Consider the following 230,686-nt stretch of genomic DNA (forward strand, 5'->3'; position numbering starts at 1 on the left):
CCCAACTTGGTTAGCACCAGTTCAAGCACAAGTAATTCCAGTTTCTCCGCAAGTACATTTAGACTATGCGAAGAAAGTACAAGATGAATTACGCCGTGCTGGTATCCGTGTTGAATTAGATACTCGTGAAGAGAAAATTGGTTACAAAATCCGTGAAGCACAAATGCAAAAAATTCCGTACATGCTTGTAGTAGGTGACAATGAAGTAACTGAAAACGGCGTAAACGTACGTAAATATGGTGAGCAAAAATCAGAAACAATCGCATTAGATGCTTTTGTTGATATGATTAAAGTAGAAGGAAAACGATAAGAAAGAGCCGCGGTATACCGCGGCTTTTCTATGTAATATAAGTGAGAAAAATTAGAAAAAATAACCATGTAACACTTATCATAAAAAAGTATTGCAAGTATGTTAGTTGTTTGTTACAATATTTCTTGTTGTTAGTAAAACACATCGCGTCTTCTTGACAGACGTCATGTCCTATGATAAACTCATCAAGGATAATAGAATATTGTTTTGTGGAACAAGTAGAAGCACCCGCTTCTCACCTGATGGACGCATTCGCAGTTAACAGGTAAATGTATTTCTTACTTAAGATTTTACAAGTGTGGGTGTCGTATGCCCGCACTTTTTTTGTCGGGTTCTATGACTACAAAATATGTTCTGAGAAAACCTTGGAGGTGGCTTACTATTAGCAAGGATATGATGATTAACGAGCAAATTCGTGCACGTGAAGTACGTTTAGTTGGCGCAAATGGCGATCAACTTGGAATCAAGTCTCGTAATGACGCTTTAGACTTAGCTGCAAATCTTAATCTTGATTTAGTATTAGTTGCTCCAAATGCGAAACCGCCAGTATGCCGCATTATGGACTACGGTAAATTCCGCTTTGAGCAACAGAAGAAAGAAAAAGAGCAGCGCAAAAATCAAAAAGTAATTAGCATGAAAGAAGTTCGTTTAAGTCCAACAATTGATGAACACGACTTTAACACAAAACTTCGTAATGCTATCAAGTTTTTAGAGAAAGGCGACAAGGTTAAAGCGTCAATTCGCTTTAAAGGACGTGCCATTACTCATAAAGAAATCGGTCAACGTGTTTTAGATCGCTTCTCAGAAGCTTGTGCTGAAGTTAGTACAGTTGAATCTAAGCCTAAAATGGAAGGACGCAGTATGTTCTTAGTTTTAGCACCGAAAAACGATAAGTAATAGATAGAGGAGGAAATACCTATGCCTAAACAAAAAACTCATCGCGGCGCTGCAAAGCGTTTCAAAAAGACTGGATCAGGTAAACTGAAACGTTCTCACGCTTACACAAGCCATTTATTCGCTAACAAATCTACAAAAGCTAAACGTAAACTACGTAAAGCTGGTGTAGTAAGCGCTGGTGACTTCAAACGCATTCGTCAAATGCTTGACAACTTAAAATAAGTTCGGCTGATATATAGAACAATTAGGAGGTAATATTATGCCAAGAGTAAAAGGTGGTACAGTTACTCGTCAACGTCGTAAAAAAGTAATTAAATTAGCAAAAGGTTACTACGGTTCAAAAAATACATTATTCAAGGTTGCTAACCAACAGGTTATGAAATCTCTAATGTATGCATTCCGTGACCGCCGTCAAAAGAAACGTGACTTCCGTAAATTATGGATCACACGTATCAACGCAGCAGCTCGTATGAATGGTCTTTCTTACAGCCGCTTAATGCACGGTCTTAAAAATGCTGGCATCGAAGTTAACCGCAAGATGCTTGCTGACTTAGCTGTTCATGACGAAAAAGCTTTCGCTGAATTAGCAACAGTTGCAAAAAACAACATTAACTAATTAATTAGTTGAAACCTTAGAAGATTTTTCTTCTAAGGTTTTTTTATTTGTATGTAAAGAGAAGAAGTATGTTGTTATTGATATGACAAAAGGAATATAAAAGTAATAGCGATATAGAAGAATATATATATGAAGTCAGGAGAATCCTCCTGGCTTTTTTTTATTATACCCCTTTGGAAAGAAGAGTATCTTTCCTAGGTGAAACGACACTGCTATAATGGAAAGATGATATGGAACTTTCATCAGATAAAATAAATTTTTTATCAGTGGGCAATCCCGGGATAATTATTAACTATCACCAATCGGAGTGAACAATCTAATCGTGATGATTGAAACGTATTTGTAAATTAAGGACAAGCTATTTTGTAAAGAGGTAAATGGCTGACTTATTAATAAGAAACGAAAATAATAATGAACTTTGAGATGAAACAACATTGTTGCGTGAAATGCGATGTTGGAGGAGGACAATAGAATGGACTTACTACAACTATTTAAATTACAAAAAGAATTAGATGACCGTATTGCGAAAGAACATGACTTACAACCGAAAAAGTTGTTAAAAGAAAAAATGTTAGCTCTTCTTGTAGAAATTGGAGAACTAGCAAACGAAACACGTTGCTTTAAATATTGGAGTAACAAACCAGCATCAGAACGTGAAGTAATATTAGAAGAATATGTAGATGGTTTGCATTTTATTTTATCAATCGGAATTGATTTAGGTATTGATAAAAACTTCTTATTCTATAAGTGTGCACAAACGAATAAAACACAAGTAGAAATTTTCTTAGACACATATGCGAAGGTAATTCGTTTTACAGATCAACCATCTATTACGAACTATATTGAATTATTTACAAGCTATCTTCGACTTGGACAAGCGCTTGAGTTTGAACAAGAAGAGATTGAAAAGGCATATTTAGATAAAAACGAAGTAAATCATCAGCGTCAAACACAAGGATACTAATTTAATTTTTGAATATTTCAATTTCGTTTTGTATAATGAAGTGACTGAAGAAAAAGGAGGGTGTTGGCAATGACAAAATTAGACGCGACATTGACAATGCTAAAAGAATTAACAGATGCACGTGGTATTGCGGGTAACGAACGTGAACCACGCGAAGTAATGAAGAAATATATTGAGCCGTTTGCGGACGAACTTTCTACTGATAATTTAGGAAGTTTAGTTGCGAAAAAAGTAGGGGAAGAAAACGGTCCTAAAATTATGGTTGCGGGTCATTTAGATGAAGTTGGCTTTATGATTACGCAAATTGATGACAAAGGCTTCCTTCGTTTCCAAACTGTTGGTGGCTGGTGGTCACAAGTTATGCTTGCGCAACGCGTGACAATTGTAACACGTAAAGGAGATGTAACAGGTGTAATTGGTTCAAAACCACCGCACATCTTACCTCCAGAAGCACGTAAAAAGCCGGTTGACATTAAAGACATGTTCATCGATATTGGTGCTTCTAGCCAAGAAGAAGCGATGGAGTGGGGCGTACGACCAGGAGATCAAGTTGTACCTTACTTTGAATTCCAAGTGATGAAGAATGAAAAAATGTTACTTGCAAAAGCATGGGATAACCGAATTGGTTGTGCAATTGCAATTGACGTATTAAAACAATTAAAAGATGAAAAGCATCCAAACGTTGTATATGGCGTAGGGACTGTACAAGAAGAAGTGGGTCTTCGTGGTGCGAAAACATCTGCAAACTATATTAAACCTGATATCGCATTCGCAGTAGATGTTGGTATCGCTGGAGATACGCCAGGTGTAACGGCAAAAGAAGCGCAAAGTAAAATGGGAGATGGACCACAGATCATTTTATATGATGCTTCTGTTATTGGACATACAGGTTTACGTGACTTTGTAGTAGATGTTGCTGACGAATTACAAATCCCGTATCAATATGATTCAGTAGCGGGCGGAGGAACTGATGCAGGTGCAATTCATATTGCTGTAAATGGTATTCCTTCTATGGCAATTACGATTGCAACGCGTTACATTCATTCTCATGCGGCAATGTTGCACCGTGATGACTATGAAAATGCAGTGAAGTTAATTGTAGAAGTTATTAAACGTCTTGATAAAGAGGCTGTACATAACATTACATTTAATTAATAGAAAAAGCGAAGGAGCCTCTCCTTCGCTTTTTTATGTTTTAAAAAGGTCGTTCTAATCCAGCTGCAGTATGCGCCCCTAAAATTATTAAACGAGTTAATTGCATGGCCATAAAATGCGGGGTATATATCATTCCTCTTTTTAGCCATGACATAATCATCCCGAGGTGAGCACCAGTAACATAACTAATGAGAATATCACGTGGAACCATTAGTTTTTCATCGTTAGGTTGTGAAATAGAGAGGCTTAATGTTAAATGTGTTTGAATTGCTTTCATCATCTTATACGTATAGTTTCCAGCAGCTTTATCACCAAGCATGACGTTATAAAAATTCGCATTTTCTGCAATATGTTCGAACAAAGCAAAGAAACTTGGATGTGGTGAATCAAATGTAAGTTGAAAATCTTCTTTATTTCTATTTTTCGGTTTAATAACCTCTGTTAGCTTCTCTAACATTTCTTCAATGCTTTTGTCTAATAAGTCATATTTATCGTGGTAATGGCTATAAAATGTAGCGCGATTTACAGGAGCACGTTCTGCAATATGTTGAACAGTTACATTTTCAAACCCTTTTTCGCCTACTAAAGCGACAAAAGCATCCTGTATGAGTTGTCTCGTCCGTTTTACACGTGGATCATTTGTATTTTTAATAGACATTTTTATTTCCCCTCGTTTAATTTTCTATACTTAAACAACATATTGGTATTATATTGTTGTTTAAGCGACATTTCATACGTAAATTGTCGGTTGTAGTTTCAAAATAATTATTTATAATTATAAACGATAGTCCTTCAGAAATCAGCACCGCTCGCAGGTAGATAAATTTCGATTTACACCGCAGATGGTGTGATTTTTTTGTTTAAAGGTTAATATAATTAACAATTAAACACTCTAAACAATAAGGACGTAAATAGTTTAGAAAAAAATTATATGCGATATAAGGAGAGGAATGCAATGAATCAGTTTCGAAGAATGGTGATTATCAACATTATCACATTAATTGTACTAGTTGGCGGCGGCATTGGCGGTTATTACTATTACAATCAAGCGGAAAATTATTTAAAAACAGACAATGCAAAAATTGATGGAAAGGTAATTCCGATTGCTTCACCAGTGGCAGGTAAATTAACTGACTGGAAAGCTGAAGTAGGTAAGAATTACAACGAGAATGATAAATTAGGTGCTGTTACTGTAGCGGCAGCTAATGGAGAACAAACAGTAGATGTAACAATTCCACAAAATGCAACAGTTGTACAATCAAACGCAACAACAAATGCTTTCGTTGGAGCTGGTAGCCCGATTGCTTACGCATTCGATATGAACAATTTATGGGTAACAGCAAACATTGAAGAAACAGATGTTGATGATGTTCAAAAAGGTCAAGATGTAGATGTGTATGTAGATGCATACCCAGATACAACGTTAACAGGAAAAGTAGAACAAGTTGGCTTAACAACAGCGAACACATTCTCTATGTTGCCATCAAGCAACGCAACAGCGAACTATACGAAAGTAACACAAGTAGTACCAGTTAAAATTTCTTTAGATCATAGCAAATCAGTAAATATTGTTCCTGGAATGAATGTGACAGTTCGTATTCATAAGTAAGGGGGAGATGAGATGTCCTCAATCGTAATTGCAGGATATGCACTATTTTGTATAATCGTCTTCTTCCTTGTAAATCGTCTTTTACGAAAGAAAAAAACGAACGCGGGAGAAGAACAAGTCCCAGCCGTAAGTAAAATAGAAGTAAGTAAGGTAGAAACAGAAGAGAAAGAAATTGAACACAAGCAAGAATCGGAAATTTCTAATGTAGTTGAGTTGGAAACAGGAAAGCAAGAAGAAGTAAAACAAGAAAAAGAAGTACCGAAAAAACAAACGTCTATGCCTATAGAGAATGTGAACGTAAAAGCAGTTGTAACAGTATTAATTCTCGGTATGTTCGTTTCTATTTTAAACCAAACAATCATAAACGTTGCATTGCCTCCGTTAATGAATGAATTTAACGTATCAACTTCAACAGCACAATGGTTAATTACAGGCTTCATGCTTGTAAATGGTATTTTAGTACCGATTAGTGCCTTTTTAGTTTCACGATTTACGTATCGTAAATTATTCGTAGCAGCAATGTTATTCTTCACGGTAGGATCTATCATTTGTGCTACTTCAGGAAACTTTACAATGATGATGACGGGCCGCGTTATTCAAGCGGTTGGTGCGGGTATTTTAATGCCAGTTGGTATGAATATCTTCATGACATTATTCCCACCTCATAAGCGCGGAGCAGCGATGGGATTACTAGGTGTAGCGATGATTTTAGCACCAGCTATCGGACCAACTGTAACAGGTTGGGTGATTGAAAACTATAGCTGGAACTTAATGTTCTATGCGATGTTTATTATTGGTTTAATTATTACGTTCCTATCTTTAAAATTCTTTACACTAGCTCAGCCAGTGTCTAAAACGAAATTAGATATATTCGGTGTGGTTAGTTCAAGTATTGGACTAGGAAGCTTATTGTACGGATTTAGTGAAGCTGGAAATAATAGTTGGACTAGTGCAGAAGTCATTATTTCACTTGTTATCGGTGTAATTGGTTTAGCGTTATTTATTTGGAGAGAGTTAACAACGGACAATAAAATGCTTGATTTACAAGTGTTTAAATATCCAGTATTTACTTTTACTTTAGTAATTAATGCAATCGTAACGATGGCATTATTCGGAGGTATGCTATTACTTCCAGTATATCTACAAAATATTCGTGGCTTCACGCCAATTGAATCAGGTTTACTACTTCTTCCAGGTTCATTAATTATGGGGATCATGGGACCAGTAGCGGGTAAATTATTCGATAAATATGGCATCCGTCCATTAGCGATAATTGGATTGGCAATTACGACGTATGCGACATATGAATTTACAAAATTATCGATGGATACACCGTATAGCGTTATTATGACGGATTATATTATACGTTCAATTGGTATGTCATTCATTATGATGCCAATTATGACAGCTGGTATGAACGCACTGCCGATGAAATTAATTTCTCACGGTACAGCAACGCAAAATACGTCAAGACAAGTAGCGGGTTCAATTGGGACAGCGATTTTAATTACACTTATGACGCAACAAACAACTGCTCACGTAGCAGATTACGGTAATATGTTAACGACGTCAAATCCAATTTTAGTTGATAAAGTACACGGTATAGGGCAAAGCTTAGCGGCCTTAGCCGGATCAGCGCAAGCAGGAGATGCGATGGGCACGCAACTATTATATGGACAAATTTCAAAGCTATCTGCAATTAACGGTATTAACGATGCCTTCTTAATTGCAACAATACTCGCAGGGATTGCTTGGATGTTATCGTTCTTCTTACCATCAGGCAATAAACCAAATAGAAAAGCAGGGAATTAATTTCCCTGCTTTTTTGTGTTTTTTTACGCAGTTAGATATAAAAGATGATAACCAGTTACGGAGCACAGCCCTGTTATAACCAAAATCGTCCCCATAGAACGAATACTCGATATTTGTTTTCCGCTTATAATAGCTAATAGTCCAGCTAAAGAGAAGAAACACCAATATAAAGTTTCCGAAATTGGAACCAGCCCCTCTAAATCTATTCCAGAACTTATACAAATGATAGGAACAACGATAAGTAATATGCTAATGAAACCAGCTATAATAGTAAGTAATTTACGATGTTTCATGCCAGCAATAAGTAAAAAAATGCCGACGATGAATTCGCATAACATCAAAGTAAGAGCTAAAATCATCCAAGTTAATATTCCAAACACTTTTGCATTACCTCCGATTTGTAGGTTGATAAAAAATATTATATATAGAATGAATCACCTACAGACATGAGCTCCCAGAAGATAACACTTAATATTCCAGTGGTAAAAATAATGAATCCTATATTACGTATACTTTTAATTTTTGCTTGTACTCCACTTACCCCTGCTAATAATCCAGTTAAAGAAAATAGGGTCCAGTAAAGAGCAGTTGGAATCGGGAAAATTGTATCGATATGAATCCCTACACTTAAAAGAACAAAAGGTAGTGTAACAAAGGATAGGCTAAGTAGCCCCATTAAACCAACGAGTAATTTCCGATATTTAATCCCTGTTACTATTAAAAAAATACCACCAGCAATCCCGCATAGTAAGAGAAGTGGCGTAAAAAGCATCCAAATAATACTGAACATATGTAAACTCCTTTATAATAATCAAGTTATATTTTACTACATGAGGTTTATTTTGGATATTATTAATAAATATGTATAAATTGATAGAAATGAGTAGTACCGATACGAATTAATAGATATAGAGCATGTTAGAGAGGAGGGAGCATATGAAAATTACAGAAGAAAATGTTGCGTATCAGCTAAGGAACAGGAACGAAAAAGCATTATATTTTATTATCGACCAGTACGGCGGACTTATAAAAAGTATCGTTCAGAAGCATTTAGCTTCTTTTCAAGATGTGCAAGAGGAATGTGTGGATGATGTGTTATTGGCAATTTGGAATCATATTGAAAAGTATGATGAAGAGAAAAATACGTTAAAAAATTGGATTGCAGTTATTACAAAATATAAATCTATCGATTACGCGAGAAAATATGCGAAGACAGTAAATGAAAAAGGATTAGATCAAATAGGTGAAATAGCGATGCATACTACTCTTGAAAACGAAATTAGTAATGATATGGAACATATATTAAATCATTTAAAGAAGAACGATAAAGAAATCTTTATGAAGCATTACGTGCAAGAGGATAGTGTAGAATATATTGCGGAGAAAATGGGAGTGAAAACTTCTTTTATATACAATCGTCTATCAAGAGGTCGAAAGAAGTTAAGGGCATTATTTTTACATAACCGGATGAAATAAATAAGGAAAGAGGTGAAAGAAATGAAAGATCCATATGAAATGTTAAATGATATAAAAATGGATGAGAATGAATATGAAGAGATTAACTTAACTCACATAGAGAAAAAGAAAATGAAAAAGCGAATTCGTAAAAAAATAAAAACGAACAAAGCTCATACGAAACGGAATGTAACTATTGTAACATCTGCTGCGGCATTATTTATCATGATGATGACTGTAGATATGAGAAGGATGATTGCAGATATACCGTTAATCGGAAGTAAAATGGAAGACTACGTAAACAGTAGAGGAGAACCTTTAAAAGAATATACAACGACAATAGGACAAACAGTTTATGATAACGGTGTAGAAGTGCGGTTAGATGAAGTGATGATAGATGAAGGGCAGATTATTGTTAATAGTACGTTTAAGTCTAGTCGTATTAATTTAGAAGAGTCCCATCCTAGTCCTGATATTTATATAAATGGAAAACTGTTAAATGGCAGTGGTACTGGCGGAGACAAAAAAATAAACGAGTATACGTATACATTTTTCTCAAATGTAGATTTAAAAGATGATGAAATGAATCCTCTAGAAATTCGTGGAGAATGTGATATACAAGTTGTGTATAGGGATATTGTTTTGGAACAGGGGAAATCAACATGGAAAGGAGAATGGGGCTTTTCCTTTAAAGCATCTGGAGACAAATTAAAAGCTGAAACGAGAACAATCCCAATCCGTAAACATTTTAAATTAGAAAATGGTCAAAAAATAGAAGTGGAAGATTTAAAAGTTTCTCCTATATCTACAAAGTTGAACTATAAGATGTTGAACGGAACAAAGGTAGACGTAACATTTATCGGGAAGGATCAAGATGGTAAAGAGTTAAAACTAGATTCTGGCCTTACCTTATCAAAAAATAGTTATTGGCGATTTGAAAAGCTAGAAGATCGTGTAACAAAAATTATACTGACGCCTGTTCTAACTTCTGGTGAAGAAGGAGAAAAGAAAACGGATTATCGAAAAGTGTTAACGGAAGAAGAGTTTGAAGTTGTTATAAAAGAGTAAAGAGAGGTATCGTGATGATACCTCTCTTTATCCTAAAAAGGCTAACATATTATTCATAATATGAAGTAATATAGCTGGAATAATGGATTTTGTTTTTTTACATAAAATCGCCATAAATAGACCCATGATGAACATACTAAACATCACACCAGTTGAGTATATATGACCTATTCCGAAGAGGAAACTAGACCCAAGTGCTGCAATCCAAAAGGGGAAGCGCTGTTGTAGGAAGTGAAGAATAATACCGCGGACTATAAGTTCTTCAAAAATAGGTACAAGTATAGCGCCACCTATCAGCAATAACAGTTTGTATTGTTTTAACATTTCTAGGTCTAAAGCGGATGACTGTTCATTTACCGCATCAGGAAAAATATTATTAATTATAAATATATCATTAACGATATGTAGCCCGTAAAAAAGGATTATATAGATGTATGTGCTTACTTTTTTTAATGCTGTAAAGTTTAGTGTTGGGACAATTAAATTTCTTAACGGTTTATATGCATAAATTAAAATTAATAAAATGCACAATACAAATAAATGCCTTCCAAAAGTAGTAAGTGATTTTGCTAAAGCAATTTGTTTTGGATCGGTTAAACCTTCTGTATAAATAACGGTAGGAAGACCTATAAAGAGGTCAGCTAGAAATCCTGTTCCCCAAATCGCGAAAACAAGCGAAAATAGAAATTGCGAGAGTGACATAGGATGCTTTTGTGGGTAAGTTAGTTGCGTGGCTTGTATAATAGTGAATCACCTATCCTTTTATATTTAATAATTATATATAAAGATTATAGGATATTTATACAAAAAAGTCATCATTGTAGTAAAAAAGATATGTTGAAGCTACTATTTACAGACAGTAATAATTTTATATTGATGTTCTGTACAAATGGTTTGTCTAAAAGTGTTAACAGAAGAGTTTATAATTGTGATAAAAGAGTAAAGAGAGGTATTGTGATACCTCTCTCTTAAGGTAAAAAAGCAATTATGTTGGTCAAAATATGTAATATTATAGCTGGAATAATAGATTTAGTTTGTTTGTATAATAAACAAGCGAAAATTCCAGTAACAAATGCACTAAACATAACTCCCACAGAGTACGTATGAGCAATACCGAAAATTAAACTTGAGAGGATTACAGCTGGCCAAAAGGTAAACTTCTCTTCGAAAAAACGAAGAAGAATACCTCTGCATACAAGCTCTTCAAAAATAGGTGCAAAAATTCCACCAGCTAGAAGTAAGAGAAGTGGATAGTGGTCTAGTGTTGAAAGTTGTAATGCATCAGACTGTTCTTGTACGGATGAAGGGAATAATTTATCTAGCACAAACATATCTACAAATAAGGTGAGTACATAATAAATGAGAACATAGATGTACATCCGAAAAGATTTTAAAACTCGAAAATCGAATATAGGTAATACTAGTTCTTTCAGTGGTTTATATTTCGTGATAAATGCAATTAGTAAAAGTAAGGCAACTAATTCATAACTTACATTTTCTATAGAATCAAGCAAAAATTTATTTGTATTTGGGTTAATGTATCCATATAACTCAATAGGTAAAAATGTAAGGATTATATTTATTAATGAGAGACATGGAAAGAGAATGAATAAAACTCCAAGAAATTGTAACCATGACATAGAGTATTTCTGTTCATTAGAAAGTTGTATAGCGGGTTGCATATGTAGAATCCCCCCTTTATATTTGTATATTTAATTATAAATTATCTTGTTTTCAGGTGTAACATTTAAATATTACATATAAAGGTGTATTTTCTATAAAATAATAAAAGAGGTATCACCCTATAGTGATGCCTCTTTCTCATTGATAACTATGTTCTGTTTTGTTGTTTGATTTCGATTGCTCTATTTGTAATTCACGCTCTACCAATCGATCTAACTGTTGAATTGCTTTTAGCGCTTTTTCATAGGAAATTGTTCGATAATGATGCGCTCCGCCCGGTTCTTCATCTGCTTCATCCGCCCATTTAATAATGTTTTGAAGAGATGTTCTTTCAATTTCTTGTTCTACTAAGAAAGAATCTGTATGAAGGAGAATTGCGATAGAAATTTCTTTTGCTAGTTTCGGATGTTCTCCTAATCTAATAAGTAATTTATGAGCTCTTTCTGCGCCTTTAATTGCGTGTATATCATTCTTTTTATATAAATCATAGTCCCATTCGCCGCCTGTGTACCATGTATGATGTCCGATATCATGAAGGAAACCAGCTTTTGTCGCAGCATCGACTGAGGCGTGATGCTTTTTAGCTAAGTGAAACGCATGGTAAGCGACAGCAATCGCGTGGACCATCCCAGAACGATTTACGTATTTTTGTGTAATATGGTGTTTAAAAATTTGTTCAAGCGTAATACGGTGCATAAAACATTCACTCCTTTTATCTTATGGTGTATATGAAGAAAAATCGATCGGTTTAAATGTATTTTGAACATTGTACTCCATCATAGTTCGTTAGTAAAGTAGAAATGTTTAGGAGAAGAAAAATTTTTCCGTGAAAAAAATCACCTTTGCTTATGCGAAGGTGATTTTTAAATTGCTTATTTTTTTAATCCTTGCTCCAGTGTTTCTAACATTTCGTGCTTTTCATTTTCATCAGCGTTTTTCCAAATGACTTCAAATAAAACCCCAAGACCTGGAAGCATTTTTTCTTCACCGCTTTGAATTGCATCGACGATTGTTTCTTGTAATTGATCTTGTGAATTTCCAGATACATTCGCTAATACGGCACCGCGTAAATTAAAACTCATTATTTTCACCTCTTCTTCAGAATTAAAACTGACGTTAGTTTTTGTTCTTTTTTATGTAAATATGTATGAAAAATAGGCTATAATGATAAGACAAGAAGAGAGGGAAATACATATTATGAAAAACATTGATTCAGTACAAAATCCGCGTGTGAAGCAGTGGAAAAAGCTGCAGACGAAAAAAGAGCGCGATAAAAAAGGTTTATTTTTTGTTGAAGGATTCCACTTAGTGGAGGAAGCTTTAAAGGCAGGAGTTGTAACAGAACTTATCGTTTCAGATCAGACAGACCTTCCGAAAGATTGGACAGTTAATGATGTGGAAATGTATATTGTGCCTGAAGCAATCGTAAAAGTACTTCGTGAAACAGAAACGACGCAAGGTGTATTTGCTGTTTGTGAGAAACACGAGAGTGAAGTAGCTCTTACTGATGGGAAGTTTCTTCTATTAGATGGCCTGCAAGACCCAGGTAATTTAGGGACAATTATTCGTACAGCTGATGCAGCTGGTATTCATGCCGTTGTGCTTGGAGAAGGATGCGTTGATGCATATAATAGTAAAGTGCTTCGTTCTACACAAGGTTCTATTTTCCACTTACCAGTTGTAAAAGGGAACTTAGAAGAATGGGTAGATAAGTTAAAAGAAAATAACGTTCCTGTATATGGAACAGCTCTTGAAAATGGAGTTCCCTATGGTGAAGTAACACCAACCGGTAGCTTTGCATTAATTGTAGGAAATGAAGGAAGCGGCGTAAGCCAAGAAATTCTTACAAAAACGGATCAAAACTTGTATATTCCGATTTACGGCGGGGCAGAATCATTAAATGTTGCGGTTGCAGCAGGGATTTTAACGTATTATTTACAAAGCCCAGTTGCGAACAAATAAAAAACTTCTTATAATAAGTTGAAGTACATTATATTAAAAGTTAAATAACGAAAAACGTTGATAGAGAAGAGTAGCTTACAAAATCGCCATATAGGGAGAGAATGCCGTAGACTGAAAGCATTCTTATGGTAGACGGAAGTGAATTCACCTCTGGAGTTGACGCCAGGACCATGTATATGTAAAGGCGTTCCGGTCAGAATTGATCGTTATAACTAATGAGTGGGCAGACATGTTCTGTCAATTTAGGGTGGTACCGCGAATTTACCTCGTCCCTTTTTGGGAGCGAGGTTTTTTTATTTTTAAAATTAGGAGGGTTCCAAAATGGAAGCACGTTTAAAAGAGCTAAAGCAAAAAGCGTTAGAGCTTATTGAAGAAGCGAAAGAGCTAAAAGGCTTAAACGACGTACGCGTAGCGTATTTAGGAAAAAAAGGTCCAATTACAGAAGTATTACGCGGTATGGGAAAATTATCAGCAGAAGAGCGTCCACGTATGGGAGCATTAGTAAATGAAGTACGTGAAGCGATTCAAACGCGTCTAGAAGACAAAATTGGTAACTTAGAAAAAGCAGTAATTGAAGCGAAATTAGCTACTGAAACAATTGATGTTACACTGCCAGGTCGTCCTGTTGAAACAGGTTGTCACCATCCGTTAACAGCTGTTGTTGAACAAATTGAAGATGTATTCATCGGTATGGGTTATGAAGTAGCTGAAGGAACAGAAGTAGAAAAAGACTACTACAACTTCGAAGCACTAAACTTACCGAAAGATCACCCAGCACGTGACATGCAAGATACATTCTACATTACAGAAGAAACGTTACTACGTACACATACATCTTCTGTGCAAGCACGTACGATGGAAAATAATAAAGAAAAAGGCCCAATCAAAATTATTTGTCCTGGTAAAGTGTATCGCCGCGATGATGATGATGCGACGCATTCACATCAGTTCATGCAAATTGAAGGTCTTGTAATTGATAAAAACATTCGTATGAGTGACTTAAAAGGTACACTGCAAGTATTCGTGAAAAAGATGTTCGGTGAAGATCGTGAAATCCGTCTTCGTCCAAGTTTCTTCCCATTCACAGAGCCATCTGTAGAGATGGATATTTCTTGTATGATGTGTCATGGCAAAGGTTGCGGCACTTGTAAAGGGACTGGCTGGATTGAAATTCTAGGTGCAGGTATGGTTCACCCGAACGTACTTGAAATGGCTGGTTATGATTCAAAAGAATATCAAGGTTTCGCATTCGGTATGGGCGCAGAGCGTATCGCAATGTTGAAATACGGCGTAGATGACATTCGTCATTTCTATACAAATGATGTACGTTTCTTACAACAATTCAAACGAGCGTAAGGGAAGGAGAGGATAAATATGTTCGTATCATATCGTTGGTTACAAGAGTATGTAGATATTAAAGATGTAACAGCACAAGAACTAGCAGACAAAATCACGAAAAGTGGTATTGAAGTAGAAGGCGTTGAAGTATTAAATAAAGGTGTAAAAGGTGTTGTAGTTGGTCACGTATTAGAATGTGAAAAACACCCAGAAGCTGATAAATTAAGCAAATGCTTAATCGATATCGGTGAAGAAGAGCCAGTTCAAATTATTTGTGGAGCTGCTAATATTGCAAAAGGTTTAAAAGTACCAGTTGCAAAAGTTGGCGCTGTACTTCCTGGTAACTTCAAAATTAAAAAAGCAAAACTACGCGGTGAAGCTTCTCACGGTATGGTTTGTGCTCTTCAAGAGCTTGGTATTGATGGAAAGTTAGTTTCAAAAGAATATGCAGATGGTATCTTCATCTTCCCAAGCGACGCTGAAGTTGGTGCAGATGCACTTGAAATTTTAAACTTACATGATGAAGTACTTGAGCTCGGTTTAACACCAAACCGTGCAGATTGCTTAAACATGTTAGGTGTTGCGTACGAAGTAGCTGCTATTTATGGCCGCGAAGTAAAACTTCCAGCTATCGACTTACAAGAAACAGCAGAAAAAACTTCTGATTATATTTCTGTAAGTGTAGAAGCGAAAGAAGAAAACCCATTATATATTGCAAAAATGGTGAAGAACGTAAAAATTGGTCCATCACCAATGTGGATGCAAACTCGCCTTATGGCAGCTGGCATTCGTCCAATTAGCAACGTAGTTGATATTACAAACTACATTTTAATGGAATACGGTCAACCGCTACATGCATTCGATTACGATAAATTAGGTTCAAAAGAAATTGTTGTTCGTCTTGCAAAAGAAGGCGAAAAAATTGAAACGTTAGATGATCAAGAACGTACATTACAAAGCCACCACCTTGTAATTACAAACGGAACAAAAGCTTTAGCTGTTGCTGGTGTAATGGGCGGAGCGGATTCTGAAGTTACAAATGAGACAGTAAACGTTCTAATTGAGTCTGCATACTTTGCAGGTCAAACAGTACGTCGTACATCAAAAGACTTAGGTCTTCGTAGTGAATCAAGTGCACGTTTCGAAAAAGGAATCGACCCAACACGTACATTTGAAGCAATTCAACACGCAGCTGCTTTAATGGCAAAATACGCTGGCGGTGAAGCACTTGAAGGTGTAGTAGAAGCTGATAACTTACAAGTACAAGAGCGTACAGTATCTGTTACTGCTGAAAAAGTAAACCGTGTATTAGGTACAAATATTTCTGCAAGTGAAATGGGTACAATGTTCACAAACTTAAAATTCCCATTCACAGAAGTAGAAGGAACATTCCACGTGAATGTACCAGCACGTCGTCCTGATATTACAATTTCAGAAGACTTAGTAGAAGAAGTGGGCCGTCTATACGGTTATGATCACATTCCAGTTACATTACCTTCTGGAACGATGACTCGTGGTAAGTTAACATCAGCACAAACGAAACGTCGTAAAGTACGTCGCTTCTTAGAAGGTGCTGGCTTATATGAAGCAATCACGTATTCATTAACAAGCGCTGACAAAGCGAAACAATATATGGTTGAGCCAAACGAAAAAGCTCCTGTAAACCTTGCACTTCCAATGAGTGAAGAGCGTAGCCAACTTCGTTTAAGCTTAGTGCCACAATTGTTAGAAGCAGTTTCATACAATGTCGCTCGTAAAAACGACAGTGTTGCTTTATACGAAGTAGGTTCTATCTTCTTACCGACAGAAGCAGGAGAACTTCCGAAAGAAGAACAACATCTTGCAGGTGTGATGACAGGTCTTGCTCTTCACCATGCATGGCAAGGTGAGAAAAAAGTAGTAGACTTCTTCGTTGTGAAAGGTGTACTAGAAGGACTATTCGACGTACTTGGCGTTGCAAACCAAATCACATATGCACCAGCAAAACGTGAAGGTATGCACCCAGGTCGTACAGCTGACATCGTATTAGATGGCGAAGTAATTGGTTTCATCGGTCAATTGCATCCAGAAGCAGAAAAACAATTAGATGTGAAAAATACATTCGTATTCGAACTATCTCTTGTAAAAGTATTCGGTGCAGACGCAGAAGAAACTTACTACTCAGCGATTCCACGTTTCCCATCTATGACACGTGATATGGCTGTTGTCGTAACGAAAGAAACAAAAGCTGGCGAAATGAAGCAAGTTATTGCTGAAGCTGGTGGAGAACTTCTGAAAGACGTAACACTATTTGACTTGTACGAAGGTGAGAAAATGGAAGAAGGCAAGAAATCACTTGCATTCTCTATGACTTACTTCGATGCAGAACGTACGTTAACAGACGAAGAAGTAACAGAAGCACATAACCGTGTATTAACAACGGTAGAAGAGAAATTTGGTGCGGAGTTACGTAAGTAATAAGAAATTGCCGGATTTATTCCGGCAATTTTTTTATGGAGCGATTGTAAAAATCGTCGATATATTTTTAGGCGTCTTGCATCTTTCTCTCGAATGTAGTACATTAATTTTAGTTTAACAAAATGAAAGACGATGATAAGGAAAAGTAGTATATACTATAATCCAAAGCGAGTCAGGGACGGTGAGAGCCTGATGAGGAGGTATATGTGAAGAACACCTTGGAGTTGCTAACCGAAATTGAATCTTGTATTCAAGAGTAGACTTAGACGGGAATCCGGCCTGTTACAAACCGGGAAGTATGTATTACATACGAGTTAAAGTTGGTCTTTATGACAAATTGGGTGGTACCGCGAAGTTTAACCTTTCGTCCCTTTATGGATGAAAGGTTTTTTTGTATTCAAATATATCAGCAAAGGAGAATTTCACTATGGAAAACACATTAGTAAAAAGTCTGTATAGAGATACAGATAAATACGCAGGTCAAACAGTACAAGTATCAGGGTGGATTCGTAACTTACGTGATTCAAAAGCATTTGGTTTCATTGAATTAAACGACGGTAGCTTCTTCAAAAGCGTTCAAATCGTTTTCGATACAGAATTAGATAACTTCAAAGAAATTGCAAAACTTCCACTTAGCTCTTCAGTTAAAGTAGAAGGTAAAGTAATTGCAACGCCTGGAGCGAAGCAACCATTTGAAATTAAAGCAGAAAAAATTGATATCGAGGGCTTATCAGATTCTGATTACCCACTTCAAAAGAAGCGTCATACGTTTGAATACTTACGTACAATCGCTCACTTACGTCCAAGAACAAATGCATTCTCTGCAACGTTCCGCGTACGTTCTATCGCAGCATTTGCGATTCACCAATTCTTCCAAGAGCGTGGATTCGTACATGTTCACACACCTATCATCACTGGTAGTGATACAGAAGGTGCTGGCGAAATGTTCCGCGTAACAACGCAAGATTTAAACAACGTAGCAAAAGGTGAAGACGGAAAAGTTGATGAGTCAAAAGACTTCTTCGGAAAAGAAACAAACTTAACAGTAAGTGGACAGCTGAACGCTGAAGCTTATGCATTAGCATTCCGCGATGTATACACATTCGGACCTACATTCCGCGCAGAGAACTCAAACACAACTCGCCACGCTGCTGAGTTCTGGATGGTTGAGCCTGAGATTGCATTCGCTGAATTAGGTGACGTAATGAACCTTACAGAAGATATGCTGAAATATGCAATGAAATACGTATTAGAGCATGCACCAGAAGAAATGGAATTTTTCAACAGCTTCGTTGATAAAACAGTTCTTGAGCGCATGAACAACGTAATTAACTCTGACTTCGGCCGCATCACTTATACAGAAGCAATTAAAGTACTTCAAGAATCAGGTGCTGATTTCAAATACCCAGTAGAATGGGGAATTGACTTACAAACAGAGCACGAAAGATACTTATCAGAAGAAATCTTCAAACGCCCTGTATTCGTAACTGACTATCCGAAAGACATTAAAGCATTCTACATGCGCTTGAATGAAGACGGTAAAACAGTAGCTGCTACTGACCTTCTAGTTCCTGGCATCGGCGAATTAATTGGCGGAAGTCAACGTGAAGAAAGAATGGACGTTTTAGTAGACAGAATTAAAGAATTAGGTATGAATGAAGAGGACTACTGGTGGTACTTAGAACTTAGAAAATACGGCGGTACAAAACATGCTGGATTCGGTCTAGGTTTCGAGCGCTTCCTAATGTACATCACTGGTATGGCTAACATCCGTGACGTAATTCCATTCCCAAGAACTCCAGGTTCTTCTGAATTCTAAAATATAAAAAAAGCGAGAGGATTTCCTCTCGCTTTTTATTTTGCATATTGTATAGTTTACTCCCCCGTAGCAAAAAGTAACGCGAAGGGGTGAGTATAAAATGAGTAAAAAAGTGAAAAAAGATCATTCAAGATCGGGCCTAGGTTCTCCGGAAGTAGAAGGACAAGGAACGACGACACATGAAACGGGTTCTCATAAAGTACCTTCATCTAATAAGAAGCAGAAACGAAGCTAACATAAAAAAGGAGAGTCTTGGCGACTCTCCTTTTTTATATTACATCTTATTATCATGAATCTCTTTTGTAATTTTATCTACATCTTTTTCTAATCGATCTAAATAGAAAAACCACAGTAAACTCATGAACACGTAATAGATGGCCATAACGCCAAGATTATCAGATATATTTTCAAATGTAGATTTAGTAGTGAAAAAAGCTCCCCCAAATGGTAGAAATAGTGAGGTAAGAAAGTGGACCTACGAGGTGTATGAAAACATTTAGTACCTTTTTAACTTTTACAGCGTTCATATGAAAAACCTCCTTTTTCTAATCATACATTCAAGTTCCTCACAGAAGTGTTGTAGTTTTGCTGGATTATGTATTAACGAGCGAGCATCGTGTTTCCCGATAAATCTCCGAATCCGAAAGTTTAATAAGAAAGATCGGCCATAGCGCTCTATTAAATCGTTGAACGCTCGTTGTTCACTTAGTAGCTGAATGTTTTCCCTAATTTCAAACTGTCTTTCGTGTGGATTACCTAGTAAAATATTTAGAATCATTTGTATAAGTAGCAATGGGGATCTCCTCCTGTGTTAGAATAATCTGTATATTGTGATTATAACAAAACTATAAGGACAATAGTAGGATGAAACAAAAAACAGGAGTTTGTAGGCTCCTGTTTTTGTCGATACTATTTTAATAAGCGAAATGCCTTCTCTGTATTAGCAAAATGCAGTTTCACAAACTCAGGTAATCGTTCTTTACCAAGCTTTTGAATTAATTTAGCGGTAGCGATATCAACTTGTTTACCAGCACCCTTTGGAAGGGGCATACCAGCTTTTTTACTTAGTTCGTCAAATTGTTTCACGAATGAGTAACGAGCTAAAATGGAGGCAGCGGCTACTGCTAAATGGACACTTTCTCCTTTCGTCGCGAAGTAAACATTTTCACGTTGTACCAGCTTTTGTTTTGCTAAATATTTGTAGTATGTATCAGGTTGTGTGAATTGGTCGATTAAGACGCCTTCAGGTTTTGTAGGTGCAATTTTAGCTAATAAGTTTGTAATAGCTTTATTGTGTAGTAAAGCTTTTAACTTACCTTGGTTGTTTCCTTTATCAAATAGCTCGTTATATTTTTCGTTATGAAGGACAAGAGAGCTATAAGGAACAACGTGTAGAAGTTGTTTCGCAATGGCAGTAATTTGATCGTCATTTAAGTTTTTAGAGTCTTTTACACCAAGTTCTTTTAGTAGTGGAATTTGCTTCGCATCCACATATACAGCAACTACTGTCATCGGTCCGAAGAAATCACCAGTACCAACTTCATCAGACCCTACGATGGACATTGTACCGATGGAAGCAGGCGGTGCATAACGGTGTGAATCGACAGATTTTTTTACAGCTGTTTTCGGTGTTTGAGAGACAGTTTGCCAACGAGAAGCCTCTGCTTCAGCACGTCCGCCTTGGAACATTACTTTTCCAGATTTATACGCTGTAATTGTGCAAGATGGTACCTTTGCCATGAAGATTCCGCCTTGTGGAATTTTCGGGCTAAGCGAATGTTTATATTGTTGTTTCATGTCTTCAATTACTGTAGAATTTGTTTGAATTACGATAGAATTTGACATAATGGTCACCCCTTTTTTTATATTGTTATTTTTATCATATCGGATTGTTCTTTCTGTTTCCATATTATGAAGGTTCATGGTATGATAAACTTTAGGATTCTGTACGTGATTGGAGGCCGGTGAGTTGTCACAACAAAAGGGAAAGAAAAGTCGAATTAATGTAGAAATCTATGGTCAGCAATATTCAGTTGTTGGCGATGAAAGTACAAGTCATATCCGCATGGTAGCAGCGATTGTGGATGATAAAATGCGCGAACTCAATGCCAAGAATCCTTCGCTTGACACGAGTAGACTAGCGGTATTGACGGCGGTAAACGTCATACACGATTACATAAAATTAAAAGAAGAACATGAGAAATTGAAAGAAAGTATGACAAAAAAAGGAATGGAATAACATGATTGATATTATTATCATTTTACTGCTTGTTATGGGATTTTTCCTCGGCTTACGTAGAGGGTTTATTCTGCAACTTGTAAAGTTAACAAGCTTTATTATCGCATACCTTGTTGCATACTGGTACTGTAAAGATTTAGCGCCAGCACTTGCGAAATTTATTCCGTATCCATTTGATAAAAACGTATCAGTTCCAGAATGGATTGATGCAAATAATATTGAGACAGTATTTTATCAAGCGCTTGCGTTTATCATATTGTTTATTATTACAAAAATTGCACTTTCATTACTTGGTAATTTGTTAAATATGTTTGCAGAAATACCGGTTTTAAAGCAAGTAAATGCGTTTGCGGGGGCGATCCTCGGATTTTTAGAAGTATATATTATTTTGTTTGTCTTAATTATCATTGGAAACATTCTTCCGATTGAACAAGTACAAACACCATTACAAAAATCATCAATTAGCAAAATAATTGTAGACGATACACCGATTCTATCTGAAAAGGTGAAGGAACTATGGCAGACAGGTAGCAGAGTATAACTTCTCTTTTTTCGGAAAGAGGAGTTTTTTTCTATGAAAGAAAGGCGGGGTAATGATGAAAGTAAATAAAAAACAAGTTATTAAATTATTAGAGACAATCGGGCTTTTTATGGAACTAAAGGGCGCGAATCCATTTAAAATATCTGCATTTCGTAAAGCGGCAGCAGCATTAGAAAGTGATGATCGTAGTCTTTCTGAGATTGAAGATTTCACGAAGATTCCGGGCATTGGAAAAGGGACAGCAGCAGTTATTCAAGAATATATAGAATCGGGAACATCTGAAGTGTTACAAGAACTTGAACAAGAAGTGCCAAGTAGCTTATTACCGTTATTAAAATTGCCAGGTCTTGGTGGTAAGAAGGTAGCTAAGTTATATAAAGAACTTGGTGTTGTTGATATGGAATCGCTAAAAGCGGTTTGTGAGGAAAATAAAGTACAAGCTTTAGCAGGTTTCGGTAAGAAGACAGAAGAAAAAATATTAGAAGCAATCGATCAAGTAGGATCTCGTCCAGAGCGTTTACCAATTGCGATGGTATTGCCTATTGCCGGGGAAATAGAGGAGAAATTGTCGAATATTGCTGAAGTAATTCGTTTCTCTCGCGCTGGTAGTTTGCGCCGTGTTCGTGAAACAGTGAAAGATTTAGACTTTATTATTGCAACGACAGAACCAGCTGTAGTACGTGAGCATTTACTACAATTCGATAATATGATTGAAGTAATCGCGAGCGGAGATACGAAAGTTTCTGTTCGTCTTCAATATGAATATGATATTTCAATTGATTTCCGCTTAGTAAAACGAGAAGAGTTTATTACAACTCTTCACCATTTCACAGGATCAAAAGACCATAACGTAAAAATGCGTCAAATCGCAAAAGATAAAGGCGAGAAAATTAGTGAGTACGGTGTAGAGAACTTGGAAACAGGTGAAGTGAAAACATTTGAGACTGAAGAAGAATTCTTTGCTCATTTTGGTCTTCCATTTATCCCGCCAGAAGTGCGTGAAGATGGAAAAGAAATTGAATTAATTAAAGAGTATCCAAACTTAATTCAGTTTTCTGATATACAAGGTGATTTACATATGCATACAACATGGAGTGACGGTGCTTTTTCTATTGAAGAGATGGTACAAGCGTGCCGTGCTCGTGGATATAAGTTTATGGCGATTACTGATCACTCGCAATACTTGAAAGTAGCGAACGGTTTAACGAAAGAGCGCCTTCGTGAACAAGCGAAAGAAATTGAACGTATGAACGAAAAGTATCCAGACATTACAATTTTACGCGGGATTGAAATGGACATTTTACCGGATGCCTCGCTTGATTTTGATGATGAAGTATTAGCGGAATTAGATTATGTCATTGGAGCAATTCACTCTAGCTTCTCACAAGACCGTGAAACGATTATGAAACGTCTTCGTGCTGCGTTAGAGAATAAGCATGTCACAATGATTGCTCATCCGACAGGGCGTCTTCTTGGACGCCGTGAGGGTTATGATGTAGATACAGATTTATTAATTGAACTCGCAAAAGAAACAAATACAGTTTTAGAATTAAATGCGAATCCAAACCGTCTAGATTTAAGCGCAAAATTATTAAAACAAGCACAAGATGCTGGCGTAAAAGTAGCGATTAATACGGATGCTCATACACTTGAAATGTTAGAAGACATGGAAACAGGTGTAGCAGCAGCACGTAAAGGGTGGATTCAAAAAGATAACGTGATTAACACGTGGGATGTTGAACGTTTATTAGACTATATTAAACGTAATAAGTAACACAGGGGGGACCAGCAACATGTTAGAAAGAACGTTGCGTGTATTAGAATACAATAAAGTAAAAGAACAATTACTTGAACATACAGCCTCTTCACTTGGTCGTGACAAAGTGAAGAATTTAGTGCCGAGCACTGATTTTGAAGAAATTGTAGAAATGCAAGATACAACGGATGAAGCAGCGAAAGTTATTCGTTTAAAAGGTAGTGCACCATTAGGTGGCATTACGGATATTCGCTCCAATGTGAAGCGTGCAAAAATTGGAAGTATGTTAAGTCCAAATGAATTACTTGATATTGCGAATACGATGTATGGTAGTCGTAATATGAAACGTTTCATTGAAGATATGGTTGATAACGGTGTCGAGCTTCCGATTTTAGAAACTCACGTCGCTCAAATTGTATCTTTATATGATTTAGAAAAGAAAATTACAAATTGCATCGGTGATGGCGGTGAAGTAGTCGATAGCGCAAGTGATAAACTGCGTGGTATTCGTACTCAAATTCGTACTGCGGAAAGCCGTATTCGTGAAAAGTTAGAAAACATGACGCGTTCTTCAAACGCGCAAAAAATGCTGTCTGATTCGATTGTAACGATTCGTAACGAACGTTACGTAATCCCAGTAAAACAAGAATACCGCGGCGTATATGGCGGTATTGTTCATGATCAATCGGCTTCTGGACAAACGTTATTTATTGAACCACAAGTCATTGTAGAATTAAATAATGCACTGCAAGAAGCACGTGTGAAAGAAAAACAAGAAATCGAACGCATCTTATTGATGTTAACAGAAGAAGTGGCAGTAGAAGCGGATATCGTTTTATCTAACGTAGAAGTAGTTGCAAATCTTGATTTCATCTTTGCGAAAGCTTTTTATGCGAAGCGAATTAAAGCAACGAAACCAATCGTAAATAACGAGCGTTACATGGATTTAAGACAAGCACGCCATCCGCTTATTGATCCAGAAATTATCGTGCCAAATAACATTATGTTAGGGAAAGATTTCACGACAATTGTTATTACAGGACCGAATACAGGTGGTAAAACAGTTACGCTGAAAACAGTTGGTATTTGTGTGTTAATGGCGCAATCTGGACTTCACATTCCAGTAATGGATGAGTCAGAGATTTGTGTATTCAAAAATATCTTTGCTGATATCGGTGATGAGCAATCGATTGAACAAAGTTTAAGTACGTTCTCCTCACATATGGTGAACATTGTTGATATTTTAGAAAAAGCTGATTTTGAAAGCTTAGTTTTATTCGATGAATTAGGTGCTGGAACAGACCCGCAAGAAGGGGCTGCACTAGCCATTTCAATTTTAGATGAAGTATGTAATCGTGGTGCTCGCGTTGTTGCAACGACGCATTACCCAGAATTAAAAGCATACGGATATAATCGTGAGCAAGTTATTAATGCGAGCGTTGAGTTCGACGTGAACACGCTAAGCCCAACGTACAAATTACTAATCGGTGTACCAGGACGTAGTAATGCCTTTGAAATTTCGAAGCGACTTGGACTATCTGATCGCGTTATCGATCAAGCACGTAATCACATTAGTACAGATACGAATAAAATTGAAAATATGATTGTGAAGTTAGAGGAAAGCCAGAAGAACGCAGAACGTGACTGGAACGAAGCAGAAGCACTTCGCAAGGAATCTGAAAAACTGCATCGCGAATTACAACGCCAAATTGTTGAATTTAACGAAGATCGCGATGAACGATTGTTAAAAGCGCAAAAAGAAGGGGAAGAAAAAGTCGAAGCTGCAAAGAAAGAAGCAGAAGGCATTATTCAAGAACTTCGTCAATTGCGTAAAGCACAGCTTGCAAACGTGAAAGATCACGAGCTAATTGAAGCGAAGAGTCGTCTAGAAGGCGCAGCACCAGAGCTTGTGAAGAAACAAAAAGTAAACGTGAAAAACACTGCGCCGAAACAACAGTTGCGCGCAGGTGATGAAGTAAAAGTATTAACGTTTGGTCAAAAAGGTCAATTACTTGAAAGAGTAAGCGATACAGAGTGGAGCGTACAAATCGGTATTCTGAAGATGAAAGTAAAAGAATCTAATATGGAATACATTAACACGCCAAAGCAAACAGAGAAAAAAGCAGTTGCAACAGTAAAGGGTAGAGACTATCATGTTTCGCTAGAACTTGACCTTCGTGGTGAACGATTTGAAAATGCAATGGCGCGCGTCGAGAAATATTTAGACGATGCCCAGCTTGCAAGCTATCCTCGCGTATCAATCATTCACGGTAAAGGAACAGGAGCACTTCGCCAAGGTGTTCAAGATTACTTGAAGAAGCACCGCGGTGTGAAAACATTCCGTTACGGTGACATGGGCGAGGGAGGCCTAGGCGTAACAGTTGTCGAATTAAAATAGAAAACAACGAAACAAAGGGGAAACCATTATATGTTTATGGACAAACTTGCAAAAGTATTGTTAGCTTGTTGCGGAATATTTTTGGTGATTGGGGTTATTTATTTAGTTGTTTTTGCGAAGTAAACGAGCGTCAATCGTGGCATAATGATATTGCCATAGATTGACGCTTTTAATATATACGAAAAGGAATAAGCTATGAAAATCAACCAATACATAAGCGAAGCAAAATCTTGTTCAAGACGCGAAACAGATCGCATTATTAAAGCAGGGCGCGTAGCTATTAACGGTAAAAAATGTACGCACGGTGCAATCGTGAGTGATGGTGATGATGTAACGATTGATGGACAGGTTATTGCAAAAGAAGAGAAGAAAAAGGTGTATATCGCTTTTCATAAACCAGTCGGCATTACTTGTACAGCAGCCGATCATATTGAAGATAATATTATTGAATATATTAATTACCCTGAGCGTATCTTTCCTGTTGGACGATTAGATAAAGCATCAGAAGGACTTATTTTATTAACGAATGATGGCGGGATTGCGAATCAAATTTTACACGGAGATCATGAGCACGAGAAAGAATATGTTGTCACAGTCGATAAACCTTTTACAGATTGGTTTATTGATGAGATGTCCAGCGGCGTAAAGATTAAAGATGGCATGACGAAGCCGTGCAAAGTGACAAGAGTCGATCAATCAACATTTCGCATCGTTTTAACGCAAGGGATGAACAGGCAAATTCGTAGAATGAGTCGTGCTTTCGGATTTACTGTAACAAAGTTAAAGCGAGTACGCATTATGAATATAGAGCTAAATGATCTTGAAGTTGGAAAGTGGCGGAGCGTTACAGCTGAAGAGTTAGAAATTTTAATAGGGCAGTTATAGGGAGGGGAAATTTTCTCCCTATATTTTTGTCAGAAAAAATAAAACTATTGATTTTTTAAAAAATAGCCCATATAATAAAAAACAACAAGTTTCGACAAGATATTTTATAAAAGTAATGATGAGGACATGAGTTGTTTTCTACGATTCTCAGAGAGGGAAGCCTTAGGCTGTGAGCTTCCTAATACGAAAAGACAAGCTTACCACCTCTAAACTTCAAGAGTGAACTGCATGCATGATGCATTGTAATTCTTGGCGGATAAAACCGTTATCAATTTACACGAGCTATAAAATGAGCTTATTTCGTTATAAATTCATTTTATTAGAATAAGGGTGGAACCACGATTTCAACACTCGTCCCTTTGTTAGGGACGGGTGTTTTTTGCGTTCTTTTACGGGGAAGTATGCTTGAAAGAGGATATGTGACGGATTTTAGTTCAGAATATTTTGTTAATTTATAATTATTTAGGAGGTTAGTAAAAATGAAATCATCTTTAAAGTTTTCTGAGATGTTTGCAATAAGTTTAATGTTATTTGCACTATTTTTCGGTGCAGGTAATATGATTTTCCCACCAGCATTAGGACAAGGCGCTGGAACTGATGTATGGATTGCGTTGTTTGGTTTTATCGTAACAGGTGTTGGATTGCCGTTATTAGGAGTTATCGTTATAGCTCTAAAGGGAGATATTAATGAGCTAGCAGGACGTGTACACCCTGTATTCGCTCTAGTTTTTATCACTGCAATTTATTTATGTTTAGGCGTATTCGTAAGTGTGCCGCGTACAGGAACTGTTGCTTATGAAATGAGTGTTGCACCATTTTTACCAAGTGAGATAGCGGGTCAATCGTATCCACTTGTTATCTTTACACTTATTTTCTTTGCAGTCACTTTCTATTTAGCTTTAAATCCTTCGAAATTAGTGGGTCGTATTGGTAAAGTGCTAACTCCAATATTATTAGCTGTTATTGCACTTATCGTAGGTAAAGCACTTATCACACCAATTGGAGAATTTGGTGCACCGACAGAAGCGTATAGTGCTCCTCTTTTTAAAGGATTTATTGATGGATATTTAACTTTAGATGGACTTGCAGCACTGGTATTCGGAAATGTTGTAATTCATGCGTTAAAAGAAAAAGGCATTACAAATAAAAATAGTATTGCAAAAGTAACAATCTTTGCAGGATTTATTGCAGCGCTTGGTCTACTACTTGTGTATTTAGCACTTGCTTATCTTGGAGCTTCTAGTGTGTCACTTGGAATGGGAGCAAACGGAGGAATTATTTTAACAAATGTCGTGAATCATTTATTTGGTAGCTACGGAACTTTATTACTAGGGATCGCAATTACAGCAGCATGTTTAACAACTTCTGTAGGTATTGTTGCAGCTTGTGGTGATTACTTCTCTTCTTTATTACCAAAGCTTTCTTATCAAAAAGTCATTTTCATTTTCTGTGTATTAGCATTTATGGTAGCAAACCTTGGGTTAACTCAGTTAAATGCATTAGCATTACCAATCTTAATCGCAATTTATCCAATTGGAATCGTACTTATCATATTATCACTTGTTGAAAACTACGTTCGTCTTCCATTAGCGATGTATGTGGGCGGGATTGTAGGAGCATTTGCAATAAGTTTCTTTGATGGGTTACATAATGCAAACCTTCAAATTGCAGCGCTAGCACCTATTTTAGATAAGATTCCATTATATAGTGTAGGAATTGGTTGGTTAGTTCCAGGCATAATCGGTATAGGATTTGGTTATATAGTTTCTAAGTTTCAAAAGCAAGAAGTTGCTGTAGAAAAATAGAGAAAAGAGGCTTTCTATGAAAGAAAGCCTCTTTTTTTGTAGGAAAAGCCGCATATAGAGAGATTTAGATATTTAAAATTTTATACGTAATATAGTTGACAAAAAAATTATGAGTAGGCTAAGATTGACTTAGTTGTGGAAATATTGGAAGGAAAGTGAGGAGTGAAAGGTATAAAGTTTTCTATAACGATATCATTTTTGTAAATAGAGGTGATAGAGTAGGAAAATGGATAGTTTTATTTTTTTTGAGATTCATTGAGAATGATAATCAACAAAAGGGATAGGGACTTATGTTAAAATGTGAATCGCTCTTTATACGGAATAGAGAGGGATATTATTTTTAACATTAAGTGAGAATGATAATCAATAATATCTACAGTACATAAATAAATTACAATTAAATAATGGTAGAGGATTATTATTTTTTTCTTATAAATTGAGAATAATTATCATTTTCAAAAAAAGTATGGATGAAAGATAACCAAGGAGGAAGTAAGCCAAATGAGAAAGATTTCTGTATTACCCGCTTTTATTATAACGTTCGTATGTATGCTAGCTTTTCTTGTAATGCCATACGGGAATGCTTCAGCAAAACTAGCTGATGGTACTTACGATATTAGTTACGTAATTCAAAAAGCGGAAAATGATTCAGCTTCAATGGCAAATGACTATTTTGAAAAGCCAGCAAAATTAATAGTGAAAAACGGTGAGATGAGAGTACAAGTTCCGATGAATCATAGTGCTTGGATTACAGAATTTAAAGCACCAGAGAACGGGAATTTTGTTGATGCGAAAGTTGTTAGTAAAGATGAATCGGCAGATAAAAGAACAGTAGAGTTTAAAGTAGATGATTTATCCAAACCGGCAGCTGTAAAAATTCATGTTGTTGTACCAAATGCAAACTATGACCACCACTACACAATTCGTTTTGCTTTTGATGCAAATGTAAAAGCTGTAGCTGCTACAACAAAAAATAATGATCAAGCGAAAACAGATACACAAGTAAAAGAAGAGAAAACAAAAGTAGAGAGTAAGGAAACAGCTAAAGAAGCGAACAAAGAAACAAAAAATGAAAATGGAAAAGCTGAAAAAACAGATAACCCAAAAACAGGCGATGAAGCACGTATTGGATTGTTTGCAGCGTTAATTCTTATTTCAGGTGCTTTCTTAATTCGTAAAGTGAAGTTGAGTAAATAAATCTTTTGAAGGGTGATGAATATATGTTTAAACAATTTAAAATGATTATTGCCGTATTTGCTGTTTTATTTACGTTTATCGCAACACTAGGTTTACAAGATGCAAAGGCTGCTGCAAAACTAGCTGATGGAAAATATAATATTGCTTTTACTGTATGGAAAGGCGATAAAGATGAATCGTCTAGAATGAATAGTTATTTTGAAAGCCCAGCGACATTAACAGTTAAAAATGGAAAACAATATGTTTCATTTAAAGTGAAAGATAGTGCTTCTATTAAAAGTTTCCAAGTAGAAAAAGATGGTCAATTTGTAGAAACAACCGTGTTAAGTGAAAACAAAAAAGATAATACTAGAGTTGTAGAATTTGAAGTTGCTGACTTGTCAAAAAAACTAAATGGCAAGGTGAAAATTAATATTCCAATTATTAATTATAATGCTTCATATGATATTCGCTTTGTATTTGATGGAAACAGTATTAAATAATTTTCAAAAGGGAGAGTCGTTCCATTGAACAGGTATACAAAAATTATTGTTGCTATGTTTTTAGTGATATTTACATTCGTATCAACATTACAACCACTTGCAGTTCAAGCAACTACCAAGTTGGCTGACGGTGAATATTCAATTGGCTTCAAAGTTTTAAAAGATACATCAGATGAAGAATCGATGATGAATCAATATTCAGTAAGCCCAGGGACTTTAAAAGTGAAGGATGGGAAAAAGAAAGTATCCTTTACATTAACGAATAGTTCATGGATTACGAAGTTTGAAACAGAAAAAGCAGGTAAGCTAGTTGCGACAAATGTAATTAGTGAAGATAAAGAAAAAGATACAAGAGTAGTAGAATTTGATGTAGAAGATGTAGAGAAGGTATTAAATGCAAAAGTAAAAGTAGATATTGATTTTTTAAATTATCATCATGAGTACGACGTTCGTATTGCATTTGATCAAAATAGTATTACACCGATTCATGTGGAACAACCAAATGAAAAAGAGGACCCAGCAAATAAGCCAGATCCAAATGAAAAACTGGATCCAAGTCAGAAGCCCGACCAAAAGCCTGACTCAGATCAACAACCAAATTCTAACACAATTAAAGATGGAGAGTACAGCATTCCATTTAAAGTGTTAAAAGATCAAACAGATGAAGAATCTAAGATGAATACTTACATGGTAAATCCAGGAGTATTAAAAGTAGAAAACGGTAAGAAAAAAGCGGTTGTAACGTTAACAGATAATGCATCAATTAAAAATTTCCAAACGGAAAAAGATGGTTCATTTGTTGATGCAAAAGTAGTAAGTGAAGATAAAAAGAAAAATACAAGAGTAGTAGAATTCGAAGTAGACAATTTATCTAAAAAGATAAATACAAAAGTATTTATCGAAGTGGCATCAAGAAATTATAAACAAACGCATGAGTTACAACTTCAATTTGATCAAGAAAAGCTTGAGCCAATTAAGAATGAAGAAAAACAACCAGACGGTGATAAAAAGCCAGAAGTGGAAAAACCAGATGCTGAAACAATTAAAGACGGTGAATACAGAATCAATTTCAAAGCTTTAAAAGATCAAACAGAAGAAATTTCAATGATGAACACGTATACAAAGAGTCCAGGCGTGTTAAAGGTGAAAAAGGGTAAAAAATATGTATCATTCACATTAACGAATAGTGCATGGATTAGAAAGTTTGAATTTGAGAAAAATGGTTCGTTCGTTGATGCAAGTGTATTAAGTGAAGATAAAAAAGCTGATACACGAGTAGTGGAAGTAGAAGTAAACGACCTATCTAAAAAGTTAAATGCAAAAGTAAAAGTAGATATCGATTCAATGAATTATCACCATTTCTATGACATTCAATTTGCATTCGATAAAGATAGTATTAAACCATTAGACAACCAAGGCGGAAACGACAACCAAGGCGGAAACAACAACCAAGACTATAACAAAACAATTGATCCCAATGCTCTTAAAGACGGTGAATACAGTATCGGTTTTAAAGTGTTAAAAGATCAAACAGAAGAAATTTCAATGATGAACACATATACAAAGAATCCAGGTGTATTAAAAGTAAAAGATGGTAAGAAGTATGTATCGTTTACATTAACGAATAGTGCGTGGATTACGAAGTTTGAGTTTGAAAAGAATGGTGCGTTCGTCGATGCGAAAGTATTAGGTACAAATAAAGAGCAAGATACAAGAGTAGTAGAAGTGGAAGTAGCTGATTTATCGAAAAAGTTAAATGCAAAAGTGAAAGTGGATATTGATTCAATGAATTATCACCATTTCTATGATATTCAATTTGCATTTGATAAAGGAAGTATTAAATCTTTAGGTAATCAGGGTGGAAGTAACACCCAAGATGATAACAATAATCAAGGTGGAAGTAACACCCAAGATGGAAACAATAATCAAGGTGGAAGTAATAACCAAGATGGAACGAATAATCTAAATGAAAATCTAACAGTTGATCCGAAAAATTTAAAGAATGGTCAGTACGATATTGCTTTTAACGTGTTAAAAGATAAGACTGAAGAAATTTCAATGATGAATCAATATGTTGTAAGTCCAGCAAGGTTAACGGTGAAAGATGGTAAGAAGTATATTGCAATGACACTAAAAAATAGTGAATGGATTACAAAATTCCAAACGGAAAAGAATGGTGGATTTGCAGATGCAAAAGTAGTAAGTGAAGATAAGGCCACAAATACAAGAGTCGTAGAATTTGAAGCTAATGATTTATTTGCAAAATTAAATGCAAAGGTAAAAGTAGATATCGATTCAATGAACTACCATCACTTCTACGACGTACAAATTCAATTTGATACGACGAAGATTGGTGCTGTAGGAACGGTAAAAGAAGAGCCGAAGAATGAGCCGAAAAATCCGGTAATTACGCCGAAAGTAGATAATGTAAAAACAATTGCTACGCCTGATTTTAACCGAAATGCAGATGGTAAGAAGAAAAATGAAGCTACAAATAATGATGTGAAAAAAGAAAAAAACTCAAAAACGGCAGATACAGCACAACTTGGTTTATACATGGTGCTACTGCTAGGATCACTTGCTTTACTAGTTCGTAAATATAGAGCTGGTAGATTGTAATTTTTGGAGTCTTGATGCGTTTTCGGGCGCATCAAGACTTGTTTCATATTGTTTGGAAAGGAGTGGTGATTGAGAGTGAAGAAAATTGTAAGTGTGCTAATGGCTATCATTCTGTTAATGAGTATAGCTGGGTGCTCATCATCAAAAAAAGAAACACCGAAGCAGGTAAAGAGTGAGAGTAAAGAGCGAATTGTTGCAACGACAGTTGCTGTTACTGAAATTATGGATGCGTTAGAAGTAGATTTAGTTGGTGTTCCAACAAGTTCTAAAACTTTATCGAAGCGATATAAAGGTTTACCTGAAGTTGGGAATCCAATGAGTCCAGATATGGAAAAGGTAAAATCATTAAAGCCGTCAGAAGTGTTATCTGTGACAACACTTGAATATGAATTAAAGCCGGTTTTTGATGGCGTGGGCATGAAAGTAAACTTTTTAGATTTAACAAGCTTGAAAAATATGCAAAAATCCATTAGTGATTTAGGTAAGAAATATGGACGCGAAAAGCAGGCTGAAGAAGTTGTAACTAAGTTAGATAAAAAAGTCGCTAGCATTCGAAAAGAAGTAAAAGGAAAGAAAGAACCGACAGTACTTATTTTATTAGGTGTGCCGGGAAGTTATTTAGTAGCAACAGAGCATTCTTATATTGGAGATTTAGTGAAACAACTAGGTGGTAAAAATATTGTGCAAGGTGAAAAAGTAGAATATTTAGCTTCTAATACAGAGTATTTGAAGAAAGCTGATCCAGATATTATTTTACGAGCAGCTCATGGTATGCCTGATGAAGTTGTAAAAATGTTCGATAAAGAATTTAAAACGAATGACATTTGGAAGCATTTTGCAGCAGTTAAAAATAATCGTGTTTACGATTTAGAAGAGCGTTTATTTGGAACGACAGGAAATTTAGCAGCAATTGAAGCGTTAGATGAATTGAAAAAAATGATGTATCCGTGATGCATTTTAATATAAAGGAAGATTGGAATGAATAAAAAAACTTGGAGTTTCCTCATTGTTACTGCATTGCTTATCGTTATGACATCATTGTCAGCGATGAAAGGGAGTTTAGAAGTAGGTATTGTTGAGCTTGTACAAGGGATATTTACAGGTGGAAATGAAGATGTTGAAGTGATTAAAGATTTACGTTTTCCGCGTATTATTATTGCGTTATTCACTGGAGCGGCTCTTGCTGTTTCGGGTGTGCTTTTTCAAGCTGTTATGAAAAATCCACTTGCTGATGCTGGAGTGATTGGGATATCTTCAGGAGCAAGTTTTATGACACTTGTTATTATTACGTTATTCCCGCAATTCTTTTTCTGGACACCAGTATTCGCCTTTTTAGGTGGTGCGTTTGCATGTTATCTCGTTTATGCATTTTCATGGAAGTCAGGGTTAAGCCCACTTCGTATTATTTTAGTTGGTATAGCTATTAATGCGATGTTCACTGGATTAAATGAATCGTTCATTACGATTTGTGGATATTTCATTAAGAGTATTAAGCAAACGACGACTTCTAATATAACGATGAAGACGTGGGGCGATGTAGAAATAATGGTTACGTATGGAACAATTGGTCTTATTCTTGCACTGTTTGTAGGAGCTTGGTGTAACTTATTATCGCTACAAGATAAGACTGCGAAAAACTTAGGTCTGCACGTGACGAGAGTTCGTCTTATTATCTCTGCTATTGCAGTACTCTTAGCAGCAGTATCAACAGCGATTGCAGGTGTTATTGCTTTCGTAGGATTACTTGTTCCGCACATTTCAAGACAACTAGTCGGTTCAGATCATAAAGTATTAATTCCATTTTCTGCTCTTGCAGGAGCGTTATTAATTTTGACGGCGGATACGATTGGAAGGTTAATTGTGCCACCTAACGAAATTCCAGCAGCGACGATTATGGCAGTTATTGGTGGCCCATTCTTAATATTCTTGCTTAGAAAGAGTGATAAAGTTCATGGAAATTAAAAATGTAACCTTTTCGTATGATAATGTAACGGATCGATTAAAGTCGGTTAGTAGCGAAATAGAGATTGGTAAAATTACAACAATTATTGGTCCGAACGGTTGCGGGAAATCGACATTACTTGGCGTGATGTCAAGAAATCACGATCCTCGTAGCGGAGAGGTAATACTGGATGGGAAGGCAATTAGCCAATATAAACCGAAAGAGTTTGCTAGAAAGTTAGCCGTTGTCCATCAACAAAATGAAGCGCCGGCAGATATGACGGTAGAAAAATTAACAAGTTTTGGTCGTATGCCTCATAAAACTGTTTTTTCCTCGCAAACCGATGAAGATAGAGAAGCGATCGAAAGGGCTTTGGCATGTACGAATTTGCTAAGTAAACGTGATAAAGAGATTCATGCGTTATCTGGCGGAGAAAGACAACGTGTTTGGATTGCTATGACGTTAGCTCAGAAAACACCAATGCTCTTTTTAGATGAACCGACAACCTATTTAGATATTTATTATCAACTCGAAATCTTAGAGCTAGTAAAAGAGTTAAATGAAGTACATGGATTGACGATTGTTATGGTATTACACGATATTAATCAGGCGATTCGCTATAGTGATCATATCATTGTTATGAAAGACGGCGAAATTGTTACGAAAGGTAAGCCAAATGATGTTGTGACAGAAAGTATGATAAAGACGATATACGGTGTAGATGTCGTTGTAAAGCAAGATGAAGATACAGGGTTGTATATGGTCCCAATGGGTATTTAAATATGCGAACAATCCGTTTTGAGGTGATAATTTGAGTAGTAAAAAAGAAAGGAAGAAGAATTCTTTTTTTCAACGAATACTTACAGTTGTTTTTTTAGGTACCTTTTTCTATTCAGTATATGAATTAGGTGATATTTTCATGGATTACTATGAAAATCGTAAAGTAATGGCCGAAGCACAAAACATTTATGAAAAAAGTCCGATGGAAGAGCAATCACAAGACGGGGAAGTACGTAAACAGTTCAAGGCTCTGCAGCAAATTAACCAAGAAATAGTTGGATGGGTTACGATGGATGATACACAAATTAATTATCCAATCGTTCAAGCGAAAGACAATGATTACTATTTATTTCGTAATTATAAAGGTGAAGATATGAGAGCAGGAAGCATCTTTATGGACTATCGTAATGATGTGAAATCTCAAAATCGAAATACTATTTTATATGGTCATCGTATGAAAGATGGTTCTATGTTTGGAAGTTTAAAGAAAATGTTAGATGAAGAGTTTTTCATGTCGCATCGTAAATTATATTACGATACATTATTTGAAGGATATGATCTTGAAGTGTTCTCGGTGTATACAACAACAACTGATTTTTATTACATTGAAACGGATTTTAGCAGTGATACGGAATACACATCATTTTTGGAGAAAATTCAAGAAAAATCGCTGTACAAAACAGATGCAAAATTGACAGCAAGTGATCAAATCGTAACACTTTCGACGTGTGACTATGCACTCGATCCGGAAGCAGGAAGGTTAGTCGTGCATGCGAAGCTAGTAAAAAGACAGTAAATAAAAAAGTATAGAATATGAGAAGTGGTAACGCTTCTCATATTCTATACTTTAGAAAAGAAATATGTTTACTGTGCTGCAGCCAGTGGCATACGTACAACTTCAACATTGTAGTAAGTGATTTTATTATCAAGAATATAATCTGGCATCCCGCCTTGATGTGAGTGAGCATCTTTAAATGCTGAGCTCTTCGTCCAACCTTGGAAATCTTCTTTTGCATTCCAACGTGTGCTAATTGTTACTTCATCATAATCAACTGTATTTTGCGTTAAAAGAACTTCTAACCCTAAAAAGCCTGGCATCGTTTCAACTTGACCTACTTTATTAAAACGTTCAATTAATTTATGTCCATTTCCCTTTGTAATTTTTGCTGTATTTGTAACAATAATCATGTTTATTCCTCCTATAAATATTGCCTTTATTTTCGAGAACTCATATACATTAAATGATAATGAAAATCATTATCATTGTCAATGGTAAATGTAAAATAAATAAGTTTTTTTATTGTTTTAGACAGTAGGATTTCCATTTCAAAATGTAGTAAATACATGGTGGCTAAGCGAGAGAATGAGCGAGTTGTACTAGCAAAGCAATAATATGGTATAGTGAAACGAGGCTGTTTTTCAGTCTCGTTTTTGAAATGCTTCCTATAGAGAAAGCATGCAAATGGAAAGGAAGTTATTATATGCGATCAGAAGTAACTGTAAAAATAAAACCGAAATTTATAAAAGAAATTAAAAGTGGATATCCGCTTATTTTAAAAGATGCAATTCAAAATTTAAATGACGTCCGTGAAGAAGGGACAATCATCAAAGTAGTAGATGAGAAGAGCAACTTTGTCGGAAAAGGTTATTATGGAAAACAAAATAAAGGATACGGCTGGATTTTAACGAGAAAAGAGAGTGAACAAATTAATCAATCTTTCTTTGAAAGTAAAATAAAATCTGCCTTACATAAACGAAAACAATTTTACAAATCAAATGATACGACAGCATTCCGTGTTGTAAATGGCGAAGGTGATGGTCTTGGAGGCTTAATCATCGATTATTATGACGGTTATTATGTAGTAAGCTGGTATAGTGAGGGAATCTATACTTTCAGAGATGAGATTATAGCAGCTCTTCAAAAAGTAGCAAACTTTAAAGGGATTTATGAGAAAAAGCGTTTTGATACGAAAGGGAAATACATTGAAGGTGATGATTTCGTATCAGGAGAGCGCGGTGAGTTCCCGCTTATCGTAAAAGAAAATGGTGTGAACTTTGCGGTGTATTTAAACGACGGAGCGATGGTTGGTGTATTTTTAGATCAGCGTAACGTCCGAAAACAAATTCGTGATAAGTATGCAAAGGGAAGAACCGTGTTAAATATGTTCTCTTATACAGGTGCTTTCTCTGTATTTGCAGCGCTTGGCGGAGCGAGTAAAACGACGAGTGTGGACCTTGCAAATCGTAGTTTAAGTAAAACGATTGAGCAGTTTAGCGTCAATGAAGTTGATTATGAAGCACAAGATATTATTGTAGAAGATGTATTTCTTTACTTCAAATATGCAGCGAAGAAAAAAATGAAATTTGATATGGTCGTACTTGATCCTCCAAGCTTCGCTCGATCAAAAAAATATACATTTAGTGCAGCAAAAGATTATAAAAATTTATTAAAAGAAACAATTGCCATTACAGAAAATAACGGGATTATCGTTGCTTCTACAAATTGTAGTGCATTCGATATGAAAAAGTTTAAAGGCTTTATCGATACAGCCTTTAAAGAAATGAATGGTAAATATAAAATATTAGAAGAACATTCTTTACCAGAAGATTTCCGTACAATCGATCAATTTAAAGAAGGAGACTATTTAAAAGTAGTTTTCATCGAGAAAATTAAAGGGTAATAAAGAAAAAGGAGCTCGAGTTTACTTGAGCTCCTTTTCTTATTGAACGATATTTTGTACTCTACCGACTTGCCCATCCTGCAATCGCACTTTAATGCCATGCGGATGAGAAGGGGAGTTCGTTAAAATATCTTTTACAATGCCACGTGTTAATTTGCCAGTTCGTTGATCTTGTTTTAATACAATATCAACTTCAAGGCCGGGTGCGATATTAGAACGTTTTTGCCCGTTCATTTATACACCTGTACGTCTACGTTGGTTGTTTGTTTTCTTTGTTTGTTGGTTTTGCAATTTTTTTGTTTCTTGGCTTTGGTTTTTGGCGTTTTGACCATTACCGTTACCTTGCTTTTTCTTAGCAAGTTGTTCACGCATTAAATCAGCTAAGCTTACTTTTTTGTTTTCTGACATGATAAGTCTCCTTTATATAAAGTTAATTATGAACTATCGTAGTAAATTTCATCATATCATTGTTATGGAAGGAAGGGAAGTTGGTTTGAAAATTCATATAATTGTTTTCAGTCTGTAGTAGTTACGATACAATTGAGTAGTTAACGTTTGTAAAAAGGGGATAGACATATGTCACATCATATTTTATTAGTTGAAGATGATCTCTCAATTCAAGAGATGGTGGAAAAGTATTTAATAAAAGAGGGCTTTCAAGTTACAATCGCGTCTGATGGAGAGGAAGGGGTGCAAGCCTTTTTTAAATCACCTTTTGATTTAGTTATCCTTGATATCATGATGCCGAGGTTAGACGGATTAGAGGTTGTACGTATTATTCGCGAGAAGAGTGCAGTACCGATTTTAATGATGTCGGCAAAAGATACAGATGTTGATAAAGCTGTTGGATTAGGACTTGGAGCAGATGATTACATTTGTAAGCCATTTTCTATGATTGAATTGGCGGCGCGTGTAAAAGCTGGTATTCGGAGATCTACGAAATATTCGGCTACAGAAACAACAGAAAAGATGATTCAAATTGGCGATTTAACAATCGATCCAATTAATTTTACTGTGGAAAAAAACGGGAAGCCTCTCAAACTTACTTTAAAAGAATTTGAGATTCTAAAACTGTTTGTAAAGAATCAAAATCGTGTATTTACAAAAGCACAAATATATACGCTAGTTTGGAGCGAAGAGTATTACGGTGACGATAACGTTATTAATGTTCATATGAGAAGGTTGCGTGAGAAAATCGAAAGTGACCCATCTAATCCAGAATATATTAAAACGTTATGGGGCATCGGCTATAAGCTGGAAGTGATGTAATATGATTAATTTGTTATTAGGTATTATTTTTATATTGTTATGTGTCATTTACATACAGTATAAAATGAGAAAAAGTAGTAGTAAAAATTTACGGTACACATATGAAAAGTTAGAAAGTATTGTAAATGAAAAAACAGGCGAGAAGTTACTCGTTATGACGGATGATCTAGAATTGCAAAAATTATTAGTGGCAATTAATCAATTATTAGATGCAAAACAGAAAACGAATGCAGATCATGCAAAAGTAGAAATTTCGATGAGAAAAATGCTTTCAAATATTTCTCATGATTTAAAGACGCCACTAACAGTTATTCTTGGATATATAGAAATGTTAAATAAGGATAAAACGATAAATAAAGAAGAACAACAAATCTTACTTGAAAAGGTGCATGTGAAAACACTAGAAGTAATGGAACTAATTCATAAGTTTTTTGACTTAGCAAAATTAGAATCTGGTGACAAAGCAATCGAGATGACAAAAGTGAATATGAATGAAGTTTGCCGTGAGAAGATTTTATCTTTTTATGATTTAGTGACGTCGAAAGGTTTTCACGTTCATATTGATATACCAGAAAGAAATATATATGCACTTGGAAATGTAGAAGTATTAGGTAGGGTATTGAATAATTTAATATCAAATGCAATTACATACGGAGACGATGGAAAGATACTGGGTATGACGTTAAGAGATGATGAAACGAATGTGTATATAGACGTATGGGATAAAGGAAAAGGGATTGATGAATCTCATATTGATAAAGTGTTTGAGCGTATGTACACACTTGAAGATTCGAGAAATAGATTGTACCAAGGAAGCGGTCTAGGGTTAACGATTACAAAAAGGCTTGTGGAAGCGATGGATGGAAAAATTCATCTTTCTAGTAAGCCGTATGAAAAAACAATTTTTACAGTTGCATTAAAAAAGATGCAGTTTTAGCTTGTAGAGAAGTAGATTCTACAAGCTTTTTTTGCAGCGTAAGGAATTTGTAAGAAACGGGTAAGAAAAAAGAGATTTCCGTTGTCTATTATAGAAATATAAAGTAGTGCGAAAGGGGAAAGTGACATGACCTATATATTAAAAACGAATCAGTTAACGAAAGTGTTTAAAGGGAAAGAAGTTATTTCTAGCGTTAACATGCATGTAAAAAAAGGAGAAATATACGGTTTCTTAGGACCGAATGGTGCTGGTAAAACAACGATTATGAAAATGATTACAAATTTAATAAAACCGACGAGCGGTGAGATTGAAATTTTCGGTGAGAAGTTAACAGACACATCTTATGAAGTATTAAAAAGAATGGGGACAATTATTGAATATCCAATCTTTTATGATAAATTAACGGCGAAAGAAAACTTAGAATTACATTGTGAATATATGGGCTATTACGACAAAAATGAAATTGACCATGCATTACATTTAGTGAAGCTACAAGGGATAGATAATAAAAAAGTAAAAGATTTTTCATTGGGAATGAAACAACGACTTGGTATTGCAAGGGCAATCGTGACAAAGCCAGAATTGCTCATTTTAGATGAACCAATTAACGGTTTAGATCCAATTGGTATTAAAGAGTTACGAGACTTATTTAAAATGCTCTGCAAAGAATATGGCATTACATTATTAGTTTCTAGTCATATTTTAGGTGAGATGGAATTAATGGCGGATACAATTGGTGTCATTCAAAATGGAAAACTAATAAAAGAAGTTTCAATGAAGAGTATTAACGGAAAACAAACAGAGTACATTGAAATTACTGTTCCTGATGTGAAGCGTGCAACTTATATTCTAGAAGATAAACTTGGTATAAAAAATTATAAAATCATGAGCGGAAATATGATTCGTGTGTATGATACGGCAGTGTCTCAGCAAGCCATTTCAAAAGCACTTATTATGAATGATGTGGAAATTGAAAGTATTAATAAGAAACATAGTTCCTTAGAGGAATATTTCTTAAATGTAATGGATGGAGAGGGCATTCATGCTTAATGAATTGTGGCTGAACCTGGTAAGTGGATTAATCGTAATGTTTATAACTGGAATTTTATATTATAGAAAACCAGAGCGGAGATGGTTGTTAATTCTACTAGTGATAGGAATGTTAAGTGTAGTTACTGCTGGAATTAGAATGTTAGCAGTGTAGAGACAGGTATATAAAGAATGGGGGCGTGGTTTGAATGTTTAGATTAATGAAGCTCGAGTGGAAGAAACATCAATTATCTAGTTATTTTAAAGGAGCAGCGATTGGTATTATAGCAATTTTTGCTGTGGTAAGTCTTATGGCATGGGCATCTAAAGTAGAGGATGAGTTGATGTTCTCTAGCTATATGGAATACATGTCTTTAGCAAATATTTTTATTAGAATTACATTTATTATTTTTGCATCGGTTATTCTATCACGTTTAGTGATTGATGAATACAAGAACAAAACAATACAGCTACTATTTATGTACCCACTGCAAAGGAAAATGCTAATGAGAGCGAAATTAGCAATTGTTTTTAGTTTTTGCTTTGTGAGCACGATAATCGCAACATTTATTATTAGTTTGCTCATATTCTGTATGAATCCAATAATAGGAATACTTGAAACGCCTGTTACGATGGGGGAAATAATAGCTACCGTTCCAACTACTATTATAAGTGCATTTATGATATCTGGTATAAGCTTAATTCCTTTATTTTTTGGAATGAGAAAGAAATCGACACCGACAACGATTACTTCAGCAGTAATAATTGGTATGTTGATTAATGGTAACGTTGGTCCTGGAAATGGTCAAGTAAGTATGTTTGATTTTATAGCTATCCCAATCGTGCTCTGTTTATTAGGAATTTTCATTAGTTATCTATCGTATCGAAAAATCGACAAGATTGATGTGGCGTGAAGCAAGCTTAAAACAAAAACGAACTGGGGTATGACTGGTGAAAAAAATAATAGTAATTGCAATATTAGTCATTACAATTGCTAGTGCGGTTTTGGATTTTAAGGTATTTCAGGTGAAAGATTTTAAGCAAGAAAAGTCTTTTGAAATCAATAATATAAAAGAAATAGAAGTAGACAATGAAAACTGGAATATTGAATTTAAAAGTACAGACGCTAATAAAATAGTAATTTCCGCTCAAGGTCAACAAGTAGATAAAGAGATAGATCCCGTCAAAATAGAAAATGACGAAAATAAAATTGTGATTAAGCAAAAACAAAAGGTGACCAAATTTTTTAATGGTTTTACGTTTAGGAAGAGAAATAGTATATGTATAGCTATTCCGAGGAAAGCAATAGACAAAATTGTAGTAAATAATAAATCGGGTGATGTGAAAATAAACGATATAGTAGTAAAAAGTATCGTGACAAAAGGCAAGTCTGGAGATGGAATGATTACAGGACTATCGGCAGAGAAGGGTGAATTCACATCAGAAAGTGGAGATTTAATGTTAAAAGATAGTTCATTACAAGAAGTAAATATAACTTCTACTACTGGCGATAATTATGTGAAAAATGTAAAAAACGAAAATGTGAACATCACTTCAACATCTGGGGAAGTATTACTGAAAGATATGACAGAAGGAAAATCATTATTTGTAGAAACAAAATCAGGAGATATTGGCGTACGGTATAAAGGTGTTCCGATTTCTTTAAAACTTACGACTAAAAGTAATTCGTCTGACGTAATGATAGATTTAAAAGGACTTAAGAAAGATAAAAATACAGAAAAAATAAAAGCGGGAACCATTGGTGATGCAAAAAACGAAGTGAAGATTTCAAGTGAAACAGGAGCGATTTATATCGATTAAAATGTAAATGAAAGGAGGACTATTATGCTACATCTTATGAAGCTAGAAATGAAGAAGTTTAAGCTTGGATGGTATGTAAGGGGAGCGATTATTGCAAATATCATTATACTGGCATTATTAATCTTTGTTAGTTTCATTGCACAAATAGAAGGAGATCCAGAAATAAGAGATCCGCAGATGATTTTATTAATGGCTAGTACAGTAGTAAGAGCAACGTTTATTGTTTTTGGTAGTGTATTAATCGCAAGGCTAATAATTGGTGAATATAAAAATAAAACAATACTACTTATGTTTTCTTATCCTATTAATCGGAAGAAAATGATGGCTAGTAAGTTGGCTATTGCAGCAATAGTAACATTTATAACAGTTATTGTATCTAACATTTTAATAGTAGGGATTTTCTTTGGTATAGATAGCTATTTTTCAATTCTTCCTAATTCATTCACAGTAGATCAATTGGTACAAGAAGGAATAAAACTAGTTCCTTTAGCCATTGCAACTGCGGGAATGAGTTTAATCCCATTATATTTCGGAATGCGTAAACGTTCCGTACCAACTACAATTGTTTCATCTCTTATCGTTGTCACAATTGCAATGAATAATGGCAACCCAGCGTTTTCTACAGCAACTTTTCTTCCCCTTCAACTAGCACTCGCAGCAATTGGAGTTGTGATTGCATATTACGGAATAAAAAATATAGAGAAGGAAGATATAACTGTATGATAAGAATACGTAAAAAAAGAGTTGGTGTTACACCAACTCTTTTTGTATATGTATGCTTCGTTACTACTCTGTAAATTTAGAGTGTGTGCTTAAATACTTTTGCACTCCTGGAGAAATGTTAAAGTTATTAGGACTTTTATATTCGATAGTAAACTCTCCGTCTTTATTTGTTTCAAAGGCGATTGCATAGCTATTCATTTTAGCATCGTAAGAAGTGTTTTTGACTTCTGCATCTAGATTAAAATATTTTGTAATATACTCTTTTGATTCCGTAATTGCTGCTTGTTTTCCCCAAGGGGTACCATAATAGGTGAAATAAAGAGATACACTAATAACTCCAATAATAGAAGTTAATAAAATAGTTCCCAGAGCTATTTTTTTATTTTTTGTATTCAATTTGGTTACTCCTCTTCATAGTATGTATTCATTTTAACCTATCTTTTCCATAAAACAACCATTTAGAAAAAATAGTTTCACATGAAACAAGTTACAGAAAAAGACAAGATGTGTAAACACCTTGTCTTTTTCTGTTGTTACATTTTAGGTGCTTCCATTCCAGCAGCAGCCCATTCTTCTTTTGCGGGTCCATACACGCCAGGAACTGTTAAGCCAGCTTGTCTCATTAAAACCGTCATTTGTCCGCGGTGGTGATTTTGATGATTAATAAGTGTCATTAAAAATATAGAATTTGGCATAGGACGACCAAAGAAGTCATTAATAGTTGCTAAATCTTTATCAGTCCATTCGCTTTGAAGTGCTTCAACAAAAGCCGCATTCACTTTACGATACCCATCTGCAATTGTTTTAGCTGAAGTTGGTACAGGATAATCTTTCGTTTCTCCTTCAAATTTAAGTCCTGTACCAGATAGTATAACTGGAATTGCCGTCACGATATGCCAAGCAACTCTGCCTAACGTCCAGTGCCCAGGTGCGATTTCCTGTGATAAAGACTCATCTGTTAATGCATCGAGCATCTTTTGAGTAGACTCAGCCTCGTATGTCCATGATTGCAAGAAGCCTTCAATAGTTTGGTACATAGTTATCCCTCCTATTTTTGTTCATAGATTAAATTCGTGAGAGATTATAGAATCCCTGTTCAATAAGAAATATTGAGTTAAGCATTTACCGCAATAGAAAAATAATTGAGGAATATTTAAAAAACTTCAGAAAAACGTTCTTATTCATTCGTATATGTAATGCATAGAGCATGGGATAAAGGATACAGAAATAGTAGAAGGTCTTCGAAAATAAGATATGTTAGCGCCGTATACAGCAAATGTAAAAAAGGGATTTCGTTTAATCAAGGAGGCAAAAGTACAAGCAAAAGAAGAGTTTGTTGCATGTAATAATTACTGGAATGTACGCAATAAACCTGTATGTGTATACCCACCAAATAAAGTTTTTTATTACTTGCTGGTACTTAAAAGATTGAATTTGAAGGAAGGGATCAACATGTCTTCATGGCTCAATAATACAAATGGATATTGTAGTTGTAATAATCAAAATGGTGTACATGTTGATTCGTGCTGTTTTAGTTGCGATGGGACAGTTCCTAAGCTGGGCCCAACAGGTCCGACGGGTCCAACAGGGGCAACGGGAATAACAGGAGTAACAGGTCCAACGGGAGCGACCGGATCAACGGGAATAACAGGTCCAACAGGGACAACGGGAATAATAGGATCAACAGGTCCAACGGGAGTAACAGGTACAAGTATTACGGCGACATATGCATTTGCAAATAATACGTCAGGAACGGCGATATCGGTACTTCTAGGTGGGACGAACGTACCACTTCCAAATAATCAAAACATCGGTCCGGGAATTACTGTTTCTGGTGGGAATACAGTATTTACGGTTGCAAATGCTGGGAATTATTATATTTCATATTCGATTAATATAACAGCTTCATTATTGGTCAGTTCACGAATTACAATTAATGGAGCACCACTTGCTGGGACGATAAATTCTCCTGCTGTAGCAACCACATCATTTAGCGCAACAATTATTACAACTCTTGCAGCAGGAGATGCTATTAGCTTGCAATTATTTGGTTTGTTAGCTGTCGCAACATTATCAACAACTACTCCAGGAGCAGTGTTAACGATAATAAGATTGAGCTAAACCATAACTCTCTTATTCTTTTATAGATTAGGAGGGGTTATACATATAATAAGAAGTTAATGAAGTAAAGCATAGTTATATAAAAGTCAGAATATTATGATTGTAACGTTATGGCGACTATAATATAATGAAAACAACCATCATGAATGAACATTCATTTATTTTTTATGTATTTGAAGGGGGAATGAAGGTGGAAAAACCATGGTTGAAAAGTTATCCAGAGGAAATTCCGAGTACGATTTCTTATGATATTCAGCCGCTTCATAGATATGTAGAACAGATGGCTTCTCGTTATCCAGAAAAGAAAGCGCTTCACTTTTTGGGGAAGGATATTACATTTTCAGACTTCCATGATAAGGTGAAGAGGTTTGCAAATTATCTTCAAAAGCTCGGTGTGGAAAAGGGTGATCGAGTTGCTATTATGTTGCCGAACTGTCCACAAGCTGTAATTGGCTATTACGGTACATTACTTGCGGGAGGTATCGTAGTACAAACAAATCCACTGTATACAGAAAGGGAATTAGAATACCAGCTTCATGATTCGGGAGCAAAAGTAATTCTTTGTCTCGATTTAGTGTTTCCAAGAGTAACGAATGTTCAATCTGCTACAAAAATTGAACATATTATCGTAACCCGTATTGCGGACTTTTTACCCTTCCCTAAAAATCTATTGTATCCATTTGTGCAGAAAAAACAGTCGAATTTAGTTGTGAAAGTATCAGAGAGTGAAACGACTCATCTTTGGAACTCAGTAGAAATAGAAGTGAATACGGATGTTGAAGTGCCTTGTGATCCTGAAAATGATCTCGCTCTTTTACAGTACACAGGAGGAACAACTGGATTTCCGAAAGGAGTTATGTTAACGCATAAAAACCTTGTTTCTAACACGTTGATGGGGGTTCACTGGTTATATAATTGCAAAGAAGGAGAAGAAGTTATTCTTGGAGTTCTTCCGTTTTTCCACGTATACGGCATGACGGCTGTCATGAATTTGAGTGTTATGCAAGGATACAAAATGGTTTTGATTCCAAAGTTTGATATGAAAATGGTTTTTGAAGCGATTAAGAAGCATAAAGTGACATTGTTCCCAGGGGCACCAACTATTTATATCGCTCTTTTAAATAGCTCACTTTTAAAACAATACGATATCTCTTCCATTCGTGCTTGTATTAGTGGCTCAGCACCACTTCCAGTAGAAGTACAGGAAAAGTTTGAAACAGTTACAGGTGGTAAACTAGTAGAGGGATACGGTTTAACAGAATCATCTCCGGTTACACATAGTAATTTTTTATGGGAAAAGCGAGTACCAGGTAGTATTGGAGTTCCATGGCCAGATACCGAAGCGATAATTATGTCGCTTGAAACTGGTGAGGCATTACCTCCAGGTGAAATTGGTGAAATAGTTGTTAAAGGTCCTCAAATTATGAAAGGTTATTGGAATAAGCCAGAGGAAACAGCGGCTGTATTGCAAGATGGTTGGCTTCATACAGGGGATGTTGGTTACATGGATGAAGATGGATTCTTCTATGTGAAAGATCGTAAGAAAGATATGATTGTTGCTAGCGGTTTTAACGTATATCCTCGTGAAGTAGAAGAAGTGTTATATGAACATGAAAAGGTGCAAGAAGTAGTGACAATTGGTGTTCCAGATCCGTACCGAGGAGAGACGGTTAAAGCATTTGTTGTGTTAAAAGAAGGTGCGGAGTGTTCAGAGGAAGAATTAAACCAGTTTGCACGTAAATATTTAGCAGCCTATAAAGTGCCTAAAGTATATGAGTTTAGAGATGAACTGCCGAAAACGACAGTCGGAAAAATCTTACGACGTGTCTTAATTGATGAAGAGAAAAGAAAGAATGAGGATGAGCAAACGGGCTAAGGCCCTTTCTTTTTGAAAAAATAGGATTGACACTTTTCTAAATAGTCAGTATTATAAGAATATGAATGACTATTCATTCAGTCATCTTCTTGAAGGGGACAGTAAAGTGAGGAAAAATAGACCGAAATACAATCAAATTATTGATGCGGCAGTCATTGTGATTGCGGAGAATGGGTACCACCAAGCGCAAGTTTCTAAAATTGCAAAGCAAGCTGGGGTAGCTGATGGCACGATTTATTTATATTTTAAAAATAAAGAAGATATATTAATATCCTTATTCCAAGAGAAAATGGGAGAATTTGTCGAAACAATTCGTCAAAAAACAGCAGGAATTGAAAGCGCTGTATCGAAGTTATTCATGTTGGTAGAAACGCACTTCTTGCTGTTGTCACAAAATGATCCTCTTGCTATCGTTACGCAATTAGAGCTAAGACAGTCCAATCAAGACTTACGCCTGAAAATAAATGAAGTATTAAAAGGCTACTTACAAGTTATGGATGAGATTTTAGAGACAGGTATAAAGCAAGGTGAATTCCAAGCGGATTTAAATGTTCGCGTGGCAAGACAAATGATCTTTGGAACAGTAGATGAAGTTGTGACCAATTGGGTAATGAGCGATCATAAGTATGATCTGGTCGCACTTTCAAAAACGGTACACGGGCTACTTATTGCAGCTTGTGGTTATCGTCAATAATGGGAGGGATCATGTTGAAATTCCTATCTGTAAGAGTTGAAGATCATATCGCGGTGGCAACGTTAAATCATGCGCCGGCTAACGCGATGTCTTCACAAGTTATGCATGACGTTACTGAATTAATTGATCAAGTGGAGAAGGATGATAACATTCGTGTTGTTGTTATTCACGGTGAAGGGCGCTTCTTCTCGGCAGGAGCAGATATTAAAGAATTTACATCTGTTACTGAAGCGAAGCAAGCGACAGAATTAGCACAGCTTGGACAAGTTACGTTTGAGCGTGTTGAAAAATGTTCAAAACCAGTTATCGCGGCAATTCATGGAGCGGCACTTGGCGGCGGCCTTGAGTTTGCTATGTCTTGCCACATGCGCTTTGCAACTGAAAGTACAAAACTTGGTTTACCTGAATTAACACTTGGATTAATTCCTGGATTTGCAGGTACACAGCGATTACCACGTTATGTTGGGAAAGCGAAAGCTTGTGAAATGATGTTAACAAGTACACCGATTACTGGTGCAGAAGCATTAAAATGGGGACTTGTTAACGGAGTTTTTGCTGAAGAAACATTTTTAGATGATACGCTTAAAGTTGCAAAACAGATTGCTGGAAAAAGCCCAGCGACAACTCGTGCTGTACTAGAGTTATTGCAAACGACGAAATCGTCTCATTATTATGAAGGTGTACAACGCGAAGCTCAAATCTTTGGTGAAGTATTTACGAGTGAAGATGGAAGAGAAGGTGTAGCAGCGTTTTTAGAAAAACGTAAGCCTTCATTTAGTGGCAGGTAGTTCAATTATTTTTTTAATATAAATTAACAGAAAATTAAAATTGATAGAATCTTTCTGAAAAACAAGGGGGTAAATGGAATGAACATCTACGTACTCATGAAACGAACATTTGATACAGAAGAAAAAATCGTAATTAAAAACGGTGCAATTTACGATGGCGAAGCGGAATTCATCATCAACCCTTACGATGAATATGCGATTGAAGAAGCAATTCAAGTAAGAGACGCACAAGGTGGAGAAGTTACTGTTGTAACAGTCGGTGGCGAAGATAGTGAGAAAGAACTTCGTACAGCATTAGCGATGGGCTGTGATAAAGCGGTATTAATTAATATTGAAGATGATGTGGAAAATGGTGACCAGTTCACGACAGCAAAAGTTCTTGCTGAATATTTAAAAGATAAAGATGCAGATTTAATTTTAGGCGGAAACGTTGCAATTGATGGTGCATCTGGACAAGTTGGTCCACGCGTAGCTGAAGCATTAAATATTCCGTACGTAACGACAATTACAAAACTTGAGATTGACGGTACAAACGTGAAAATTGAACGTGACGTTGAAGGTGATACAGAAGTAATTGAAACATCATTACCAGTATTAGTAACAGCACAACAAGGTTTAAATGAACCTCGTTATCCATCACTTCCAGGTATTATGAAGGCGAAGAAAAAGCCACTAGAGGAAGTAGAGTTAGATGATTTAGATTTAGAAGAAGATGATGTGGAAGCAAAGACAAAAACAATTGAAATCTATTTGCCTCCTAAGAAAGATGCAGGAAAAGTGTTACAAGGCGAGCTGCAAGATCAAGTAAAAGAACTTGTATCGTTGCTCCATACAGAAGCGAAAGTAATCTAATAAAATACGAAATTATATATGCAGGAGGGAAAATCTATGGCTCGTAAAGTATTAGTAATGGGTGAGGTTCGTGATGGATCGCTACGTAACGTTTCGTTTGAAGCGGTAGCGGCAGCAAAAACAATTGCAGAAGGCGGTGAAGTAGTAGGTCTTCTAGTTGGAGACAGCGTTGCTTCTTTTGCAAATGAATTGATTCATTACGGTGCAGATCGCGTTGTGACAGTTGAAAATGATAAATTAAAATCATATACATCTGATGGTTATGCACAAGCATTTTTAGCTGTATATGCTGAAGAAAATCCAGAAGGTATTGTATTTGGACATACAGCACTTGGTAAAGATTTATCACCAAAATTAGCAGCGAAGCTTGAAGCTGGTCTAGTTTCTGACGTAACTGCTTTAGAAGTTGAGGGTGGAAATGTGATCTTCACTCGTCCAATCTACTCTGGTAAAGCATTCGAGAAGAAGATTGTAACTGATGGTATATTATTTGCAACAGTGCGTCCAAATAACATTGCAACACTTGAAAAAGATGAGTCTCGCAGTGGTGACGTATCTTCTATTACAGTAGATGTGAAAGACCTACGTACAATCATCCAAGATGTTGTCCGTAAAACAGCAGAAGGTGTTGATCTTTCTGAAGCGAAAGTGATTATCGCGGGCGGACGTGGTGTGAAGAGTGAAGACGGATTTAAACCATTAAAAGAGTTAGCTGACGTACTAGGCGGCGCTGTTGGGGCATCTCGTGGTGCTTGTGACGCTGAGTACTGTGATTACTCATTACAAATTGGTCAAACTGGTAAAGTTGTTACGCCAGACCTATACATTGCATGCGGTATTTCTGGTGCGATTCAGCATTTAGCTGGTATGTCTAACTCAAAAATAATCGTTGCGATTAATAAAGACCCAGAAGCAAGTATCTTCAAAGTAGCTGACTATGGCATTGTTGGCGATTTATTTGAAGTCGTACCTCTTTTAACAGAAGAGTTTAAAAAGTTAAAAGTACATTCATGATTTGAGTACCCTTGAGTTCCAAGTGAAGTACCCCTATATATAGAAAAAGGTGAGAGATCCCCTGTCTCTCATCTTTTTAGTATTTAATCCGTATTTTTATATAGTATAAAGGAACACTTTTTTGTTACAATACATAACGATACATATTATTCGCCACGTATATAAGTTAATGATATACTCTTGGTAGAATATACTTGAAGGAGGAAATAAAATGGCAATTGTAAACGCAAATGACCAAAGCTTCGCAGCTGAAACTAGCGAAGGTGTTGTATTATTAGATTTCTGGGCACCTTGGTGTGGACCTTGTAAAATGATCGCTCCTGTATTAGAGGAAATTGATGCAGAACTAGGCGAAAAAGTAAAAGTAGTAAAAGTAGACGTGGATGAAAACCAAGAAACTGCGCGTCAATTCGAAGTAATGAGTATTCCAGCTCTTTTCGTATTAAAAGACGGTAAAGTAGTTGATCAAGCGTTAGGTTACAAACCGAAAGAAGCGTTAGTAGAATTAGTTTCTAAACACTTCTAAAATAAAAGGGCTACCATTTGGTAGCTTTTTTTATTTTCCTTTTTTACACCTTTCCGTTACAATAAAAGAACGTATGTTGGGTGTTTTGGCATAGTATGTTTTCATGTGAAAATAAAAATGCTAAGCATGTAGAAATGGAGGGTAACGAGTGCACGAACATTTAAAAGAGAAGTTGGCTATTTTACCAGATCAACCTGGTTGTTATTTAATGAAAGATAAGCAAGGAACGGTTATATATGTCGGAAAGGCAAAAGTGCTTAAAAATCGTGTGCGCTCGTACTTTACTGGTTCGCATGACGGGAAAACACTTCGGCTAGTAGGAGAAATTGTAGATTTTGAATATATTGTAACCTCTTCAAATCTAGAGGCTCTCATTTTAGAGTTAAACTTAATAAAGAAACATGATCCAAAATATAATATTCAATTAAAAGATGATAAAACATATCCTTTTATTAAAATTACAGCTGAGAAACAGCCGCGATTACTTATTACGCGAAATGTAAAAAAGGATAAGGGAAAGTATTTTGGCCCTTACCCGAATGCACAATCAGCTCATGAAACAAAAAAACTGCTAGATCGTATGTATCCGCTTCGTAAGTGCTCAAATATGCCCGATAAAGTTTGTTTATATTATCATATGGGTCAATGTTTAGCACCTTGTGTGAAAGAAGTGACAGAAGAACAAAACAAAGAAATTGTAGATGAAATTATTAAGTTTTTAAATGGTGGACATAAAGAAGTTCGTTCAGAATTAGAAACAAAAATGTATGAAGCTTCAGAGAAACTAGAGTTTGAACGTGCAAAAGAGTTACGTGATCAAATCGCTCATATCGATGCGATTATGGAAAAACAAAAGATGATTATGAGTGATTTAGTGGATCGTGATGTGTTTGGGTATGCAGTTGATAAAGGGTGGATGTGTGTTCAAGTTTTCTTCGTTCGAAAAGGAAAGCTAATCGAACGTGATGTTTCTATGTTTCCAATATACGATGAACCAGAAGAGGGATTCTTAACGTTTATCGGTCAATTTTATGAAAACAGCAGTCACTTTAAGCCGAAGGAAATTGTCGTTCCAGGAAGTATAGACTCAGAATTAGTAGAGCGCTTTTTAGAAGTGGAAGCGACACAGCCAAAACGAGGTAAGAAAAAAGATCTTGTAGAACTGGCAAATAAAAATGCGAAGATTGCTCTTGAAGAGAAATTCTATTTAATTGAACGTGATGAAGAGCGAACGATTAAAGCTGTAGAAAATTTAGGGAAGCAGCTCGGCATTGAAACGCCTTACCGTATTGAAGCGTTTGATAACTCAAATATTCAAGGTACAAATCCTGTTTCTGCTATGATTGCTTTTATTGATGGGAAGCCAGCTAAGAAAGAATATAGGAAATATAAAATTAAGACGGTTCAAGGACCAGATGATTATGAGTCTATGAGAGAAGTTGTGAGACGCCGTTATACAAGGGCACTGAAAGAGAGTTTACCTTTGCCAGATTTAATCATTATTGATGGCGGAAAAGGTCATCTGGCGGCTGCAAGTGATATTCTAGAAAATGAGCTAGGTTTATACATTCCGATGGCAGGGCTTGTAAAAGATGACAAACATAAAACATCCCATTTAATTATTGGAGATCCACCTGAACCTGTGATGCTTGAGAGAAATAGCCAAGAATTTTATTTATTGCAGCGCATTCAAGATGAAGTGCATCGATTTGCGATTACATTCCATCGTCAATTACACGGAAAATCTGTCATTCAATCAGCACTGGATGATATTCCAGGAATCGGTGATAAACGAAAAAAGGTATTGTTAAAACATTTTGGTTCATTAAAGAAGATGAAAGAAGCTTCTGTGGGAGAATTTGTCGAAGCGGGTATGCCGAAAAATGTCGCAGAGACGATTTATACTTATTTAGCGGATAAGAAGACGTTGTAGTTTACAACGTCTTCTATTTTTTGGTATAATTTCTGAAGATTTAAAATAAATTCAAATGAATGAAAATACAAAAAAGTCAACTAAACTTATATGTCTAGTTGACTGCAGGTAATGCTACACTTCAATGAGATCTTTTATATCCCATTTCACAAGAAATGTAATAGAGTCTGAACGTTTTTTCTTTTCTTCGTAGGACTCTGCAACGACGTTACGTTGCTTTTGAATTTGTTCAGCGATGAATCCAGCTTCTAATTGATAAGAAGAATGTCTTTTTTGTTTTTGACGTTCAGCAATGAGTGTGCCTTTAAGTTGGAACTGCATTTCACGACGCTTATGTTCAATAATGCTTAAAGTTCCCCAGCCAGCTTTTTCAAAGAACTGAATGACTTCTTCAATTGTTTCTAGTGGATATTTTCTTGCAAGGTTTCTACCGGACCAGTATAAAATACCATCTAAATCGTTACCGATTAAATCAGGTAGTAATTCTTCACGTAGCAATTCATAAGCAAAGGCGTTCAATGAAACATCTTCTAAAGATGTTGTATCGATTGTATTTTTACTCAAAATATTCCCCTCTTTCTATAGGGATTATTATATAACATTTCTCATTTATAAAAACAGATTTTTCTTTGGGGAAATCTGAATATATAAGAAGAAAAAAAGAATTGGCAAATTATATGCAAATTATGTATACGTTTTCTTGACGCTTCGACAAAAATAGGAGTAAAATGAACTTGGTATCAAATTATGCTGAAATATTTCGAATAATTTTTTCAGTTTTTCTTATGCCAATAGTGAAAAAACATTATTGCTATAAACTAATCTGAAAACAGCAGTCAATCATTCAAGGGGGGTAATGGGGACATGAAAGGCCGCGAGTATACGTTTCGTAAGTGGCACTCATTAATGGGGGTCATCCCGGTTGGTGTCTTTTTGACACAACATTTAATTGTAAACAACTTTGCAACACGAGGAGCAGAGGCTTTTAACAAAGCTGCAGGCTTTATGGAGCTCCTTCCATTCCGGTATGCGCTAGAAATTTTCATTATCTTTTTACCAATACTGTACCATGCTATATATGGCTTATATATTGCATTTACAGCTAAGAACAATGCGGTTTCTTACGGTTATTTCCGTAACTGGATGTTCGTCTTCCAAAGAATTTCAGGTATCGTTACACTGATTTTCATTTCTTGGCATGTCTGGGAAACTCGTATTCAAGCAATGTTAGGTAAAGAGGTAAACTATGATATGATGGCAGATATTTTAAACAATCCAGCTATGTTTGCATTCTACTTAGTTGGTGTTGTTTCAACAATTTTCCACTTTGCAAATGGACTATGGACATTCTGCATCAGCTGGGGAATTACAGTATCTCCACGTTCACAAAGAATCTCTACTTATGTAACATTAGCTATTTTCTTAGGTCTATCTTATGTAGGTGTGAGTGCATTATTAGCGTTCATCGATCCACAGCTAGCAAACCAGTAAGGAGTGGGAGAGCATGAAAGGGAAACTTATAGTAGTCGGCGGTGGCTTGGCTGGCTTAATGGCAACGATTAAAGCGGCGGAAGCAGGAGTAAATGTTGAACTGTTCTCTTTAGTACCAGTAAAACGTTCGCATTCTGTATGTGCCCAAGGTGGAATTAACGGTGCCGTAAATACGAAAGGTGAAGGGGATTCTCCATGGATCCACTTTGACGATACAATTTATGGTGGGGACTTCTTAGCGAACCAACCACCAGTTAAAGCAATGTGTGAAGCAGCACCTGGTATCATTCATTTAATGGACCGTATGGGTGTTATGTTCAACCGTACGGAAGAAGGACTTCTTGATTTCCGTCGTTTTGGTGGAACGCAACATCACCGTACAGCATTTGCTGGTGCAACAACTGGACAGCAATTACTATACGCATTAGATGAGCAAGTACGTCGTCACGAAGTAGCAGGACTTGTAACGAAATATGAAGGTTGGGATTTCTTACGAGCTGTTGTTGATGATGAAGGTGTGTGCCGAGGAATCGTTGCACAAGACTTACAAACTATGGAGATTAAAAGTTTCGGAGCGGATGCCGTGATTATGGCAACAGGGGGCCCTGGTATCATCTTCGGAAAATCAACAAACTCCATTATCAATACAGGTACAGCAGCTTCTGCTGTATATCAACAAGGCGCATATTATGCGAACGGTGAGTTCATTCAAATTCACCCAACGGCAATTCCTGGAGACGATAAATTACGTCTTATGAGTGAATCTGCACGTGGTGAAGGTGGACGTGTTTGGACATATAAAGATGGTAAACCGTGGTACTTCTTAGAAGAGAAATATCCGGCTTACGGAAACCTTGTACCTCGTGATATTGCAACGCGTGAAATCTTTGATGTTTGCGTAGAGCAAAAACTAGGTATTAACGGTGAAAACATGGTGTACTTAGATCTTTCTCATAAAGACCCGAAAGAACTAGATATTAAACTAGGTGGAATTATTGAAATCTATGAGAAGTTTACAGGTGACGATCCTCGTAAACTACCAATGAAAATCTTCCCAGCGGTTCACTATTCAATGGGCGGACTATGGGTTGATTATAAGCAGATGACAAGTATTCCAGGTTTATTTGCAGCAGGTGAGTGTGATTATTCTATGCACGGTGGTAACCGTCTTGGTGCGAACTCACTATTATCAGCAATTTACGGTGGTATGGTAGCAGGACCAAATGCAATTGAGTATATGAAAGGTCTTACTAAATCATCTGATGCTGTTTCATCTACTGTGTATGAACAAAATGAATTGATCGAAACAGAGAAATTTAACAATATTTTAACGCTCGATGGTAACGAAAATGCGTATGTTCTTCATAAAGAGCTTGGAGAATGGATGACAGATAACGTTACAGTAGTTCGTGAAAATAAAAAGTTATTAGAAACAGATGCGAAAATTGAAGAGTTAATGGCTCGTTACAAACGTATTAACATTAACGATACAGCAAGATGGAGTAACCAAGGTGCTTCATTTACACGCCAACTTGCAAATATGTTTGAGTTAGCGCGTGTTATTACAATTGGCGCATATAACCGTAATGAGAGCCGTGGGGCGCATTACAAACCTGAATTCCCAAATCGTGATGATGCTAACTTCTTAAAAACTACGATGGCGAAATTTGAAGGAGAAGGAAATGCACCAGCATTCCATTACGAAGACGTGGATGTTTCGTTAATTAAACCACGTAAACGTGATTATTCTTCAAAACACGATGTAGCTGCTAAGGGTGAAGAGAAGGGGGATAAACAACATGTCTGAGAAAACAATCCGCCTCATCATTACGAGACAAGACGGGCCTGACGCGCAAGCGTTTGACCAGGAGTTTGAAATTCCGTATCGTCCAAATATGAATATTATTTCGGCGCTTATGGAAATTCGTCGTAATCCTGTTGATTCAAAAGGAAGCCAAACAACTCCGATTGCATGGGATATGAACTGTTTAGAGGAAGTATGTGGCGCATGTTCGATGGTGATTAACGGAAAACCTCGTCAATCATGTACAGCGCTTATCGATCAATTAGAACAACCAATTCGCTTAAAGCCGATGAAGACATTCCCGGTTGTACGTGACTTACAAGTTGACCGTAGTCGCATGTTTAATGCTCTAAAACGTGTTAAAGCTTGGATTCCAATTGATGGTACGTATGACTTAGGACCAGGGCCAAGAATGCCTGAGAAGAAACGTCAGTGGGCTTATGAGCTTTCAAAATGTATGACATGTGGTGTTTGCTTAGAATCATGTCCAAACGTGAACAGTAAATCTGACTTTATTGGACCAGCACCGTTATCACAAGCGCGTTTATTCAACTCACATCCAACGGGTGAAATGCATAAAGCAGATCGCTTACGTGCAATTATGGGAGATGGAGGACTTGCAAACTGTGGTAACTCTCAAAACTGTGTGCAATCATGTCCAAAGGGTATTCCATTAACGACTTCAATTGCGGCATTAAACCGTGATACAACAATTCAATCGTTCAAAGATTTCTTTGGTAGCGACAATAACTATTAATAAATATTGCCTCTTCAACATGAAGAGGCAATATTTATAACTTTATTTTTCTGTTTATTCAGTTTATTAAAGGGGAGAGGGAACAATGAAGAGGATTTCTTATATTGAAGACTTTGAGCAATGGGAAAGTGGTTTTTCATTTTACAACCCTGTAAAAGTTCGTTTTGGTGAAGTAGATATGTTTGGGCATGTAAATAATGTCGTTGCCTTTACCTATTTTGAAGAAGCACGTATCGCATTGTTTAAAGAACTTGGATTTATGCAAGAATGGACGCATGAATCTTCCGAAACGATGATCGTTGTTGCAGATTTACAATGTAATTTTATTAAGCAAATATATTTTGATGAAGAGTTGAAGGTGTATGTAAAAGCGGGATCAGTTGGGAATTCTTCTTTAGATTTACATTATATGGTGAAGAATGCGGCAGGAGAAGTTTGTTTAGTTGGTCGTGGAACGATGGTTCAAGCATCGAAAAAAACGGGAAGAGGCGAACCGTGGCCTGAAGAATGGAAGGGAAAATTACTACAATGATAGAGTAAAAGAAAAATAAGAGAGCAAATTGCTCTCTTATTTTTTGTCTTTCATCGCTTCTTCTAATGTTAAATGATGTTTATATATGTATGTAGCGTATGGATTTCCAACGTAACGCAAATGCCACGGTTCATATGAATATTCTGTTGTTTCTGTTTTATCTTCTAAATAACGAATGACAAAGCCAAATTCATGAGCGTGTTTTGCCACCCATTTGCCTTCAGCTGTCTCTCCAAAAATAGGCTCTAATTGGAATTTAGCAGACTTTGAACTAATATCCATTGCTAAGCCGGTTTGATGTTCACTCGTACCAGGAATGGCACTTACTGAATCAGCTTCAGCTTTTCCTTGACGTCTAACGTATGTATCATGTAGTGATTTTTGGCGTTTGTATGAACGATAACCAGATACAGCTGTAAGCTCAAGTCCTTCTTTCTTTGCCGCTTCAAACATATTTTCAAGCGCATCTGCAGCATCTTTGCGCAGTAGCGTTTTTTCTTTATCTTTCGGACTAGTAAATGGTACGTTTGGTCTTGTTAAGTCTTCAGGTGTGTATCCGTCGGGTAGTTTTCGATGTTTATTAACTAAGACAAGATTAGATTCTGGATTTGTTACAACGGAAAAATCATTGTCTAGTTTCTTTGCATTATGATCAGCTTTTGGAAAAGCAGGAATCTCTTCTTTTTGGTGATTACTATGCTGTTGACTTTCGACAGCTTTCGCCTCATTTTGAAGTGGTGATTTAGAACCAAAGTAAACGAAAGAAGTGATACCGATTACAATAGTAGTGGCAGAAATAATTATTATTTTTTTCATGATGCCTTGTAATCACAGTCCTTTCTTAATAAAATATGTATTGTTTTTATTATAAGTCTAGTTTGTTGAAAAAGAAATATAAGAGTCGTAACGTAATAGAAATGCAAAGAAAATGTCAGAAAATGTGTGAAATTGTAGTATTTTTTCATTTAATTCATTTCTTATCTTTCATGAAATGAATTTTTTATGTAATATATATACATAAGAAGATGTAGCGATTATCGAGAATGAAGAACTTCTTGTATAGACTAGGAGTGAATGGGAATGGATTTTGCAACAATTATTGGGCTTATTTTAGGATTTGTAGCAGTGGTAGTAGGGATGGTCGTCAAGGGCGCTGACGTAAATGCCTTATTGAATCCTGCCGCAGCATTAATTATTTTTATCGGTACATTTGCTGCAGTATGTATCGCATTTCCGATGAATCAACTAAAAAGAGTTCCAAAATTATTTAAAGTTCTTTTTGGTTCAAATAAAAAGGATTTAAGTTATGAACAGTTGCTAGAATTGTTTGTTCATTGGACATCTGAAAGTAGAAAATACGGTATTTTGTCTTTAGAGCAACAATTAGACAAAATTCAAGATGAATTTCTTTTGCGTGGTATGAAGTTTGTGATTGATGGCGTATCTGCAGAAGATTTAGAACAGATTTTAGAAGCTGAATTAGAAGCAATTGAAGAAAGGCATGCAAAAGGAGCGGCAATTTTTTCTCAAGCTGGTACGTATGCACCAACATTAGGGGTTTTAGGTGCTGTTATCGGTCTTGTAGCTGCGCTTGGTAATTTAACTGATATTGAAAAGTTAGGACATGCTATTTCAGGTGCGTTTATTGCAACGATTTTTGGTATTTTTTCAGGTTATGTATTATGGCATCCATTTGCAAATAAGTTAAAACAAAAATCTGCAGCTGAAATCGAGAAAAAACGTTTAATCATTGATTGTTTATTAATGTTACAAGAAGGTACATATCCGTTTATTATGAAGAACCGCATTTTAGGTTCACTTTCTGCAACTGAGCGTAAAAAGCTAGAAAAAGGAGCAGAACAAAATGCGGAGTAAGAAAAATAGAAGAGGCAAAAAGAAAAAACATGATGAACATATCGATGAAACTTGGTTAATCCCATATTCTGATATGTTAACGTTGTTATTTGCACTGTTTATCGTTTTATTCGCAATGAGTAGTATAGATGCAGCGAAGTTCAAACAGATGGCAGTAGCGTTTCGAAGCGAACTAGCAGGTGGAACAGGAAATAAAGAGTTTTTAAGCGATCAGAAGCCAAATGATGAAAAGGAATTATCAGCAAGTAGCCTTGAGGCAGAACAAGCAAAAAAACAAGAAGAAGCTAGAGAAAAAGAAAAAAAAGAAATGGATGAATTGAAAGCATTACAAAAAAAGATTGATCAATATATTAATGAGAAACAATTATCCTCTTCTTTTCAAACTAAATTAACTGAAAAGGGATTAATGGTAACAATATTAGAAAATGTACTGTTTGATTCGGGGAAAGCAGATGTGAAATTAGAATCTTTAGGGATTGCAAAAGAGATGTCAAGCTTGCTTGTTTCAGCGTCACCCCGTGAAATTACAGTATCTGGTCATACGGATAATGTCCCTATTTCCAATGCGCAGTTTGCATCGAATTGGGAATTAAGTACGCAGCGGGCAGTTAATTTTATGCAAGTATTACTCCAAAATAAAGAATTACAACCAGAAAAATTTAGTGCGATTGGTTACGGAGAATACCGTTCAATTGCTCCAAACGATACACAAGAAGGAAAGGCAAAGAATAGACGGGTGGAAGTGTTTATCTTGCCTTTAACAGAGAAAGTAAAATAAAGAGGATGGCGAATGCCATCCTCTTTATTTTGCATCAAATGATTTTAAGTTGTCGCGACGGATTTTATCTTTTTCTGCATCTGATTTTTTGAAATCATAATCATATAAAGCGCCTTCCCAATCACCATACATCGGATTAGGGAAAATAATAAATTTCTCACCAAATTGTGTTTTTGAATCTGCTACTGCTTGATTTCGATCTTTTACAGACTTTCCATCAAAACCAGTGAAATCAGATAAGTTATCACCGAAGAATAAGATGATATCATGTGTTTGAGAAACGAGTTCACGTCGTTTTTCTTTTCCTTTTTCTTTCGGATCTTGTAGTAATATATGTTCTTTCGTTGCTTGAGGAGCACCTACACGCTCAAGATTTTTAATGGTTGCATCTAGTTGGTTCGTTTTACGATTTGAGATGTAGTAAATATCTACACCTTTAGACTCGGTATATTTTAAGAAATCAATTGCGCCTGGAAGGGCTTCGGCTTCAGCCTTATTAATCCAGTCATCCCATTTATACGGATAGCCTTTGCCTGTTTTTACGCTCATGGCTTGATGGGGACTGTTGTCTAAAACAGTTTCATCTAAATCAAGTACGATAGCAGGTTTTTTTTCTGTTCCCTTTGCAAGAGTTGCATCAAGCTTCAATTGACCAATATTGTATCCTTGGTAGTAAAGTGCTTTCGTTTCACCAGCTGTTTGATACCATAAATCAGCCATTAATTGCTGGTCTGTTAATTTTACTTTTTCTTCTTTTGCCACTGTTTTCTCTGGTGTTCCTGAACATGCTACAAGTGATGTAGATAGAACTGCTACAGATAATAAAGTGGTAATGCCCCTCTTCATCGTCATATGTATCCTCCTTGATGTTAGAAAATCATTTAATATTATATATCGAAAAATAATATTTTTTTTATGAACATTTGCATATTGTCTTTTGTATATATAGTAGTATGTCCTATATTAGAAAGATGGGAAAAATGATGGGAATCATTTTGACAAGTTTAGTTGTCTAAATGACAATTATAATTGACAAATGAAATGATATTATTTACAATTTTAACTAAATAGAACAAATGATGGATTAAGACGATGTTACATATTAAGAGGATGAAGTGTAGTGCTATATTTTATCCGGAATAAACATAGTCTTTGAAAGAGAGTATGAATGAAACTAAGGGGAGGCTTTATACTTTGAGTTTACAAATTCAAAACTTAACGAAACTATTTGGGGAATCAAAAGCAGTTAACGGCTTGCAAATTTCTTTGCCAAAAGGTGAAGTGTTAGGATTACTTGGACGAAATGGTGCAGGAAAAACTACGACAATCAAAATGCTTCTCGGATTATTAACGCCTAATGAAGGCTCTATTACATGGGATGGAAACCCATTTGGGAATAGTGGGATAACAATTGGTTATTTACCAGAAGAAAGAGGTTTATATACGAAAAGTAGAGTAATAGACCAGTTACGATATTTTGGTAGATTAGAAGGCATGACGAAGAAAGAAGTAGATGTCGCTATTGATCACTGGTTAGAGCGATTAGCAATACCAGAATATAAATTTAAAACAGCAGGAGAACTTTCAAAAGGAAACCAGCAAAAAATTCAATTAATTGCTGCTCTTCTTCATAATCCTGAACTTCTCATTTTAGATGAACCATTTAGCGGGCTGGATCCAGTTAATGCTGGGATGTTAGCTAGCATTATTGAAGAACAAGTACAAAGCGGAAAGACAATTATTTTATCTAGTCATCGTATGGAACAAGTAGAGGCTTTTTGCCAACATGTATGTATTTTGAAAAAAGGCGAAGCTGTCGTAAAAGGTCAGTTAAGTGATATTAAAAAAGAATACGGTTTCCGCAATTTAACGATTGAAGATACAGAAGAGAATGAGAAGGGATTAGAATCTATTCATGTATCGTATGAAAAACAACAAGGCCTTCTTTATGTGCAAGTACAAGATGATGCAGAAGCTCTAAAGATTTTACAACAATTACAAGAACAAGGTGTTACCTTGCGACAATTTAAAATGTTAGAGCCGACGTTAAACGAAATCTTTGTAGAGAGGGCGAAATAACGATGCGTAAATTTTCTCACGTATTTTCATTTTATTTTAGAGAAGCGTTTTTATCTAAAAAATCATTAATTACGAGTGCGATTTTATTTTTAGTTGTGTTTGGACTTTTTGCGTTTAATCATTTCACTGCTGATAATGACAAAGGGAAAGATAAATTTGCCGTAGTAACGGAAAGTGATACGTATAAAGTGCAAGAAAGTGATTTAACAAAGTTACTTCCATCTGCTAAAGTAACTGTAGAAAATAAGGATAAGTTTAATGAGTTACGTAAGCAAGTAGAAGATGGTGATTTAGACGGTCTATTCCGTATTACAGAAAAGAATGGTATTCCGGAAGTGACGTATATGTATAGTGGTTTTCCGAGTCAATCAGCTGCTACACTTATGGCGAGTTATTTAAAAGAACAATATACAGCGGTAATGATTGAAAAGAATAATGTATCTGCAGAAGTAGCAAAGCAGTTACAGATGGAAATTCCGTTAAGACAAGAGGCAGTAAAGGATCATGCATCTTCCTTTGGCATTGGCTATGTTTTCTCGTTTGCCTTATATATGTTTATTATTGTGTTTGGAACTACAATTGGGACGACGATAGCATCTGAAAAGTCGTCTCGTGTTATGGAGTTAATGCTTCCGAAAGTAAAACCATTAACAATGCTACATGCCAAAATTTTAGCAATTGTTTCTAGTGCTTTACTATTACTTATTACTGCTTCCCTCGGTTTTCTTGTACCATATTTATTAGGGTGGGTAGACCTAGAAAATGCATCTTTAGTGGGACTTGCACTAGACTTTTCTAAGTTGGATGCTGTAGTAATTAGTATGTTCGTTGTATATTTTGTTACGGGCTACTTACTATATGCAATGTTATATGCAGCGGTTGGTGCTGTTGTATCAAAAATTGAGGATGTGCAATCTCTTTCGTTCCCAATTACAATGTTAGGTATAGCAGCATTTTTCATTAGTATTAAATCACTATTTGATCCTAATAGTACATTAGCTGTAGTTAGTTCGTATATTCCATTCTTTACACCTATGGTTACATTTTCAAGGCTTGTAGCGGGTGAAGCAGGAACTGTAGAGATTATTGTGACGTTAGTCATTTTATTGGTGACTATCGCTATCGTCAATATGCTTGCAAGCCGCATTTACGTAAACGGTGTAATGAATTACTCCGACAAAGTGAAATTTAAAGATTTAGCAAAATTTATAAAGCGTCAATAATGAGAGAAAAGCATAATTTCTTGTTGAAATCATGCTTTTTCTTTATGTATAAATTAAAAATAGTATATAATAATAAGAGTCGTCTTTTAATAGAATGAATACAAAGGAGGGTGTGCAGATGGGGATTAGTAGTCGTTTTACAGTAGGTGTTCATATGCTGACATTACTTGCGATAGATCGAAACTCTCGCTGTACCTCTGAATGGATTGCCGGTAGTGTGAATACAAATCCAGTTGTGATTCGTCGCATTACAGGAATGTTGAAGAGAGCAGGACTTGTTGATGTACAAGCTGGTAAAGGTGGTACGACACTTGCTCGTGATTTAGAAGAAATTACATTACTTGATGTATATAAAGCAGTGGAAGTTGTAGAAGAAGGACAGCTATTTTCCTTCCATGAAAATCCCAACATTGAATGTCCAGTAGGAGCTAATATTCAATCAGTATTAGAAATTATTTTAATGCAAGCGCAAGAAGCGATGGAAAACGTACTTGCCAATGTAACGGTAGATCAATTAGTTACAAATTTAAAGTCTAAAATGAAAGAATAAAAAAGCGAGCATCCTCATAATGAGGGCTCGCCTTTTTTTATTCAGAAATATTGAAAATTCTATTTTTCAGTATTTAAAATGAATTTACCAACAATAGCTGCTACGATACCACCAAGAATTGGTGCAACGATGAATACCCATAGTTGAGAAAGTGCTTCTCCGCCAGCGAATAAAGCTGGTGCGATACTACGAGCTGGGTTAACAGAAGTTCCAGTTAACGGAATACCTAATAAGTGAACTAACACTAATGTGAAACCAATTACTAATCCCGCTAGAGAAGAGCTTCCTTTTTTACCTGTTACAGCAACGATCACTAATACGAATACGAAAGTTAAAATAAATTCAACTAGAAATGCTCCAGATAAACCAAGAGTTCCAAAACCATTTTGTCCTAAATTATCTAAAGGTGTTTTAGCAGATTTTAAAATTGTTACTAACGTTGCAGTTCCTAATAAACCACCTAAAATTTGAGCTAATACATAATAACAAAGTTCCATAGCATTCATTCTTTTGTTGATGAACATAGCTACTGATACTGCTGGGTTAATGTGACATCCAGAAATTGTTCCGATGCTATATGCCATAGCCACAATAGATAGACCGAAAGCCATAGCGATTCCTAATGTTCCAATTCCTTCGATTCCGCCGCCAATGACAGCTACTCCAGTTCCGAATAATACAAGTACGAATGTACCAATAAATTCAGCGATTGCTTTTTTTAACATAATTTACCTCCTAATATTGCGCATGAAACGTATTATAACATAGGTTTTAGTATAAACAGCTAATGAAATACTATTCTGATAAGGCGGAATAGGGGGACAATAAAAAAGAGTATGGTTCTTTGTTATAGAACCATACTCTTTTTTTGTGCTGTTTTTTTCTGTTTAACGACTGGAACAGATCGATTTAATACGCTATTTGCAACCATTCCTAACATAATAATAATCATTCCAAGTAGGGAAAGCCCACCAGGAAATGAACCGTTCAAGAAGATAATTTCACCAAGCACGGTAAAGACCATCGTTCCAGCTTGCGTTGCTTCAACAGCTCCAAGTAGAGCGAGATTGTCTTTTGCTAAGTCAGTAGCAAAGAAAAATGTCATCGTTGCAATTACGCCAGAACATAATGCTAACAAAAATCCTTGCAACATTTGGCTTGATGTTGGAATACCAGTAGTAGAAAATCCATATATCCCAAGTAAAATTGTAATAGGTAGACTCCCAATCGCCATTCCTAATACACGTTGGAACGTATCGAGACGTCCACCAACAAGTTCCATCATTTTTCGATTGCCGAACGGATATAAGAAAGCAGCTAACACGACAGGTAAAAAACCTGAAATGAACTGAGTCATTGTAATGTGACCTGCTGCAGTCGCTTGCATACAAATTACACCAAGTAAAATAAATAATGCGACATATAAACTACGAAGTGGAATTTTTCCGCGTACAAGTTTCGTACCTGATTTCGTTTCTATTTTAACGAAAAATAATGGCGAGAGTAGTAAACCTGCTAATATAGTAACTTGCCAAGTTCCAGCAACGAGCCAAGCTGGAGAAAAGACAGCTGCAAAACTTAATAAAGAATAGAAACCAATACCTGCAACAGAACCCCATCCGATCCACGCTAATGGATGTTTTTTTAACTCTTCCCATAAACCGTTAAAGTTTTTGCGAAATAAAACGATAAGGAATAAAATAGGGAGAGCAAATAAAAAACGGAAGGAAGCTGTCCAAGCCCAGCTTGTTCCAGATACATTCATCGCTCTATTAATAATAAAGGTTGCAGAAAAAAAGGCTGATGATAAAAGTCCTAATAATATTGCGCGCATGAAGTATAACACTCCTTTTGGAAATAAATGATTATGTATAGTATAATATACTTTAATGATTTAAAAGTAAACTTTTTTATACTTTAAGGTGGTTTTATAGATGAAAGAACAGGAAGATATGCAAACGAAAGAAGTCATTCAGCAAGTAGGTCAGTTATTAAGACAAATTCGAAATGAAAAAAAATTAAGTTTAGAAGAATTAGCCCAAAAAACAGGAGTTAGTAAATTAACATTAGGAAAAATCGAGAGAGGCGAAACGAATCCAACGTTAGCTGTCATTTGGAAAATAACGAAAGGGTTATCAATCCCCCTATCAAGATTAATGGTTGTTGGAGAACCTGTAGCTGTCGCACGCTGCGGAGAAGGATTTGCAGTAGATGTTGGCCAAGCGTGGCATTTAGAAACAATGTTCCGTTATACGAAAGAAACGGGGATGGAAATGCATCGTGCTTGTTTACGATCGAATAGTATATATGAACCTGAAGCTCATCATGAAGGGGCTATTGAGCTTGTAACTGTAATGAAAGGGAAAGTATCTATTCAAGTGGAGAATGATATATACGAATTAAATGAGTTTGACTCCATTCAATTTGAAGCGAATAAGAAACATATTTATAAAAATGAAGAAGATGAAGTGGCAGTATTACATTTAACGATGAAATACTCTTCATGAAAAAATCCCCTATAGAAAAAACTATAGGGGATTTTTTATATGTTTTGTTCAAATATATTGAATGAAGTTATTAGTAAGAACGTGGCATAAGGAATAAACAAATGAAATAAACTAAAAAACCTGTTCCGAAACATAAAATAGCAATAACCCAAAGGATACGAATAAGAGTAGAGCTAATATCAAAATATTCTCCTAAACCACCACATACACCAAATAACATTTTATCAGTTTCGGATTTATATAATTTTTTTGACATATTACGATCAACTCCTTTTTATATCAAACTATATACTTCTATTCTATATGGAAATTTATGAGAAGACTATGAGGTTGTATTACATTTTTTTATAAAGTGAACCGTATTTTACAATTTAGATGTGAGGTTATATAAACAATGAATCTAATTTATAGCGCAGTACAATAGTTTGCGATAAAAGTAAAAAGGCCTTAGGTAGCAAAGTTAAACTACCAAAAGGGCCTCATATTATTGTTTCATTTTATAGTTGAATTGTTGGTGTATCCAATGTGAAAACAGATAACAAATACTTAGTGAAAGAGTAACCGCTATACTAACCCAAATGCTTGTTAAAGGACCGATTAAGAAGTAAACTACATAACCGGTAAGAGCACCAATAATCGAGATGAGCGGTATAATGATGCGGATTTTTTGCTTGCTGAAAATAACGAATAATATTGTGATGATAAGAGATGTATAAAGAATACCAAAGAAAAAAATAATTTCTAAAATAGTAAAGTTTGTAGTAATTGTAATGAAAAAAGCTAAAAATCCGATAGCTATAGAAATAAAATGAGCTCTATATAATTTGAAATTTATTTTTGTACGTATCATCGGTATAAAATCTCGAATGAGTTTAGTAAATCCATGCATCCAAGAAATAAAACTAGAAGTTATTGCGCTTAAAGAGCCGATAACGAGTAAATAAAATAAAATAGTAAATTCTATTTTTTTTGGAAGTTGAGCTAGAAGATCATACAAATGATCTAAGCTCCCACTAAAAATAACTATCATAATTAGAGAAGCGAACGCCAAAGGGATGGTAATCCATATAAACCCTGATAGTAAAAAAGTCGGAATGATTTTTTTAGGGTGAATACGGAAAGCCTTATCCCAAGATGCGGGGCTTATTAATACTCTCCCCGTTTCAATTAGGATGCCGGCAGTAAGAAAATATATTCCGTTTATATTTTCATAAAATAGCAAATAAGGGTGATATAAGCGAATCCCATCGTATACATGGTTAATGCCATCTTGCACAAAAAAATAAATTGGAATAATGATCATGGTAGAAAACATTAATACAGTTTGCATAATAGCCATTTTAGTAAATAGCTTAGCGTTACTTAACATTACGAATATTGTACAGAGGGTAATGAAAAGGAAAGAACCCAATGTATATGGAATATGGAAAAAAACATTAAGCAAAATACTAGCAACTTTCGTTTGAATGAACATACTCTCTATACTTAATAGAATAAGGAAAGAGCATACAATTATATATCCTTTGTGAGAAAGTTTATAAGATAAGTAATCGTGAATGGATTCTCCTTCTGGGAATGTAGAACGTATTTTTTTTATTAAAATTCCCAATAAAATAAGAGTAAAAGGGCCAATCATCGCATAAAGAATACCAGCGATTAGCCCATAATTGATAATAGATTCAGGTAAAGCGAGTGTTGATATACTTGCGACCCATTTAGATAATAAAAGAACAGTACCAGTCCCGATACCTAATTGTAAAGGTGTGAAAGCTGAGTTGTTTTTCGTCACAATTTATCCCTCGCCTCTATATTCTTTCGGAGTCATTCCGGTCATTTTACGAAAAACAGTACTGAAATAATGCTGACTATTAAAACCAGATCGCTCAGAGATTTGAGAGATACACCAATGTGGGTGTTCCGTTAAATATTTCTGTGACATTTCAATACGATATTGCATGATATATCCGGAAAATGAAATACCTACTTCTTCATGGAACCTTCGGCTTAAATAAGTTGGATTTGTATGTACTTTAGCTGCGATGTCTGCTAAGTGTAGTTTGTCATGGAAGGTTTCATGGATGATGTCTAATGTATCTTGAATAATACGTGAGTAGGAAGGAGTATTGGAATCTCCTTTGTACTTTTGTAATATATCGATGAGTTCTTTTTCTATAATTGGCTTTGTTATGTAGTCAATAACTCCTAGACGAATAGATTGTTTTGCATAATCGAAATTTTGATATGCGGTTACGATAATGATGTCGAGGTTAGAGTTATTACTTTTTAATTTTTCACCTAGTTGTAGGCCGGATATGCCTGGAAGGTGAATATCTAAAAGTGCTAAATGAATCGAGAATTTTTCATTTATACGTAAAGCTTCATCCGCATCTAAAGCTAGATGCAGTGTCCAATTAGGAAACTGACGGTGGATAAGAAATTCTAATTGTTCCAGTTCCAGTGGTTCGTCATCTACTAATAGCACGTTCATTTTTGTATTACCTCCTCTGTGTTTTTTTCTGTGATGAAAGGCCATGTGATTTCTACTTTCGTGCCAGTCTCTTTTGTAGAGAGGAAAGAGAACGTAGTTTGTTCTTGAAAGAATAACTGAAATCGTTGTTTTATATTTTCAAGTCCGTACCCGCTTTCTTCCGTATGGGAAGTAAATGGTTCGTTTTGAGTACCGTTGTCGGATACTAGAAGTGTAATTCGGTTATTTGTATTGTATAGATGAATATTTAAAATTGCTTGACCAGCTTTTTTTTCTAGCCCATGTTTAAAGGAATTCTCAACTAACGTTTGAATAACGAAAGGTGGAATATGAGCGTTATGTAAATCTTCAGAAGAGGTAATGCTTACTGAAAGTCTTGAGCGAAATCGCATTTTTTGAATCTCAATATAATAATTCGTATATGTTAGTTCTTCAGAAATAGGAATTAACAAATCTGTTGTTTTATATTTTCCTTTTAAAAATAGAGAAAAGATCTCAAGTGATTTGACAACTTCATCAGTTCGCTGCAGACGAGCTAAGCTTAAAATTGTATTTAATGTATTGAATAAAAAATGAGGCTGAATTTGTTGCGTAAGTTGATGATATAAAGACTGTTGCAACTCTCGTTCTAGTGCTATTTTTTTCTTTTCACTTTCTAGTAAATCGATTCGTTTTTCAAAAATAAATAAACATAATAAAATAATAGCTCCAAAAATTGGAGCTAAGACAAGTATAGTTATTAATACAGCAAATGCTTCATAAGTTAACATACATACCTCAATCTTGTTTTTTATTATTATACTAAAGTGTTATAAATATTTCTATTATTCAGACTCGTATCAAATGATATGACAGGCTACTTTATGACCTTCGCTTATAGATTGAAAGCTTGGTTGCTGCGTAGCGCATTTTTCAACGGCATACGGACAACGAGTATGAAAACGACAGCCTTTTGGCGGGTTTAGAGGAGAGGGAAGGTCTCCTTTAAGTTCAATACGCTCTTTTTTCGTTCCTGCACTAATGGTAGGAATTGCTGAGAGAAGCGCTTTTGTGTAAGGGTGTTGCGGATTGTTAAAAAGAGAATGTTTATCGGCAATCTCCACAATGGTACCAAGGTACATTACAATGATGCGATCTGATATGTGACGAACGACAGCTAAGTCGTGAGAGATGAATAAATATGTTAACCCATATTGTTGTTGCAACTGCTTTAATAAATTTAAAACTTGTGCTTGCACTGAAACATCTAAGGCGGAGACAGCTTCGTCACAAATGATGAGTTTTGGATTAACAGCTAAGGCACGCGCAATTCCGATTCTTTGCCGTTGACCACCACTAAATTCATGTGGATAGCGCTTCACTGCATCAGGTGGAAGACCAACTTTTCCGAGCAGCTCAATAACTTTTGCTTTTCTTTCACCTTTTGGACATACGTTTTGAATGGCCATAGCTTCTTCTAAAATGCTCCCAATAGTTTGCCGAGGGTTTAAAGAAGCGAAGGGATCTTGAAAAATAACTTGTAAATCTTTTCGAACCTTTCGCATTGCTGAGTTATTTAATGCTAGTAAATCCTTGTCTTGAAAAATAATTTTTCCACTTGTTGCTTCATCAAGGCGCAATATTGCACGCCCAGTGGTGGATTTTCCGCAACCAGATTCACCAACAATACTAACAGTTTCCTTTTCGTAAATTGTAAAACTAATATCGTCAACCGCTTTAATATAGCTAATAGAGCGTCCTAGAATTCCTTTTTTTATAGGGAAGTATTGTTTTAAGTTTTGTACTTGTAATAACTCTCGTTTATTTATTTGCGTAGCAGTAGACATATTATAATACCTCCAATTTTTCTGAAGATGATTTATCCCAAAGGTCTGTAAACATCCAGCATCGAACTTCACTTCCATCTTGCGTGAGTTGAAGTTCTGGAAGAGTATTGTGACATAGTTCTTTTGCATGTGTGCATCTATCAGCAAAGCGACATCCACTCGGCATATGGTATGGACTCGGTACGGATCCTGGAATAGTTTGTAACTCTTCTTGGTCTGTATCGAGTCTTGGAAGAGATTGAAGAAGTCCGATTGTATAAGGATGTTTTGGACTAGTAAATATATGCTCGATATCTGCATATTCGACAATTTTTCCAGCGTACATAACGGCGACTCTATCGCATGTTTCTGACACGACTCCTAAGTCGTGGGTGATCATAATAATCCCCATACCGAGTTGTTTTTGAAGTGATTTCATAAGTGATAATATTTGAGCTTGAATTGTTACATCAAGAGCAGTTGTTGGTTCGTCTGCAATGAGTAAATCTGGATTGCAAGCAAGTGCCATTGCAATCATAATGCGTTGTCGCATTCCTCCACTTAATTCATGCGGCTCTTGTTTTGCACGCTTTTCAGGAGAAGGAATTCCAACTAGTTTCAACATATCGACGGCTTTATTCCAAGCTTCCTTTTTATTTAATTTTTGATGGATACGAATCGCTTCTGCGATCTGTTCCCCAACAGAATATACTGGATTCAAAGATGTCATTGGTTCTTGGAAAATCATTGAGATTTGATTTCCACGAATTGCGCGCATTTCAGCTTCTTTTTGTTGTAATAAATCTTTTCCTTTAAATAAAATGCTACCTTCAATTTTACTGCCACTTTCTCGGTCAATTAATCTCATAATGGATAGAGAAGTGATACTCTTCCCACAACCAGATTCACCTACGATGCCGAGTGTTTCTCCTTTAGAAACAGAGAAATTTAAACCATCAACCGCTTTGCTTACACCTTCGTCTGTAAAGAAATGTGTTTTTAAATCTTTAACTTGTAATACCTCTTCCTTTTTATTCATGTTTGTGCACCCCCTTAATTAAGCTCAATACGTTTATTGAAATGACGGTATAAAATATCAACAATAAGATTGACTAGAACGAAGATGACCGAGGCGATTAATACGCCCCCTTGTAACATTGGTAAGTCTCTCATTCGGATGGCGTCTACGATCAATCTTCCAAGTCCATTTATAGCGAAAACTGATTCTACTAAAACTGTACCGCCTAAAAGTGCACCAAATTGTAATCCAACAACAGTAATAACGGGAATTAATGCGTTCCTCAAAGCATGTTTATATATAACGACTCTTTCTTTTACTCCTTTTGCTCTTGCTGTTCTTATATAATCTTGGCGTATAACATCAAGCATACTTGAGCGAGTCATACGTGCTACAATTGCTGCGCCAGATGCACCTAGTGTAAGTGCAGGTAAAACCATGTGCATCCAAGTTCCCCAACCAGAAACGGGGAATATTTGAATTTGGACGGAGAAGTAGAAAATGAGCATAAGTCCAAACCAAAAGCTTGGTAATGAGACACCTAACAAAGCGATAATCATAATAGAAACATCTGTCCAAGAATATTGCTTTGTAGCCGAGATGATACCAGCAATCATCCCAATTACAACTGTAATGACGATACTACACAGTGCGAGTTCAATAGTGATTGGAAGGCGGATTAATACTTCATCTAACACTGGGCGATTAGAACGAATCGAAACCCCGAAATCTCCTTGTAATATATTTCCGATATAAGAGAAATATTGCATGATAAAGGGTTTGTCTAATCCTAATTGGTGGCGTATTTGCTCGACAGTTTCTTTTGATGCTCCTTCACCAGCGATAAGGAGAGCTGGGTCACCGGGTACCATTTGCATAATTAAGAAAACGACGAATACAACGCCGAAAAGAACGGGAATTAATTGTAGTATTCTACGAAATATAAACATTAGCATGTATAATGCCCCTTTCTATTTTTTTAGTCTCGGATCTAGTGCATCACGTAATCCGTCACCAAACATGTTTAAACCGATTACGAGTGTAGACATTGCGATCCCAGGAAACATTGCAATATGTGGTGCGGTAAATAAAAAGTCGCGTCCATTACTTAACATGGCACCCCATTCAGGTGAAGGTGGTTGCGCTCCAAGTCCTAAAAATGATAATCCAGCTGCAGATAAAATTGCTGTAGCTAAGCGTAAAGTAGCTTGGACGATAATAGGTGATAAGATGTTAGGGAATATGTGTTTCATAATAATAGTAAAATCATTTGCCCCTAGTGCTCTTATAGCGTCGATATACTCTAATTTTTTTACTGTTAATGTAGAAGCTCTAACGATACGAGCGAACATAGGGATTGAGAAAAAGCCAATAGCGATAATTACGTTCACAAGACTTGGTCCTAGTGCGCCTACAATAGCAAGAGCAAGTAAAATACCAGGGAAAGCTAGCATAATATCAATGATTCGCATAATGATTGTGTCAAACCATCCACCGTAATAACCAGAAATGATACCTAGGATAATGCCGAACAATGCCCCTATAAATACAGAAGAAAATCCAACAAGTAATGAAAGACGTGTCCCGTGTAAAAGGCGGCTTAAAATATCTCTACCTTTATCATCTGTTCCCATCCAATGTTCCATAGATGGTGGTTGTAATTTGTTAACTAACTGAATATCAAATGGATTATAGGGTGCTAACAATGGGGCAAATATAGCTATTAAAATATAGAAAAAAACGATAATACCCCCGATAAATGCCATCTTATTTTTTTTCAGTTTTCGATAGCTAATGATCCATTTCGATGTGTTCTTCGTTTGAATCGTTTGTAAAGAAGTATTTTCTTCTTTAGAAAGACGAACTTCCATTTTTCATACCTCCCTTTCTTTATGATTAAATTATCAGAAAATTAAAACGAGTCAACGAGTTTAAAACAATAAGTAAAGAAAATGCAAATAGAAGTAAAGATGTTTCAAAAAAATTCAGAAAATTCAATTAGTAAAGAAAATGCAAATAGAAGTAAAGATGTTTAAAAACTTTTTCCGCAAAGTTATTTATAATTACAAATACATAGACGAAATTGAAAAAGAAAGGGTGGTGGAATGATCTGCTATTAGAAAGTAGGGGATAGAAAGCTAGATGTAAGGTTTCACTTTAGGATGTAGAGATAAAAGAAAGTGGAGGGGGAAGGGCGATGAGATTCAAAAGGGGACTTGTGATTTGTTTTATCACAATTTTATGTCTTTCAGTTTTTCTAGCGGGGTGTTCATCTAATACGAAGACAGGAAATGAAGGGTCAGGAAGCAATGGAACAAAAGAAGGCGGTGTTTTAACAATTGCTAGATTGTCAGATGCTGATAATTTAGATCCGCATTTTATTACAAACATCCCTTCCGCGAGTGTTGTGTACCATAAAGTGTATGAAAATCTTGTACAACGAGATAAAAACATGGATTTTAAGCCGATGTTAGCAAAGGAATGGAAACAAATTGATGATTTGAATTGGGAATTTAAGTTACAACAAGGAGTGACATTCCAAGATGGTGCACCATTTAATGCTGAGGCAGTAAAGAAAAACTTTGAACGTGTATTAGACCCGAAAGTAGGTTCAAATCGAGCAACTGTTTATTCCATGATTCAAGAAATAAAAGTAATTGATGAATATACAGTACAGTTCGTATTGAAATACCCATACTCACCTCTTTTATCTATTTTCGCAAGTAATGAAGGAAGTATTTTAAGTCCGAAAGCAATTGATGAAAAAGGGAAAGGCTTAGCGCAGCATCCGGTTGGGACAGGTCCATATACTTTTAAATCATGGAAACCAGGTGAAGAAATTCGACTTGAAAAGAATAAAAATTATTGGGGTGAAAAATCAAAGGTTGATGAAGTGGTATTCAAAGTCGTACCAGAAGATGCAACACGTATTGGAATGATTGAAACTAGTGAAGCTCACATTGCAGAGAATTTACCTGTAACTGAGGTAGAGCGTGTGAAAAATTCACCATCCATGGAGTTAATTGAAAATGAAGGTTTAGGTGTAGAATATATTGGCTTTAATGTACAGAAAAAGCCATTTGACAACCCGCTCGTTCGTCAAGCGATTGCACATGCGATTGAAACGAAAGGGATTTTAAAAGGGGTATATAACAATGTTGGGACTGAAGTGAACTCGGTAATGACTCCTAAAGTATTCGGTTATACGAAAGACGTAAAAGGATATAAGTATGACATTAATACTGCAAAAAAATTATTAGCAGAGGCTGGCTATCCAAATGGGTTTAAAACAACAATTTGGACGAATGACAGCAAGGTTAGAATGGCGTTAGTGGAAGTAATTCAATCTCAATTAAAAGGGATTGGCGTTGATGTAGAAATTAAAGTTATGGAATATGGTGCGTTTTTAGCTGCAACGAATAAATCAGAACATGCGATGTTTGTTGGAGGATGGGGAAATGCAACAGGTGATGGTGACTATAATCAATATAATTTATTCCATTCTAGTTCACACGGAGCGACTGGTAACCAATTCTTCTATAGTAATCCAGAAGTAGATAAATTAATAGAAGAGGCTAGAAAAGAAAAAGATGAGACGAAGAGAAAAGAATTGTATAAACAGTTACAAGAAATTGAATTAAAAGATGCTTTATTAGTACCAATTCGAGGGATTAATCATATTGCCGCAACTACGAAAAATATAAAAGGATTTTGGATTGATCCATCTGGGTATTTGCGACTGGAAGGTGTAGAACTACAGTAAAATAGGAAATTCTATCAGTGTAAAACATTATTTTACACTGATAGAAATTTTTATCTATTTTTGTTTCATTTGTAAAGTAGAAAAATCATATTGCGAAGGGAGATTGACAAAGTGAGTGTAAAATCACAATATTGGTTAACGAATGTGAAACTTGAATGTGGGTACGTATATGAGGAATCGCGAATTACAAGTACAGAAACAGAGATTTGTAGTTTGTTTATTGAAGATGGAAAGATTACGAAGATATTACCTGGAAGTGTATCGGAACAAGATGGTGAAGTAGTAAATGCAAATGGTTTACTGGCATTACCAGCATTTGAAGAAATGCATATTCATATTGATAAAACGTATTATGGTGGACCGTGGAAAGCATGTACACCAGTGAAAAGTATATTCACTCGCATTCATGAGGAGCAAACTATTCTTCCGAAGCAATTAGAAACTGCAAAGAGTAGAGCGGAGAAAATGTTGCAATTACTTCTTGAAAATGGAGCGACAAATATTCGAACACATTGCAATATTGATCCTGTAATTGGTCTTGGGAATTTAGAAGCAACGATTGCGGCGCTAGAAACATATAAAGACAAGTTATCAGCAAAAATCGTAGCATTCCCGCAACATGGTTTGTTACGAAGTAATTCCGTAGGGCTTGTAAAAGACGCTATGCGTATGGGAGCTCATTTAGTAGGTGGAGTAGACCCAGCTACAGTGGACGGTAATATTGAAAAATCATTAAATACAATTATGGATATTGCAGTAGAGTTTGATTCAGATATTGATATTCATTTACATGAAGCGGATCAACTCGGAACATTTACAATGAAGAGATTAGCTGCATTAACAGAAGAAGCAGGGTGGCAAGGAAGAGTTACGATTAGTCATGCTCTTGGACTTGGAGATGTATCTGTAGAAGAAGCAGAGGAAATGGCTGAACGACTTGCGGCATTAGGCATTGATATAACATCAACAGTTCCAATTAGTAGACATGTAATTCCAGTTCCGCTATTAAATCGTAAAGGTGTAAAAGTTTCACTAGGAAACGATAGTATAACTGATCATTGGTCTCCATTTGGAACAGGAGATATGTTGCAAAAGGCAAATTGTCTAGCGGAGAGATTTAGATGGATTGACGAGCGCTCTTTAGGGAAAGCACTTCAGTTTATTACGGGTGGGAAATCTATATTAGATGATCAAGGAAATCGTCAATGGCCAAAAGTTGGGGATGAAGCAAATATCGTCTTTACAGAAGCATCATGTTCAGCCGAAGTAGTAGCAAGACAAACAGAGCGCTGTGCTGTTTTATATAAAGGAAATGTTGTTGCTGGTAGTTTGCAAAAAGCGACTATAAATAATCTTGTTTGAGAGGATGATTGAAATGCAAAATGTGTATTGGTTAACGAATGTACGATTAGAAACAGGTTACAAGTTTAATAATGAAGTAGTTACAGGTACAGAAACAGCTTTGCATCATTTACTCATACAGGATGGAAAGATCGAAAAGATTGTACTTGCAGATGTACCGCTTCAAACAGAATATGAAACGAAAGATGCGAAAGAATTGCTTGTTCTTCCGTCGTTTGTGGAAAATCATTTTCACCTGGATAAGACAAAACTTGGTGGCCCATGGGAAGCCTGTACACCAGTGAAAAATATTATTGAGAGATTAGAGTTAGAACAGCAGGAGTTACCAATTTTAGCTCAAACAACTGGAGAGAGAGCAGAGTTATTACTAAGCAACATTTTACATGCTGGTTCGACTCATATACGAACGCATGTAAATATTGATCCGTATATCGGTCTTAAAAACTTAGAATCTGTCCGTCAAACTTTAGAGAATATGAAAGGTGCGTTTACATATGAAATCGTAGCATTCCCGCAGCACGGTTTACTTCGTACAGAAGCGCATTCTCTTATGAGAGAAGCGATGAAAATGGGCGCAACTTTAGTAGGTGGTGTAGATCCAGCTACTGTAGATAATAACATTGAAAAATCACTTTTTGATATGATGGAAATTGCTGTAGAGGCAAATGCAGATGTTGATTTGCATTTACATGATGCAGGGCATTTAGGTATTTATACAATTAAAAAATTAGCTCAATTTACAGAAGAGGCTAATTGGGACGGGCGTGTTGCGGTCAGTCATGCGTTTAGTCTAGGCGATGTATCTAAAGAAGAAGGAGCAGATATGGCAGACTTATTAGCTGAGAGAGGAATGTCTATTATTACGACAGTACCAATTAACAGAAATATACCACCAGTACCATTACTTACAGAAAAAGGTGTTTCCGTTTCTTTAGGTTGCGATAGTATGTTTGATTCATGGGGCCCATTTGGCAATGCTGATATTTTTGAAAGAGTAGGGCGTTTAGCAGAAAAGTATCGCTGGATTGATGAGAAGTCTTTATCTTCTTCTTTAGCATATATTACAGGTGGAAAAACGCCATTGGATCAAGAAGGAAATCAAGTTTGGCCTAAAGTAGGAGATAAAGCTGACTTCGTCTTCTTACAAGCTACATGTTCAGCAGAAGCGATTGCTAGACGAGCGAAGCGACCAGCTGTAATGAAAGAAGGAAAAATCGTAGCAGGTTCCTTGCAACATGTTCAAGGTGTATTGATTTAATTTACGTATCTCCCTAATTTATATATATTTTTTCAAGGGTTCCTAATGAAAGAATAGGAATCCTTCTTTTTTACGAGAAAAGGAGGGGAATAGGTGACACGTACATATATATTACTGTTTATATGTGTAGTAGTTTGGGGGAGTAATTTTATATTTGGTGCGATTTTAGTAAATACATTTCATCCGGTGTTGTTAACGACACTTCGCTTACTATTTATTAATTTGTTTTTTCTAGCGTACGCTATTATGTGTAAGAAAGACTTATATATAGAAAAGAATGAAATGAAAAGTGTATTATTAATTGGGGTCATAGGTGTCGCGATTAATCAATGGTCTTTTTATGAAGGATTACAAACAGCAGATCCAACAACAGCGGCGCTAATATTAGCACTTACTCCTGTCATGACTTCTATTTTAGCGGTATTTATTTTAAACGAACCGTTAACAGCTAAGTTAGTAATAGGAGGAGGAATTGCTACTTTTGGAGTGTTTTTTGTAATTGGTGTTGGGCAGAGGTTCGTCTTTTCAGAAGGGTTAATATGGATTTTTATAACGATGCTATCTTTTTCTTTATCTATCGTTTTAATTCGGAAATTGGGGAACAGAGATGATATGTTTTTGATTACATTCTTTTCTTCGATTTTTGGTTTTTTAATTATGCTACCGTTTCTTACTTTTACCTTTTCTCACATAACGTTGAAATACTCTATAGAGAGTTGGTCGCTTCTCATAGTGACAGCAATACTTATGCATGGAATTTGTACATTGGTTTGGAATAATCAATTGAGAAAAGCACAAGCATCAACAGCAGCAATGTTTTTAAATTTAGAACCATTCGTTACGATGGTGGTAGGCTATATTATATTGCAGAAAAGTGTAACAGCTATTCAAATAATTGGAGCTGTTTTTATCGTTTGTGGAGTTTATATTGCAACATTTGGATACGGGAAGAAATCGAGGGGACAAAAAGTGTTGTTTCGAAAAGCTACGTAATAGTATAGTGTGTATTTCTATGTGAAATGTATGGAAGGGATGAAAAATTTGGACAATCAACATAATCAAAATCATATTATGGGAACCTTGCAATGGTTTATATTTTTATTAGCGAATTCAATCGCATTACCAATTGTCGTTGGCGGATTATTTCATCTTACGACGGGAGAAATATTTTATTTGATGCAGCGTACGTTTTTTGTAGTTGGTATATCTTCTTTTTTACAAGGGTGGCTTGGACATAGACTTCCAATTGCGGATGGACCAGCTGGATCTTGGGTTGGAGTATTTACCGTACTTGCTTACGCAACTGTCGGGCAAAACCAATTACATAGTACATTGCAAATTTTAGAATTAGGAATGATAATTTCCGGTGTTATTTTAATAGGATTAGGAGTAACTGGTTTTATCGGACGTATTTTATTTTTATTTACGCCGCTTGTGACAGGGACGTTTTTACTTTTATTATGTTTACAATTAAGCGGTGTATTTTTAAAAGGAATGCTAGGAATTACTGCTACTGCTTCCCAAATCGATGGATTTACAGCGATAATCGCGTTTAGTATATTTTTGTTCGTTATTATACTATCTAATTTTGGAAAAGGTTTTGTCAAAAGTTATGCGGTTTTAATAGGATTAATTAGTGGATGGATTCTTTTTCTAATGGCAGGAAAAGTTACGATTCCATCTCAAGTAACTCATTTTGTGCAATTTCCGCAAATATTTGCTTGGGGCCTTCCAAAGTGGAATACAGGTATGGCTGTATCAAGCTTCGTTATGGTATGTATTTTAGTTTCAAATACAGTGGCAGCTATTATAGCAATTAATCAAGCTACCATTCAAAAAGCGACTATTGAACAGAAACAGTTGAAGGATGGTACGTGGGTTGGAGGAATTTCGCACATCATTTCTTCCGTATTTTCAACTGTAGGTGTCGTTCCATTACCAGCAACGGCAGGGTTTATTCGCTTAACAAAACAAAAATATATACGATCGTTCTTACTAGCATGTATGTTACTAGTCGTAATGTCGATGTTTCCAAGTGTTATTCGTTACTTAGCATCGTTACCATCCGCTGTTGCATCTGCAGTTTTAATGGCTTCATTCGTACAGCTAATTGGAATTGGGTTAAATAATATAAAACAAGTGGAGCTTAATGAAAGGAATGTAACGATTTTAGGCGTTGCAGTATTATTTGGCAGCGGTGTTATGTTTTTACCGTCTGGAGCGCTCCAATCCTTACCGTCTGTTATGCAATATATATTCGGAAATGGTTTGTTCGTAGGTACAGTTGTCAGCATATTACTAGAACAAATATGGCGTGCCGAAAAGCAAGTGGATACAAAGAGTGAACGCACTGTATAAAAGTCTAAAATAACATGAGAAATAAAGCCCATTTTCATTCACCACCCGCACATTTCGTTCATACAATATCTTGACTAAATAAACACCCAACTTACACATACACAGCTCTGGCTTAAGCAAGGAGGGTTATACCAGTTGAAGGAAAAAGCGTATCAATCTAAACCGTTACTCACAAAGAGAGAGAGAGAAGTATTTGAATTGCTGGTTCAAGATAAAACAACAAAAGAAATTGCGGGTGAACTTTTTATCAGTGAAAAAACAGTACGCAACCACATCTCAAACGCAATGCAAAAGCTAGGAGTTAAAGGACGTTCACAAGCAGTTGTTGAGCTTCTTCGCATGGGAGAGCTCGAACTATAAGAAAGCAGCCGACTTTTATATGAAGAGTCGGCTATTTTTCTGTTTGTTTCATGTTTTATATGAGTGATCATAATGTCTCGTACATAAATAGGTAGTGAGGCGGCTATGTTTAAAATGTTTCAAAGTTCAATTGAAGGAATTATTGTTCATCCTAGGGAACGATTGATATAACATATACATTCGGAGAATCGAAGTGATGGTTGAATGTCTTTATATGATTTGTATGAAAAGCCAGTTAAATTTGACTATTATTTGTTATAGTTAAAATAAAAAGAGGTTAAGGATATGAAGTGGATAATTTCAGCAAATCCGAAAAAATATGACGTAGTAGGTGCTTTTAATCGATATGATTATATTGATTGGAGCCAAAGTGCAAATCACGAGATTGGGGATATTATTTATATTTATTGTTCGGCTTTTATAGGGAAAATAAAGTTTAAATGTATTGTGGAAGATGTAAATATACCGTGGGAAAAAGTTAACGATGAAGATGAATTTTGGGTGGAGAAAGAAGATTATCAAAAGGCAAAAACAAAAAAGTTTATGCGTTTGTGTTTGCAGCAACAGATTGAGTCTGACGATTTAGCTTTTGAAAAGTTAAGGGAAAATGGATTGTTAGGTAATATTCAAGGTCCGATGAAATTAGAATCTAAAGTTGATTTACTAAACTATATTGAACAATGTTTTAATGAAGATAGTTCAAAATCGGTCTATCCAGATGAAGTACCAGAACAATTGTCTATTATGGAAGGGCATCAAAAAACAGTAATCGTTAATTGGTACGAGCGTAGTGCTGTAGCAAGAAGGAAATGTATTGAACATCATGGTTGTTATTGTCATGTTTGTAATTTAGATTTTGAAAAACAATACGGTTCTTTAGGGAAAGGATTCATCCATGTTCATCATAAAATACCGCTTAGTGAAATAGGCAATGAGTATGAGGTGGATTATGTGAATGATTTGATCCCAGTGTGTGCTAATTGTCATGCAATGCTTCATAGAAAAAGCATAAATGGTTCTTTTTTAACACCTGAAGAATTGAAAGTGTTAATTAATAAGTAATGTAATAAGATGGGGGGATTGTAGATATTATTTGAAGGGCAAGTAATTGAGTTTGTATGTAATTATTTAGCTGATCATGATTTTGAAATCATAGACCCTGAATTTTTACATGAAGAAAATTGGTCTATTTTTGATGAGGATGATCAGCGGTATTTAGGGATTGATATACCTGCTATTCATATGGAGGATACAACAATTGCGTGGCGTTGGAGATAAAAGCTATAAAGTTGTGAACGTCTTTGTACGAAAGAATTCATACGATAACAACAAGCTGACTTTTATACAAAGGGTCCGCTTGTTGTTATCGTTTTTTTCGCTTGCTATATGAATGATAAGAACACTCCATACATAAATAGGTAGTAAGGAGGGGATATGTTGAAAAGGATATTGTTAGTTTCAACAAGCGCTCATGATATGAATGGACACCCGACTGGTTTGTGGTTGGAAGAGCTCGCAGCTCCTTATAATTTGTTTAAAAAAGCTAAGTTCGATGTTGATATTGTGTCGATACAGGGTGGTAGAGTGCCGATTGATAGAGTGTCTATTCCGAACGGGATACCTCGTGAATTTAAGCATGTCGCTTCTTTAGTGCAAAATACGAATCCGATCTCAACGGTTCATTTTTCGGATTATGATGCGGTTTTATTTGGTGGTGGGCACGGGGCGATTGTAGATTTTCCAGGTAATCTATATGTTGCAAATTTGATTGAGAATATGTACAGCAATAATCGGATTGTAGCGGCTGTTTGTCACGGAGTAAGTTCTTTAGTCAGTGTGAAAAATACAGATGGCTCGTTTTTTGTTGCTGGTAAGCGTATAACAGGTTATACGAATGATGAGGAAAAAGCTGTACATTTAGAAAAGCGAGTGCCGTTTTTATTAGAAAGTAAATTGAAAGAAGAAGGGGCTTTGTTTTATGTGGCTCCAAATTTCACGCCGCATGTCGTAGTAGATGGGCGTTTAATTACAGGACAAAATCCGCAGTCTAGTATGGAAATAGGGAAAGCCATAAGAAGAGCTGTAAATACATTATAGAAAAAATGCTCGCTACTTATAAAGGTAGCGGGCATTTTTCTATAGTGCAAATTGAAAACCTCTTAAACTAAAAAGATATATCGAGTATAATGACTTCATTTATAATTAATCGTGAATTTGCTATACTATTTTGTATGGACAAAAGGGGAGGCTCTCTTAATGAGAAAAGTTGCGTGTGCAAATACTTATATTAATAAAATAAAGCCCGTTATTAGAAAAACGAGTTTTAGCCAATTGAAAATAGATGAAATTGCGAAATATATGGATATTAGTAAAGCTACTTTATATAAACGTTTTTCTTCAAAAGATGAGATTATAGAAGAAACCGACTTTCCTATAGAAGGTCGGTTATTTTTCTGTCTTGCAAATTATGAAAAAAAGGAGCAAAATAAAAAAGGTCCTAGTCTATACAGGTACAAATGAAAATTTTCATACAGAAGCAGTTTAAGTTAGCGAACTTAAAGTGTGTAAAATATAATGATAAAATAAGATGATGAATGAGAAAACGGGTGATGAAGTTGAATAGAGCAATCGGTGTTATCGATTCAGGAGTTGGCGGTTTAACAGTAGCGAAGGAATTAATTCGTCAGTTGCCGAAAGAGCGCATTATATATTTAGGGGATACAGCACGTTGCCCTTATGGTCCGCGTTCTCGAGAAGAAGTGGGTCAATTTACGTGGGAAATGACGGAGCATTTACTAGATTTAAATATTAAAATGTTAGTTATTGCGTGTAATACAGCAACTGCAGTTGTATTAGAAGAGATGCAGAAACAATTACCAATTCCGGTGGTAGGAGTTATTCACCCAGGATCACGTACAGCTTTAAAAATGACAAACACGTATCATGTTGGGATTATTGGAACAATCGGAACGGTGAAAAGTGGTGCATACGAAGAAGCGCTAAAGTCTATTAATAACCGTGTTATGGTAGAAAGTTTAGCGTGTCCGCCTTTCGTTGAGCTTGTAGAGAGTGGTAATTTCGAAAGTGAAATGGCGTATGAAGTTGTAAGAGAAACGTTGCAACCGCTGAAGAATACTGATATTGATACACTTATTTTAGGTTGTACACATTATCCAATTTTAGGTCCTGTTATTAAACAAGTAATGGGAGATAAAGTGCAACTAATTAGTTCTGGTGATGAAACGGCGCGTGAAGTAAGTACAATTTTATACCATAGTAAAATGTTGAATGAGGGAGAGGAACAAAGTGATCATCTCTTCTTAACAACAGGAAAAATAGGCCTATTTAAAGAAATTGCATCAAAATGGTTCGGTCAACCGATTGAAAATGTGAAACGTATTCATTTAGAAAAAGAATAATAGTAGAATCCATATAAGTGAACTCCTGAGAAATCAGGAGTTTTTTTGTTTATAGGGAGCACAGCTTGTTCTAAAAAGTGAAACAGCTCGTATACATAATAGTACAAACTTAGATTTTAGGGGGGAATGGCATGCCTAAATCCACTTTTAAATGGGTTGTTGGTGCTACTGTGAGCGCTGTTTTACTAACAGGGTGTGGCTTTATAAATCAGGAGAAAGCAACGGAACAAATTGATCCGCCAAAACAAGTTACGTATACAGAGGGTGGAAAGAAAGAAGTAGCTAAGAAAGATAAGCAAGGACAAACGGTGAATAGAGAAATATACCTTGTTGATAAAAATGGCTATGTTGTGCCGCAAACGTTAGCTATACCTACTCCGAAAGCAAATGAGGTCATTCAGCAAACGTTAGAGTACCTTGTGAAAGATGGACCGATAACGAATTTATTACCGAATGGGTTCCGTGCAGTCATTCCAGCGAATACATCGATGACCCTAAATTTGAAAAAAGATGGGACGGCAGTCATTGATTTCTCTAAAGAAATGAAAAACTATGCGAAAGAGGAAGAACGCCAAATCGTTGAATCTATTGCATGGACGTTGACGCAATTTAAAGAAATAAAACAAGTGCAGTTCCAAATAAATGGTGAGAAATTGGCGAAGATGCCTGTTGGTGGTACACCGCTTGGTGAAGGCGTGAGCCGTGCGAACGGTATCAACTTCGATGATGAACAAGTAGCGGATGTAACAAATACAAAACCAGTTACCCTTTATTTTATGGCGCAAAATAATAATAAACAGCAATACTACGTACCAGTAACACGCCGCGTTGTAGAAGGAAAAGAAAATGATTATGCAACCATTATAGATGAACTTGTAAAAGGACCGATTCATCAATCGCTCCTGAATGATTTCAATCCAGGAGTTAAGCTGATTACGAATCCGAAATTACAAGACGGAAATCTTACATTAAACTTTAATGAAAATATATTTATAAATCCAGATAAAAATATGATTTCAAATTACGTATTGAAGTCATTAGTTTTATCTTTAACAGAAAAGAAAGGCGTGAAAAGTGTTTCTATTGAAGTGAATGGTAAAGCAAATCTTATAGATGAAAAGGGCGGAAAATTAATAAAACCTGTAGATCGTCCAGAAAACGTGAATACAGGTAGTTTTTAATCGTCGATAATTTGATATACTTAAGTAAGAAAGAGGAATTGCTTTTTGGGTTCCTCTTCTTTTATTGTATACATATCATACATTTAAATTTGGCTATACTAACAAGTAGTTATGAGGAGGTTATTTTTATGCGAGTAGATGGTAGAGAGAAAACAGAATTGCGCCATATACATATTCATACGAATTATTTAAAACATCCAGAAGGATCAGTATTAATTGAGGTTGGGGATACAAAGGTAATTTGCTCAGCGACAATTGAAGAGCGTGTCCCACCATTTATGCGTGGAGAAGGAAAGGGCTGGGTAACAGCTGAATACGCGATGATTCCACGTGCGACAGAACAACGTACAATTAGGGAGTCAAGTAAAGGGAAAGTAACAGGACGTACAATGGAAATCCAGCGCTTAATTGGACGAGCATTACGTGCGGTAGTTGACTTAGAAGCACTTGGTGAGAGAACGGTCTGGATTGATTGTGATGTTATTCAAGCTGATGGTGGAACGAGAACTGCTTCTATTACAGGTGCATATGTAGCAATGGTATTAGCTTTCGAGAAGTTATTACAAGCAGAAAAAGTATCTAAAATTCCAGTAAAAGATTATTTAGCAGCAACGTCAGTAGGGATTGTTGAAGAGCAAGGTGTTGTTTTAGATTTAAACTATGCAGAAGATTCTAAAGCAGACGTTGATATGAATGTAATTATGACTGGAAAAGGCCAGTTTGTTGAAGTACAAGGAACTGGAGAAGAAGCGACGTTCAGCAGAGCACAGTTAAATGAATTACTTGATGCTGCAGAACAAGGCATTTTCCAACTGATTGATATGCAAAAAGAAGCGTTAGGTGACATCGTATCTCATATAGAGTAGAGGTGGAAAATATGAAACAAGTTGTTGTAGCGACAAAAAATATGGGGAAAGTACGTGAATTTGCTGAGTTATTTGAGCGATTTGATTTAGAAGTGAAATCATTACACGATTTTCCTCATATTGAAGAAGTCGAAGAAACTGGTGAAACATTTGAAGAAAATGCGATATTAAAAGCGGATAGTTTGAGTAGACAGTTGAATGCAATCGTAATTGCGGATGATTCAGGTCTTATTGTAGATGCTTTAAACGGGAAACCAGGCGTGTATTCAGCTCGTTTTGCTGGAGAGCCGAAAGATGATCAAGCGAATATTGATAAAGTTTTACAAGAATTAAATGACGTAGCGTTTGAAAAGCGTAAAGCTCGTTTCTACTGTGCATTAGCGGTTGCTTTCCCTGAAGGGGATAAAAAGCCTGTCATTGTAAACGGGACATGTGAAGGATTTATTTTAGAACAACGCCGCGGGGAAAACGGCTTTGGATATGATCCGATTTTTTATGTGGAAGAATATAAAAAAGCGATGGCGGAACTAAGTTCAGATGAGAAAAATGCTATTAGTCACCGCGGACGTGCTCTACGTAAGCTAGAAGAAAAAATCCCTGAATGGTTTTTAGGAGAATAAGGGAGAGAGATTGATGAAAGCTTTAATCGTAAGCGATAGTCATAGCTCTGTGAAGGAATTACAGCAGTTAAAAGAGAAGTATGAAGGGAAAGTAGATATCATGATTCATTGCGGTGATTCAGAGCTAACGCCTGCTCATGAAGAGCTGCAAGGTTTCCATGTTGTAAAAGGGAATTGTGATTATGCTAACTTTCAAGACGAAATTGTAACTGATGTAGACGGCATTCGTTTCGTAGTTGTGCACGGACATCGTCATAACGTGAAAATGACGTTACAAACATTAGCGTACCGTGCAGAAGAAGTAGGGGCGCAAGTTGCATGCTTCGGACACTCTCACGTATTAGGTGCGGAATTAATCGACGGCGTTTTATTTATTAATCCAGGTAGTATTTTATTACCGCGTCAGCGTGTAGAAAAGACATTTGCCTTATTAGAAATGGATGAAAATCAAATGGAAGTTCGTTTTGAAACACTAGACGGACAGCTAGTTGAACAAGCAGTTTTTAAAAGAGGATAATAAAAATTATCCTCTTTTAAAAAAGGTGTTGACTTTATGTATGGTTATACATATAATAAATATTGTCGATAGGGCAACAGCGCTAACGAAGAAAAATAAAATAACATATGCGGGTGTAGTTTAGTGGTAAAACAAGAGCCTTCCAAGCTCTGGTCGAGAGTTCGATTCTCTTCACCCGCTCCATGTCCCAGTAGCTCAGCCGGATAGAGCATACGCCTTCTAAGCGTACGGTCGGGAGTTCGAATCTCTCCTGGGACGCTAAAAAAACCTTGTTATCTTTTGATAACAAGGTTTTTTGTTTGTCTATCAATTGATGTATGTGCAAGAGGTTTAAAAATATTATAACGGGATATATGAAAATGAGTATATGCAACAGATTAAAGTGCATTAAAAAGAGCGCTTAAAAACGCTCTTTGCTAGTCAGTTATATTATTTGTTTGTTCAGGCTCATCAAATGGTTTATGCACGTATTGAAAACCGTATCCAGCTTCAACGAGAACTTCATCAACCTTTTCTAAAAATTCTTTGCCCCATTCAGTAAAAAGATATTTCCCGAATATCTTAATAACAAAACCATACCCTTTTACTTCAGGATACCTTTCGTAAACCTCGTCACTTTCTATAAAGCCCAAATACAAATTGATTTTTTCTTGCAGTAATTCAATATGTTTTTCCTCATCAGACCAGTCTAATTCATCAGCGATGACTAAATAGGCTATTTTTTCTTCTTTATTGTAGCCCATAAAATCAACTTTTTCTAATTCGTATAAAGACATAAGTACACCTCTTATCTATTGTTTTCTTCTAATTTCAACTTTAGTTGGAGGTATTTCCGTACCGCCTACAAAAGGTGGTTTACCTTTGCCTACAACTGTTGCGCCATATTCTTCAATTTCAGGAATCGCAATTTTTTGTTTTTTAGTAAGGGGAGCAGTTGGTGAACCTTTTGCTTCAACTATTCTTATATCTTCTAGATCTTTATTGGCTCCTAGAAAATCAAGTCTTGTCTTTGTTCCTGTTTTATTAGTCTTTAAAGTTATTTGTTCTACTACTGTATCTACCTCTTTTGAGAAGTCCTTATGTACTTCTTTTTCAAAGGCTTTCCCAGCTTCTTGATTTATTCCTATTTGTACCTGTCTTTGGGCTTTTACTGCTTCTGCTGTCTTGTCTATCTTCTTAGCAGTATCTACGGTGTCAGCTATCTTTTTGGCACCTTTGACTACTTTTATTCCCTTACCAACAGGCGTAAGTCCCGCAAAAACCATGACACCAGCACCAGTGCGTTCCCACCACGAAAGTTTTTCGCCAGTATCGGGATCAACACCTTCTATAACACGTCGTACATCGTATTCTCCCGATAACTCGCCCGCTAGGTCTCTAGTAACTTTCTCTAAACTTGCACCATCTTTTTTCGAAGAAGATGCACCAGGTGATGTGTTGTTATTTTCTGAAGAAGGGGTATTAGCTATAATCTCACTTTCAACTAGATTGCCGTCGTACTCAGCATCTGCCGTGCGGAATTTTTCCGCAACTCTTTCTAATTCGGCAGCTATTTTATCGAATTCCGTTAAAACTGTGAACATTTTTGGTTTAGCTTCGTTAAACATTTGATAGAAATGTTGGCTAGTTGCTCCTGCCCAGTTTGCGGCAATATGTTCTGTTTGATTGTATAACCCATTATGTATTTGTTCTAAGGTGTACCGTACGTTCTTTACCGTCTTGGCTACTTGCTCTAGACGTTCAGGTGTTACTTTTATTTGTACCATACCATCCCTGCTTCTCCTATAATATTTTCACAAGAAAATTATACCATATCTATACATTAGCCAGTGTATGTTAAACAAGCCATGAAAGAATCGCTTATATATTGTAGATAATAGGTGGGCCGGAAGTTCGGATCTCTCTTGGGACGCTAAAAATTGATGTTTTGGTGTAAGAGATGGGGGTAGGAATAAAATAGCATAATTAATACGAGTGAAAGATTATCACAAGAAGTGATTACTTATAAGTTTCGCGTCTAGTTTGGGTTATAATTGTAGCTCATTCTTAATATCTGTAACCTTTCCTTCGATATTAAGCAGTTGTATATGTACTTTTTTTCGTAAATAAAAAGAGCGCCATGTATGCGCCCTATTCCTCTTATTTAATTTCAAGAATCAATAGGTTTATGATGGAACTCAAATCCATATCCAGATTCTCCTAATTGTTCACTTACAATATTATAAAACTTTTTCCCGTAAAAACTAGGTTCATTCTGCGAATACACTTGTATAATGAAATGTGTTCTTCCTATTGTACTTGGAACTTTTTCGTAGATTTCATCACTTTCAATGAATCCTAAATATGTATTGATTTTGTCTTGTAAAAGTAAAATGTGTTCATCGTCAAGTTCTTCGCTTTTATTCCACTCTAAAGCATCAAAGATTGTTAAGTATACATTATCTTTATTATCCTCATCTATTAAAACTAAATCGACTTGATCCGTATCATGTAATGCCATATAAAAGCCTCCTTATTCTTCTTTTCTTATTACATTTATTTTCGTTGGTGGAATCTCTTCTAAATGTTCAAATGGTGGTTTGTTCCTACTTTTAACTATTGCACCTGATTCCGCAATTTCAGGGAAGGCTTTTTTCTGATTTTTAGTAAGAGGTGCAGTAGGTGAAGATTTTAACTCTACTAAGTCAATCTTACCATTTGCGTCCTTGCCTCCTATATCTATACGAGTGAAAAATTATCACAAGAATTGATTACTTATAAGTTTTGTGTCTAGTTTGGATTAGGATTGTAGTTCAATTCTTAATATTTGTAACCTTTCCACCGTCTGCGACCTTTTAGATGATATTAAGCAGTTGTATATGTAATTCTTTTTCTTAAATAAAAGGAGCGCCGTTTATGCGCCCTGTTCCTCATAGTATTTAATTTAAAGAATCAATAGGCTTATGATGGAAATCGAATTCATATCCAGATGCCCTTAATTAATCACTTACAATGTTATAAAACTTTTTACCATTCTAGTAAGATTGAGCATCGATTGTCGGAACTTATCCCCGGCAGTGTGTTACAATTAATAGAAGCGGAAAACGAGAATCTCCAATTGACTGGACTTGTGATTGGTTGGACAGTTTAAGAAGGTTGTATAAAAAAGGGAGATGGCGCAAAGATGGCGAGAGCAAAAGAGAATGATTTAACGGAGAAATTGGCAGAAGGTCAACGGAAATATGGTGACGGCAACTTTACAATACAGAACATCGGTGATGAAACTAACCCGAATTGGACTGTCGTAAAAAATGTGAGGAAGGGATCGGCAGGCATTCGCGAAGAGGAAGATATATTAAGACTGCGATCAAAATATATAAAATAGTACGGAAATGGGCGGGTCGGGAGTTCGAATCTCTCCTGGGGCGCTAAGAAAACCTTGTTATCTTTTGATAACAAGGTTTTTTGTTTGTTTTAAATTAGTTATTAATAAACTTCTCAAAGACAAAACCATAATCTTTCACATGATATTGTTTCTTCGTATCAACGAGCCAGTTAAAGGCGATTTCGTTCATCTCTTTAAATTGCTCTGCTAAGTTTACTTGTGCGTTTGAAATACGGCTAAAAGCATTAGATGCCATATCTAAACTTTTATGTGCATACTGCAATGTAATGTCGTTGTCGTATGAAATTTCTTCGATTTTAAGTAAAGCTTTATATAAATCTTTTAATTCCTCGATATGTTTTTTATGAACATCAATTGAGTAATGCTCATCGCCCATTTGAAACTTAATTTCTACATCTAAATCAATCGTTCCGGCAGTTTCAAGTGCTACGTTTTTAATTTGATATTTGCTATAACTAAAGCGGCGTAGTGTACGTTTTTTACTTGTCGCACTTGTGCCATCTAGGTGGATTAATCCTTTGTTTGTGAAACAATATTCATCTGATTTTGATTTAATTAGAAAATAAATTTTCTCTCCATCTTCATGCATTACGTAATCATCAGCATCAACTTTATCGTAATCTTTCGGTGTAATGACAGAACCTACATCGCTTAGTCCTAATACATCTGCAGCCATTTTTTTAAACATACATAATCCCCTTTTTAAATTAAATTCTTAATTGTATAAAAATATATTAACATGATTTTAACAAATTGTTTTCTTATAATTAAAAATATTTGAAGGTGAGTTGAGAAAAGGAACGAATAATTATTTTAATCCAAAATTATTTAGTAAATCTATTAGTTTAAGAGTGGATTTTCCGAAAAACAATCAAGAGAAAAAAGTTAATTTTGCATGTGATTATAGAGAGATTCCGTGAAAGCGCCTCAAACGATATGAGGTGTTTTTCTATCCCTTTTTGAAATCTTACAATTCTGTAAGGTAACTGTAAGGTAGTTCGATGGTAACGAATTACTAATCCTCTATAATAAAGGTAACAACGATAAAACGAGGAGGAAGAAATGATGAAAGGATTAATCGTAACGGGTTTAACAGTTGCTTTTGGATTTGTAGCGTATGAGAAATTAACGTATGTAGTTGATGTTGTAAAACATTTAATCGCTTAGAGGAAACTACCATGAGAGGGAAAGGGAATGAGTGAATGAATGGAATGGTTATTTGGAATTATAGGTACTTGTAGTGTAGTGTTATTGTTCTTTGTCCCAAGTGGTATACTTAGTTCGACGACGAGTTTGTTCTTCTTAAGTTTGTTTGCTTGTACGATGCTTATCATTATGTTTTTAATGAAGCGAAGTAAACCAATCTTCTATTTTAGCATGATTGTTATGGCAATTATTGTTCTCCAAATTATTACCCTTGTTATATACCCCACTATTATAAAAGCTTTCCAATAATGATGAATCCTCTGCTTTCATTGCTGAGGGTTTTTATTTGTACATTTTTAATTTAGAGTAAGGATTTGTTTATATTGAAATATAAAAATTAAATATTTTCATATTTCAAACAAAGGGTTTTGAGATGTTGTGTTCTCATTACTCATTTGATATATTTACTTTAAAGATAATTAAAATCTAGAAAAAGAGGCGGACGTATGGATAAAAAAGAAAATACGGTCGTATTGTTTCCGCAGCTATCAGAGCGATATATTGATGAAGGTTTTTTAGCACTGAAAGAGCGGAAATTCGAAGATGCATTGCGCTGCTTTGAAATATTACGTCAGTATAATGCAGAAACGGAACAAACGGAACTAGCTTCAGTTATTTGTTTGTTAGAGTTAAAACATATGGAAGAAGCGAAAGACAAATGTGAACAGTTGCTTGAAACAGGAGCTGTATTATTTGGTGATATTCTTGAAACGTATGTGACGATTTTAGTCCAAACAAATGATTATGAAGGCGTTATTGAAACCGTTGAAAAGGTATTGCAAACGAAAGATATAATGCCTGAGCAAAAGGAAAAATTAGCACAGCTCGCTTTATTTGCAGAAGGTATGTTAAATGAAGTGGATACGTCACTAATCGATTCGAATTTTGAATTGGATGAGTTTACTAATGAAATGTTTGGAGAAAACTTTGGGCAAAAGCTAAGAGCGATTCAGCGACTTTCGTTAAAAGACTTAGATCTTGCATTACCTATTTTAAAGAAATTTTTAATAGACGAAAAACAGCACCCTTATTTGAAAACTTCTATTTTGTATAAAATGGTAGAAAATCAAATAGAAGAAGAGATAGAGGTAGAAAAGTTTGGAAATACGATTAAAGTGATTCCAGCATTTACAGGTCATAATGAGGAGCAATCCGATAACATTATACATACATTATCAAGTCGATTAGAGCAAAATTATCCTGATATATTTGATGCAATGGTTACATATTGGAAAGAATTGCGAATTAGCATTTTCCCATTTGCTCTATTAATGGATAAAGTGGAGATTTGGGCTGCTGTTTTAGAGAGAATTGGTAGAAAGCGTTTCGGATTGACTATCGATGAAGAAGAGCTTATGACAGCGTATAATATTGAATTAGAAGAGTTTCATATTGCCTATCAATGGTTATTACGTGTTGAAAGGGAAGGATATTTGCCCGTATAATTATGAAAAAGAATCGTTCGGTTCTTGAAACGAGCATATTCTATGTTATAATGTAAGGGTTGCAAAAGGCAGAAATCTGCCTGTTTGTAAGAGAAGAGAAGTGTAATTCTCTTACTTAATATGTTTCATATTATTCTCGAACAAAATATACCGTAGTTGTCTTTTAGGCAATTAGTAGATTGGAACATTATATCTGAAAGCTTTTGCTAGAGGATTATTTGTACTTTTGTTATTTCAAAAAAGAGATAATGAAGATCTTAATCTATAGAGGTATGTGCATACATTATTATAGTTGGAGGGAAAGAATAAATGGCTGCAAAATGGGAAAAATTAGAAGGTAACGTAGGCGTTTTAACAATCGAAGTTGATGCTAAAGAAGTAAACAACTCAATCGACGCTGCGTTCAAAAAAGTAGTAAAAACAATCAACGTACCAGGTTTCCGTAAAGGAAAAATGCCTCGTCCGTTATTCGAACAACGCTTTGGTATTGAATCTTTATACCAAGATGCTTTAGATATCATCTTACCAAAAGCATACGGTGAAGCGATCGATGAAGCTGGTATCTTCCCAGTTGATCATCCTGAAATCGACATCGAGAAGTTCGAAAAAAATGCTAACCTTATCTTCACTGCAAAAGTTACAGTGAAACCTGAAGTTAAATTAGGTGAGTACAAAGGTTTAGCAGTAGAAAAAGTTGAAACAACTGTAACTGACGAAGATGTAGAGAACGAATTAAAATCTTTACAAGAGCGCCAAGCTGAACTAGTTGTTAAAGAAGAAGGAACTGTTGAAAACGGTGATACAGCTGTAATCGACTTCGAAGGTTTCGTTGATGGCGAAGCATTTGAAGGCGGAAAAGGCGAAAACTATTCTCTAGCAATCGGTTCTGGTACATTCATCCCAGGTTTCGAAGAGCAAGTAATTGGTCTTAAATCTGGTGAGTCTAAAGACGTTGAAGTATCATTCCCAGAAGAGTACCATGCTGCTGAATTAGCTGGCAAACCAGCAACATTCAAAGTAACAATTCACGAAATCAAAACAAAAGAACTTCCGGAGTTAAACGACGAGTTCGCTAAAGAAGCAGACGAAGCGGTTGCAACTCTTGATGAATTAAAAGCGAAACTTCGCACAAACTTAGAAGAAGGCAAAAAGCACGAAGCTGAGCACAAAGTACGTGACGAAGTAGTAGAATTAGCTGCTGCTAACGCTGAAATCGAAATTCCAGAAGCTATGATCAACACTGAGTTAGATCGTATGGTTCGTGAATTCGAGCAACGTTTAAGCCAACAAGGTATGAACCTTGAGCTTTACTACCAATTCACAGGTACTGATGCTGACAAGTTAAAAGAGCAAATGAAAGAAGACGCTCAAAAACGCGTAAGAATCAACCTTGTTCTTGAAGCTATCATTGAAGCTGAAAACATCGAAGTTACTGAAGAAGAAGTAACTGAAGAAGTTGAAAAAATGGCTGAAATGTACGGTATGCCAGTAGACGCTATCAAGCAAGCTCTTGGAAGCGTAGACGCTTTAGCTGAAGATCTTAAAGTTCGTAAAGCTGTAGACTTCTTAGTAGAAAACGCTGCATAATAAAATAACAAGGCACGATTTTAATCGTGCCTTGTTTTATAAATATAGAAATATATTTATAAAACTTTTCGATGAAGAAGGAAAACTTCCTTAATAAGTCGAATATACATATTTCAAAAGTTTTAAAAACTTTTTATTTGTACATAACTAGTCATATTATTTGTATTTCTCGCCACGTAGTGACATAATATGTATTTACATACGATACATTTATCGTGTACATACGAAGGCAAGAGGTTAGCACTTTGTAAGGGGTGTGAAAATATGTTTAAATTTAATGATGAAAAAGGGCAATTAAAATGTTCTTTCTGTGGTAAAACACAAACGCAAGTTCGAAAGTTAGTTGCAGGTCCAGGTGTTTACATTTGTGATGAGTGTATCGAACTTTGTACTGAAATTGTACAAGAGGAGCTTGCGAAAGACGAAGAAGTAGAATTCAAAGATGTACCGAAACCGGTAGAAATTCGTGAAATCTTAGATGAGTATGTCATCGGACAAGATAACGCGAAAAAAGCACTAGCGGTAGCGGTATATAACCATTACAAACGCATTAATTCTAACAGCAAAATTGATGATGTAGAATTAGCGAAGAGTAATATCGCACTTATCGGGCCAACAGGTAGTGGTAAAACATTACTGGCACAAACGTTAGCGCGTATTTTAAATGTTCCATTTGCAATCGCGGACGCGACATCTTTAACTGAAGCTGGATACGTTGGGGAAGATGTAGAAAACATCTTACTTAAATTAATCCAAGCAGCTGATTATGATGTAGAGAAAGCGGAAAAAGGAATCATTTATATTGATGAGATTGATAAAGTGGCACGTAAGTCCGAAAATCCATCAATTACACGTGATGTATCTGGTGAAGGTGTGCAGCAGGCACTTCTGAAAATTTTAGAAGGTACTGTAGCAAGCGTTCCACCTCAAGGTGGTCGTAAGCATCCGCACCAAGAGTTTATTCAAATTGATACAACGAACATCTTATTCATCTGTGGTGGAGCGTTTGATGGCATCGAGCCAATTATTAAACGTCGTCTTGGTGAAAAAGTAATTGGATTTGGTTCTGAGAAGAAAAATGCTGATGTAAATGAGAAGCATGTTTTATCTCACGTATTACCAGAGGACCTTTTAAGATTTGGTTTAATTCCAGAGTTTATCGGTCGTCTTCCAGTTATTGCGAACCTAGAACCGCTTGATGAAGATGCTCTTGTTGATATTTTAACGAAACCGAAAAATGCACTTGTTAAGCAATTCCAAAAACTATTGGAGCTTGACGATGTTGAGTTAGAGTTTGAAGAAGGCGCACTAATTGAAATTGCGAAAAAAGCAATTGAACGTAAAACGGGTGCTCGTGGACTTCGTTCTATTATTGAAGGCTTAATGCTAGATGTAATGTTCGAACTTCCATCTCGTAAAGATATCGAGAAGTGTGTTCTTACAAAAGAAACAGTAGCTGATAATGCACCGCCAAAATTGGTGTTACAAGACGGTACTGTACTTGATACAAAAACATCTGCATAATGCGAAGGAGAAACAGCAATTTTTATAATTGCTGTTTTTCTTTATGTTTAGCTATGTTCCTCCGCGGAAATACTAAGAGATAAAACATTGCGGGAGGAAATAAATGATGAGCTGGACAAATATATTTTTACTTGTTCAACTTGTTTTTGGTGTAATTGTCGGATTGTATTTTTGGCATTTACTTCGAAATCAGCGAACACAAAAAGTTTCAATTGATCGAGAATCGAAAAAAGAATTAGAACAGCTTCGTAAAATGCGTGAGATTTCTTTAACAGAGCCGCTTGCGGAAAAGGTACGTCCTACATCCTTTTTAGATATTGTAGGGCAAGAGGACGGGATTAAGTCGTTAAAAGCGGCTCTTTGTGGTCCGAATCCACAGCATGTGATTATATATGGCCCACCAGGTGTCGGAAAGACAGCGGCAGCACGTCTCGTATTAGAAGAAGCGAAACGAAATCCGAAATCTCCATTTCGCACAAATGCAACATTTATTGAACTGGATGCGACGACAGCTCGGTTTGATGAACGTGGTATTGCAGACCCTTTAATCGGTTCGGTGCATGATCCAATTTATCAAGGTGCTGGTGCGATGGGGCAAGCAGGTATTCCGCAACCGAAAAAAGGTGCGGTAACAGATGCACACGGTGGTATTTTGTTTATTGATGAGATTGGTGAACTACATCCGATTCAAATGAACAAAATGTTAAAGGTGTTAGAAGATCGGAAAGTGTTTTTGGAAAGTGCATACTATAGTGAAGAGAATACGATGATTCCAACGTATATACATGACATTTTTCAAAAAGGTTTACCAGCCGATTTTCGCTTGGTTGGGGCGACGACACGTTCGCCAGAGGAGATTCCTCCTGCTATTCGATCGCGCTGTTTAGAAGTGTTTTTCCGTGAGTTAGATACAGAAGAAATTCAAAAAGTAGCGAAGAATGCAGCTGACAAAGTGGAAATGCAAATTGGTGAGAATGGTATTGAAATGATAGGGATGTATACAAGAAATGGACGAGAAGCGATTAATCTTGTACAAATTTCAGCTGGAATGGCAATAAATGAGGAGCGTTCTTTCATTAAAGATGAAGATATAGAGTGGGTTGTTCACTCTAGTCAGCTTACACCGAAGTATGAAAAGCGTATTTATCCTATTCCGAGAATCGGTCTTGTAAATGGACTTGCTGTGTACGGACCAAATACAGGTGCGTTATTAGAAATTGAAGTAACAGCAATCAAGGCAAAAGATAAAGGATCGGTAAATGTTACCGGAATTGTTGAAGAGGAAAGTATTGGTAGTCAAACGAAATCAATTCGCCGTAAAAGTATGGCGAAAGGTTCTGTAGATAATGTATTAACAGTACTTCGTTCTCTAGATGTGTTGCCAGAAGGGTACGATATACATATTAATTTTCCAGGTGGTATCCCAATTGATGGGCCTTCTGCAGGAATTGCTATGGCAACAGGTGTATATTCAGCAGTGCATCGTACGTATGTGAATAATGAAGTAGCGATGACCGGTGAGATAAGTATACACGGAGAAGTGAAACCTATTGGTGGTGTGTATGCAAAAATAAAAGCTGCGAAAAAAGCAGGTGCGAAGAAAGTCATCATTCCTGCTGAAAACATGCAACCGTTTTTGTACACAATAAAAGGAATTGAAATCATTCCTGTTCGTAAGTTAAATGAAGTATTTGAGCTAACATTTATGCAGGAAAATATGCATCGAGAGCTTGATATACATACTGCTGTGGACGAAACAGATGCACAATCAATGTAAAAATAAACAATAATAAAATTTGCCAGACTTCGTTTAAGTTTGTATGCTTAATCGGAGTCTTTTTTCTTTTCGTGAGGTAGAAAAACAAGCTATTTACAATTGCGAGTAATCTCAGCAATTGCATCTAGGTGTATTGTAATATAAAATAGTTGAACAGGAGTTTAATTTATTATGGAGGTGCTATGTCTAGTATGAATACGAATGAAAGAATCGTACCCCTCCTACCATTAAGAGGCGTTCTCGTATATCCAACGATGGTTCTGCATCTTGATGTAGGACGTGATAAATCGATACAAGCACTAGAGCAGGCGGCAATGGATGAAAATATCATCTTTTTAGCAATGCAAAAAGAAATGAATATCGATGATCCGAAAGAAGATGACATATATAGTGTAGGTACAGTGGCGAAAGTGAAGCAAATGTTAAAATTGCCGAACGGTACGCTTCGTGTCCTTGTAGAAGGTTTACATAGAGCAGAAGTAGTAGAGTTTATCGAAGAAGAAAATGTAGTACAAGTTTCTATCAAAACGGTAACGGAAGAAGTGGAAGATAATCTAGAAGAGAAAGCTCTTATGCGTACGTTACTGGAGCATTTCGAACAATATATTAAAGTTTCGAAAAAAGTTTCAAATGAAACATTTGCAACGGTAGCGGATGTAGAAGAGCCAGGGAGATTAGCTGATTTAATTGCTTCTCACTTGCCAATTAAGACGAAGCAGAAACAAGAAATTTTAGAGATTATATCTGTGAAGGAACGATTACATACACTTATTTCAATTATTCAAGATGAACAAGAGTTACTTAGTTTAGAAAAGAAAATTGGACAAAAAGTGAAACGTTCAATGGAGCGCACGCAAAAAGAATATTTCTTACGTGAGCAAATGAAGGCGATTCAAACTGAACTTGGCGATAAAGAAGGTAAGGGCGGGGAAGTTGAAGAACTTCGCGAGAAAATTGAACAGTCGGGAATGCCTGAAGAAACAATGAAGGCTGCACTGAAAGAATTAGACCGTTATGAAAAGTTACCAGCAAGTTCTGCGGAGAGCGGTGTTATTCGCAATTATATGGATTGGTTATTAGCACTTCCGTGGACAGAAGCAACAGAAGATATGATTGATCTTGTTCATTCTGAAGAGATTTTAAACAAAGATCATTATGGTCTTGAGAAAGTGAAAGAGCGCGTACTTGAATATTTAGCGGTACAGAAGTTAACGAATTCATTAAAAGGACCTATCCTTTGCTTAGTAGGACCTCCTGGGGTCGGAAAAACTTCGTTAGCGCGTTCAATTGCAACATCATTAAATCGTAATTTTGTCCGTGTTTCCCTTGGTGGTGTACGTGATGAATCTGAAATTCGTGGTCACCGTCGTACGTATGTTGGAGCGATGCCAGGACGTATTATTCAAGGTATGAAAAAGGCGAAATCAGTTAATCCAGTCTTTTTATTAGATGAGATTGATAAAATGTCTAACGATTTCCGTGGAGATCCATCTGCAGCATTACTTGAAGTGTTAGATCCAGAACAAAACCATAACTTCAGTGATCATTATATTGAAGAACCATATGATCTATCGAAAGTTATGTTTGTAGCAACTGCAAATACACTTTCAAGTATTCCAGGTCCATTACTTGACCGTATGGAAATTATTTCGATTGCTGGCTATACAGAACTTGAAAAAGTTCATATCGCTCGTGAACATTTATTGCCGAAACAATTAAAAGAGCATGGCTTACGAAAAGGTAATTTACAAGTACGTGATGAAGCACTTCTTGAAATTATTCGTTATTATACACGTGAGGCTGGTGTTCGTACGCTAGAGCGCCAAATTGCAAAAGTTTGCCGTAAAGCAGCAAAAATTATCGTTACAGCAGAACGCAAGCGCATTGTTGTAACGGAGAAAAATGTTGTTGATTTACTTGGTAAGCACATATTCCGTTATGGGCAAGCCGAAAAAACAGACCAAGTTGGTATGGCGACAGGTTTAGCGTATACAGCAGCAGGCGGGGATACACTTGCGATCGAAGTCTCTGTAGCGCCAGGTAAGGGGAAATTAATTTTAACAGGGAAACTTGGGGATGTTATGAAAGAATCAGCACAAGCTGCGTTTAGTTATATTCGTTCTCGTGCAGAAGAGCTTCAGATTGATCCGAATTTCCATGAGAAAAATGATATTCATATCCATGTTCCAGAAGGAGCAGTTCCAAAAGATGGACCGTCAGCAGGTATTACGATGGCAACGGCACTTATTTCTGCACTAACAGGTATTCCTGTAAGTAAAGAAGTGGGGATGACAGGTGAAATTACACTTCGTGGCCGTGTATTACCAATTGGTGGTTTAAAAGAAAAAACATTAAGTGCTCACCGCGCAGGTTTAACTAAGATTATTTTACCAGCGGAAAATGAGAAAGATTTAGATGATATTCCAGAGAGCGTAAAAGAAAACCTTACGTTTGTGCTTGCATCTCATTTAGATGAAGTATTGGAGCACGCATTAGTAGGAGTGAAACAATGAAAGTAACAAAAGCAGATATTGTAATTAGTGCTGTTAAACCAGAACAATATCCAGACAGTGATTTACCAGAAATTGCATTAGCAGGTCGTTCAAATGTCGGGAAGTCTTCCTTTATTAATAAAATTTTAAATCGTAAAAAGTTAGTACGTATTTCTTCTAAACCAGGAAAAACGCAAACGTTGAACTTTTTCTTAATCAATGAGATGATGCATTTTGTTGACGTTCCAGGTTATGGATATGCGAAAGTATCTAAATCAGAGCGCGCAGCATGGGGCAAAATGATTGAAACGTACTTTACAACGCGTGAGCAACTAGACGCAGCTGTATTAGTAGTTGATCTACGCCACAAACCAACAAGCGATGACGTGATGATGTATGATTTCTTAAAACACTATGAAATCCCAACAATTATTATTGCGACGAAAGCCGATAAAATTCCGAAAGGGAAATGGCAAAAGCATTTAAAAGTTGTAAAAGAAACGCTTGCTGTTGAAATTGGCGATGAAATTGTTCTATTCTCTTCTGAAACAGGACTTGGAAAAGAAGAAGCATGGAAAGCAATTCATAAAATGACAAAAACAAAAAACGCGTGACGAATGTCGCGCGTTTTTTTCTTTATACAATTTTAGCGTACATTTAATGTAACTTCAATATTTCCTCGTGTTGCTTTAGAGTAAGGACATACACCGTGAGCGGCTTCTACAAGTTCTTGTGCTTCGCTATGTGAAACGCCAGCGACATGTACATCAAGTACAACAGATAGGCCGAAACCACCATCTGTATCTTTGCCGATAGAAACGTGAGCAGTTACTTCTGTACTTTCTACTTTCACACGTTTTGTACGAATAACAAGTTGTAATGCACTATCAAAACAAGCGGCATAACCAGCAGCAAATAGTTGTTCTGGATTTGTTGCCTCTCCGCCTGCACCACCTAGTGCTTTCGGCATTTTTACATCAAGATTTAATATGCCATCATCTGAGACTACTTTTCCGTTTCTTCCACCTGTTGCTGTTACTGAAGCAGTATATAATTTATCCATGTTTATTCCCCTTTTCTATCATTAATTGTTTTCATTGTTTCAATTAGTTTATTTAATTGAATTAATAAAGAACGATATTCTTGTTCTGTAATTCCTAAATTTGTTGCCATCGTTGTAGGTAATGAACAAGCCTTTTCTTTTAAATCTTTACCTTGTTCTGTTAATTCAATACAAACTTTCCGCTCGTCTTCTTTGGAACGAACGCGCTTTACAAGTTGTAATGATTCCATTCGTTTTAACATAGGCGTTAACGTACCGGAATCTAAAAATAAACGTTCTCCAATTTCTTTTACTGTGAGTCCATCTTTTTCCCATAGTACGAGTAAAGTGATGTACTGGGGATACGTAATGCCCATTTCTTCTAAATACGGTCGGTAAAAGCGGGTAACTTCTCTAGAACAGGCATAAATAGAAAAACAAAGTTGGTTATCTAGATGCAAAGAATCTTCTGTCATGAATGACTCCTTCCTAATTAAGTTGTGCACAATTCAATTTCGTAAAATCAATATAACGAAAAATTAATACAATGTCAAATACATTGTATTGAGAAAGTGTGTACTATAATTTGGAACAATCATACATATTTTCCTTCACGATGAAAGAAGATAGGAAAGATAATGTTATAATTCATATGGAATAGTTTCCATCACTTGATTATGAGGGCTTTTTTTGGTAACGTACAAATAGAGTTGTTAATTTATAATCATTATAAAGTAGAAAACTTTTTATTAGTTTTACTGAATCTCCTTCATTACATACGGAGAGTGAATAAAAAAATAATCGGTTGTTCACACGATTGTCAGATTCATAAGAGGAAAGTTGTATTATGATAGTAGATAAAGTGATAAAACGGGTGAAGGGGGACATGCTGCGTGCATATTCTTGTTGTTAGTGTAAATTATCGAACAGCCCCTGTAGAATTTCGTGAGAAACTCACATTTCAGGCAGCAGAGCTAGAGCAAGCAATGACGACATTACAAAATCAAAAGAGCGTGTTAGAGAATGTCATTGTATCAACTTGTAATCGCACTGAGATTTACGCTGTTGTCGATCAATTACACACGGGACGGTATTATATTAAGAAGTTTTTAGCTGATTGGTTTCAGCTTGAAATAGAAGAAGTCGCACCATATTTAACTATTTTTGAACAAGATGGTGCAATAGATCATTTATTCCGCGTAACGTGCGGTTTAGATTCTATGGTAGTTGGAGAGACGCAAATTTTAGGTCAAATAAAAGATAGCTTTTTAGAAGCGCAACAAGTAAAAGCAACAGGCACAATTTTTAATGAATTGTTTAAACAAGTCATTACATTAGCGAAACGTGCTCACTCAGAAACGACAATTGGTGAAAGTGCAATGTCTGTCAGTTATGCTGCTGTTGAGCTTGGGAAGAAAATATTCGGCGATTTAACAGATTGTCACATACTTATTCTTGGTGCTGGCAAAATGGGTGAACTTGCACTGCAAAACTTATATGGAAGCGGTGCTCGTAAAGTAACAGTCATGAATAGGACGCTTTCAAAAGCAGAAGTAATGGCTGAGAAATATATGGGACATGCAAAGCCTTTAAGTGAATTACAATGTGCATTATTAGAAGCAGATATTTTAATTAGTTCCACTGGTGCATCTGAGTATGTCATTACGAAAGAAATGATGACAAAGGTAGAGAAAATGCGCTCCGGTAGACCATTATTTATGGTTGATATTGCAGTGCCACGTGATATTGATCCGGCAATTGATGAGCTAGAAGGTTCTTTCTTATATGACATTGATGATTTGCAAGGAGTAGTGGAAGCGAACCGTGCTGAACGTTTGAAAGAAGCAGAGAAAATTCAATTTATGATTGAAGAGGAAATTGTTTTATTTAAAACGTGGTTAAGTACGCTTGGTGTCGTTCCGTTAATATCAGCTCTTCGTGACAAGGCACTTGCTATTCAAAGTGAAACAATGGAAAGCTTGGAACGAAAAATACCAAACCTTAGTGATCGTGAGAGAAAAGTAATTAGTAAGCATACGAAAAGTATTATTAATCAATTATTAAAAGACCCAATTTTAGTAGCGAAAGAAATAGCTGCTGAAGAGGGAGCAGACGAAAAATTAGCGTTATTTGCAAAAATCTTTGATTTAGAAATGGAAGATGTAGAAAGTTGTGCGGAAGAAGTAGAACATAAAAGAGCGTGGACACCATCCGTTCCATCTTTATAACTTGGAAGGATGATCGGATGAGTTTTTTAAATAACAGTATTATTTATCATATTGCAATTATTTTATATGCTTGTAGCATTAGTTTATATTTTATAGATTATTTCCAAAGTAACCGAAAGGCGAACCGATTTGCTTTTTGGTTACTTTCGATTGTATGGGTTCTGCATTCTATTTTTATGTTGCTTAGAGCTACAGATTCAGAAACGAACCCTCTTTTAACTTTATTATCAGGGATTTATTTTTATGTTTGGCTATTGATTACGATGTCGTTAGTCATTAATCGATTTATGAGAATCGATTTTTTAGTCTTTTTTACAAATGTTGTTGCATTTGGCGTAAGCGCTTTTTCTATTTTTACGCCGCTCGGAAAGATGTCGCCCGTACTTGCAGAGCAATTGGTCTCGGAACTTGTATATGTACATGTCGGTATGGCTATTATTTCTTATGCAACATTCACTGTATCGTTCATTTTTTCTATTATGTATTTATTGCAATATCGCCTATTAAAGAAGAAAAAATGGAATGCGAGATTAAGAAGATTAGGGAATTTACCGAAGCTAGAATCGATGTCTTACGGATTAAATTTATTTTCTGTTCCATTTTTCTTACTAGCTATTTTATTAGGATGCATATGGGGATATACAAAATTGGACAATTTCCATTGGTATGATACGAAAGTGATCGGGTCTTTTGTCGTACTATTTGTATATTGTGCTGGCCTATATTTACGAGCGGCAGATGTGTTGCAAGGGAAGAAAATCGTGCAGTGGAACATTGGAGCATTTCTCGTAATGCTAATTAATATTTTTCTATTAAGCAGTTTATCCAACTTCCACTTTTGGTATTTATAATGAGGAGAGAAAATTATGCGCAAAATTATTGTAGGGTCACGAAAGAGTAAATTAGCATTAACGCAAACAAACTGGTTTATTGATCAGTTAAAAGCGCTAGGTTTACCATATGAATTTGAAGTGAAAGAAATCGTCACAAAAGGCGATGTTATTTTAGATGTTACTCTTTCAAAAGTAGGCGGAAAAGGCTTGTTTGTGAAAGAGATTGAACATGCGCTACTTACAAAAGAAATTGATATGGCTGTACATAGTATGAAAGATATGCCGGCCGTACTTCCAGAAGGATTAATGATCGGTTGTACACCGAAGCGTGTTGACCCTCGTGATGCTTTTATCTCAAAAAACGGTGCATCGTTTAAAGAGTTAGCAGAAGGTGCTATTTTAGGTACGAGTAGTTTAAGACGTAGTGCACAGCTACTCGCTGCGAGACCAGATTTACAAGTGAAGTGGATTCGCGGAAATATCGATACACGTTTACGTAAATTAAAAGAAGAAGATTACGATGCAATCATTTTAGCAACAGCTGGATTACAAAGAATGGGCTGGGATGATGAAGTTATTACAGAACATTTAGATGAGACGTTATGTGTACCTGCTGTAGGACAAGGTGCATTAGCGATTGAGTGCCGTGAAGATGATACGGATTTACTACAGTTGTTAGCGCATATAAATGATGCAGTAACAGAAAGAGCAGTGGCAGCAGAACGAGTATTTCTTCATAAACTTGAAGGTGGATGCCAAGTTCCAATCGCTGGATATGCAACTCTTACAGAAAATGATGCAATCGAATTAACAGCTCTTGTCGGGTCTATGGACGGTTCTGTTTTATTGAAAGAGACAGTAGTAGGAACTGATCCAAAGGAAGTAGGATTAGAGGCTGCGGACCGTTTAATTAAACAAGGCGCAAAAGAACTCATTCTTGCTGCAAATAAGGGGCAACAATAAATATGAACGCTCTCGCTGGCAAAACGGTATTGATTACACGTGCCCAGCATCAAGCAAAACAAATGAGTGTAGCGGTGAAAGAAAAGAGCGGAATTCCATTGGAAATTCCGCTTTTGCGTATGGAAGGTATGTCTCATAGGCAAATTCACCATATAGCAGGGCAGCTGCATTCGTATGACTGGGTTATTTTTACGAGCAAAAATGGGGTAGCTTTTTTTCTAGATAGTTTGAGAAAGAAGATGCCCGTAACGACTAAAATTGCTGCAGTAGGCGTGAAGACAAGGTTAGAGTTAGAAAAACGGGGCTATAAAGTGGACTTCGTTCCAACCTCATTTGTGGCAGAAGTATTTGCAGAAGAGTTTGTAAAAAAACTAAGTGGAAAAGAATGCATTTTATTTCCGAAAGGGAATTTAGCAAGAGATGTAATTCCAGTTGCGCTTCGCGAAATTGGTGTTTCTCTAGATGAGCTAATCGTATATGGTACGAAAGAAAATGTAGAGAAAAAACAAGAGTTGATAGAAGCGTTAGAAGTAGGGAAAGTAGACGTTATTACATTTACGAGCCCTTCAACTGTTACTAGTTTTGTTCGTTTACTTGAGGGTACAAACTGGAGAGAATGGACAAAAAAATGTACAATTGCTTGTATAGGGCCTATTACGGAAAAAGAGGCGAGCCTTTATTTTCCGCATATTATTATGCCGAAAGAGTACACTGTAGAAGCATTGCTACAATGTATTTGTGAATCTATAAAGTGAAACTTTAATTAGTAGGGTCTTACTGCCCGCAAATAGCGGGATAAAATAAAAGAATGGGGATAGAAATTTATGAACTCTTTACAATTTAATCGTCATCGTCGCTTAAGACAAAGTGGTAATATGCGTGCGCTTGTGCGTGAAACGTTTTTACATACGGAAGATTTTATTTACCCTATTTTTGTATTAGAAGGAGAAAACGTTCGTAATGAAGTGCCTTCTATGCCAGGCGTATATCAAATGTCTTTAGATTTATTGCAAGCTGAAATGCAAGAGGTTGTTGATTTAGGTATCCGTTCTGTTATTGTATTTGGTTTACCTGCTGAAAAAGATGAAGTTGGATCATCAGCATATTGTGATCATGGAATTGTGCAACGTGCAATTCAGCAAATTAAAGGTGAATTTCCTGAGCTAGTAGTAGTTGCAGATACTTGTTTATGTCAATTCACAAGCCATGGTCATTGCGGTGTAATTGAAGATGGTATTATTTTAAATGACGAGTCTCTTGCAGTTCTTGCGAAAACAGCTGTCAGCCAAGCGAAAGCGGGAGCAGACATTATTGCGCCATCAAACATGATGGACGGATTTGTAACAGCAATTCGCCACGCATTAGATGAAAATGGCTTTGGACATGTACCAGTTATGTCGTACGCTGTGAAATATTCATCAGCATTTTACGGGCCGTTCCGCGATGCGGCGCACGGTGCACCACAATTTGGTGATCGTAAAACATATCAAATGGATCCAGCGAACCGTATGGAAGCATTCCGTGAAGCAGAATCAGATGTAATGGAAGGGGCAGATTTCTTAATTGTAAAGCCAGCTCTTTCTTACTTAGATATTGTTCGTGATGTGAAAAATAACTTTAATTTACCAGTCGTTGCTTATAACGTAAGTGGTGAATATTCGATGATTAAAGCGGCAGCGCAAAATGGTTGGATTAATGAAAAAGAAGTTGTACTTGAAAAATTAATTAGCATGAAACGTGCAGGAGCAGATTTAATTATTACGTATCATGCGAAAGATGCAGCAAGATGGTTACAAGAAGGAGGCGCTAAATAATGAAAAAGTTTGATAAGTCGATTGCGGCGTTTGAAGAGGCGCAAGATTTAATGCCTGGTGGCGTAAATAGCCCAGTTCGTGCCTTTAAGTCTGTTGGTATGAATCCGTTGTTTATGGAGCGTGGAAAAGGCTCTAAAGTATATGATATCGATGGAAATGAATACATCGATTACGTATTATCATGGGGACCTTTAATTCATGGTCATGCGAATGATCGTGTTGTTGAAGCTTTAAAATCTGTTGCTGAAAGAGGAACAAGCTTCGGTGCTCCAACGGAAATTGAGAATAAATTAGCGAAACTTGTTATTGAGCGCGTACCATCAATTGAGATTGTACGTATGGTTAACTCTGGAACAGAAGCGACAATGAGTGCGCTACGTTTAGCGCGTGGTTATACAGGTCGTAACAAAATTTTGAAATTCATCGGTTGTTACCACGGTCATGGTGATTCGTTATTAATTAAAGCGGGTTCTGGTGTGGCGACGCTAGGTTTACCAGATAGCCCTGGTGTACCAGAAGGTGTAGCGAAAAATACGATTACAGTAGCGTATAACGATTTAGAAAGTGTGAAATACGCTTTCGAACAATTCGGTGATGATATTGCTTGTGTCATCGTAGAACCAGTAGCAGGGAATATGGGTGTTGTTCCTCCGCAACCAGGATTTTTAGAAGGTCTTCGTGAAGTAACAGAGCAAAACGGCGCATTACTTATTTTTGATGAAGTCATGACAGGATTCCGAGTTGCTTATAATTGTGGACAAGGTTATTACGGTGTAACACCTGATTTAACTTGTTTAGGTAAAGTAATCGGTGGTGGCTTACCAGTAGGAGCATACGGTGGTAAAGCAGAAATTATGCGACAAGTTGCACCGAGCGGACCGATTTACCAAGCAGGTACTTTATCAGGTAACCCACTTGCAATGGCAGCAGGTTATGAAACATTAGTACAGTTAACGCCAGAATCATATGTAGAATTCGAGCGTAAAGCTGAAATGTTAGAAGCTGGCTTACGTAAAGCGGCTGAAAAACATGGTATTCCGCATCATATTAACCGTGCGGGTTCTATGATTGGTATCTTCTTTACAGATGAACAAGTTATTAATTACGATGCAGCAAAATCTTCAAACTTAGAATTCTTTGCAGCTTACTATCGTGAAATGGTAGAGCAAGGTGTATTCTTGCCGCCATCTCAATTTGAAGGCTTATTCTTATCGACAGCACATAGTGATGCAGATATTGAAGCGACAATTGCAGCGGCTGAGATTGCCATGTCAAAATTAAAAGCTTAATCGAATAACGAAAATCGCTCTCCATAAGGGGAGCGATTTTTTTTATTCATAAAGTCAGCTTTCCGCACATAAATCTGTAATGACATATAGTTTGGGAGGGGGAAAAGAAGTGGCAACAGATCATTCATTACGTTTTTCATTAAAAGAATCTGTTTGGTTCCAAAAAGGACAGGAAGTCGAAGAACTTTTGTCAATTTCGTTAGATCCAGACGTTGAGATAGAAGAGCTTGATCATGAAGTTATCGTGAGAGGGCAATTAGATTTAACGGGAGAGTATGTTGCAAGGCAAGATGATTCGGCTTATTCATTAAGAGATCTATCACCAGCGAAGTCAATTGATTATGTAGAAACAAGAGAAGATGGGGTTAATGAACTTGTTCATTCCTTTCCGCTTGAAATATCAATTCCGAGAAACCGTGTGAAAGTAATTGAAGAACTATATGTATCTATCGAAGAATTTGATTATGAATTAAAGGAAAATGGTTGCTTACAATTATTAGCGGATATATCTATTACAGGTTTATGTGATGAAGAAAGAATTGAGGATGAAGAGGAAGAAACGGCGTATGCTGAGTTAGAGGATGATGCAGCGCAAGAGTATGAAACTAGACCAACGCCGCACGTAGAAGAACCAGCTTATAAGGAATCGGATGAGTGGGAAGATTACGCATTTGAACCGTTCCAACTAGAAGAAAGAAAAGAGCAGGAAGTAGAGGAAGAGGAAATAGAAGAACATGAATTTGTAGAGCGTGAAGAAGAAAAAGAAACAACGCCGCAATTTGAATTGTTCGGACGAAAAGATTTCAAGAAAGAGAAAGAGAAAAAGAAAAAGCAAGAAGAGCAAGAAGAAGAAGCCTACTCACAGCGAGATGAAAATGCGCTGTATTTAACGAAAATATTTACGAAAGAACCAGAAGAAGAATTTACAAAGTTAAGAATGTATTTCGTGCAAGAAGGAGATACAATCGAATCTGTTGCAGATCGTTATGAAACGTCTGTACAAAACTTATATCGTGTCAATCAAACAGAAGATATATATTTAACGGCAGGACAAATTATTTATATTCCCGTTTCAAGAGCAAAAGCGAAATAAGTGAGTGTTTTTCACTCACTTATTTTCCTAAAGGCTATGTTTTGAATAGAAAGGGTTATTCGTATGGATATGGAATTACGAAATCGCTATGAACCCATTGTAAGGCAATATAGATTGGATACGCAGCATATGGAAGAGCACGGAAGCGTAACGAAAATTCACACAAATCAAGGTCCATATGCGCTCAAGAAAATAGAAGGCAGAAAGTTAGAGCGGAATAACTTTCTGCATCATATTCAATATTTGAAGGAGAAAGGTTTTTCAAATTATGTACCTATATACCATGCGACGGATGGAAATTATATTTTAAGTGACGGTACGTATAATTATTATTTAATGCCGTGGTTAGAACGTGCGGAAGGGAACGGCGAGGATAATGATCAATACCATAAAATGTTTCAAACTCTCGGGACATTGCATCAAAAGACGGTAAAAGAAGAGACGTATACAGAAGAAGATTTAGAAAAGCATTATACGAATATATCTGATCGCTGGGAGAATGATGGTGAAATGTTGGAAGAGTTCCTCGTAGAATCTGAAGCAAAGTGGTATATGTCTCCGTTTGAATTACAATATTGTACGTACTATCATCATGTAATGAGGGCGCGTGAGTTTGCAACGAAGCAATTAAATGAGTGGAACGATGCGATGAAAGAAAAAGAGACAACACGTATTACGTTTGTACATGGTAATGTATCACTTAATCATTTTTTATTCGACTATGAGCGTAATGGCTATTTTATTAGTTTAGAAAAATCAAAGTTTGCAACACCTGTGCAAGATATTGTAGGGTTTTATTCTCGGTCTTTAAACACATATCCAATTGCGCGAAGTGATCGGTTTGAATGGTATCAAATGTACCAAAAAAATTTCCCTTTTACGAAAGAAGAGCAACTACTCATGTTTGCGTATATGACGTATCCATCGCAATTTATTCGGCAAATCCAGTCTTATAAGAAAAGAAGAGAGCGTCGTAATGAGGAAAATGAAATTCGCGGAGTAAAGAGTTTACAACAATCGCATTGGCTCGTTAGCAATATAGAATATTTCCTTTCGCAATTACAAGCTGCCCAGCAAGGGAACGGATAAAGAAGATAAGTAGAGGGTGCTACTTATCTTCTTTTTTTGGTCCGAAAAGCTGTAGTATTAAATTTATCTTGACGAATAAGGTTTCGTTTTTTACACTATTGTATATAATAATTAACAATCATATAAATGCCTTGAAGGGGAAGAGTATAACAAGAAACGTCTTCAGAGAGGAGAATCATTAGCTGGGAGATTCTCTAGATAGTTATGTTAGAAGGTAGCCCTGGAGCATCTTTTCTGAACGGAATAGTTCTCATTAGGAAAAGACGGATTTGTCCGTTATCAAATTAAGAGTATAAGCAAATTCCTGGATTTGTTTGTAAATAAAGGTGGTACCGCGATGTCCCTCGTCCTTTTTTGGATGAGGGACATTTTTTATTTCAAGGAGGGAAAATAATGTCAAACACGGAAAAGAATTTACCAACTAAATATGATCATATGTCCGTTGAAGAAGGCCTTTATCAGTGGTGGCTAGAAGGCAAATATTTTGAAGCAACAGGAGATGAGAAGAAACAACCGTATACAATTGTAATTCCACCTCCAAACGTAACTGGTAAGTTACACTTAGGTCATGCTTGGGATACAACTCTTCAAGATATTTTAACTCGTACGAAGCGTATGCAAGGTTACGATGTATTATGGCTTCCAGGAATGGACCATGCGGGGATCGCAACACAAGCGAAAGTAGAAGGGAAACTTCGTGAAGAAGGCATTTCACGTTACGATCTTGGCCGTGAGAAATTCCTTGAAAAAGCTTGGGAATGGAAAGAAGAATACGCTTCTCACATTCGTCAACAATGGGGGAAAGTTGGTTTAGGACTAGACTACTCTCGTGAACGCTTTACGTTAGACAAAGGTTTATCTGATGCGGTTAATAAAGTATTCGTTCAATTATACGAAAAAGGCTTAATTTACCGTGGTGAATATATTATCAACTGGGATCCAGCAACACGCACAGCTCTTTCTGATATCGAAGTAATTCATAAAGAAGTTCAAGGTGCATTCTACCATATGAACTATCCGTTAACAGATGGCTCTGGACACATTCGTCTTGCAACAACTCGTCCAGAAACGATGCTTGGTGATACAGCAGTAGCGGTTCATCCAGAAGACGATCGTTACAAACATTTAATCGGAAAAACAGTTATACTTCCAATCGTAGGTCGTGAGATTCCAATTATTGCTGATGAGTATGTAGAAAAAGACTTCGGAACAGGCGTTGTAAAAATTACACCAGCTCATGACCCGAATGATTTTGAAGTAGGTAACCGTCATGACTTACCACGTATTTTAGTAATGAACGAAGATGGATCGATGAATGAAAAAGCTGGTAAGTATAACGGCATGGATCGTTTCGAGTGTCGTAAAGCGTTAGTGAAAGATTTACAAGAAGCAGGCGTATTAGTAGAAATCGAGCCTCATATGCATTCTGTAGGTCATAGTGAGCGTAGTGGTGCAGTTGTTGAGCCGTACTTATCAACACAATGGTTCGTAAAAATGGCTCCACTTGCTGAAAAAGCAGTAGCGCTTCAACAAAAAGAAGAAGAGAAAGTAACGTTCGTACCAGAGCGTTTCGAAAACACATACTTACGCTGGATGGAAAACATTCATGACTGGTGTATTTCTCGTCAGTTATGGTGGGGACACCGCATTCCAGCTTGGTATCATAAAGAAACTGGTGAAGTATACGTAGGTACAGAAGCGCCAGCAGATATTGAAAACTGGAATCAAGATAACGACGTACTTGATACATGGTTCAGTTCAGCGTTATGGCCATTCTCAACACTTGGTTGGCCAAATGAAGATGCAGCAGACTTCAAACGTTACTATTCAACAGATGCACTAGTAACTGGTTATGACATCATCTTCTTCTGGGTATCTCGTATGATTTTCCAAGGTTTAGAGTTTACAGGCGAGCGTCCATTTAAAGATGTATTAATTCATGGTTTAGTTCGTGATGAGCAAGGACGTAAAATGAGTAAATCTCTTGGTAACGGTATTGATCCAATGGACGTTATCGAGAAGTATGGTGCAGATGCAATGCGTTTCTTCTTATCAACAGGAAGTGCACCAGGTCAAGATTTACGTTTCAGCATGGAAAAAGTAGAATCTACTTGGAACTTCATTAATAAAATTTGGAATGCATCACGTTTCGTATTAATGAACATGGATGATATGAAGTATGAAGAAATCGATTTAACTGGTGAAAAATCGGTTGCGGATAAGTGGATTTTAACTCGCTTAAACGAAACGATCGAAAGCGTAACACGTAATATGGATAAATATGAGTTTGGTGAAGCTGGTCGTTCATTATACAACTTCATTTGGGACGATTTCTGTGACTGGTACATTGAAATGGCGAAACTTCCTCTATACGGTGAAGATGAAGCGGCTAAGAAAACAACTCGTTCTATTTTAGCTTACGTATTAGACCAAACAATGCGTCTATTACACCCATTCATGCCATTCGTAACAGAGAAGATTTGGCAACATTTACCGCATGAAGGCGAATCTATTACAGTAGCAGCGTGGCCAACAGTTCGCGAAGATTTACAAGATACAGAAGCTGCAGCAGAAATGCACCTTCTAGTTGATATCATTCGCTCTGTTCGTAACATCCGTGCAGAAGTTAATACGCCAATGAGCAAAAAAGTTCAAATGCAAATTAAAGCAAAAGATGAGGCTGTACTTGCTCAACTTACGAAAAACAGCTCTTACATTGAGCGTTTCTGTAACCCAAGCGAATTAACAATTCAAACGGATTTACAAGCGCCAGAAAAAGCGATGACTGCAATCGTAACAGGTGCAGAGTTATTCTTACCGTTAGCTGATCTTATCAATCTTGATGAAGAGAGAGCGCGTCTTGAGAAAGAACTTGAGAAGTTCGATAAAGAGGTAGAACGTGTACAGAAGAAACTTTCAAACCAAGGTTTCGTAGCGAAAGCTCCTGCAGCAGTTATTGAAGGAGAGCGTGCGAAAGAGCAAGATTACCTAGAAAAACGCGAAGCAGTTCGCCAACGTCTAGCAGATCTTGAGAAATAAAAATGTTTTTTAGAGACTCACTATATTGGTGAGTCTCTTTTCTTTGCGTATAATAGAATGATGAAGGTTGTCTTTTGAAAGGGGAAAGCATACGTGATACATACATACGAAGAAGCGATAGGCTGGATTCATAGTCGGTTGAAGTTTGGTATTAAACCAGGATTAGAAAGAATGAGATGGATGCTAGAAGAGCTTGGAAATCCAGAGCGTCATATAAAATGTGTTCATCTTGCTGGTACAAATGGAAAAGGTTCAACGTTAACATATATGCGCTACATGTTAGAAGACGCAAAATATAAGGTAGGGACATTTACCTCTCCTTATATTGAAACATTTAACGAACGTATTAGTGTAAACGGAACACCAATTGCAGATGAAGAGATTACTGAACTTGTAAAGATGGTAAAGCCCGTCGTTGAAAAACTAGATGAGACGGATTTAGGGGAAGCGACTGAGTTTGAAATTATTACTGTTATGGCAATTTGTTATTTCGGTAAAGTCAATTTCTGTGATGTTGTTTTATTTGAAACAGGGCTTGGAGGGCGCTTTGATTCTACGAATGTGATTCACCCTGTTCTCACGATTATTACAAATATTGGTCACGATCATATGCATATTTTAGGTAATACACTAGGAGAAATTGCATATGAAAAGGCTGGTATTATTAAGTCAGGTGTTCCGGTTATTACTGGTGTGAAAGATGAGGAAGCATTGCAAGTCATTCAAAAGGTTGCAAAGGAAAAACATGCAAACTTATACGAGATGGGCAACCATTTTACTGTGTTACATAAACAGTCTAGCGAAGATGGAGAACAGTTCGATTTCTCTTGTCCTTTCGCCTCTTTTGAAGATGTGCGAATCTCAATGAAAGGCAGTCACCAAGTAGGAAACGCAGCACTTGCATTGATGGCAGTCATGTATGTAAAAACATACTTATCATTTTTAATTGAGGAAGAAGAAATAAGAACGGGATTACAGGAAGCGTATTGGATTGGGCGCTTTGAACAATTGCAAAGTAATCCAGATATTATTATAGATGGTGCTCATAATCCAGAAGGTATTGAAAGCCTTGTGAAAACGGTAGAATCACATTATAAAGATAAAAATGTAATAGTTTTATTTACTGCCCTTGGTGATAAGCAATTGCATAATATGGTAGGGCAATTAGAAACCATTGCGGATGAAATTATTTTTACAACATTCGCCTTTGATCGTGCTATTTCTGCTGACAAGCTTGCATCGTATGCAAAGAAAGAGTCAAAATTAGTTTTTGAAAATTGGAAAGAGGCAATTGATAAGAAGGTTGAAATGATTGGAGAAAATGATGTTTTTATCATAACAGGTTCTCTTTATTTCATTTCGGAAGTTCGAAAATATATTCGCGAGAAAAACTAGATAGTCTTTGCTATCTGGTTTTTTTGTTCTACAAATGGAGTCAAATGCATACATATAAGATAAATATATAGGGTTATTTGGCGAATTCCTCTGACAAATATCTCGTTTTTTTGTGAAATGAATATGATATGATGCGGACAACGATAAGAGGTGAGGTGTGAGTGTATGGACAAGCAATCACGAACGATCTCAGTGAAAGTGAATGGAACAGAAGCAAAGTATGAGGAGAAGAAAGATGAATTTGAATGGATGGTAGTAGAAAGTGAAAGACCGAAAAACGTTGTTCCGTTTCAAAAAGCGAAATTAGTATCTAAGGAAAAAAAACGAAAGAAGTGGAGCAATACGTTAATTGCAATCGTTGCAACTGCGATTATTATTGGGACGGCGTTTGGGATGGGAATGCTACAGTTACTTAAAGGGCAAGGTGCAACAGGGGGAAGTGAAGTAACAGCTTCGAAGCAGATGCGAAATGAAGAATCAAAGGTCGGGGGAACGGCAGGACAAAAACCGGCACCAAAAGAGGAGAAACAAAAAGCGCAGACAGGAACGTCATTAGATCCAATGAAATTATTTTTTGTTCAAGGAGGAATTTATTCTTCCGAGGAAAAGGGACAGGCTGCTCTTGAAGAGTGGAAAGGTAATGGAGGCGTAGCAGCTTTAAAACCGAGCGGTGATAAGTATGCGTTAGTTGTTGGTATTGCTAGCGATGAACAAGGCATAAATCAATTAATGACGCAGTATAAAAATGAGAATGTCTCCGTATTGAAAAAGAGCTGGGAAATAACAGATAAAGTGTTACTAAAAGACGATAAAGAAGTTGGGGTATTTTTAACACAAGTACAGCCATTATATACTCATTTAGCAAAATATGCTTCTAGCGTACAAGCCAGTGGAAAAAGTAATGCAAAAGATATAGATGCGATTGAAAAAGAGTGGAAAGCGATTGAAAAAGAATGGAAAGCGATTGAAAAAGAAGGGAAAAGTATGAAGCAGGAAGAAGCAAAGAAATTGTATATGTATACGTCAGTTGCTGTGCAAACAGTGAAAGACGAAAAAGGTGATAAGGAATCTTTGGTGAAATTAAATCAAGTTATTATTGATGGTATACTTTCGTACGAAAAAATTGTTTCACAAAAGGTAAAATAATAGGATAATGAAATGACGAAGGAAGAAGTATAGGTACTTCTTTCTTTTCTTTTGAATCTAGAACAAAGTACTTTCTCTATGGCAGGAATATAATCGTATTTTAGTAAAGAAGTATTATTTTGTTTAGAGAAAATAATATTTCTTTCATTTGTGGACAAACTATTTCTTTGATAGGATTGTTGTAAATTATTCTGCTTCATGTGAGAAAGGGAGGAGAAAATATGAGAAAAATTATTTTAGCTTCAGGATCACCTCGCAGGAAGGAATTGCTTGAATTAGCAGGTGTGCCATTTGAAATTATAGTAAGTGAAGTAGAAGAAACGATAGGTGCGTATTCATCACCTGCGGATATTGTGATGTCCCTTGCTCTGCAAAAAGCATCCGTGGTAGCAGAAAATAATAGTGATCATATTGTGTTAGGTGCAGACACAATTGTTACATATGAGTCGCGTATTCTTGGAAAGCCATCTAATGAGGCTGAGGCGAAAGAAATGTTGCAATTATTATCAGGGAAAACACATGAAGTATATACTGGTGTTGCAATTATAGCAAAAGACAAAACAGTCACTTTTTATGAGCGTACAGAAGTTACGTTTTGGGAATTAACAGAAGCGGAAATTGACGCATACGTTGCATCGAAGGAACCTCTTGATAAAGCAGGAAGCTATGGGATTCAAGGAAAAGGTTCTATTTTCGTTCAACATATTCAAGGGGATTACTATAGTGTAGTCGGCCTACCAATTGCACGTCTCGTTCGGGAATTAAAACAATTTGATACTGATATAGCCCATGCGTAAAAGTGCATGGGATTTTCTTTGAGAGAACAAATAAAGGGGTGGGGAGATGAACGGTATTCGTGATGTTGTAAGGGAAGAACAGCCACGGGAGCGTTTATTGTTAGAAGGAGCTGGGAGTTTATCAAACCGAGAGCTTCTTGCAGTATTACTCAGAACAGGTTCTAAAGAAGAAACAGTTTTAAAGTTATCAGATAAAATTTTGCATCACTTTGATGGTTTACGTATGTTGAAAGACGCAACGTTAGAAGAGTTAGTTAGTATACATGGTGTTGGGATTGCGAAGGCATCACAGCTCATGGCTGCTTTTGAACTAGGTAGAAGAATGGTACGTTTAGAATATCAAAATAGATATAGCATACGAAGTCCGGAAGATTGTGCAAGATATATGATGGAAGAAATGCGGTTCCTTCAGCAGGAGCATTTTGTATGTTTATATTTGAACACAAAAAATCAAGTTATACATAGACAAACGATTTTTATTGGAAGTTTAAATACGTCAATTGTACACCCGCGAGAAGTTTTTAAAGAAGCATTTCGCCGAGCTGCAGCCTCTATCATATGTCTCCATAACCATCCCTCAGGAGATCCCACGCCGAGCCGAGAAGATATTGAAGTAACAAAGCGCTTAGTAGAATGCGGCCGGATTATCGGAATTGAAGTGCTTGATCATATTATAATAGGTGACCATAAATTCGTGAGTTTAAAGGAAAAAGGTCATATTTAAGACTATGCTTTTTACTTATTTTGTTTTATAATGTGATTTATGAGTTTTTTGTAGAAAATTATCTACAAAAAGGATAAAGATATAAAAAACGTACTGTTTTTATAATATAAAGTAAGAAAAAATGAGTCCGTGAAAACAAGAAAGGAAGATAAATAATATGTTTGGATTTGGTGGCTTTACTCGCGATCTTGGAATAGACTTAGGAACTGCGAACACGCTTGTATACGTAAAAGGAAAAGGTGTAGTGTTACGTGAACCTTCAGTAGTAGCGTTACAAACTGATACGAAACAAATCGTTGCTGTAGGTAGCGATGCGAAACAAATGATTGGTCGTACACCAGGAAACGTTGTGGCACTTCGCCCGATGAAAGACGGTGTAATTGCTGATTACGAAACAACAGCAACAATGATGAAATATTACATTCAACAAGCTCAAAAATCAAATGGATTCTTCTCACGTAAACCATACGTAATGGTATGTGTACCTTCTGGTATTACAGCTGTAGAAAGACGTGCAGTAATCGATGCGACTCGTCAAGCGGGTGCTCGTGATGCTTATCCAATCGAAGAACCATTTGCAGCAGCAATCGGTGCGAACTTACCTGTTTGGGAACCAACTGGTAGCATGGTTGTTGATATCGGTGGCGGTACAACAGAAGTTGCGATCATTTCTTTAGGTGGTATTGTAACAAGTCAATCAGTTCGTGTTGCTGGTGATGATATGGATGATTCAATCATTCAGTACATTAAGAAAAGCTACAACTTAATGATTGGTGAAAGAACAGCTGAAGCATTAAAATTAGAAATCGGTTCTGCAGGCGAGCCAGAAGGTATCGAGCCTATGGAAATTCGCGGTCGTGATTTAGTAAGTGGTTTACCAAAAACAGTACTAATTCAACCTGAAGAAATTGCAGATGCATTAAAAGATACAGTAGATGCGATTGTAGAATCAGTTAAAAATACGTTAGAGAAAACTCCACCTGAATTAGCGGCAGATATTATGGACCGCGGTATCGTATTAACAGGTGGCGGGGCATTGCTACGTAACTTAGATAAAGTTATTAGTGAAGAAACAAATATGCCGGTTCTTGTTGCAGAAGACCCATTAGATTGCGTAGCAATTGGAACGGGTAAAGCATTAGACAATATCGATCTTTTCAAAACTGCTGCTCGATAATATTGCAAAATAAAAATCAATGAAATTAAGAGGGTGTGAACGTGCCACAGTTTTTCTTAAACAAAAGATTAATTGTTTTGTTAGTTAGTATTATTCTTCTCGTGGCATTGATTGGAATCTCATTGAAAGAACGGAACAGTTTAACATGGCCAGAGCAGTTTGTTAAAGACACTGTCGGTGTTGTAGAACGTGTATTCCAAAAGCCAGCGAAATACGTAGCTGGATTCTTCGAAAATGTAGAAGATGTAAAGCGCACGTATGAAGAGAATAAAGAATTAAAAGCAAAATTAGATAATTATGCAGGCCTATCAGGAAAAGTAAAACAATTAGAAGATGATAATAGGAAACTACAAGAGTTAACGGGTAAAAAAGAGTTAAATAGCGGTTATACTGAAATTCCAGCGACTGTTGTTTCTCGTAATCCAGATAAATGGTACGATTTAATTGGAATTGATAAAGGGGCACAGCAAGGAATTAAAAAAGATATGGCTGTTATGACTTCACAAGGTTTAGTTGGACGAGTGAAAAGTGTATCTCAGTTCACATCATCAGTAGAGCTATTAAGCTCTATGAGCCGAACAAATCGTGTTTCTGCTATCGTACAAGGAAATGAGAAAATCTTTGGATTGATTGAAGGTTACGACAAAGAAAAACACTTACTTCTTTTCACAAAGATTGGCTCTGATGCAAACGTAAAAGCAGACCAATTAGTAGTAACATCTGGACTTGGTGATATTTTCCCAAGAGGTCTTGTAATTGGAACAATCGTTGATGTTCAGCCGGATGCATACGGCCTAACACAAACAGCTTATGTAAAACCTGCCGCTGATTTAAATGACGTAGAGCATATTATGGTTGCTAAACGTGAAACGCCTTCAGCGCCATTAGAATAGGAGGGAGAGAAGAGATGATGAAGATTTTAAAAAGAGCAGCTCTTCCTCTTTTGCTCCTTTTTGTTTTTTTATTTGAAAATATGTTTGCTACTATTGTTCCAACAGAGGTTTTTTGGAAAGACAGTATAGCAGCACCTCATTTCTTTATCATTGTGTTATGTTTTGTTACTGTGTACTATAGTCCGGTCCAAGGGATTTATTACGGACTATTATTTGGGTTCTTATTTGATACCGTATACACAGAACTTGTCGGTATATATATTTTTGCATATCCGATTTTAGCTTATTTAGTTTATAGTGTGATGAAGGTACTACAATTGAATTTATTTATTGTTGCTTCTATCGTACTAGCTAGCATTGTAGCATTAGAGTATTATGTGTATGGATTTTTAACTTTGTTAGGACGTACTCATATGTCGGCGTATGTCTTTTTCACAGATCGTCTCCTTTCTACTTTATTGCTAAATGCAATTTTCTTATTGATAGTTTGTTTCCCACTGAGACGATATTTAGTGCGTCTTTCAAAAGCGATGGAAGAAAAAGAAAAAAGGATTTTCTAATTTTATGTCGAATTGAATCGGTGGGGTGAACTTTAGTGGAAGAAAAAAAGCAACAAAATGTAACAATAAAAGGGACAAAAGACGGAATAACGCTTCATTTAGATGATTGTTGTTCATTCTCTGAATTGCTGAAAGAATTGGATGAAAAGCTTTCTACACATTACTATGATGGTGATGGGCGCTCTTTAATTGAAGTGCATGTGAAAGTGGGAAATCGTTATTTAACAGAGGTCCAACAAGAAGAGATTCGTACGTTAATTCGTAATAAAAAGAATCTGGTTGTGGATTCGATTGAAAGTGATGTTATAACGAAAGCAGAAGCAATAGCTTGGAAAGAAGAAACAGAAATTGTCCCTATTTCCAAAATTGTTCGCTCTGGACAAGTTTTACATGTAAAAGGAAATTTATTGTTAATTGGAGATGTTAATCCAGGCGGAACGGTTATCGCTGGGGGGAATATTTTTGTCGTGGGATCATTAAGAGGAATTGCACATGCTGGGTATTATGGGGATTCGGATGCTGTAATCGCTGCATCTGTTATGAACCCGATGCAACTTCGAATTAGTGATGTGGCAATGCGGGCTCCGGAAGAGAAAGAAGACGGAGCGGAGGCGGCAGAATGTGCGTATATTAATGAGAACAATCACATTGTTGTCGATCGACTGCAACTTCTCACTCATCTTAGACCTAATTTAACAAAGTTAGAAAGGGGAATTGTATAGCTGTGGGAGAGGCAATAGTAATTACATCTGGAAAAGGCGGTGTAGGTAAAACTACAACGTCTGCGAACATTGGTACAGCCCTGGCGTTATCTGGAAAGAAAGTGTGCTTAATTGACACAGATATCGGTCTTCGAAACTTAGACGTAGTAATGGGGCTGGAAAATCGTATTGTATTTGATCTTGTTGATGTCGTTGAAGGGCGTTGCCGTTTACCTCAGGCTCTTATTAAAGATAAACGTTTTGATGATCTTTATTTATTACCTGCAGCCCAAACGAGTGATAAATCAGCGGTAACACCTGAACAAATGGATGAATTAATACAAGTATTACGTCAAGATTATGATTACATATTAATTGATTGTCCTGCGGGGATTGAGCAGGGATTTAAAAACGCGGTAGCTGGTGCGGATAAAGCAATCGTTGTTACGACACCAGAAGTATCCTCAATGCGCGATGCAGATCGTATTATCGGGCTTTTAGAAAAAGAGGATATTGAACCACCGAAACTTGTTATTAACCGTGTGCGTAGTCATATGCTTCATGAACAGGATATGTTAGATGTTGATGAAATCGTACGTACATTGTCAATCGAGCTTCTTGGTGTTGTAGAAGATGATGATGAAGTTATTCGTGCTACAAATACAGGTGAACCTGTAGCGTTGCAACCGAGCGGAAAAGCAGCGTTAGCTTATCGCAATATTGCAAGACGTTTGTTGGGTGAGAATGTCCCATTACAAGCATTCGAACAAGAAAAGGTATCGGTATTTACAAAGATGAAAAACTTCTTTGGAATCCGTTAAAAGCACTTCGCATATTTGCGGAGTGCTTTCTTTTTTCTTCACACGAATATCTTCCTTTCCTAGCTCATACATATGTACAAACTGTATACAACTGTTTCTATTTAAATTAGCTTAACGAAAGAAAGGAGACAGTATGAAGAATAGACGTGTAGAAGAAATTAAAAAACGGATTGCGAAAAGGAAGGCGGAGCAAGAAAGGATGGAGGAAGAGCAGTATTTTGCTGGAGGGAATTTTGATAGTGAAACAGTATTTATTGAAGATGGAGAAAAGGAAATTCATCCTTTGTTTCGAAAAGAAGTATTTTTCTTCAAAGTTTTATTATCAGCAATATTAGTTCTTTCTGTCGCTATTTTATATAAGAATGCCCCCCCTTCTTTCGGCGGTGCTAAAGCTGTTACAGAAAAAGTGATGAAGGAAGAATTTCAGTTTGCTACTGTAGCGAAATGGTACGAAAAGCAGTTTGGAAAACCTCTCGTATTCTATTCGCCTAATGAGAAAAAAGAAGGAACCATTCAGCAAAAAGATTATGCAATCCCTGCTTCCGGAAAGGTGATGCAAGGGTTTCAAAAAAATGGCCAAGGTGTATTTGTTCAAACAGCTACAAATGCAACTGTTGAGTCAGTAAATGAAGGATTAGTTGTTTTTGCAGGCAAGAAAGAGGAACTTGGTAATACAGTTCAAATTCAGCATGCGGATGGAACGGAGTCATGGTATGCAAATTTAAATGATATGTCAGTGAAATTATATGATTACGTTTCAAAGAAACAAAAAATTGGAACAGTGAACAATGATGCAAATAATAAAAATGGTAAGTTTTATTTTGCGATAAAAAAGAATGAAAAATTTATCGACCCGATTCAGGTGATTTCATTTGATTAAATATAGAGATGTTTTAACGAAGATTTCAGTGCATCCGTTGTTTTGGGTTATTATTGTCATTGGTATTTTTACGGCGCGTTTTAAAGAGTTACTACTGTTATTTTGTATCGTCCTCATCCATGAACTCGGGCATGCTTTTGCAGCTGCGCACTATAATTGGCGTATTAAAAAGATTCAACTTTTACCGTTTGGTGGTGTAGCTGAGCTTGAGGAACATGGGAATAAGTCTTTGAAAGAGGAGCTTGTTGTCGTAATTGCAGGACCTATTCAACATATTTGGATGATGGCGGTAGGATATATGTTGTTTGCAGTTGGTTGGCTTGATGCGGATTTATATTATTTCTTTATGTGGAATAATATAATTATTTTAGCGTTTAATTTACTACCTATTTGGCCGCTTGATGGTGGGAAAGTATTGTTTAACGTATTATCATATCGTTTTCCTTATTTACAAGCACATGAAAAGATGATGAAATTATCATGTGTTTTTTTTAGTGTAATACTAGGATGGCAGTTACTTTGGAATAGTAACAATATTATGATGTGGATACTACTCATATTTTTAGCGGTGTCATTATATCAAGAATGGAAACAAAGACGGTATGCATTTATGCGTTTTTTATTAGAACGTTATTATGGGAACAAAAGAGGAATTGAAAAGATTGCACCTATTGAGGTGCAAACAGAAGATCGTTTATATACAATCTTCACAAAATTTCGTAGAGGGTATAAGCACTCTATTATCGTCCATGGAAAATATAAAGAACATTACACATTGGATGAAAATGAATTGCTTTATGCATATTTTACTGAAAAACGAACAACTTCATCTGTTGAAGAATTAATCGGTTAGTGTTGACGTTAGCACTAACCTTTTATTATTGTAAAAGCAAAGAAGATTATAAAGTGAGGAAAGAATTTTGAAAACGTTATATATGAACTATGCTGGATCGGAAAAACGCGTTGCAATTGAAGAGAAGAAGAAAATTGTTGAGTTTTTATGGAAACGAAATGAAGAACAAGAGATCGTTGGGCATATTTATGTTGGACGTATCGTAAGAACAATTGCTGGAATGAACGCAGCTTTTGTAAATATCGGTTTAGAAAAACATGCGTATCTTTCATACGATGATGTACCATCTTCTTATCGTATACATGAAGGACAAGCGGTGCTCGTACAAGTTGTGAAAGAGGCAATTGATACGAAAGGGCCAAAATTGACAGCGAACATAGAATTTACCGGGAAATATGTCGTTTATATGCCATATGATGAAATGCGCGCGGTTTCTCGGAAAATAAAAAACAATAAAAGAAGGCAACAACTACTCCAAATTGAAGTGGAAGGGACAGGAGGTTATATTTTCCGCTCTGCTTCTGAAAAAGGAGAAATTGAAGAAATACAAGCTGAAATGCAAAGGTTACAGCAGTTATATGAAGAGTTAAAAAGAAAAGAGGGCCAAGGAAAGGCACCGTTACTACTTCATCGACCGGCGACTTTTTTAGATCGTGTATTTCAAGAGAATCCGATTGAAACGATTGAAAAAGTAATTGTAGATACAAGAAGTATAGTAAAAGAGTTAGAAGAAAAAGTCGGAAAAGAAAAAGTGTCTTTTTATAATGAAAAGTCTTCGATATTCAATCATTTTGGAATAGAGCGTGAAATAGAGAAAGCACTTCAAAAAATTGTGTGGCTCCCAAATGGTGCTTATTTAATTGTGGAACAAATGGAGACGATGACTGTAATTGATGTAAATACGGGCAAGTTTACTGGAAAGCAGAATTTACAAGATACAGTCCTTCGTACAAATGAAGTGGCTGCTGAAGAGATAGCGCGTCAATTAAGACTGCGTGATATCGGTGGTATGATATTAATTGATTTTATTAATATGAAAAGAAGAGAAGATAAAGAAAAAATAAGAGAATGTCTCATCGCTGCTATGCAACATGATCGTACATATACAAGGGTGCTTGGGTTTACAGAGTTAGGGATTTTAGAGATGACGCGTAAACGTAAAAAACATTCTTTACGTGACGTATTACTAGAAGAGTGTGTACCGTGCAAAGCGACGGGGTATGTGATGTCATATGAAACAATTGCGTATGAGCTAGAGAGAGAGCTAATTACATATGGAAGTATAGAGGATGAGGCGGTATTAATTGCTGCGCCTAAAGAACTGCAAAAACAATTTTTGCAAAAAGAATTACAAAAAAATATTCCATTTGAAATTTATTTCAAAGATGATATGATCGAAAAGTACGCTATTATCCGTTTTGGAAGTAAAAAAGAAATTATAGAACGGAAAAAATAGTTAGTAGAAGATTCATTGACAATAGTCAACGAATTATGGTAACATCTTTATGTTATAGTTTATAGCACCTAAACGGCTATATGCTACAACCGCACAAGACAGGTTCCCTAAAGGCATTTATGTCTACCTCGTTTTTGGCGAGTCTTAGTAATTAAGAGGAGGTGCAAGTATGTACGCAATTATCGAAACAGGTGGAAAACAAATTAAAGTTGAAGCTGGTCAAGCAATCTACATTGAAAAATTAGATGTTGAAGCTGGTGAAACTGTTACTTTTGACAAAGTTCTTTTCGTTGGTGGCGAAAACGTTAAAGTTGGTAGCCCAGTTGTAGAAGGTGCAACAGTTACTGCGAAAGTTGAAAAACAAGGTCGCGCTAAGAAAATCATCGTTTTCAAATACAAAGCGAAAAAGAACAATCGTAAGAAACAAGGTCATCGTCAACCTTACACTAAGCTAGTTGTTGAAGCTATCAACGCTTAATCCAGGTTAACATGATTAAAATTACGATAAGTCGCACGAAATTAGGAAGTATCCAATCATTTAAAATGACTGGACATGCCGATTATGCGCCACATGGACAAGATCTTGTCTGTGCTGGAACTACAGCGGTTGTGTTTGGTTCTATAAATGCAGTGGAAGAACTTTGTAATGTGCAGGCAACTATTGAACTCGGAAGTGATGGCGGATTCTTAACGTATGAATTGCCTAATGATTTAGACGTTCATGCAGCAGAAAAAGCACAAACGCTTTTAGAAGGATTAGTTGTTTCGCTTAAGACGATCGAACTTGATTACGGAAAGTATATCCGTTTAATAGAAAAAGTGCAGGAGGTGTAACGTATGTTAAGATTAGATCTTCAGTTTTTCGCATCTAAGAAAGGTGTAGGTAGTACAAAGAACGGTCGTGACTCTCAGTCAAAACGTCTTGGTGCTAAACGCGCAGATGGTCAAACGGTTTCAGGTGGTTCAATTCTTTACCGTCAACGCGGTACAAAAATTTATCCAGGTGTTAACGTTGGTCGTGGTGGCGATGACACTTTATACGCGAAAGTTGACGGCGTAGTACGCTTTGAGCGTCTTGGCCGTGACCGCAAACAAGTGAGCGTATATCCTGTTGCTCAAGAAGCATAAGAACTCACGGAAAACTCTAACCTGAGTGCAGGTTAGAGTTTTTCTATATTAAGGGGTATCTAAATGAATGAAAAATGGACAATTATAGATGCATTGCGCCATTCAAGACATGATTGGCTCAATCGTATGCAGATGGTGAAAGGAAACCTCTCCCTTGGAAAAGTGGAGGAAATTCATAGTCTCATCGATCGTTTTGTCCAAGAAGCGAGACAAGAATCCAATCTGATTGGGCTATCTATGCCTTTATTTTCAGAGTGGATTTTAACATATAATTGGAAACAGCAGCCGTGCTTATTGGAGTACGAAGTATTAGGGGAATTACATAACTTATCTCACTTAGATGAGACTGTATGTACATGGACGAATCAATTTTTCTCAATACTTCAGCATAGTTTAGACGTATATGTTGAAAATTATGTTTGTATCACAATTGAATGTGACGCGGAGAATGCTCGTTTCTTTTTTGATTTTCGTGGTAAGCTAACGAGTGTAGAAGAACTACAGAATTGGCTTGCGAACCAAAACAATAAATGGTATTCCATTTCTTATACAGTAAGAGACGAAGAAGTCTCAGTTATATTACAACCAATTGAAAAAAGTGTGGTGAAATAATGTTTGTAGATCAGGTCAAGATATATGTAAAAGGCGGCGACGGTGGTAACGGTATGGTTGCGTATCGTCGTGAGAAGTATGTACCTAAAGGTGGCCCAGCAGGTGGCGACGGTGGTAAAGGTGCAGATGTTGTTTTCGTTGTTGAGGAAGGCTTACGTACATTAATGGACTTCCGCTACCAACGTCATTTCAAAGCTGATCGTGGTCAGCACGGAATGAGTAAAGGTCAGCACGGGCGTAAATCTGAAGATTTACTTGTAAAGGTTCCGCCAGGAACAGTAGTAAAAGATGAAAAAACTGGGCAAATTCTTGCCGATTTAGTAACGCATGGACAAACTGCTGTAATTGCAAAAGGTGGCCGCGGTGGCCGTGGTAACTCACGTTTCGCAACAGCTACAAATCCAGCGCCAGAAATCGCTGAGAACGGGGAACCAGGTCAAGAGCGTGATGTCATTCTAGAACTTAAAGTACTAGCAGACGTTGGGCTTGTTGGATTCCCAAGTGTAGGTAAATCTACATTATTATCTGTTGTATCATCAGCACGTCCGAAAATTGCAGAGTATCACTTTACAACAATCGTTCCGAATCTTGGTGTTGTTGAAACTGGTGATAATCGCAGCTTCGTTATGGCTGACCTTCCTGGACTAATTGAAGGCGCACATGCAGGCGTTGGACTTGGGCACCAATTCTTACGTCATATTGAGCGTACGCGTGTAATCGTGCATGTTATTGATATGTCTGGTTTAGAAGGCCGTGATCCATATGAAGATTACGTAACGATTAATAATGAATTAAAAGAATACAATCTTCGCTTAACTGAGCGTCCACAAGTTGTTGTTGCAAACAAAATGGATATGCCAGATGCAGAAGAGAACTTACAAGGCTTTAAAGAGAAAGTGGGAGACGAAGTAAAAATCTTCCCAATCTCAGCTGTAACGAAACAAGGTGTTCGTGACTTACTGTTTGAAGTAGCGAACTTAATAGAAACAACACCTGAATTCCCGATACATGACGTTGCGGATGAGTCTGACACAAGTGTAATGTACAAATTTGATACTGAAGGTGTTAAATTTGAAATTACACGTGAAAGTGATGGCACGTTTGTTATCTCTGGTTACGATATTGAGAAAACATTCAAAATGACAGACTTCTCACGTGATGAATCTATACGTCGTTTCGCTCGTCAAATGCGCGGAATGGGTATTGATGAAGCGCTTCGTGCACGTGGTGCAAAAGACGGAGATATTGTAAAAATTCTTGAATATGAATTTGAATTTATCGACTAAGACTGCCGAAATATGGCAGTCTTTTTTTTATATCGTAAAAGTCGGATTCATACAGGAAAAAATCCCCACTAATTAAATTTTCAATTTATAATAGAAAAGGAGTGGTTTTATAAGAATTTTTTATGGGGAGAAAACGAACATGTATAAAATATTAATTGTAGAAGACGATGAGAAAATAGCGGGAATATTAGAAGAGCATTTAGAAAGGTATGGCTATCAATCATTTAGAGCAAGTGATTTACGACATATAAAGGATGAGTTTGTAAAAGTAAATCCACATCTCGTATTACTTGATATTAACTTACCGTATTTTGATGGTTTCTATTGGTGTCGCCAAATCCGCAGTGTATCGAATGCACCAATTATTTTTGTTTCTGCAAGAACAGGGGAAATGGATCAAGTAATGGCAATCGAAAATGGCGGAGATGATTACATTACGAAGCCATTCCATTTAGACATTGTAATGGCTAAGGTGAAAAGTGCACTTCGACGTGGGTATGGTGAGTACGCTTCTGCGGCAGAAAGTGATTGTTTAGGTGTAAATGGATTGTTGTTATTCCCATCCCAGCACGTTGTTGAATGGCAAGGGGAACAAACAGAACTGACAAAAAATGAATTTTACTTATTAGAGTGTTTAATGAAACAAGCAAATCAATATGTAACGCGTGAAGAACTGTTAGAAGCCTTATGGGATGAAGTAGCTTTTGTTGATGATAATACATTAACCGTAAATGTAAAACGTGTAAGGAAGAAACTAGAGGAGCTAGGCATTAAAAATGCAATTGTAACGAAACGTGGATATGGTTATGCGCTTCTTACAGAGTGGGGAGAAGGGCATGAAGGTTAAAAATTACCTCATGGACCGTTTTTCTTTAATTCTTTCTTATATTGTTAGCCTTTGTTTATTTGGGCTCGTTTTGCAGTTGCAAAGTCTTTTAGAAAAGAGATCGATTGATTGGAGTACATGGTTATACGGGCTTTTATTAGGTGCAGTTGTGTTTACTGTATACCTCATTTATGATTACCGAAAACGAAATGTGTTTTTAAAGAGGATCGAAAAGTATGTTACTGGCGGAAATACATTACATGATTCATTACTTATTGATACTTCTTATACGTCAGAACAAGAGATGGTCGTCGAATCGTTTACGCTATTAAGACAGCAATATATGAATGAAGTTCATAAACAGCATGCGAAAGAGCAACAGCAAATGATATTTATGAACCAATGGATTCATCAAATGAAAACACCAGTATCGGTTATAGAATTGTTATTACAGAAGTTTGGTAAAGAGCATCGTGAAGCAAGAGCATCCGTTGAAAGTATCCGCGAAGAAAATAACCGCATACTTAATGGTTTAGATTTAGCGTTACATATGGCAAGATTAGAGCAATTTGCGAAAGATTATAAAGTAGAAGTAGTAAATGTGATAGATATCATTCGAGGTATTATTAATGAAAATAGAAAGGCTTTCATTCAATCGTCTGTATTTCCGAAAGTGATGTTTGAGGAAGATATTTGTATGGTTGCATCCGATAGAAAATGGCTCAGTATTGCTATAGGTCAAATTGTTGTAAATGCAATTAAGTATACAAAAATCGCAGAAGCAGAGAAAAAGGAAATTCAATTTCAAATTGAAGAGAAAGACCAAAAGGTGTTATTACATATTAAGGACAATGGAATCGGTATCCCAGAGCAAGATGTAAAGCGTATATTTGATCCATTCTTTACGGGAATAAATGGTCGTAAAACGAGAGAAGCGACTGGAATGGGTTTATATATTACGAAGGAAATTTGTGATAATTTACATCACAGTATTTATGTGCAATCGGCTGAAGGCGAAGGGACAACATTCACGTTCCAATTTGCAAAAGATGAAGAATATCATGCATTAATGAGAAAAATGACAAAACTGTAAGATAACAAAACGTTTTGTAAGGGAAATCACTCGTTTCTTTTTCTTATTTTTCTTATAGTAAATGTAAGAAGAAAACACATAGGGGGATTAGAAATGAGTGTTCTTGAAGTAAAAGGATTAACGAAGGTGTACCAATCAAAAGGTTCAGTAGCGACGACTGCTTTAAACGATATAAATTTTAAAATAGAAGAAGGCGAATTTGTGGGGATTATGGGTCCTTCAGGAAGCGGGAAAACAACGCTTTTAAATTTATTAGCAACAATTGATAAGCAAACTTCAGGTCATGTGCTTGTAAATGGTGAAGAAATTAATCAAATGCGTGCTGCAAAATTAGCGGAGTTTCGCCGTACACATTTAGGGTTCATCTTCCAAGATTTTAACTTACTTGATACGTTATCGATTAAAGAAAATATTATTTTACCGCTTGTCATGGCTAAGAGATCTGTAAATGAAATCGATGCGAAAGTACTGGAAATTGCAAAGTTTTTAAACATCGAAGAAATCTTAAATAAAAAAGTATATGAAGTATCAGGCGGACAACAACAACGTGCAGCAGCTGCGAGAGCGATTATTCATGACCCGACGTTAATTTTAGCGGATGAGCCAACTGGAAACTTAGATTCTAAGTCGGCGAAATCATTAATGAGCGCGTTGCAAGACTTGCATGAACAAAAGAAAGTAACAATTGCAATGGTAACGCATGATCCAGTAGCGGCGAGTTATTGCGAACGTATTCTTTTCATTCGTGATGGAGAGATTTTCTCAGAAATACATAAGGGAAGAACGAAACAAGCCTTTTTCCAAGAAATTCTGGACGTACTTGCGATGCTAGGAGGGGAATATCATGAACTTTCGCCAGCTCGCGCTTAATAATGTAAAAGGAAATTGGCGTAATTATAAAGCGTTTCTTATTAGCAGTTGTTTATCGATTGTCGTATTTTTCATGTATGCTTCCTTCATTTATCATCCAGATGTCGTAAGTGGTAATATTAGTATGAGGGACATGATTTCAAAAGGGTTAGAATCGATGAATTATATTGTAGTCATCTTCTCAGCACTCTTTATTTTATATGCAAATTCAACATTTTTACGAGCAAGGAAAAAAGAGTTTGGTCTATTAACATTAATAGGCGGAACGAAATCTCAACTTGGCCGAATGATTATATTAGAACAGCTTATGTTAGGTAGTATTGCAATTGTAGTAGGTATTGGGCTTGGTATGCTTTGTTCAAAATTATTCTTCCAAGCATTAAGCGTAATATTGAAAATAGATAAAACACTTCCACTCGTATGGAATAGTAAAGCAGTTTTGATTACAGCGGGTATATACTTTATTCTATTTTTAATCCTATCATTGTTTAGCGTTTGGACAGTAGGACGCTTGCAAATTATTGATCTATTAAGGGAAGCAAGAAAACAAAAAGTAGAACCTTTTGCATTTACATGGTTATGTGTAGTTGGTATAGCATGTATTATTGTTGCATATGTACTTAGCTTCCAAGTAACATTTATGAATTTTATCATTCTGTTTTTACCGATTGTAGGGCTGACGATAGGCGGAACTTATTTATTGTTTACACAAGGTAGTATAGTCGTATTAAAGGCGTTACAAAAACGAAAAAAATCTTTTTATACATATCCAAATATGTTCGTACTTAGCAATCTGATTTATAAAATGAAAGATAATGCTCGTTTTCTATTTGTAATTTCTATCATTACGGCCGTTGTATCTTCAGCAGTGGGTACACTGTACGTATTCTTTGAGGATATGAGTTATAAGACAGTAACTAGTACCCCGCATGCTATTTCGTATGAGGAAAAGGGGATTAATGCGCATAATGTTATAAAAGAAGGAAAGACAAAAGAATTAATAAAAAAACATGGATTTGAAGAAGCACGAGAAGTAACGTACGTCAAACTTCCTGGAACTCAAAAAATCACGATGTTTAACAGTGAACATGAAGTACCAATGGCGATCGTTTCAGAAAAAGAATATAACGCTGAAGTACGTAAACAAAAGAGAGAGCAAGTTAGAGAAGTTCATAATGCACCAGGTAGTGCAACGATGGTCATAATGGATATGGCGAACGATATGATGAAGATAGATCGTACGAAACCGTATGAAATTAAAATTAACGGACAAAAGCAATCTGTTCAATTAAATGAGCCAACTTCATTTTCTGTTTTTAATGATAGTGAATATCTCATTGTGAATAATCAAGATTTTGAGAAATACGCAAAGCTCGTACCGGATGAAGAAAAGACGAAATATTACGGTTATTATATAGAAGACTGGAAAAGTACCGAAGATCTCGTATTAGATTTGAAAAAGGAGATTGCACCAGATAAGCAAGAGGAATTGCATAACTCGGTGCTCGCTTATAAAAATATAAGGGAATCAGGAGCAATTACAATGTTTATCGGTTTCTTCGTAGCGGTACTATTCTTCTTCTTCGCTTGTAGTATGACGTACTTTAAATGGTTTAACGATAAAGAACAAGATCGTATTCAATTTAAATCGTTAAAGAGAATCGGTATGACAGACAAAGAAATTCGTAAAATTGCAATTCGACAAATGGGCGTTATCTTCTTTATCCCAATTTTAATTGGTGCCATTCATAGTGGGTTTGCTCTTCATACGTTAGGGAAAATGCTTTATCTCGATTTATGGAAATCAGGTGCGATTGTAATTGGAGCATACATTGTAGCTTCTGCGATTTACTTTATAATCGCGCAAAGAGGATATTTGAAGCACGTGCAAAGCTAGAGAAATCTCTAGCTTTTTGCCTATGTAGTAAGTTATAGGAGGACGATAGATGAACATTCGGCAACTAGCGCTGCAAAATATAAAAGGAAATTGGCGTAATTATAAAGTGTTTTTCTTAAGTAGTTGTTTTGCAATATTTGCTTCTTTTGCATATATGTCTGTCATTGTACATCCGTATATGCAAGAGACGATGTGGTATCAAAACGTACGCTGGGGACTTATCATATGTAATGTTATAATTATTTCTTTTTTCGTCATATTTATTTTGTACTCTACTTCTATTTTCATAGAAGCACGTAAGAAAGAATTAGGGTTATATATGTTAATGGGAGCAACGAAGTCTAACGTAATAGGAGTAATTATGACCGAGCAAATATTGATTGGGGTATTTGCTAATATTTTCGGTATAGGAATTGGCATGATCTTTTTGAAACTCTTTTTTATGGTGTTTAGCATGCTAATGCGTCTTCCGAAAGAACTCCCTGTCATATTTGACGTGAAAGCGATTGGGGTAACGTTTATTACATATATGGTTGTTTTTATTCTGTTATCTTTTATAAGTGCTTTACGTATATGGAACATAAAAATCATTCGGTTATTGAAAGAATTTCGAACGGATAAAAAAGAGAAGAAAACATCAATGTGGCTTTGTATATTCGGCTTTATTTGTTTAGGGATAGGATATGCGTTAGCGCTACAAGTGACAATGGAAACGATAGGATTATATTTTTTCCCTGTGTCTATACTTGTCTTTTTCGGAACGTACTTTTCTTTTACACATGGTACAATCCAATTGTTAGAAATGATTAAACGAAATAAAAAGATTATGTATACATATCCGTATTTATTTATAGTGAATCAATTGTCATATCGAATGAAGGAAAATGGTCGCTTTTTCTTTATGCTTTCTATGGCAACGACATTTGTAGTTACGGCAACAGGTACGGTGTTCTTATATTTTTCTAGCATGCAAGATATGTGGCGAGATGGGGGCGCACACTCATTTTCATACATAGAAAAAGGTGTTTCTACCCATGAAGTCTTTGAGGAAGGTACGGTTGAACAATTACTGCATCAATATGGATATGATGATTTTCAATCTATGAGTTTTGTTGGAGTGTATGCATCTTTTCAGTCCAACAAGGGAGAAACAGAAGTAGTGCCGCTCATTAAAGAAAGTGAATACAATCAGGAGGCAAGAAAACAAAAAAAGAAAACGTATCATCCTAAAAAAGGAACGGTTACACTCGTTTATTATAATAAATACAATCACTCGAATATATATAATCAAAAAGAGATTCAATTACAAGTAATAAATCAAACGTATCCATTCGTATTTAACGGTCAGAAAGAAGGGGTGCGATTTAATTATCACCTCACGCACATTAACGGTTTGTTTTTCGTTATGAATGATGAAGATTTTGACAGTATAGCAAATAAGGTTCCGGATTCTGAAAAAATGATATATAGAGGATACACATTACCAAATATCGAAAATACAAAAAAATTAAATGAAGCTTTACGGAAACATATGAAACAAGATGATAATAACGCATTTCGAAGTAATATGGAGTTATATGTGAATATGAAAGAGTTCGGCAATATTACTCTATTTATAGGCTCATTCATTAGTATATTATTTTTCCTTACATCATGTAGTATCGTATATTTTAAATGGTTTCATAATATTTCATCGGATAGAAAGCAGTACGGGGCACTCTCTAAACTGGGAATGACGAAGGAAGAAGTATGGAAGATTTCTCGCTGGCAATTGTGTATGCTATTTTTTGCGCCAATTATAGTGGGGAGTATGCATAGTGCGGTTGCGTTATATACGTTTCATAATACGATCTTTATGGACGGTTCATTAAGAAAAGTAGGCTTATTTATTCTGTTTTATATCGCTGCATGCATCATGTATTTCTTTTTCGCTCAAAGAGAATATAGGAAACATTTAGACTAGCGAACGCTAGTCTTTTTTAAATATTCGAAATTTACATAGAAGAATATAAAAAAGTATGGTATAACAGTAAGAAAACGAAAAAGAGGGGAAAAGACGATGATTCGAGTAGGATATTTAGGACCAGAAGCAACATTTACAAATATGGCGGTGAGTCGTTTTTTTCCGGAAGCAGAGCATGTACCGTATCGAACGATTCCAGATTGTATTGATGCAGCTGCAAATGGAAATGTAGATTATGCAGTGGTACCACTAGAAAATGCCATAGAAGGTTCAGTGAATATAACGGTTGATTATCTTGTACATGAGCAGCCGCTTTCCATTGTAGGAGAAATAACAGTGCCAATTCAGCAACATTTACTTGTACATCCGCAGTATGCAGAAGTGTGGGAAGAAGTATATGCAGTGCATTCTCATCCACATGCTATTGCACAATGTCATAAGTTTTTAAATGAAGAACTAAAAGGGGTAACTGTCCGAGATATGACATCAACAAGTGCCGCTGCGCAATATGTGAAAGAACACCCTGAAGAAAAAATCGCTGCCATTGCAAATGAAGCAGCTGCAGAAAAATACGGATTAACGATTGTAAGACGTAGCATTCATACACATAAAAATAATCATACACGCTTCCTCGTGCTCCATAAGAGAAAGAAAGCAATACTCCCAAATAACGGAGAAAACCGCGGAGAGAAAACGACGCTTATGATAACGTTACCTGCTGATTATGCAGGAGCGCTATATCAAGTGTTATCAGCTTTCGCATGGAGAAAATTAAACTTATCCAAAATCGAATCGCGCCCCATGAAAACAGGGCTCGGAAATTACTTTTTCTTAATCGATGTCGATAAAGCATACGATGACGTATTACTGCCAGGCGTAACGATGGAACTTGAAGCACTTGGTTTTTCTGTTACGGTGCTGGGGAGTTATTCTTCTTATTGGTTGTAAGGGGAGTGTTTGTAGTTAAGTCGGTAGTATACCGTCTGATAGATAAATAAAATCCCACCTATAATGGTGGGATTCTTTATTTTAACTTCGCAAGACGATCTTCTAACTGATCACGCCAAATATCAGCTAGCTCTTTTACAGCAAGAATCTTTTCAATGCCATCTTTATCTTTTCTATTATGAAAATAAATTTCGTTAGAGAACAAGACAGAAACATTGCTCGGTTGACGTTCTAGTAATGTAATTTTTGAATCTTTACGTACAGTACCTTCTTGAAGAACGCGGCATAGGTAGCCAGTAAATCCAGTTGCTACAATGCGCGGCAAAATGCCAGGGATGCCAAGACGTTTTGAGATTGTGCTACAGGGTACGCGGGCTTGCGTCACTTGAATGATTGCTTCACCTAGTTGATATGTATCTCCGATGCAAACATCACGCTCTAACATATTTGTTACGGTAATGTTTTCGCCAAATGTGGAAGCTGGAAGCGTAGTTTGAAATTCCTCTTCCCATAGTGCGTAATGCTCGTGTGAGTACACACAAACTGCGCGGTCAGGCCCTCCGTGATGTTTTAAATCCGCTACGTCATCGCCAAGGAAGCCATCTTTTGAGAGGAAAGCTTCTTCGGTAGAATCTTTACATATACCTGTTATCATTTCTTTATCTTCGCCATATTTCATTTGTTTCGGTTTGCCAATGCTAAAGTGAACGAGTTCAATTCCCATCTTTGAGCTCCTTTACGATTGATTACAATATTATAGCATTAAAAAAGCACAGAGAATGATAAAAAAACTCTGTGCTTTACATTAATAAACGAGAAATCCTGCTTTATCTAAAGCCTCACAAGCAGCATCTAATTTTTCTTTAGAATCTGCTTCAATTGTATGTAAGTGAATACCGTCTGTTAATTGCGATAGATAGGAAGCATTTGTGTTTTCGATTTTTTGTAAATATTGCTCGACATCAAATCGATTACTTACCATGATGGATGCTGTTAAGTCACCGTATACAGGATGCTCAACTTTTACATCTTTAATCGTAACACCGTGATCAACAAGCATTGTCAGTTCTTGACGTACTTCCGCTGGTTTATGTTGGCATACAATTACGCGTTCGAAAGCTTGTTGTTTCTCTTGTGGTTTTAAATATAAATAGCCTTGAGCAGTCGCGATAATTGGTTCGTTTCGTGCTTTAAGCAAGGAAATATCTTGTACGATAACTTGTCTACTTACGTTCGTCTTTTTCGATAGTTCATTACCCGATAACGGTTCATTTGCAGCAAGAAGCCACTGAAGGATAAGCTGTCGTCTTTCTTCACCTAAAATCTTTTTTTGGTCATTTTGTTTCATTATGATTTAACACCTCTATAAAATTGATTTCCAATTGTGTGTAGTGCATGAATAGTAGTATCAATTTGATCTTTCGTTGTTTGTTGCCCGAAAGAGAAGCGGACATATTGTTTTGCCTCTTCATACGTTTTTCCAATTGCAAGCATTGTTTTCGAAGGTTCTTGTTTACCGACTTGGCAAGCACTTCCCGTAGAAATGGCAATACCGCGGCGATTACATTCTAGCATTGTATACTGACCTTCTATTCCTTTTATTGTAACCCCAATAATATGTGGTAAACAAGAAGTAGAATGACCTTCTACTTCAATTTCTAGCGGAATTGTGTGTAATCGCTCTAAAAAGTAGGATCGTAACGCCTTAAAACGTAAGTTTTCTTCCTGTTGGTTTTTTAATATATTCTCAGCAGCCGTTAAAAAAGATGCGATGCCAGGAACGTTTACTGTGCCTGGGCGAAACCCTTTTTCGTGAGAGGTTCCTGGGAATATTTGTGTCCAGCGAACTTGCGGGTTTATATAGCAAGCGCCAACACCTTTTGGTCCGTATATTTTATGTGCTGAAACAGAAAGACTATCAATCCCCATCTCAAAAACATGGATAGGAAGTTTACCAAATGTTTGCACACAATCTGAATGGAATAAAACGTTATATTTTTTTAAGAGTTTCCCAATCTCTGCGATATTTTGAACGGTTCCAATTTCAGAGTTTCCGTGCTGTATGCTTGCTAGAACAGTATTTTCTGTAATAGCTGTTTCTAGATCATCTAAATGAATTAGCCCATCTTTATTAACAGGAATTTCAGTAATTGTATACCCTTGTGATTGTAAGGATTGAAAATAACTTCGAATGGATGCGTGTTCCATAGGTGTTGTAATAATATGCTTCTTATTTCGGGCATTTAGAAGGGATTGAATCGCAAGGTAGTTGGATTCCGAACCACCGCTTGTGAAGAATACCCCTTGTTCCTTTCCGCCAATCATTTCAGCAAATGTTTTTCTGCACAATTGTAATAAAGAAGAGGCTGTTCCTCCAATATCATGTAAACTTTGTTCGTTTCCGAAGTATTGTGATGCTGCTTTCATATATGTTTGTAATGCTTCCGCGCTCATAGGTGTAGTTGCTGCATAGTCAAGATATATCATCATGTAAGGTCCTCTCTCTAGTAAGAGTTACATTTCTTGTATTTTTAAAATGGTAGTGAAAATAAGAATTATAAAAAAACTCTTGTCATTATTTTAAAACTATGTAAATATAGGTGTCAAGACAGTTGAAAAGTGTAAAGTAGGAGGCAACGATTATGCCAAGTGCAGATGTCTTAATTATTGGAAGTGGAGTTGCGGCACTTCGTGTTGCGAAAGAGATTTGTCACGAAAAGAATGTGATTATTATCACAAAGGAAACGAATCGTAATAATAATACATACTTAGCGCAAGGTGGAATTGCCGCAGCGGTAGCTACATATGACAATCCGAATGATCATTTTGAAGATACGTTAGTAGCAGGATGTCATTATAACAAGGAAGATGCGGTCCGTTATTTAGTTGAAGAAGGGCCGAAAGAAATGAATAATCTCATTGAAAATGGAATGAAATTTGATGGAGATGAAACGGGTCCCCATCTTGGAAAAGAAGGTGCACATCGAAAGCGTCGTATTTTACATGCAGGTGGCGATGCAACAGGAAAGAATTTATTAGAGCATTTCATTCAAGAAGTAGCTCCGCACGTTACGGTCGTGGAACAGGAAATGGTGCTCGATTTTATTATAGAAAATGATAAATGTGTTGGAGTTTTAACAAGGAATAGTGAAGGGAAGCTGAAGCGTTACGTTGCAGATGATACGGTGTTAGCAACAGGCGGGATTGGTGGCTTATACGGCTTTACTTCTAACGACAAAACAATTACGGGTGATGGACTTGCAATGGTGTACCGCGCAGGTGGGGAGCTCGTAGATTTAGAGTTTGTACAATTTCATCCAACGATGTTATACGCGAGCGAGCGATGCTGTGGTCTCGTTTCTGAAGCTGTCCGTGGTGAAGGAGCTGTCCTTATAAATGGAAAAGGGCAGCGTTTTATGATGGATATACACCCTGATCACGATCTTGCGCCGCGTGATGTAGTGGCAAGAGCGATTCATGAACAGCTTTTGGCGGGTGAAAAAGTGTATTTGAATATTGAGTCTATCCAAAATTTCGAAGAACGTTTTCCGACTGTATCATCATTGTGTATAAAGAATGGTGTTCATATAAATGAAAAATGCATTCCGGTCGTACCCGGTGCTCATTTTCATATGGGCGGTGTGAAAACGAACTGTGATGGAGAGACGTCCATTCCAAATTTATATGCGGTCGGTGAAGTAGCTTGTAATGGTGTTCATGGAGCAAATAGGTTAGCAAGTAATTCATTATTAGAAGGTCTTGTGTTTGGAAAAAGAATAGGAAAACATATTTTAACGAAAGCGACAAAAGGCAGATTGAACAACTTCGCTGAGAAGGAAAAGAAATTTATCGTTCTGAATCATTTGCCGACGAAAGAAGAAATACAAGAATGCATGATGAAATATGTTGGGATTGTGCGAACAGAGCAAAGTCTATCTTATGCAAAGAGATGGCTTAGTAAGTACGGTGTTCGAAATATGATATTGCAACATGATGCTCTTACAAATGAAGAGATAACGCTTATTAATATGTTAACAGTGTGTGAGCTTATCGTCGTATCAGCTTTGCAAAGGGAAGAAAGCATAGGTGGCCATTATCGAAGTGATTATCCACATAGAAATAGTGTAAAAAAAGAGATCATTCGAGTGAAAAGAAAACTACAACTTGTGTAATGAGGGGGAGAGGGGCTTTATGAATACGATAAAGGTTAAAGAAGCATTAAATCGATTTTTTCTAGAAGATATAGGAGAAAGAGATGTAACATCTCAGCTTATTTTTCCAGACAATTTACTTTCAAAAGGAACGTTTCTTGCGAAAGATACAGGGGTCTTTGCGGGACGTTTAGTAATTGAAGAAGGTTTTAAATTAATTGATGAGAGAATTGAAGTGGAGCTTCATAAAAAAGATGGAGATCTTGTAGAAAAAGGCGAAATAATAGCAACTGTCCAAGGGCCAATTGCTTCGTTATTAACGGCAGAGCGCGTTATATTAAATGTTATTCAGCGTATGAGCGGGATAGCGACGATGACACATAAAGCTGTTCTTGCTTTAGATAGCAGTCATACGCGTATTTGTGATACGCGAAAAACGATGCCAGGGCTACGTATGTTTGATAAGTATGCAGTCGTATGCGGAGGTGGATTTAATCACCGTTTCGGTTTATATGATGGTGTCATGATTAAAGACAATCATATTGCTTTTGCTGGTTCTATTACGAAAGCTGTTACATCGGTGAAAGAGAAGTTAGGACATATGGTAAAAGTAGAAGTGGAAACAGAAACGGAGGAACAAGTGAGAGAGGCTGTAGCTGCTGGTGCGGATATTATTATGTTTGATAACCGTACACCAGATGAGATTCGAGAGTTTTCAAAGATTGTACCAAGTGCCATCGTTACAGAAGCTTCAGGAGGTATTACAATTGAAGATTTATCGAAATACGGAAAAACGGGGGTAGATTATATTTCACTTGGAGCGTTAACACATTCAGTGAAAGCACTTGATATTAGTTTCAATATTGAGGCGTAAGGAAAGTGGCTTAGAGGGGGAGAAAGGGATATGAGTATTTTAGAAAAAGTGCAACCAATTGAAACGATGTTACCAGAGCGTTATTACACGATGTTAACAGAAGATATGGAAAAGCGTGTTCGTGAAATTAAAGAAAAAATGGGGAAAACACTATTTATACCAGGGCATCATTATCAAAAAGATGAAGTTGTACAATTTTCTGATGCAGCAGGGGATTCGCTGCAGCTTGCGCAAGTTGCAGCGAGCAATAAAGAAGCAAAATATATTGTGTTTTGTGGTGTACACTTTATGGCAGAAACAGCTGATATGTTAACGACAGATGATCAAATCGTTATTTTGCCAGATATGCGTGCAGGTTGTTCGATGGCAGATATGGCAGATATCGAACAAACAGAAAGAGCGTGGAAAGAGCTTAAGAAATTATTTGGAGATACGATGATTCCGTTAACGTATGTCAACTCTACAGCTGCAATTAAAGCGTTTTGCGGTCGTAATGGCGGAGCAACAGTAACTTCTTCTAATGCAAAACAAATGGTATCTTGGGCGTTTACACAAAAAGAGCGTCTCGTCTTTTTACCAGATCAACATTTAGGAAGAAATACAGCGTACGACTTAGGTATCCCGTTAGATAAAATGGCAGTATGGGATCCGCATACAGATTCATTAGAATACGATGGAGATATAGAAGAAATTCAAGTGATTTTATGGAAAGGTCATTGCTCTGTTCATCAAAACTTTACAGTGAAGGACGTTGAGAACGTACGGAAAAATCATCCGGATATGAATATTATTGTACATCCGGAATGTTGCTATGAAGTTGTAGCTGCTTCGGATTATGCAGGGTCAACGAAATATATTATTGATATGATTGAATCAGCGCCATCTGGAAGTAAATGGGCAATTGGTACAGAAATGAATTTAGTGAACCGAATTATTCAGCAACATCCAGATAAAGAAATTGTTTCACTTAATCCATTTATGTGTCCGTGTTTAACGATGAACCGAATTGATCTGCCGCACTTATTATGGGCGCTTGAAACGATAGAAAGAGGAGAAGAAATTAACGTTATTAGCGTAGATAAACAAGTGACTGAAGAAGCGGTTCTTGCATTAAATCGTATGTTAGAGCGTGTATGAAGCAGCGGGATTCCCGGTGCTTTTTTTCATACACATAATCATAACGAGAACGAAATGGGCATACATTGTTTTGAAGAAATCATTGCGATTTTTTTATACTTATTCCACTTCGAACTATATTGGAAATAGAAGAAGTGTTAAAAGTGAAAAGAAGTTCATGTTATTTAGAAGGTGTTACTTCATGAGATTTGTTACTTATAGATAAGTTATACAGGAGGGGGAAAATTTGAAAATTCATATTGTGCAAAAAGGGGATACCCTTTGGAAAATTGCGAAAAAGTACGGAGTAGATTTTGATACGTTGAAAAAAACAAATACACAACTTAGTAATCCGGATTTAATCATGCCAGGTATGAAAATTAAAGTACCGTCAAACAGCGTTCACGTAAAACAGCATGCTGGAGCAGGTTCAGCACCTCCAAAACAATATGTTAAAGAAGTGCAACAAAAAGAATTTGCAGCAACGCCAACGCCACTTGGAATAGAAGATGAGGAAGAAGTTTCGTATCAATCAGCACCAATTACACAGCAACCGGCTATGCAACAAACGCAAAAAGAAGTGCAAGTAAAACCACAAAAAGAAGTACAGGTAAAGCCACAGAAGGAAATGCAAGTGAAACCGCAAAAAGAAGTACAGGTAAAGCCACAAAAAGAAGTGCAAAAAGAAAAGCCAATTCAAATAGAAAAACCAATAGAAAAACCGTCTGTTATTCAAAAGCCACCTGTTATAGAAAAACAAAAACCAGCAGAGAAAGAAAATACGAAGTTTTCGGTCAATGTGTTACCACAACCACCACAACCACCAATAAAAGCGAAAAAGGAATATAAAATTTCAGATGTAATTAAAAAAGGAAGCGAGTTAATTGCTCCTCAAATTACTAAAATGAAACCTAATAACATCATTTCTCCTCAAACGAAAAAAGATAATATCGTGTCACCGCAAGTAAAGAAAGAAAATGTAGGAAATATCGTGTCACCGCAAGTGAAGAAAGAAAATGTAGGGAACATAGTATCACCACAAGTAAAGAAAGAAAATGTAGGGAACATAGTATCACCACAAGTAAAGAAAGAAAATATAGGGAACATAGTATCACCACAAGTAAAGAAAGAAAATGTAGGAAACATAGTATCACCACAGGTAAAGAAAGAAAATATAGGGAACATAGTATCACCACAAGTAAAGAAAGAAAATGTAGGAAACATAGTATCACCACAGGTAAAGAAAGAAAATATAGGAAATATCGTGTCACCGAATGTATCGAAAGAAAATGTAGTTATTCCACAAGTAATACCGCCAAATATTCAAGTGCCAAACATCATGCCAATGTTGGATAACAATCAACCGCCAAACATCATGCCAATGTTGGATAACAATCAACCGCCAAATATGATGCCGACTATGGATAACAATCAAATGCCAAATATAATGCCAATTACAATCAAATGCCAAATATGATGCCGATTATGGATAACAATCAAATGCCAAATATAATGCCAATTATGGATAACAATCAACCACCAAATATAATGCAAATTAAGCCAATTAAGGATAACAATCAAATGCCAAATATGATGCCGATTATGGATAACAATCAAATGCCAAATATGATGCCGATTATGGATAACAATCAAATGCCAAATATGATGCCAATTATGGATAACAATCAAATGCCAAATATGATGCCACTCATGGATAATAATCAACCACCGAATATGATGCCATATCAAATGCCATACCAACAGCCTATGATGCCGCCGAATCCTTATTATCAACAACAAAATCCCTATCAAATGCCGTATCAGCAAGGAGCGCCGTTTGGACCACAATATACGTCTATGCCAAATCCAAATATGATGCCAATGGATAATAATATGCCGCCGCTCGTGCAAGGAGAGGAAGATTGTGGGTGCGGGGGAGAGAGTAGGCTATATAGTCCGCAACCTGGAGGGCCACAATACGCGAATCCTTTATATTATCAACCAACTCAATCCGCATATGCACCACAGCCTGGAACGATGTATTATCAACCAGATCCGCCAAATGTATTTGGGGAGCCAGTTTCAGAAGAAGAGGATGAAGAAGAAGTCTAAAAAAGGTGGGATTATTCCCACCTTTTTTGTATGTGGATTCGTTCTGGAAACGGAAGATTTACACCAAATGTTAGAAAATCCCCAGTGAAATATTAACAGTGTAAAAACCTTCTTTGTTACTCATCATAAGAGGGAGCTTTTCAGAAGAGAAGCTCATTCTAACAGAGGGGGTTTTTGTATTGAATACGAAAGTAAAAGTGATTGCTGCTTCTTTGTTAGTTACCAGTGCATTAGCTGCATGTGGTACACCAAAAGATAACAATGCAATGGATGGACGTAACTACAATTACGAGCGTACATCTTATAATGATACACACCAGTATCGTGATAATGTGGCGCGTAACGATCGTTATACAGACTATGTAACATATAGAAATGGTCGTAACGATACAGGATATAACTATTACCGTGATGTAAATTACAACGGTCAAATTGCTAATCCGCATCCAACGCGTAATATTACAATGAACAATTCATACATTAACAATGATGGTAAAACTGCAGAAAGAATTACAAATCGTGTGAAACGTATGAATAACGTAGACCGTGTGTCTACAGTTGTATATGGAAACGATGTGGCGATTGCGGTAAAACCACGTAACACAGTGACAAATGAAACGGCGATGGCGAACGAAATTCGTCAAGCGGTTTCAAATGAAGTTGGAAACAGAAATGTGTACGTCTCTGTAAGAAATGACATGTTTACTCGTGTCGATGCAATGAGTACACGCCTACGTAACGGTACAGTTACAAACGATTTTAATCGCGACATAGTGAATATGTTCCGAGACATTCGTTACGGTTTAACTGGTACTATGCGATAGCAAAATAAAGGAGGAAGGGGTAGCCCTTCCTCTTATTCATCGTCGTCTTGTAAACGACGCTTTTTAATAAAATAACTAATGGAGTAAGAAGCTAAAAAGCATATGAAGAAAATACTACCTGTTAAAATAGCTTCAAAGAGAGGTCTTTCTGGACTGAAAATGATATAAATAATGGCTATAATAGTTCCTACAATAAAAGAACGTAAAACAATTTTGTAATAAGGAGTTAACTTTATTTCTTTTTCGCTTTCTTCTACATCGATAGAAACGCTTAACTGTAAATAACTAAGTACTATACTTGTAAGAATAAATAATAACCACAAGGGAGATTTCGTAATTTGATCCATTCCTTCAGTGAATCCGATATAGCCTAAAATTCCAATTATACCAAGTGATTGAAAAAGGAAGGCAATACGTACGTTTTTTAATGTTTGAAGAATCAGACGTTCATCCTTTATTTTTTTCACAATATCCATCTCCTGTTTATTATGATTTCGCTGTTATATCAATTGTAACATATATATTACATTTATCAATTTATAGATTACATAAATTCTGTTTGGGTAAAAGAGGAAATGATTTTTTTATAAATATGTTGCACTTATACTTTATTAATGTTATATTAGCAAAGCGATGAGCTAATTTACGTAAGACGAGAGATATGCTTAAGTGCTAAACACGCGAATGTGGTCGCCTGGTCTCTCGCCGTAAACGCATCAAGACGCCTGCTTTGCAGGCGTCTTTCATTTTATATGAATGTAATGGGAAGAATGGAGGAATCCAATCTTCCCTTTTTTGTTGAAATAAAAGTCGGAAAATAAAGTTATTTACAAGTGTATATGAAAGGGTTACTATTTAATGGTAATATATTACATGTTTTTTAGATATAAAAGGTTGGGATGAATAGGATATGGAGAATTTTGAATGCAGAAATACAGAAGTTGTATTAGAGAAATTTCAGGTCGTAACACCTATATTTCAGGCGCTGGGAGATGAGAATCGTCAGCAAATTATTATGCTGTTGTTAGAAAACAAACAGATGAATGTGACGCAAATAACAGATAGAATGAGGATTTCTAGACCAGCTGTTTCGCATCATTTGAAAATTTTAAGACAAGCAGAACTAATTGTAGCGGATCGAAATGGAAAAGAAATTTTTTATTCTATAATAGCTGGAGAATTTTTAAAACAGGTGAAGGATTTACTACAAGCAATAGAGTCAAATTATTAATTTTTTTTAACTAACACGTAAACAAGTTCAAACTTTTAAACCTGTTTACGTAAAAGGGGTAATGAAAATGAACAGAATAAATCGTATGTATGTAATTATGTTATTTGTTCCTTTGTTTTGGGGTGGGTCTTTTGCAACAGCAGAGCATGTTATTACTGAAATTCCACCGATTACTGCGGCAACAATTCGTTTTGGTTTAGCAGGTTGTATTTTAATCGGCATAGTTTTTATGAAATCTGAGTGGAATACAAGTTTGTTATTAAAGAATTGGAAAGGGCTGTTCTTTGTATCGTTAACAGGTATTTTTGGCTATAATGTTTTTTTCTTTATGGGACTTAACTATACTTCTACTCTGAATGGATCGCTTATTATTGCTACAATGCCTGTTTTTGTAACATTGGGAGCAATATTATTTTTTAAAGAGTCTTGGAGTATAAAAGTCGGAATAAGTTTAATTTTGTCCCTTATCGGTGTAATAGTAGTTATTACAAGTGGTTCAATGAATACACTTATGTCTTTGTCATTTAATAAGGGGGATTTTTTATTTATAGCTGCGTTAATCTGTGGGGTGTTATATAGCTTAACAGGAAAAAAAGTTATGAGTGGTGTCTCCCCTTTGTTAACTACAATGAGTATGACGGTATTGGGTACTGTGTTTTTAGCAGGCCTTTCTCTATATGAAGATGGATGGGGAAAGGTTGGGACGTTTTCTTTACAGGGATGGATAGAAATGTTGTATATGGTCATATGTGGGACGTTAGTTGGATATATCGTGTTTAATAAAGGAGTAGAAGAGCTAGGTGCAAGCAAAGCAAGTATGTATTTAAATCTAACTCCTATTGTGGCTACTGGTATATCAGTTGTCTTATATGGAGCAGCTGTTACGTGGCAACAAATAGTTGGGATGATAATCGTATTAGTTGGGGTTTATATAGTGACGGTACAATCAAATAAAGATATAAAAAAGCTTTCACGTAATCAATACGTTTCAAAATAGGTAGAAATCATTGGACTCTATAAGTCTTCATGAGAGCAATCTATGAATTAGGGATAAAACCCCCATTTCCGGAAAAACTACTAATGAAAGTTTGATCTTGCCTAAAAGAGGTGAACGGAAATGAAATGGATACTGATTGCAGTACAAGCTTTCGTTATGATATTTTGCTTAGCTTATGAAACGAGTGCGGAAGGGCCAGTACCAGAAGTGACAGAGAAAGACCCTCAAGTTACAATTTTATTAGAGCGTATGTATGTTGATGGAGAAGTAAGTGAAGAAATCTTTACAGAAAAAGTGGCGGATTTAGAAAAGTTTTTACAGCAGTATGAAGAATGGCAGCTCGTTGATCGTGATGATGTACAAATTGTATTACAAAAGAAAGTTGATGATATTTCTCCGTTATTAAAGACTAGCGGTTATTTTGGCGTATCAGAGGAAGGGATATTACAAATTTTTAAAGGTGTACCGAAAAGTGATAATGCGATTCATTCCTTCTTTCAAATTGATATGAAAAAGCTTGAGAGTTATGAGCGTGCGAAATTGAAGCGTGGTATTCGCATTAAATCAAAAGAAGGTTTTGTGAAGACGATTGAAAAAATGAAGCAATACGCAGTGCAAAATAAGAAACAAAGCAGCTGATGGTTGGATACTTGATTCATTATGCATTGCAAAATAAGAAACAAAGCAGCTCATGGTGAGCTGCTTTGTTTCTTATTTATTCTTAGCTAAAATTTCTTTTGCGATTTCATCAATTAGCATATCTTTCCCGATAGGATTGAAAGCTTTCGTATTGAAGATTTCATTTGATACTTCATATACATGATTGTTTTTTACTGCTTTATTGTCTTTCCAAACGGCACTATTTTTGTAGTCTTCGTAAACTTTATCAGCTTCGCCGCCAAAGTTTACAATAAACATTTGATCAGGTTGGAATGCAACAAGACCTTCTAGCGATACTTGCGCCATCGTTTGTTTTAAATCTGTACCTTTTGTTGCTGGAAGTTTTAAGTCGTTAAAGATGATGTCGCCGTACCCGAAGCTACCGTATACACGGAAGTTTTGTGGTGTAACTGCGACGAACATAAAGTTCTCATCTTTTGTTTTCTCTTTAATTTTTTTAGATAAAGAATCTGCTTTCTTATCGTAGTCTGCAATCCATTTGTCTGCTTTCTTTTCTTCGTCAAATAGTTTACCTACTTCTTTAAACTTACCACGCCAATCTTCTAAGTTTGTTTCTAGAACTACTGTCGGTGCAACCTTTTCTAATTGATCATAAATTTTCAATTGACGATTATTTAAAATAATTAAGTCTGGTTTTAAAGCAGTAACAGCTTCTAAATCAACTTTAGGTGCCCAGTACCAACCTACTGCTTTTACTCCATCTAGCTTTTCTGTTAAATGCTTTTGAATTTTATCTTTATATGTATTTGCTGTACCAACAGGTTTATGTCCAAGAAGTAATAATTCTTCTGTTGATCCAGATAAGTCAACAATTCTCTTTGGATTTACTGGAATTGTAGATTCCCCTTTAGCATGTTTTACAACTTTTGTTTTCGGTTGTTCTTTTGCTTTTGATTCTTCTTTTTGAGAAGAACAGCCAACGATAGAAAGAACAACTAGCATAATAGTAAATAAAATAAATAGTTTACGTTTCATCCTGATGTAACCCCTTTAATTAATATTGATAATCATTATCGACTTTTGTATATTAAGGTGCTTTAGACTTTCTGTCAATGGAAAATAACAGAAGTTTCAAATAGAGAACATTTGTTGGGGCAGTCTCGCTTTTCTATCATTAAATATGTTAAAATGGAATACATGATTTAAGAGGGAGAGATCGTATTTTGTTTGAATATGTTACAGGTTACGTGGAGCATGTAGGACCGGAATATGTCGTAATTGACCATAATGGAATTGGTTATCAAATATTTACACCAAATCCGTATGTATTTCAAAGAAGTAAGCAAGAAATCCGTGTCTATACATATCATTATGTGAGAGAAGATATTATGGCACTTTACGGTTTTAAAACACGTGAAGAGCGTTTATTATTTACAAAGTTGTTAGGTGTGTCTGGTATTGGGCCAAAAGGCGCTCTTGCAATTTTAGCTTCTGGTCAAACAGGACAGGTCGTTCAAGCAATTGAACATGAAGATGAGAAGTTTTTAGTGAAATTCCCGGGCGTCGGAAAGAAAACAGCGCGCCAAATGATTTTAGATTTAAAAGGAAAGCTAGCTGATGTCGTACCAGATGCATTTGTTGATTTATTCTCAGACGCAGAACGTTTTGATGAGAAAAAAGGTTCATCGGCTGAGCTTGATGAGGCGCTGGAAGCTCTGCGCGCACTTGGATATGCGGAACGAGAAGTTTCTCGCGTTGTACCAGAGCTATTAAAAGAATCATTAACGACGGATCAGTATATTAAAAAGGCACTTAGTCTTTTACTAAATGGTAAGAGGTGAGTATAATGGACGAACGTCTCCTTTCAGGGGAATCTGCATATGAAGATGCAGATTTAGAATATTCATTACGGCCACAGACGCTCCGTCAGTATATTGGCCAAGATAAAGCGAAACATAATTTAGAGGTGTTTATTGAAGCGGCGAAAATGCGTGAGGAAACGTTAGATCACGTACTTTTATATGGACCACCAGGTCTTGGTAAAACGACGCTTGCGAATATCATTGCAAATGAAATGGGCGTAAATGTTAGAACTACTTCAGGTCCAGCAATTGAAAGACCCGGAGATTTAGCAGCTGTATTAACGGCACTTCAGCCAGGGGATGTATTATTTATTGATGAAATTCATCGTTTGCATAGATCAATTGAAGAAGTACTATATCCTGCGATGGAAGACTTCTGCCTTGATATTGTAATTGGAAAAGGACCGTCAGCACGATCTGTACGATTAGATTTACCGCCATTTACATTAGTTGGAGCGACGACGCGTGCAGGTGCATTATCAGCGCCACTTCGTGACCGTTTCGGTGTGCTTTCAAGACTAGAGTATTACACAGTAGATCAGCTTTCTGAGATTGTTGAACGTACAGCAGAAGTATTCGAAGTTGAAATTGACTCGTTAGCCGCACTAGAAATTGCAAGACGTGCTCGTGGTACACCTCGTATTGCGAATCGTTTATTACGACGTGTACGAGATTTCGCACAAGTTCGTGGTAACGGAACGGTTACGATGGAAATTACACAAATGGCGTTAGAACTACTACAAGTAGATAAATTAGGTCTAGATCATATTGACCATAAATTATTGCTTGGTATTATTGAGAAATTCCGTGGTGGTCCAGTTGGATTAGAAACGGTTTCGGCGACGATTGGAGAAGAATCTCATACGATTGAAGATGTGTATGAGCCGTATTTATTACAAATTGGCTTTTTACAACGAACGCCAAGAGGCCGAATCGTAACACCGCTTGCATATGAGCATTTCGGAATGGAGATGCCAAAAGTATGACGGAGATGCCAAAATTGCTTATTACAGCAGGTATCTTACTTATCGTTGTTGGATTAGCTTGGAAGTTCATTGGAAGGCTTCCAGGCGATATTTTTGTGAAAAAAGGAAACGTTACCTTTTATTTTCCTATCATTACATGTATTGTGTTAAGTATTGTATTATCTTTTATTATGTATATAATAAATCGATTCAAATAAGAAATAGGTGGATATAGTTATGGATATTAATCTGTTTGATTTTCATTTACCAGAAGAACTTATTGCACAAGTCCCATTAGAAGATCGTGAAACATCAAGATTAATGGTGTTAGACCGTGAAACCGGCGATATTGAGCATAAACATTTTACGGACATTCTTTCTTACTTACATGAGGGGGATTGCTTAGTTTTAAATGAAACGAAAGTAATGCCAGCTCGTTTGCACGGTGTGAAAGAAGATACAGGCGCACACATTGAAGTACTTCTTTTAAAACAAGAAGAAGGTGATAAGTGGGAAACGCTTGTTAAGCCAGCGAAACGTGTGAAAGAAGGAACTGTTATCTCTTTTGGCGAAGGGAAATTAAAAGCAACTTGCATTGGAACTGCAGATCAAGGTGGACGTCAGCTTGAATTTTCATATGACGGCATCTTCTATGAAATTTTAGATGAACTTGGAGAAATGCCACTTCCTCCATATATTAAAGAGACGCTAGAAGATCGCGATCGCTATCAAACGGTATATGCGAAAGAAATCGGTTCAGCAGCAGCGCCGACTGCAGGACTTCACTTTACAGAAGAGTTATTGGAGAAGTTAAAACAAAAGGGCGTTGAGTTAGCATTTATTACACTTCACGTAGGGCTTGGAACATTTAGACCAGTTTCTGCCGATACGATTGAAGAACACCATATGCACGCAGAATATTACCATATGTCTGAAGAGACAGCGGCATTATTAAATCGTGTGAAAGAGAATGGTGGGCGTATTATTACGGTAGGTACGACTTCAACTCGTACGTTAGAAACAATTGCGACAGATCATGACGGCAAGCTTTGTGCTGCTTCTGGTTGGACAGATATTTTTATGTATCCAGGCTATGAATTTAAAGCAATTGATGGTTTAATTACAAACTTCCATTTACCGAAATCAACATTAATCATGCTTGTAAGTGCATTTGCAAATAGAGATAATGTACTTCATGCTTATAATGAAGCAGTAAAAGAAAAATATCGTTTCTTTAGCTTCGGTGATGCAATGTTCGTTGCATCTCACGCTAAAATGGGAAACAAATAAAAGGAGTAAATTATGACAGCAATTCGTTATGAATTTATTAAAACTTGTAAACAAACGGGTGCCCGTTTAGGACGTGTACATACGCCGCACGGTTCATTTGATACGCCAACATTTATGCCAGTTGGTACACTTGCAACAGTTAAGACAATGTCACCAGAAGAATTAAAAGCAATGGATTCTGGCATTATTTTAAGTAATACGTATCATTTATGGTTACGTCCAGGTCATGAAATTGTACGCGAAGCAGGTGGTTTGCATAAATTTATGAACTGGGATCGTGCCATTCTAACAGACTCTGGTGGTTTCCAAGTATTTAGCTTAAGCGACTTCCGCCGTATTGAAGAAGAAGGTGTTCATTTCCGTAATCACTTGAATGGAGACAAATTATTCTTATCTCCAGAAAAAGCGATGGAAATTCAAAATGCATTAGGTTCGGATATCATGATGGCATTTGATGAGTGTCCACCGTTCCCAGCTACTTTTGAATACATGAAGAAGTCTGTAGAGCGTACAAGCCGTTGGGCAGAGCGTTGCTTAAAAGCACATGAACGTCCACAAGACCAAGGTTTATTCGGTATTGTACAGGGCGGAGAGTTTGAAGAGCTTCGTCGTCAAAGTGCGAAAGATCTTGTTTCAATGGACTTCCCTGGCTATGCGATAGGCGGTCTATCTGTTGGTGAACCAAAGGATATTATGAACCGTGTACTTGAGTTTACAACACCACTTCTTCCAGATAATAAACCACGTTACTTAATGGGAGTAGGTTCTCCTGACTCATTAATCGATGGTGCAATTCGCGGCGTTGATATGTTTGACTGTGTACTTCCAACTCGTATCGCTCGAAATGGTACATGTATGACAAGCGAAGGTCGCCTTGTTGTAAAAAATGCGAAATTCGCAAGAGACTTCGGTCCGCTTGATCCAAATTGTGATTGCTACACATGTAAGAATTACTCTCGTGCGTACATTCGTCATTTAATGAAATGTGATGAAACGTTCGGAATTCGTTTAACGTCTTATCACAACCTTCATTTTCTGTTAAACTTAATGGAGCAGGTGAGACAAGCTATTCGTGAAGACCGTCTTGGCGATTTCCGCGAAGAGTTCTTTGAACAGTATGGCTTTAATAAACCGAATGCTAAAAACTTCTAATACATAATTTAAAAGGAGGAACAAAAGATGAATCCAGGTATGATGAATATCGTTATGATCGTTGCAATGTTTGCGATTTTCTATTTCTTATTAATTCGCCCGCAACAAAAGCGTCAAAAAGCAGTTGCTCAAATGCAAAGTGAGTTAGCAAAAGGTGATGCTATCGTAACAATCGGTGGTTTACACGGTACAATCGAATCAGTAGATGAAACGAAAATTGTTGTTAAATCTGGTGGTTCACATTTAACTTTCGATCGCAATGCGATTCGTGAAGTTGTGAAAAACTAATGAGGAAGGCCCTGCATGAAATGTGCAGGGCCTTTTTTAGTTGTTTTGTTTTGACATATTTACACCGAAAATACCACCGAGTGTACTCGCACCCATTAATGCTAATTGGTAAAGTAACTGTGAGTTCGATAAAGTTTGAGAGAAGCCTAAATAGTTAACTAGAAAAACAAGTATAGTGAATGTAAGTCCTGTTGTGAAGCCTACTAGCCAACCTTTCCCTTGGGCTTTCTTGCCGGCAGTAAATCCGGATATAAGCATAGATAAAAGAGCTAGTATAAAAATAGTAACAGCTAATGTCCCTTCATTCATATCTGTAAATTTCAATAAAAGAGCCATAATCATGCTAGTAATTGATGCAAGAATTAATAGGGTAACGATACCGAAGCCAATCGCAGTTGATAATTTTTTCGTTCCATCCATTTATACATTCCCCCTTTTTAATACAAGCATATTTTCCTTTTGCCTAAGTTAGACTAGTTTCTTTTTTATAGGGGAATCTATAGATAAAAAAGGAGATGTAGAAATGGAATGGGTATCAATAATTGGCCGGACGATGCTTTTGTATATCATCATATTAATTATTTTTCGTCTTATGGGGAAACGTGAAATTGGAGAGCTAAGTGTATTAGATTTAGTCGTATTCATTATGCTTGGCGAAATGGCTGTAGTTGCAATTGAAAATACCGATAAATCACTTTGGCATCAACTAGTTCCGATGACTTTTCTTATGTGTATACAGATCATTTTGTCAGTTATTTCGTTAAAGTATCAACGTTTTCGGCATTTAATAGAAGGTGAGCCAGCTATTCTTGTAAATGCGGGAAAAATTGATGAAAAGAAGATGAGAAAGCAACGTTATAATATAGATGATTTAATGATGCAACTAAGGGAACAAGGCGTTGGAGACATCCGGGATGTAGAATATGCTATTTTAGAACCGTCTGGGAAGTTATCTGTCTTTCAAAAACCAAAAGGCAGGCAGGATGCATTGCAGTTTACTCTTCCTCTTGTTATTGATGGAGAAATTCAATCTAGTCATTTGCAGATGATTGAACATACAGATGAGTGGCTCGTTGGAAAATTAAAAAACTTAGGCTATAACGATGTAACACAAATTTTATACTGTAGCTTTCAAAACGGACAATTTTTTGTTGATTTGAAAGAAAACTAGAGGCTTACTATATGAAATAGTAAGCCTGTTTACTTCAAAAATGAAAGTTTTCGAATGATAGGGAGCCTGCTTAACTCTTCTTTTCGAATGAGTTTGAAAGTGAAGAGGAGAATAATATAAACGATTGTTGTTAAGGTGATTTCCCATAATGTTTGTATACCAAGTGAATGCGAGAAAATCATATACTTATGAAGGTAAAAACCGAAGGAGCCTGCGATACCGATGGCAAGTCCGCCAAAAATATAGTCCTTTGCGTAAATGGTAAATGTAATTTTCTTTAAAACAGTAGCGTAATGAAGAAATGTTACTGTTACTATATTTGCTGCAATTGCAAGGGCAACCCCCATCATTTGAAACTCTGGCCGTGAAGCTAGTACAAAAATAACGATTAATTTCACGATGGCACCAATAAATGTATTCATCATGGCAGCACGTGCTAAATTTAAAGCTTGCAAAACAGAGGTAAGCGGACTTTGAAAATAATGAAATAAAAAGCAAGGTGCAAGAAGCTGAATGAATGCTGTTGCACTATCCGATCCATACATAAGAGTTAAAACTGGAGAAGCGAATACGTATAATATAACGACAGACCATCCACCGGTAATTAATGAAATTCGAAGTGCTTGTTGTAAACGGTGCTCCACTAATTTATGCTGTCTTTTAGCCATCGCTTCACTAATAGATGGAACAAGTGCTGTAGAAAGAGCATATGTAATAAAGGCTGGCAGTGATAGAAGTGGGAATGCATAACCATTTAATATACCGTATTGCTGGGTTGCGACAGAGGCAGCAACGCCAGCAATCGCTAAGCTTTGCATAACGACAATAGGTTCAAAAAAGTATGAAACGGAGCCGATTAAACGACTTCCTGTAGTTGGAAGAGCAATATCCATAAGAGAATAAAATGTCCCTTTGCTTTCTTTTACAGTAGTGAAAAATCCGGAGCGTATAGATAAATGTTTTTCACGCTGGAATAAAGTAAGTAAAAATAATAGTGATGCAACTTCACCGAGAACAGCTGATAACATAGCGCCGGCTGCTGCATATTCTACGCCGTAAGGTAAAAATAATTGAATGCATATAGCGATAATTGTAATGCGGACAACTTGTTCTATGACTTGGGCGTAAGCGCTAGGTTTCATATTTTGTTTCCCTTGAAAGTAACCGCGTAAAACAGAAGACACGGCTATAACAGGAACGACAGGTAAAATAGCCATTAATGGATAGTACGTTCTTTCATCGGTTAATAATGTTTTTGCTAAAATAGGTGTGAGGAGCATAATTCCAATTGTTAAAATGATACTAATAACGGATGTAACGGCTAATGATACTGTTAATATTTTTTTAACTCTTTGTTTATCGTTCACAGCTTCCGCTTCAGCTACAAATTTTGCGATTGCGACAGGAAGGCCAATTTGTGTTAATGTAATTGCTAGAATGAATGTAGGAACGGCCATCATATAAAGGCCAACGCCTTCTTCTCCTAAAATACGTGCCATTACGATACGATTGATGAAACCAAGGATTTTTGTGATAAAGCCGGCTATCATTAAAATAAATGCGCCTTTTAAAAAGCTTTGTCTCGTCATGTTCTTCTCCTACCTTCTCAAAATCAGTGGAATGATTTACAATAATTTATATGCACGTACGAGACAAGAATGACAAGCATTTAAGAGAGTGAAGTATGATAGTGCTCTTGAAAGTAGTTATTGCTGTCCACTAGAGCGGGATTAAAAGCGACTTTTCGTGCTGAAATAAGAAGGAGATGTTATGTATGTTAGATAAAGAGGCTTTGGTAGAATCATACCGCGGACAGTTACAAGTCGTTTTAGAAAGTAAAGTAGAAGAGTTTCACATGTTCGGTTACGACCGAGTGACAGATGATGATATTTGGAAGTTTCTCAAAGTGAAAAAGTGGAAAAAGATAGACAGTGATGTTAGATTGTATGAATTAGTAAATGATGTATTAAGAGTAAGTGCTAATGAGTATATGACATATTTAACTGTTGAAGCGTACCAAGCGCCACTTTGGTCATTTGATGAATATGAAAATAAATAACTGACTGCAATTGGTTTGTTCTTCCTTTTGCAGTATAATGATAGGTATTGATAATGAGGAAATAATTATGTCTAAGATTATATATAAAGGGGGTAGTGAAGAGAGAAAATAAATAGTGGAAGTGTAGGTATTGTGAAAAACTTACCGACACAGCTAGTGATGAACTAGCAAAATTATAGAAAGGAAGTCTACTAACTAGACGTATGCACACGTGTAAAAGTGAATCGTAAGAGATTTATTTAAAGTGTTAGTAGCAGAAAGAGGGTACATATGGCAAAGCGTGGTACGAGAATTGCCGCCTTTTTCCTCATCGTTCTATTAATCGGTGGAGTAATTGGTGCGGCAGGAAAAGACATAGCAAAAGGAATTAGTCTAGGACTAGACCTTCGCGGTGGTTTTGAAATTCTGTATGAAGTAAAACCAGCCAAAAAAGGTGATAAAATTGACCGAGAGGCACTTGTAAGTACAGTAGGTGCTCTTGAAAATCGTGTCAATGTTCTCGGTGTAAGTGAGCCGAACATTCAAATCGAGGGGCAAGATCGAATTCGTGTACAGCTTGCTGGTGTACAAGATCAGCAAAAAGCACGTGAGATGTTGTCGACACAAGCGAAATTAACATTCCGTGATGTAGATGACAATCTACTTATGGATGGAACGGATTTAAAAGGCGGCGGAGCGAAGCAAACATTTGATGAGCAAGGCCGTGCGAGCGTAGGTCTTACACTAAAAAGCGCTGAAAAATTCCGTGAAGTAACTGAAAAAATTTCAAAAATGCCACCACCAACGAACTTAATGGTAATTTGGCTTGATTTTGAAGAAGGAAAAGATTCGTATAAAGCAGAATCTGCAAAACCGAATCCTAAGTTCTTATCAGCAGCAACAGTAAGTCAAGTGTTTAACCAAGCTGAAGTATCTATCGTAGGTGGAAATTTCACAGTTGAAAGTGCGAAACAACTTTCATCTTTATTAAATGCAGGTGCACTTCCTGTTGATTTAAAAGAAATGTATTCAACATCTGTTGGAGCGAAATTTGGTCAACAAGCGTTAGAGCAAACGATTTTCGCTAGTGCGATTGGTATCGCTCTTATTTTCTTATTTATGCTTGTATTCTACCGTTTACCAGGACTTGTAGCGGTTATTATGTTAGGTCTATACATTTTCGTTACATTACTTGTCTTTAACTGGATGCATGCAGTTCTTACGTTGCCGGGTATTGCGGCGTTAGTGCTCGGGGTAGGTATCGCAGTTGATGCGAATATTATTACGTACGAGAGACTGAAAGAAGAACTGAAAATTGGTAAGTCAATGATGTCAGCATTCCGTGCTGGTAACCATCGTTCATTAGCAACAATTTTAGATGCAAACGTTACGACTCTTGCAGCAGCTGGTGTGTTATTCGTTTATGGTAATAGCTCTGTAAAAGGATTCGCAACAAGTTTAATCGTAAGTATTTTAGTTGGTTTCATTACGAACGTATTCGGTACTCGTTTCTTACTAGGATTACTTGTAAAGAGCCGCTACTTCGATAAAAAACCAGGATACTTTGGTGTGAAACAAAAGGATATTATTCCATTAACAAAAGGTGTAGTACATCCACCGACAAAATTTGATCGTATTAACTTCGTAAATATCGGTCATAAATTCCTTGTTTTCTCGATTGTAGTTGTAATTGCAGGTGCAATTATCTTACCAATTTTCAAATTGAACCTTGGTATTGACTTTGCGAGTGGTACACGAATCGACTTGCAATCAAAACAAGCAGTTACTGTGTCTGATGTTCATAAAGATTTTAAAGAATTGAACATTGATGTGAAGGAAGAAAATATTGTACCAACTGGAGATGACAATAAAGGATTCGCAGTTCGTACATTAGGTGTTCTATCAAAAGATGAAATTGCGAAAACAAAAACATTCTTCCACGATAAATATGGTACAGATCCAAACGTAAGTACAGTTTCGCCGACAATCGGTAAAGAAATTGCACGAAATGCATTTATCGCAGTATTAATTGCTTCTGCGGTTATCATTTTATACGTAAGTATTCGATTCCGATTTACGTACGCATTATCTGCAGTACTTGCATTATTACATGATGCATTTGTTATGATTGTTATATTTAGTATTTTCCAGTTAGAGGTAGACTTAACGTTTATCGCTGCGGTATTAACAATCATCGGTTATTCTATTAATGACTCAATTGTTACGTTTGATAGAAACCGTGAATTATACAAACAGAAAAAACGAGTTCGCGATATAAAAGACTTAGAAGAAATCGTAAATGCAAGTATTCGCCAAACGCTTGGACGTTCGATTAACACCGTATTAACAGTGTTATTCCCAGTAATTGCGTTACTTATCTTCGGTAGTGAGTCACTACGTAACTTCTCGTTTGCGTTACTTGTTGGTTTAGTTGTAGGTACGTACTCTTCTGTTTTCGTGGCTTCTCAAATTTGGTTAATGCTTGAAAACCGTCGTTTGAAAAAGGGTAAAAACAAGAAGAAGGTTGAGAAAGTAGAATCTGAACCGCAAGTATAAAAAAGATGATGTCTCTTTATGAGGCATCTCTTTTTTCGTTTGTGGATACAATAAGATAGCGGCTTTGAAATGATAAAATGGAAGAAAGTGTGATATTATCGCTGTTTTGTTAAACTAAAAAGATAGGTTAAGAAAAGAAGGGATTTTAATTATGGAAAAAGATGAACGTTTTAAACAGGCCGAGTTTGGTGCTATTGTCGGGATCGTTGGTAATATCATATTAGCGATTATAAAGGCGGTAATTGGTTATATTGGGAACAGTAAAGCGCTATTAGCGGATGCCGTGCATTCTGCATCAGATGTAATTGGTTCGCTAGCTGTACTGTTTGGATTGCGAGCAGCAAAGCAGCCGCCTGATGAAGATCATCCATATGGTCATGGTAAAGCGGAATCAATTTCAGCGATTATTGTTGCGGTATTATTATTTATTGTAGGAATAGAGATAGCGATTTCGTCTATAAAAGCTTTTTCGCAGGAACTAGAACCACCGAAAGCGATTACGATTTTTGCTGTTGTTCTTTCGATTATCGTGAAAGAAGGAATGTTTCAATATAAATTCCGATTAGGGAAAAGGGTAAATAGTGATGCAATTATTGCAAATGCATATGAGCACCGTTCGGATGTATTTTCTTCAATTGCAGCTTTAATCGGTATTTGTGCAGCGATTATTGGTGGTAAATTTGGATTAGATTGGCTTGTATATGCCGATCCGATTGCAGGATTATTTGTTTCGCTTCTTGTTGCAAAAATGGCATGGAGTATTGGGGCAGAGGCAATTCATGCAACGCTTGATCATGTTCTTCATGAGGAAGATGTTATTCCGCTTAGAGAAGCAGTACTTCAAATAGATGGTGTGAAAAAAATCGGTTCTTTATACGCAAGGGAGCATGGTCATTACGTTATTGTTGATATTAAAGTTTCAGTAGATCCGTACATTACTGTAGAAGAAGGGCATCGCATTGGAAAGCATGTGAAAGAAACGCTTATGAAACAAGATAACGTACAAAATGTGTTTGTACATATAAATCCGTATTCTCCAAATTAAACATTATTAACATTTTAGTATATAGATATTGCATCGTAGTTTGCATTATATTGTCACCCCTTAATCTGTCTTGTATAATGAACAGGTTAAGGGGTGATTTCGTGTTACAACCGAAGACGCGTTGGAAAGAAAAAGAATATAATGGCGAGCGAGTGAGTGAATTAGCAAGTAAATTACAATTATCACCACTTGTCGTTTCGTTATTCCTCGGTAGAGGACTAGATACTGAAGATAAGATTTTAGATTTTTTAAATACAGAAAATCAAGAATTTCATGATCCATTTTTATTGGAAGGAATGGATAGAACGGTAGAACGTGTAAATAAGGCGATTCAAAATGGAGAGCAAATATTAATATTTGGTGACTACGATGCGGACGGAGTAAGTAGTACGACTGTGTTATATCTTGCCTTGCAAGAATTAGGTGCAGATGTAGAATTTTATATTCCAAATCGTTTTACAGAAGGTTATGGACCGAACGAAGAAGCATTTCGTTGGGCGCATAGCGCAGGATTCTCGCTAATTATTACTGTCGATACTGGTATCGCGGCAGTACATGAAGCGAAGGTAGCGAAGGAGCTCGGAGTAGATCTTATTATTACAGATCACCATGAGCCACCACCAGAATTGCCAGAAGCACTTGCGATTATTCATCCGAAATTAGATGGCGGTGTGTATCCATTTCACTATTTAGCTGGTGTAGGTGTTGCGTTTAAAGTTGCGCATGCACTACTGGGCCGTGTACCAGAACATTTATTAGAAATTGCGGTAATTGGTACGGTAGCCGATTTAGTATCACTTCATGGTGAGAATAGATTGCTAGTGAAACGCGGTTTAAAACATATGCGTATGACGAAAAATATCGGACTAAAGGCGCTATTTAAAGTTGCTAACGTTTCGCAAAGTGAAATTACAGAAGAGAGTATTGGCTTCTCAATCGCACCACGTATTAATGCAGTTGGACGTTTAGAAGATGCAGCGCCTGCTGTACATCTTTTATTATCAGATGATCCAGAAGAAGCGAAAGAGCTGGCTGAAGAAATTGATGAGCTGAACAAACTGCGAAAAGATATTGTAAAGCAAATTACAGAAGAAGCTATGGCTGAAGTGGAAACAAATTTCCCGCCTGAAGAAAATAAAGTATTAGTGCTTGCAAAAGAAGGCTGGAATCCAGGTGTAATTGGAATTGTTGCTTCTAAATTAGTTGAACGTTTTTATCGTCCAACGATTGTATTATGCATTGATCCTGTAAAAGAAACTGCAAAAGGTTCAGCACGTAGTATTGCAGGATTCGATTTGTTTGCAAACTTGTCAGATTGTAGAGAGTTATTGCCACACTTCGGAGGGCATCCGATGGCAGCTGGAATGACGCTACATATGAATGATGTAGATGAATTACGCCGTCGCTTAAATGAGCAAGCAGAGGTAATTTTAACAGAAGAAGATTTTATTCCGATTACAGCTGTTGATGCTTTTTGTAAAGTGGAGGACGTAACACTTGCAGCGATTGAGGATATGCAAAAGTTGGCGCCATTTGGTGTTGGAAATCCGAAACCACGTATTGCAGTGAAAGATGCAGAGCTAGAAAGTATTCGTGCAATCGGATCAGACGGTTCTCATTTGAAAATGGCTCTTCGCGATGGACAAGCAACACTGGATACAATCGGATTTGGTTTTGGTGCGTATGCGAAAGAAATTTCTCCAGTTGCAAAGGTATCTGTAATAGGGGAAGCGTCTATCAATGAATGGAATAATTTTAAGAAGCCGCAATTAATGGTACAAGATATTGCTGTAGACGCATGGCAATTATTTGATTGGCGTAGTATGCGTAACGTAGAATCAAATTTAGCAGAACTTCCGAAAGAAAAAATAACAATGGTGTATTTTTCTGAAGAGGTATTGAATAAATTTTCTTTAGAAGACTATAAAGATCATATTATGCATGCATCAGAAGTAACTGAGTTAAATGATCAATACATCGTGTTACTTGATTTGCCAAAAGGAACAGATGAATTACGAGATCTATTTAAAGTTGGGTTCCCGTCGCGAATTTATACACTATTTTATCAAGAGAATAATCATTTATTTAGTACTGTTCCAACGAGAGAACACTTTAAATGGTACTATTCGTTCTTGAGCCAAAAAGCACCATTTTCTTTAAGACAATATGGAGCACAACTATGTCAACATAAAGGTTGGTCAAAAGATACAGTAAATTTCATGACACAGGTGTTTTTTGAGTTAGAATTTGTTACAATAAAAGATGGCGTCATTTTTATGGCAGACAAAAAACAAAAGCGTGATTTAATTGAATCGAACACATATCGTGAGAAAATGAACCACTTACAATTAGAAAAAGAATTGGTTTATAGCACATATCAGCAACTATATACATGGTTTGAAACGATTCGTAATCATAAAGAAGTAGAACAGTTAGGGTAAAGGATTTGTATTTACAAACCTTTTAGATCTGAGGAGGATTCAGAAATATGGATTTCAAGCAACATATCGCAATTGTACCGGATTATCCAAAAGAAGGTATTGTGTTTAAAGACATTACACCGTTAATGAATGACGGTAAAGCATACAAAGCAGCAACAGATGCAATCGTTGAGTATGCAAAAGAAAGAGATATCGATGTTGTAGTAGGACCAGAAGCTCGTGGCTTTATTATTGGTTGCCCAGTTTCTTACGCATTAGAAGTAGGATTTGCACCGGTTCGTAAATTAGGAAAATTACCACGTGAAGTAATTACAGTTGACTACGGTAAAGAATATGGTAAAGATGTTTTAACAATCCATAAAGATGCAATTAAGCCAGGTCAACGCGTATTAATTACAGATGACCTATTAGCTACTGGTGGAACAATTGAAGCGACAATTAAGTTAGTTGAAGAACTAGGCGGAGTTGTAGCAGGAATTGCATTCTTAGTAGAGCTTACTTACTTAGATGGTCGTAAAATGTTAGATGGTTACGATGTATTAGTATTAGAAAAATACTAATCACTATATAGGTAAAACTACGGTGATAAAAAGTACCCGTGAATCTCTTGGAGAGGAGCGGGTACTTTTGTATAATTGAACAAAAAATTATGGTGAAATGTCAGTAAAATCTTTTCCTTTTCACAATTCACAATCATTGGGTTATAATGATAGAATATAATTTATTCTATTTAATAAAGATAAAGTCAATTTTCAATAAAAGGTGATTCGATGGCAAATGAGCAGGTACTAACAGCTGAACAGGTACTCGAGAAAGCAAGTCAATATTTAGCGGATGAAGATATTGAGCTAGTGGCACGTGCCTATGAATATGCACGTGATGCGCATAGCGAACAATACAGAAAATCGGGTGAACCGTACATTATTCATCCAATTCAAGTTGCAGGTATTTTAGTTGATTTACACATGGATCCAGCTACAGTATCAGCAGGTTTCTTACATGATGTAGTGGAAGATACAGAGATTACATTAGAAGATATTGAACGGGAATTTAATAAAGAAATTGCTATGCTTGTCGATGGTGTGACAAAGCTCGGAAAGATTAAATATAAATCTCATGAGCAACAACAAGCAGAAAACCATCGCAAAATGTTTATTGCAATGGCTCAAGATATTCGAGTTATTTTAATTAAACTAGCTGATCGTCTTCATAACATGCGTACATTGAAACATTTGCCTCAAGAGAAGCAACGTCGCATTGCGAATGAAACGTTAGAAATCTTTGCACCTTTAGCACATAGACTCGGAATTAGTACTATTAAATGGGAGCTAGAGGATACGTCACTTCGCTATTTAAATCCACAGCAATATTATCGTATTGTAAATTTAATGAAGCGTAAACGTGCAGAACGTGAAGAGTATTTAGACGAAGTTATGACTGGTATTCGTGAGAAATTAGACGAAGTTGCAATTCAACCTGAAATTTCTGGAAGACCAAAACATATTTACAGTATTTATCGTAAAATGGCACTGCAAAACAAGCAGTTCAATGAAATTTACGATTTATTAGCTGTACGTGTCGTTGTAAATAGTATTAAAGATTGTTATGCAGTGCTAGGAATTATTCATACGTGCTGGAAGCCGATGCCAGGTCGTTTTAAAGATTATATTGCGATGCCGAAAGCGAATCTATATCAATCTCTTCATACGACTGTAATTGGGCCGAAAGGTGATCCACTTGAAGTGCAAATTCGTACGAAAGAAATGCACGAAATTGCAGAATTCGGGATCGCGGCACACTGGGCGTATAAAGAAGGAAAAACAGCAGAAACAACAGGGACATTAGAGAAGAAACTAACATGGTTCCGTCAAATTTTAGAATGGCAAAATGAAGCTTCTAATGCAGAAGAATTTATGGAGTCATTAAAAATTGATTTATTCTCTGATATGGTATTCGTCTTTACACCGAAAGGCGATGTAATGGAATTGCCACTTGGATCTGTTCCGATTGATTTCGCGTATCGTGTCCATTCGGAAATTGGAAATAAAACAATTGGTGCAAAAGTAAACGGAAAAATGGTGACGCTTGATTATAAATTAAAAACAGGTGACATCATTGAAATATTAACATCAAAACATTCGTATGGCCCAAGTCAAGATTGGGTGAAACTTGCTCAAACATCTCATGCAAAAAACAAAATACGTCAATTCTTTAAGAAGCAACGTAGAGATGAAAATATTGAAAAAGGCCGTGAACTTGTTGAAAAAGAAGTACGTGGTCTAGAGTATGAAATGAAAGAAGTGTTAGCTCCTGACAATTTAAAACGTGTTGCTGAGAAGTTCAATTTTGCAAATGAAGAAGATATGTTTGCAGCAGTTGGATATAGCGGAATTACAGCGTCACAAATTGTTACGAGACTAACGGACAAGTTCCGTAAGCAACGTGAAGAAGAAGAGATTGTTGAAGTTAAAGAAGTTCGTAAACCGATGAAAATTCGAAAATGGGATTCTGGCGTTAAAGTAAGTGGTGCGGATAATTTATTAATTCGCTTATCAAAATGCTGTAACCCAGTACCGGGTGATGATATCGTTGGGTATATTACGAAAGGCCGAGGTGTATCGATTCACCGCCGTGATTGTGTAAATGTTCATACAGAAGAAGCTGTAGAACGATTATTAGAAGTAGAGTGGGAAGGTAGCCCTGAAAAAGAAATTGAGTATAACGTTGATATTGAAATTTCAGGTTACGATCGCCGTGGTTTATTGAATGAAGTATTGCAAGCTGTTACAGAGACGAAAACGTACATTTCAGCTGTTTCTGGTAGAAGTGACCGTAATAAGATGGCGACAATTAATATGTCAATCTCGATTCGTAACTTACAACATTTGAAAAAAGTAGTAGAACGCATTAAACGTGTTCCAGAAATTTATGCAGTACGACGCATGATGCATTAATAGGGAGTGTAGAAAAGATGAGAGTTGTTTTACAACGATCAAAAGAAGCGTCTGTCACAGTAGACGGTGAGATCGTAGGACAAATTCCGTTCGGTTTAACATTACTAGTTGGCATTACGCATGAAGATACAGAAAAAGATGCAACTTACATTGCAGAAAAAATTGCGAACTTACGTATTTTTGAAGATGAGAGCGGAAAGATGAACCATTCTGTACTTGATGTAGAAGGACAAGTTCTATCAATTTCGCAATTCACATTATACGGGGATTGCCGCAAGGGAAGACGTCCAAACTTTATGGATGCTGCGAAACCTGACTATGCAGAGAGTTTATACGATTTCTTTAATGAAGAGGTTCGTAAACAAGGTCTGCATGTAGAAACGGGGAAGTTCGGAGCAATGATGGACGTTTCTTTAATCAATGATGGTCCGGTGACCTTAATTGTGGAAAGTAAATAGTGTTGCTTAAAAAGAGAGGGTTATATAATCCTCTCTTTTTTATACATTGTTGTATGTTTTGTTCATTTATCCCGTTAGATGTGGGAATCGGGCAACCCGTAAAAGCCTGATTAAAGTTTTACTTGTTTTGAAATCAATAGCTGTTTTAGTTATGTATAACTCTCTAATCAATATGGAACAATAAAAAGTAAAACATCCATATTGAATGTGAGGGATATAGTATGCGTATGAATGAAAAAGGGCATTCTGTTACAAATGGTGCAAATCAACTATTTAACGTGAGTTTTCATGATTTTATTTCAAAAGAGCAAAACAACACTTCAATGGAGCTTGCTTCTGAATTTGGCATTTCTCTTCAAGATGTTAAGCGTCTAAAGAAGCAAATTGAACGTTCTTAGAGTACTTGACAATCCTACTCAACAAACGTATAGTAATTTTATATTTACATATGAATATAACCGTTGATAGAGAAGAGTAAATGAGACACACATGTAAAGAGAAGAAATGTCTTAGGCTGAAAACATTTCTGCATGATGACTGATTGAATGACACTCTAGAGGTTTCAACTTGAACGGCATATATGCTTAGTAGGGATGAACGCACATTTAAGCGTTATTAAAAAAGTGGAAGCATACGTGCTTCAATTAGGGTGGTACCACGGGTATAATACTCTCGTCCCTACTGTTCAAACAGTAGAGGCGGGAGTTTTTTTATTTTTATTAAGATTAAAACAATTTGAGGAGGAACTGAATATGTCTATTCAAATCCCACGCGGAACGCAAGATATTCTTCCAGGCACTGTTGAGTTATGGCAGTATATCGAAGGGCAAGCACGCGAAATTTGCCGTCGTTACAATTATAAAGAAATTCGTACACCAATTTTTGAACACACTGAGCTATTTTTACGTGGTGTTGGTGATACGACAGATATCGTACAAAAAGAAATGTACTCATTCCAAGATCGTGGAGAGCGTAGTTTAACATTACGTCCAGAAGGTACGGCACCTGTTGTACGTTCTTACGTTGAAAACAAAATGTTCGGTGACGCAACACAACCAACGAAATTATACTATATCGGTCAAATGTTCCGTTACGAAAGACCACAAGCAGGTCGCTATCGTCAATTCGTACAATTTGGTATTGAAGCAATCGGTAGTAACGACCCTGCAATTGATGCAGAAGTAATTGCACTTGCTGTAGAGTTTTACCGCGGCATGGGCTTGAAAAATATTAAAGTTGTATTAAACAGTTTAGGTGATGCGGCGAGCCGTCAAGCGCACCGTGATGCGTTAATCGCACACTTCGAGCCACGTATTGGTGAGTTCTGTTCTGATTGTCAATCTCGTTTAGAAAAGAACCCTCTTCGTATTTTAGATTGTAAGAAGGACCGTAACCATGAATTAATGGGAACAGCACCATCTATTACAGAATACTTAAACGAAGATTCAGCAGTATACTACGACAAAGTTCAAGAGTTATTAACGATGATGGACGTTCCATTTGAAAAAGATCCGAACTTAGTACGTGGTTTAGACTACTACCAACATACTGTTTTTGAAATTATGAGTGAGGCAGAAGGTTTCGGTGCTATCACTACATTAAGCGGTGGTGGTCGTTATAACGGACTTGTACAAGAAATCGGTGGACCAGAAATGCCAGGTATCGGTTTTGCGATGAGTATCGAGCGTTTAATTATGGCGCTAAAAGCTGAAAACATCGAATTACCAATTGAACATAGTATCGATTGTTACGTTGTAGCGCTTGGTGAAAAAGCAAAAGACCATGCTACAAAGGTTGCGTTTGATCTTCGTAAAGCTGGATTATCAGTTGAAAAAGATTATTTAGATCGCAAAATGAAAGCACAATTTAAATCAGCAGATCGTCTAAAAGCGAAATTTGTAGCTGTATTAGGGGAAGATGAGCTAGATAAAGGCATCATTAACTTAAAAGATATGGCAACAGGTGAACAAGAAGAAGTAGCATTAGATGTATTTGCTTCATACGTAGCAGAGAAATTAATATAGGGGGAACTTACAGTGGCTGAAAGAACACATGCATGTGGAAAAGTAACAGTAGAAGCAGTTGGACAAACAGTTCAATTAAAAGGTTGGGTACAAAAACGCCGTGACTTAGGTGGATTAATCTTTATCGACTTACGTGACCGTACAGGTATCGTACAAGTTGTATTTAACCCAGAAACATCGAAAGAAGCACTAGAAGTAGCAGAAACAATTCGTAGCGAATACGTATTACACGTAGAAGGTACAGTTGTTGAGCGTGGTGAAGGTGCAATTAATGACAATATGGCAACAGGTCGTATTGAAGTGCAAGCAACGAAAGTAAACGTATTAAATGCGGCGAAAACAACGCCAATCATCATTGCTGATGATACAGATGCATCAGAAGATGTGCGTTTAAAATATCGTTATTTAGACTTACGTCGTCCTGTAATGTTTAACACATTCAAAATGCGTCATGACGTAACAAAAACAATTCGTAACTTCTTAGACACAGAAGAGTTCTTAGAAGTAGAAACACCAATTTTAACGAAGAGCACACCAGAAGGAGCTCGTGACTATTTAGTACCAAGTCGTGTGCATGACGGTGAATTCTATGCATTACCACAGTCTCCACAGCTATTTAAGCAGCTTCTTATGGTCGGCGGATTTGAGCGTTACTATCAAGTAGCACGTTGTTTCCGTGACGAAGATTTACGTGCGGATCGTCAACCAGAATTCACGCAAATCGATATCGAGGCTTCATTCTTAACACAAGATGAAATTTTAGATATGATGGAGCGCATGATGACGAAAGTTATGAAGGATGCAAAAGGTGTAGAAGTGAGTGCACCATTCCCTCGTATGAAATATGCTGATGCAATGGCTCGCTACGGTTCTGATAAGCCAGATACACGCTTTGAAATGGAACTAACAGACTTATCTGAGTTTGCTGCAAGTTGTGGCTTCAAAGTGTTTACAAGTGCTGTAGAAAGCGGCGGACAAGTAAAAGCAATTAATGCAAAAGGTGCTGCGAGCAAATACTCTCGTAAAGATATCGATGCATTAACTGAATTCGTAAAAGTATACGGTGCTAAAGGGCTAGCTTGGCTTAAAGTGGAAGAAGACGGCTTAAAAGGACCGATTGCGAAATTCTTCGGTGAAGAGGATGCCAACGTGTTAATGACTACGCTAGAAGCTACTGCTGGCGACTTATTACTATTCGTAGCAGATAAGAAGAGCGTTGTTGCAGATAGCTTAGGCGCACTTCGTTTACGTCTAGGTAAAGAGCTTGAGTTAATTGACGAAAGTAAATTTAACTTCCTATGGGTAACAGATTGGCCGCTTCTTGAGTACGATGAAGATGCAGATCGTTACTTCGCAGCTCACCATCCATTCACAATGCCATTCCGTGAAGACGTTGAGTTATTAGAAACAGCACCGGAAAAAGCACGCGCGCAAGCATATGACCTTGTATTAAACGGTTATGAGCTTGGTGGTGGATCACTTCGTATTTACGAGCGTGACGTACAAGAAAAAATGTTTAAAGCACTTGGATTCTCACAAGAAGAAGCACAAGAGCAATTCGGATTCTTATTAGAAGCATTCGAATACGGTACGCCACCACACGGCGGTATCGCATTAGGTTTAGACCGTCTTGTTATGTTACTTGCAGGTCGTACGAACCTTCGTGATACGATTGCATTCCCGAAAACAGCAAGTGCAAGCTGTCTATTAACAGAAGCTCCAAGCCCAGTTGCAGAAGCGCAACTTGAAGAGTTGAACTTAAAATTGAGCTTGAAAGAAGAGAAGTAAGAATAGGGTCTAGATGGTTATACTAATACCATCTAGGCTTTTTTTATGGATGATTGAGAGAAGAGGTAAAGACAGGTTTACATTGTATTTTCCTTCTTGAAATATGTATTTTTAGGAATTCTATAACTTTTTCTATACAAATAGTCGGAAAAACGCTAGAATACATGGTAGACCATTTTTGTAATAGGAGTGTAGAGCTGAATGTTACATCAATTTTCACGTAATGAATTAGCCTTCGGTAAAGAAGGACTTGAAATATTAAAAAATAGTACAGTCGGTATTTTAGGAATTGGCGGCGTAGGGTCATTTTCAGCTGAAGCGTTAGCACGTTCTGGCGTAGGACGTCTCGTATTAGTTGATAAAGACGTTGTAGATATTACAAACGTAAACCGTCAAATTCACGCTTTAGTATCTACTGTAGGACGCTCAAAAGTAGAATTAATGAAAGAGCGTATTGCAGATATTAATCCAGAGTGTGAAGTAATTGGACTAGAAATGTTTTATACGGATGAAACATATGAAGAGTTCTTTAAGCACGGCTTAGATTTTGTAGTGGATGCATCTGATACGATTACGTTCAAAATTCATTTAATTAAACAATGTTTACGTCGTAAAATTAAAATTATCTCAAGCATGGGTGCAGCAAATAAAATGGACCCAACTCGTTTCCGTATTGCGGACATCTCTAAAACACATACAGATCCAATTGCGAAAGTAATTCGTACGAAGCTTCGTAAAGAGGGTATTAAAAAAGGTGTAAAAGTTGTCTTCTCTGACGAAAACCCAATCGTAATTCGTGAAGAAGTACGTAAAGAAATCGTACCAGACGAAAATGCAAAAATTCGTAAAGCGAAATTACCACCTTCTTCAAATGCGTTCGTACCATCTGTGGCTGGCTTAATTATGGCAAGTCACGTTGTACGTGAACGTATTAAAAACGTAGAAGTGAAGCGTGTAGGGCAAGAATAAAAAGAAAGCATATATCCTTCTAGGGTATATGCTTTTTCTATTATATTTTAAAGAACTACTGATATTTGCAATACTAATACTTCAAGTGTAAGTAATCCTAGTAAAGAATAATCGTATTTGTCCGATTTATAACCTGAGGTCTTTTTTAAACTATGAATGGTAAAAAGACCTAACGTTAGAACGAGAATACCGAGTATTATTTTGAAGACTATTAATGAAATAACAATCAGCTCCTTTTAATCGTATATGTTTATAGTAACATTTAAGTAAAATATATCCAATTTATTCGAGGAGTTCTTTGTATAGCAGTTCTACTTATTTTGTAAATATTTGTCGGTAAATCGATATTCCTTGTCAAATAGTCGATATAATTAAAAAATCGTTGATATATTGTAAGTTACGATAGATATATTCGAAAAATCGTAGATATAATTTCATTTACCAATATGCTGTCCACCGAAGAAACAAAAAAGGATGTCACTTAGCCGGAAAGTTGGGCTAGGTGACATCCTTTTTAATTCTCAGCAGAATATATAATATCTAAATTTCCATTTTGATCTGTCTTGAAAATGGGAGCGATCTGTTCTTCTTGTTCTTCAACCGAAACAAGTTTTCGAGCACGGTCCATAATTCTAACAAGCATCGCATAATCTTCTTCGATTGCTTGTTGTTTTTTTGAGAGTACCGCTAATTTTGCTTCAAGTTCATGATTCGTTTTTTTCAGGGACGTGAGCTGAGTCTGTAATACTTCATTTTCAGTTTGTAATTTTGCGAGTGAAGGGTTGTTATGCTCCAAATTTTGCAAAAACGAGATGATATTTTGCATTGTAAGTTCTTGTTTATTTGGCGTAATATCTTCTGAAAACTCGGCATCAATTACGAGTTGTTTCGTTTTCGTGAACTGATCTTTTTCTATTTTAGCTTCAGAACGCTTTAATTCTTTACGTTGTTTTTTCGCAAGTTGCACCGCATCTTCGTAATTCGGCCTTACTTCAGCATTCCATCTAAATCCGCAAGCTGCTGAAGTACGGTTCAATGTATCGCCGACTTCATCGAATGCTTTTATTTGTGTACTGCCGCTGCGAATGTGCCGTAAAACAGTTTCGGCTAAAAGGAGATCGTCTTCTTTTGTCCATGCATCTTGACGTGTTTTCATAAGCGAAGCCTCCATAATGGTGACGTTTTCGCTTAGGTTACCCTTTATTTTTCGTTTTATTCGAACTTTGTAATCTTTCATACACGGTAGAAAGTGCTTGTTCAAATTTCCCTGTTGTTTTCGGTTTATAATATTGTTTGTTTTTTATTTTATCAGGTAAGTATTGTTGTTGTACCCAGCCGTTTGGCTGATCGTGTGGATATAAGTATCCAATGCCTCTTCCAAGTGATTCGGCGCCTTTATAATGACTATCTTTTAAGTGACTAGGAATATCACCTGTTTGTCCGTTACGTAAATCGTGTAATGCGGCATCAAGTGCTTTATAAGCTGAATTTGATTTTGGTGATAAGCAAAGCTCGATAACGGCATTCGCAAGTGGTATGCGCGCCTCTGGGAACCCAACTCGTTCAGCTGATTCAATTGCTGCTAGTGTACGTGGTCCAGCCTGCGGGCTAGCGAGTCCAACATCTTCATATGCCATAATGAGAAGACGTCTACCGATGCTTTGTAAGTCACCAGCTTCAATAAGACGTGCTAAATAATGGAGTGCTGCATTCACGTCACTTCCGCGTACCGATTTTTGAAATGCTGATAATACGTCATAATGAGCATCCCCACCTTTATCGTGAACGAAGCTCTTTTTTTGCAAGCATTCTTCTGCAATTTCCAGCGTAATCTCCGCAGCTTTGTCATCAGTTGTAAAGCTAGATAAAACAGCTAGTTCAAGTGCATTATAAGCGGAACGCATATCTCCGCCTGATGCATTTGCAAAGTGATGTAATGCTTCAGGCGTAACAGTTACATCATATTCCCCAAGGCCTTTTTCTTTATCTTCAAGTGCTCGTTTTAAGCCAGTTAAAAGATCGTCTTCTGTTAGGGCGTGTAACTCGAAAATTTGACACCTACTCCGAATAGCAGAGTTTATCGCATGAAATGGATTGCTCGTCGTTGCACCAATTAAAGTAAGAAGTCCACTTTCTAAATGAGGTAATAGAAAGTCCTGCTTTGCTTTATCTAGACGGTGCACTTCATCTAAAATTAAAACAAGATGTCGATGCATCTTCGCTTCTTGTACGACAACTTCCATATCTTTTTTATTATGAGTAACAGCGTTTAATAGGCGAAAAGGGGTTCCGGTACTTCCTGCGATTGCGCTAGCGATTGATGTTTTTCCGGTGCCTGGAGGACCGTATAAAATCATAGATTGAAAATGATTTGCTTGGACCATTCGCCATAAAATCTTTCCTTCACCAACTAAATGTTGTTGTCCGATAATTTCTTGAATATTTGTAGGGCGCATTCGATGTGCGAGTGGTTGTTTCATTTTACCGTCTCCCTTAATGTATAATCTCTTTCTATCGTATCATTTTTTTTATTGGAATTTGAAATAGGATGCTGTTTTGTGGGAAAAATGAATATTAATATTTTCATTTTTCTTTCAATTGTAATAATTTCCGAGTTTTTCAATGTGATTTTATGTTATCATTTTGATACACAAGTTGAAATTTCTTATAATACTATATTATGCTATAATTTCATAGGATTTTAAATTGTGTTCTTTTATAAATAAGATATAACCAATAGAAGTGAAAATTTGAAAAGAGGTGCAAAATAGATGAAGATTTCAACGAAAGGCCGCTACGGCTTAACAATTATGATCGATCTTGCAAAAAAGTTTGGTGAAGGTCCAATTTCATTAAAATCAATTGCGCAGGCACATGATTTATCTGAACATTACTTAGAGCAATTAATTTCACCACTTCGTAATGCTCGTCTAGTAAAGAGTACACGCGGAGCATATGGCGGATATGTATTATCAGATCAGCCAGTTAACATTACAGCTGGGGATGTAATCCGTGTATTAGAGGGTCCGATTAGTGTTGTAGAAATGATAGAAGAAGAAGAGCCAGCACAACGCCAATTATGGATGCGTGTTCGTGATGCGGTGCAAGAAGTGTTAGATAGTACAACGTTAGAAGATTTAGTACGTTACGAGGAAGAAAATCACGGGGGCTATATGTTTTACATTTAATTCCTTGTGAAACGATTTGGAAAGAAGGAGATTTAATGGAACGCATTTACTTAGATCATGCTGCGACATCTCCGACTCACCCAGAAGTGGTCGAAAAGATGATTCCATATATGACAGAAACATTCGGAAACCCGTCTAGTATTCACTTTTATGGACGTCAAACGCGCCATGCAGTAGATGAGGCGAGACGCGCATGTGCACGTAGCATTCATGCGAATCCGAGTGAAATTATATTTACGAGCGGTGGTACAGAAGCTGATAATTTAGCGCTTATCGGTGTGGCGCGTGCGAACCGTCATAAAGGTAAACATATTATAACGACGCAAATTGAACATCATGCAATTTTGCATACGTGTGAATTGTTAGAGCGTGAAGGGTTTGAAGTGACATATTTACCTGTTGATGAAACAGGTCGCGTTCAAATTTCTGACATACAAAAGGCATTAACAGAAGAGACAATTCTCGTATCCGTTATGTTTGGGAATAATGAAGTTGGGACGATGCAACCAATAGTGGAAATAGGTAAGCTGCTAAAAGAGCATCAAGCTTATTTCCATACAGATGCGGTACAAGCTTACGGCTTAGTAGAAATTGATGTGAAAGAGTTTGGCATTGATCTATTATCAATTTCAGCTCATAAAATTAACGGACCAAAAGGTGTAGGGTTCCTATACGCTGGTGCAAATGTGAAATTTGAACCGTTATTAATAGGCGGGGAGCAGGAAAGAAAACGCCGTGCTGGTACTGAAAATGTACCAAGTATTGTTGGGTTACAGCAAGCAATTTTGTTAGCTGAAAAAACTCGTGAGCAAAAAAATGCCCAATATGAAGAGTTTAAAGATATAATGGTATCTGTCTTCAAAAATGAAGACATTACTTTCGAGGTAAACGGAAACTTAGAATATCGCTTACCACATGTGCTTAATATTAGTTTTACAGGAATGAACATTGAACCATTTCTTGTGAACTTAGACTTAGCTGGCATTGCAGTGTCAAGTGGTTCGGCTTGTACAGCTGGTTCAATTGATCCATCACATGTATTAGTGGCGATGTTCGGAAAAGACTCCGATCAAATACGTTCATCCGTACGCTTTAGTTTCGGACTTGGAAATACGAAAGAGCAAATTGAGAAAGCGGCGTACGAAACAGTGAAAATCGTGAAGCGATTAACACAAAATTAGCATGGGAGGTGACATGATGAACAAACTACCTCGCGAAACACGCGTTGTCATCGGGATGTCCGGTGGCGTCGATTCATCTGTAGCAGCTCTTTTATTAAAAGAGCAAGGTTATGATGTAATCGGAATTTTTATGAAAAACTGGGATGATACGGATGAGAATGGTGTCTGCACAGCAACAGAAGATTACAATGATGTAATTGAAGTGTGTAACCAAATCGGTATTCCGTATTATGCAGTAAACTTTGAAAAACAATACTGGGATAAAGTATTTACGTACTTCTTAGATGAATACCGAGCTGGTCGTACACCAAACCCAGATGTAATGTGTAATAAAGAAATTAAATTTAAAGCATTTTTAGAGCATGCAATTGCGCTTGGTGCTGATTATGTAGCGACAGGCCATTATGCACGTGTTGCTTATATGGACGGCGAATATAAAATGCTTCGCGGCGTCGATGACAATAAAGACCAAACGTATTTCTTAAATCAATTAAGCCAAGAGCAATTATCAAAAACAATGTTCCCGTTAGGTGAATTAAAGAAACCGCAAATTCGTGAAATGGCGAAAGAAGCTGGCTTAGCGACAGCGGCGAAAAAAGATAGTACAGGTATTTGCTTCATTGGTGAGCGTAACTTTAAAGATTTCTTAAGTAACTACTTACCAGCACAACCAGGTGTAATGCAAACATTATCTGGTGAAGTGAAAGGGAAGCATGACGGTTTAATGTATTATACAATTGGACAACGTCATGGCCTTGGAATTGGTGGTAATGGTGATCCATGGTTTGCTGTTGGGAAAAATCTAAAAGAAAACATTTTATATGTTGATCAAGGATTCCATAATGAACTTCTATATGGTGATGAAGTTATTGCTACGAATGTAGGATGGGTAAGTAACAAAGAAAAAGAAACAGAATTTAAGTGCACGGCGAAATTCCGTTATCGTCAAGAAGACAATAAAGTAACGGTTCAAATCGTTGATGAAAATACAGTTCGTATTCTTTGTGATGAGCCAATTCGTGCAATTACACCAGGACAAGCAGTTGTTTTCTATGATGGAGATGAGTGCTTAGGTGGTGCTACAATTGATGAAGTATACCGTAGCGGTAAGAAATTGGATTATTTAGGATAAAACGAGAAGCCTCTGCCGATTCGCGGTTAGAGGTTTCTTTTACATAAAGCGAATTTTCGTTCGCTTGGAAAATACATTCTTTGTTATAATTTGTTGTAGAGGTGAAGGACATGTCAAACAAACTTGAAACAGGTATTAAATATATGCAAGAAGGAAACTGGGAAGAAGCTGCTAAAAATTTCACAGAAGCAATCGAAGAAAATCCAAAAGATGCACTTGGATACATTAATTTTGCGAACTTATTAGATGTACTAGGTGATAGTGAGAGAGCCATTTTATTTTATAAACGTGCATTAGAGTTAGATGATAAATCTGCAGCTGCTTATTATGGATTAGGAAATGTATATTACGGTCAAGAGCAATTTGCAGAGGCTAAAGCTGTATTTGAACAAGCGATGCAAGCTGGATTACAATCAGCTGATGTAACGTTTATGCTAGGTATTACACATGTGCAACTTGGAAATGACCGTCTTGCACTGCCGTTTTTACAAAGAGCAACAGAATTAGATGAAAACGATGTAGAAGCTGTGTTCCAGTGTGGACTTTGCTTTGCGCGACTAGAACATATTCAAGAGGCGAAGCCTTACTTTGAAAAGGTATTAGAAATGGATGAAGAGCATGCAGATGCGTATTATAATTTAGGTGTTGCATACGTATTTGAAGATAATAACGAGAAAGCTCTCGCTTTATTTAAGAAAGCAACTGAAATTCAGCCAGATCACTTTTTAGCTGGTAATGGTGTTCGTTTATTAGAGCAAGAAGCTGAATAAGATGAAAATATAGTTAATGGGTAGTTATCCCTCATCTAAATAGGTGGGGGATGTACTGCTCATTAAAGTGAAACGAAACCGGAAAGGAGAGGAAAGATGGGAAATCAACATGCAATGGATTTGTTTGAGGAAGAGAAAAAGTTTATAAAAGCGCAAGTTCTTCATACCATTTTCCACAACGAAGAAAACCTCTATTCCGTTGTCAGTATGAAAGTCATTGAAACAAATGAAACGTACGACGAAAAAAAAGTGATGATAAATGGTCATTTTCCCCGTATGCATGAAGATGAAATGTTTACATTGACAGGTCATTTTAAGGATCATCCAAAGTATGGGAAACAATATTTAGTAGAAACATTTAAAAAAGAATTACCGCAAACAAAAGCAGGTATGGTGCAATATTTAGCGAGTGATTTATTTAAAGGAATTGGAAAGCGTACAGCTGAAAAAATTGTGGACCATCTTGGGGAACATGCCATTTCTAAAATTATGGATGATCCTGAGGCGTTAAATGGTGTTGTCAACAAACAGAAAGCGCAGGAAATATATGAGACAATTGTTGAGCATCAAGGGCTAGAGAAAGTAATGAGTTTTTTAAATGGTTACGGTTTTGGAACGAAGCTTTCTATTAAGATTTACCAACAATATAAAGAGATGACGTTAGAAGTGATTCGTAATAATCCATATCAACTTATTGAAGAAGTGGACGGCATTGGCTTTGGCCGAGCAGATGATATAGGACGTGCGTTAGGGATATCGGGTAATCACGATGATCGTGTACGTGCAGGATGTTTTTATACGCTAGAGAATGTTTCACTGCAACTCGGTCACGTTTATATGGGAAAAGATCAACTTGTAAGAGAAACGATGTCACTTTTAAACAGTCAAGAAGGAAGAGTGACAGAGGAAGACATTATAGGCTGCGTTGAAATGATGCAAAGTGAAGGGAAAGTCATAATAGAAGAAGAACGGGTGTATTTAGCATCGTTATTCTACTCTGAAAAAGGTGTTGTAAAGTCTATTCGCAGGCTTATGAATCAAGAAGAAACACCTTCATTTCCTGAAGCTGAAGTGTTAAAGACGTTAGGTGAAATTGAAGAACAGCTGACTGTTCAGTATGCACCGCTTCAGCAAGAAGCAATTCAAACGGCACTTCATAAACCGATGATGTTATTGACAGGTGGACCAGGAACAGGGAAAACAACAGTTATTAAAGGAATTGTTGAAATGTATGCGTCACTTCACGGGCTATCGTTAAATCCGAATGAATATAGTGATGATAATCCATTTCCAATATTATTAACGGCTCCAACGGGAAGAGCGGCGAAGCGTATGAGTGAATCAACAGGTCTTCCAGCTTGTACAATTCATCGTTTACTTGGCTGGACGCCAGAAGGGTCTTTCCAGCGTAATGAAACGGACCCGGTACAAGGGAAATTGCTCATAATTGATGAATTTTCAATGGTTGATATTTGGCTTGCGAATCAGCTGTTTAAATCACTGCCGACAAACATTCAAGTTATCGTTGTGGGTGATGAAGATCAGTTGCCATCTGTAGGACCAGGACAAGTGTTGAAAGACTTATTGAATGCAGGTGCAGTTCCAACAGTAAAGCTTACTGAGATTTATCGTCAAGCGGAAGGTTCATCTGTTATCCAACTTGCCCATGCGATAAAAAATGGAACGCTCCCGCCAGATTTAGCGCAAAACCAAAAAGATCGTTCGTTTATTGGCTGTACAGGAGCACAAATTGTTGAGGTTGTTAAGAAGGTTTGTGAAAATGCTAAGACAAAAGGGTTTAGCGCAAGAGATGTACAAGTATTGGCCCCGATGTATCGTGGACCGGCTGGTATTAATGTACTAAACGAAGCTTTGCAAGAAGTGTTTAATCCGAAAAGGGAAAAGAGTAAAGAAATTGCTTACGGTGATGTTGTATATCGAAGAGGCGATAAAGTCTTGCAACTCGTTAATCAGCCGGAGAGCCAAGTGTTTAATGGTGATATCGGAGAAATTGTTTCGGTGTTTTATGCGAAAGAGAACGTGGAGCAACAAGATATGATTATCGTTTCATTTGATGGAATTGAGGTAACATATACAAAGCCGGATTTAAATCAAATTACACATGCCTATTGTTGTTCGATTCATAAATCGCAAGGTAGTGAATTTCCGATTGTGATTATGCCGATTGTAAAAAGTTACAATCGCATGTTACGTCGTAATTTAATTTACACTGGTATTACAAGAAGTAAGAAGTTCCTTATTATTTGTGGGGAGGAAGCCGCTTTTCAGTCTGGTGTAAATCGTCTTGATGATGCAATGCGTCAAACGACTTTAGCTAGTCGTTTGCAAGAATCACAAGGAGAAGTACAGATGGTAACAGTTAATGGTGAAGAAATGGACGTGGAAAACATTTCACCGTATGATTTCATGTAACAAGGTGAGATTATATAGTGAAACTTTCAAACGTATAACGTTGAAAGGCTCCAGCAATGTATAAATGAATGCGGTTTGGACATAATGGCGAATAGAATCTGGGAGACTGTAAGGAGATGAAAGCCATATGTTTATTTGTCCAAATTGCAAAGGGAAAGACATTGGAAAAATAGGTGTCAACCAATTTTATTGCTGGAATTGCTATATCGAATTATCGGTTTCAAAGGGGAAAATCCATACGCATCAAGTAGAGGAAGATGGTTCATTAAGCTCTCTTGATGATTTATTTGATGAGAATGAAAGAACGATCGGATAACGAAAAGGGGGATTTACTTTGAATCTACGCAATTCATTAATCGCATTAGGTGTTGGGGCGGCAGCGTATCAATATGCTCGCAAACAAGATGTATTTTCAAAACGCAATATGAAAAAAGCACGTAAGATGATTAAATCTTATTTATAAGTGTAAAAAACTCCCTTCATGATAAGGGAGTTTTTTTATGCGCTTGTATGCAAATATAAAAGTCCAATTTCAGAGAAGAGATAGGATAGGCCGTAACATCCAACGCCAAGCATACCGTAATGAAATAATTGCTTTGCCCTTTCTTTTCGTGAAGAATGAATAAAGAAACCTTTCCAAATACCAAACCCGATACAAAGCCATTCAAGAATCATAAAAAGTGCAGATAATATGAGCATAAATAAAACCATTATGAGCCCTCCTGATTATATTGTTTCATGCTGCATTCTCAGGGGTGGTTGTCCTTGTTATGTTATGTATATGTATGTCTTTACAAAACAGTATGGTCTGTACGAAAAGATTTTAAAACTTTTGCACATAACCTACCCTATTTATTTTCAAAATAAAGGTGGAGGAGGTTTTTCGTGTGAAGAATCTTAAAATTATTTGGATATATCGTTTAGGGTTATTGTTACTCGTATTTCTTTGCTTGCTCGTCTTTTTAAAAATTAAGCCGCTATGGGCACCGATTATTTTTGTATGTAAAGTGGCAATTACACCGTTTCTTATTGCGTGTTTTATTGCGTATTTATTGCATCCTTTAATTGAAAAAATTCATAAGGAAGGGATGCCACGTACACTTGCTATTTTGCTTATTTACATCCTTTTCTTTGGTGGAATCGGTTATGGCATTTATAAAGGAACGCCAGTTGTGATTAAGCAATTACAAGAGATTAATGAACAATTTCCGCAGTTTACAAAAATGTATGATTCTTGGATGGATGGCGTCACAGAACAAACGGCGAATTTCCCATCATTTATTCATGAAAAGGTAAAACAAATTTTTGTTGGTGTAGAAACAAAGATACAATCACTTTTGAATAAAGTGATGAGCACAGCTCGTGGTGTACTCGATTCGTTGCTTATTATTTTCTTAATACCGTTCATTGTATTTTACATATTAAAAGATTACGGTGAGTTTTATCATATCTTTTGGAAACTAGTCCCGAGTAAGTGGCGGAGTACTGGGCAAATACTGGCGAAAGAAATTGATAAGTCACTCGGAAGTTATATTCGAGGGCAGTTATTTGTTTGCTTAGTATTAGGGGGCGTATCTGTTCTTTCTTTTTGGTTTATCGGTATGAAATATCCATTATTACTCGGCATTATTATTGGGGTAACGGATATAATCCCGTACTTCGGTCCTATTTTAGGGGCGATCCCGACATTAATGATTGCGGCAACGGTATCAACGAGTTTACTTATTAAGGCGGGAATTACGATTGCTATTTTGCAATTTTTGGAAAGTAACATTTTATCCCCTTACATCGTTGGTAAGTCGCTTCGCATGCATCCTGTTATTATTATGCTTGCATTACTAGTTGGAGGAGAAGTGGCAGGAATTGTAGGATTATTAATATCAGTTCCAATTTTAGCAGTCATTCGTACAGTGATTGTTCATATAAGACCTCTTTTGAAAAAAGAGAATGTGTAATAGGAAAGCCCTCTACTTATAGGAGTAGAGGGCTATGATTATTTAGAGAGTTGCTCGTGTATTTGTTGAACGAGAGTGCTTATATCATTTGTTTGAATATGTTTTATTTTTTTCCATTCATTATCATACATAAAGATAATTTGATTGCTGAAAAGGCACTTTTGTTCTTTTAGGTCAGAAATTTTTTCAAAAGAGTACTCCTCAAATAATGGATTCTTACTTACACCTGGTCCGTAAAAGAAGAGCCGTTTGTTCGTTAAAATTAACAGTCCTGGTCGTGCAACGGAACGATAAATAAATATATTTAATGAACATGCAGTGTAAAATAATATCGTTTCGTCAGTCGTTAACATATTTTTAGCTTTGTTCAATAAGGTTGTCATTATAATCGCTCCTTTATTATTGATAATTTGATTATAACAAAAATAAAATATCCAGAAAAGTTCGTAGAGGTAGTACAATTTATTCATACATGCATAATATATGAAAAGGCTGTTAAGAATGAATAGTAGAATAGCTATGATTAATAAGCAATTGATATAATATAAATGATTATCTACATTGACAAACTTAAGAGAATTCTATTATATTTAGTCATATAATACATTAAATCAATGACGGAACAAGTACGTTACAGTCCATTTATAGAGAGAAGCTTCCATATGGCTGAAAGAAGCTTTAAATGAAGGGTAACAGAAAGCTAATCCTGAGAGCAGCTAATCACTGCCGTCTTGCCACGTTACGGCACCATGAGGTGATGAATTGATTGTTATAGTAATCAATTCATAATTAGGGTGGTATCGCGAGTTAACTCTCGTCCCTTTTATAGGGGCGGGAGTTTTTTATATTTAAGGAGGAAAATACAATGAAACAACTAACAGGCGCACAAATTCGTCAAATGTTTTTAGACTTTTTCCAAGAAAAAGGACATGCAGTAGAACCTAGTGCATCACTAGTTCCACATGAAGATCCATCTCTTTTATGGATTAACAGTGGTGTAGCAACATTAAAAAAATATTTTGATGGACGTGTAATCCCGCAAAATCCACGTATTACAAATGCTCAAAAATCAATTCGTACAAACGATATTGAAAACGTAGGGAAAACAGCTCGTCACCATACATTCTTTGAAATGTTAGGGAACTTCTCAATCGGTGATTACTTCAAAGAAGAAGCAATTACTTGGGCTTGGGAATTCTTAACGAGTGGCAAATGGATCGGATTCGATAAAGAATTATTATCCGTTACAATCCATCCAGAAGATGAAGAAGCATTCACAATTTGGAATGAGAAAATGGGTGTTCCAAAAGAGCGCATCATCCGTTTAGAAGAAAACTTCTGGGATATCGGTGAAGGACCAAGCGGACCGAATACGGAGATTTTCTATGACCGCGGAGAAGCTTACGGTAATGACTTTAGTGACCCAGAATTATATCCGGGCGGAGAAAACGAGCGTTACTTAGAAGTATGGAACCTTGTATTCTCTCAATTTAACCATAATCCAGATGGTTCATATACACCACTTCCTAAGAAAAATATCGATACAGGGATGGGTCTAGAGCGTATGACATCTATCGTTCAAGATGTGCCTACAAACTTTGACACAGACTTGTTCATGCCAATGATTGGTGCAACAGAAACAATCTCTGGTGAGAAGTATCGTAATGGTGACTTAGAAAAAGATATGGCGTTTAAAGTAATTGCGGACCATATCCGTACAGTGACATTCGCTGTTGGTGACGGTGCTCTTCCATCTAACGAAGGCCGTGGTTATGTATTACGTCGTTTATTACGCCGTGCTGTTCGTTACTCTAAGAAATTAAACATCAACCGTCCATTCATGTTTGAATTAGTACCGGTTGTTGGAGAAGTAATGAAAGACTTCTATCCAGAAGTACTTGAGAAGAAAGATTTCATCGCAAAAGTTGTGAAAAATGAAGAAGAGCGTTTCCACGAAACACTTCATGATGGTGAAGCAATTTTAGCTGAAGTTATCGCAAAAGCAAAAGAAGAAAAAACAACTGTTATTTCTGGAGTAGATGCGTTCCGTCTATATGACACATACGGTTTCCCAATTGAATTAACAGAAGAATATGCCGAAGAAGCTGGTATGACAGTTGATCAAGAAGGCTTTGAAAATGAAATGGAAAAACAACGTGAGCGTGCACGTGCTGCTCGTCAAGACGTTGATTCTATGCAAGTTCAAGGCGGTGTACTTGGAGAAGTGAAAGTAGCGAGCCAATTCGTTGGTTACGGTACAGTTGCAACAGAAAGTAACGTTGTTGCACTTGTGAAAAACGGCGAATACACAGACAGCTTACAAGCTGGCGAAGAAGGACAACTAATGCTTGATGTAACACCATTCTATGCTGAGAGCGGCGGACAAATTGCAGACCGTGGTTACCTTCTTGCTGATGGCGTGAAAGTTCTTGTAAAAGACGTACAAAAAGCACCAAACGGTCAAAACTTACACAAAGTTGTTGTGGAAGAAGGTACATTAACGAAAGATGCGGCTGTGAAAGCTATTATCGATACGAAAAACCGTAGTAGCGTTGTGAAAAACCATACAGCAACTCACTTACTACACCAAGCATTAAAAGACGTACTTGGAACGCATGTTAACCAAGCAGGTTCTCTTGTAACTTCTGAACGTCTACGTTTTGACTTCTCTCACTTCGGTCAAGTACAAGCTGACGAATTAGAAAAAATTGAGCGTATCGTAAACGAGAAAATTTGGGAAAGTATTGATGTTGAGATTTCTCAAAAAGCAATCGAAGAAGCGAAAGAAATGGGTGCAATGGCATTATTCGGTGAAAAATACGGTGATGTTGTACGCGTTGTACAAGTTGGCGATTATAGCTTAGAGCTTTGCGGTGGTTGTCACGTTGATAACACAGCTTCTATCGGTATTTTCAAAATCGTTGCTGAGTCTGGTATCGGTGCAGGAACTCGTCGTATTGAGGCGGTAACTGGTAAGTCTGCTTATGAATTAATGAACGATCAAGTAGGTTTATTAAAAGAAGCGGCTGGAAAAATGAAAACAAATCCGAAAGACATTTTAACAAGAGTAGATGGTCTATTTGCTGAAGTAAAACAACTTCAAAAAGAAAACGAATCTCTTGCAGCAAAATTAAGCAATATCGAAGCTGGAAACTTAACTGATTCAGTAATGACAGTTGATGGCGTGAACGTATTAGCGGCAAAAGTAAATGTTGCAGATATGAACAACTTACGTACGATGATGGATGATCTGAAAAATAAATTAGAATCAGCAGTTGTCGTATTAGCGTCTGTAAATGATGATAAAGTAAACATCTTAGCTGGCGTAACGAAAGATTTAATTAGCCAAGGATACCATGCTGGTAAACTTGTGAAAGAAGTAGCTTCTCGTTGTGGCGGTGGCGGTGGTGGCCGTCCTGATATGGCACAAGCGGGCGGTAAAAACCCAGCGCAAGTTGAGGAAGCTTTAGCATTTGTACAAGAGTACGTTAAATCTGTTTCAAAATAAAGAGATAGTAGTGTACAATGGTAGGGAGAGGAGAAGTTCTTCTCCCTATACTTACTATATAAGTGAGGTGCTTGAAATGGACGGTTTTGATAAAACAATGAAGTTTAGCATTCAAGATGAAAAACAGAGTGTCCATGTAAATGATGTACTTTTAACTGTGTATGATGCACTTCAAGAAAAAGGCTATAATCCGATTAACCAAATCGTCGGTTATTTATTAAGTGGAGACCCAGCATACATACCTCGCCATAAAGATGCGCGAAGCATCATTCGCAAGCTTGAACGTGATGAGTTAATTGAAGAGCTTGTGAAGTCTTACTTGAAACATCATCGTGAGGAGTAGTTTATGCGGATATTAGGTTTAGATGTAGGTACAAAAACAGTCGGAGTTGCAATTAGCGACGAAATGGGCTGGACAGCACAAGGATTGGAAACAATTAAAATTAACGAAGAACGAGGTTACTTTGGTTTTGACCGTATTTCTGAGTTAGTAAAGCAGTACAATGTGGACAAAATAGTAGTAGGTTTACCTAAAAATATGAATGGTACAATTGGCCCGCGTGGTGAAGCGTGCCAACAATTTGCAGAAAACCTACGAGAGCTGTTACAATTAGACGTTGTAATGTGGGACGAGCGTTTGTCAACGATGGCAGCGGAACGTCTACTCATTTCGGCTGATGTAAGCCGTAAGAAGCGAAAGCAAGTAATCGATAAGATGGCTGCAGTCGTAATCTTACAAGGATTTTTAGATAGTAAATAAGAGGTGACCAAAATGGAAGAAAATCAAATTACAATTGTAGACGAAAAAGGTAACGAACATTTATGTGAAATTATTTTCACTTTTGATGCTGAAAAATTCGGCAAAAAATCATACGTAGTCTTCTCTCCAATCGGTGAAGTAGACGAAGATGGAGACCCAATTTATGATGCAATGGCTTATGAGCAAAATGAAGAAGAGGGCGGAAGTTTACTTCCAATCGAATCAGAAGAAGAGTGGGAAATGGTGCAAGAAATGTTCAACACTCTAGCTGATGAGCAAGAAGCTGAATAATTAAGTATTGAAAAGGTGGACGACATATAGTCCACCTTTTTTTATATGTAAAATGAAAGATTTTTTGTCGAAACTGTGTAATCCTTTGTAGTATAATGAGACGGATTGTAGAAAAAATAAAGTATCTGTCAAAAATGATAGGGAAATTTATTGTGATTTTGTATCGTGTTGTATAGAAATATGTACATATGGCCTACAATTGAATAAGGAGGAAGAGTTTTGGTAGAGAATCAAGTGAAAAAGAAGCGTAGACGCATTTTTTTATTTTCGATTATTGCACTGCTTTTAGTTTGTGGTTCAGTCTATGCGTATATTTCATCCGCATTAGGACCAGTTGATAGCGGGAATAAAAAAGAGATTGAAGTAGAAATTCCAAAGGGATCATCTACTAGTAAAATTGGTGAGATTTTAGAAGAAAAAGGCGCTGTGAATAACGGTACAGTTTTTAGTTTTTATACAAAGGCTAAATCTAAAAATTTACAAGCGGGTACATATTTATTAAATCCTTCAATGAGTGCAAAAGATGTTATAGAACAAATGTCATCTGGTAATGTACATCGTCCAGCTCTTTATAAAGTGACGATAAAAGAAGGGGCACAAGTAACCGAAATTGCAGAAACGGTTGCAAACGAATTAAAGTGGAATAAAGATGATGTCGTACGTCAATTAAACGATAAAGCATTTATTCAAAAAATGCAGAAAAAGTATCCGAAGTTACTAACGGATAAAATCTTTGATAGCAATATTAAATATCCATTAGAAGGTTATTTATATCCTGCGACGTACTCTTTCTATAAAAAAGATACGACGTTAGAAGAAATTGTAATTCCAATGCTTGAAAAAACAAATGCAATCATTGTTCAAAACGAGGCAAAAATGAAAGCGAAAAACTGGGATGTTCATCAGCTTTTAACATTGTCTTCACTTATTGAAGAAGAGGCAACAGGCTTTACAGATCGTCAAAAGATTTCTAGTGTCTTTTATAATCGTTTAGCGAAAGGTATGCCACTGCAAACTGATCCAACGGTATTATACGCACTTGGAAAGCATAAACAACGTGTATTATACGAAGATTTAAAAATAAACTCACCGTACAATACGTATGTTGTGAAAGGATTGCCGGTTGGCCCAATCGCAAACTCTGGTAAACATTCAGTGGAAGCGGCGTTAGAGCCTGCGCAAACAGATTATTATTATTTCTTAGCTGCACCAACTGGTGAAGTATACTATGCGAAAACATTGGAAGAGCATAATGCATTAAAGCAAAAATATATTACGAAAAAACAGTGAAATGGGGAGGGATAGCGAAAAAGGTCGCACATCCCTCTTTTTTGTGGTAAAATATATCGGGTTAAAAACTGGCAGAAGAATCGTTTTTAATATCAAAACGGGACGTACAAGCTAAGGGTAAAGCTGGCTTGTATTTTTATTGCATTCTATGTGTGAAAAGACGTCATAGAGGCACTTCTCCATGTAAATAAGGAGGACCATTATGGAGGATGCAGTTAACGAGTACCTATTATCATTTATTGATCCAAAAGATAAATTAATTCTTGAAATGGAAGACTATGCGAAAGAAAATCATGTGCCGATTATGGATCGACTTGGAATGGAATTTATGTTGCAATTTTTACGTTTAATTGGACCGAAAAGCATTTTAGAGCTTGGTACAGCAATTGGCTATTCTAGTATTCGTATGATGCAAGCTATTCCAAATTCTCGCATTGTGACAGTTGAGCGCAATCGCGATCGATATGAAAAAGCACTTGAATATATAGAACGCTCATCAGTTAAAGAGCGTATCTCCGTTATTTACGGTGATGCGTTAGAAACAGGCGAGCAAGTAGAAGAACATGGAACATTTGACGTTATTTTTATTGATGCAGCAAAAGGACAATATCGTCGCTTTTTTGACTTATATGAACCGTTATTAAATCCTGGTGGCGTAATTATTTCAGATAATGTTATGTACCATGGCCTTGTAACGACTAAAGAGAAAATTGAAAACAGACGTACACGTGGTTTAATCCGTCGTATTAAGACGTACAATGAATGGCTTATGAACCATGAAGGATATGATACAACGATTTTCCCAATTGGTGATGGAGTAGCTGTTAGTAAAAAGAAAGGGTGACCAAGGTATGAAAAAACCTGAATTGTTAGTAACGCCAAAAGCAGTGGCGGATATCGAACCTCTTGCGAAAGCAGGAGCAGATGCGGTAATGATCGGTGAGCAAAAGTTTGGTTTACGTTTAGCAGGGGAATTTTCACGTGAAGATGTGAAACAAGCTGTGAAGATTGCACATGAAAATGGTGTAAAAGTATACGTAGCAATGAATGCTATGTTCCACAATGATAAAGTAGAAGAATTGACAGACTATGTTGCATTTTTAAATGAAGTACATGTAGATGCAATTGTTTTCGGTGATCCAGCGGTATTAATGGCGGTCCGCGAAGTAGCGCCAAATATGCAGTTACACTGGAATACAGAAACAACAGCAACAAACTGGTTTACTTGTAACTATTGGGGACAAAGAGGAGCAAAACGTGCTGTATTAGCTCGTGAGCTTAGCTTAGATGAAATTGTTGAATTAAAAGAAAATGCTGAAGTGGAACTTGAAGTGCAAATTCACGGTATGACTTGTATGTTCCAATCGAAGCGTTCATTAGTAGGAAACTACTTTGAGTATCAAGGACGTAATCTTGACATTGAAAAGAAAAAATATGAAGAGAATATGTTCTTATATGATCCAGAGCGTAACAATAAATATCCAATTTATGAAGATGAAAATGGTACTCACATTATGAGTCCAAACGATATTTGTTTCATCGATGAATTAGAGGAATTAATCGATGGTGAAGTAGATAGCCTAAAAATTGATGGTGTACTAAAAAGCTCTGCATACATTATTGAGGTAACGAAGAAGTATCGTAAAGCTATTGATTTATGTGTAGAAGATCGTGATGCGTATTATGACGTGAAAGACGATTTATATAAAGAGATAGAAGAAATGCAACCGGTAAATCGTCCGTTAGATACAGGATTCTTCTTTAAAGAGACGGTTTACTAAACGAGGAGGGTGTAGGAAATGACTGTACAAGAAATTTCACGAGTGATCGATGGCAAACGCGTTATTGTGAAGAAACCTGAACTGTTAATCCCTGCGGGTAACTTAGAAAAATTAAAAGTAGCTATCCATTATGGGGCAGATGCTGTATATTTAGGTGGACAAGAATTTGGTCTTCGTTCGAATGCAGGTAACTTTACACTGGAAGAAATGGCAGAAGGTGTTGAATTTGCAAAGAAATATGGAGCAAAAATATATGTAACAACAAATATCTTTGCACATAATGAAAATATGGACGGGCTAGAGGAATATTTAAAAGGGATTGAAAAAGCTGGCGTAACGGGAATTATCGTTGCTGATCCGCTTATTATTGAGACGTGTAAACGTGTAGCACCTACTGTTGAGGTGCATTTAAGTACACAACAATCACTATCCAACTGGAAAGCAGCACAGTATTGGAAAGAAGAAGGTTTACATCGTCTTGTATTAGCTCGTGAAGCAAGCTATGAAGAGATGAAAGAGATTAAAGAAAAAGTGGATATTGAAATTGAAGCATTCGTCCATGGTGCAATGTGTATCGCATATTCAGGAAGATGTACGTTAAGTAACCATATGACAGCGCGTGACTCTAACCGTGGTGGTTGTTGTCAATCTTGCCGCTGGGACTATGATTTAGTTCAAACGGTATCACAACATAAAGATGCAAAAGAGCTTCCTCTATTCCAAGAAGAAGATGCTCACTTTGCGATGAGTCCAAAAGATTTAAATTTAATTTTATCAATTCCGAAAATGATTGAAATTGGGATCGATAGCTTAAAAGTTGAAGGACGTATGAAATCTATTCATTACGTAGCGACAGTAGCGACTGTATATCGTAAAGTAATTGATGCATATTGTGCGGATCCTGATAACTTTGAGTTTAAACAAGAATGGTTAGATGAGCTTGATAAATGTGCAAATCGTGATACAGCTCCTGCATTCTTTGAAGGGGTTCCAGGACATCAAGAGCAAATGTTTGGAAATCATAGTAAGAAAACAACGTATGATTTCGCTGGTTTAGTGTTAGATTATAATGAAGAAACGGGCATCGTAACGATTGAGCAACGTAATCATTTCAAACCAGGACATGAAGTGGAGTTCTTTGGGCCAGAAATAGAAAACTTTACGCAGACGGTGGAGAAAATTTGGGATGAGGATGGAAACGAATTAGATGCAGCGAGACATCCGTTGCAAATCGTGAAATTCAAAGTGGATCAACGAGTGTATGTGAATAATATGATGCGCAAAAGCATACTTCAATAAGAAAGAGTGATAGTCGAATGGGGACGAATAAGCCTGTTGTAATTGGAATTGCTGGTGGTTCGGGATCAGGTAAAACGAGTGTAACGAAAGCGATTTTTGACCATTTTAAAGGTCATTCTATTTTAATCTTAGAGCAAGATTATTATTACAAAGATCAAAGCCATTTACCAATGGAAGAGCGTTTAAAAACAAATTATGATCATCCGCTTGCGTTTGATAATGATCTGTTAATTGAACATTTGCAGCAGTTGCTTGCATATGAGCAAATTGATAAGCCTGTATATGACTATACATTGCATACGCGTTCAGAAGAAATTATTCCAGTTGAGCCGAAAGATGTAATCATTTTAGAAGGAATTCTTATTTTAGAAGACCCACGTCTTTGTGAGTTAATGGACATTAAGCTATTCGTTGATACAGATGCGGATCTTCGTATCCTGCGCCGCATGCAGCGTGATATTAAAGAGCGCGGTCGTACGATGGATTCAGTTATTGATCAATACGTAAGTGTTGTACGTCCAATGCACAATCAATTTATTGAGCCTTCTAAGAAGTTTGCGGATATTATTATCCCTGAAGGTGGACAAAACCACGTTGCAATTGATATTATGGTTACAAAAATTGCAACAATTCTTGAACAAAAAGTAAATTTGTAATAGCATAGTAAAAGATATACGATAGGAAGGGATTTTTTCCCTTCCTATCGAATACAATGAAACATGCAACCTCATCTATATATAGGTGAGGGCATATTTATATCAACTTTCCATACATATCTTCTTTATATAAAGAAGAATTGGGAATACGGGGTTGTATGTGACAACTCCGCTAGTGCATGCGTGCTAGAAACCTCCGCTATATATAAGTGGGGGAGTTTTCATATGGAACTCCTCTTTTTTTTCGGGGGATTGGTATATAAAAGGAGTGGAAAATATGGCAACAGAAAAAACATACCCTATGACGCAAGAGGGTAAGCAAAAGCTAGAGAATGAACTTGAGGATTTAAAAACGGTAAAACGTAAAGAGGTTGTAGAGCGCATTAAGATTGCACGTAGCTTTGGAGATCTTTCTGAGAACTCTGAGTATGACGCAGCGAAAGATGAGCAAGCGTTCGTAGAAGGACGTATTACACAATTAGAAAACATGATTCGTAACGCAGTTATCATCACAGATAATGGCGAAGAATCTACTGTTGTTACATTGGGTAAAACTGTAACATTTAAAGAATTACCAAATGGAGATGAAGAAGCTTACACAATCGTAGGTAGTGCGGAAGCTGATCCATTTGAAGGAAGAATTTCTAACGATTCTCCAATCGCAAAAAGCTTATTAGGTAAGCAAATTGGTGAGAAGGTAGCAATTCAAACACCAGGCGGAGAAATGCAAGTAGAGATTATCTCTGTAAAATAAAAAAAAGATTCTCCAAACGCCAGTCTTATTTTTGCAAGTAGAGATTATCTCTGTAAAATAAAAAAAAGATTCTCCCTCGGGAGAATCTTTTTTTTATTTTATCTGTAGAATGGAAAAATGTATGAACATTTGAACGATTCGACAGGAAATGTCAAAAAGTTACTTTAAGCTTTGATATCATAATTAAGAACTATAGGTTTTAATAGGGAAAAGGGGCTAATTATGAAACATAAAATCTTTACAGGACTGGTTTGTAGTATATCCATATTAGGGCTCGTTGCATGTGGAACGAATGAGGAAACTACATCATCAAAGGGCGAAAAAATAAAGCAAGAAGAAAAAAAGGATACTAGAGCAACTGAGGGTCCAAAAAGCGTAGAAAATCCACAAGATAAAAAGGAATTTGATGATTTTGATGTAGCATATCAATTAGCTATTGTGATGAAAATGTTTCAAAATGTAACAATTAAGTATGATTATGCGATTGGGAATCCAGATTATTTATTGCGAGACTCAATGGACCAAAAAACAATAGATGACATGAAGAATATGTTGCAAGAACAGGCGAAGAATAATGATAAAATTTTAAAGGATGAAGTAAATCAAGCATATACATATTTGAAACAATCGAAAGTAAGTAATAAAGATGATATTCAAAAAATAATAGATGCAGAAAATAATTACTTACAAATTGTAGATAAAATGATTGCTTGTATTGATTCTGTAACAGTCGAGAATGCTAAAGAAAAAAGAAGTGAAATGAATAATTTAAGTGAGGAATATTTAAAAGTAGCGGCTAACGTAACACCTACTGTAATTGAAGCTGCCAAAAACACTGGGGTGAATGAAACAGAATTTAAATCGCTTCTTATGAAATTTCTAGAGAAGCCAAAGAAGCAATAACAGCTTATGTAATATGTATTTTTGTTTTGTAGCTTGTATAAATAAAATGGTACCTCGTCTAAACTACAATAGACGAGGTGTTTTTTATGGAAATAAAACGGAGAGTTACAATTGTATTAATTTGTTTTATATGTGTTATGTTTTTATTACTTTGTCGTTTAATTCAAATACAAATTACAGATACGGAATCATTTACGGATCGTAAGATTAATTTAATCGAAAAAAGTGTTACACAACGGACGCAATCTATTACGATAGATGATGGACGAGGCCATTTTATAGACCGAAACGGTAAGGAAATAGGTGAGCAAAAGTATCCAGTGTTAATTGTTTTTCCATTTCTACAAATAAAAAATGGCATGTTAGAGAAGATTGCGCATATCATTGGTATGTCGAGACAAGAGATTGAAAGTCAAATGAAAGATAAGAAAAGTGCATTTATCATGCAAAGAGGAAATGGACCATTTCGCTTAGCACGAGAGCAGATGGAGAAGGTGAATCAATTAAATGTATTAGGCATAGTAGCAGCTGAAGTTCGTTTACGGCAAACTAGCGTGATAAATCATTTAATTGGCGATGTGGGTGAGAATGAACGGGAATTTCAAAAACGATACGGAGGAGTAAGAAAAATTTCAAAACAAACGCCAATTGGCATTTCAGGATTGCAGCAATCATTTGATGAATTTCTTTTGACCGATGGAGGGGCAAAAGTATTGTATCAAGTGGACAGACAAGGAGAACCGATTTTTGGGAAACAAGCGAAATATACGTCGCCTGGAAATCCATTTTACCCAGTGACGATTCAAACTACTTTACATAACGAATTACAGCAAAAAGCAGAAGAAGTGGTTGAAGCAAGCGAAATAAAGAAGGGGGGATTAGTGTTACTTGATGTAAAGAAGAATGAAATTTTGGCGATGGTCAGTAAACCATCTGTACAGGTGAAAGATGAGGCTTTATATAAAACTACGCTTGAAAATCAAATGTTAACACCACATTTTCCCGGTTCTGTTTTTAAAACAATAGTTGCAGCGGCAGTGATTGATCAAAATAAAAATGTTTTTAATCGCGCGTTTAATTGTGATAAAGATTTATATGGCGAAGACCACCCACAAGTTATGATGGGTACACTTAGTTTTAAAGAGAGCTTTGCTAGAAGCTGTAACAGGACATTTGCAGAGTTAGGTAACGAGTTGATACAAAAGGATAAGATGGTGTTAGAAACTTACGTAGAGGCTTTAGGAGCCGCTGATAAGGTTGGGTGGAAAGGTCCTGTATTTCATACAACTCATTTTGAGCAAATGCCAGAGGAGAAGAGTGTTACGATTTGGGAGAGTGAAGGAAATAAGGATAGTAAAAAGGCGGTAGCGCAAACAGCAATTGGACAGAAAGATGTACGTCTGTCACCTCTAGCGATTGCAAATATGATGGCGACAATTGCTAGAGGCGGAGAAAAGATGGAAGTGAAAGCTGTTGAAAAAATAATGTATAAAAACGGAACGGACTTTTATACATTTGAAGACCATACATTAGGTGGAAAACAGCTTTCGTATGAAACAGTGAAAACATTACAAGAGTTATTAAGGAGTGTTGTAACAACGGAGAAAGGAACAGGAGCAGCATTCCAATCATTGCCGCTAAGTGTTGCCGGAAAATCTGGGACAGCGCAAACAGGAAAAGGGACGAAAGAGAATCATTGGTTTGCGGGCTATTTTCCATATGAAAATCCAAGATATGCTTTAGTTGTCGTGGATATAGAAACGAATAGCAAGTTAAATACAGTTACACCTATTTTCAAAGCTATTGTAGAATCAATCCATCAATTAGAGAATGAAAAGTAATCTTGCAATTCATAGTGAAATGTTTTCATTTCGTGAAAATATTATTGTAAATGTTCAACCTTTCTAGATTTAATGTTACAATAGCAAGTATGAAAAACTGCATGGAGGTTTGAAGAATGGCAGGAGGATCTAGATTCCAACAGAAACAACAAAAACGTCGTCAAAACGGTGTTTTAAATATTGCAATCGCAATTGTATTAATATTAGTAGCTATTGTATCATATCAATTGTTTGTTCCAGAAAGAAAAGAACAAGCGTCTTCTAGTGACAAAAAAGTAGCTCAGCAAACAACGAAAGAGAATAAAGCTGAGAAAGCTAAGGGCAAAGAAGAGACGAAGAAGAATGAACAAGAGAAGGCAGAGGCTAAGAAAGAAGAAGAAGAGAAGCTAAAGGCTGAAGAAGAACAGAAAAAAGCTGAAGAAGAAGCGAAGGCTAACGAGAAAGTAGCAGCTGAAAAAACACAGCCAAAGGCAACTGACGCTTATACGAAATCTTCTTGGAAGCCAGTAGGTACAGAGCAAGGTGCAACACCTGCGATGACGTTTAAAAAAGGTACAGCAGATTGGAATGAGATGAATCAAGCGATCTCAGCTGCAATTGACGTTCCAGTAGAGCAATTAGTTATTCATCGAATCGGAAATAACGGTAAAAATAAAGCTTACGGTAACGTACAAGATAAACAATCAGGTAAAAGATATTATGTAAATATTGATTGGGTAGATAATGAGGGCTGGAAACCAGTACTTGTTCAAACTCTAAACTAAAAAAAGAGAAGCTCGCTTCACTATGTAAATATTGATTGGGTAGATAATGAGGGCTGGAAACCAGTACTTGTTCAAACTCTAAACTAAAAAAAGAGAAGCTCCTAAGGAGCTTCTCTTTTTTTAGTTAGCGTAATTTCTTTAATTTAAAATGAACAACCGCGCTATAATACGGTCTTTTGCTTTCGGGATCCATAACCATTTGATGTGAGATGTGATGAACTTCAAGCATAAGTGCTTTATTATTATCGATTTGTTCACTAATTTTTCGTTCTAAAGAAGCTAAGTCTCCCGCTTCAAAAAATTCTACTTTATCTTCTAACATTTCAAAGGTAAATGACATGAAGACGGCCCCTCTCCTATGTAATCAACTATAGTGTAACAAAGAAAAGAAGGAAATACCATGTACATTTCAATTGACATTTTTAGAAAGAGGGAATATCATACTGATAAAACCGATAAGAAAAAGGGGAATTTTTATGGGTACAGAATTTAATGGTTTATTTGATGAGTGGGCTCATACGTACGACTCATTCGTACAAGGCGAAGATATACAATATAAAGAAGTTTTCGCCCATTATGAGGACATTCTAGAGGATGTAGTTAACAAGTCATTTGGTCATGTATTAGAATTTGGTGTTGGTACAGGTAATTTAACAAATAAATTATTACTTGCCGGCCGCACAGTTTACGGTATAGAGCCGTCACGTGAAATGCGCATGATTGCAAAAGAGAAATTACCGCAAGAGTTTTCCATTACAGAAGGTGATTTTCTTTCGTTTGAAGTCCCAAATTCAATTGATACCATTGTAAGCACCTATGCATTTCATCATTTAACAGATGATGAAAAAAATGTAGCGATTGCGAAGTATAGTCAATTACTAAACAAAGGTGGTAAAATAGTGTTTGCTGATACGATATTTGCAGATCAAGATGCATATGATAAAACTGTTGAAGCAGCAAAACAAAGAGGTTTTTACGATTTAGCAAACGATTTGCAAACAGAATACTATACACGTATTCCGGTCATGCAATCTATTTTTGAAAACAATGGCTTCCATGTAACGTTTACGAGATTAAATCATTTCGTGTGGGTAATGGAGGCAACTAAGCAATAGAAAGAGGGATTAGATTGAGAATTGCTGTAATTGGAGCAATGGAAGAAGAAGTACGTATTTTACGTGACAAATTAGAACAAGCAGAAACAGAAACGGTTGCGGGTTGTGAATTTACGAAAGGACTATTAGCAGGACATGAAGTAATCTTGTTAAAGTCTGGTATTGGTAAAGTAAATGCAGCGATGTCAACGACAATTTTATTAGAAAGATATAAGCCTGAAAAAGTAATCAATACTGGTTCAGCTGGTGGATTCCATCACTCTCTAAATGTTGGAGATGTAGTGATTTCAACAGAAGTTCGTCATCATGACGTAGATGTAACAGCATTTAACTATGAGTATGGTCAAGTACCAGGAATGCCGCCTGGATTCAAGGCTGATGAAGCATTAGTTGCATTAGCTGAGAAATGTATGCAGGCAGAAGAAAATATTCAAGTTGTAAAAGGTATGATTGCAACAGGCGATTCATTTATGAGTGATCCGGACCGCGTTGCAGCCATTCGTGATAAATTTGAAGATCTTTATGCAGTAGAAATGGAAGCAGCAGCTGTTGCACAAGTATGCCACCAATATGAAGTTCCGTTTGTTATCATTCGTGCACTTTCTGATATTGCTGGTAAAGAATCAAATGTTTCATTTGATCAATTTTTAGATCAAGCAGCTCTTCATTCTACAAACTTTATCGTAAAAGTATTAGAAGAGTTAAAGTAATGTAACAAAAAGGCAACTGTCTCATATAAAGAAAATACATACAGTTGCCTTTTCTTTATTGGCAAATAAGGGGGAGAACACGATGAATGTATATCGTGGAGTTCATGAGTTAATTGGTCATACACCAATTGTAGAAATTACTCGTTTTTCACTTCCAGAAGGGGTCCGTTTATTTGCGAAGCTTGAATTTTATAACCCAGGTGGAAGCGTTAAGGATCGTTTAGGAAGAGAATTAATCGAAGATGCGCTCGAAAAAGGGCTTGTTACCCAGGGCGGAACAATTATTGAACCGACTGCTGGAAATACTGGTATTGGACTGGCACTTGCAGCGTTACAACATGATTTGCGCGTTATTGTTTGTGTACCAGAGAAATTTAGTATTGAAAAACAAGAATTAATGAAAGCACTAGGTGCAACAGTCGTGCATACACCGACTGAGCAAGGAATGACCGGCGCAATAGCAAAAGCGAAAGAGTTAGTAAATGACATACCGAATTCATACTCTCCAAGTCAGTTTGCGAATGAAGCAAATCCTCGTGCTTATTTCAAAACACTAGGTCCTGAACTTTGGTCGGCACTTAACGGAGAGATTAATATATTTGTTGCAGGAGCAGGAACTGGTGGTACATTCATGGGGACTGCATCTTATTTAAAAGAAAAAAATGTAGATATAAAAACGGTTATTGTGGAACCAGAAGGATCTATTTTAAATGGTGGTAAAGCTGGCTCGCATGAAACAGAAGGGATTGGCCTTGAATTCATCCCGCCATTTTTGAAAACATCTTATTTTGATGAAATTCATACAATTTCTGATCGAAATGCATTTTTACGAGTGAAAGAATTAGCGCAGAAGGAAGGTCTTCTCGTTGGAAGCTCTTCAGGAGCAGCATTTCATGCAAGCTTACTTGAAGCAGAGAAAGCGGCGCCAGGTACAAATATTGTAACGATTTTTCCTGATAGTAGTGAGCGCTATTTAAGTAAAGACATATACAAAGGATGGGAATAAAAAATGAGAGCAAAGACAAAGTTAATTCATGGTATTCGCATAGGAGAACCTTCAACTGGATCTGTAAACGTACCGATTTATCAAACAAGTACGTACAAACAAGAAGCAGTTGGTAAGCATCAAGGATATGAATATTCACGTACAGGCAACCCAACACGTGCTGCTTTAGAAGAAATGATTGCTGTATTAGAAAATGGTCATGCTGGATTTGCATTTGGTTCAGGAATGGCTGCTATTACAGCGACAATTATGTTGTTTTCAAAAGGTGACCACGTTATTTTAACAGATGATGTGTATGGCGGAACGTATCGCGTGATTACGAAAGTATTAAATCGCTTCGGTATTGAGCATACATTTGTAGATACAACAAATCTAGAAGAAGTTGAAGAAGCGATTCGTCCAAATACGAAAGCAATTTATGTAGAAACACCAACGAACCCACTACTAAAAATTACTGATATTAAAAAAATATCTACTCTTGCTAAAGAGAAAGATTTATTAACAATTATTGATAACACATTCATGACGCCATATTGGCAGTCGCCGATTTCTTTAGGAGCAGACATTGTACTTCATAGTGCAACGAAATATTTAGGAGGTCATAGTGACGTAGTTGCAGGTTTAGTAGTTGTAAATAGCCCACAATTAGCAGAAGACCTTCACTTTGTACAAAACTCAACAGGAGGCATTCTTGGCCCACAAGATAGCTTCTTACTACTTCGTGGTTTAAAAACATTAGGAATTCGAATGGAAGAGCATGAAACGAATTCACGCGCTATTGCTGAGTTCTTAAATAATCATCCAAAAGTAAATAAAGTATATTACCCAGGTCTTGCATCACATCAAAACCACGAATTAGCAACAGAACAAGCAAATGGATTTGGTGCGATTATCTCATTTGATGTAGATAGCGAAGAAACATTAAATAAAGTACTTGAGAAATTACAATACTTTACATTGGCTGAAAGTTTAGGAGCAGTAGAAAGTTTAATTTCTATCCCATCTCAAATGACACATGCATCCATCCCGGCAGATCGCCGCAAAGAATTAGGAATTACAGATACATTAATTCGAATTTCTGTCGGTATTGAAGACGGAGAAGATTTAATTGAAGATTTAGCACAAGCGTTAGCATAGTAAAAATGCACTGCTAATATAGGCAGTGCATTTTTATCACATCATTTTGTGAAATATTTCACAAAATAGACATACACAAATGAAATGATTTCATGTATATTGAATTCATGAAGTGTTACTCACGAACAATCATGTGAAATGTTTCACAAACAATGAAGTTCATGTAGGAAAGCAACTCTATTTTTTTTACGCTAATCGGGACTTATTGTGACCTATAGGGTCTTATTTAGTCCAAGATAGCAGAATAGGAGGAATTTACATGGTAGTCAAAGAGAAAGTTGTAAATGAAATGCAGGAAGTAAAAGAGATGATTGATACGTTAGTGAATAACGGTCGAAAGGCTTTACAAGCATTAGAAAGTTTTACACAAGAGCAAATTGACAACATTGTTCATGAAATGGCATTAGCAGGTGTTGATCAACATATGCCACTTGCAAAGTTGGCTGTTGAAGAAACAGGGCGTGGTGTATATGAAGATAAATGCATTAAAAATATTTTTGCTACTGAATATATTTGGCATAGCATAAAGAAAGATAAAACAGTAGGGATTATTCACGAAGATCCTCATGAAGAAATAATAGAAATTGCGGAACCTGTCGGTGTAGTAGCTGGGGTAACGCCGGTAACGAATCCGACATCGACAACAATGTTTAAAGCATTAATCGCGATAAAAACGAGAAATCCAATTATTTTCGCATTTCATCCTTCCGCACAAAACTGTTCTATTGCAGCCGCGAAAACAGTATACGATGCAGCGGTGAAGGCGGGGGCACCAAAACATTGTATTCAGTGGATTGAAAAACCTTCAGTCGAAGCAACGAAACAATTAATGAACCATGAAGGTGTTGCGCTTGTTTTGGCAACTGGAGGAGCAGGTATGGTGAAATCAGCTTATTCTACTGGAAAACCAGCGCTAGGTGTAGGTCCTGGTAATGTACCATGTTATATAGAGAAATCAGCGCATATAAAACGAGCGGTTAATGATTTGATTTTATCAAAAACTTTTGATAACGGTATGATTTGTGCATCAGAACAAGCAATCATTGTAGACAAGGAAATTTATGATGATGTGAAAACAGAAATGATTGCAAATGATTGTTACTTTGTAACTGAGGAAGAGAGAAGAAAATTAGAAAAGCTTGTTATTAATGAAAATACATGTGCAGTAAATAGTAATATTGTAGGGAAATCAGCACAGTATATTGCCGAATTAGTTGGAATTACTGTACCTAAAAATACAAAAATGCTTGTAGCTGAAATACAAGGTATCGGAGCAGCATATCCACTATCTCGTGAGAAGTTAAGTCCAGTATTAGCTTGTGTAAAAGCAAATTCATTAGAAGAAGGATTTACATATTGCGAAGAAATGTTAAGCCTCGGTGGTTTAGGGCATTCAGCAGTCATTCATTCTGTAAATAAAGAAGTGCAAAAGCAATTTGGATTACGCATGAAAGCTTGCCGCCTCATTGTAAATGCCCCTTCATCACAAGGAGGGATCGGTGACATATATAATGGGTTTATTCCATCACTTACGCTTGGATGTGGCTCGTATGGGAAAAACTCAGTTTCTCAAAACGTAACAGCGACGCATTTATTAAATATAAAAAGGTTGGCAAATAGAAAAAAGAATATGCAGTGGTTCAAGTTACCACCAAAAATTTATTTTGAAAAACATGCGACAGCATATTTAGCAAGTATGCCTAACATTTCACGTGCATTTATTGTAACGGATCCGGGAATGGTTGAGCACGGATATGTAGATACAGTCGCGCACTATTTACGTAAACATGCAAATGATGTGAAAGTTGAAGTTTTCTTTGAGGTCGAGCCAGATCCATCAGATGAAACTGTGTTTAAAGGTGCGGAAATGATGAGAAGTTTTAAGCCGGATGTCATTATCGCACTTGGTGGTGGTTCAGCTATGGATGCAGCGAAAGGGATGTGGCTTTTCTATGAGTACCCAGAAACAACATTCTATGGAATTAAACAAAAGTTTTTAGATATAAGAAAACGTACATGTAAATATCCGGAATTAGGAAGTAAGGCGCAGTTTGTTGCCATTCCAACAACATCAGGAACAGGATCAGAAGTGACACCATTTGCGGTTATTACAGATAAGGAAAATAATATAAAGTATCCACTTGCAGATTATGAATTAACGCCAGATGTAGCAATTGTAGATCCACAATTTGTAATGACAGTACCGCCACATGTAACAGCGGACACTGGGATGGACGTATTAACGCATGCAATAGAGGCGTATGTGTCTGTTCTGGCAAATGACTATACAGATGGATTAGCATTAAAGGCCATTGATCTCGTATTTAAATATTTACCAAGAGCATTTAAAGATGGAAATGATGAAGAAGCACGAGAAAAAATGCATAATGCTTCTGCAATCGCAGGGATGGCATTTGCAAACGCGTTTCTAGGTATTAATCACAGTTTAGCACATAAGATTGGGCCGGAATTCCATATTCCGCATGGGCGTGCGAATGCAATTCTTATGCCGCACGTAGTTCGCTATAATGCTATTAAGCCAAGAAAACACGCATTGTTTCCAAAATATGAGCACTTTGTAGCTGATGAACGTTATGCACATATTGCGAGAATGCTCGGGCTTCCAGCAAGTTCGGCGGCAGAAGGTGTGGAATCACTCGTTACAGCAATTATTGAGCTTGGAAAAAGTTTGAATATAAATATGAGTATTGCAGGACAAGGAGTTGCTAAAGATCAATTTGAAGAGGTTGTTGGATTATTAGCAGAAAGAGCTTTTGAAGATCAATGTACAACAGCTAATCCAAAATTACCTCTTATTTCAGAGCTGAAAGAAATTTATATGGAAGCATATAAAGGTGAGTAATGGTTATGAAAGAGTCGCAATAAAGCGGCTCTTTTTCTTTTGGAAAACATCTCCCAGAATGGCTGTATTTACTTGTCTTTAAGTTTAATAGAATATGATACAGTGAAATGGAGGAGTGAGAATATAATGAAAGAATTACAAGAAAAAATAGAAGATTATACTCGGTTCGGACAAATCCTTCTCGCTGTAAGTACATTGTTAATGGTTGGCTTATTGATTCCGAATGGAGCAAAAGAAGCATTACAACCTTTTGTTATGATGGGGAGCATCGTTATATTTTTAGGTTTATCCTTCTTTTTCTTTCAGCGTGTGAAAGTGATGCGAGACGAGTTAGAAGGAAACGAATGTGAATAATATTGATAAATAGAGCGTTACAAAAAGAAGGAATCTTTTTTGTAACGCTTTTTGTTTTTTCTAGAAAATGTATGCGTTTCATATTGACAATGATAATCCTTATCAATTAAAGTAGAATAGTAGTTAATGATTATCATTATCAGTTAGAGGTGAAAGGATGAAAAAATCTATTACGCTATTCACAGCGATTTTATCAATTTTTTTCTTATTAATAGGTTGCAGTGCAAAAGGAGACGAAAAAGCATCGGCAACAAAAACGGAAAAAGGAAAAGAGAAAATCGAAGTTACGGATCTGTCAGGAAGGAAGGTAACATTCGATAAGACGCCAGAAAGTTTTGCTACGTTGAGTATGGGAGACATGAATATTATTCATGCTCTAGGCGGAAAAATAGTAGGTCGTCCAGATGCAAAAATAACTCTTCCAGAGGATGTAAAGAAAATACAAGTAATCGGGAACGCACATCAGCCGAATTTTGAGCAAATTGCTAGTGTAAAGCCTGATGTACTTATTGCTAACAATGGATTCCAAAAGAACGTTCCAACGGTTGAAAGACAAGGAACGAAAGTAATGATTTCTTCTGCGAATTCTGTACAAGATATTCAAAAGAATATTGAGTTATATGGAACGATAATGAAGAAAGAAGATAAAGCAAAAGAACTTAACCAAAAAATTAATGATCAAATAAAGAAATATGAGAAAAAGAGCGGTGTGAAAGCATTGCTAGTGTATGGAGCACCAGGTACATATTTAGCAGCATTACCAACATCTTTATCAGGTGATATTTTAGAAAAGACAGGCATGAAAAATATTGCAGCTGATTTTCCAGAAATGAAGGAATATCCGCAATATGCACAGCTCAGCGTAGAACGTATTATTGAGGCAAATCCAGATGTGATTTATTTAATTACACATGGAGATCCAAATAGCGTTAAAAAAGCATTTGAAGGCGAAATGATGAAAAATGAAGCGTGGAAAAATTTAGATGCAGTAAGACAAAATCGTGTAGTTATTTTGCCACCTGATTTATTTGGATCTAATCCTGGAACAAAAGTTACAGAAGCGATGGACTTTATGTATAAAAGTATACAAGATGTAAGGAAATGATAAGTATGGAAAGTAGTGAAGTAGTAAGGGAAAAGGAACATCCTTTTGCGAAAAAAAGATGGATCATAGCAGTTAGTTTAGTTGTATTAACGATCTTAGGTCTTTTTTACGGCCTTTTCGCAGGAAGCTTATCCTTTTCTTTACGAGATATTCTAACAGGGATACAAGATGAGGGTTCGACAGTTCATCGAATTGTATGGGACCTTCGTATACCAAGAGTGCTCATTGGGTTTATAGTAGGGACATGTTTAGCTGCATCTGGTGCATTACTACAAGGCGTTATGAGAAATCCTCTTGCAGATCCTGGTATTATTGGAGTTTCATCTGGAGCAGGCCTTGTAGCAATTGTAATTATGATTTTATTCCCTCAGCATATGGCTTTTTTACCGCTCGGGGCGTTTTCAGGAGCTTTCATAACGGCGATGGTCATTTATGCTTTATCATGGCAAAAAGGGGCACCACCTTCAAGAATTGTCTTAGTAGGTGTATCAATTAATGCATTAATTGGTGCAGCGACGTCGGCGTTAATGTTATTACACAGTGACAAAGTACAATCAGTGTTACCTTGGTTAGCAGGTGGCATTGGTGGGGTAAGTTGGGCACATTTAAACATGATTATTTATTATGCAATATTCGCTATTATATTGGCCTTCTTTGGTATCAAGCATATTCGAGTATTAATGCTTGGAGATGAAATGGCGAAATTATTAGGTCATAACGTGGAGAGAAGCCGGTTTTATTTAATAGTAGTAAGTACGTTATTAGCTGGAATTGCGGTTAGTGTTTCTGGTCTTATTGGATTTGTCGGCCTTGTCGTACCACATATGTTACGTTTATTAGTTGGAAATGACTATAAATATTTACTGCCATTATCATGCCTTGGCGGAGGAATATTACTTGTTTTCGCGGATGCGATAGCTCGAAGTTGGTTTGATCCAATTGAATTGCCTGTTGGTATTTTATTATCCTTCTTAGGCGGTCCGTTCTTCTTATATTTAATTCATAGAGGAGGAAAACGAAGTGATTTCCGTTAACAAAGTGTTTTACGCACATTCTGAAAGATTTCAAATGCAAAATATGAATGTACATATTAAAGCTGGAGAGGTCGTTAGTTTAATTGGACCGAATGGATCGGGGAAATCTACTTTGCTTCGTTTAATGGCAAGACTACTTAAACAAAGCGAAGGGGATATCGTTTTAGATGGAAAAAGTATTCATACGATGAAAAGTGCTGATGTAGCGAAGCAATTAGCGATGTTACCACAAATGCATGATCATCAATTAGATTTAACAGTGAAAGAATTAATCGAATTTGGAAGAGGCCCTCATAAATCATGGAGAGGTCGTTTAAATAAAGAAGATGAAGAAATTGTTGATTGGACATTGTCTGTTACAAATCTTGAAGGGTATGAATATCGTCTTTTACAATCTTTATCAGGAGGAGAAAGACAACGTGCTTGGATTGCAATGACGCTAGCACAACGTACGAATGTCTTATTATTGGATGAGCCAACAACTTTTTTAGATATCGTTCATCAGTTGGAAGTAATGGAACTTGTGAAACGATTAAACGAGGAATTTGGCATGACAATTATAATGGTTTTACATGATATTAACCAAGCGGCTCAATATAGTGATCGTTTACTCGTATTAAAGCGAGGGAAGCTTCAGTATGACGGTATACCAGAAGAAGTGTTATGTCATGAAATGTTTCAACATGTATTTGGCATAGATGTAGATATTTTTCAAGGAAGCGATAAGCCATTTTTTACACCGAAACGAATTTCTAAAAAAGGAGGAGCAAGATGCGAACAGAAGAATGTATTACCACTGAGTTAGTAAGGGAATTTGTTATGGCAGCTCACGGAGATTTAGAAAAAATACAAGAATTGTTGGCGGAATCGCCAAGCTTACTTCATGCCTCTTACAATTGGGGCGGATCAGATTGGGAAAGTGCGTTAGGAGCAGCGGCGCATGTAGGTCGTAAAGATATTGCTCTCTATTTACTAGAAAAGGGTGCTCGAATGGATATTTTCGCGGCCGCCATGCTTGGGGAATTAGAAGTTGTACAAGCTATTTTAGTAGCACAGCCAGAAGCATTACGTGCATCTGGTCCACATGGTATTTCTCTTCTTCAACATGCACGAATGGGTGGAGAAAAAGCACAGCGTGTATTTGACTACTTAACGTTGCTTTCTTAATGACCGCAAAAGTTCTTATGTGCGGTAAACTTTTCACTTTCATATAATTGGAAAGTTTACCGCCCGTTAGAACGGGATAAGTATCTAGTGTATTTGAAAATCCTACACCCCCCTCAACTGTAGTTTTCTTTATGCTAGTTATGATATGGATGCAGTAGACAATATTTGTCTACTGCCTTTTTTAATTATTTCGAGATTGAATATTCTGTATTTAGATGTTGGTTCATTTATAATAGATAGTAACATTTAGTATATATACAAAACATGATCGTGTAGTTAAGTACAAATTAGTGGGAAGGAGAAAAAAATGTTTCATACAGATCGTTTACAAATTCGTAAATATACAATGGATGATTTACAGTTCTATGCTTCGCTATGGGGAAATGAGAAGGTAATGCGCTATATTGGAAATGGGACGTTAAAAACATATATGCAATGTAAAAAAAGTTTGGAGGAGTGGGTGATTCCTAACTATAAAAACGGTCTCGGTTTATTTGTATTGATTGAAAAGGAAACAGGGATACGAATTGGTCATGCAGGATTAGTAAAGCAGCAGATAGATGGAAAAGAGGAAATTGAAATTGGTTATTGGTTACTACCTCAGTATTGGGGAAAAGGATATGCGAAAGAAGCAGCGGCAGCATTTCGAGACTACGGATTCCAAGCGCTACGAATAAATAAATTAATTTCTCTTATTAACCCAAATCATCCCGCCTCAATCTTTGTTGCCAGAAAAACAGGGCTTAGTTATGAGAAAACAACTTCATTTCATGGGATGGATGTTCTCGTTTACTCCATTAAGCGCGTTGGATGAAAAAAGGTAAATTGCATCTTTTGAAGAATGGTATATAAAAATAAAGGGGGGATTACATGTATATTTACCATAATGGACTTATTATTCGTGAGGGAACGAATGGTGTACCAGCATATGCAATTAAAGCTTTGTTCGAAGATGCCGGTTGGAGCCATGATAATATCCCTTCTTGGCAAATTGAAAAATTCACGATAGCATTTGAAAATTCAACATGGGCATTCACAATTTGGGACGAAGAAGAAATGATTGCTATGGTTAGAGTCATTTCTGATGGAATCATGGTCGCGAACATAGTAAATTTAGTTGTGAAGTGTGAATATAGAGGGAAGGGATTAGGTAAGAAACTTGTCGCCCTTTGTTTGCAAAAACTGCCACATGGAGACTGGTTTGCGCACACATCTGCGAGTAATTTTGATTTTTATAGGAGTTGTGGTTTTGAGGTAAGAGAGTTATCAAGAAATGGAACATGTGCATATTATGGATACCAAGTTGCAAAAAGAGATGGGCACCGGTAAAAGAGCAAACAGTACAGTTATAAGTATTTTTCATTCTTTTTATAATAGAAAATAAATTGAGACGTATTTTATGGTAAAATGAAAGAAAATTCTGTTTATTATTAGGGGGATAAAAATGAGTATAAAAGTTGGGGATGTATTTAAATACGAAAGAAGATTTACTGAGGAAGAGGTTTTTGAATTTGCAAATATTACAGGAGATAAAGGTAGGCATCATATGGAATATGATGAAAATGGACGTTTAATGGTTCATGGTTTATTGACTGCTAGTATTGGAACGAAAGTAGGAGAAGAATTACATTACATAGCAAGAGAATTAGTAAGTGAGTTTATTAGACCAGTTTTTACTGGAGATACGATCACTTGTGAATTAACTTTAACAAATATTGAACAGATGGAGGGATACAAAAAGGTTTCAATCGAGTCAGTTTATCGCAATCAGCATGAAAAGACTGTACTAGTTGGGACAAGCTATGGAGTTATAAGGGGATAAAAAAGAAGCCTGATTTACAGGCTTCTTTTTTATTTAATAAACACGTTTTCGATTTTCTGCATAACTAGAGATGAGTAATAATGCAGTTTCTTCTCCTATATTACGAACGATATGAGGAACACATGCATTCCAGGAAAAAGAATCCCCTTCTTCTACAATTGCAATATCTTCTCCATGTTGAACTTCTAGTTTTCCCCGTAATACAAGGTGACATTCTTCCCCCTCATGGGCATTTGGTGTGTTTTCTTTCGGAAACCCAGCAGGAATTTCTACGAGATTTAGGCGAAGGCCACCTTGCTCTGCAACATGTTCAATTCTTTGTTCATCTTTTCCGTATACACTGTATTTACGCTCTACCTTTTTGACAACTTTCAATCGATCTTTTTGTTCTAACAATAAATAGGGAAGAGGAACGTTTAAAAAATTGGAGATTGTTTCTAAAGTTGAGATAGATGGTGATGTTTTATTATTTTCAACCTGACTCATAAATCCTTTAGAAAGACCTGTTCCCTCACAAATTTGCGCGATTGTTATGCCTCTACGTTGACGAATTTCACGTATTGCAGAACCAATATTCATAAAATCAAGCTCCTTTTTGTAAACAACTATTTGTATCATAGCAAAAAAAATATATTTTTTCCCAGTGAAAATGAATTGACGAATAAAAAAAATTAGTGTATGTTTTGTAATGTAAATAAAAGTTTTGTATAAGAAAACTATAAAGGAGAGAAAGAAATGAATCAACATATTGGTAACTTAATTATTCGTATCGTGTTAGGGGTAACGTTCTTTATGCACGGTTTAACAAAATTCCAATCAGGGATTGACAATATTGCAGGGTGGTTCACAAGCATTGGTTTACCAGGAGGACTTGCATACGGTGTAGCAACAGTTGAATTAGTTGGCGGTCTATTATTAATTCTAGGTTTAGGTGTAAGATATATTGGATTATTATTTGCACTAGTTATGGTTGGAGCAATTGTAAAAGTAAAATGGTCAGCTGGTTTATTAGGAGATGGAAAAAATCCTGGCTTCGAATTAGAGCTTGCATTGTTAGCGATGGGTGCTTACTTATTTGTTGCGAAAGCGGATGGTTTTGTAGATAATTTCTTAAAAGAGAAAATGTCAAAGAAGAACTAATTTAAATGGGAGGCTAACAAGATGAGTTTTCGACTTCATCCCGATACAACACTTGATGTTGTTCATTTATATGTATCAAATATAAAGAAATCACTAGAGTTTTATACAGAAGTACTAAGTATGAAAGTACTAAAACAAGATGAAATGGTCGTTACATTTGGGAATGAAAATAACGAACCACTCCTTATCATTGAAGAAAAGAAAGAAGCCTTACCAAAGCAAAGAGGGAGAACGGGTTTATATCATTACGCAATTTTATTACCAAGCAGACAGGATTTAGCGAATATCCTTCGTCATCTTGTAGAAATGGTATATCCACTGCACGGCGGAGCTGACCATTACTTTAGTGAGGCCCTTTATTTAGCTGATCCAGATGGAAACGGGATTGAAATTTATCATGATCGCCAAAAAGAAGTTTGGCGTGATGAGAATGGAGAGCTACCATTTGTTAGTAACCCGTTAGCTGGTGAAGAATTATTGCAGCAAGGAAGTACATGGAATGGATTTCCAGCTGGTACTGTGATGGGACATATTCATTTCCATGTAGCTGATTTGGAAGAAGCGAAACGTTTCTATGTGGATGGTCTTGGTTTTGAAATAACGATCCCAGCTCGTAATGGGGCGCTCTTTGTATCGGCAGGTGGTTACCATCACCATATCGGTTTAAATACGTGGCAAGGTGAAGGAATACTACCGCAAATGTCAAATTCCGTTGGCTTGAAATATTTCACAATTGTATTAGCAGATGAAAAACAAAAAGAGCAAGTATGTGAAAGCTTAAAAAATATTGGCAAGATTGCTACGTACAAGGATGGAATATTACAAGTAGAGGATCCATTTGGACATTGTATCCATTTCAAAATAAAAAGAGAAGCCTAAGGCTTCTCTTTTTTACTTTCTTATAATTGCTTTTTCATTTTGGACAAATAGTTCATCAAATTGCTTCGCAAGCTCAAAATCGAGTTTCGTTAAACCTTTTGCATTCCAAGATGACAAAGTAATAACGACTGCTTTATACTGGATAAGGATAAATGGGTGGTGATTATGTTCTTCTGATAGTTTGGCGGCTTCAGAGACAAATTCGACTCCTTTTAAGTAGTCGGAAAACATATATTTTCGTTCAATCCATTTTTCATCTTTTACTACCCATTTATCTAACTTCAATAATTCCTCTTGAACTTCTTCTTCAGTTAATCGTAGCATCATTTTTCACATCCTTTACTGGAAGTAGCGTAAGACCATTGTTAATAAGGCGTGTTACAGCTTCATCAGTTGTGAAAGTAGAAAGTTGTTGTAATAATGCTGCTGATGTTTCGTGCCCTTTGTTATGCTCTAAAAGCAATTCTAATATTTCAAGACGAAGTAACCATTCTTTCGCATAGAATTTATTTAATACCTCTTGAATTGCTACTAATTGCTCGATATGCGCGTCGTGTAAAATACCTTCATTTCGGATATCGCGAACTGTTTGATACATACGTTCAAGTTCATTCAGTACAAGTGGAGCAGGAATTTCTTGAATTTCTTCATCCATTGGGAAAAATGCTGCAGCATCTGCGGCACCTGGGAATACGGAAGTAATTGTTGAACCAACAGCCATATCAAATGCGCCCCATGAATCATCAAATAAAATGCGATCGTTATAAGTAACTGTGCAATTGATAAAGGAAATAAGCGCAATTTTTTTATCGTTTTTTACAATATCTGTTACTGTTCCTTTTACATGAATACCACTTGCAAAAGTAAATGCTGCTTTATTTCCGATTGTAATTCCTAATGATTGTAATTCTTCATCTGTACAATTTTCTAATGCAATATTTTCAGTGAGCAACCCAATTGGTGTTCCAAAGCCGTCACTGTGTACAGCCGTAGAATGATTCGCTAGTTGTTTATTGTGAATTGCTAATGCTGTTGGCGAACTCGTTCGCATGTAAATCAATTCACCTGCATCGTTTTCAATTGTCTCGGTAAATGTACCTGTAATTTGTAATCCGCTATTTAATTCAGCAGTTGCATGATTTTCAGAGCGAATTGCTTTTTCTAATCCTTCTTTACCACCTGTTTTAAAGGCCATCGTTTCAGAGAATTTCTCAAGTGCTTCTGTCAATTCTTCAAATGATTTACAAACAAATAGTTGTGGTTGCATTTTTGTTACGTCATAAGTTGTACTTGTACATGCCTCGATAGAGAATGGAACCTTTTCTACAGCGTCTGTTAAGCAATGTTTGCTTTCGCCAACAGAAGAAAGCAGACCAGCACCATATATTTTTGGAGCATCTATATTTCCGATTAACCCATATTCTACTGTCCACCAGAAAAGGCGTGAAATTTGCTCAGCCTCTGATAAACCAGAAACTAATTTTTGTTTTTCAATTACATTATTTTCAGCAGCTGTAACTTCATCAGGAGTAGAAGTAGGGCTTTCTTTTACAATTGTTAATGTACGAACAGCTTCGAATGCATCATGTTCTTCTTTTGTAGAGAAAGCTTTTGCACCAATTTGTCCAAATCGTTTCACATATTTTGCATATGTAGGGTCAAGTAAAATAGGTGCGTGTCCTGCTGCTTCGTGTACAATATCTGGAGCAGGTGTGTACTCGATATTTTCTACTTTGCGAATATCTGTTGCGATTGGTAGCAATCCGTGTCCTTGAAAATCGAAGAAGGCTACGCCAGGAATAAGCCCGTCAATCGTTACAGCGCCCCAGCCGCTTGGTGCCAAACACTCATTCATTTCTTCTACCTTAGGAATTGCATCTATATTAATACCAGATGATTGTAGTCCGTTCACATAGGCTGGATGAGCAACGTCTTTTAAGAAACTATGATTTTGTCTCATAATGTAACGCCACACAGCGTGATTCACCGGTTTGTATTGATCATAATGCTGTGTGGATACGAATGGTTTTAAATGCGATGGAATTTCTGTTTTCTTTGTCATTTTTAGACATCCTCCCTTTTTTCAATAAAATTGAATATCGATTTCGTATAGCTTGTATCACCTCCTTTCATTTTTTGTAAGCGCTTATAAAATTTTATCATAAGATTCGGAATTATTTAACATTTGTTTCTGTGAGAAATAGAAAAAGCCCCTATCGGAAAATCCGATAGGGGCGAAAGAATCGCGGTACCACCCTATTTGTAAGTGAAAATATACTTACATCTCAATTAATGATAACGGAAAAATTCCGTCTTTTCCTTCATGCATAAAAGCACTACGAAAAAGAAGCTCCAGAATTGTAATTCATACTTATATATGTGCTAATTTCCACCGACCATTAGCTCTCTGTAACAGGGATATAAGATACTACTGCGATTCTTTCAACGCGTATATATGAAATTGTGTAAGAGGATGGACGCAAAAAAGTCCCTATCGGAAAATCCGATAGGGACGATAAAAATCGCGGTACCACCCTATTTGTAAACAACTAATTGTTTACCACTCACTTTACGATAACGGAAAGATCCGTCTTTCTCTTCATGCATAAAAAGCATTACGGGAAAGAAGCTCCAGAATTGTAATTCACGCTTGTATATGTACTGATTCGCACCAACCATCAGTTCTCTGGGACAGTGATATAAGTCGCTACTAGTATTCCTTCAAAGCCGATATATAATTCGTTCAACTAAACTATGTTTTGTATTATAAAACTATATTTAAAAAATTGTCAACAATAATTTTTTATTTCACTTCTAAATCAACATTTAAATTAGATGTATTTCCAGCTGCATCTGTTGCTACAATGTGAATTGTATTTTTACCTTCTTGTAATTGAGTACGATCGAAATAAGTGTCATAGCTTTTCTCCCAAGGGTTCAGGAACGCACTTTCCCACACGCCATTTCCGTTAATTTCATATTGTATCGTTACTGGATGTCCTGGAGCAATCCATCCCGATTCTGCCATCCAATCTAAAAGTATATCATCTACTTTCCCTCTAATTACGAGGTTTTCTTGATCTACTTCAGATGATAATTTCGGTGCAGTACGATCAACAAATACAGCTCCTGTTTGCTTTGTTTCTCCACCAGAGTTAGAAGCAACAGCTTCGATTTGGTATAAGCCATCAGGCAACGGAGATCCGTCAGTTTTCGTACCATCCCATTTGAAAGATTTATAACCTGGTGTTTCGTTTTTACCTTGATATACCATGCCTTGATATGTCACACGGTCTTTCGTAATTAAATTGGCATGAAACGCTATATCTTCAACAGGTGTAACTAAATAGTAATTGATTAGGTTGTCATCTAGTATTTTGTCATTATTTGGACTGAAAGTAGAATTAACGATTTCAAGGCCATCAATACGCTTGTATTCTTTCGGATCGATGCTAAATGTAAATGGAATACGCATCTCTTCAGTTTTCCCTTGCTCTTTTACATACAGATTCCCTGTATATACGCCTTGTGGTAAGGAGCTATCTACAGTAATAGTAAAAGGTTTTTCAATATTACTATTCGGTTTCATGCTAATAGAAGAAGGGAAAGAAGTTTGGATTTTTGTTTTTGTATCTAATAATTCAATACGAGTTGAAAAGTTTTTCTTTTTGTTAGAAAGATTTTCTAACGTAATATTTTGTGTTAGTTTCAGTTTGCCGCTATTCGGTTTAATAAGACCGAAGCTTACGTTGTTCGGTTTCACTAACGCATCCGTTTGAGCTGCTTTTGGAATGTTAATTAAACCTGATCCTTGTGCCATGACAGGATATGTATTTTCATTGACATCCTTTAATGTTTTTGCAGTGTTGGCAAGAGCAGATTTCAATTGTTCTGTCGTCCAATCAGGATGCATTTGACGTAGTAAGGCAACGGCTCCTGCTACTTGTGGCGCAGCCATACTTGTTCCGTTGTGAGATTCATAGCCGCCTCTTGGTACCGTACTAGTAATTTGTACGCCGGGTGCAACAACATCAGGTTTTATGAGCCAACTTCCTTGTGATGGTCCTCTTGAACTGAAGTTACCAATCAGTTCGGTTTTATTTGGTTGTCCGATCTTTATATTTTTCTTTCGTTTTATAATTGAATTTTTCAACTCTTCGCCATTTGTATTTGATAGTTGCATAACTGGAAGAGTTATATCTGCACGTCCAAAATATTCGGGCATAAGATCAATTTCTTTTTCATTAGAAATTAGTAGCACGCCGAGAGCACCAGCTTGTTTTGCTTGTTCTGCCTTTACTAATGTGCTCGAAGTTCCTTGTAAAACAAGGACGAACTTACCTTTCACATCTTGTTTAGCGTAATCGCTTGAATTACCATAGCCAACATAGACAAGTTGAGCATCGTTTCCTACTTGGAAATCTGCTTTTGATAACGGTAATCCTTGGTAAGATTTATTAGAACCAGCTACTTGGAATGTTGGGAATGGAATAGAAACAGTAGATGCGCCAACAGAGATGACACTACTTGCGTTACCAGGAGCATCGACAGACCAAGGCTTTGGTCCATCATTTCCATTTGAAACGACTGCAGTAACACCAAGTTTTGCTGCGCGTTCTAACGTCATTGTTACAGGTTGATCAGGGACATTCAAATCTTGACCGAGAGATAGATTTAAAACATCTGCACCATCTTGGATAGCGCGCTCAATACCTTGAATAATATCATCGGTCGTGCCGGTGCCACCATCATTCATAACACGGTAAGCGAGTATAGAAGCATTCGGAGCAATCCCCTTTATTTTTCCGTTACTAGCAACAATTCCAGCTACATGAGTACCGTGGACATTTCCATCCATCGGATCGTTATCCTCATCGACTGTATCATATCCACCGATATAGTTTGCTTGTAAGTCAGGGTGTGTATAGTCTACGCCAGAATCAATAATAGCGACTTTCATTCCTTTTCCATCAAGCGGTTTACCAGTTGGATCTTTTAATTTCCAAGCTTCAGGTGCACCAACTGTAGGACCTCCAACGTTTGGTGTTGCTAAATCCGCAGGGCTTTTTGCTGTTTCATGTAACTTATATGTTAAGTTTGGATAAATTGCCTTTACTTCAGGTAAAGAAGCTAAAGTAGCAACTTGATCTCCTGGGATAGAAATAGAGAATCCAGAAAATAACGTATTATACGTTTCTTTTATCTTTGCTTTTGGTGCTTTTTCTTTAATTTTCTTTGTTGTATCCTCTTGTGCCTTTTTTAGTTGTGCATGGTATGATTGCACATTGCCGTTTTTTAAATCCGGAGCATGCTGAATGTTACTTTGTGAAGCGAGCGGAGCATGTTGCAATTCTACAATGACTGAAATTTCTTTTGTTGTTTTTGTTTCAACATTTTGCGCGATTTTGTTTTCTCCCCATTGTTCAATATTCGCTTTTAACTGTGGACTAAATTGCTTTTCCTTTTGCAGTGATACAGCATGAGCGCTTAAAGCTCCAAAACTAGAAAAGACGAGCGCCATACTTAATAGTGTAGATGTAGTTTTTTTCATTGAAACTCCCCCCAATAAAAAGCGCCAATATTCCGAAAAGTAATCTTACATTTTTGTTATGAAATATAAATTCGAATGTTGGCTAAAATATACTTTCGACATAATTCATACCAATCCTCTTTGAATTGAAAATTTCTTGGGGGATTTTTTCTGATTATGTCGAATGGGGGATTTTTCACATATTGTAGGTGGGAGGTGAGGAATGCTATGAGGGGAATGGAGGAGTGTTATGAAAAAGGTTATAGCAAGTGTCATCGTAGTATTATTCATATTTTTAAGTTCAATTACTATTATTAAAGCAGAAAATAGTGGAGTGAAAATTGCTTTTATTCGTCATCATAATCTTTGGATTAAAGTTGATGGAAAAGAAAAACAACTTACAAAAGGAGAGTACATAACAGGACCGAAGTGGTCACATGATGGAGAGTGGCTAGCATATGCAAAAGGAAAGAAACAAAGCATTCTTGAGTTATATCGGCTGAAAGATGGAAAGAAAGTTATACCATCTCACTCAGAAGCATCAAATTATCAATGGTCACCAACAGAAAATATCATTGCATTTATATTTTCAGGTGCATTAAATACATTTGATGCAGAAAAAAAGAATGCAGATTTTGAAAATGTATCGGCAGGTGTAGGTGATTATGCATGGTACCCTGACGGAAAGAAGTTTCTTGTATCATCTGAAGCACACTTACTTCCAACAGGATGGACAGGGGCTCAGCTATATGAAGTGCAAATAGATGCACATATGAATCCTCACAAAATGAAGCATTTGTATGCATTACCAAATGAACATGATGATTTTTTAGCATTAGTTGCAAGTGGGTTTAAGTGGTCACCGAATCAAAAGTGGATTTCATTTTTAGCAGTACCGACAGCTTCATGGTCAGCTGATAGCAATACGCTTTGCCTAGTTCGGGCAGATGGCAGCCGGTTTGAAAAAGTAGATCAAATGTTATTAAACACACAATGGTTTCAATGGGCGCCATCAAAAAATATATTAGCCTATATTGAAGGTAGCGGGAGAGTTGCGTTAGAGAATAAACATTTAAAAGTAAAAGAATTGCCAGCACTTCAGCAGAACACATTTACACCGAAAGGATATGTCGATTGGGATTTTACATGGAAGAACGATAACGTAATTATCGTTTCACGAGCAAAAGAGGCAGGGATAGAAACTCCACTAGAAAAAAGACCACTACCATCTTTATATGAGATCGATAGTACAAGCGACGAACAACATCGAATCACAAAGCCACCTCATAGGCAAGGAGATTATCATCCAATCTTCATGAATAAGAGTAATCAATTAATATGGATACGTTCAGACCGTAAGAAAGCCAATGTATGGATTGCCAATAATGATGGAAAGCAGGAAAAGAAGTGGATTGAAAATATAGATGTACCAGAGTGGTATTATGAGAGATGGAATTGGGAAAATGTCATCTCGGTGAAAGAGGAATAAAAAAACCTGCCTAAAAGATAATTTTAGGCAGGTTTTTTATTGTTATTTATGTGTTTTATTTGGCTTTTTTTTCGCGGGGTTTCCGTTCCCCTGACGTTTTCTATTTTGTTCATCTTTTGCTTGTTTTTCATGCAGTGTATCTAAAAAGTCATTTGAGTTACTCATTTTTTTATCGCTCCTTTCATTTCGTCTTAATTACTATAACCATTTAGGAGGATAATCATGAGGTAAAAAGTTAAGCGCTTAATTTCCTTCGGTAGTATACGTAAAATATGTGCCATACGTAATAAATAGCATAAATAAAATTTGTAACTCTATATTTTCTTTTAAAATAGTTGCGACAGAAGATGGTAAGTAAGGTGATGTATCGCTCATCCCTACACCTAACCATTTGTTTAAGAGGTTAATGATACAAAACATAAAAACACCAGACCAGCTTGCAATAATTGCTTTCTGCTTAATTTTTGTTTCACGTTCATCATCTGTAATCCAAAGATTAGCAGTTTTATCACTACTAAAGAAGCCATTTATGTAGCTCCATATTATCATTCCAATTAAGATGGTTATCCATTTCATATTTGTGATTCCCCTCCCTCTTGTAAAAAGTATTTTACATATTGTTTTTTCTTATAGCAGGAATAATGAATGAGATAGGGAAGAAATTCTGTTGAAGGATTTCATGGAGAGAGGAGGATGGGTATGAAACTCGTCTTTGTTCGGCACGGTGAAGGAGAACATACAAAAGATTTGCCGGCAAGTTTACAAGTATTGCATCCCCCATTAACGGATGAGGGAAGGAATCAGGCTAAATTGCTTCAATGCAATGTGCCATTGCAAGAAACAGATATATTAATCGCTAGCCCTACACTTAGAACTTTACAAACGGCGGCGATATGGAGTGAGAAAGTAGCTTGTCAAAAAATCGTTCATCCATATGCATCCCCACGTATTTTTCCTTATCGAGAAGGAGCGAAAACATTACCATGTGATCACATAGTAGATCAGGGAATAATAACAAATTTATTTCCACATTTTTCGATTGCGAAAAGTACAAATAAGCAGTTATGGACGGAAGGTATAAATACTATTTCAGAGAATCGTTTTCAGCAAATCGTAGATGAATTTCTTCTTTGGTGTTATGAGCTGGGGGCGGAAAGAATTTACATTGTATCTCACGACGGGACAATTACAGCGTATAGGCAATATTTACAGAAAGTCGTTTTAACTAGATCTTATTTTTTGAAAGAAACGGGTATATATAAAATGGATGTATCCCTTAAAAGTTTGATTGAGGAAATCTAATTATAGGATGGAGGGTGTATGTTGAATGTTGCAATAGTAGTTGGCTTTAATTCTGATTTAGAGGCACAATCAATCCGAGCATCACTTGAATATTTTGGGGCGAAAGTTATAACACACTGGATTGGTAGACCGAAAGAATTCATCGATATTCTTTCTGGAAAGGGTTTATATAACGATATTAATTATGTTGTCTTTTGCTTTCATGGTGAGGAAGAAAAGTTTGTGATGGAAGAGTTAGGTGAAGATATATATGAACAAGATGAACCGCGGGGATACTTTGGTTCAGCAGAAATTTATAAATATGCAAAATTGCATAATACACATATTGTAAATAGTGGGTGTACGTTAGGGGAGCGAAAACTAGCAGAATCTTTTTTACGTAGTGGAGCAAAATCGTATATTGGATCGATAGATTATGTAGATGGGAATGCAGCACTTATGTTTACAATACGCTTATTTTACGGGGTTATTAACCAAAAAAAAACGTTAGAAGAAGCATTTCAAGAAGCAAGTTTAATTGATGAGGAGACACGTACATTTCGATTCTATAAGTAGTGCGAAACACGTTTATTCTATATTCGAATAAATGTGTTTCACATTTAACTCACACTTTTTTTACATTTTTTTAATGAAAATGATTATCACTTATGGTATGATATGTTCAAGTTTTTACAGGTAATAAAAGTTACTATATAAACGTTAGCTTGTAATATTTCATACGTATGTCACGAATTATTCATAATTAACGTTTGTAAAATAAGTAACTAATGTTATTGTATTAACTGTAACTAACTTAATTACAACTTTAGGAGGAAGATATGGTTATTCAATTTTTAAGAGAAAACAAAGCAGTTTCTTTTGTGCTAGCAGTAATCCGAGTGTATCTTGGTTACACATGGTTAATGGCTGGAATTGGTAAACTACAAGGAAAAGGATTCGATGCAACGGGTTATTTACAAGGTGCAATTGAAAAATCTAAAGGAGCACAACCGGCTGTTCAATCCTGGTGGGCATCATTTTTACAAGATTTTGCAATTCCAAATGTCGATCTATTTAATACACTTGTGACGTGGGGAGAAATTTTAGTCGGAATTGGTTTAATTGTGGGCTGTTTAACAAAAACAGCGGTCTTTTTCGGTCTTGTAATGAACTTTTCCTATATGTTTAGTGGGTCAATTGGTGTGAACCCTGAAATGGTTATCTTATCTATGTTCGTTCTAGTTTCTGGTATGAATGCTGGAAAACTTGGACTTGACGGCTTTGTTATCCCAAAAGTTTTAGGATCAAAAACTCAAAAACGCCAAAAGCAAGCTGCTTAATATATGAAAGCGGGTATCTCAAAATGAGATACCCGTTTATTTTTCAGTTATTATAGGGTTTTTGTCAAAGAAATCTTTCACATACCCTACAAACTCCTGTGGTTCCTGACGAAATGGTGCGTGATAACCTTTTTCGATAATATGGAAAGTACTATTCTTTAAGAATTGATGATACGTTTCTCCTTCTTTCCAAGAAACGCTACTATCATTTCTTCCCCATATAATTAAGGTTGGTTGTTTCATTTCATTTGCATTGATTTGAAGACGTCTAGGCCATAATTTCATTTTATTGTAATGCTCTTCATCATTACGTTTAAATTTCACTTTGCTCTCATCATAATCTGCAACAGCAGAAACAGTATTTAAATCAGTTGATAATTGTGGCGTAGGAGAACCTTGTTTATTAACGAGTGTATGAGGCCCGCCTGTAGCATCAGTTAAGATAAGGTGGGTAACTGCTTCAGGATATAAATATGTTAAATTAAGAGAAATTTCTCCGCCCATTGAATGCCCCAGTATTGCGAATGAATCATAACCTAGTTTTTTCATTAACTTATAATACAAATTTGCATGAGTGGGGAAAGAATAATAAAAATCCATCGGCTTTGATGAGCGTCCGAAGCCTAAAGCATCTACAGAAATAATTGTATGATCTTTTGCTAAGTCTGAGTAAATCTTTTGAAAACCATCTGAGGATCCTCCAAATCCATGGATCATAAGTAAAGGTGGTTTTTCATTACCAATCTTTTTGAAGTAAATGGTTTGACCATCTATTTCTACCATTTTTTCCTCGGTAGCTAGTTTTGCTGTAAGTGTATTTTTAACTTGTTTTACTTGTTCTACTGGCTTTTCTGCTGCACTACATCCTACTAATAGTGTAAGAGTAAGACAACCTACCATCAAATAGCTAAATCGCTTCAATTAGGTGTCCCCTTTCTAACATAACGCTGTATCTATCATAGCAAATAGCATCTTACGATTTCCAGGAAGATGGCTACCATTTTTTATCATAAGAGGTGAAAGGAGCGTTTCTTGGAAATTTTCTGTTTGAAGAAATTTGCGAAATGAAAATTGTGAATGTGGGACATCAATCCTTACTGTGCCATTCCAACATTCACATATGTTTTGTAGTAATTGAATAGCATCTTCTTCTCGTTTGGCGATAAGTGGATTAATACATAATATATTACCTTTTTGTATGCATAAGGAAAAAGCTTCTACACAGTTATGTCTCTCCATTTTAAAAGAGTGGCTGGTTCTTGGTAATAGTAATGAATAAAGTAAAGAACGATCGGCACCAGTTGTAATTTGATCGAGAGAAATAAGCGATATAAGGTCTTTTTCTTTTACTTGTTGTGTATGAGTGATATGTGTCTTAGTAGTTTGTTTTTCAAAACGATGAATGGTCGTTATTGTTTGAAATCCGCATGATGAATAAAGAGGCTCGCCAGCTTTTGTTGCAATAAGTGCAATTGGTTGTTTTGCGTGAGTATGTTCTAAGCAGTGGTTAAGCAAAATACGCCCGATGCCTCGGCCTTGAAAATTAGGATGGACGATTAACATACCAATAGTAGAAAACCTATCTTTAAAAGGAAATACGCCTCCAGCTGCAATCAGTTTATTTTCATGCATATAACCGACAAGTGTACCGAGAGAAAGGTACATTTCGAATTGTTTTTTCATAAATGCTTTATTTTGTAACCATCCAATAGATTTGCAAAGGTCGAGTAAATCAAAAATAAAAGTTTCATCAAGCTTTATTGTTTTCATACATGCTCACCACATTTCTATTAATTTTCATAAAAGTAGATTGGAAATGTTAAATAAGAGATTTACGTTAAATGAAATCCAACTTGTTTATATTTTGATTGTAAAGGGGAAGATGGTTGGTATGAATAGACAATGTTATACAAATTATAACTGATATTTACATAAGTTAACAAAAAATTTACATATAACTAATTTTCTCTTAATAGTCTTCTATTAAATTTGATAGTGGGAAATGAATAACCTAATTAGGGGGACAATACAGTGAAAAAGTTTGTGAAAAAAGCATGGCCATTTGCAGTTGTGGCGTCGTTAGCAGTTACTTCGGTGGCAACATGGAATTTTACACGCTCTAGTGAAGTAAATGCAGATGAGAGCGGAAGCAATGCAAAGATTAAAAATGTTATTGTGTTAATTGGAGATGGTATGGGTCCTTCATACATGACGGCTCATCGCTATATGAAAGATAATCCAAAAACATTCGAGATGGAATCTACAGAGTTTGATAAGCATCTTGTAGGAACACAAAAGACATATCCGGAAGATGAACATGAAAATATCACAGACTCTGCCTCAGCAGCAACAGCTATGTCAGCAGGAATTAAAACATATAATGCGGCAATTGCAGTTGATAATGATAAAGCAGAAGTGAAAACTGTCCTTGAACAAGCGAAAGAAAAAGGGAAATCAACAGGATTAGTTGCTACTTCTGAAATTACACATGCAACACCAGCTGCTTTCGGTGCGCATGACATTAGTCGTAAAAACATGGACGCAATTGCAAATGATTATTTTGATGAGAAAATTAAAGGGAAGCATAAAGTAGACGTTATGCTTGGCGGTGGTGTAACTAACTTTGTTAGAAAAGATCGCAATCTTACAGAAGAATTTAAGAAATCTGGTTATAGCTATGTAACAGATCGTAATCAATTGTTAAATGATAAGAATGATCAAATTCTTGGTTTATTTGCGCCAGGCGGTTTAGATAAAATGATTGACCGTACCGATAAAACACCTTCATTAGAAGAAATGACAAATGCAGCAATTGAGCGTTTGAACAAAAATAAAAATGGTTTCTTCTTAATGGTTGAAGGAAGTCAAATCGACTGGGCTGGACACGATAATGATATCGTTGGTGCAATGAGTGAAATGGAAGACTTTGAAAAAGCATTTAAAGCAGCGATTGAGTTTGCGAAAAAAGATAAAAATACGTTAGTCGTTGCAACGGCAGACCACGCTACTGGTGGATTATCTTTAGGTGCGAATGGTGAGTATAACTTTAAAGTAGATCCAATTAAAGCTGCAAAACGCACACCAGACTTCATGGCAAATGAGATTGCAAAAGGTGCAAATGTAGAAGAAACATTGAAAAAATATATTGATTTACAATTAACACCAGAAGAAATTAAAGCGGTAAACGATATTGCTCCTTCAAAAGATGTAACAAAGATTGATAATGCGATTGAAGATATTTTCAATAAGCGTTCGGTTACAGGATGGACAACAGGTGGACATACAGGGGAAGATGTAAACGTATATGCATTTGGTCCTGGTAAATACTTGTTCTCTGGCGTTCAAGAAAATACAAATATCGCTAAACGTGTCTTTGATATTGTTGGCGGTGGCGATCCGAATAAAGGAAGACGCTAATTATAAACGAAAGTGAGGCGAAATGCCTCACTTTTCTTTTTAGGAGATGGGAAGATGAGAGCTTTTTTCAGAGGGATAGGATTCCTTCTAGTAGGTGTATTATTGCTAGTTGGATGTCAATCCAAAGAGAATCAGATAGAACAAAAATCTACTGCTACAAAAGCTGAGGAAAAAGTACAAATGACGAAAGAAGAAGAGAAATCGATTCAAGATGTTATGGAGAAATTTGTACGGACGACAAATGAAAAAAATCTTGCTGAACATATGGAGTTATTTTCAAAGAAGATGCCTAGTGCTGAAGACTTAAAAACGCAAAAAGAAGCAGCTTTTCAAAAGGGAAATAAGAAAATTGAATTGGAACATATAGATATAAAAGCTAGTAAAGCAGGATATGTTGTTGTTGAAACACAAGAAAAGGAAATAGATGGAGAGGTCACTCTTCAGAAAAAAGTACAGTATGCACTTGGAAAAGAAGAGGATGGCTGGAAAATTGAAGAGGTTCGCACGATAGAGAAGAAATAAAATGAAACTTTCCGTAAATAGTGCAAAAAGGTTCTCATTGGCGAGAACCTTTTTTTATAGTGGTAACATAATTTGATTTGAGCATGCTTCGATATCATCAATATCTTGGCGGATTGTTGCCATTTTATTATCGAGGTCTTCAGCCTTCATTGCTGCATCATGTAGTTCATCTTTTAAATACTCAGGTATTTTCCCTTCATATTTATAATAAAGTTTATGTTCTAAACTTGCCCAGAAGTCCATTGCAAGCGTACGTAACTGAATTTCTGCAAAGACTTCTTTTGTACCAGAATTCAGTGATAAAGGATATTTAATAATCATGTGTAAACTTTTATAGCCGTTTCCCTTTGGATTAGCGATATAATCTTTTACCTCTATGATTTCCATATCTTCACGCTTTTGAATGACTTCTTTTAAATGATAAATATCTTCTACGAAGCAACATGTAATACGAATGCCGATGATGTCTTGTAAATGCGTCTGGGCATTTTCAACTGTCGGTAATAAATTTTTACGTTCAAGCTTTTTAATAATACTTTCAGGTTGTTTTAATCTTGTTTTTATATGTTCAAACGGGTTGTAATCCTCTAAAAATTGAGCTTCCCGGTTCATAATTTCAAATTTAGTTTTTAACTCTTCTAAAGCAAATGTATATGGTAGTACAAAAGCTTTCCAGTAGTTAACTGTTGATTGATTATATTCCATTTATATACACACCTTTTCCTATCTACAAGTGAGGTTGTTATTATACTAAATACCAAAGCATATAAGCGCAAGCAGCAAATGATGAAATCATAAAGCGATATTTAGTTTTCATACTTTCAACTCCTTTCGAGTAAAAATTCTATATGAATAAACGTGATTGTTAATAAGTTCACTATGTACAATTCCTATAGTAATAGATTCGTGTGAATTTCGTATGAACTAATTGTTTCAGCTTTTTGTCTTTTTTTTGTAAATCATCATTATTATTCATAATTTAAAGTGTTTTCATTTGATTTATTCATTAGTATAAATTAATGTATATTTAAATTTATGGTTATTAAGGAGGCTAAAAGATGAACTTTGAAGAATTAGCAATTGCTAGACGTTCTGCAATGAAATTTGTACAAGGAATAGAAATCCCAGATGAGGACTTTAAAAAAATATTTGAGCTAACAAAGCTTTCTCCATCTTGTTACAATTTGCAACATACGCATTATGTTGTAATTCGTGATCAAGAGCGCAAAGAAAGATTAAAAGAGTTAGCCTTCGGACAATATAAAGTATCGAGTGCATCTGCGGTAATACTTGTTTGTGGTGACAAGAGAGCATACCAAAATGTTGAAAATATTTATTTCGGTATGAAGGTTTTAAAGATGATTGATGAATGTGAGTATGAAGATACAATTAGGCAAACGAAAGGGCTATATGAAGGAAAAGGAGAACGCTTCATGGAAGAGGAAGCGATTAGAAATGCTTCGTTAAGTGCGATGACTTTTATGTACGCAGCTAAATATTATGGATATGATACGTGTCCAATGATCGGTTTTGATGAAAAAGCAGTACAAAGTGAATTGAATATGCCAGAGCATGTAGTACCTGTTTTAATGATTACGATAGGAAAAAGTGATACTACTAAAACTCGCCCACGAGGATATCGAAAACCGATTAGTGAGTTTGTTACATACGAAACATTTTAATACAAGGTATAGATTACTTAAACAAAAGGGTTCTATTTAGATCCTTTTTGTTTTGCAATTGACAAATAGAATGAAGTTATATAATATTTAAATCGTAATCATTACGTTTTATTTTGCGATCTTTAAAAGAAAGGAGAATTACATATGCGTGTAAATATTACATTAGCTTGTACAGAGTGCGGTGATCGTAATTATATTTCTAAAAAAAATAAACGAAATAATCCAGAGCGCATTGAACTAAAAAAATATTGTCCACGATTAAAGCGAGTAACGTTACATCGTGAAACGAAGTAGAAGACTAGAGATATCTCTAGTCTTTTTTGTTTATAGTTCTTTGGTTTTGTTTGTTATAATTACCTTAAATTGTAATAAAAGGAGAGGTATGATGAATCAAAAAGATAAAGAAAGAAAAGAGCAAGTGGCTCATATTATTAACATTCCAGATGATTATAGGCTTGTTGTAGATGATCAAGAAGGTGTGGATGACCCATATCATCTATTATGGTGGGAGCATAAAGAGGATGAGGAGAGAACGATACAAATAACGTTGAATAGACATACTGGTAATTTAATTGAATTTAGGATAGAGGATGAAAAGTCTTTTTCGAGTAGTAAGAAAGCGCTAGAGGAGAACAAGGCAAGAGAGATTGCAAATACATTCTTAAAAAAATATACAAAAGAAGGATATGAATTTTATTCATATATAACTGTTAAGGATGACAGACGTGGTTGGAAAGAAGTAAATTATATGCAAGAAGTGAAGGGCTATCCATTGCCGAATACAGGATATGTTGTGCAAGTTCACTCTTCAGGGAATGTTGTGAATTTCCATTATAATGGACAAAAAGCTATAGAGACAAAACCGTCATGGCCAAGTGAAATTGTTGAGGAGAACGTCGTTTTAGAAAACTTGAAAGCTAGACAAAATATGAGACTTGTATTTGTAGATTTAACACACTCTTCATGTGAGTATGAAAATGGAGAAGAAGTAAAAGGGTACCGTCTTGTATACGAACCAGAGCCAAGTCATGCGTTTATTGATGCAAGTACAGGCGAAGATTTATTTGGACCAGATCATTATAAATTGCCTTCGGCTGTAGCTGTTGAAAAACCGAAAAAAGGTAGCCGGCAAGATGACGTATTCGATTTATTTGACTGGGATAAAGAAAGTTTTACAAAAGTAGCTGAGACGGAAAATGATGATGAAATAAGAATGAAATTTGTTCTGAAAGAGAAATTACAGAAACAGAAAGAAGAAAAGAATCCATATTTAATGAATGAATTTTTTAAAAAGCATTTACCGATGTTAAAATATAATAATTTTGTTGGCATTATGATTGATAAATCTACCGATGAATTAATTGGTTTTATAAAAATGACAGATGATAAAGAAGTAAAGAAAATACTGTCTAGAGAGGAATGTTTACAAAAAGTACTTCAATTTTTGGAACAAGTTATTCCAGATGTCACACAATATCTACGTCTTTGGGAAGAACGTGAAGCAACAGAAGATGGAATTGAAAGGTTTACCTTTTCCGTATATGTGAATGGTATTCCAGCAGAGTATAAGCAATTTATGGTCAATATCAATGCAGAAAATGGGGCTGTGGTGCATTATTCCGGAGAGTCTAGCAACCTTATAAAAGAATTACTTACATATGAAACAACACCAAAAGTAACAAAGGAAAAAGCGTTAGAAATATACAGAGAGGCCATGCGAGTTAAATTAGAATGGTCTATAGATCATGATGTAGAGGAAACGGTATATCAATTACTGTATAAACAAACAACGAATGAAAATGATAAAGAATTCTTCGACGGTAGTCGAGAAATTCGTTATATTGATGCGCATACTGGGGAGAAAATTTGGAGTAAATAAGCTTTTAAATAGGGAAAAAGGTCTTCGATAGAAGACCTTTTTTAGAAAGAACGATTATTCTTCGTATGTATCAATTTTGTATAACCACTTCTGTACACTAGCAGGTGGTCCTTCTGTTCTCCACTTTATTGTACACATTCCACAAGAACAGTGAACTTTTCCTTTTGCAAAAATACCGGCAATTTCAGGAGTATATCCCCATGCGTGTTGTGCAATATTCATTTTTCGACGCATTGTACGTTGACGTTGGTGTCTTGTATAAGCACGTGTTCTTTCAAATTTCATATTTGTAATCCCTCCTTGTAGTACAAGTAGCTTGCAAGAGCGTACAAGGAGTTCATCTCTTACAAGCTACTCGGGTACAAGAGGGAAATGAAATATTTCATATTCCACTCTCCAATCTTTTGTTTAAGTGTTTAAGTATACGCAGTGAGGTTTTATGAGACAATTATTATGCTTAAAAACATATTGGAATGATATCGTACAGACACAAACAACCTCACGCCCACATACACTTAGTAAAGACCACTATTTTGGCGGAGGTGAAAGGTTTGAGTCTATTCGCCGCAATTGGATATATGGTTCGAGAAGTGTTTGTTTTTGTTTCTTATGTGAAGAATAATGCGTTTCCGCAGCCGTTATCATCTGACGATGAGAGAAAGTACTTAGAGTTAATGGAGCAAGGTGATGCTCAAGCGAGGAATCTGTTAATTGAACATAATTTACGGCTTGTAGCTCATATCGTTAAAAAATTTGAAAACACAGGGGAAGATGCAGAAGATTTAATTTCAATTGGTACAATCGGGCTCATTAAAGCGATCGAGAGCTATTCGGCAGGAAAAGGAACAAAACTTGCGACGTATGCAGCGCGCTGTATTGAAAATGAAATTTTGATGCATTTACGTGTACTAAAGAAAACGAAAAAGGACGTTTCACTTCATGATCCGATCGGGCAAGATAAAGAGGGGAATGAAATATCGCTTATTGATATATTAAAATCAGAGTCTGAAGATGTAATTGATATGATCCAGCTTAGTATGGAGTTAGAAAAGATTAAAGAATATATCGATATTTTAGACGAACGAGAGAAAGAAGTAATCGTAAAGCGTTTTGGACTGGGGCTTGATAAAGAGAAAACGCAGCGGGAGATTGCAAAGGCACTCGGTATTTCCAGAAGCTACGTATCAAGAATTGAAAAGCGCGCTTTAATGAAAATGTTCCATGAATTTGTAAGAGCAGAGAAAGAGAAAAAAGCGAAAGAATAATGCACATTGCAAGCAGCCGTATTTTAAAAGGGCTGCTTTTCTTTTTGTGAATAAGGAAAGAAAAAGGGGTGTGTTCAGAAGAAATCCATGTTCACTGTTGAAAATGACGGATTCTATCTGTAATATTAGAAGGTGCTAAACAATTTAAGAATAATACCATACTTAGTTTTCTGCATGCATAATGAACCAGTTCTATATGATATGTGGGAATAAGAACCAATTTTACATATGATATAGAAGGAAAAGAAGGGAAAGCTAAAGTTATAGACTGATTAGGAGGTTTCGCAATTTGCGACGTACATTATATCGACTTATGATCGAACTTACAAATGGTCGTTTTACTTCTTATATATTACGTAAATTTGCACAATCTCGTTTGAGCTCTATCATTATTCCATCGTATGCGAAAGTTTTTCAACTTAATCAAGATGAGATGGAAAAGGGTTTGAAGGAATATAGAACATTGCATGAATTATTTACGCGTAAGCTAAAAGAAGGAAAGCGTAGTATTGATACAGGTGCATCGAGTATCGTTAGTCCTGTTGATGGTGTTTTTGCTGATCACGGTCCTATTGAGGACACAAAAACATTTGATATTAAAGGCAAGCGTTATTCAATTGTAGATATGCTAGGTAATGAAGAACGTGCACAGCGATATGCAGGTGGTACATATATGGTTATTTATTTAAGCCCAAGTCATTATCATCGTATTCATAGTCCGCTTGCTGGTTCTGTGACTGAAAGGTTTGTGCTTGGTAGAAAATCATATCCGGTAAATGCAGCTGGTATGGAATACGGGAAAGAACCATTGTCAAAAAATTATCGTTCTGTTACAGAAGTGAATAGTGACGGTGAACATATGGCGCTTGTAAAAGTAGGAGCTATGTTTGTTAATAGTATTGAGCTGCTACATGAAAGAAATACTGTTCAAAAAGGTGAAGAAATGGCATACTTTACATTTGGCTCAACAGTTGTGTTATTGTTTGAAAAAGATATGATAGAAGTAGTGCAGAATTTGAA

Annotated in this window: 233 protein-coding genes, 2 tRNA genes, 5 pseudogenes and 10 other annotated features (2 of these 250 cut by a window edge); of the genes and pseudogenes, 184 read left to right on the forward strand and 56 right to left on the reverse strand. The window is 36.4% G+C overall.

The window, feature by feature from the left end:
- The 6 genes from thrS to DN390_RS03925 all read left to right on the forward strand — a co-directional run.
- Positions 1-310: the 3' portion of a threonine--tRNA ligase gene (thrS, locus tag DN390_RS03900; protein WP_060632485.1), read on the forward strand. 1,628 nt of this gene lie to the left of the window's left edge; the window shows 310 of its 1,938 coding nt (coding positions 1,629-1,938); its start codon lies beyond the left edge, outside the window; the stop codon is at positions 308-310.
- 210 nt (positions 311-520) lie between these two features.
- Positions 521-641, forward strand: a sequence feature (ribosomal protein L20 leader region).
- Positions 642-703: 62 nt separating this feature from the next.
- Positions 704-1,207: a translation initiation factor IF-3 gene (gene infC / locus DN390_RS03905; protein WP_000973215.1), complete on the forward strand. Its 504-nt coding sequence runs from the start codon at positions 704-706 to the stop codon at positions 1,205-1,207.
- 21 nt (positions 1,208-1,228) lie between these two features.
- A complete protein-coding gene (rpmI, locus tag DN390_RS03910) occupies positions 1,229-1,429 on the forward strand; it encodes a 50S ribosomal protein L35 (protein WP_001125945.1) in 201 nt (66 codons plus the stop codon).
- A gap of 37 nt (positions 1,430-1,466) precedes the next feature.
- Positions 1,467-1,823: a 50S ribosomal protein L20 gene (gene rplT / locus DN390_RS03915; protein WP_001138362.1), complete on the forward strand. Its 357-nt coding sequence runs from the start codon at positions 1,467-1,469 to the stop codon at positions 1,821-1,823.
- A 472-nt stretch (positions 1,824-2,295) separates the two neighbouring features.
- Complete coding sequence (locus tag DN390_RS03920) at positions 2,296-2,787, forward strand: dUTP diphosphatase (RefSeq protein WP_000365050.1); 492 nt, start codon at positions 2,296-2,298, stop codon at positions 2,785-2,787.
- Positions 2,788-2,856: 69 nt separating this feature from the next.
- On the forward strand, positions 2,857-3,942 hold the full coding sequence (locus DN390_RS03925; protein WP_060632484.1) for a M42 family metallopeptidase: 1,086 nt from the start codon (positions 2,857-2,859) through the stop codon (positions 3,940-3,942).
- A gap of 40 nt (positions 3,943-3,982) precedes the next feature.
- Here the strand turns inward: DN390_RS03925 and DN390_RS03930 are convergent, their stop codons facing one another.
- A complete protein-coding gene (locus DN390_RS03930) occupies positions 3,983-4,600 on the reverse strand; it encodes a TetR/AcrR family transcriptional regulator (RefSeq protein WP_060632483.1) in 618 nt (205 codons plus the stop codon).
- Between the two features lie 297 nt (positions 4,601-4,897).
- On the opposite strand from DN390_RS03930, the gene DN390_RS03935 reads away from it, so the two are divergent.
- Positions 4,898-5,551: an HlyD family secretion protein gene (locus DN390_RS03935; RefSeq protein WP_001071404.1), complete on the forward strand. Its 654-nt coding sequence runs from the start codon at positions 4,898-4,900 to the stop codon at positions 5,549-5,551.
- A gap of 12 nt (positions 5,552-5,563) precedes the next feature.
- A complete protein-coding gene (locus DN390_RS03940; RefSeq protein ID WP_147806646.1) occupies positions 5,564-7,363 on the forward strand; it encodes a DHA2 family efflux MFS transporter permease subunit in 1,800 nt (599 codons plus the stop codon).
- Positions 7,364-7,386: 23 nt separating this feature from the next.
- Here the strand turns inward: DN390_RS03940 and DN390_RS03945 are convergent, their stop codons facing one another.
- Complete coding sequence (locus tag DN390_RS03945; RefSeq protein WP_147806647.1) at positions 7,387-7,743, reverse strand: ammonia permease; 357 nt, start codon at positions 7,741-7,743, stop codon at positions 7,387-7,389.
- A gap of 38 nt (positions 7,744-7,781) precedes the next feature.
- A complete protein-coding gene (locus DN390_RS03950) occupies positions 7,782-8,153 on the reverse strand; it encodes a DNA-binding protein (RefSeq protein ID WP_147806648.1) in 372 nt (123 codons plus the stop codon).
- A gap of 146 nt (positions 8,154-8,299) precedes the next feature.
- On the opposite strand from DN390_RS03950, the gene DN390_RS03955 reads away from it, so the two are divergent.
- Both DN390_RS03955 and DN390_RS03960 read left to right on the forward strand, forming a co-directional pair.
- A complete protein-coding gene (locus DN390_RS03955; protein ID WP_147806649.1) occupies positions 8,300-8,839 on the forward strand; it encodes a sigma-70 family RNA polymerase sigma factor in 540 nt (179 codons plus the stop codon).
- A 21-nt stretch (positions 8,840-8,860) separates the two neighbouring features.
- Positions 8,861-9,886: a DUF4179 domain-containing protein gene (locus DN390_RS03960; protein ID WP_147806650.1), complete on the forward strand. Its 1,026-nt coding sequence runs from the start codon at positions 8,861-8,863 to the stop codon at positions 9,884-9,886.
- Between the two features lie 27 nt (positions 9,887-9,913).
- On the opposite strand, the gene DN390_RS03965 is transcribed toward DN390_RS03960, so the two are convergent.
- The 4 genes from DN390_RS03965 to sspI all read right to left on the reverse strand — a co-directional run bounded on the left by DN390_RS03965 (position 9,914) and on the right by sspI (position 12,651).
- Positions 9,914-10,588, reverse strand: coding sequence for a CPBP family intramembrane glutamic endopeptidase (locus DN390_RS03965; protein WP_147806651.1), 675 nt, complete (start codon positions 10,586-10,588; stop codon positions 9,914-9,916).
- A gap of 266 nt (positions 10,589-10,854) precedes the next feature.
- Positions 10,855-11,568, reverse strand: coding sequence for a CPBP family intramembrane glutamic endopeptidase (locus tag DN390_RS03970; protein ID WP_147806652.1), 714 nt, complete (start codon positions 11,566-11,568; stop codon positions 10,855-10,857).
- 139 nt (positions 11,569-11,707) lie between these two features.
- Entirely contained in the window at positions 11,708-12,265 is a 558-nt protein-coding gene (locus DN390_RS03975) for an HD domain-containing protein (protein WP_000554789.1), read from the reverse strand.
- Positions 12,266-12,441: 176 nt separating this feature from the next.
- The gene (sspI, locus tag DN390_RS03980) at positions 12,442-12,651 is read right to left on the reverse strand and encodes a small acid-soluble spore protein SspI (RefSeq protein ID WP_000009509.1); all 210 of its coding nucleotides are present in this window, start codon (positions 12,649-12,651) and stop codon (positions 12,442-12,444) included.
- A gap of 82 nt (positions 12,652-12,733) precedes the next feature.
- Between sspI and DN390_RS03985 the strand changes: the two genes are divergently transcribed.
- From DN390_RS03985 to DN390_RS04005, 5 genes are all read left to right on the forward strand, one after another.
- Positions 12,734-13,531, forward strand: a complete 798-nt coding sequence (locus DN390_RS03985; RefSeq protein WP_147806653.1) for a TrmH family RNA methyltransferase — start codon at positions 12,734-12,736, stop codon at positions 13,529-13,531.
- Between the two features lie 48 nt (positions 13,532-13,579).
- Positions 13,580-13,808 (forward strand) — a binding site (T-box leader).
- Positions 13,809-13,852: 44 nt separating this feature from the next.
- Positions 13,853-14,887, forward strand: coding sequence for a phenylalanine--tRNA ligase subunit alpha (gene pheS / locus DN390_RS03990; RefSeq protein ID WP_000388220.1), 1,035 nt, complete (start codon positions 13,853-13,855; stop codon positions 14,885-14,887).
- Positions 14,888-14,905: 18 nt separating this feature from the next.
- Positions 14,906-17,326, forward strand: coding sequence for a phenylalanine--tRNA ligase subunit beta (gene pheT, locus DN390_RS03995; RefSeq protein ID WP_097952018.1), 2,421 nt, complete (start codon positions 14,906-14,908; stop codon positions 17,324-17,326).
- A 123-nt stretch (positions 17,327-17,449) separates the two neighbouring features.
- Positions 17,450-17,701 (forward strand) — a binding site (T-box leader).
- A 52-nt stretch (positions 17,702-17,753) separates the two neighbouring features.
- Entirely contained in the window at positions 17,754-19,145 is a 1,392-nt protein-coding gene (asnS, locus tag DN390_RS04000; protein ID WP_147806654.1) for an asparagine--tRNA ligase, read from the forward strand.
- Positions 19,146-19,245: 100 nt separating this feature from the next.
- Positions 19,246-19,380, forward strand: coding sequence for a YuzL family protein (locus DN390_RS04005; protein ID WP_000039588.1), 135 nt, complete (start codon positions 19,246-19,248; stop codon positions 19,378-19,380).
- A 39-nt stretch (positions 19,381-19,419) separates the two neighbouring features.
- On the opposite strand, the pseudogene DN390_RS04010 reads toward DN390_RS04005, so the two are convergent.
- From DN390_RS04010 to rnhC, 3 genes and pseudogenes are all read right to left on the reverse strand, one after another.
- Positions 19,420-19,672, reverse strand: a pseudogene (locus DN390_RS04010) (hypothetical protein).
- The gene (locus DN390_RS04015; RefSeq protein WP_000924591.1) at positions 19,669-19,938 is read right to left on the reverse strand and encodes a hypothetical protein; all 270 of its coding nucleotides are present in this window, start codon (positions 19,936-19,938) and stop codon (positions 19,669-19,671) included. Before DN390_RS04015 ends, DN390_RS04010 begins: the two are co-directional and overlap by 4 nt.
- A 116-nt stretch (positions 19,939-20,054) precedes the next feature.
- Positions 20,055-20,990, reverse strand: coding sequence for a ribonuclease HIII (rnhC, locus tag DN390_RS04020; RefSeq protein WP_147806655.1), 936 nt, complete (start codon positions 20,988-20,990; stop codon positions 20,055-20,057).
- Between the two features lie 124 nt (positions 20,991-21,114).
- Here rnhC and zapA point away from each other — a divergent pair, with 124 nt between their 5' ends.
- The 13 genes from zapA (at position 21,115) to srtB (ending at position 36,585) form a co-directional block, all read left to right on the forward strand.
- Positions 21,115-21,384 (forward strand): cell division protein ZapA, encoded by a 270-nt coding sequence (gene zapA, locus DN390_RS04025; RefSeq protein WP_000082701.1) that lies wholly within the window; start codon positions 21,115-21,117, stop codon positions 21,382-21,384.
- Position 21,385: 1 nt separating this feature from the next.
- Complete coding sequence (locus tag DN390_RS04030; protein ID WP_000565409.1) at positions 21,386-21,925, forward strand: CvpA family protein; 540 nt, start codon at positions 21,386-21,388, stop codon at positions 21,923-21,925.
- A gap of 55 nt (positions 21,926-21,980) precedes the next feature.
- Positions 21,981-23,699, forward strand: a complete 1,719-nt coding sequence (gene polX, locus DN390_RS04035; protein WP_147806656.1) for a DNA polymerase/3'-5' exonuclease PolX — start codon at positions 21,981-21,983, stop codon at positions 23,697-23,699.
- A gap of 19 nt (positions 23,700-23,718) precedes the next feature.
- Positions 23,719-26,079, forward strand: a complete 2,361-nt coding sequence (locus tag DN390_RS04040; protein WP_147806657.1) for an endonuclease MutS2 — start codon at positions 23,719-23,721, stop codon at positions 26,077-26,079.
- Between the two features lie 195 nt (positions 26,080-26,274).
- Positions 26,275-26,964, forward strand: a complete 690-nt coding sequence (locus DN390_RS04045) for a 23S rRNA pseudouridine(2604) synthase RluF (protein WP_147806658.1) — start codon at positions 26,275-26,277, stop codon at positions 26,962-26,964.
- Positions 26,965-27,070: 106 nt separating this feature from the next.
- Positions 27,071-27,326: a binding site (T-box leader), on the forward strand.
- 117 nt (positions 27,327-27,443) lie between these two features.
- Entirely contained in the window at positions 27,444-28,769 is a 1,326-nt protein-coding gene (gene brnQ6, locus DN390_RS04050) for a branched-chain amino acid transport system II carrier protein BrnQ6 (protein ID WP_147806659.1), read from the forward strand.
- Positions 28,770-29,270: 501 nt separating this feature from the next.
- Positions 29,271-29,966: a heme uptake protein IsdC gene (gene isdC, locus DN390_RS04055; RefSeq protein WP_147806660.1), complete on the forward strand. Its 696-nt coding sequence runs from the start codon at positions 29,271-29,273 to the stop codon at positions 29,964-29,966.
- Between the two features lie 23 nt (positions 29,967-29,989).
- Entirely contained in the window at positions 29,990-30,448 is a 459-nt protein-coding gene (locus DN390_RS04060) for an NEAT domain-containing protein (protein ID WP_097952029.1), read from the forward strand.
- Between the two features lie 24 nt (positions 30,449-30,472).
- The gene (locus tag DN390_RS04065) at positions 30,473-33,067 is read left to right on the forward strand and encodes an NEAT domain-containing protein (protein ID WP_147806661.1); all 2,595 of its coding nucleotides are present in this window, start codon (positions 30,473-30,475) and stop codon (positions 33,065-33,067) included.
- Between the two features lie 69 nt (positions 33,068-33,136).
- Complete coding sequence (isdE, locus tag DN390_RS04070) at positions 33,137-34,018, forward strand: heme ABC transporter substrate-binding protein IsdE (RefSeq protein WP_147806662.1); 882 nt, start codon at positions 33,137-33,139, stop codon at positions 34,016-34,018.
- Between the two features lie 27 nt (positions 34,019-34,045).
- Positions 34,046-35,029, forward strand: coding sequence for a FecCD family ABC transporter permease (locus DN390_RS04075; protein WP_001036835.1), 984 nt, complete (start codon positions 34,046-34,048; stop codon positions 35,027-35,029).
- Positions 35,019-35,789, forward strand: a complete 771-nt coding sequence (locus DN390_RS04080; protein WP_097952032.1) for an ABC transporter ATP-binding protein — start codon at positions 35,019-35,021, stop codon at positions 35,787-35,789. Before DN390_RS04075 ends, DN390_RS04080 begins: the two co-directional genes overlap by 11 nt.
- A gap of 31 nt (positions 35,790-35,820) precedes the next feature.
- Positions 35,821-36,585 carry a class B sortase gene (gene srtB / locus DN390_RS04085; protein ID WP_097952033.1) on the forward strand — a complete coding sequence of 255 codons (765 nt, stop codon included), beginning with the start codon at positions 35,821-35,823 and terminating at the stop codon, positions 36,583-36,585.
- Between the two features lie 68 nt (positions 36,586-36,653).
- On the opposite strand, the gene isdG is transcribed toward srtB, so the two are convergent.
- Positions 36,654-36,977 (reverse strand): heme oxygenase, encoded by a 324-nt coding sequence (isdG, locus tag DN390_RS04090; RefSeq protein WP_147806663.1) that lies wholly within the window; start codon positions 36,975-36,977, stop codon positions 36,654-36,656.
- Positions 36,978-37,270: 293 nt separating this feature from the next.
- Here isdG and DN390_RS04095 point away from each other — a divergent pair, with 293 nt between their 5' ends.
- The gene (locus tag DN390_RS04095) at positions 37,271-38,470 is read left to right on the forward strand and encodes a class I SAM-dependent rRNA methyltransferase (protein WP_147806664.1); all 1,200 of its coding nucleotides are present in this window, start codon (positions 37,271-37,273) and stop codon (positions 38,468-38,470) included.
- A 39-nt stretch (positions 38,471-38,509) separates the two neighbouring features.
- Here DN390_RS04095 and DN390_RS04100 read toward each other — a convergent pair whose 3' ends face one another.
- Both DN390_RS04100 and DN390_RS30555 read right to left on the reverse strand, forming a co-directional pair.
- Entirely contained in the window at positions 38,510-38,704 is a 195-nt protein-coding gene (locus DN390_RS04100; protein WP_001014310.1) for a YwbE family protein, read from the reverse strand.
- On the reverse strand, positions 38,705-38,878 hold the full coding sequence (locus DN390_RS30555) for a hypothetical protein (RefSeq protein WP_001293578.1): 174 nt from the start codon (positions 38,876-38,878) through the stop codon (positions 38,705-38,707). It abuts the gene before it with no gap.
- 168 nt (positions 38,879-39,046) lie between these two features.
- Here DN390_RS30555 and DN390_RS04105 point away from each other — a divergent pair, with 168 nt between their 5' ends.
- From DN390_RS04105 to DN390_RS04130, 7 genes are all read left to right on the forward strand, one after another.
- A complete protein-coding gene (locus DN390_RS04105) occupies positions 39,047-39,739 on the forward strand; it encodes a response regulator transcription factor (protein ID WP_098265559.1) in 693 nt (230 codons plus the stop codon).
- Between the two features lies 1 nt (position 39,740).
- Positions 39,741-40,676: a HAMP domain-containing histidine kinase gene (locus DN390_RS04110; protein WP_147806665.1), complete on the forward strand. Its 936-nt coding sequence runs from the start codon at positions 39,741-39,743 to the stop codon at positions 40,674-40,676.
- 126 nt (positions 40,677-40,802) lie between these two features.
- A complete protein-coding gene (locus DN390_RS04115) occupies positions 40,803-41,726 on the forward strand; it encodes an ABC transporter ATP-binding protein (protein ID WP_147806666.1) in 924 nt (307 codons plus the stop codon).
- A complete protein-coding gene (locus tag DN390_RS30560; protein WP_179955736.1) occupies positions 41,719-41,880 on the forward strand; it encodes a hypothetical protein in 162 nt (53 codons plus the stop codon). Before DN390_RS04115 ends, DN390_RS30560 begins: the two co-directional genes overlap by 8 nt.
- 34 nt (positions 41,881-41,914) lie before the next feature.
- On the forward strand, positions 41,915-42,619 hold the full coding sequence (locus tag DN390_RS04120; RefSeq protein ID WP_147806667.1) for an ABC transporter permease: 705 nt from the start codon (positions 41,915-41,917) through the stop codon (positions 42,617-42,619).
- 37 nt (positions 42,620-42,656) lie between these two features.
- Positions 42,657-43,526 carry a DUF4097 family beta strand repeat-containing protein gene (locus DN390_RS04125; protein ID WP_147806668.1) on the forward strand — a complete coding sequence of 290 codons (870 nt, stop codon included), beginning with the start codon at positions 42,657-42,659 and terminating at the stop codon, positions 43,524-43,526.
- A 24-nt stretch (positions 43,527-43,550) separates the two neighbouring features.
- Complete coding sequence (locus tag DN390_RS04130; RefSeq protein ID WP_147806669.1) at positions 43,551-44,249, forward strand: ABC transporter permease; 699 nt, start codon at positions 43,551-43,553, stop codon at positions 44,247-44,249.
- Positions 44,250-44,312: 63 nt separating this feature from the next.
- Here the strand turns inward: DN390_RS04130 and DN390_RS04135 are convergent, their stop codons facing one another.
- Positions 44,313-44,645 carry a YfjL-like protein gene (locus DN390_RS04135; RefSeq protein WP_147806670.1) on the reverse strand — a complete coding sequence of 111 codons (333 nt, stop codon included), beginning with the start codon at positions 44,643-44,645 and terminating at the stop codon, positions 44,313-44,315.
- A 137-nt stretch (positions 44,646-44,782) separates the two neighbouring features.
- Positions 44,783-45,286, reverse strand: a complete 504-nt coding sequence (locus tag DN390_RS04140; protein WP_147806671.1) for a DinB family protein — start codon at positions 45,284-45,286, stop codon at positions 44,783-44,785.
- Positions 45,287-45,701: 415 nt separating this feature from the next.
- Between DN390_RS04140 and DN390_RS04145 the strand changes: the two genes are divergently transcribed.
- From DN390_RS04145 to uvrC, 8 genes are all read left to right on the forward strand, one after another.
- Positions 45,702-46,370, forward strand: coding sequence for a BclA C-terminal domain-containing protein (locus DN390_RS04145; protein ID WP_147806672.1), 669 nt, complete (start codon positions 45,702-45,704; stop codon positions 46,368-46,370).
- Positions 46,371-46,560: 190 nt separating this feature from the next.
- Entirely contained in the window at positions 46,561-48,246 is a 1,686-nt protein-coding gene (locus tag DN390_RS04150; protein WP_147806673.1) for a long-chain-fatty-acid--CoA ligase, read from the forward strand.
- Positions 48,247-48,352: 106 nt separating this feature from the next.
- Positions 48,353-48,940: a TetR/AcrR family transcriptional regulator gene (locus tag DN390_RS04155; protein WP_080468722.1), complete on the forward strand. Its 588-nt coding sequence runs from the start codon at positions 48,353-48,355 to the stop codon at positions 48,938-48,940.
- 11 nt (positions 48,941-48,951) lie between these two features.
- Complete coding sequence (locus DN390_RS04160) at positions 48,952-49,728, forward strand: enoyl-CoA hydratase (protein WP_060632452.1); 777 nt, start codon at positions 48,952-48,954, stop codon at positions 49,726-49,728.
- A 78-nt stretch (positions 49,729-49,806) separates the two neighbouring features.
- Positions 49,807-50,580: an electron transfer flavoprotein subunit beta gene (gene etfB, locus DN390_RS04165; protein ID WP_001029031.1), complete on the forward strand. Its 774-nt coding sequence runs from the start codon at positions 49,807-49,809 to the stop codon at positions 50,578-50,580.
- A gap of 36 nt (positions 50,581-50,616) precedes the next feature.
- Positions 50,617-51,594 (forward strand): electron transfer flavoprotein subunit alpha, encoded by a 978-nt coding sequence (gene etfA, locus DN390_RS04170; protein ID WP_000101963.1) that lies wholly within the window; start codon positions 50,617-50,619, stop codon positions 51,592-51,594.
- A 211-nt stretch (positions 51,595-51,805) separates the two neighbouring features.
- A complete protein-coding gene (gene trxA / locus DN390_RS04175; RefSeq protein WP_001018943.1) occupies positions 51,806-52,120 on the forward strand; it encodes a thioredoxin in 315 nt (104 codons plus the stop codon).
- Positions 52,121-52,268: 148 nt separating this feature from the next.
- Entirely contained in the window at positions 52,269-54,053 is a 1,785-nt protein-coding gene (gene uvrC / locus DN390_RS04180; RefSeq protein ID WP_097951087.1) for an excinuclease ABC subunit C, read from the forward strand.
- A 114-nt stretch (positions 54,054-54,167) separates the two neighbouring features.
- Here uvrC and DN390_RS04185 read toward each other — a convergent pair whose 3' ends face one another.
- Complete coding sequence (locus tag DN390_RS04185; protein ID WP_000042224.1) at positions 54,168-54,617, reverse strand: YslB family protein; 450 nt, start codon at positions 54,615-54,617, stop codon at positions 54,168-54,170.
- Between the two features lie 300 nt (positions 54,618-54,917).
- Between DN390_RS04185 and sdhC the strand changes: the two genes are divergently transcribed.
- The 4 genes from sdhC (at position 54,918) to DN390_RS04205 (ending at position 58,637) form a co-directional block, all read left to right on the forward strand.
- Positions 54,918-55,544, forward strand: coding sequence for a succinate dehydrogenase cytochrome B558 (gene sdhC / locus DN390_RS04190; protein WP_000678354.1), 627 nt, complete (start codon positions 54,918-54,920; stop codon positions 55,542-55,544).
- A gap of 13 nt (positions 55,545-55,557) precedes the next feature.
- Positions 55,558-57,351, forward strand: a complete 1,794-nt coding sequence (gene sdhA, locus DN390_RS04195) for a succinate dehydrogenase flavoprotein subunit (protein ID WP_060632450.1) — start codon at positions 55,558-55,560, stop codon at positions 57,349-57,351.
- Positions 57,344-58,105: a succinate dehydrogenase iron-sulfur subunit gene (gene sdhB, locus DN390_RS04200; RefSeq protein ID WP_060632449.1), complete on the forward strand. Its 762-nt coding sequence runs from the start codon at positions 57,344-57,346 to the stop codon at positions 58,103-58,105. The genes sdhA and sdhB overlap by 8 nt, the downstream gene beginning before the upstream one ends.
- An 85-nt stretch (positions 58,106-58,190) precedes the next feature.
- Positions 58,191-58,637, forward strand: coding sequence for an acyl-CoA thioesterase (locus tag DN390_RS04205; RefSeq protein WP_147806674.1), 447 nt, complete (start codon positions 58,191-58,193; stop codon positions 58,635-58,637).
- A gap of 36 nt (positions 58,638-58,673) precedes the next feature.
- On the opposite strand, the gene DN390_RS04210 is transcribed toward DN390_RS04205, so the two are convergent.
- Positions 58,674-59,453, reverse strand: a complete 780-nt coding sequence (locus DN390_RS04210; RefSeq protein ID WP_147806675.1) for a M15 family metallopeptidase — start codon at positions 59,451-59,453, stop codon at positions 58,674-58,676.
- Between the two features lie 264 nt (positions 59,454-59,717).
- On the opposite strand from DN390_RS04210, the gene motA reads away from it, so the two are divergent.
- Both motA and motB read left to right on the forward strand, forming a co-directional pair.
- Positions 59,718-60,512: a flagellar motor stator protein MotA gene (motA, locus tag DN390_RS04215; RefSeq protein ID WP_060632446.1), complete on the forward strand. Its 795-nt coding sequence runs from the start codon at positions 59,718-59,720 to the stop codon at positions 60,510-60,512.
- Positions 60,502-61,290 (forward strand): flagellar motor protein MotB, encoded by a 789-nt coding sequence (gene motB, locus DN390_RS04220; protein ID WP_147806676.1) that lies wholly within the window; start codon positions 60,502-60,504, stop codon positions 61,288-61,290. The genes motA and motB overlap by 11 nt, the downstream gene beginning before the upstream one ends.
- A gap of 24 nt (positions 61,291-61,314) precedes the next feature.
- On the opposite strand, the gene DN390_RS04225 is transcribed toward motB, so the two are convergent.
- Positions 61,315-62,142 (reverse strand): 5'-nucleotidase, lipoprotein e(P4) family, encoded by an 828-nt coding sequence (locus tag DN390_RS04225; RefSeq protein ID WP_147806677.1) that lies wholly within the window; start codon positions 62,140-62,142, stop codon positions 61,315-61,317.
- 342 nt (positions 62,143-62,484) lie between these two features.
- Here DN390_RS04225 and DN390_RS04230 point away from each other — a divergent pair, with 342 nt between their 5' ends.
- The 3 genes from DN390_RS04230 to DN390_RS04240 all read left to right on the forward strand — a co-directional run bounded on the left by DN390_RS04230 (position 62,485) and on the right by DN390_RS04240 (position 65,142).
- Positions 62,485-63,369, forward strand: coding sequence for an ABC transporter ATP-binding protein (locus DN390_RS04230; protein ID WP_147806678.1), 885 nt, complete (start codon positions 62,485-62,487; stop codon positions 63,367-63,369).
- Positions 63,370-63,371: 2 nt separating this feature from the next.
- On the forward strand, positions 63,372-64,592 hold the full coding sequence (locus DN390_RS04235) for an ABC transporter permease (protein ID WP_147806679.1): 1,221 nt from the start codon (positions 63,372-63,374) through the stop codon (positions 64,590-64,592).
- 118 nt (positions 64,593-64,710) lie between these two features.
- A complete protein-coding gene (locus tag DN390_RS04240; protein WP_000512998.1) occupies positions 64,711-65,142 on the forward strand; it encodes an Rrf2 family transcriptional regulator in 432 nt (143 codons plus the stop codon).
- Positions 65,143-65,201: 59 nt separating this feature from the next.
- Here DN390_RS04240 and DN390_RS04245 read toward each other — a convergent pair whose 3' ends face one another.
- Together DN390_RS04245 and DN390_RS04250 are read right to left on the reverse strand one after the other, a co-directional pair.
- Positions 65,202-65,867 (reverse strand): MIP/aquaporin family protein, encoded by a 666-nt coding sequence (locus DN390_RS04245; protein WP_060632441.1) that lies wholly within the window; start codon positions 65,865-65,867, stop codon positions 65,202-65,204.
- A 122-nt stretch (positions 65,868-65,989) separates the two neighbouring features.
- Positions 65,990-66,976 carry a DMT family transporter gene (locus DN390_RS04250; protein WP_147806680.1) on the reverse strand — a complete coding sequence of 329 codons (987 nt, stop codon included), beginning with the start codon at positions 66,974-66,976 and terminating at the stop codon, positions 65,990-65,992.
- Between the two features lie 100 nt (positions 66,977-67,076).
- On the opposite strand from DN390_RS04250, the gene DN390_RS04255 reads away from it, so the two are divergent.
- Positions 67,077-67,649 carry a helix-turn-helix domain-containing protein gene (locus DN390_RS04255; protein WP_097951080.1) on the forward strand — a complete coding sequence of 191 codons (573 nt, stop codon included), beginning with the start codon at positions 67,077-67,079 and terminating at the stop codon, positions 67,647-67,649.
- Between the two features lie 70 nt (positions 67,650-67,719).
- Here the strand turns inward: DN390_RS04255 and DN390_RS04260 are convergent, their stop codons facing one another.
- The 8 genes from DN390_RS04260 to nikC all read right to left on the reverse strand — a co-directional run bounded on the left by DN390_RS04260 (position 67,720) and on the right by nikC (position 74,831).
- Positions 67,720-67,905, reverse strand: coding sequence for a PspC domain-containing protein (locus tag DN390_RS04260; protein ID WP_060632438.1), 186 nt, complete (start codon positions 67,903-67,905; stop codon positions 67,720-67,722).
- Positions 67,906-68,133: 228 nt separating this feature from the next.
- Entirely contained in the window at positions 68,134-69,438 is a 1,305-nt protein-coding gene (locus DN390_RS04265) for an SLC5/6 family protein (RefSeq protein ID WP_147806681.1), read from the reverse strand.
- Positions 69,439-69,441: 3 nt separating this feature from the next.
- Entirely contained in the window at positions 69,442-70,137 is a 696-nt protein-coding gene (locus tag DN390_RS04270; protein ID WP_087982217.1) for a response regulator transcription factor, read from the reverse strand.
- On the reverse strand, positions 70,134-70,907 hold the full coding sequence (locus tag DN390_RS04275) for a sensor histidine kinase (RefSeq protein WP_147806682.1): 774 nt from the start codon (positions 70,905-70,907) through the stop codon (positions 70,134-70,136). The genes DN390_RS04270 and DN390_RS04275 overlap by 4 nt, the downstream gene beginning before the upstream one ends.
- 69 nt (positions 70,908-70,976) lie before the next feature.
- The gene (locus tag DN390_RS04280) at positions 70,977-71,963 is read right to left on the reverse strand and encodes an ABC transporter ATP-binding protein (RefSeq protein ID WP_147806683.1); all 987 of its coding nucleotides are present in this window, start codon (positions 71,961-71,963) and stop codon (positions 70,977-70,979) included.
- A 1-nt stretch (position 71,964) separates the two neighbouring features.
- The gene (locus DN390_RS04285) at positions 71,965-72,981 is read right to left on the reverse strand and encodes an ABC transporter ATP-binding protein (protein ID WP_063224788.1); all 1,017 of its coding nucleotides are present in this window, start codon (positions 72,979-72,981) and stop codon (positions 71,965-71,967) included.
- A gap of 14 nt (positions 72,982-72,995) precedes the next feature.
- Positions 72,996-73,916 (reverse strand): nickel ABC transporter permease, encoded by a 921-nt coding sequence (nikB, locus tag DN390_RS04290; RefSeq protein WP_000928487.1) that lies wholly within the window; start codon positions 73,914-73,916, stop codon positions 72,996-72,998.
- 15 nt (positions 73,917-73,931) lie between these two features.
- Complete coding sequence (gene nikC, locus DN390_RS04295; RefSeq protein WP_147806684.1) at positions 73,932-74,831, reverse strand: nickel transporter permease; 900 nt, start codon at positions 74,829-74,831, stop codon at positions 73,932-73,934.
- A gap of 326 nt (positions 74,832-75,157) precedes the next feature.
- Here nikC and DN390_RS04300 point away from each other — a divergent pair, with 326 nt between their 5' ends.
- The 16 genes and pseudogenes from DN390_RS04300 (at position 75,158) to DN390_RS04380 (ending at position 88,922) form a co-directional block, all read left to right on the forward strand.
- On the forward strand, positions 75,158-76,723 hold the full coding sequence (locus tag DN390_RS04300; protein ID WP_147806685.1) for a glutathione ABC transporter substrate-binding protein: 1,566 nt from the start codon (positions 75,158-75,160) through the stop codon (positions 76,721-76,723).
- A 111-nt stretch (positions 76,724-76,834) separates the two neighbouring features.
- Positions 76,835-78,085 (forward strand): amidohydrolase family protein, encoded by a 1,251-nt coding sequence (locus tag DN390_RS04305; RefSeq protein WP_147806686.1) that lies wholly within the window; start codon positions 76,835-76,837, stop codon positions 78,083-78,085.
- A gap of 13 nt (positions 78,086-78,098) precedes the next feature.
- Positions 78,099-79,343 (forward strand): amidohydrolase family protein, encoded by a 1,245-nt coding sequence (locus tag DN390_RS04310; RefSeq protein ID WP_147806687.1) that lies wholly within the window; start codon positions 78,099-78,101, stop codon positions 79,341-79,343.
- Positions 79,344-79,436: 93 nt separating this feature from the next.
- Positions 79,437-80,336 (forward strand): DMT family transporter, encoded by a 900-nt coding sequence (locus DN390_RS04315; protein ID WP_147806688.1) that lies wholly within the window; start codon positions 79,437-79,439, stop codon positions 80,334-80,336.
- A gap of 30 nt (positions 80,337-80,366) precedes the next feature.
- Positions 80,367-81,701: a purine/pyrimidine permease gene (locus DN390_RS04320; RefSeq protein ID WP_147806689.1), complete on the forward strand. Its 1,335-nt coding sequence runs from the start codon at positions 80,367-80,369 to the stop codon at positions 81,699-81,701.
- Positions 81,702-81,836: 135 nt separating this feature from the next.
- Positions 81,837-82,061 (forward strand): spore germination transcription factor GerE, encoded by a 225-nt coding sequence (gene gerE, locus DN390_RS04325; protein WP_000659484.1) that lies wholly within the window; start codon positions 81,837-81,839, stop codon positions 82,059-82,061.
- A gap of 285 nt (positions 82,062-82,346) precedes the next feature.
- A complete protein-coding gene (locus tag DN390_RS04330; protein WP_147806690.1) occupies positions 82,347-83,123 on the forward strand; it encodes an HNH endonuclease in 777 nt (258 codons plus the stop codon).
- A gap of 372 nt (positions 83,124-83,495) precedes the next feature.
- Positions 83,496-84,158 carry a type 1 glutamine amidotransferase domain-containing protein gene (locus DN390_RS04340; RefSeq protein WP_147806691.1) on the forward strand — a complete coding sequence of 221 codons (663 nt, stop codon included), beginning with the start codon at positions 83,496-83,498 and terminating at the stop codon, positions 84,156-84,158.
- A gap of 159 nt (positions 84,159-84,317) precedes the next feature.
- Positions 84,318-84,479: pseudogene (locus DN390_RS04345) on the forward strand (TetR/AcrR family transcriptional regulator); the annotation flags it as partial.
- 191 nt (positions 84,480-84,670) lie between these two features.
- Positions 84,671-85,480: a glutamate racemase gene (gene racE / locus DN390_RS04350; protein ID WP_147806692.1), complete on the forward strand. Its 810-nt coding sequence runs from the start codon at positions 84,671-84,673 to the stop codon at positions 85,478-85,480.
- A gap of 131 nt (positions 85,481-85,611) precedes the next feature.
- Positions 85,612-86,661 carry a spore germination protein GerM gene (gene gerM / locus DN390_RS04355; RefSeq protein WP_147806693.1) on the forward strand — a complete coding sequence of 350 codons (1,050 nt, stop codon included), beginning with the start codon at positions 85,612-85,614 and terminating at the stop codon, positions 86,659-86,661.
- Between the two features lie 128 nt (positions 86,662-86,789).
- A complete protein-coding gene (rph, locus tag DN390_RS04360; protein WP_001261765.1) occupies positions 86,790-87,527 on the forward strand; it encodes a ribonuclease PH in 738 nt (245 codons plus the stop codon).
- 11 nt (positions 87,528-87,538) lie between these two features.
- The gene (locus tag DN390_RS04365; protein WP_000815935.1) at positions 87,539-88,147 is read left to right on the forward strand and encodes an XTP/dITP diphosphatase; all 609 of its coding nucleotides are present in this window, start codon (positions 87,539-87,541) and stop codon (positions 88,145-88,147) included.
- 13 nt (positions 88,148-88,160) lie between these two features.
- Positions 88,161-88,664 carry a metallophosphoesterase gene (locus tag DN390_RS04370; protein ID WP_000645495.1) on the forward strand — a complete coding sequence of 168 codons (504 nt, stop codon included), beginning with the start codon at positions 88,161-88,163 and terminating at the stop codon, positions 88,662-88,664.
- Positions 88,665-88,773: 109 nt separating this feature from the next.
- Positions 88,774-88,847 (forward strand) — tRNA-Gly (locus DN390_RS04375).
- A gap of 1 nt (position 88,848) precedes the next feature.
- A tRNA-Arg gene (locus tag DN390_RS04380) sits at positions 88,849-88,922 on the forward strand.
- A 158-nt stretch (positions 88,923-89,080) separates the two neighbouring features.
- Here the strand turns inward: DN390_RS04380 and DN390_RS04385 are convergent.
- From DN390_RS04385 to DN390_RS04395, 3 genes are all read right to left on the reverse strand, one after another.
- Entirely contained in the window at positions 89,081-89,440 is a 360-nt protein-coding gene (locus DN390_RS04385) for a DUF6572 domain-containing protein (RefSeq protein ID WP_060632425.1), read from the reverse strand.
- Positions 89,441-89,455: 15 nt separating this feature from the next.
- Positions 89,456-90,430, reverse strand: a complete 975-nt coding sequence (locus tag DN390_RS04390; RefSeq protein ID WP_147806694.1) for a WXG100 family type VII secretion target — start codon at positions 90,428-90,430, stop codon at positions 89,456-89,458.
- 383 nt (positions 90,431-90,813) lie between these two features.
- Positions 90,814-91,164: a DUF6572 domain-containing protein gene (locus tag DN390_RS04395; protein ID WP_147806695.1), complete on the reverse strand. Its 351-nt coding sequence runs from the start codon at positions 91,162-91,164 to the stop codon at positions 90,814-90,816.
- Positions 91,165-91,827: 663 nt separating this feature from the next.
- Between DN390_RS04395 and DN390_RS04405 the strand changes: the two genes are divergently transcribed.
- Positions 91,828-92,028 carry a hypothetical protein gene (locus DN390_RS04405; protein WP_000090056.1) on the forward strand — a complete coding sequence of 67 codons (201 nt, stop codon included), beginning with the start codon at positions 91,828-91,830 and terminating at the stop codon, positions 92,026-92,028.
- Positions 92,029-92,122: 94 nt separating this feature from the next.
- On the opposite strand, the gene DN390_RS04410 is transcribed toward DN390_RS04405, so the two are convergent.
- Positions 92,123-92,737 (reverse strand): PH domain-containing protein, encoded by a 615-nt coding sequence (locus DN390_RS04410; protein ID WP_147806696.1) that lies wholly within the window; start codon positions 92,735-92,737, stop codon positions 92,123-92,125.
- Between the two features lie 518 nt (positions 92,738-93,255).
- Between DN390_RS04410 and DN390_RS04415 the strand changes: the two genes are divergently transcribed.
- The 7 genes from DN390_RS04415 to ysxC all read left to right on the forward strand — a co-directional run bounded on the left by DN390_RS04415 (position 93,256) and on the right by ysxC (position 102,694).
- Positions 93,256-93,504, forward strand: a complete 249-nt coding sequence (locus DN390_RS04415) for a hypothetical protein (protein WP_060632422.1) — start codon at positions 93,256-93,258, stop codon at positions 93,502-93,504.
- A gap of 197 nt (positions 93,505-93,701) precedes the next feature.
- Positions 93,702-94,700 carry a tetratricopeptide repeat protein gene (locus tag DN390_RS04420; protein ID WP_098199037.1) on the forward strand — a complete coding sequence of 333 codons (999 nt, stop codon included), beginning with the start codon at positions 93,702-93,704 and terminating at the stop codon, positions 94,698-94,700.
- A gap of 309 nt (positions 94,701-95,009) precedes the next feature.
- Positions 95,010-96,287, forward strand: a complete 1,278-nt coding sequence (tig, locus tag DN390_RS04425; RefSeq protein ID WP_147806697.1) for a trigger factor — start codon at positions 95,010-95,012, stop codon at positions 96,285-96,287.
- A 264-nt stretch (positions 96,288-96,551) separates the two neighbouring features.
- Positions 96,552-97,811 carry an ATP-dependent protease ATP-binding subunit ClpX gene (clpX, locus tag DN390_RS04430; RefSeq protein ID WP_000472281.1) on the forward strand — a complete coding sequence of 420 codons (1,260 nt, stop codon included), beginning with the start codon at positions 96,552-96,554 and terminating at the stop codon, positions 97,809-97,811.
- A gap of 106 nt (positions 97,812-97,917) precedes the next feature.
- Entirely contained in the window at positions 97,918-99,588 is a 1,671-nt protein-coding gene (gene lonB, locus DN390_RS04435; RefSeq protein ID WP_141439235.1) for an ATP-dependent protease LonB, read from the forward strand.
- Positions 99,589-99,770: 182 nt separating this feature from the next.
- A complete protein-coding gene (gene lon, locus DN390_RS04440) occupies positions 99,771-102,101 on the forward strand; it encodes an endopeptidase La (protein ID WP_060632419.1) in 2,331 nt (776 codons plus the stop codon).
- Positions 102,098-102,694 carry a ribosome biogenesis GTP-binding protein YsxC gene (ysxC, locus tag DN390_RS04445; protein ID WP_048531469.1) on the forward strand — a complete coding sequence of 199 codons (597 nt, stop codon included), beginning with the start codon at positions 102,098-102,100 and terminating at the stop codon, positions 102,692-102,694. The genes lon and ysxC overlap by 4 nt, the downstream gene beginning before the upstream one ends.
- Before the next feature lie 32 nt (positions 102,695-102,726).
- Here ysxC and DN390_RS04450 read toward each other — a convergent pair whose 3' ends face one another.
- Positions 102,727-103,143: an organic hydroperoxide resistance protein gene (locus DN390_RS04450; RefSeq protein WP_060632418.1), complete on the reverse strand. Its 417-nt coding sequence runs from the start codon at positions 103,141-103,143 to the stop codon at positions 102,727-102,729.
- Positions 103,144-103,145: 2 nt separating this feature from the next.
- Complete coding sequence (locus tag DN390_RS04455; protein WP_060632417.1) at positions 103,146-103,598, reverse strand: MarR family winged helix-turn-helix transcriptional regulator; 453 nt, start codon at positions 103,596-103,598, stop codon at positions 103,146-103,148.
- 417 nt (positions 103,599-104,015) lie between these two features.
- On the opposite strand from DN390_RS04455, the gene hemA reads away from it, so the two are divergent.
- From hemA to pheA, 32 genes are all read left to right on the forward strand, one after another.
- Positions 104,016-105,350, forward strand: a complete 1,335-nt coding sequence (hemA, locus tag DN390_RS04460) for a glutamyl-tRNA reductase (protein WP_098608600.1) — start codon at positions 104,016-104,018, stop codon at positions 105,348-105,350.
- Positions 105,351-105,367: 17 nt separating this feature from the next.
- Positions 105,368-106,201: a cytochrome C assembly family protein gene (locus DN390_RS04465; protein WP_000008996.1), complete on the forward strand. Its 834-nt coding sequence runs from the start codon at positions 105,368-105,370 to the stop codon at positions 106,199-106,201.
- Positions 106,202-106,216: 15 nt separating this feature from the next.
- On the forward strand, positions 106,217-107,146 hold the full coding sequence (gene hemC / locus DN390_RS04470; protein WP_060632415.1) for a hydroxymethylbilane synthase: 930 nt from the start codon (positions 106,217-106,219) through the stop codon (positions 107,144-107,146).
- A gap of 2 nt (positions 107,147-107,148) precedes the next feature.
- Positions 107,149-107,901: a uroporphyrinogen-III synthase gene (gene hemD / locus DN390_RS04475; protein WP_147806698.1), complete on the forward strand. Its 753-nt coding sequence runs from the start codon at positions 107,149-107,151 to the stop codon at positions 107,899-107,901.
- Positions 107,902-107,970: 69 nt separating this feature from the next.
- The gene (gene hemB, locus DN390_RS04480; protein WP_001087079.1) at positions 107,971-108,960 is read left to right on the forward strand and encodes a porphobilinogen synthase; all 990 of its coding nucleotides are present in this window, start codon (positions 107,971-107,973) and stop codon (positions 108,958-108,960) included.
- Positions 108,960-110,249 (forward strand): glutamate-1-semialdehyde 2,1-aminomutase, encoded by a 1,290-nt coding sequence (gene hemL, locus DN390_RS04485; RefSeq protein ID WP_088022430.1) that lies wholly within the window; start codon positions 108,960-108,962, stop codon positions 110,247-110,249. Before hemB ends, hemL begins: the two co-directional genes overlap by 1 nt.
- 109 nt (positions 110,250-110,358) lie before the next feature.
- A complete protein-coding gene (spoVID, locus tag DN390_RS04490; RefSeq protein WP_147806699.1) occupies positions 110,359-111,342 on the forward strand; it encodes a stage VI sporulation protein D in 984 nt (327 codons plus the stop codon).
- Between the two features lie 63 nt (positions 111,343-111,405).
- Positions 111,406-112,431, forward strand: coding sequence for a spore coat protein YsxE (gene ysxE, locus DN390_RS04495; RefSeq protein WP_147806700.1), 1,026 nt, complete (start codon positions 111,406-111,408; stop codon positions 112,429-112,431).
- Positions 112,432-112,553: 122 nt separating this feature from the next.
- Positions 112,554-112,786 (forward strand) — a binding site (T-box leader).
- 38 nt (positions 112,787-112,824) lie between these two features.
- Positions 112,825-115,470 (forward strand): valine--tRNA ligase, encoded by a 2,646-nt coding sequence (locus tag DN390_RS04500; protein ID WP_147806701.1) that lies wholly within the window; start codon positions 112,825-112,827, stop codon positions 115,468-115,470.
- 93 nt (positions 115,471-115,563) lie between these two features.
- Complete coding sequence (locus tag DN390_RS04505; protein WP_060632409.1) at positions 115,564-116,865, forward strand: bifunctional folylpolyglutamate synthase/dihydrofolate synthase; 1,302 nt, start codon at positions 115,564-115,566, stop codon at positions 116,863-116,865.
- Positions 116,866-117,030: 165 nt separating this feature from the next.
- Positions 117,031-118,011, forward strand: coding sequence for a stage II sporulation protein B (locus DN390_RS04510; protein WP_147806702.1), 981 nt, complete (start codon positions 117,031-117,033; stop codon positions 118,009-118,011).
- A gap of 221 nt (positions 118,012-118,232) precedes the next feature.
- Entirely contained in the window at positions 118,233-118,808 is a 576-nt protein-coding gene (locus DN390_RS04520; RefSeq protein WP_060632407.1) for a Maf family protein, read from the forward strand.
- 46 nt (positions 118,809-118,854) lie between these two features.
- Positions 118,855-119,532 carry a DNA repair protein RadC gene (radC, locus tag DN390_RS04525; protein ID WP_060632406.1) on the forward strand — a complete coding sequence of 226 codons (678 nt, stop codon included), beginning with the start codon at positions 118,855-118,857 and terminating at the stop codon, positions 119,530-119,532.
- A 157-nt stretch (positions 119,533-119,689) separates the two neighbouring features.
- Positions 119,690-120,709, forward strand: a complete 1,020-nt coding sequence (gene mreB, locus DN390_RS04530) for a cell shape-determining protein MreB (RefSeq protein WP_000466737.1) — start codon at positions 119,690-119,692, stop codon at positions 120,707-120,709.
- A 41-nt stretch (positions 120,710-120,750) separates the two neighbouring features.
- On the forward strand, positions 120,751-121,602 hold the full coding sequence (gene mreC / locus DN390_RS04535; RefSeq protein ID WP_147806703.1) for a rod shape-determining protein MreC: 852 nt from the start codon (positions 120,751-120,753) through the stop codon (positions 121,600-121,602).
- Positions 121,603-121,616: 14 nt separating this feature from the next.
- A complete protein-coding gene (gene mreD, locus DN390_RS04540) occupies positions 121,617-122,162 on the forward strand; it encodes a rod shape-determining protein MreD (RefSeq protein ID WP_060632404.1) in 546 nt (181 codons plus the stop codon).
- Between the two features lie 35 nt (positions 122,163-122,197).
- Positions 122,198-122,884, forward strand: coding sequence for a septum site-determining protein MinC (gene minC, locus DN390_RS04545; protein ID WP_060632403.1), 687 nt, complete (start codon positions 122,198-122,200; stop codon positions 122,882-122,884).
- Between the two features lie 2 nt (positions 122,885-122,886).
- A complete protein-coding gene (gene minD, locus DN390_RS04550; RefSeq protein WP_000503310.1) occupies positions 122,887-123,684 on the forward strand; it encodes a septum site-determining protein MinD in 798 nt (265 codons plus the stop codon).
- A gap of 133 nt (positions 123,685-123,817) precedes the next feature.
- Positions 123,818-124,564, forward strand: coding sequence for a stage IV sporulation protein SpoIVFA (gene spoIVFA, locus DN390_RS04555; RefSeq protein ID WP_060632402.1), 747 nt, complete (start codon positions 123,818-123,820; stop codon positions 124,562-124,564).
- A complete protein-coding gene (gene spoIVFB / locus DN390_RS04560; protein WP_147806704.1) occupies positions 124,557-125,417 on the forward strand; it encodes a stage IV sporulation intramembrane metalloprotease SpoIVFB in 861 nt (286 codons plus the stop codon). The genes spoIVFA and spoIVFB overlap by 8 nt, the downstream gene beginning before the upstream one ends.
- A gap of 67 nt (positions 125,418-125,484) precedes the next feature.
- Positions 125,485-126,873, forward strand: coding sequence for an Rne/Rng family ribonuclease (locus DN390_RS04565; protein ID WP_147806705.1), 1,389 nt, complete (start codon positions 125,485-125,487; stop codon positions 126,871-126,873).
- 77 nt (positions 126,874-126,950) lie between these two features.
- Positions 126,951-127,028 (forward strand) — a sequence feature (ribosomal protein L21 leader region).
- Positions 127,029-127,042: 14 nt separating this feature from the next.
- Positions 127,043-127,351 carry a 50S ribosomal protein L21 gene (rplU, locus tag DN390_RS04570; protein WP_000270907.1) on the forward strand — a complete coding sequence of 103 codons (309 nt, stop codon included), beginning with the start codon at positions 127,043-127,045 and terminating at the stop codon, positions 127,349-127,351.
- An 11-nt stretch (positions 127,352-127,362) separates the two neighbouring features.
- The gene (locus DN390_RS04575; RefSeq protein WP_001973720.1) at positions 127,363-127,707 is read left to right on the forward strand and encodes a ribosomal-processing cysteine protease Prp; all 345 of its coding nucleotides are present in this window, start codon (positions 127,363-127,365) and stop codon (positions 127,705-127,707) included.
- 3 nt (positions 127,708-127,710) lie between these two features.
- A complete protein-coding gene (gene rpmA / locus DN390_RS04580) occupies positions 127,711-128,001 on the forward strand; it encodes a 50S ribosomal protein L27 (protein WP_000944957.1) in 291 nt (96 codons plus the stop codon).
- Between the two features lie 63 nt (positions 128,002-128,064).
- Entirely contained in the window at positions 128,065-128,613 is a 549-nt protein-coding gene (locus tag DN390_RS04585) for a sporulation initiation phosphotransferase B (protein WP_060632399.1), read from the forward strand.
- Entirely contained in the window at positions 128,613-129,899 is a 1,287-nt protein-coding gene (gene obgE / locus DN390_RS04590; RefSeq protein ID WP_060632398.1) for a GTPase ObgE, read from the forward strand. Before DN390_RS04585 ends, obgE begins: the two co-directional genes overlap by 1 nt.
- A 139-nt stretch (positions 129,900-130,038) precedes the next feature.
- Positions 130,039-130,746, forward strand: coding sequence for a response regulator transcription factor (locus DN390_RS04595; RefSeq protein ID WP_060632397.1), 708 nt, complete (start codon positions 130,039-130,041; stop codon positions 130,744-130,746).
- Positions 130,736-131,818 (forward strand): HAMP domain-containing histidine kinase, encoded by a 1,083-nt coding sequence (locus DN390_RS04600; protein ID WP_147806706.1) that lies wholly within the window; start codon positions 130,736-130,738, stop codon positions 131,816-131,818. Before DN390_RS04595 ends, DN390_RS04600 begins: the two co-directional genes overlap by 11 nt.
- A gap of 93 nt (positions 131,819-131,911) precedes the next feature.
- Positions 131,912-132,688 (forward strand): ABC transporter ATP-binding protein, encoded by a 777-nt coding sequence (locus DN390_RS04605; protein WP_060632395.1) that lies wholly within the window; start codon positions 131,912-131,914, stop codon positions 132,686-132,688.
- Positions 132,663-134,585 carry an ABC transporter permease gene (locus DN390_RS04610; protein WP_060632394.1) on the forward strand — a complete coding sequence of 641 codons (1,923 nt, stop codon included), beginning with the start codon at positions 132,663-132,665 and terminating at the stop codon, positions 134,583-134,585. Before DN390_RS04605 ends, DN390_RS04610 begins: the two co-directional genes overlap by 26 nt.
- A gap of 49 nt (positions 134,586-134,634) precedes the next feature.
- Complete coding sequence (locus DN390_RS04615; protein WP_147806707.1) at positions 134,635-136,548, forward strand: ABC transporter permease; 1,914 nt, start codon at positions 134,635-134,637, stop codon at positions 136,546-136,548.
- A gap of 96 nt (positions 136,549-136,644) precedes the next feature.
- Positions 136,645-137,496: a prephenate dehydratase gene (gene pheA, locus DN390_RS04620; protein ID WP_060632392.1), complete on the forward strand. Its 852-nt coding sequence runs from the start codon at positions 136,645-136,647 to the stop codon at positions 137,494-137,496.
- Between the two features lie 76 nt (positions 137,497-137,572).
- On the opposite strand, the gene DN390_RS04625 is transcribed toward pheA, so the two are convergent.
- The 3 genes from DN390_RS04625 to DN390_RS04635 form a co-directional block, all read right to left on the reverse strand.
- Complete coding sequence (locus tag DN390_RS04625) at positions 137,573-138,220, reverse strand: MOSC domain-containing protein (protein WP_147806708.1); 648 nt, start codon at positions 138,218-138,220, stop codon at positions 137,573-137,575.
- An 81-nt stretch (positions 138,221-138,301) separates the two neighbouring features.
- Entirely contained in the window at positions 138,302-138,844 is a 543-nt protein-coding gene (locus DN390_RS04630) for a transcription repressor NadR (protein ID WP_000812240.1), read from the reverse strand.
- Complete coding sequence (locus DN390_RS04635; RefSeq protein ID WP_097951042.1) at positions 138,844-139,986, reverse strand: IscS subfamily cysteine desulfurase; 1,143 nt, start codon at positions 139,984-139,986, stop codon at positions 138,844-138,846. The genes DN390_RS04630 and DN390_RS04635 overlap by 1 nt, the downstream gene beginning before the upstream one ends.
- Before the next feature lie 152 nt (positions 139,987-140,138).
- On the opposite strand from DN390_RS04635, the gene nadB reads away from it, so the two are divergent.
- From nadB to DN390_RS04660, 6 genes and pseudogenes are all read left to right on the forward strand, one after another.
- The gene (gene nadB / locus DN390_RS04640; protein WP_147806709.1) at positions 140,139-141,668 is read left to right on the forward strand and encodes an L-aspartate oxidase; all 1,530 of its coding nucleotides are present in this window, start codon (positions 140,139-140,141) and stop codon (positions 141,666-141,668) included.
- A 19-nt stretch (positions 141,669-141,687) separates the two neighbouring features.
- Positions 141,688-142,521 carry a carboxylating nicotinate-nucleotide diphosphorylase gene (gene nadC, locus DN390_RS04645; protein WP_060632387.1) on the forward strand — a complete coding sequence of 278 codons (834 nt, stop codon included), beginning with the start codon at positions 141,688-141,690 and terminating at the stop codon, positions 142,519-142,521.
- A gap of 30 nt (positions 142,522-142,551) precedes the next feature.
- Complete coding sequence (gene nadA, locus DN390_RS04650) at positions 142,552-143,658, forward strand: quinolinate synthase NadA (RefSeq protein ID WP_147806710.1); 1,107 nt, start codon at positions 142,552-142,554, stop codon at positions 143,656-143,658.
- Between the two features lie 226 nt (positions 143,659-143,884).
- Positions 143,885-144,041: pseudogene (gene safA / locus DN390_RS31580) on the forward strand (SafA/ExsA family spore coat assembly protein); the annotation flags it as partial.
- Positions 144,042-145,122: 1,081 nt separating this feature from the next.
- A complete protein-coding gene (locus tag DN390_RS31585; RefSeq protein ID WP_370513468.1) occupies positions 145,123-145,749 on the forward strand; it encodes a hypothetical protein in 627 nt (208 codons plus the stop codon).
- 179 nt (positions 145,750-145,928) lie between these two features.
- A complete protein-coding gene (locus DN390_RS04660; RefSeq protein ID WP_097951216.1) occupies positions 145,929-146,573 on the forward strand; it encodes a YhcN/YlaJ family sporulation lipoprotein in 645 nt (214 codons plus the stop codon).
- Positions 146,574-146,605: 32 nt separating this feature from the next.
- Here the strand turns inward: DN390_RS04660 and DN390_RS04665 are convergent, their stop codons facing one another.
- The gene (locus DN390_RS04665) at positions 146,606-147,040 is read right to left on the reverse strand and encodes a hypothetical protein (RefSeq protein ID WP_060632383.1); all 435 of its coding nucleotides are present in this window, start codon (positions 147,038-147,040) and stop codon (positions 146,606-146,608) included.
- A 443-nt stretch (positions 147,041-147,483) separates the two neighbouring features.
- Here DN390_RS04665 and DN390_RS04670 point away from each other — a divergent pair, with 443 nt between their 5' ends.
- From DN390_RS04670 to DN390_RS04680, 3 genes are all read left to right on the forward strand, one after another.
- The gene (locus tag DN390_RS04670; RefSeq protein WP_060632382.1) at positions 147,484-147,804 is read left to right on the forward strand and encodes an ArsR/SmtB family transcription factor; all 321 of its coding nucleotides are present in this window, start codon (positions 147,484-147,486) and stop codon (positions 147,802-147,804) included.
- A 67-nt stretch (positions 147,805-147,871) separates the two neighbouring features.
- Positions 147,872-148,801: a DMT family transporter gene (locus DN390_RS04675; RefSeq protein WP_147806711.1), complete on the forward strand. Its 930-nt coding sequence runs from the start codon at positions 147,872-147,874 to the stop codon at positions 148,799-148,801.
- 120 nt (positions 148,802-148,921) lie between these two features.
- Entirely contained in the window at positions 148,922-149,440 is a 519-nt protein-coding gene (locus DN390_RS04680) for a BofC C-terminal domain-containing protein (protein ID WP_147806712.1), read from the forward strand.
- Positions 149,441-149,512: 72 nt separating this feature from the next.
- Here DN390_RS04680 and DN390_RS04685 read toward each other — a convergent pair whose 3' ends face one another.
- The gene (locus DN390_RS04685) at positions 149,513-150,457 is read right to left on the reverse strand and encodes an iron-hydroxamate ABC transporter substrate-binding protein (RefSeq protein WP_063222845.1); all 945 of its coding nucleotides are present in this window, start codon (positions 150,455-150,457) and stop codon (positions 149,513-149,515) included.
- A 188-nt stretch (positions 150,458-150,645) separates the two neighbouring features.
- On the opposite strand from DN390_RS04685, the gene ruvA reads away from it, so the two are divergent.
- The 6 genes from ruvA to yajC are packed head-to-tail and all read left to right on the forward strand — an operon-like array spanning position 150,646 to position 154,979.
- The gene (ruvA, locus tag DN390_RS04690; RefSeq protein ID WP_060632378.1) at positions 150,646-151,263 is read left to right on the forward strand and encodes a Holliday junction DNA helicase RuvA; all 618 of its coding nucleotides are present in this window, start codon (positions 150,646-150,648) and stop codon (positions 151,261-151,263) included.
- Between the two features lie 5 nt (positions 151,264-151,268).
- The gene (ruvB, locus tag DN390_RS04695) at positions 151,269-152,270 is read left to right on the forward strand and encodes a Holliday junction branch migration DNA helicase RuvB (protein ID WP_046197784.1); all 1,002 of its coding nucleotides are present in this window, start codon (positions 151,269-151,271) and stop codon (positions 152,268-152,270) included.
- Positions 152,267-152,467: a DUF2905 domain-containing protein gene (locus DN390_RS04700; RefSeq protein ID WP_000138162.1), complete on the forward strand. Its 201-nt coding sequence runs from the start codon at positions 152,267-152,269 to the stop codon at positions 152,465-152,467. The genes ruvB and DN390_RS04700 overlap by 4 nt, the downstream gene beginning before the upstream one ends.
- Before the next feature lie 19 nt (positions 152,468-152,486).
- The gene (gene queA / locus DN390_RS04705; protein WP_060632377.1) at positions 152,487-153,539 is read left to right on the forward strand and encodes a tRNA preQ1(34) S-adenosylmethionine ribosyltransferase-isomerase QueA; all 1,053 of its coding nucleotides are present in this window, start codon (positions 152,487-152,489) and stop codon (positions 153,537-153,539) included.
- A 12-nt stretch (positions 153,540-153,551) separates the two neighbouring features.
- On the forward strand, positions 153,552-154,691 hold the full coding sequence (gene tgt, locus DN390_RS04710; protein WP_000125371.1) for a tRNA guanosine(34) transglycosylase Tgt: 1,140 nt from the start codon (positions 153,552-153,554) through the stop codon (positions 154,689-154,691).
- 27 nt (positions 154,692-154,718) lie between these two features.
- A complete protein-coding gene (gene yajC, locus DN390_RS04715; RefSeq protein WP_025151210.1) occupies positions 154,719-154,979 on the forward strand; it encodes a preprotein translocase subunit YajC in 261 nt (86 codons plus the stop codon).
- Between the two features lie 36 nt (positions 154,980-155,015).
- On the opposite strand, the gene DN390_RS04720 is transcribed toward yajC, so the two are convergent.
- On the reverse strand, positions 155,016-155,399 hold the full coding sequence (locus DN390_RS04720) for a TIGR04086 family membrane protein (protein WP_060632376.1): 384 nt from the start codon (positions 155,397-155,399) through the stop codon (positions 155,016-155,018).
- Positions 155,400-155,502: 103 nt separating this feature from the next.
- Between DN390_RS04720 and DN390_RS04725 the strand changes: the two genes are divergently transcribed.
- Complete coding sequence (locus tag DN390_RS04725; protein WP_147806713.1) at positions 155,503-156,150, forward strand: DUF421 domain-containing protein; 648 nt, start codon at positions 155,503-155,505, stop codon at positions 156,148-156,150.
- Between the two features lie 29 nt (positions 156,151-156,179).
- On the opposite strand, the gene spoVB is transcribed toward DN390_RS04725, so the two are convergent.
- Positions 156,180-157,739, reverse strand: coding sequence for a stage V sporulation protein B (spoVB, locus tag DN390_RS04730; RefSeq protein ID WP_097951223.1), 1,560 nt, complete (start codon positions 157,737-157,739; stop codon positions 156,180-156,182).
- Between the two features lie 185 nt (positions 157,740-157,924).
- Here spoVB and DN390_RS04735 point away from each other — a divergent pair, with 185 nt between their 5' ends.
- The 11 genes from DN390_RS04735 (at position 157,925) to DN390_RS04780 (ending at position 172,423) form a co-directional block, all read left to right on the forward strand.
- On the forward strand, positions 157,925-158,209 hold the full coding sequence (locus DN390_RS04735; protein ID WP_000884549.1) for a post-transcriptional regulator: 285 nt from the start codon (positions 157,925-157,927) through the stop codon (positions 158,207-158,209).
- A gap of 270 nt (positions 158,210-158,479) precedes the next feature.
- Positions 158,480-160,744 carry a protein translocase subunit SecDF gene (secDF, locus tag DN390_RS04740; RefSeq protein WP_060632373.1) on the forward strand — a complete coding sequence of 755 codons (2,265 nt, stop codon included), beginning with the start codon at positions 158,480-158,482 and terminating at the stop codon, positions 160,742-160,744.
- A gap of 151 nt (positions 160,745-160,895) precedes the next feature.
- Positions 160,896-161,789, forward strand: a complete 894-nt coding sequence (locus tag DN390_RS04745; RefSeq protein WP_060632372.1) for a cation diffusion facilitator family transporter — start codon at positions 160,896-160,898, stop codon at positions 161,787-161,789.
- 101 nt (positions 161,790-161,890) lie between these two features.
- Positions 161,891-164,230: a single-stranded-DNA-specific exonuclease RecJ gene (recJ, locus tag DN390_RS04750; RefSeq protein WP_147806714.1), complete on the forward strand. Its 2,340-nt coding sequence runs from the start codon at positions 161,891-161,893 to the stop codon at positions 164,228-164,230.
- A gap of 47 nt (positions 164,231-164,277) precedes the next feature.
- A complete protein-coding gene (locus DN390_RS04755; protein WP_000346215.1) occupies positions 164,278-164,790 on the forward strand; it encodes an adenine phosphoribosyltransferase in 513 nt (170 codons plus the stop codon).
- A gap of 210 nt (positions 164,791-165,000) precedes the next feature.
- A complete protein-coding gene (gene relA / locus DN390_RS04760; protein WP_097951225.1) occupies positions 165,001-167,184 on the forward strand; it encodes a GTP diphosphokinase in 2,184 nt (727 codons plus the stop codon).
- Between the two features lie 17 nt (positions 167,185-167,201).
- Positions 167,202-167,642 (forward strand): D-tyrosyl-tRNA(Tyr) deacylase, encoded by a 441-nt coding sequence (locus DN390_RS04765; protein ID WP_147806715.1) that lies wholly within the window; start codon positions 167,202-167,204, stop codon positions 167,640-167,642.
- Between the two features lie 221 nt (positions 167,643-167,863).
- On the forward strand, positions 167,864-168,040 hold the full coding sequence (locus DN390_RS30565) for a hypothetical protein (protein WP_048531368.1): 177 nt from the start codon (positions 167,864-167,866) through the stop codon (positions 168,038-168,040).
- A 54-nt stretch (positions 168,041-168,094) separates the two neighbouring features.
- Positions 168,095-168,325: a binding site (T-box leader), on the forward strand.
- Between the two features lie 69 nt (positions 168,326-168,394).
- A complete protein-coding gene (gene hisS / locus DN390_RS04770) occupies positions 168,395-169,666 on the forward strand; it encodes a histidine--tRNA ligase (RefSeq protein ID WP_060633186.1) in 1,272 nt (423 codons plus the stop codon).
- Between the two features lie 12 nt (positions 169,667-169,678).
- Positions 169,679-171,454 carry an aspartate--tRNA ligase gene (gene aspS / locus DN390_RS04775; RefSeq protein WP_147806716.1) on the forward strand — a complete coding sequence of 592 codons (1,776 nt, stop codon included), beginning with the start codon at positions 169,679-169,681 and terminating at the stop codon, positions 171,452-171,454.
- Positions 171,455-171,655: 201 nt separating this feature from the next.
- The gene (locus DN390_RS04780) at positions 171,656-172,423 is read left to right on the forward strand and encodes a tRNA threonylcarbamoyladenosine dehydratase (protein WP_060632367.1); all 768 of its coding nucleotides are present in this window, start codon (positions 171,656-171,658) and stop codon (positions 172,421-172,423) included.
- A 514-nt stretch (positions 172,424-172,937) separates the two neighbouring features.
- On the opposite strand, the gene DN390_RS04795 is transcribed toward DN390_RS04780, so the two are convergent.
- Both DN390_RS04795 and DN390_RS04800 read right to left on the reverse strand, forming a co-directional pair.
- Complete coding sequence (locus DN390_RS04795; protein ID WP_097951228.1) at positions 172,938-173,579, reverse strand: RsfA family transcriptional regulator; 642 nt, start codon at positions 173,577-173,579, stop codon at positions 172,938-172,940.
- Positions 173,580-173,616: 37 nt separating this feature from the next.
- Positions 173,617-174,903, reverse strand: a complete 1,287-nt coding sequence (locus DN390_RS04800) for a replication-associated recombination protein A (RefSeq protein ID WP_147806717.1) — start codon at positions 174,901-174,903, stop codon at positions 173,617-173,619.
- Between the two features lie 291 nt (positions 174,904-175,194).
- Between DN390_RS04800 and cymR the strand changes: the two genes are divergently transcribed.
- From cymR to DN390_RS04835, 7 genes are all read left to right on the forward strand, one after another.
- Positions 175,195-175,611 carry a cysteine metabolism transcriptional regulator CymR gene (cymR, locus tag DN390_RS04805; RefSeq protein WP_000704117.1) on the forward strand — a complete coding sequence of 139 codons (417 nt, stop codon included), beginning with the start codon at positions 175,195-175,197 and terminating at the stop codon, positions 175,609-175,611.
- Between the two features lie 35 nt (positions 175,612-175,646).
- Entirely contained in the window at positions 175,647-176,792 is a 1,146-nt protein-coding gene (locus tag DN390_RS04810) for a cysteine desulfurase family protein (RefSeq protein ID WP_147806718.1), read from the forward strand.
- A 16-nt stretch (positions 176,793-176,808) separates the two neighbouring features.
- The gene (mnmA, locus tag DN390_RS04815; protein WP_139846657.1) at positions 176,809-177,924 is read left to right on the forward strand and encodes a tRNA 2-thiouridine(34) synthase MnmA; all 1,116 of its coding nucleotides are present in this window, start codon (positions 176,809-176,811) and stop codon (positions 177,922-177,924) included.
- A gap of 110 nt (positions 177,925-178,034) precedes the next feature.
- On the forward strand, positions 178,035-178,694 hold the full coding sequence (locus DN390_RS04820; RefSeq protein WP_147806719.1) for a tetratricopeptide repeat protein: 660 nt from the start codon (positions 178,035-178,037) through the stop codon (positions 178,692-178,694).
- A gap of 96 nt (positions 178,695-178,790) precedes the next feature.
- The gene (gene recD2 / locus DN390_RS04825; protein ID WP_147806720.1) at positions 178,791-181,127 is read left to right on the forward strand and encodes an SF1B family DNA helicase RecD2; all 2,337 of its coding nucleotides are present in this window, start codon (positions 178,791-178,793) and stop codon (positions 181,125-181,127) included.
- Positions 181,128-181,254: 127 nt separating this feature from the next.
- Positions 181,255-181,443, forward strand: a complete 189-nt coding sequence (locus DN390_RS04830; protein ID WP_000469281.1) for a hypothetical protein — start codon at positions 181,255-181,257, stop codon at positions 181,441-181,443.
- Between the two features lie 18 nt (positions 181,444-181,461).
- On the forward strand, positions 181,462-181,590 hold the full coding sequence (locus DN390_RS04835; RefSeq protein ID WP_001053553.1) for a YrzQ family protein: 129 nt from the start codon (positions 181,462-181,464) through the stop codon (positions 181,588-181,590).
- Between the two features lie 35 nt (positions 181,591-181,625).
- Here the strand turns inward: DN390_RS04835 and DN390_RS04840 are convergent, their stop codons facing one another.
- Entirely contained in the window at positions 181,626-181,838 is a 213-nt protein-coding gene (locus DN390_RS04840; protein ID WP_147806721.1) for a hypothetical protein, read from the reverse strand.
- 176 nt (positions 181,839-182,014) lie between these two features.
- On the opposite strand from DN390_RS04840, the gene DN390_RS04845 reads away from it, so the two are divergent.
- Complete coding sequence (locus DN390_RS04845) at positions 182,015-183,082, forward strand: AI-2E family transporter (protein ID WP_060632361.1); 1,068 nt, start codon at positions 182,015-182,017, stop codon at positions 183,080-183,082.
- 38 nt (positions 183,083-183,120) lie between these two features.
- Here the strand turns inward: DN390_RS04845 and DN390_RS04850 are convergent, their stop codons facing one another.
- Positions 183,121-183,465 carry a PH domain-containing protein gene (locus DN390_RS04850; RefSeq protein ID WP_097951233.1) on the reverse strand — a complete coding sequence of 115 codons (345 nt, stop codon included), beginning with the start codon at positions 183,463-183,465 and terminating at the stop codon, positions 183,121-183,123.
- A 222-nt stretch (positions 183,466-183,687) separates the two neighbouring features.
- Positions 183,688-183,907, forward strand: a binding site (T-box leader).
- A 40-nt stretch (positions 183,908-183,947) separates the two neighbouring features.
- Between DN390_RS04850 and alaS the strand changes: the two genes are divergently transcribed.
- From alaS to DN390_RS04915, 13 genes and pseudogenes are all read left to right on the forward strand, one after another.
- A complete protein-coding gene (alaS, locus tag DN390_RS04855) occupies positions 183,948-186,590 on the forward strand; it encodes an alanine--tRNA ligase (protein WP_147806722.1) in 2,643 nt (880 codons plus the stop codon).
- A 76-nt stretch (positions 186,591-186,666) separates the two neighbouring features.
- A complete protein-coding gene (locus DN390_RS04860; RefSeq protein ID WP_000348590.1) occupies positions 186,667-186,933 on the forward strand; it encodes an IreB family regulatory phosphoprotein in 267 nt (88 codons plus the stop codon).
- Between the two features lie 3 nt (positions 186,934-186,936).
- Positions 186,937-187,350, forward strand: a complete 414-nt coding sequence (ruvX, locus tag DN390_RS04865) for a Holliday junction resolvase RuvX (RefSeq protein ID WP_060632358.1) — start codon at positions 186,937-186,939, stop codon at positions 187,348-187,350.
- 12 nt (positions 187,351-187,362) lie between these two features.
- Positions 187,363-187,641: a DUF1292 domain-containing protein gene (locus DN390_RS04870; protein ID WP_000392245.1), complete on the forward strand. Its 279-nt coding sequence runs from the start codon at positions 187,363-187,365 to the stop codon at positions 187,639-187,641.
- 219 nt (positions 187,642-187,860) lie between these two features.
- Positions 187,861-188,931: an endolytic transglycosylase MltG gene (mltG, locus tag DN390_RS04875; RefSeq protein WP_060632357.1), complete on the forward strand. Its 1,071-nt coding sequence runs from the start codon at positions 187,861-187,863 to the stop codon at positions 188,929-188,931.
- A gap of 202 nt (positions 188,932-189,133) precedes the next feature.
- On the forward strand, positions 189,134-189,775 hold the full coding sequence (locus DN390_RS04880) for an O-methyltransferase (protein ID WP_060632356.1): 642 nt from the start codon (positions 189,134-189,136) through the stop codon (positions 189,773-189,775).
- Positions 189,776-189,782: 7 nt separating this feature from the next.
- Positions 189,783-190,712 carry a peptidase U32 family protein gene (locus DN390_RS04885; protein WP_097951237.1) on the forward strand — a complete coding sequence of 310 codons (930 nt, stop codon included), beginning with the start codon at positions 189,783-189,785 and terminating at the stop codon, positions 190,710-190,712.
- 18 nt (positions 190,713-190,730) lie between these two features.
- Complete coding sequence (locus DN390_RS04890) at positions 190,731-192,011, forward strand: peptidase U32 family protein (RefSeq protein ID WP_060632354.1); 1,281 nt, start codon at positions 190,731-190,733, stop codon at positions 192,009-192,011.
- Positions 192,012-192,028: 17 nt separating this feature from the next.
- Entirely contained in the window at positions 192,029-192,667 is a 639-nt protein-coding gene (gene udk / locus DN390_RS04895; RefSeq protein WP_000537079.1) for a uridine kinase, read from the forward strand.
- 277 nt (positions 192,668-192,944) lie between these two features.
- Positions 192,945-193,421, forward strand: a complete 477-nt coding sequence (gene greA / locus DN390_RS04900; protein ID WP_000179966.1) for a transcription elongation factor GreA — start codon at positions 192,945-192,947, stop codon at positions 193,419-193,421.
- Positions 193,422-193,643: 222 nt separating this feature from the next.
- Entirely contained in the window at positions 193,644-194,324 is a 681-nt protein-coding gene (locus DN390_RS04905) for a hypothetical protein (RefSeq protein ID WP_060632353.1), read from the forward strand.
- Between the two features lie 86 nt (positions 194,325-194,410).
- The gene (locus DN390_RS04910) at positions 194,411-196,165 is read left to right on the forward strand and encodes a peptidoglycan D,D-transpeptidase FtsI family protein (RefSeq protein ID WP_147806723.1); all 1,755 of its coding nucleotides are present in this window, start codon (positions 194,411-194,413) and stop codon (positions 196,163-196,165) included.
- Between the two features lie 116 nt (positions 196,166-196,281).
- Positions 196,282-197,016: pseudogene (locus tag DN390_RS04915) on the forward strand (YrrS family protein).
- Between the two features lie 37 nt (positions 197,017-197,053).
- On the opposite strand, the gene DN390_RS04920 reads toward DN390_RS04915, so the two are convergent.
- Positions 197,054-197,269, reverse strand: coding sequence for a YrzA family protein (locus tag DN390_RS04920; protein ID WP_000010984.1), 216 nt, complete (start codon positions 197,267-197,269; stop codon positions 197,054-197,056).
- A gap of 136 nt (positions 197,270-197,405) precedes the next feature.
- Here DN390_RS04920 and DN390_RS04925 point away from each other — a divergent pair, with 136 nt between their 5' ends.
- From DN390_RS04925 to DN390_RS04990, 13 genes are all read left to right on the forward strand, one after another.
- Complete coding sequence (locus tag DN390_RS04925) at positions 197,406-198,044, forward strand: class I SAM-dependent DNA methyltransferase (protein ID WP_097951240.1); 639 nt, start codon at positions 197,406-197,408, stop codon at positions 198,042-198,044.
- A gap of 14 nt (positions 198,045-198,058) precedes the next feature.
- Positions 198,059-198,754 carry a 5'-methylthioadenosine/S-adenosylhomocysteine nucleosidase gene (gene mtnN / locus DN390_RS04930; RefSeq protein WP_060632349.1) on the forward strand — a complete coding sequence of 232 codons (696 nt, stop codon included), beginning with the start codon at positions 198,059-198,061 and terminating at the stop codon, positions 198,752-198,754.
- Positions 198,755-198,836: 82 nt separating this feature from the next.
- A complete protein-coding gene (locus tag DN390_RS04935) occupies positions 198,837-199,760 on the forward strand; it encodes an O-acetylserine dependent cystathionine beta-synthase (protein WP_029439984.1) in 924 nt (307 codons plus the stop codon).
- Positions 199,761-199,763: 3 nt separating this feature from the next.
- Complete coding sequence (locus DN390_RS04940; protein ID WP_147806724.1) at positions 199,764-200,897, forward strand: bifunctional cystathionine gamma-lyase/homocysteine desulfhydrase; 1,134 nt, start codon at positions 199,764-199,766, stop codon at positions 200,895-200,897.
- 259 nt (positions 200,898-201,156) lie between these two features.
- Positions 201,157-203,760 carry a bifunctional acetaldehyde-CoA/alcohol dehydrogenase gene (gene adhE, locus DN390_RS04945; protein WP_147806725.1) on the forward strand — a complete coding sequence of 868 codons (2,604 nt, stop codon included), beginning with the start codon at positions 201,157-201,159 and terminating at the stop codon, positions 203,758-203,760.
- Between the two features lie 126 nt (positions 203,761-203,886).
- The gene (locus tag DN390_RS04950; RefSeq protein ID WP_060632345.1) at positions 203,887-204,114 is read left to right on the forward strand and encodes a YrhC family protein; all 228 of its coding nucleotides are present in this window, start codon (positions 203,887-203,889) and stop codon (positions 204,112-204,114) included.
- 157 nt (positions 204,115-204,271) lie between these two features.
- On the forward strand, positions 204,272-205,219 hold the full coding sequence (locus DN390_RS04960) for an ABC transporter substrate-binding protein (protein WP_147806726.1): 948 nt from the start codon (positions 204,272-204,274) through the stop codon (positions 205,217-205,219).
- Between the two features lie 5 nt (positions 205,220-205,224).
- Positions 205,225-206,253 carry a FecCD family ABC transporter permease gene (locus DN390_RS04965; protein ID WP_147806727.1) on the forward strand — a complete coding sequence of 343 codons (1,029 nt, stop codon included), beginning with the start codon at positions 205,225-205,227 and terminating at the stop codon, positions 206,251-206,253.
- A complete protein-coding gene (locus DN390_RS04970) occupies positions 206,240-207,058 on the forward strand; it encodes an ABC transporter ATP-binding protein (protein ID WP_147806728.1) in 819 nt (272 codons plus the stop codon). The genes DN390_RS04965 and DN390_RS04970 overlap by 14 nt, the downstream gene beginning before the upstream one ends.
- Entirely contained in the window at positions 207,025-207,420 is a 396-nt protein-coding gene (locus DN390_RS04975; protein WP_147806729.1) for an ankyrin repeat domain-containing protein, read from the forward strand. Before DN390_RS04970 ends, DN390_RS04975 begins: the two co-directional genes overlap by 34 nt.
- A 307-nt stretch (positions 207,421-207,727) precedes the next feature.
- On the forward strand, positions 207,728-208,234 hold the full coding sequence (locus DN390_RS04980; RefSeq protein ID WP_098265835.1) for a GNAT family N-acetyltransferase: 507 nt from the start codon (positions 207,728-207,730) through the stop codon (positions 208,232-208,234).
- Between the two features lie 56 nt (positions 208,235-208,290).
- Complete coding sequence (locus tag DN390_RS04985) at positions 208,291-208,749, forward strand: GNAT family N-acetyltransferase (RefSeq protein ID WP_098265836.1); 459 nt, start codon at positions 208,291-208,293, stop codon at positions 208,747-208,749.
- Between the two features lie 115 nt (positions 208,750-208,864).
- Positions 208,865-209,242 carry a hotdog family protein gene (locus DN390_RS04990; RefSeq protein WP_000025009.1) on the forward strand — a complete coding sequence of 126 codons (378 nt, stop codon included), beginning with the start codon at positions 208,865-208,867 and terminating at the stop codon, positions 209,240-209,242.
- 33 nt (positions 209,243-209,275) lie between these two features.
- Here DN390_RS04990 and DN390_RS04995 read toward each other — a convergent pair whose 3' ends face one another.
- The gene (locus DN390_RS04995) at positions 209,276-209,821 is read right to left on the reverse strand and encodes a helix-turn-helix domain-containing protein (RefSeq protein WP_001020701.1); all 546 of its coding nucleotides are present in this window, start codon (positions 209,819-209,821) and stop codon (positions 209,276-209,278) included.
- Between the two features lie 156 nt (positions 209,822-209,977).
- On the opposite strand from DN390_RS04995, the gene DN390_RS05000 reads away from it, so the two are divergent.
- Positions 209,978-210,382, forward strand: coding sequence for a DoxX family protein (locus tag DN390_RS05000; RefSeq protein ID WP_001071557.1), 405 nt, complete (start codon positions 209,978-209,980; stop codon positions 210,380-210,382).
- A 21-nt stretch (positions 210,383-210,403) separates the two neighbouring features.
- Positions 210,404-211,261, forward strand: a complete 858-nt coding sequence (locus DN390_RS05005) for a VOC family protein (protein WP_147806730.1) — start codon at positions 210,404-210,406, stop codon at positions 211,259-211,261.
- Positions 211,262-211,273: 12 nt separating this feature from the next.
- On the opposite strand, the gene DN390_RS05010 is transcribed toward DN390_RS05005, so the two are convergent.
- The 3 genes from DN390_RS05010 to DN390_RS05020 all read right to left on the reverse strand — a co-directional run bounded on the left by DN390_RS05010 (position 211,274) and on the right by DN390_RS05020 (position 216,812).
- The gene (locus DN390_RS05010; RefSeq protein WP_147806731.1) at positions 211,274-211,588 is read right to left on the reverse strand and encodes a 4a-hydroxytetrahydrobiopterin dehydratase; all 315 of its coding nucleotides are present in this window, start codon (positions 211,586-211,588) and stop codon (positions 211,274-211,276) included.
- The gene (locus DN390_RS05015; protein WP_147806732.1) at positions 211,569-213,323 is read right to left on the reverse strand and encodes an aromatic amino acid hydroxylase; all 1,755 of its coding nucleotides are present in this window, start codon (positions 213,321-213,323) and stop codon (positions 211,569-211,571) included. Before DN390_RS05015 ends, DN390_RS05010 begins: the two co-directional genes overlap by 20 nt.
- 165 nt (positions 213,324-213,488) lie before the next feature.
- Positions 213,489-213,716 (reverse strand) — a binding site (T-box leader).
- A gap of 50 nt (positions 213,717-213,766) precedes the next feature.
- Positions 213,767-213,995: a binding site (T-box leader), on the reverse strand.
- A gap of 69 nt (positions 213,996-214,064) precedes the next feature.
- Positions 214,065-216,812 (reverse strand): S8 family serine peptidase, encoded by a 2,748-nt coding sequence (locus tag DN390_RS05020; RefSeq protein ID WP_147806733.1) that lies wholly within the window; start codon positions 216,810-216,812, stop codon positions 214,065-214,067.
- A gap of 229 nt (positions 216,813-217,041) precedes the next feature.
- Here DN390_RS05020 and DN390_RS05025 point away from each other — a divergent pair, with 229 nt between their 5' ends.
- The gene (locus DN390_RS05025) at positions 217,042-218,280 is read left to right on the forward strand and encodes a TolB family protein (protein WP_147806734.1); all 1,239 of its coding nucleotides are present in this window, start codon (positions 217,042-217,044) and stop codon (positions 218,278-218,280) included.
- Between the two features lie 42 nt (positions 218,281-218,322).
- On the opposite strand, the gene DN390_RS05030 is transcribed toward DN390_RS05025, so the two are convergent.
- Both DN390_RS05030 and DN390_RS05035 read right to left on the reverse strand, forming a co-directional pair.
- The gene (locus DN390_RS05030) at positions 218,323-218,445 is read right to left on the reverse strand and encodes a DUF4023 domain-containing protein (protein ID WP_000071861.1); all 123 of its coding nucleotides are present in this window, start codon (positions 218,443-218,445) and stop codon (positions 218,323-218,325) included.
- 70 nt (positions 218,446-218,515) lie between these two features.
- Positions 218,516-218,856, reverse strand: a pseudogene (locus tag DN390_RS05035) (phosphoglycerate mutase).
- 123 nt (positions 218,857-218,979) lie between these two features.
- Here DN390_RS05035 and DN390_RS05040 point away from each other — a divergent pair.
- From DN390_RS05040 to DN390_RS05050, 3 genes are all read left to right on the forward strand, one after another.
- Complete coding sequence (locus DN390_RS05040; RefSeq protein WP_147806736.1) at positions 218,980-219,582, forward strand: histidine phosphatase family protein; 603 nt, start codon at positions 218,980-218,982, stop codon at positions 219,580-219,582.
- 18 nt (positions 219,583-219,600) lie between these two features.
- On the forward strand, positions 219,601-220,137 hold the full coding sequence (locus tag DN390_RS05045) for a delta-aminolevulinic acid dehydratase (protein ID WP_147806737.1): 537 nt from the start codon (positions 219,601-219,603) through the stop codon (positions 220,135-220,137).
- 263 nt (positions 220,138-220,400) lie between these two features.
- Positions 220,401-220,901, forward strand: a complete 501-nt coding sequence (locus DN390_RS05050) for a DoxX family protein (RefSeq protein ID WP_048550927.1) — start codon at positions 220,401-220,403, stop codon at positions 220,899-220,901.
- Positions 220,902-220,937: 36 nt separating this feature from the next.
- Here the strand turns inward: DN390_RS05050 and DN390_RS05055 are convergent, their stop codons facing one another.
- Positions 220,938-221,822 carry an alpha/beta fold hydrolase gene (locus DN390_RS05055; protein ID WP_147806738.1) on the reverse strand — a complete coding sequence of 295 codons (885 nt, stop codon included), beginning with the start codon at positions 221,820-221,822 and terminating at the stop codon, positions 220,938-220,940.
- Between the two features lie 15 nt (positions 221,823-221,837).
- Positions 221,838-222,671, reverse strand: a complete 834-nt coding sequence (locus tag DN390_RS05060; protein ID WP_147806739.1) for a GNAT family N-acetyltransferase — start codon at positions 222,669-222,671, stop codon at positions 221,838-221,840.
- Between the two features lie 261 nt (positions 222,672-222,932).
- On the opposite strand from DN390_RS05060, the gene DN390_RS05065 reads away from it, so the two are divergent.
- Both DN390_RS05065 and DN390_RS05070 read left to right on the forward strand, forming a co-directional pair.
- Positions 222,933-224,318 carry an alkaline phosphatase gene (locus DN390_RS05065; RefSeq protein WP_147806740.1) on the forward strand — a complete coding sequence of 462 codons (1,386 nt, stop codon included), beginning with the start codon at positions 222,933-222,935 and terminating at the stop codon, positions 224,316-224,318.
- Positions 224,319-224,372: 54 nt separating this feature from the next.
- A complete protein-coding gene (locus DN390_RS05070; RefSeq protein WP_098198661.1) occupies positions 224,373-224,840 on the forward strand; it encodes a hypothetical protein in 468 nt (155 codons plus the stop codon).
- Between the two features lie 54 nt (positions 224,841-224,894).
- Here the strand turns inward: DN390_RS05070 and DN390_RS05075 are convergent, their stop codons facing one another.
- Complete coding sequence (locus DN390_RS05075; protein ID WP_000456215.1) at positions 224,895-225,545, reverse strand: GTP pyrophosphokinase; 651 nt, start codon at positions 225,543-225,545, stop codon at positions 224,895-224,897.
- Positions 225,546-225,898: 353 nt separating this feature from the next.
- Here DN390_RS05075 and DN390_RS05080 point away from each other — a divergent pair, with 353 nt between their 5' ends.
- From DN390_RS05080 to DN390_RS05090, 3 genes are all read left to right on the forward strand, one after another.
- A complete protein-coding gene (locus DN390_RS05080; protein ID WP_147806741.1) occupies positions 225,899-226,522 on the forward strand; it encodes a nitroreductase family protein in 624 nt (207 codons plus the stop codon).
- A gap of 144 nt (positions 226,523-226,666) precedes the next feature.
- Positions 226,667-226,816, forward strand: coding sequence for a 50S ribosomal protein L33 (gene rpmG / locus DN390_RS05085; protein ID WP_001265617.1), 150 nt, complete (start codon positions 226,667-226,669; stop codon positions 226,814-226,816).
- Between the two features lie 91 nt (positions 226,817-226,907).
- Positions 226,908-228,401, forward strand: coding sequence for a YcdB/YcdC domain-containing protein (locus DN390_RS05090; RefSeq protein ID WP_147806742.1), 1,494 nt, complete (start codon positions 226,908-226,910; stop codon positions 228,399-228,401).
- A gap of 54 nt (positions 228,402-228,455) precedes the next feature.
- Here the strand turns inward: DN390_RS05090 and DN390_RS05095 are convergent, their stop codons facing one another.
- The gene (locus tag DN390_RS05095) at positions 228,456-228,686 is read right to left on the reverse strand and encodes a hypothetical protein (protein ID WP_060632330.1); all 231 of its coding nucleotides are present in this window, start codon (positions 228,684-228,686) and stop codon (positions 228,456-228,458) included.
- 266 nt (positions 228,687-228,952) lie between these two features.
- Here DN390_RS05095 and sigK point away from each other — a divergent pair, with 266 nt between their 5' ends.
- Entirely contained in the window at positions 228,953-229,666 is a 714-nt protein-coding gene (sigK, locus tag DN390_RS05100) for an RNA polymerase sporulation sigma factor SigK (RefSeq protein WP_000051382.1), read from the forward strand.
- 289 nt (positions 229,667-229,955) lie between these two features.
- On the forward strand, positions 229,956-230,686 hold the 5' portion of the coding sequence (locus DN390_RS05105) for a phosphatidylserine decarboxylase (protein WP_097950526.1). The gene runs 58 nt beyond the window's last position; only the first 731 of its 789 coding nucleotides appear in the window; it begins with the start codon at positions 229,956-229,958; its stop codon lies beyond the right edge, outside the window.

The sequence above is a fragment of the Bacillus sp. SH7-1 genome (assembly GCF_008042405.1).
GTDB lineage: Bacteria > Bacillota > Bacilli > Bacillales > Bacillaceae_G > Bacillus_A > Bacillus_A thuringiensis_N.

What these genes read in the sequence shown, in the direction of transcription:
- DN390_RS05075 (WP_000456215.1), bottom strand. Translation starts at nt 225,545, where the DNA reads ATGGAATATAATCAATCAACAGTTAACTACTGGAAAGCTTTTGTACTA.
- DN390_RS04990 (WP_000025009.1), top strand. Translation starts at nt 208,865, where the DNA reads ATGAGTATAAAAGTTGGGGATGTATTTAAATACGAAAGAAGATTTACT.
- DN390_RS04140 (WP_147806671.1), bottom strand. Translation starts at nt 45,286, where the DNA reads ATGTACCAAACTATTGAAGGCTTCTTGCAATCATGGACATACGAGGCT.
- DN390_RS04975 (WP_147806729.1), top strand. Translation starts at nt 207,025, where the DNA reads ATGCGAACAGAAGAATGTATTACCACTGAGTTAGTAAGGGAATTTGTT.
- DN390_RS04115 (WP_147806666.1), top strand. Translation starts at nt 40,803, where the DNA reads ATGACCTATATATTAAAAACGAATCAGTTAACGAAAGTGTTTAAAGGG.
- DN390_RS04415 (WP_060632422.1), top strand. Translation starts at nt 93,256, where the DNA reads ATGGAATGGTTATTTGGAATTATAGGTACTTGTAGTGTAGTGTTATTG.
- lon (WP_060632419.1), top strand. Translation starts at nt 99,771, where the DNA reads ATGTCTAGTATGAATACGAATGAAAGAATCGTACCCCTCCTACCATTA.
- DN390_RS04605 (WP_060632395.1), top strand. Translation starts at nt 131,912, where the DNA reads ATGAGTGTTCTTGAAGTAAAAGGATTAACGAAGGTGTACCAATCAAAA.
- rpmG (WP_001265617.1), top strand. Translation starts at nt 226,667, where the DNA reads ATGCGTGTAAATATTACATTAGCTTGTACAGAGTGCGGTGATCGTAAT.
- etfA (WP_000101963.1), top strand. Translation starts at nt 50,617, where the DNA reads ATGGCTCGTAAAGTATTAGTAATGGGTGAGGTTCGTGATGGATCGCTA.
- polX (WP_147806656.1), top strand. Translation starts at nt 21,981, where the DNA reads ATGAAAGTAAATAAAAAACAAGTTATTAAATTATTAGAGACAATCGGG.
- DN390_RS04320 (WP_147806689.1), top strand. Translation starts at nt 80,367, where the DNA reads ATGGAAGGGATGAAAAATTTGGACAATCAACATAATCAAAATCATATT.
- clpX (WP_000472281.1), top strand. Translation starts at nt 96,552, where the DNA reads ATGTTTAAATTTAATGATGAAAAAGGGCAATTAAAATGTTCTTTCTGT.
- DN390_RS04240 (WP_000512998.1), top strand. Translation starts at nt 64,711, where the DNA reads ATGGGGATTAGTAGTCGTTTTACAGTAGGTGTTCATATGCTGACATTA.
- udk (WP_000537079.1), top strand. Translation starts at nt 192,029, where the DNA reads ATGGGGACGAATAAGCCTGTTGTAATTGGAATTGCTGGTGGTTCGGGA.
- DN390_RS05025 (WP_147806734.1), top strand. Translation starts at nt 217,042, where the DNA reads ATGAAAAAGGTTATAGCAAGTGTCATCGTAGTATTATTCATATTTTTA.
- DN390_RS03955 (WP_147806649.1), top strand. Translation starts at nt 8,300, where the DNA reads ATGAAAATTACAGAAGAAAATGTTGCGTATCAGCTAAGGAACAGGAAC.
- recD2 (WP_147806720.1), top strand. Translation starts at nt 178,791, where the DNA reads ATGGGAAATCAACATGCAATGGATTTGTTTGAGGAAGAGAAAAAGTTT.
- rpmA (WP_000944957.1), top strand. Translation starts at nt 127,711, where the DNA reads ATGTTAAGATTAGATCTTCAGTTTTTCGCATCTAAGAAAGGTGTAGGT.
- DN390_RS04920 (WP_000010984.1), bottom strand. Translation starts at nt 197,269, where the DNA reads ATGTCATTTACCTTTGAAATGTTAGAAGATAAAGTAGAATTTTTTGAA.
- alaS (WP_147806722.1), top strand. Translation starts at nt 183,948, where the DNA reads ATGAAACAACTAACAGGCGCACAAATTCGTCAAATGTTTTTAGACTTT.
- DN390_RS04600 (WP_147806706.1), top strand. Translation starts at nt 130,736, where the DNA reads ATGAAGGTTAAAAATTACCTCATGGACCGTTTTTCTTTAATTCTTTCT.
- DN390_RS04385 (WP_060632425.1), bottom strand. Translation starts at nt 89,440, where the DNA reads ATGTCTTTATACGAATTAGAAAAAGTTGATTTTATGGGCTACAATAAA.
- sdhA (WP_060632450.1), top strand. Translation starts at nt 55,558, where the DNA reads ATGAAAGGGAAACTTATAGTAGTCGGCGGTGGCTTGGCTGGCTTAATG.
- DN390_RS04500 (WP_147806701.1), top strand. Translation starts at nt 112,825, where the DNA reads ATGTCAAACACGGAAAAGAATTTACCAACTAAATATGATCATATGTCC.
- racE (WP_147806692.1), top strand. Translation starts at nt 84,671, where the DNA reads ATGAAGTTGAATAGAGCAATCGGTGTTATCGATTCAGGAGTTGGCGGT.
- DN390_RS31585 (WP_370513468.1), top strand. Translation starts at nt 145,123, where the DNA reads ATGGATAACAATCAAATGCCAAATATAATGCCAATTATGGATAACAAT.
- DN390_RS04960 (WP_147806726.1), top strand. Translation starts at nt 204,272, where the DNA reads ATGAAAAAATCTATTACGCTATTCACAGCGATTTTATCAATTTTTTTC.
- DN390_RS04925 (WP_097951240.1), top strand. Translation starts at nt 197,406, where the DNA reads ATGGGTACAGAATTTAATGGTTTATTTGATGAGTGGGCTCATACGTAC.
- nadB (WP_147806709.1), top strand. Translation starts at nt 140,139, where the DNA reads ATGCCAAGTGCAGATGTCTTAATTATTGGAAGTGGAGTTGCGGCACTT.
- isdG (WP_147806663.1), bottom strand. Translation starts at nt 36,977, where the DNA reads ATGATTATTGTTACAAATACAGCAAAAATTACAAAGGGAAATGGACAT.
- DN390_RS03975 (WP_000554789.1), bottom strand. Translation starts at nt 12,265, where the DNA reads ATGCACCGTATTACGCTTGAACAAATTTTTAAACACCATATTACACAA.
- rnhC (WP_147806655.1), bottom strand. Translation starts at nt 20,990, where the DNA reads ATGTCAAATTCTATCGTAATTCAAACAAATTCTACAGTAATTGAAGAC.
- DN390_RS04100 (WP_001014310.1), bottom strand. Translation starts at nt 38,704, where the DNA reads ATGAACGGGCAAAAACGTTCTAATATCGCACCCGGCCTTGAAGTTGAT.
- DN390_RS04365 (WP_000815935.1), top strand. Translation starts at nt 87,539, where the DNA reads ATGAAACAAGTTGTTGTAGCGACAAAAAATATGGGGAAAGTACGTGAA.
- DN390_RS04225 (WP_147806677.1), bottom strand. Translation starts at nt 62,142, where the DNA reads ATGACGATGAAGAGGGGCATTACCACTTTATTATCTGTAGCAGTTCTA.
- DN390_RS04130 (WP_147806669.1), top strand. Translation starts at nt 43,551, where the DNA reads ATGCTACATCTTATGAAGCTAGAAATGAAGAAGTTTAAGCTTGGATGG.
- DN390_RS04105 (WP_098265559.1), top strand. Translation starts at nt 39,047, where the DNA reads ATGTCACATCATATTTTATTAGTTGAAGATGATCTCTCAATTCAAGAG.
- DN390_RS04030 (WP_000565409.1), top strand. Translation starts at nt 21,386, where the DNA reads ATGATTGATATTATTATCATTTTACTGCTTGTTATGGGATTTTTCCTC.
- obgE (WP_060632398.1), top strand. Translation starts at nt 128,613, where the DNA reads ATGTTTGTAGATCAGGTCAAGATATATGTAAAAGGCGGCGACGGTGGT.
- DN390_RS05005 (WP_147806730.1), top strand. Translation starts at nt 210,404, where the DNA reads ATGAGTTTTCGACTTCATCCCGATACAACACTTGATGTTGTTCATTTA.
- DN390_RS04450 (WP_060632418.1), bottom strand. Translation starts at nt 103,143, where the DNA reads ATGGATAAATTATATACTGCTTCAGTAACAGCAACAGGTGGAAGAAAC.
- relA (WP_097951225.1), top strand. Translation starts at nt 165,001, where the DNA reads ATGGCAAATGAGCAGGTACTAACAGCTGAACAGGTACTCGAGAAAGCA.
- DN390_RS04610 (WP_060632394.1), top strand. Translation starts at nt 132,663, where the DNA reads ATGAACTTTCGCCAGCTCGCGCTTAATAATGTAAAAGGAAATTGGCGT.
- DN390_RS04395 (WP_147806695.1), bottom strand. Translation starts at nt 91,164, where the DNA reads ATGGCATTACATGATACGGATCAAGTCGATTTAGTTTTAATAGATGAG.
- DN390_RS04310 (WP_147806687.1), top strand. Translation starts at nt 78,099, where the DNA reads ATGCAAAATGTGTATTGGTTAACGAATGTACGATTAGAAACAGGTTAC.
- DN390_RS03960 (WP_147806650.1), top strand. Translation starts at nt 8,861, where the DNA reads ATGAAAGATCCATATGAAATGTTAAATGATATAAAAATGGATGAGAAT.
- DN390_RS04985 (WP_098265836.1), top strand. Translation starts at nt 208,291, where the DNA reads ATGTATATTTACCATAATGGACTTATTATTCGTGAGGGAACGAATGGT.
- DN390_RS04110 (WP_147806665.1), top strand. Translation starts at nt 39,741, where the DNA reads ATGATTAATTTGTTATTAGGTATTATTTTTATATTGTTATGTGTCATT.
- yajC (WP_025151210.1), top strand. Translation starts at nt 154,719, where the DNA reads ATGAATCCAGGTATGATGAATATCGTTATGATCGTTGCAATGTTTGCG.
- DN390_RS04285 (WP_063224788.1), bottom strand. Translation starts at nt 72,981, where the DNA reads ATGAATAAAAAGGAAGAGGTATTACAAGTTAAAGATTTAAAAACACAT.
- DN390_RS04670 (WP_060632382.1), top strand. Translation starts at nt 147,484, where the DNA reads ATGGAGAATTTTGAATGCAGAAATACAGAAGTTGTATTAGAGAAATTT.
- DN390_RS04120 (WP_147806667.1), top strand. Translation starts at nt 41,915, where the DNA reads ATGTTTAGATTAATGAAGCTCGAGTGGAAGAAACATCAATTATCTAGT.
- DN390_RS03950 (WP_147806648.1), bottom strand. Translation starts at nt 8,153, where the DNA reads ATGTTCAGTATTATTTGGATGCTTTTTACGCCACTTCTCTTACTATGC.
- DN390_RS04935 (WP_029439984.1), top strand. Translation starts at nt 198,837, where the DNA reads ATGAATGTATATCGTGGAGTTCATGAGTTAATTGGTCATACACCAATT.
- DN390_RS04810 (WP_147806718.1), top strand. Translation starts at nt 175,647, where the DNA reads ATGGAACGCATTTACTTAGATCATGCTGCGACATCTCCGACTCACCCA.
- DN390_RS04585 (WP_060632399.1), top strand. Translation starts at nt 128,065, where the DNA reads ATGAATGAAAAATGGACAATTATAGATGCATTGCGCCATTCAAGACAT.
- DN390_RS04735 (WP_000884549.1), top strand. Translation starts at nt 157,925, where the DNA reads ATGTTAGATAAAGAGGCTTTGGTAGAATCATACCGCGGACAGTTACAA.
- queA (WP_060632377.1), top strand. Translation starts at nt 152,487, where the DNA reads ATGGATATTAATCTGTTTGATTTTCATTTACCAGAAGAACTTATTGCA.
- nikB (WP_000928487.1), bottom strand. Translation starts at nt 73,916, where the DNA reads ATGCTAATGTTTATATTTCGTAGAATACTACAATTAATTCCCGTTCTT.
- DN390_RS04145 (WP_147806672.1), top strand. Translation starts at nt 45,702, where the DNA reads ATGTCTTCATGGCTCAATAATACAAATGGATATTGTAGTTGTAATAAT.
- gerM (WP_147806693.1), top strand. Translation starts at nt 85,612, where the DNA reads ATGCCTAAATCCACTTTTAAATGGGTTGTTGGTGCTACTGTGAGCGCT.
- DN390_RS04370 (WP_000645495.1), top strand. Translation starts at nt 88,161, where the DNA reads ATGAAAGCTTTAATCGTAAGCGATAGTCATAGCTCTGTGAAGGAATTA.
- DN390_RS03940 (WP_147806646.1), top strand. Translation starts at nt 5,564, where the DNA reads ATGTCCTCAATCGTAATTGCAGGATATGCACTATTTTGTATAATCGTC.
- DN390_RS04995 (WP_001020701.1), bottom strand. Translation starts at nt 209,821, where the DNA reads ATGAATATTGGTTCTGCAATACGTGAAATTCGTCAACGTAGAGGCATA.
- DN390_RS04235 (WP_147806679.1), top strand. Translation starts at nt 63,372, where the DNA reads ATGCGTAAATTTTCTCACGTATTTTCATTTTATTTTAGAGAAGCGTTT.
- DN390_RS04720 (WP_060632376.1), bottom strand. Translation starts at nt 155,399, where the DNA reads ATGGATGGAACGAAAAAATTATCAACTGCGATTGGCTTCGGTATCGTT.
- tgt (WP_000125371.1), top strand. Translation starts at nt 153,552, where the DNA reads ATGACAGCAATTCGTTATGAATTTATTAAAACTTGTAAACAAACGGGT.
- DN390_RS04330 (WP_147806690.1), top strand. Translation starts at nt 82,347, where the DNA reads ATGAAGTGGATAATTTCAGCAAATCCGAAAAAATATGACGTAGTAGGT.
- nikC (WP_147806684.1), bottom strand. Translation starts at nt 74,831, where the DNA reads ATGGAAGTTCGTCTTTCTAAAGAAGAAAATACTTCTTTACAAACGATT.
- DN390_RS04245 (WP_060632441.1), bottom strand. Translation starts at nt 65,867, where the DNA reads ATGTTAAAAAAAGCAATCGCTGAATTTATTGGTACATTCGTACTTGTA.
- DN390_RS04280 (WP_147806683.1), bottom strand. Translation starts at nt 71,963, where the DNA reads ATGTCTACTGCTACGCAAATAAATAAACGAGAGTTATTACAAGTACAA.
- DN390_RS04700 (WP_000138162.1), top strand. Translation starts at nt 152,267, where the DNA reads ATGACGGAGATGCCAAAATTGCTTATTACAGCAGGTATCTTACTTATC.
- DN390_RS04890 (WP_060632354.1), top strand. Translation starts at nt 190,731, where the DNA reads ATGACTGTACAAGAAATTTCACGAGTGATCGATGGCAAACGCGTTATT.
- ruvB (WP_046197784.1), top strand. Translation starts at nt 151,269, where the DNA reads ATGGACGAACGTCTCCTTTCAGGGGAATCTGCATATGAAGATGCAGAT.
- DN390_RS04860 (WP_000348590.1), top strand. Translation starts at nt 186,667, where the DNA reads ATGGACGGTTTTGATAAAACAATGAAGTTTAGCATTCAAGATGAAAAA.
- DN390_RS03930 (WP_060632483.1), bottom strand. Translation starts at nt 4,600, where the DNA reads ATGTCTATTAAAAATACAAATGATCCACGTGTAAAACGGACGAGACAA.
- DN390_RS04205 (WP_147806674.1), top strand. Translation starts at nt 58,191, where the DNA reads ATGAAGAGGATTTCTTATATTGAAGACTTTGAGCAATGGGAAAGTGGT.
- DN390_RS04680 (WP_147806712.1), top strand. Translation starts at nt 148,922, where the DNA reads ATGAAATGGATACTGATTGCAGTACAAGCTTTCGTTATGATATTTTGC.
- radC (WP_060632406.1), top strand. Translation starts at nt 118,855, where the DNA reads ATGAACGGTATTCGTGATGTTGTAAGGGAAGAACAGCCACGGGAGCGT.
- DN390_RS03965 (WP_147806651.1), bottom strand. Translation starts at nt 10,588, where the DNA reads ATGTCACTCTCGCAATTTCTATTTTCGCTTGTTTTCGCGATTTGGGGA.
- ysxE (WP_147806700.1), top strand. Translation starts at nt 111,406, where the DNA reads ATGGATATGGAATTACGAAATCGCTATGAACCCATTGTAAGGCAATAT.
- DN390_RS04405 (WP_000090056.1), top strand. Translation starts at nt 91,828, where the DNA reads ATGGCGAGAGCAAAAGAGAATGATTTAACGGAGAAATTGGCAGAAGGT.
- DN390_RS05000 (WP_001071557.1), top strand. Translation starts at nt 209,978, where the DNA reads ATGAATCAACATATTGGTAACTTAATTATTCGTATCGTGTTAGGGGTA.
- nadA (WP_147806710.1), top strand. Translation starts at nt 142,552, where the DNA reads ATGAGTATTTTAGAAAAAGTGCAACCAATTGAAACGATGTTACCAGAG.
- DN390_RS05040 (WP_147806736.1), top strand. Translation starts at nt 218,980, where the DNA reads ATGAAACTCGTCTTTGTTCGGCACGGTGAAGGAGAACATACAAAAGAT.
- hemC (WP_060632415.1), top strand. Translation starts at nt 106,217, where the DNA reads ATGCGCAAAATTATTGTAGGGTCACGAAAGAGTAAATTAGCATTAACG.
- DN390_RS04625 (WP_147806708.1), bottom strand. Translation starts at nt 138,220, where the DNA reads ATGGGAATTGAACTCGTTCACTTTAGCATTGGCAAACCGAAACAAATG.
- DN390_RS04630 (WP_000812240.1), bottom strand. Translation starts at nt 138,844, where the DNA reads ATGAAACAAAATGACCAAAAAAAGATTTTAGGTGAAGAAAGACGACAG.
- DN390_RS04595 (WP_060632397.1), top strand. Translation starts at nt 130,039, where the DNA reads ATGTATAAAATATTAATTGTAGAAGACGATGAGAAAATAGCGGGAATA.
- DN390_RS05020 (WP_147806733.1), bottom strand. Translation starts at nt 216,812, where the DNA reads ATGAAAAAAACTACATCTACACTATTAAGTATGGCGCTCGTCTTTTCT.
- DN390_RS04260 (WP_060632438.1), bottom strand. Translation starts at nt 67,905, where the DNA reads ATGTCAAAAAAATTATATAAATCCGAAACTGATAAAATGTTATTTGGT.
- sspI (WP_000009509.1), bottom strand. Translation starts at nt 12,651, where the DNA reads ATGAGTTTTAATTTACGCGGTGCCGTATTAGCGAATGTATCTGGAAAT.
- DN390_RS03920 (WP_000365050.1), top strand. Translation starts at nt 2,296, where the DNA reads ATGGACTTACTACAACTATTTAAATTACAAAAAGAATTAGATGACCGT.
- DN390_RS05030 (WP_000071861.1), bottom strand. Translation starts at nt 218,445, where the DNA reads ATGAGTAACTCAAATGACTTTTTAGATACACTGCATGAAAAACAAGCA.
- DN390_RS03935 (WP_001071404.1), top strand. Translation starts at nt 4,898, where the DNA reads ATGAATCAGTTTCGAAGAATGGTGATTATCAACATTATCACATTAATT.
- DN390_RS04095 (WP_147806664.1), top strand. Translation starts at nt 37,271, where the DNA reads ATGCGATCAGAAGTAACTGTAAAAATAAAACCGAAATTTATAAAAGAA.
- hisS (WP_060633186.1), top strand. Translation starts at nt 168,395, where the DNA reads ATGTCTATTCAAATCCCACGCGGAACGCAAGATATTCTTCCAGGCACT.
- DN390_RS04455 (WP_060632417.1), bottom strand. Translation starts at nt 103,598, where the DNA reads ATGACAGAAGATTCTTTGCATCTAGATAACCAACTTTGTTTTTCTATT.
- infC (WP_000973215.1), top strand. Translation starts at nt 704, where the DNA reads ATGATGATTAACGAGCAAATTCGTGCACGTGAAGTACGTTTAGTTGGC.
- DN390_RS04830 (WP_000469281.1), top strand. Translation starts at nt 181,255, where the DNA reads ATGTTTATTTGTCCAAATTGCAAAGGGAAAGACATTGGAAAAATAGGT.
- DN390_RS30555 (WP_001293578.1), bottom strand. Translation starts at nt 38,878, where the DNA reads ATGTCAGAAAACAAAAAAGTAAGCTTAGCTGATTTAATGCGTGAACAA.
- DN390_RS05090 (WP_147806742.1), top strand. Translation starts at nt 226,908, where the DNA reads ATGAATCAAAAAGATAAAGAAAGAAAAGAGCAAGTGGCTCATATTATT.
- hemD (WP_147806698.1), top strand. Translation starts at nt 107,149, where the DNA reads ATGAACGCTCTCGCTGGCAAAACGGTATTGATTACACGTGCCCAGCAT.
- secDF (WP_060632373.1), top strand. Translation starts at nt 158,480, where the DNA reads ATGGCAAAGCGTGGTACGAGAATTGCCGCCTTTTTCCTCATCGTTCTA.
- DN390_RS04520 (WP_060632407.1), top strand. Translation starts at nt 118,233, where the DNA reads ATGAGAAAAATTATTTTAGCTTCAGGATCACCTCGCAGGAAGGAATTG.
- DN390_RS05015 (WP_147806732.1), bottom strand. Translation starts at nt 213,323, where the DNA reads ATGACAAAGAAAACAGAAATTCCATCGCATTTAAAACCATTCGTATCC.
- DN390_RS04965 (WP_147806727.1), top strand. Translation starts at nt 205,225, where the DNA reads ATGGAAAGTAGTGAAGTAGTAAGGGAAAAGGAACATCCTTTTGCGAAA.
- DN390_RS04045 (WP_147806658.1), top strand. Translation starts at nt 26,275, where the DNA reads ATGAAAATCAACCAATACATAAGCGAAGCAAAATCTTGTTCAAGACGC.
- pheS (WP_000388220.1), top strand. Translation starts at nt 13,853, where the DNA reads ATGGAAGCACGTTTAAAAGAGCTAAAGCAAAAAGCGTTAGAGCTTATT.
- DN390_RS04040 (WP_147806657.1), top strand. Translation starts at nt 23,719, where the DNA reads ATGTTAGAAAGAACGTTGCGTGTATTAGAATACAATAAAGTAAAAGAA.
- mreB (WP_000466737.1), top strand. Translation starts at nt 119,690, where the DNA reads ATGTTTGGATTTGGTGGCTTTACTCGCGATCTTGGAATAGACTTAGGA.
- asnS (WP_147806654.1), top strand. Translation starts at nt 17,754, where the DNA reads ATGGAAAACACATTAGTAAAAAGTCTGTATAGAGATACAGATAAATAC.
- DN390_RS04340 (WP_147806691.1), top strand. Translation starts at nt 83,496, where the DNA reads ATGTTGAAAAGGATATTGTTAGTTTCAACAAGCGCTCATGATATGAAT.
- DN390_RS04300 (WP_147806685.1), top strand. Translation starts at nt 75,158, where the DNA reads ATGAGATTCAAAAGGGGACTTGTGATTTGTTTTATCACAATTTTATGT.
- rplT (WP_001138362.1), top strand. Translation starts at nt 1,467, where the DNA reads ATGCCAAGAGTAAAAGGTGGTACAGTTACTCGTCAACGTCGTAAAAAA.
- DN390_RS04250 (WP_147806680.1), bottom strand. Translation starts at nt 66,976, where the DNA reads ATGCGCGCAATATTATTAGGACTTTTATCATCAGCCTTTTTTTCTGCA.
- DN390_RS04870 (WP_000392245.1), top strand. Translation starts at nt 187,363, where the DNA reads ATGGAAGAAAATCAAATTACAATTGTAGACGAAAAAGGTAACGAACAT.
- DN390_RS04410 (WP_147806696.1), bottom strand. Translation starts at nt 92,737, where the DNA reads ATGTTTAAAAAAATGGCTGCAGATGTATTAGGACTAAGCGATGTAGGT.
- spoIVFA (WP_060632402.1), top strand. Translation starts at nt 123,818, where the DNA reads ATGAAGAATAGACGTGTAGAAGAAATTAAAAAACGGATTGCGAAAAGG.
- DN390_RS04075 (WP_001036835.1), top strand. Translation starts at nt 34,046, where the DNA reads ATGAATAAAAAAACTTGGAGTTTCCTCATTGTTACTGCATTGCTTATC.
- DN390_RS04510 (WP_147806702.1), top strand. Translation starts at nt 117,031, where the DNA reads ATGGACAAGCAATCACGAACGATCTCAGTGAAAGTGAATGGAACAGAA.
- rplU (WP_000270907.1), top strand. Translation starts at nt 127,043, where the DNA reads ATGTACGCAATTATCGAAACAGGTGGAAAACAAATTAAAGTTGAAGCT.
- DN390_RS04905 (WP_060632353.1), top strand. Translation starts at nt 193,644, where the DNA reads ATGAAACATAAAATCTTTACAGGACTGGTTTGTAGTATATCCATATTA.
- cymR (WP_000704117.1), top strand. Translation starts at nt 175,195, where the DNA reads ATGAAGATTTCAACGAAAGGCCGCTACGGCTTAACAATTATGATCGAT.
- rpmI (WP_001125945.1), top strand. Translation starts at nt 1,229, where the DNA reads ATGCCTAAACAAAAAACTCATCGCGGCGCTGCAAAGCGTTTCAAAAAG.
- DN390_RS04850 (WP_097951233.1), bottom strand. Translation starts at nt 183,465, where the DNA reads ATGACAACCTTATTGAACAAAGCTAAAAATATGTTAACGACTGACGAA.
- DN390_RS05070 (WP_098198661.1), top strand. Translation starts at nt 224,373, where the DNA reads ATGAGAGCTTTTTTCAGAGGGATAGGATTCCTTCTAGTAGGTGTATTA.
- DN390_RS04795 (WP_097951228.1), bottom strand. Translation starts at nt 173,579, where the DNA reads ATGAAAACACGTCAAGATGCATGGACAAAAGAAGACGATCTCCTTTTA.
- DN390_RS04685 (WP_063222845.1), bottom strand. Translation starts at nt 150,457, where the DNA reads ATGAAACGTAAACTATTTATTTTATTTACTATTATGCTAGTTGTTCTT.
- DN390_RS03970 (WP_147806652.1), bottom strand. Translation starts at nt 11,568, where the DNA reads ATGCAACCCGCTATACAACTTTCTAATGAACAGAAATACTCTATGTCA.
- brnQ6 (WP_147806659.1), top strand. Translation starts at nt 27,444, where the DNA reads ATGAAATCATCTTTAAAGTTTTCTGAGATGTTTGCAATAAGTTTAATG.
- ruvX (WP_060632358.1), top strand. Translation starts at nt 186,937, where the DNA reads ATGCGGATATTAGGTTTAGATGTAGGTACAAAAACAGTCGGAGTTGCA.
- motA (WP_060632446.1), top strand. Translation starts at nt 59,718, where the DNA reads ATGGATTTTGCAACAATTATTGGGCTTATTTTAGGATTTGTAGCAGTG.
- pheT (WP_097952018.1), top strand. Translation starts at nt 14,906, where the DNA reads ATGTTCGTATCATATCGTTGGTTACAAGAGTATGTAGATATTAAAGAT.
- DN390_RS04780 (WP_060632367.1), top strand. Translation starts at nt 171,656, where the DNA reads ATGTTACATCAATTTTCACGTAATGAATTAGCCTTCGGTAAAGAAGGA.
- hemB (WP_001087079.1), top strand. Translation starts at nt 107,971, where the DNA reads ATGAACTCTTTACAATTTAATCGTCATCGTCGCTTAAGACAAAGTGGT.
- DN390_RS04255 (WP_097951080.1), top strand. Translation starts at nt 67,077, where the DNA reads ATGAAAGAACAGGAAGATATGCAAACGAAAGAAGTCATTCAGCAAGTA.
- adhE (WP_147806725.1), top strand. Translation starts at nt 201,157, where the DNA reads ATGGTAGTCAAAGAGAAAGTTGTAAATGAAATGCAGGAAGTAAAAGAG.
- DN390_RS04390 (WP_147806694.1), bottom strand. Translation starts at nt 90,430, where the DNA reads ATGGTACAAATAAAAGTAACACCTGAACGTCTAGAGCAAGTAGCCAAG.
- DN390_RS03925 (WP_060632484.1), top strand. Translation starts at nt 2,857, where the DNA reads ATGACAAAATTAGACGCGACATTGACAATGCTAAAAGAATTAACAGAT.
- DN390_RS04755 (WP_000346215.1), top strand. Translation starts at nt 164,278, where the DNA reads ATGGATTTCAAGCAACATATCGCAATTGTACCGGATTATCCAAAAGAA.
- DN390_RS04745 (WP_060632372.1), top strand. Translation starts at nt 160,896, where the DNA reads ATGGAAAAAGATGAACGTTTTAAACAGGCCGAGTTTGGTGCTATTGTC.
- DN390_RS04270 (WP_087982217.1), bottom strand. Translation starts at nt 70,137, where the DNA reads ATGAACGTGCTATTAGTAGATGACGAACCACTGGAACTGGAACAATTA.
- spoVB (WP_097951223.1), bottom strand. Translation starts at nt 157,739, where the DNA reads ATGACGAGACAAAGCTTTTTAAAAGGCGCATTTATTTTAATGATAGCC.
- sdhB (WP_060632449.1), top strand. Translation starts at nt 57,344, where the DNA reads ATGTCTGAGAAAACAATCCGCCTCATCATTACGAGACAAGACGGGCCT.
- DN390_RS04885 (WP_097951237.1), top strand. Translation starts at nt 189,783, where the DNA reads ATGAAAAAACCTGAATTGTTAGTAACGCCAAAAGCAGTGGCGGATATC.
- isdC (WP_147806660.1), top strand. Translation starts at nt 29,271, where the DNA reads ATGAGAAAGATTTCTGTATTACCCGCTTTTATTATAACGTTCGTATGT.
- DN390_RS04765 (WP_147806715.1), top strand. Translation starts at nt 167,202, where the DNA reads ATGAGAGTTGTTTTACAACGATCAAAAGAAGCGTCTGTCACAGTAGAC.
- DN390_RS05080 (WP_147806741.1), top strand. Translation starts at nt 225,899, where the DNA reads ATGAACTTTGAAGAATTAGCAATTGCTAGACGTTCTGCAATGAAATTT.
- DN390_RS04575 (WP_001973720.1), top strand. Translation starts at nt 127,363, where the DNA reads ATGATTAAAATTACGATAAGTCGCACGAAATTAGGAAGTATCCAATCA.
- DN390_RS04465 (WP_000008996.1), top strand. Translation starts at nt 105,368, where the DNA reads ATGAGTTTTTTAAATAACAGTATTATTTATCATATTGCAATTATTTTA.
- etfB (WP_001029031.1), top strand. Translation starts at nt 49,807, where the DNA reads ATGAACATCTACGTACTCATGAAACGAACATTTGATACAGAAGAAAAA.
- DN390_RS05095 (WP_060632330.1), bottom strand. Translation starts at nt 228,686, where the DNA reads ATGAAATTTGAAAGAACACGTGCTTATACAAGACACCAACGTCAACGT.
- sdhC (WP_000678354.1), top strand. Translation starts at nt 54,918, where the DNA reads ATGAAAGGCCGCGAGTATACGTTTCGTAAGTGGCACTCATTAATGGGG.
- DN390_RS30565 (WP_048531368.1), top strand. Translation starts at nt 167,864, where the DNA reads ATGCGTATGAATGAAAAAGGGCATTCTGTTACAAATGGTGCAAATCAA.
- DN390_RS04910 (WP_147806723.1), top strand. Translation starts at nt 194,411, where the DNA reads ATGGAAATAAAACGGAGAGTTACAATTGTATTAATTTGTTTTATATGT.
- mnmA (WP_139846657.1), top strand. Translation starts at nt 176,809, where the DNA reads ATGAACAAACTACCTCGCGAAACACGCGTTGTCATCGGGATGTCCGGT.
- mreD (WP_060632404.1), top strand. Translation starts at nt 121,617, where the DNA reads ATGATGAAGATTTTAAAAAGAGCAGCTCTTCCTCTTTTGCTCCTTTTT.
- DN390_RS04840 (WP_147806721.1), bottom strand. Translation starts at nt 181,838, where the DNA reads ATGGTTTTATTTATGCTCATATTATCTGCACTTTTTATGATTCTTGAA.
- DN390_RS03985 (WP_147806653.1), top strand. Translation starts at nt 12,734, where the DNA reads ATGATAAGACAAGAAGAGAGGGAAATACATATTATGAAAAACATTGAT.
- DN390_RS04005 (WP_000039588.1), top strand. Translation starts at nt 19,246, where the DNA reads ATGAGTAAAAAAGTGAAAAAAGATCATTCAAGATCGGGCCTAGGTTCT.
- DN390_RS04950 (WP_060632345.1), top strand. Translation starts at nt 203,887, where the DNA reads ATGAAAGAATTACAAGAAAAAATAGAAGATTATACTCGGTTCGGACAA.
- DN390_RS04980 (WP_098265835.1), top strand. Translation starts at nt 207,728, where the DNA reads ATGTTTCATACAGATCGTTTACAAATTCGTAAATATACAATGGATGAT.
- DN390_RS04800 (WP_147806717.1), bottom strand. Translation starts at nt 174,903, where the DNA reads ATGAAACAACCACTCGCACATCGAATGCGCCCTACAAATATTCAAGAA.
- DN390_RS04940 (WP_147806724.1), top strand. Translation starts at nt 199,764, where the DNA reads ATGAGAGCAAAGACAAAGTTAATTCATGGTATTCGCATAGGAGAACCT.
- DN390_RS04615 (WP_147806707.1), top strand. Translation starts at nt 134,635, where the DNA reads ATGAACATTCGGCAACTAGCGCTGCAAAATATAAAAGGAAATTGGCGT.
- DN390_RS04725 (WP_147806713.1), top strand. Translation starts at nt 155,503, where the DNA reads ATGGAATGGGTATCAATAATTGGCCGGACGATGCTTTTGTATATCATC.
- DN390_RS04820 (WP_147806719.1), top strand. Translation starts at nt 178,035, where the DNA reads ATGTCAAACAAACTTGAAACAGGTATTAAATATATGCAAGAAGGAAAC.
- DN390_RS05060 (WP_147806739.1), bottom strand. Translation starts at nt 222,671, where the DNA reads ATGAAAACAATAAAGCTTGATGAAACTTTTATTTTTGATTTACTCGAC.
- DN390_RS05050 (WP_048550927.1), top strand. Translation starts at nt 220,401, where the DNA reads ATGGTTATTCAATTTTTAAGAGAAAACAAAGCAGTTTCTTTTGTGCTA.
- DN390_RS04275 (WP_147806682.1), bottom strand. Translation starts at nt 70,907, where the DNA reads ATGTTAACTTATGAAGCATTTGCTGTATTAATAACTATACTTGTCTTA.
- DN390_RS04635 (WP_097951042.1), bottom strand. Translation starts at nt 139,986, where the DNA reads ATGATGATATATCTTGACTATGCAGCAACTACACCTATGAGCGCGGAA.
- DN390_RS04080 (WP_097952032.1), top strand. Translation starts at nt 35,019, where the DNA reads ATGGAAATTAAAAATGTAACCTTTTCGTATGATAATGTAACGGATCGA.
- DN390_RS04210 (WP_147806675.1), bottom strand. Translation starts at nt 59,453, where the DNA reads ATGAAAAAAATAATAATTATTTCTGCCACTACTATTGTAATCGGTATC.
- DN390_RS04060 (WP_097952029.1), top strand. Translation starts at nt 29,990, where the DNA reads ATGTTTAAACAATTTAAAATGATTATTGCCGTATTTGCTGTTTTATTT.
- DN390_RS05010 (WP_147806731.1), bottom strand. Translation starts at nt 211,588, where the DNA reads ATGATGCTACGATTAACTGAAGAAGAAGTTCAAGAGGAATTATTGAAG.
- DN390_RS04420 (WP_098199037.1), top strand. Translation starts at nt 93,702, where the DNA reads ATGGATAAAAAAGAAAATACGGTCGTATTGTTTCCGCAGCTATCAGAG.
- nadC (WP_060632387.1), top strand. Translation starts at nt 141,688, where the DNA reads ATGAATACGATAAAGGTTAAAGAAGCATTAAATCGATTTTTTCTAGAA.
- DN390_RS04160 (WP_060632452.1), top strand. Translation starts at nt 48,952, where the DNA reads ATGTTGAAATTCCTATCTGTAAGAGTTGAAGATCATATCGCGGTGGCA.
- rph (WP_001261765.1), top strand. Translation starts at nt 86,790, where the DNA reads ATGCGAGTAGATGGTAGAGAGAAAACAGAATTGCGCCATATACATATT.
- DN390_RS30560 (WP_179955736.1), top strand. Translation starts at nt 41,719, where the DNA reads ATGCTTAATGAATTGTGGCTGAACCTGGTAAGTGGATTAATCGTAATG.
- DN390_RS04675 (WP_147806711.1), top strand. Translation starts at nt 147,872, where the DNA reads ATGAACAGAATAAATCGTATGTATGTAATTATGTTATTTGTTCCTTTG.
- DN390_RS04880 (WP_060632356.1), top strand. Translation starts at nt 189,134, where the DNA reads ATGGAGGATGCAGTTAACGAGTACCTATTATCATTTATTGATCCAAAA.
- hemL (WP_088022430.1), top strand. Translation starts at nt 108,960, where the DNA reads ATGAAAAAGTTTGATAAGTCGATTGCGGCGTTTGAAGAGGCGCAAGAT.
- trxA (WP_001018943.1), top strand. Translation starts at nt 51,806, where the DNA reads ATGGCAATTGTAAACGCAAATGACCAAAGCTTCGCAGCTGAAACTAGC.
- tig (WP_147806697.1), top strand. Translation starts at nt 95,010, where the DNA reads ATGGCTGCAAAATGGGAAAAATTAGAAGGTAACGTAGGCGTTTTAACA.
- ysxC (WP_048531469.1), top strand. Translation starts at nt 102,098, where the DNA reads ATGAAAGTAACAAAAGCAGATATTGTAATTAGTGCTGTTAAACCAGAA.
- pheA (WP_060632392.1), top strand. Translation starts at nt 136,645, where the DNA reads ATGATTCGAGTAGGATATTTAGGACCAGAAGCAACATTTACAAATATG.
- DN390_RS05045 (WP_147806737.1), top strand. Translation starts at nt 219,601, where the DNA reads ATGTTGAATGTTGCAATAGTAGTTGGCTTTAATTCTGATTTAGAGGCA.
- motB (WP_147806676.1), top strand. Translation starts at nt 60,502, where the DNA reads ATGCGGAGTAAGAAAAATAGAAGAGGCAAAAAGAAAAAACATGATGAA.
- greA (WP_000179966.1), top strand. Translation starts at nt 192,945, where the DNA reads ATGGCAACAGAAAAAACATACCCTATGACGCAAGAGGGTAAGCAAAAG.
- lonB (WP_141439235.1), top strand. Translation starts at nt 97,918, where the DNA reads ATGAGCTGGACAAATATATTTTTACTTGTTCAACTTGTTTTTGGTGTA.